This window comes from Nonomuraea pusilla (genome assembly GCF_900109355.1).
Classification (GTDB): Bacteria; Actinomycetota; Actinomycetes; order Streptosporangiales; family Streptosporangiaceae; genus Nonomuraea; species Nonomuraea pusilla.
Genome location: NZ_FOBF01000003.1, coordinates 109,040 through 337,214 on the forward strand (window position 1 = coordinate 109,040; position 228,175 = coordinate 337,214).

General features: G+C 73.7%; 197 protein-coding genes and 1 pseudogene (2 of these 198 cut by a window edge). 96 read left to right on the forward strand and 102 right to left on the reverse strand.

Translation table 11 applies throughout. The features are described from left to right. The 4 genes in view from BMX74_RS06525 to pobA are tightly spaced (at most 9 nt apart) and all read right to left on the reverse strand, a layout consistent with a single transcriptional unit that may run on beyond the window. Nucleotides 1-1,275, reverse strand: partial view of a lyase family protein gene (locus BMX74_RS06525; RefSeq protein WP_256256803.1) — the 5' portion only. 162 nt of this gene lie to the left of the window's left edge; 1,275 of the gene's 1,437 nt are visible here — the first part of the coding sequence; it begins with the start codon at nt 1,273-1,275; its stop codon lies off the left edge, out of view. Continuing rightward, entirely contained in the window at nt 1,265-1,768 is a 504-nt protein-coding gene (locus BMX74_RS06530; RefSeq protein WP_091099038.1) for a dioxygenase family protein, read from the reverse strand. The genes BMX74_RS06525 and BMX74_RS06530 overlap by 11 nt, the downstream gene beginning before the upstream one ends. Then, nucleotides 1,765-2,433: a protocatechuate 3,4-dioxygenase subunit beta gene (pcaH, locus tag BMX74_RS06535; RefSeq protein WP_091099040.1), complete on the reverse strand. Its 669-nt coding sequence runs from the start codon at nt 2,431-2,433 to the stop codon at nt 1,765-1,767. Before pcaH ends, BMX74_RS06530 begins: the two co-directional genes overlap by 4 nt. 9 nt (nt 2,434-2,442) lie before the next feature. After that, the gene (pobA, locus tag BMX74_RS06540) at nt 2,443-3,621 is read right to left on the reverse strand and encodes a 4-hydroxybenzoate 3-monooxygenase (protein WP_091099042.1); all 1,179 of its coding nucleotides are present in this window, start codon (nt 3,619-3,621) and stop codon (nt 2,443-2,445) included. Nucleotides 3,622-3,699: 78 nt separating this feature from the next. Here pobA and BMX74_RS06545 point away from each other — a divergent pair, with 78 nt between their 5' ends. The 6 genes from BMX74_RS06545 (at nt 3,700) to BMX74_RS06570 (ending at nt 9,579) form a co-directional block, all read left to right on the forward strand. After that, nucleotides 3,700-4,455, forward strand: a complete 756-nt coding sequence (locus tag BMX74_RS06545; protein ID WP_177227262.1) for an IclR family transcriptional regulator — start codon at nt 3,700-3,702, stop codon at nt 4,453-4,455. Nucleotides 4,456-4,577: 122 nt separating this feature from the next. After that, nucleotides 4,578-5,654, forward strand: coding sequence for a Gfo/Idh/MocA family protein (locus BMX74_RS06550; RefSeq protein WP_055505685.1), 1,077 nt, complete (start codon nt 4,578-4,580; stop codon nt 5,652-5,654). Beyond that, nucleotides 5,641-6,498 (forward strand): DUF6807 domain-containing protein, encoded by an 858-nt coding sequence (locus tag BMX74_RS06555; protein ID WP_218153903.1) that lies wholly within the window; start codon nt 5,641-5,643, stop codon nt 6,496-6,498. Before BMX74_RS06550 ends, BMX74_RS06555 begins: the two co-directional genes overlap by 14 nt. A gap of 79 nt (nt 6,499-6,577) precedes the next feature. Further along, on the forward strand, nt 6,578-7,474 hold the full coding sequence (locus BMX74_RS06560) for an SDR family oxidoreductase (RefSeq protein WP_091099045.1): 897 nt from the start codon (nt 6,578-6,580) through the stop codon (nt 7,472-7,474). An 89-nt stretch (nt 7,475-7,563) separates the two neighbouring features. Continuing rightward, nucleotides 7,564-8,127 carry a helix-turn-helix domain-containing protein gene (locus tag BMX74_RS06565; protein WP_055505687.1) on the forward strand — a complete coding sequence of 188 codons (564 nt, stop codon included), beginning with the start codon at nt 7,564-7,566 and terminating at the stop codon, nt 8,125-8,127. Nucleotides 8,128-8,160: 33 nt separating this feature from the next. Beyond that, the gene (locus tag BMX74_RS06570; RefSeq protein WP_091099502.1) at nt 8,161-9,579 is read left to right on the forward strand and encodes an NAD(P)/FAD-dependent oxidoreductase; all 1,419 of its coding nucleotides are present in this window, start codon (nt 8,161-8,163) and stop codon (nt 9,577-9,579) included. A gap of 54 nt (nt 9,580-9,633) precedes the next feature. Here BMX74_RS06570 and ligD read toward each other — a convergent pair whose 3' ends face one another. Further along, nucleotides 9,634-10,815 (reverse strand): non-homologous end-joining DNA ligase, encoded by a 1,182-nt coding sequence (gene ligD, locus BMX74_RS06575; protein ID WP_091099047.1) that lies wholly within the window; start codon nt 10,813-10,815, stop codon nt 9,634-9,636. A 68-nt stretch (nt 10,816-10,883) separates the two neighbouring features. On the opposite strand from ligD, the gene BMX74_RS06580 reads away from it, so the two are divergent. From BMX74_RS06580 to BMX74_RS06590, 3 genes are all read left to right on the forward strand, one after another. Continuing rightward, nucleotides 10,884-11,570 carry a response regulator transcription factor gene (locus tag BMX74_RS06580; RefSeq protein WP_091099049.1) on the forward strand — a complete coding sequence of 229 codons (687 nt, stop codon included), beginning with the start codon at nt 10,884-10,886 and terminating at the stop codon, nt 11,568-11,570. Beyond that, nucleotides 11,567-13,141 carry a sensor histidine kinase gene (locus tag BMX74_RS06585; protein WP_177227264.1) on the forward strand — a complete coding sequence of 525 codons (1,575 nt, stop codon included), beginning with the start codon at nt 11,567-11,569 and terminating at the stop codon, nt 13,139-13,141. The genes BMX74_RS06580 and BMX74_RS06585 overlap by 4 nt, the downstream gene beginning before the upstream one ends. A 97-nt stretch (nt 13,142-13,238) precedes the next feature. Then, on the forward strand, nt 13,239-14,378 hold the full coding sequence (locus BMX74_RS06590) for a serine hydrolase domain-containing protein (protein WP_256256804.1): 1,140 nt from the start codon (nt 13,239-13,241) through the stop codon (nt 14,376-14,378). Nucleotides 14,379-14,423: 45 nt separating this feature from the next. Here BMX74_RS06590 and BMX74_RS06595 read toward each other — a convergent pair whose 3' ends face one another. After that, nucleotides 14,424-15,170 (reverse strand): crotonase/enoyl-CoA hydratase family protein, encoded by a 747-nt coding sequence (locus tag BMX74_RS06595; RefSeq protein ID WP_091099052.1) that lies wholly within the window; start codon nt 15,168-15,170, stop codon nt 14,424-14,426. 106 nt (nt 15,171-15,276) lie between these two features. Further along, nucleotides 15,277-16,947, reverse strand: coding sequence for an acyl-CoA dehydrogenase family protein (locus BMX74_RS06600; protein ID WP_055505691.1), 1,671 nt, complete (start codon nt 16,945-16,947; stop codon nt 15,277-15,279). Between the two features lie 30 nt (nt 16,948-16,977). On the opposite strand from BMX74_RS06600, the gene BMX74_RS06605 reads away from it, so the two are divergent. Next, the gene (locus BMX74_RS06605) at nt 16,978-17,694 is read left to right on the forward strand and encodes a PaaX family transcriptional regulator C-terminal domain-containing protein (RefSeq protein ID WP_091099053.1); all 717 of its coding nucleotides are present in this window, start codon (nt 16,978-16,980) and stop codon (nt 17,692-17,694) included. A 25-nt stretch (nt 17,695-17,719) separates the two neighbouring features. Here BMX74_RS06605 and BMX74_RS06610 read toward each other — a convergent pair whose 3' ends face one another. After that, nucleotides 17,720-18,748: a hypothetical protein gene (locus tag BMX74_RS06610; protein WP_143078574.1), complete on the reverse strand. Its 1,029-nt coding sequence runs from the start codon at nt 18,746-18,748 to the stop codon at nt 17,720-17,722. A gap of 62 nt (nt 18,749-18,810) precedes the next feature. Then, the gene (locus BMX74_RS06615) at nt 18,811-20,220 is read right to left on the reverse strand and encodes a glutamate-cysteine ligase family protein (RefSeq protein WP_091099056.1); all 1,410 of its coding nucleotides are present in this window, start codon (nt 20,218-20,220) and stop codon (nt 18,811-18,813) included. A gap of 155 nt (nt 20,221-20,375) precedes the next feature. Here BMX74_RS06615 and BMX74_RS06620 point away from each other — a divergent pair, with 155 nt between their 5' ends. After that, nucleotides 20,376-21,413, forward strand: coding sequence for a zinc-dependent alcohol dehydrogenase family protein (locus BMX74_RS06620; RefSeq protein WP_055505695.1), 1,038 nt, complete (start codon nt 20,376-20,378; stop codon nt 21,411-21,413). Between the two features lie 51 nt (nt 21,414-21,464). Then, nucleotides 21,465-22,439 (forward strand): aldo/keto reductase, encoded by a 975-nt coding sequence (locus BMX74_RS06625; protein ID WP_055505696.1) that lies wholly within the window; start codon nt 21,465-21,467, stop codon nt 22,437-22,439. An 80-nt stretch (nt 22,440-22,519) separates the two neighbouring features. Here BMX74_RS06625 and BMX74_RS06630 read toward each other — a convergent pair whose 3' ends face one another. Continuing rightward, on the reverse strand, nt 22,520-23,953 hold the full coding sequence (locus tag BMX74_RS06630; RefSeq protein ID WP_091099057.1) for an FG-GAP-like repeat-containing protein: 1,434 nt from the start codon (nt 23,951-23,953) through the stop codon (nt 22,520-22,522). Between the two features lie 137 nt (nt 23,954-24,090). Here BMX74_RS06630 and polX point away from each other — a divergent pair, with 137 nt between their 5' ends. Then, nucleotides 24,091-25,770, forward strand: coding sequence for a DNA polymerase/3'-5' exonuclease PolX (gene polX / locus BMX74_RS06635; RefSeq protein ID WP_055505698.1), 1,680 nt, complete (start codon nt 24,091-24,093; stop codon nt 25,768-25,770). A gap of 67 nt (nt 25,771-25,837) precedes the next feature. On the opposite strand, the gene BMX74_RS06640 is transcribed toward polX, so the two are convergent. The 3 genes from BMX74_RS06640 to BMX74_RS06650 form a co-directional block, all read right to left on the reverse strand. Beyond that, a complete protein-coding gene (locus tag BMX74_RS06640) occupies nt 25,838-26,266 on the reverse strand; it encodes a YkvA family protein (protein ID WP_055505699.1) in 429 nt (142 codons plus the stop codon). 374 nt (nt 26,267-26,640) lie between these two features. Beyond that, nucleotides 26,641-26,892, reverse strand: coding sequence for a hypothetical protein (locus tag BMX74_RS06645; RefSeq protein ID WP_055505700.1), 252 nt, complete (start codon nt 26,890-26,892; stop codon nt 26,641-26,643). A 114-nt stretch (nt 26,893-27,006) separates the two neighbouring features. Continuing rightward, a complete protein-coding gene (locus tag BMX74_RS06650) occupies nt 27,007-27,558 on the reverse strand; it encodes a TIGR03086 family metal-binding protein (RefSeq protein ID WP_176573462.1) in 552 nt (183 codons plus the stop codon). On the opposite strand from BMX74_RS06650, the gene BMX74_RS06655 reads away from it, so the two are divergent. Further along, nucleotides 27,548-28,384, forward strand: coding sequence for a helix-turn-helix domain-containing protein (locus BMX74_RS06655; protein WP_218153904.1), 837 nt, complete (start codon nt 27,548-27,550; stop codon nt 28,382-28,384). The genes BMX74_RS06650 and BMX74_RS06655 overlap by 11 nt on opposite strands. A 38-nt stretch (nt 28,385-28,422) precedes the next feature. Here BMX74_RS06655 and BMX74_RS06660 read toward each other — a convergent pair whose 3' ends face one another. After that, nucleotides 28,423-32,193 (reverse strand): ATP-binding protein, encoded by a 3,771-nt coding sequence (locus BMX74_RS06660; RefSeq protein ID WP_177227266.1) that lies wholly within the window; start codon nt 32,191-32,193, stop codon nt 28,423-28,425. Nucleotides 32,194-32,329: 136 nt separating this feature from the next. Between BMX74_RS06660 and BMX74_RS06665 the strand changes: the two genes are divergently transcribed. Next, nucleotides 32,330-33,730 carry an FAD-binding oxidoreductase gene (locus tag BMX74_RS06665; RefSeq protein ID WP_256256805.1) on the forward strand — a complete coding sequence of 467 codons (1,401 nt, stop codon included), beginning with the start codon at nt 32,330-32,332 and terminating at the stop codon, nt 33,728-33,730. Nucleotides 33,731-33,848: 118 nt separating this feature from the next. After that, on the forward strand, nt 33,849-34,877 hold the full coding sequence (locus tag BMX74_RS06670) for a sulfite oxidase (RefSeq protein ID WP_256256806.1): 1,029 nt from the start codon (nt 33,849-33,851) through the stop codon (nt 34,875-34,877). A gap of 117 nt (nt 34,878-34,994) precedes the next feature. On the opposite strand, the gene BMX74_RS06675 is transcribed toward BMX74_RS06670, so the two are convergent. Continuing rightward, on the reverse strand, nt 34,995-35,540 hold the full coding sequence (locus tag BMX74_RS06675) for a TetR/AcrR family transcriptional regulator (protein WP_236714928.1): 546 nt from the start codon (nt 35,538-35,540) through the stop codon (nt 34,995-34,997). A 105-nt stretch (nt 35,541-35,645) separates the two neighbouring features. Between BMX74_RS06675 and BMX74_RS06680 the strand changes: the two genes are divergently transcribed. The 3 genes from BMX74_RS06680 (at nt 35,646) to BMX74_RS06690 (ending at nt 37,533) form a co-directional block, all read left to right on the forward strand. After that, nucleotides 35,646-36,128, forward strand: coding sequence for a hypothetical protein (locus tag BMX74_RS06680; RefSeq protein ID WP_091099066.1), 483 nt, complete (start codon nt 35,646-35,648; stop codon nt 36,126-36,128). Further along, on the forward strand, nt 36,125-36,535 hold the full coding sequence (locus BMX74_RS06685; protein WP_091099069.1) for an MFS transporter: 411 nt from the start codon (nt 36,125-36,127) through the stop codon (nt 36,533-36,535). The genes BMX74_RS06680 and BMX74_RS06685 overlap by 4 nt, the downstream gene beginning before the upstream one ends. Before the next feature lie 68 nt (nt 36,536-36,603). Beyond that, nucleotides 36,604-37,533 (forward strand): aldo/keto reductase, encoded by a 930-nt coding sequence (locus BMX74_RS06690; RefSeq protein WP_055505707.1) that lies wholly within the window; start codon nt 36,604-36,606, stop codon nt 37,531-37,533. 72 nt (nt 37,534-37,605) lie between these two features. Here BMX74_RS06690 and BMX74_RS06695 read toward each other — a convergent pair whose 3' ends face one another. Beyond that, on the reverse strand, nt 37,606-38,625 hold the full coding sequence (locus BMX74_RS06695; protein WP_055505708.1) for a polyprenyl synthetase family protein: 1,020 nt from the start codon (nt 38,623-38,625) through the stop codon (nt 37,606-37,608). Between the two features lie 213 nt (nt 38,626-38,838). Between BMX74_RS06695 and BMX74_RS06700 the strand changes: the two genes are divergently transcribed. The 7 genes from BMX74_RS06700 (at nt 38,839) to BMX74_RS06730 (ending at nt 46,402) form a co-directional block, all read left to right on the forward strand. Next, nucleotides 38,839-40,104: a cytochrome P450 gene (locus BMX74_RS06700; RefSeq protein WP_055505709.1), complete on the forward strand. Its 1,266-nt coding sequence runs from the start codon at nt 38,839-38,841 to the stop codon at nt 40,102-40,104. Then, a complete protein-coding gene (locus BMX74_RS06705) occupies nt 40,101-40,958 on the forward strand; it encodes a terpene synthase family protein (protein WP_055505710.1) in 858 nt (285 codons plus the stop codon). The genes BMX74_RS06700 and BMX74_RS06705 overlap by 4 nt, the downstream gene beginning before the upstream one ends. Next, a complete protein-coding gene (locus BMX74_RS06710; RefSeq protein WP_256256807.1) occupies nt 40,955-42,517 on the forward strand; it encodes a prenyltransferase/squalene oxidase repeat-containing protein in 1,563 nt (520 codons plus the stop codon). The genes BMX74_RS06705 and BMX74_RS06710 overlap by 4 nt, the downstream gene beginning before the upstream one ends. A gap of 169 nt (nt 42,518-42,686) precedes the next feature. Beyond that, nucleotides 42,687-45,050, forward strand: coding sequence for a sensor histidine kinase (locus BMX74_RS06715; RefSeq protein ID WP_091099071.1), 2,364 nt, complete (start codon nt 42,687-42,689; stop codon nt 45,048-45,050). Further along, on the forward strand, nt 45,047-45,463 hold the full coding sequence (locus tag BMX74_RS06720) for a roadblock/LC7 domain-containing protein (protein WP_055505712.1): 417 nt from the start codon (nt 45,047-45,049) through the stop codon (nt 45,461-45,463). Before BMX74_RS06715 ends, BMX74_RS06720 begins: the two co-directional genes overlap by 4 nt. Beyond that, complete coding sequence (locus tag BMX74_RS06725) at nt 45,460-45,834, forward strand: DUF742 domain-containing protein (RefSeq protein ID WP_055505713.1); 375 nt, start codon at nt 45,460-45,462, stop codon at nt 45,832-45,834. The genes BMX74_RS06720 and BMX74_RS06725 overlap by 4 nt, the downstream gene beginning before the upstream one ends. Further along, nucleotides 45,815-46,402, forward strand: a complete 588-nt coding sequence (locus tag BMX74_RS06730) for a GTP-binding protein (RefSeq protein WP_055505714.1) — start codon at nt 45,815-45,817, stop codon at nt 46,400-46,402. The genes BMX74_RS06725 and BMX74_RS06730 overlap by 20 nt, the downstream gene beginning before the upstream one ends. A gap of 70 nt (nt 46,403-46,472) precedes the next feature. On the opposite strand, the gene BMX74_RS06735 is transcribed toward BMX74_RS06730, so the two are convergent. The 7 genes from BMX74_RS06735 to BMX74_RS06765 form a co-directional block, all read right to left on the reverse strand. Next, nucleotides 46,473-48,092, reverse strand: coding sequence for a solute symporter family protein (locus tag BMX74_RS06735; RefSeq protein WP_091099074.1), 1,620 nt, complete (start codon nt 48,090-48,092; stop codon nt 46,473-46,475). 17 nt (nt 48,093-48,109) lie between these two features. Further along, nucleotides 48,110-48,400, reverse strand: coding sequence for a DUF485 domain-containing protein (locus BMX74_RS06740; RefSeq protein ID WP_055505716.1), 291 nt, complete (start codon nt 48,398-48,400; stop codon nt 48,110-48,112). A gap of 214 nt (nt 48,401-48,614) precedes the next feature. Further along, on the reverse strand, nt 48,615-50,102 hold the full coding sequence (locus tag BMX74_RS06745) for a sodium/solute symporter (protein ID WP_439951519.1): 1,488 nt from the start codon (nt 50,100-50,102) through the stop codon (nt 48,615-48,617). A gap of 64 nt (nt 50,103-50,166) precedes the next feature. Next, a complete protein-coding gene (locus BMX74_RS06750) occupies nt 50,167-50,556 on the reverse strand; it encodes a hypothetical protein (RefSeq protein ID WP_055506312.1) in 390 nt (129 codons plus the stop codon). 494 nt (nt 50,557-51,050) lie between these two features. Next, a complete protein-coding gene (locus BMX74_RS06755; RefSeq protein WP_055505717.1) occupies nt 51,051-51,800 on the reverse strand; it encodes a LytR/AlgR family response regulator transcription factor in 750 nt (249 codons plus the stop codon). Nucleotides 51,801-51,833: 33 nt separating this feature from the next. Continuing rightward, entirely contained in the window at nt 51,834-53,012 is a 1,179-nt protein-coding gene (locus tag BMX74_RS06760; protein WP_055505718.1) for a sensor histidine kinase, read from the reverse strand. 58 nt (nt 53,013-53,070) lie between these two features. After that, on the reverse strand, nt 53,071-53,487 hold the full coding sequence (locus BMX74_RS06765) for an HIT family protein (protein ID WP_082535280.1): 417 nt from the start codon (nt 53,485-53,487) through the stop codon (nt 53,071-53,073). Nucleotides 53,488-53,574: 87 nt separating this feature from the next. Here BMX74_RS06765 and BMX74_RS06770 point away from each other — a divergent pair, with 87 nt between their 5' ends. Further along, nucleotides 53,575-55,131: an MFS transporter gene (locus BMX74_RS06770; protein ID WP_256256808.1), complete on the forward strand. Its 1,557-nt coding sequence runs from the start codon at nt 53,575-53,577 to the stop codon at nt 55,129-55,131. A gap of 5 nt (nt 55,132-55,136) precedes the next feature. Continuing rightward, nucleotides 55,137-55,751 carry a TetR/AcrR family transcriptional regulator gene (locus tag BMX74_RS06775; RefSeq protein WP_055505720.1) on the forward strand — a complete coding sequence of 205 codons (615 nt, stop codon included), beginning with the start codon at nt 55,137-55,139 and terminating at the stop codon, nt 55,749-55,751. On the opposite strand, the gene BMX74_RS06780 is transcribed toward BMX74_RS06775, so the two are convergent. The 4 genes from BMX74_RS06780 to BMX74_RS06795 are packed head-to-tail and all read right to left on the reverse strand — an operon-like array spanning nt 55,738 to nt 59,028. Beyond that, nucleotides 55,738-56,166 carry a protease inhibitor I42 family protein gene (locus BMX74_RS06780; RefSeq protein WP_055505721.1) on the reverse strand — a complete coding sequence of 143 codons (429 nt, stop codon included), beginning with the start codon at nt 56,164-56,166 and terminating at the stop codon, nt 55,738-55,740. The two genes, BMX74_RS06775 and BMX74_RS06780, sit on opposite strands and share 14 nt — an antisense overlap. Continuing rightward, nucleotides 56,163-57,281, reverse strand: a complete 1,119-nt coding sequence (locus BMX74_RS06785) for a YihY/virulence factor BrkB family protein (protein WP_082535349.1) — start codon at nt 57,279-57,281, stop codon at nt 56,163-56,165. The genes BMX74_RS06780 and BMX74_RS06785 overlap by 4 nt, the downstream gene beginning before the upstream one ends. Nucleotides 57,282-57,286: 5 nt before the next feature. After that, entirely contained in the window at nt 57,287-58,636 is a 1,350-nt protein-coding gene (locus BMX74_RS06790; protein ID WP_055505723.1) for a DUF3618 domain-containing protein, read from the reverse strand. Continuing rightward, on the reverse strand, nt 58,633-59,028 hold the full coding sequence (locus BMX74_RS06795) for a phage holin family protein (protein ID WP_055505724.1): 396 nt from the start codon (nt 59,026-59,028) through the stop codon (nt 58,633-58,635). The genes BMX74_RS06790 and BMX74_RS06795 overlap by 4 nt, the downstream gene beginning before the upstream one ends. A 359-nt stretch (nt 59,029-59,387) precedes the next feature. Here BMX74_RS06795 and BMX74_RS06800 point away from each other — a divergent pair, with 359 nt between their 5' ends. The 5 genes from BMX74_RS06800 to BMX74_RS06820 all read left to right on the forward strand — a co-directional run bounded on the left by BMX74_RS06800 (nt 59,388) and on the right by BMX74_RS06820 (nt 64,863). After that, nucleotides 59,388-62,636 carry a DEAD/DEAH box helicase gene (locus BMX74_RS06800; protein WP_055505725.1) on the forward strand — a complete coding sequence of 1,083 codons (3,249 nt, stop codon included), beginning with the start codon at nt 59,388-59,390 and terminating at the stop codon, nt 62,634-62,636. Nucleotide 62,637: 1 nt separating this feature from the next. Next, on the forward strand, nt 62,638-63,423 hold the full coding sequence (locus BMX74_RS06805) for an SWIM zinc finger family protein (RefSeq protein ID WP_091099075.1): 786 nt from the start codon (nt 62,638-62,640) through the stop codon (nt 63,421-63,423). Nucleotides 63,424-63,498: 75 nt separating this feature from the next. Continuing rightward, a complete protein-coding gene (locus BMX74_RS06810) occupies nt 63,499-63,930 on the forward strand; it encodes a hypothetical protein (protein ID WP_091099078.1) in 432 nt (143 codons plus the stop codon). A gap of 78 nt (nt 63,931-64,008) precedes the next feature. Then, the gene (locus tag BMX74_RS06815; RefSeq protein WP_091099080.1) at nt 64,009-64,425 is read left to right on the forward strand and encodes an SRPBCC family protein; all 417 of its coding nucleotides are present in this window, start codon (nt 64,009-64,011) and stop codon (nt 64,423-64,425) included. After that, nucleotides 64,426-64,863, forward strand: a complete 438-nt coding sequence (locus tag BMX74_RS06820) for a MarR family winged helix-turn-helix transcriptional regulator (RefSeq protein WP_091099082.1) — start codon at nt 64,426-64,428, stop codon at nt 64,861-64,863. Nucleotides 64,864-64,926: 63 nt separating this feature from the next. Here the strand turns inward: BMX74_RS06820 and BMX74_RS06825 are convergent, their stop codons facing one another. The 6 genes from BMX74_RS06825 to ctaD all read right to left on the reverse strand — a co-directional run bounded on the left by BMX74_RS06825 (nt 64,927) and on the right by ctaD (nt 73,954). Then, nucleotides 64,927-65,331, reverse strand: coding sequence for a DUF779 domain-containing protein (locus BMX74_RS06825; RefSeq protein ID WP_055505730.1), 405 nt, complete (start codon nt 65,329-65,331; stop codon nt 64,927-64,929). Then, on the reverse strand, nt 65,331-66,848 hold the full coding sequence (gene adh, locus BMX74_RS06830; RefSeq protein ID WP_055505731.1) for an aldehyde dehydrogenase: 1,518 nt from the start codon (nt 66,846-66,848) through the stop codon (nt 65,331-65,333). The genes BMX74_RS06825 and adh overlap by 1 nt, the downstream gene beginning before the upstream one ends. 147 nt (nt 66,849-66,995) lie before the next feature. Beyond that, the gene (locus tag BMX74_RS06835; protein ID WP_091099084.1) at nt 66,996-68,255 is read right to left on the reverse strand and encodes an AfsR/SARP family transcriptional regulator; all 1,260 of its coding nucleotides are present in this window, start codon (nt 68,253-68,255) and stop codon (nt 66,996-66,998) included. A 67-nt stretch (nt 68,256-68,322) separates the two neighbouring features. Continuing rightward, nucleotides 68,323-69,264 (reverse strand): diacylglycerol/lipid kinase family protein, encoded by a 942-nt coding sequence (locus BMX74_RS06840; RefSeq protein ID WP_055505733.1) that lies wholly within the window; start codon nt 69,262-69,264, stop codon nt 68,323-68,325. 49 nt (nt 69,265-69,313) lie between these two features. Further along, on the reverse strand, nt 69,314-72,055 hold the full coding sequence (locus tag BMX74_RS06845) for an immune inhibitor A domain-containing protein (RefSeq protein ID WP_091099086.1): 2,742 nt from the start codon (nt 72,053-72,055) through the stop codon (nt 69,314-69,316). Nucleotides 72,056-72,253: 198 nt separating this feature from the next. Further along, entirely contained in the window at nt 72,254-73,954 is a 1,701-nt protein-coding gene (gene ctaD / locus BMX74_RS06850; protein ID WP_091099087.1) for an aa3-type cytochrome oxidase subunit I, read from the reverse strand. A 349-nt stretch (nt 73,955-74,303) separates the two neighbouring features. On the opposite strand from ctaD, the gene BMX74_RS06855 reads away from it, so the two are divergent. Then, complete coding sequence (locus tag BMX74_RS06855; RefSeq protein ID WP_091099089.1) at nt 74,304-75,512, forward strand: aspartate aminotransferase type Ic; 1,209 nt, start codon at nt 74,304-74,306, stop codon at nt 75,510-75,512. 43 nt (nt 75,513-75,555) lie between these two features. On the opposite strand, the gene BMX74_RS06860 is transcribed toward BMX74_RS06855, so the two are convergent. Further along, nucleotides 75,556-76,140, reverse strand: coding sequence for a hypothetical protein (locus BMX74_RS06860; protein ID WP_143078576.1), 585 nt, complete (start codon nt 76,138-76,140; stop codon nt 75,556-75,558). A 295-nt stretch (nt 76,141-76,435) separates the two neighbouring features. Between BMX74_RS06860 and BMX74_RS46265 the strand changes: the two genes are divergently transcribed. The 6 genes from BMX74_RS46265 (at nt 76,436) to BMX74_RS06895 (ending at nt 86,516) form a co-directional block, all read left to right on the forward strand. Continuing rightward, a complete protein-coding gene (locus tag BMX74_RS46265) occupies nt 76,436-78,862 on the forward strand; it encodes a serine/threonine-protein kinase (RefSeq protein ID WP_305728627.1) in 2,427 nt (808 codons plus the stop codon). Nucleotides 78,863-79,143: 281 nt separating this feature from the next. Next, nucleotides 79,144-80,229: a TetR/AcrR family transcriptional regulator gene (locus BMX74_RS06875; protein ID WP_218153906.1), complete on the forward strand. Its 1,086-nt coding sequence runs from the start codon at nt 79,144-79,146 to the stop codon at nt 80,227-80,229. 53 nt (nt 80,230-80,282) lie between these two features. Continuing rightward, the gene (locus BMX74_RS06880) at nt 80,283-81,815 is read left to right on the forward strand and encodes an acyl-CoA carboxylase subunit beta (RefSeq protein WP_256256840.1); all 1,533 of its coding nucleotides are present in this window, start codon (nt 80,283-80,285) and stop codon (nt 81,813-81,815) included. A 95-nt stretch (nt 81,816-81,910) separates the two neighbouring features. Next, entirely contained in the window at nt 81,911-83,947 is a 2,037-nt protein-coding gene (locus BMX74_RS06885; protein WP_091099526.1) for an ATP-binding protein, read from the forward strand. Continuing rightward, a complete protein-coding gene (locus tag BMX74_RS06890) occupies nt 83,944-84,702 on the forward strand; it encodes an enoyl-CoA hydratase-related protein (protein WP_055505741.1) in 759 nt (252 codons plus the stop codon). Before BMX74_RS06885 ends, BMX74_RS06890 begins: the two co-directional genes overlap by 4 nt. Nucleotides 84,703-84,827: 125 nt before the next feature. Then, nucleotides 84,828-86,516, forward strand: coding sequence for an acyclic terpene utilization AtuA family protein (locus BMX74_RS06895; RefSeq protein WP_420538119.1), 1,689 nt, complete (start codon nt 84,828-84,830; stop codon nt 86,514-86,516). 66 nt (nt 86,517-86,582) lie between these two features. On the opposite strand, the gene BMX74_RS06900 is transcribed toward BMX74_RS06895, so the two are convergent. Continuing rightward, the gene (locus BMX74_RS06900; protein WP_091099093.1) at nt 86,583-87,509 is read right to left on the reverse strand and encodes an ROK family protein; all 927 of its coding nucleotides are present in this window, start codon (nt 87,507-87,509) and stop codon (nt 86,583-86,585) included. Between the two features lie 62 nt (nt 87,510-87,571). Between BMX74_RS06900 and BMX74_RS06905 the strand changes: the two genes are divergently transcribed. From BMX74_RS06905 to BMX74_RS06925, 5 genes are all read left to right on the forward strand, one after another. Then, complete coding sequence (locus tag BMX74_RS06905) at nt 87,572-88,378, forward strand: GNAT family N-acetyltransferase (RefSeq protein WP_091099094.1); 807 nt, start codon at nt 87,572-87,574, stop codon at nt 88,376-88,378. Nucleotides 88,379-88,444: 66 nt separating this feature from the next. Then, nucleotides 88,445-89,458: a phosphotransferase family protein gene (locus BMX74_RS06910; RefSeq protein ID WP_091099096.1), complete on the forward strand. Its 1,014-nt coding sequence runs from the start codon at nt 88,445-88,447 to the stop codon at nt 89,456-89,458. A gap of 85 nt (nt 89,459-89,543) precedes the next feature. Further along, complete coding sequence (locus BMX74_RS06915) at nt 89,544-89,771, forward strand: hypothetical protein (RefSeq protein WP_055505746.1); 228 nt, start codon at nt 89,544-89,546, stop codon at nt 89,769-89,771. Nucleotides 89,772-89,862: 91 nt separating this feature from the next. Beyond that, nucleotides 89,863-90,699, forward strand: coding sequence for a helix-turn-helix domain-containing protein (locus BMX74_RS06920; protein ID WP_091099099.1), 837 nt, complete (start codon nt 89,863-89,865; stop codon nt 90,697-90,699). A 105-nt stretch (nt 90,700-90,804) separates the two neighbouring features. Next, nucleotides 90,805-91,071 carry a hypothetical protein gene (locus tag BMX74_RS06925; RefSeq protein ID WP_091099100.1) on the forward strand — a complete coding sequence of 89 codons (267 nt, stop codon included), beginning with the start codon at nt 90,805-90,807 and terminating at the stop codon, nt 91,069-91,071. Between the two features lie 27 nt (nt 91,072-91,098). On the opposite strand, the gene BMX74_RS06930 is transcribed toward BMX74_RS06925, so the two are convergent. From BMX74_RS06930 to BMX74_RS06960, 7 genes are all read right to left on the reverse strand, one after another. Further along, nucleotides 91,099-91,734 (reverse strand): TetR/AcrR family transcriptional regulator, encoded by a 636-nt coding sequence (locus BMX74_RS06930; protein ID WP_063792212.1) that lies wholly within the window; start codon nt 91,732-91,734, stop codon nt 91,099-91,101. A gap of 46 nt (nt 91,735-91,780) precedes the next feature. Next, complete coding sequence (locus BMX74_RS06935) at nt 91,781-93,724, reverse strand: mannosyltransferase YkcB-related protein (RefSeq protein ID WP_091099103.1); 1,944 nt, start codon at nt 93,722-93,724, stop codon at nt 91,781-91,783. Continuing rightward, complete coding sequence (locus tag BMX74_RS06940) at nt 93,721-94,893, reverse strand: bifunctional glycosyltransferase family 2/GtrA family protein (RefSeq protein WP_055505750.1); 1,173 nt, start codon at nt 94,891-94,893, stop codon at nt 93,721-93,723. The genes BMX74_RS06935 and BMX74_RS06940 overlap by 4 nt, the downstream gene beginning before the upstream one ends. Nucleotides 94,894-94,917: 24 nt before the next feature. Beyond that, entirely contained in the window at nt 94,918-96,270 is a 1,353-nt protein-coding gene (locus BMX74_RS06945) for a HAMP domain-containing sensor histidine kinase (protein ID WP_055505751.1), read from the reverse strand. Beyond that, entirely contained in the window at nt 96,267-96,965 is a 699-nt protein-coding gene (locus BMX74_RS06950) for a response regulator transcription factor (protein ID WP_055506315.1), read from the reverse strand. The genes BMX74_RS06945 and BMX74_RS06950 overlap by 4 nt, the downstream gene beginning before the upstream one ends. An 83-nt stretch (nt 96,966-97,048) precedes the next feature. Further along, nucleotides 97,049-98,557 (reverse strand): phytoene desaturase family protein, encoded by a 1,509-nt coding sequence (locus BMX74_RS06955; protein ID WP_091099105.1) that lies wholly within the window; start codon nt 98,555-98,557, stop codon nt 97,049-97,051. Nucleotides 98,558-98,632: 75 nt separating this feature from the next. Next, nucleotides 98,633-99,523 (reverse strand): LysR family transcriptional regulator, encoded by an 891-nt coding sequence (locus BMX74_RS06960; RefSeq protein WP_055505753.1) that lies wholly within the window; start codon nt 99,521-99,523, stop codon nt 98,633-98,635. Between the two features lie 70 nt (nt 99,524-99,593). Here BMX74_RS06960 and BMX74_RS06965 point away from each other — a divergent pair, with 70 nt between their 5' ends. From BMX74_RS06965 to BMX74_RS06980, 4 genes are all read left to right on the forward strand, one after another. Next, the gene (locus BMX74_RS06965; protein WP_082535282.1) at nt 99,594-100,652 is read left to right on the forward strand and encodes a YeiH family protein; all 1,059 of its coding nucleotides are present in this window, start codon (nt 99,594-99,596) and stop codon (nt 100,650-100,652) included. Nucleotides 100,653-100,782: 130 nt separating this feature from the next. Further along, nucleotides 100,783-101,721, forward strand: coding sequence for a pseudouridine-5'-phosphate glycosidase (locus BMX74_RS06970; RefSeq protein WP_236714929.1), 939 nt, complete (start codon nt 100,783-100,785; stop codon nt 101,719-101,721). After that, nucleotides 101,718-102,647, forward strand: a complete 930-nt coding sequence (locus BMX74_RS06975) for a carbohydrate kinase family protein (RefSeq protein WP_091099537.1) — start codon at nt 101,718-101,720, stop codon at nt 102,645-102,647. Before BMX74_RS06970 ends, BMX74_RS06975 begins: the two co-directional genes overlap by 4 nt. Nucleotides 102,648-102,729: 82 nt before the next feature. Beyond that, nucleotides 102,730-105,204: a hypothetical protein gene (locus BMX74_RS06980; protein ID WP_091099108.1), complete on the forward strand. Its 2,475-nt coding sequence runs from the start codon at nt 102,730-102,732 to the stop codon at nt 105,202-105,204. Between the two features lie 21 nt (nt 105,205-105,225). Here the strand turns inward: BMX74_RS06980 and BMX74_RS06985 are convergent, their stop codons facing one another. Together BMX74_RS06985 and BMX74_RS06990 are read right to left on the reverse strand one after the other, a co-directional pair. Next, entirely contained in the window at nt 105,226-108,090 is a 2,865-nt protein-coding gene (locus BMX74_RS06985; protein WP_055505755.1) for a helix-turn-helix transcriptional regulator, read from the reverse strand. Then, nucleotides 108,087-109,034: a LysR family transcriptional regulator gene (locus tag BMX74_RS06990; RefSeq protein ID WP_091099111.1), complete on the reverse strand. Its 948-nt coding sequence runs from the start codon at nt 109,032-109,034 to the stop codon at nt 108,087-108,089. Before BMX74_RS06990 ends, BMX74_RS06985 begins: the two co-directional genes overlap by 4 nt. Nucleotides 109,035-109,141: 107 nt before the next feature. On the opposite strand from BMX74_RS06990, the gene BMX74_RS06995 reads away from it, so the two are divergent. Next, nucleotides 109,142-109,891, forward strand: coding sequence for an SDR family oxidoreductase (locus BMX74_RS06995; protein WP_218153907.1), 750 nt, complete (start codon nt 109,142-109,144; stop codon nt 109,889-109,891). Here BMX74_RS06995 and BMX74_RS07000 read toward each other — a convergent pair whose 3' ends face one another. Genes BMX74_RS07000 through BMX74_RS07020 form a run of 5 tightly spaced genes read right to left on the reverse strand, consistent with a single transcriptional unit; the run spans nt 109,892 to nt 115,985 of the window. Then, the gene (locus BMX74_RS07000) at nt 109,892-110,329 is read right to left on the reverse strand and encodes a GNAT family N-acetyltransferase (protein ID WP_055505758.1); all 438 of its coding nucleotides are present in this window, start codon (nt 110,327-110,329) and stop codon (nt 109,892-109,894) included. A 43-nt stretch (nt 110,330-110,372) separates the two neighbouring features. Beyond that, on the reverse strand, nt 110,373-111,509 hold the full coding sequence (locus BMX74_RS07005; RefSeq protein ID WP_055505759.1) for an acyl-CoA dehydrogenase family protein: 1,137 nt from the start codon (nt 111,507-111,509) through the stop codon (nt 110,373-110,375). 6 nt (nt 111,510-111,515) lie between these two features. Further along, nucleotides 111,516-112,421, reverse strand: a complete 906-nt coding sequence (locus tag BMX74_RS07010; RefSeq protein ID WP_055505760.1) for a hydroxymethylglutaryl-CoA lyase — start codon at nt 112,419-112,421, stop codon at nt 111,516-111,518. Then, on the reverse strand, nt 112,421-114,406 hold the full coding sequence (locus tag BMX74_RS07015; RefSeq protein ID WP_091099539.1) for an acetyl/propionyl/methylcrotonyl-CoA carboxylase subunit alpha: 1,986 nt from the start codon (nt 114,404-114,406) through the stop codon (nt 112,421-112,423). Before BMX74_RS07015 ends, BMX74_RS07010 begins: the two co-directional genes overlap by 1 nt. Before the next feature lie 10 nt (nt 114,407-114,416). Further along, nucleotides 114,417-115,985 carry a carboxyl transferase domain-containing protein gene (locus tag BMX74_RS07020; protein ID WP_055505762.1) on the reverse strand — a complete coding sequence of 523 codons (1,569 nt, stop codon included), beginning with the start codon at nt 115,983-115,985 and terminating at the stop codon, nt 114,417-114,419. A gap of 61 nt (nt 115,986-116,046) precedes the next feature. Here BMX74_RS07020 and BMX74_RS07025 point away from each other — a divergent pair, with 61 nt between their 5' ends. The 6 genes from BMX74_RS07025 to BMX74_RS07050 all read left to right on the forward strand — a co-directional run bounded on the left by BMX74_RS07025 (nt 116,047) and on the right by BMX74_RS07050 (nt 122,121). Further along, a complete protein-coding gene (locus BMX74_RS07025; protein ID WP_055505763.1) occupies nt 116,047-116,661 on the forward strand; it encodes an SACE_7040 family transcriptional regulator in 615 nt (204 codons plus the stop codon). 50 nt (nt 116,662-116,711) lie between these two features. Continuing rightward, a complete protein-coding gene (locus BMX74_RS07030) occupies nt 116,712-117,323 on the forward strand; it encodes a DUF4291 domain-containing protein (RefSeq protein ID WP_055505764.1) in 612 nt (203 codons plus the stop codon). Nucleotides 117,324-117,407: 84 nt separating this feature from the next. Further along, nucleotides 117,408-117,953 carry a PadR family transcriptional regulator gene (locus tag BMX74_RS07035; protein WP_091099112.1) on the forward strand — a complete coding sequence of 182 codons (546 nt, stop codon included), beginning with the start codon at nt 117,408-117,410 and terminating at the stop codon, nt 117,951-117,953. Next, nucleotides 117,953-118,930 (forward strand): ATP-binding cassette domain-containing protein, encoded by a 978-nt coding sequence (locus tag BMX74_RS07040; RefSeq protein ID WP_091099115.1) that lies wholly within the window; start codon nt 117,953-117,955, stop codon nt 118,928-118,930. The genes BMX74_RS07035 and BMX74_RS07040 overlap by 1 nt, the downstream gene beginning before the upstream one ends. A 2-nt stretch (nt 118,931-118,932) precedes the next feature. Then, on the forward strand, nt 118,933-119,790 hold the full coding sequence (locus tag BMX74_RS07045) for an ABC transporter permease (protein WP_055505767.1): 858 nt from the start codon (nt 118,933-118,935) through the stop codon (nt 119,788-119,790). A gap of 111 nt (nt 119,791-119,901) precedes the next feature. Next, nucleotides 119,902-122,121 carry a thiamine pyrophosphate-dependent enzyme gene (locus BMX74_RS07050; protein WP_055505768.1) on the forward strand — a complete coding sequence of 740 codons (2,220 nt, stop codon included), beginning with the start codon at nt 119,902-119,904 and terminating at the stop codon, nt 122,119-122,121. Between the two features lie 48 nt (nt 122,122-122,169). On the opposite strand, the gene BMX74_RS07055 is transcribed toward BMX74_RS07050, so the two are convergent. Then, a complete protein-coding gene (locus BMX74_RS07055; protein ID WP_177227267.1) occupies nt 122,170-123,816 on the reverse strand; it encodes a serine/threonine-protein kinase in 1,647 nt (548 codons plus the stop codon). Between the two features lie 44 nt (nt 123,817-123,860). Then, nucleotides 123,861-124,562 (reverse strand): M50 family metallopeptidase, encoded by a 702-nt coding sequence (locus BMX74_RS07060; RefSeq protein ID WP_091099121.1) that lies wholly within the window; start codon nt 124,560-124,562, stop codon nt 123,861-123,863. Nucleotides 124,563-124,595: 33 nt separating this feature from the next. Between BMX74_RS07060 and BMX74_RS07065 the strand changes: the two genes are divergently transcribed. The 3 genes from BMX74_RS07065 to BMX74_RS07075 are packed head-to-tail and all read left to right on the forward strand — an operon-like array spanning nt 124,596 to nt 127,107. Next, the gene (locus BMX74_RS07065) at nt 124,596-125,480 is read left to right on the forward strand and encodes an amidohydrolase family protein (RefSeq protein ID WP_256256812.1); all 885 of its coding nucleotides are present in this window, start codon (nt 124,596-124,598) and stop codon (nt 125,478-125,480) included. Beyond that, entirely contained in the window at nt 125,480-125,977 is a 498-nt protein-coding gene (locus tag BMX74_RS07070) for a nuclear transport factor 2 family protein (protein WP_055505772.1), read from the forward strand. Before BMX74_RS07065 ends, BMX74_RS07070 begins: the two co-directional genes overlap by 1 nt. Nucleotides 125,978-125,988: 11 nt before the next feature. Further along, entirely contained in the window at nt 125,989-127,107 is a 1,119-nt protein-coding gene (locus tag BMX74_RS07075) for a magnesium and cobalt transport protein CorA (protein WP_091099122.1), read from the forward strand. Here the strand turns inward: BMX74_RS07075 and BMX74_RS07080 are convergent. From BMX74_RS07080 to BMX74_RS07100, 5 genes are all read right to left on the reverse strand, one after another. Further along, the gene (locus BMX74_RS07080) at nt 127,085-128,188 is read right to left on the reverse strand and encodes a DNA glycosylase AlkZ-like family protein (protein WP_143078577.1); all 1,104 of its coding nucleotides are present in this window, start codon (nt 128,186-128,188) and stop codon (nt 127,085-127,087) included. The genes BMX74_RS07075 and BMX74_RS07080 overlap by 23 nt on opposite strands. 163 nt (nt 128,189-128,351) lie before the next feature. Then, nucleotides 128,352-130,424, reverse strand: coding sequence for a transglutaminase TgpA family protein (locus BMX74_RS07085; protein WP_143078578.1), 2,073 nt, complete (start codon nt 130,422-130,424; stop codon nt 128,352-128,354). Beyond that, nucleotides 130,421-131,497 (reverse strand): DUF58 domain-containing protein, encoded by a 1,077-nt coding sequence (locus tag BMX74_RS07090; protein WP_055505776.1) that lies wholly within the window; start codon nt 131,495-131,497, stop codon nt 130,421-130,423. The genes BMX74_RS07085 and BMX74_RS07090 overlap by 4 nt, the downstream gene beginning before the upstream one ends. After that, on the reverse strand, nt 131,497-132,522 hold the full coding sequence (locus BMX74_RS07095) for an AAA family ATPase (RefSeq protein ID WP_337959839.1): 1,026 nt from the start codon (nt 132,520-132,522) through the stop codon (nt 131,497-131,499). The genes BMX74_RS07090 and BMX74_RS07095 overlap by 1 nt, the downstream gene beginning before the upstream one ends. Nucleotides 132,523-132,536: 14 nt before the next feature. Further along, entirely contained in the window at nt 132,537-134,648 is a 2,112-nt protein-coding gene (locus BMX74_RS07100) for a fibronectin type III domain-containing protein (RefSeq protein ID WP_091099128.1), read from the reverse strand. Between the two features lie 163 nt (nt 134,649-134,811). On the opposite strand from BMX74_RS07100, the gene BMX74_RS07105 reads away from it, so the two are divergent. The 3 genes from BMX74_RS07105 (at nt 134,812) to BMX74_RS07120 (ending at nt 140,324) form a co-directional block, all read left to right on the forward strand. Beyond that, nucleotides 134,812-136,011 carry a hypothetical protein gene (locus tag BMX74_RS07105; protein WP_055505778.1) on the forward strand — a complete coding sequence of 400 codons (1,200 nt, stop codon included), beginning with the start codon at nt 134,812-134,814 and terminating at the stop codon, nt 136,009-136,011. Next, on the forward strand, nt 136,008-137,231 hold the full coding sequence (locus tag BMX74_RS45435; RefSeq protein WP_256256813.1) for a hypothetical protein: 1,224 nt from the start codon (nt 136,008-136,010) through the stop codon (nt 137,229-137,231). The genes BMX74_RS07105 and BMX74_RS45435 overlap by 4 nt, the downstream gene beginning before the upstream one ends. Nucleotides 137,232-137,303: 72 nt before the next feature. Continuing rightward, nucleotides 137,304-140,324: a coiled-coil domain-containing protein gene (locus BMX74_RS07120; protein ID WP_236714933.1), complete on the forward strand. Its 3,021-nt coding sequence runs from the start codon at nt 137,304-137,306 to the stop codon at nt 140,322-140,324. 42 nt (nt 140,325-140,366) lie between these two features. Here BMX74_RS07120 and BMX74_RS43880 read toward each other — a convergent pair whose 3' ends face one another. Beyond that, nucleotides 140,367-140,735 carry a hypothetical protein gene (locus BMX74_RS43880; RefSeq protein ID WP_152992540.1) on the reverse strand — a complete coding sequence of 123 codons (369 nt, stop codon included), beginning with the start codon at nt 140,733-140,735 and terminating at the stop codon, nt 140,367-140,369. A gap of 596 nt (nt 140,736-141,331) precedes the next feature. After that, nucleotides 141,332-142,555: a helix-turn-helix domain-containing protein gene (locus BMX74_RS07130; RefSeq protein ID WP_218153908.1), complete on the reverse strand. Its 1,224-nt coding sequence runs from the start codon at nt 142,553-142,555 to the stop codon at nt 141,332-141,334. A 144-nt stretch (nt 142,556-142,699) separates the two neighbouring features. On the opposite strand from BMX74_RS07130, the gene BMX74_RS07135 reads away from it, so the two are divergent. Next, complete coding sequence (locus tag BMX74_RS07135) at nt 142,700-143,500, forward strand: alpha/beta fold hydrolase (RefSeq protein ID WP_176573463.1); 801 nt, start codon at nt 142,700-142,702, stop codon at nt 143,498-143,500. A 237-nt stretch (nt 143,501-143,737) separates the two neighbouring features. Here the strand turns inward: BMX74_RS07135 and BMX74_RS07140 are convergent, their stop codons facing one another. Next, on the reverse strand, nt 143,738-144,937 hold the full coding sequence (locus BMX74_RS07140; protein ID WP_091099130.1) for a citrate/2-methylcitrate synthase: 1,200 nt from the start codon (nt 144,935-144,937) through the stop codon (nt 143,738-143,740). 75 nt (nt 144,938-145,012) lie between these two features. On the opposite strand from BMX74_RS07140, the gene BMX74_RS07145 reads away from it, so the two are divergent. After that, nucleotides 145,013-146,248: a LeuA family protein gene (locus BMX74_RS07145; protein ID WP_055506322.1), complete on the forward strand. Its 1,236-nt coding sequence runs from the start codon at nt 145,013-145,015 to the stop codon at nt 146,246-146,248. A gap of 10 nt (nt 146,249-146,258) precedes the next feature. Here the strand turns inward: BMX74_RS07145 and BMX74_RS43885 are convergent, their stop codons facing one another. Further along, nucleotides 146,259-146,429, reverse strand: a complete 171-nt coding sequence (locus tag BMX74_RS43885) for a hypothetical protein (protein ID WP_176573464.1) — start codon at nt 146,427-146,429, stop codon at nt 146,259-146,261. An 89-nt stretch (nt 146,430-146,518) separates the two neighbouring features. Between BMX74_RS43885 and BMX74_RS07150 the strand changes: the two genes are divergently transcribed. After that, complete coding sequence (locus tag BMX74_RS07150) at nt 146,519-146,977, forward strand: MarR family winged helix-turn-helix transcriptional regulator (RefSeq protein ID WP_055505782.1); 459 nt, start codon at nt 146,519-146,521, stop codon at nt 146,975-146,977. 75 nt (nt 146,978-147,052) lie between these two features. On the opposite strand, the pseudogene BMX74_RS45440 reads toward BMX74_RS07150, so the two are convergent. Further along, nucleotides 147,053-147,214: pseudogene (locus BMX74_RS45440) on the reverse strand (MerR family transcriptional regulator); the annotation flags it as partial. A 553-nt stretch (nt 147,215-147,767) separates the two neighbouring features. Here BMX74_RS45440 and BMX74_RS07160 point away from each other — a divergent pair. Further along, a complete protein-coding gene (locus tag BMX74_RS07160; RefSeq protein WP_055505783.1) occupies nt 147,768-148,763 on the forward strand; it encodes an SIS domain-containing protein in 996 nt (331 codons plus the stop codon). A 60-nt stretch (nt 148,764-148,823) separates the two neighbouring features. Next, a complete protein-coding gene (locus BMX74_RS07165) occupies nt 148,824-149,456 on the forward strand; it encodes an HAD family hydrolase (RefSeq protein ID WP_091099132.1) in 633 nt (210 codons plus the stop codon). Nucleotides 149,457-149,495: 39 nt separating this feature from the next. Here BMX74_RS07165 and BMX74_RS07170 read toward each other — a convergent pair whose 3' ends face one another. Then, nucleotides 149,496-149,927: an NAD-dependent epimerase/dehydratase family protein gene (locus tag BMX74_RS07170; RefSeq protein WP_091099134.1), complete on the reverse strand. Its 432-nt coding sequence runs from the start codon at nt 149,925-149,927 to the stop codon at nt 149,496-149,498. A 251-nt stretch (nt 149,928-150,178) separates the two neighbouring features. After that, the gene (locus tag BMX74_RS07175) at nt 150,179-151,255 is read right to left on the reverse strand and encodes a LacI family DNA-binding transcriptional regulator (protein ID WP_055505786.1); all 1,077 of its coding nucleotides are present in this window, start codon (nt 151,253-151,255) and stop codon (nt 150,179-150,181) included. 164 nt (nt 151,256-151,419) lie between these two features. Between BMX74_RS07175 and BMX74_RS07180 the strand changes: the two genes are divergently transcribed. Genes BMX74_RS07180 through BMX74_RS07195 form a run of 4 tightly spaced genes read left to right on the forward strand, consistent with a single transcriptional unit; the run spans nt 151,420 to nt 155,384 of the window. Beyond that, complete coding sequence (locus BMX74_RS07180) at nt 151,420-152,244, forward strand: PfkB family carbohydrate kinase (RefSeq protein WP_055505787.1); 825 nt, start codon at nt 151,420-151,422, stop codon at nt 152,242-152,244. After that, a complete protein-coding gene (locus BMX74_RS07185) occupies nt 152,241-153,560 on the forward strand; it encodes an ABC transporter substrate-binding protein (RefSeq protein ID WP_055505788.1) in 1,320 nt (439 codons plus the stop codon). The genes BMX74_RS07180 and BMX74_RS07185 overlap by 4 nt, the downstream gene beginning before the upstream one ends. Before the next feature lie 4 nt (nt 153,561-153,564). After that, nucleotides 153,565-154,452 (forward strand): carbohydrate ABC transporter permease, encoded by an 888-nt coding sequence (locus BMX74_RS07190; RefSeq protein WP_218153909.1) that lies wholly within the window; start codon nt 153,565-153,567, stop codon nt 154,450-154,452. Next, nucleotides 154,449-155,384: a carbohydrate ABC transporter permease gene (locus tag BMX74_RS07195; protein ID WP_091099136.1), complete on the forward strand. Its 936-nt coding sequence runs from the start codon at nt 154,449-154,451 to the stop codon at nt 155,382-155,384. Before BMX74_RS07190 ends, BMX74_RS07195 begins: the two co-directional genes overlap by 4 nt. 35 nt (nt 155,385-155,419) lie before the next feature. Here the strand turns inward: BMX74_RS07195 and BMX74_RS07200 are convergent, their stop codons facing one another. Then, on the reverse strand, nt 155,420-159,208 hold the full coding sequence (locus tag BMX74_RS07200; protein ID WP_091099138.1) for an AAA family ATPase: 3,789 nt from the start codon (nt 159,206-159,208) through the stop codon (nt 155,420-155,422). Further along, complete coding sequence (locus tag BMX74_RS07205; RefSeq protein WP_091099140.1) at nt 159,209-160,333, reverse strand: exonuclease SbcCD subunit D; 1,125 nt, start codon at nt 160,331-160,333, stop codon at nt 159,209-159,211. It abuts the gene before it with no gap. A 107-nt stretch (nt 160,334-160,440) separates the two neighbouring features. Between BMX74_RS07205 and BMX74_RS07210 the strand changes: the two genes are divergently transcribed. Then, nucleotides 160,441-161,943 carry an alpha/beta hydrolase family protein gene (locus BMX74_RS07210; RefSeq protein WP_055505791.1) on the forward strand — a complete coding sequence of 501 codons (1,503 nt, stop codon included), beginning with the start codon at nt 160,441-160,443 and terminating at the stop codon, nt 161,941-161,943. A gap of 25 nt (nt 161,944-161,968) precedes the next feature. Here the strand turns inward: BMX74_RS07210 and BMX74_RS07215 are convergent, their stop codons facing one another. Further along, nucleotides 161,969-162,895, reverse strand: coding sequence for an alpha/beta hydrolase (locus tag BMX74_RS07215; RefSeq protein ID WP_055506324.1), 927 nt, complete (start codon nt 162,893-162,895; stop codon nt 161,969-161,971). A 310-nt stretch (nt 162,896-163,205) separates the two neighbouring features. Between BMX74_RS07215 and BMX74_RS07220 the strand changes: the two genes are divergently transcribed. Further along, nucleotides 163,206-164,624 carry an LCP family protein gene (locus BMX74_RS07220; protein ID WP_091099142.1) on the forward strand — a complete coding sequence of 473 codons (1,419 nt, stop codon included), beginning with the start codon at nt 163,206-163,208 and terminating at the stop codon, nt 164,622-164,624. Between the two features lie 62 nt (nt 164,625-164,686). Here BMX74_RS07220 and BMX74_RS07225 read toward each other — a convergent pair whose 3' ends face one another. The 3 genes from BMX74_RS07225 to BMX74_RS07235 form a co-directional block, all read right to left on the reverse strand. After that, entirely contained in the window at nt 164,687-165,691 is a 1,005-nt protein-coding gene (locus BMX74_RS07225) for an enolase C-terminal domain-like protein (RefSeq protein WP_177227269.1), read from the reverse strand. A gap of 13 nt (nt 165,692-165,704) precedes the next feature. Further along, nucleotides 165,705-167,084, reverse strand: coding sequence for an MFS transporter (locus BMX74_RS07230; protein WP_063792216.1), 1,380 nt, complete (start codon nt 167,082-167,084; stop codon nt 165,705-165,707). Nucleotides 167,085-167,157: 73 nt separating this feature from the next. After that, complete coding sequence (locus BMX74_RS07235; RefSeq protein ID WP_091099146.1) at nt 167,158-167,892, reverse strand: TetR/AcrR family transcriptional regulator; 735 nt, start codon at nt 167,890-167,892, stop codon at nt 167,158-167,160. A gap of 114 nt (nt 167,893-168,006) precedes the next feature. Here BMX74_RS07235 and BMX74_RS07240 point away from each other — a divergent pair, with 114 nt between their 5' ends. Continuing rightward, complete coding sequence (locus BMX74_RS07240) at nt 168,007-169,446, forward strand: DHA2 family efflux MFS transporter permease subunit (protein ID WP_091099542.1); 1,440 nt, start codon at nt 168,007-168,009, stop codon at nt 169,444-169,446. 36 nt (nt 169,447-169,482) lie between these two features. On the opposite strand, the gene BMX74_RS07245 is transcribed toward BMX74_RS07240, so the two are convergent. From BMX74_RS07245 to BMX74_RS07270, 5 genes are read right to left on the reverse strand one after another with little or no spacing between them, the layout of a single operon-like run. Next, complete coding sequence (locus tag BMX74_RS07245) at nt 169,483-170,733, reverse strand: VWA domain-containing protein (protein WP_091099148.1); 1,251 nt, start codon at nt 170,731-170,733, stop codon at nt 169,483-169,485. Next, the gene (locus BMX74_RS07255) at nt 170,726-173,374 is read right to left on the reverse strand and encodes a DUF5682 family protein (RefSeq protein WP_256256814.1); all 2,649 of its coding nucleotides are present in this window, start codon (nt 173,372-173,374) and stop codon (nt 170,726-170,728) included. Before BMX74_RS07255 ends, BMX74_RS07245 begins: the two co-directional genes overlap by 8 nt. Beyond that, the gene (locus tag BMX74_RS07260) at nt 173,371-174,435 is read right to left on the reverse strand and encodes an ATP-binding protein (RefSeq protein ID WP_091099151.1); all 1,065 of its coding nucleotides are present in this window, start codon (nt 174,433-174,435) and stop codon (nt 173,371-173,373) included. Before BMX74_RS07260 ends, BMX74_RS07255 begins: the two co-directional genes overlap by 4 nt. Continuing rightward, complete coding sequence (locus BMX74_RS07265) at nt 174,432-175,802, reverse strand: DUF5691 domain-containing protein (protein ID WP_091099152.1); 1,371 nt, start codon at nt 175,800-175,802, stop codon at nt 174,432-174,434. Before BMX74_RS07265 ends, BMX74_RS07260 begins: the two co-directional genes overlap by 4 nt. A gap of 28 nt (nt 175,803-175,830) precedes the next feature. Continuing rightward, nucleotides 175,831-177,261, reverse strand: a complete 1,431-nt coding sequence (locus BMX74_RS07270; protein ID WP_256256815.1) for an SWIM zinc finger family protein — start codon at nt 177,259-177,261, stop codon at nt 175,831-175,833. Nucleotides 177,262-177,377: 116 nt separating this feature from the next. Between BMX74_RS07270 and BMX74_RS07275 the strand changes: the two genes are divergently transcribed. From BMX74_RS07275 to BMX74_RS07300, 6 genes are all read left to right on the forward strand, one after another. Continuing rightward, nucleotides 177,378-178,685 carry an ABC transporter substrate-binding protein gene (locus tag BMX74_RS07275; RefSeq protein WP_091099155.1) on the forward strand — a complete coding sequence of 436 codons (1,308 nt, stop codon included), beginning with the start codon at nt 177,378-177,380 and terminating at the stop codon, nt 178,683-178,685. A 70-nt stretch (nt 178,686-178,755) separates the two neighbouring features. Then, nucleotides 178,756-179,652, forward strand: a complete 897-nt coding sequence (locus tag BMX74_RS07280; protein WP_082535292.1) for a carbohydrate ABC transporter permease — start codon at nt 178,756-178,758, stop codon at nt 179,650-179,652. Further along, nucleotides 179,649-180,458: a carbohydrate ABC transporter permease gene (locus BMX74_RS07285; RefSeq protein ID WP_055505801.1), complete on the forward strand. Its 810-nt coding sequence runs from the start codon at nt 179,649-179,651 to the stop codon at nt 180,456-180,458. Before BMX74_RS07280 ends, BMX74_RS07285 begins: the two co-directional genes overlap by 4 nt. Nucleotides 180,459-180,473: 15 nt before the next feature. After that, the gene (locus tag BMX74_RS07290) at nt 180,474-181,019 is read left to right on the forward strand and encodes a cupin domain-containing protein (protein WP_337959840.1); all 546 of its coding nucleotides are present in this window, start codon (nt 180,474-180,476) and stop codon (nt 181,017-181,019) included. A 27-nt stretch (nt 181,020-181,046) separates the two neighbouring features. Then, nucleotides 181,047-184,301 carry an NACHT domain-containing protein gene (locus BMX74_RS07295; RefSeq protein WP_091099157.1) on the forward strand — a complete coding sequence of 1,085 codons (3,255 nt, stop codon included), beginning with the start codon at nt 181,047-181,049 and terminating at the stop codon, nt 184,299-184,301. Between the two features lie 67 nt (nt 184,302-184,368). Continuing rightward, complete coding sequence (locus tag BMX74_RS07300) at nt 184,369-185,904, forward strand: aldehyde dehydrogenase family protein (protein WP_091099160.1); 1,536 nt, start codon at nt 184,369-184,371, stop codon at nt 185,902-185,904. Between the two features lie 85 nt (nt 185,905-185,989). Here BMX74_RS07300 and glnII read toward each other — a convergent pair whose 3' ends face one another. The 4 genes from glnII to BMX74_RS07320 form a co-directional block, all read right to left on the reverse strand. Continuing rightward, nucleotides 185,990-187,009, reverse strand: a complete 1,020-nt coding sequence (gene glnII / locus BMX74_RS07305) for a glutamine synthetase (protein ID WP_091099162.1) — start codon at nt 187,007-187,009, stop codon at nt 185,990-185,992. Nucleotides 187,010-187,109: 100 nt separating this feature from the next. Continuing rightward, nucleotides 187,110-187,592: a hypothetical protein gene (locus BMX74_RS07310; RefSeq protein ID WP_218153910.1), complete on the reverse strand. Its 483-nt coding sequence runs from the start codon at nt 187,590-187,592 to the stop codon at nt 187,110-187,112. Between the two features lie 103 nt (nt 187,593-187,695). Continuing rightward, nucleotides 187,696-190,659, reverse strand: coding sequence for an AAA family ATPase (locus tag BMX74_RS07315; RefSeq protein ID WP_091099164.1), 2,964 nt, complete (start codon nt 190,657-190,659; stop codon nt 187,696-187,698). Nucleotides 190,660-190,669: 10 nt separating this feature from the next. Beyond that, on the reverse strand, nt 190,670-191,338 hold the full coding sequence (locus tag BMX74_RS07320) for a hypothetical protein (protein WP_143078579.1): 669 nt from the start codon (nt 191,336-191,338) through the stop codon (nt 190,670-190,672). A gap of 326 nt (nt 191,339-191,664) precedes the next feature. Between BMX74_RS07320 and BMX74_RS07325 the strand changes: the two genes are divergently transcribed. Together BMX74_RS07325 and BMX74_RS07330 are read left to right on the forward strand one after the other, a co-directional pair. Further along, a complete protein-coding gene (locus BMX74_RS07325) occupies nt 191,665-191,982 on the forward strand; it encodes a carboxymuconolactone decarboxylase family protein (RefSeq protein ID WP_055505807.1) in 318 nt (105 codons plus the stop codon). A 71-nt stretch (nt 191,983-192,053) separates the two neighbouring features. Further along, a complete protein-coding gene (locus tag BMX74_RS07330; protein ID WP_439951520.1) occupies nt 192,054-192,815 on the forward strand; it encodes an SDR family NAD(P)-dependent oxidoreductase in 762 nt (253 codons plus the stop codon). A 150-nt stretch (nt 192,816-192,965) separates the two neighbouring features. Here BMX74_RS07330 and BMX74_RS07335 read toward each other — a convergent pair whose 3' ends face one another. Then, on the reverse strand, nt 192,966-194,174 hold the full coding sequence (locus BMX74_RS07335) for an ABC transporter ATP-binding protein (protein WP_055505808.1): 1,209 nt from the start codon (nt 194,172-194,174) through the stop codon (nt 192,966-192,968). 183 nt (nt 194,175-194,357) lie between these two features. Here BMX74_RS07335 and BMX74_RS07340 point away from each other — a divergent pair, with 183 nt between their 5' ends. Then, the gene (locus tag BMX74_RS07340; RefSeq protein ID WP_055505809.1) at nt 194,358-195,416 is read left to right on the forward strand and encodes a LacI family DNA-binding transcriptional regulator; all 1,059 of its coding nucleotides are present in this window, start codon (nt 194,358-194,360) and stop codon (nt 195,414-195,416) included. Between the two features lie 8 nt (nt 195,417-195,424). Here the strand turns inward: BMX74_RS07340 and BMX74_RS07345 are convergent, their stop codons facing one another. Beyond that, nucleotides 195,425-195,910, reverse strand: a complete 486-nt coding sequence (locus tag BMX74_RS07345; RefSeq protein WP_177227272.1) for a glutathione peroxidase — start codon at nt 195,908-195,910, stop codon at nt 195,425-195,427. Between the two features lie 189 nt (nt 195,911-196,099). Here BMX74_RS07345 and BMX74_RS07350 point away from each other — a divergent pair, with 189 nt between their 5' ends. Together BMX74_RS07350 and BMX74_RS07355 are read left to right on the forward strand one after the other, a co-directional pair. Further along, nucleotides 196,100-196,507 (forward strand): aggregation-promoting factor C-terminal-like domain-containing protein, encoded by a 408-nt coding sequence (locus BMX74_RS07350; RefSeq protein ID WP_337959841.1) that lies wholly within the window; start codon nt 196,100-196,102, stop codon nt 196,505-196,507. Nucleotides 196,508-196,838: 331 nt separating this feature from the next. Further along, complete coding sequence (locus tag BMX74_RS07355) at nt 196,839-197,303, forward strand: aggregation-promoting factor C-terminal-like domain-containing protein (RefSeq protein WP_236714936.1); 465 nt, start codon at nt 196,839-196,841, stop codon at nt 197,301-197,303. 70 nt (nt 197,304-197,373) lie between these two features. Here the strand turns inward: BMX74_RS07355 and BMX74_RS07360 are convergent, their stop codons facing one another. Next, nucleotides 197,374-198,045 carry a TetR/AcrR family transcriptional regulator C-terminal domain-containing protein gene (locus BMX74_RS07360; RefSeq protein WP_091099171.1) on the reverse strand — a complete coding sequence of 224 codons (672 nt, stop codon included), beginning with the start codon at nt 198,043-198,045 and terminating at the stop codon, nt 197,374-197,376. A gap of 86 nt (nt 198,046-198,131) precedes the next feature. Between BMX74_RS07360 and BMX74_RS07365 the strand changes: the two genes are divergently transcribed. Next, nucleotides 198,132-199,247 (forward strand): ferritin-like domain-containing protein, encoded by a 1,116-nt coding sequence (locus BMX74_RS07365; protein WP_055505811.1) that lies wholly within the window; start codon nt 198,132-198,134, stop codon nt 199,245-199,247. A gap of 20 nt (nt 199,248-199,267) precedes the next feature. Here the strand turns inward: BMX74_RS07365 and BMX74_RS07370 are convergent, their stop codons facing one another. Further along, complete coding sequence (locus BMX74_RS07370) at nt 199,268-199,756, reverse strand: nucleoside deaminase (protein WP_055505812.1); 489 nt, start codon at nt 199,754-199,756, stop codon at nt 199,268-199,270. Between the two features lie 101 nt (nt 199,757-199,857). Between BMX74_RS07370 and BMX74_RS07375 the strand changes: the two genes are divergently transcribed. Together BMX74_RS07375 and BMX74_RS07380 are read left to right on the forward strand one after the other, a co-directional pair. Next, nucleotides 199,858-201,636, forward strand: a complete 1,779-nt coding sequence (locus BMX74_RS07375) for an ABC transporter ATP-binding protein (protein WP_256256816.1) — start codon at nt 199,858-199,860, stop codon at nt 201,634-201,636. Then, nucleotides 201,633-203,486: an ABC transporter ATP-binding protein gene (locus tag BMX74_RS07380; protein ID WP_055505814.1), complete on the forward strand. Its 1,854-nt coding sequence runs from the start codon at nt 201,633-201,635 to the stop codon at nt 203,484-203,486. The genes BMX74_RS07375 and BMX74_RS07380 overlap by 4 nt, the downstream gene beginning before the upstream one ends. On the opposite strand, the gene BMX74_RS07385 is transcribed toward BMX74_RS07380, so the two are convergent. From BMX74_RS07385 to BMX74_RS07405, 5 genes are all read right to left on the reverse strand, one after another. Beyond that, nucleotides 203,483-203,911, reverse strand: a complete 429-nt coding sequence (locus tag BMX74_RS07385; RefSeq protein WP_143078581.1) for a hypothetical protein — start codon at nt 203,909-203,911, stop codon at nt 203,483-203,485. The genes BMX74_RS07380 and BMX74_RS07385 overlap by 4 nt on opposite strands. 119 nt (nt 203,912-204,030) lie before the next feature. After that, the gene (locus BMX74_RS07390) at nt 204,031-204,342 is read right to left on the reverse strand and encodes a hypothetical protein (RefSeq protein WP_055505816.1); all 312 of its coding nucleotides are present in this window, start codon (nt 204,340-204,342) and stop codon (nt 204,031-204,033) included. A 57-nt stretch (nt 204,343-204,399) separates the two neighbouring features. Continuing rightward, complete coding sequence (locus BMX74_RS07395; RefSeq protein WP_055505817.1) at nt 204,400-204,729, reverse strand: DUF202 domain-containing protein; 330 nt, start codon at nt 204,727-204,729, stop codon at nt 204,400-204,402. Between the two features lie 7 nt (nt 204,730-204,736). Next, on the reverse strand, nt 204,737-205,063 hold the full coding sequence (locus tag BMX74_RS07400) for a YidH family protein (protein WP_055505818.1): 327 nt from the start codon (nt 205,061-205,063) through the stop codon (nt 204,737-204,739). 75 nt (nt 205,064-205,138) lie between these two features. Further along, a complete protein-coding gene (locus tag BMX74_RS07405) occupies nt 205,139-205,525 on the reverse strand; it encodes a hypothetical protein (protein ID WP_055505819.1) in 387 nt (128 codons plus the stop codon). Nucleotides 205,526-205,612: 87 nt separating this feature from the next. Between BMX74_RS07405 and BMX74_RS07410 the strand changes: the two genes are divergently transcribed. Next, on the forward strand, nt 205,613-205,870 hold the full coding sequence (locus BMX74_RS07410; protein ID WP_091099178.1) for a ubiquitin carboxyl-terminal hydrolase 14: 258 nt from the start codon (nt 205,613-205,615) through the stop codon (nt 205,868-205,870). Nucleotides 205,871-205,880: 10 nt separating this feature from the next. Here the strand turns inward: BMX74_RS07410 and BMX74_RS07415 are convergent, their stop codons facing one another. Both BMX74_RS07415 and BMX74_RS07420 read right to left on the reverse strand, forming a co-directional pair. Further along, nucleotides 205,881-207,458: a Na+/H+ antiporter gene (locus BMX74_RS07415; protein ID WP_055505821.1), complete on the reverse strand. Its 1,578-nt coding sequence runs from the start codon at nt 207,456-207,458 to the stop codon at nt 205,881-205,883. A 394-nt stretch (nt 207,459-207,852) separates the two neighbouring features. Then, nucleotides 207,853-208,968 (reverse strand): hypothetical protein, encoded by a 1,116-nt coding sequence (locus BMX74_RS07420; protein WP_143078582.1) that lies wholly within the window; start codon nt 208,966-208,968, stop codon nt 207,853-207,855. A 353-nt stretch (nt 208,969-209,321) separates the two neighbouring features. Here BMX74_RS07420 and BMX74_RS07425 point away from each other — a divergent pair, with 353 nt between their 5' ends. Continuing rightward, nucleotides 209,322-211,319, forward strand: a complete 1,998-nt coding sequence (locus BMX74_RS07425; RefSeq protein WP_091099182.1) for an ATP-dependent DNA helicase — start codon at nt 209,322-209,324, stop codon at nt 211,317-211,319. Between the two features lie 73 nt (nt 211,320-211,392). Here BMX74_RS07425 and BMX74_RS07430 read toward each other — a convergent pair whose 3' ends face one another. The 8 genes from BMX74_RS07430 to bar form a co-directional block, all read right to left on the reverse strand. Then, nucleotides 211,393-212,154, reverse strand: coding sequence for an SGNH/GDSL hydrolase family protein (locus BMX74_RS07430; protein WP_091099185.1), 762 nt, complete (start codon nt 212,152-212,154; stop codon nt 211,393-211,395). Beyond that, nucleotides 212,151-212,585 carry a type II 3-dehydroquinate dehydratase gene (gene aroQ, locus BMX74_RS07435; protein WP_055505825.1) on the reverse strand — a complete coding sequence of 145 codons (435 nt, stop codon included), beginning with the start codon at nt 212,583-212,585 and terminating at the stop codon, nt 212,151-212,153. Before aroQ ends, BMX74_RS07430 begins: the two co-directional genes overlap by 4 nt. Continuing rightward, entirely contained in the window at nt 212,582-213,658 is a 1,077-nt protein-coding gene (gene aroB, locus BMX74_RS07440) for a 3-dehydroquinate synthase (protein ID WP_091099187.1), read from the reverse strand. Before aroB ends, aroQ begins: the two co-directional genes overlap by 4 nt. Next, nucleotides 213,655-214,155, reverse strand: a complete 501-nt coding sequence (locus BMX74_RS07445; RefSeq protein WP_055505827.1) for a shikimate kinase — start codon at nt 214,153-214,155, stop codon at nt 213,655-213,657. The genes aroB and BMX74_RS07445 overlap by 4 nt, the downstream gene beginning before the upstream one ends. Continuing rightward, a complete protein-coding gene (aroC, locus tag BMX74_RS07450) occupies nt 214,152-215,333 on the reverse strand; it encodes a chorismate synthase (RefSeq protein WP_055505828.1) in 1,182 nt (393 codons plus the stop codon). Before aroC ends, BMX74_RS07445 begins: the two co-directional genes overlap by 4 nt. A gap of 77 nt (nt 215,334-215,410) precedes the next feature. Then, nucleotides 215,411-216,049 carry a prepilin peptidase gene (locus BMX74_RS07455; protein WP_091099189.1) on the reverse strand — a complete coding sequence of 213 codons (639 nt, stop codon included), beginning with the start codon at nt 216,047-216,049 and terminating at the stop codon, nt 215,411-215,413. 142 nt (nt 216,050-216,191) lie between these two features. Then, nucleotides 216,192-216,731, reverse strand: a complete 540-nt coding sequence (locus BMX74_RS07460; protein ID WP_055505830.1) for an SseB family protein — start codon at nt 216,729-216,731, stop codon at nt 216,192-216,194. 51 nt (nt 216,732-216,782) lie between these two features. After that, nucleotides 216,783-217,874, reverse strand: coding sequence for a barbiturase (bar, locus tag BMX74_RS07465; protein ID WP_055505831.1), 1,092 nt, complete (start codon nt 217,872-217,874; stop codon nt 216,783-216,785). Between the two features lie 145 nt (nt 217,875-218,019). Between bar and BMX74_RS07470 the strand changes: the two genes are divergently transcribed. Together BMX74_RS07470 and BMX74_RS07475 are read left to right on the forward strand one after the other, a co-directional pair. Beyond that, nucleotides 218,020-218,709: an alpha/beta fold hydrolase gene (locus tag BMX74_RS07470; RefSeq protein ID WP_218153911.1), complete on the forward strand. Its 690-nt coding sequence runs from the start codon at nt 218,020-218,022 to the stop codon at nt 218,707-218,709. 63 nt (nt 218,710-218,772) lie between these two features. Further along, complete coding sequence (locus BMX74_RS07475) at nt 218,773-219,855, forward strand: FUSC family protein (protein ID WP_082535297.1); 1,083 nt, start codon at nt 218,773-218,775, stop codon at nt 219,853-219,855. 79 nt (nt 219,856-219,934) lie between these two features. Here BMX74_RS07475 and ahpD read toward each other — a convergent pair whose 3' ends face one another. Together ahpD and BMX74_RS07485 are read right to left on the reverse strand one after the other, a co-directional pair. After that, nucleotides 219,935-220,471, reverse strand: coding sequence for an alkylhydroperoxidase, AhpD family (gene ahpD, locus BMX74_RS07480; RefSeq protein WP_055505833.1), 537 nt, complete (start codon nt 220,469-220,471; stop codon nt 219,935-219,937). After that, nucleotides 220,468-221,019, reverse strand: a complete 552-nt coding sequence (locus BMX74_RS07485; protein ID WP_055505834.1) for a peroxiredoxin — start codon at nt 221,017-221,019, stop codon at nt 220,468-220,470. The genes ahpD and BMX74_RS07485 overlap by 4 nt, the downstream gene beginning before the upstream one ends. 114 nt (nt 221,020-221,133) lie before the next feature. On the opposite strand from BMX74_RS07485, the gene BMX74_RS07490 reads away from it, so the two are divergent. Further along, nucleotides 221,134-222,057, forward strand: coding sequence for a LysR substrate-binding domain-containing protein (locus BMX74_RS07490; RefSeq protein ID WP_177227273.1), 924 nt, complete (start codon nt 221,134-221,136; stop codon nt 222,055-222,057). A 30-nt stretch (nt 222,058-222,087) separates the two neighbouring features. Here BMX74_RS07490 and BMX74_RS07495 read toward each other — a convergent pair whose 3' ends face one another. Beyond that, nucleotides 222,088-222,744, reverse strand: coding sequence for an ester cyclase (locus BMX74_RS07495; protein ID WP_218153912.1), 657 nt, complete (start codon nt 222,742-222,744; stop codon nt 222,088-222,090). Nucleotides 222,745-222,790: 46 nt separating this feature from the next. Beyond that, a complete protein-coding gene (locus tag BMX74_RS07500) occupies nt 222,791-223,531 on the reverse strand; it encodes an SDR family oxidoreductase (RefSeq protein ID WP_055505838.1) in 741 nt (246 codons plus the stop codon). Nucleotides 223,532-223,651: 120 nt separating this feature from the next. Here BMX74_RS07500 and BMX74_RS07505 point away from each other — a divergent pair, with 120 nt between their 5' ends. Beyond that, nucleotides 223,652-224,581 (forward strand): LysR family transcriptional regulator, encoded by a 930-nt coding sequence (locus BMX74_RS07505; RefSeq protein WP_091099199.1) that lies wholly within the window; start codon nt 223,652-223,654, stop codon nt 224,579-224,581. On the opposite strand, the gene BMX74_RS07510 is transcribed toward BMX74_RS07505, so the two are convergent. Then, nucleotides 224,570-225,739 (reverse strand): pyridoxal phosphate-dependent aminotransferase, encoded by a 1,170-nt coding sequence (locus BMX74_RS07510; RefSeq protein ID WP_091099201.1) that lies wholly within the window; start codon nt 225,737-225,739, stop codon nt 224,570-224,572. The genes BMX74_RS07505 and BMX74_RS07510 overlap by 12 nt on opposite strands. A 25-nt stretch (nt 225,740-225,764) precedes the next feature. On the opposite strand from BMX74_RS07510, the gene BMX74_RS07515 reads away from it, so the two are divergent. Together BMX74_RS07515 and BMX74_RS07520 are read left to right on the forward strand one after the other, a co-directional pair. After that, nucleotides 225,765-227,495, forward strand: a complete 1,731-nt coding sequence (locus BMX74_RS07515; protein ID WP_143078583.1) for an alpha/beta fold hydrolase — start codon at nt 225,765-225,767, stop codon at nt 227,493-227,495. A gap of 133 nt (nt 227,496-227,628) precedes the next feature. Beyond that, nucleotides 227,629-228,175, forward strand: the 5' portion of a protein-coding gene (locus BMX74_RS07520) for a DUF418 domain-containing protein (protein ID WP_055505842.1). 374 nt of this gene lie beyond the right edge of the window; only the first 547 of its 921 coding nucleotides appear in the window; it begins with the start codon at nt 227,629-227,631; the stop codon falls past the right edge of the window.

A 228,175-nucleotide genomic window follows, 5' to 3' on the forward strand; every position in this document is an offset into this window, starting at 1 on the left:
CGCGAGCAGGCGGCCGCCGGTGAGCGCGGCGTTGGCGCGCATGCGTTCGGGGAAGATCCGCAGGCCGGCCAGCAGCTCGGCGGTGGTCTGCGCGGCTCCCCCGGTGAGCCGCAGCGCCTCCCTGAGCGGCAGCCACTCCGCCTGCCAGGCGCCCGCCGCCCGCTCGTGCCCGCCGGTCTGCCCGAGCAGCTGCGTGTACGCGGGCACCTGGAGCGCGGCGGCCCGGACCAGCACGGACAGCGCGGGGTTGCGCTTCTGCGGCATGGCGGACGAGGACCCGGCGGTGGACTCGGCCACCTCGCCCACCTCGGTCTGGGCGAGCAGGACCACGTCGGTGGCGGGTTTGCCGAGGGCGCGGGCGGTCTCGGCGAGCGCGGCGCCCAGCTCGGCCACGGCGGACCGCTCGGCGTGCCAGGGCGCCGCCGGGGCCGGGAGGCCCAGTTCCTCCGCGTACGCCGCGACGAGCCGCAGCGCCGTGGCGACCCCCGAGTGCTCCCCCGTGCCAGGCTCCCGGCCCTCCGGAGGGCACGGGCGTCGCCCGGCGCCGGGCTCCCGGCTCTCCCGCGCGCCGGAGCGTTCTCCGGCGTGGCGCCGGGTGGCGTGTTCCGCGAAGGCGGCCAGGGTGCCGGCCGCGCCGCCGAGCTGGGCGGGCAGGCGCAGCGCGCGCAGCCGGTCGCGGGCCCGCAGCAGTCCGGCCAGCCAGCCGGCCGCCTTCAGGCCGAACGTGGTGGGCACCGCCTGCTGCCCGAGTGTGCGCGCGGCCATGACGGTGCCGCGGTGCGTCTCGGCGAGCCGCGCCGCCTCCCGCATGGCGGCGGCGAGGTCCTCGCCGATGACGTCCAGGGTCCGCCTGGCGACGAGCATCGCGGCGGTGTCCATGACGTCCTGGCTGGTGGCGCCCCGGTGCACCGACGCGGCGACGGCGCGGGGCACGGCCGCGCGCAGCTCCGCCACGAGCGGCACGACGGGCGTGGCGGTCTCCCTGGCCCGTCCGGCCAGCTCGGCCGGGTCGAGGACGAGCGCGGACGCCGCCCGGTCGATGGCGGCGGCGTCCTCGGCGGGGATCAGCCCGAGGCGGGCCTGGGCGCGGGCGAGCGCCGCCTCGGCGTCCAGCATGGCGCGCAGCCAGGCGGCGTCGGAGGTGGCGCGCTCCGCCCTGGTGCCCGCCCGCACCGGCGCGAGCAAGCCGCCGTCGGAGCCCCCGCCGAGGCCCGCGTCGAAGCCGGGGCCGCTGCCGCCTCCCACGCCCCCGGCACCGGTTCCGTCAGAAGTCAAGGAAGACCGTCTCCCCCGTTCCCTGCAGTCTCACGTCGAAGGTGTACCCGCCGGCCAGCTCGGTGGCGATCAGCGTGGACCTGCGGCCGGGGCCCAGGCCGTCGAGCAGCGGGTCGGGGACGTCCTTGAGGTAGACCCTGGTCAGGACGGAGCGCAGCAGGCCGCGGGCGAACACCTGCAGCGACAGGTACGGCCCGTCGGGCCGGGCGGTGCGGAAGCGGTAGGAGCCGTCCGGCGCGGTGGCGCAGCGGCCGAACCCGGACACGCCGCCCTCGCCCCTGCGCAGCGCGCCGCGGTCGCCGTCGCGGCCGAGCCACAGTTCCAGCAGCGCGTCGGGCACGGGCTCGCCCGCGCCGTCGAGCACCCGCCCGGACAGGGTGATCGCGCCGGGGTGACCTTCGGGCACCAGCTCCCAGTCCTGCTCGTACGGCAGGCCGTGGGCGAAGAACGGCCCGACCGTCTGCGAGGGCGTGGGCGGCAACGGGCTGGTCATGGCGTCTCCATCGGGGTGCGGCCGAGCACGATGTCGAACGAGTAGCCGAGGGCCCACTCGGGCTCGGTCAGGTCGAGGTCGAACGACGACACGAGCCGCTGCCTGCCCGCGTCGTCCGGGATGGACCGCAGGATCGGGTCGAACGGCATGAGCGGGTCGCCGGGGAAGTACATCTGGGTGACGAGCCGCTGCGTGAACGCCGTCCCGAAGACGGAGAAGTGCAGGTGGGCGGGGCGCCAGGCGTTCGGGTGGTTGCGCCACGGGTACGCGCCCGGCTTGATCGTGACGAACCGGTAGCGGCCCTCGTCGTCAGTGAGGCAGCGGCCCGCGCCGGTGAAGTTGGGGTCGAGCGGCGCGGGGTGCTGGTCGCCCTGGTGGGCGTAGCGTCCGGCGGCGTTGGCCTGCCAGAGCTCGACGAGGGTGCCGCGCACGGGACGCCCGCCGGAGTCGAGGACGCGGCCGGTGACGATGATCCGCTCGCCGATCGGCTCGGCCTCGTGCTGCCTGGTGAGATCGGCGTCGAGCGGCCCGACCTCGTGGTGGCCGAAGACGGGGCTGGTCAGCTCGATCGCGTCCGGGTCGAAGGTGAACGGGACGGGCGGCTGGGACGGGGCGCGCAGGACGGTGCTGCGGTATCCGGGGCTGAGGTAGGGCGGATGGGTCATGGCAGTCCTTCACAGAGGCCCGGTGAGGTCGAACGGGAGGCCCACGTAGTTCTCGGCGAGCGTGGTCGCCGCGGCCTCGGACGAGGTCACGTAGTCGAGGTGGGAGAGCTGGAGGCGGCGGCCGTAGTCGTCGTCCTCGTCGAAGGTGTGCAGCAGGGTCGTCATCCACCAGGAGAAGTGCTGGGCGCGCCAGACCCGCCGCAGGCAGGCGGCGGAGTAGCCGTCGAGCAGGGCGGTGGAGCCGTCGCGGAAGTACGCGTCGAGCGCCTCGGTCAGGACCCGGACGTCGGCGACGGCGAGGTTCAGCCCCTTGGCGCCGGTGGGCGGGACGATGTGGGCGGCGTCCCCTGCCAGGTAGAGGCGGCCGTACTGCATCGGCTCGACCACGAACGAGCGCATGGGCGTGACGCCCTTCTCGATGATCGGCCCGGTGGCCAGGGTGAAGCCGGGCACGGTCTCCAGGCGGGCGCGCAGCTCGTCCCAGATGCGCTCGTCGGGCCAGTCGTCCGCGTCGACGTCGGGCGGGACCTGCAGGTAGAAGCGGCTGACCGTGGGCGAGCGCATGCTGTGCAGGGCGAAGCCGCGCTCGTTCCTCGCGTAGATGAGCTCCTCCGCGGACGGCGTCACCTCGGCGAGGACCCCGAGCCAGGCGAAGGGGTACTCCCGCTCGAACGTCCGCAGCACGCCCTCGGGCACCGACGGCCTGGACACGCCGTGGAAGCCGTCGCACCCGGCGATGACGTCGCAGTCGAGCCGTTCGCCGTCGCCGAAGGTGACGTAGGGCTGCGACTCCAGCGAGTGCAGCGCGACGTTCTCGACGTCGAAGCGGATGTCGCCGCCCGCGGCGAGGCGCGCCTCGATGAGGTCCTTGACGACCTCCTGCTGCCCGTAGACGGTGATGGACCGGCCGGGGACGAGCTCGTCGAAGGCGATGCGGTGGCCGGCGCCGCCGTACCGCAGCTCGATGCCGTGGTGCGGCAGCCCCTCGCGCAGCATGCGGTCGCCGACGCCCGCCTCGATGAGGGTGTCCACGGTGCCCTGCTCCAGCACGCCGGCGCGGACGCGCCGCTCGACGTGGTCGCGGCTGCGTCTCTCCAGCACGACCGACGAGATGCCCCGCAGATGGAGCACATGGGACAGGAGCAGGCCCGCGGGCCCGGCCCCGATGATCCCGACCTGAGTTCGCATGAGGGAAGCATGGGGGGTGCGGCGTTCTTCCGCCGAGCGTAGCCTTCCACCCAGCGGAAGAACGGCGCAGGAGGTCGCGTGGCAGGCGGATCCCGCGAGCCGGGGCGGACGGTGACGTCCAAGGTGCTGGCGATCCTGGCCGCGTTCGACTCGGCGCATCCGCAGCTCACGCTCACCGAGGTGGCCAGGCGCAGCGGCGTGCCGCTCAGCACCGTGCACCGGCTGGTGGGCGAGCTGGAGGAGTGGCAGGCGCTCAGCCGGTCGCCGGACGGGCGGCTGCGGGTCGGGCTGCGGCTGTGGGAGCTGGGCCAGCTCGCGCCCGGCCGGCTGCAGGACCTCGCGCACCCGTGGCTGCAGGAGGTGTTCGCGAGCACGGGCGAGAACGTCCACCTCGCGGTGCGCGACGGCATGGAGGTGCTGTACGTGGACAAGGTGTACGGCAGGCGGGCCGTGCCGATCGTGTCGCGGACGGGCGCCCGGCTGCCCATGCACCCGACGGGGGTGGGCAAGGCGCTGCTGGCGCACGAGACGGAATGGTTCGTCAAGGCGTACCTGGCGCGCGAGCTGGAGCGGCCGACCAGGCACACGGTGACCGAGCCGGGCCGCCTGGCCAGGGAGCTGGCGGCGGTGCGGGCGCAGGGGTACGCGACGACGTTCGAGGAGATGACGCTGGGCTCCTGCTCGGCGGCGGCGCCGGTGCTGGTGGACGGGCGTCCGGTGGCGGCGCTGGGCATCGTGCTGGCGTCACGGCGGGCCAGGGAGCTGCCGCGGCTGGTCGATCCGATCATGGAGGCGTCCGCCCGCATCGCCGAGGCGATCGGCGCGGCTCCCTGACGCTCTCGGCGCGACCGGGAGCCCCTCCCCCGTGCGGACGTCAGGCGAGCCGCCTCCCTTGCCGGGGCAGTGGGCGGCGGGTAGGTTGCTCCGGGTAAGCGCTTTCCCCCACAGGAGGCCGCGTGCCGTCCCCCCTTCGCGTCGCCCTCGTCGGCGGCGGCAGCATCGCCGAACACGCCCACCTGCCCGCGATCAGGGACCTGGCCGGCGAGGCCGAGGCGGTCGCCGTCGTGGACGTCACCACCGAGGCCGCGCAGGCGTTCGCCGCCCGCTGGGACCTCCCGTACGCCGGCGACGACCTCGACGCCATGCTCGCCGAGGTCGGTCCCGACCTGGTCGTCATCGCCAGCCCGCCGTCGCTGCACAGCGCGCAGGCCGTCGCCGCGCTCAAGGCGGGGGCGTGGGTGTGGTGCGAGAAGCCGCCCTGCCTGTCGCTCGCCGAGTACGACGCCATGACCGCCGCCGAGTCGGAGGGCGGCCCGTACGCCGCGATCGTCTTCCAGCAGCGGTTCGGCCCGAGCGCGCGGTACGTGCGCGAGCGCATCGCCTCCGGCGCGCTCGGCACGCCGTACGTGGCGCACTGCCAGACCACCTGGTTCAGGGACGACGCCTACTACGCGGTGCCGTGGCGCGGCCGGTGGGAGACCGAGGGCGGAGGCCCCGCGATGGGGCACGGCATCCACCAGCTCGACCTGCTGCTCGACCTGTTCGGCGAGTGGCGCGAGGTGCGCGCCATGGCGGCCAGGCTCGCCAGGGACGTGCGGACCGACGACGTCACCACGGCGCTCGTCCGGTTCGAGTCGGGCGCGCTCGCCACGGTCGTCAACTCGGTGCTGTCGCCGCGCGAGGTCAGCCACCTGCGCCTCGACCTGTCGGGCGCCACCCTGGAGCTGACCCACCTGTACGGCTACACGGCCGAGAACTGGACGTACACCCCGGCGCCCGGCGCGCAGGAGATCACCTGGCCGCCCCCGGACGACCGGCCCAGCTCGCACCTGCTCCAGCTGCGCGCGCTGCTCGCCGACCTCCGCGAGGGCAGGCGGCCCGACGCCGGCGGCCAGGACGCCCGCCGCACCCTCGAACTCATCACCGCGCTGTACAAGTCGGCGCTGACCGGCGAGACCGTCAGGGCCGGGGAGATCGGCCCCGGCGACCCGTTCTACACGAGCATGCACGGAGGTCTCAGTGATCGGCTTTGAGTCGCACGGCGTGGAGCTGATGCGCTACGTCAGCACGCCCGACCCGCAGCCGTTCGAGGCGCCCAAGCCGTACGTGCACCCGCTGCGCACGCTCGCCGGCGACGTCGTGACCGGTTACCGGCCGCACGACCACCGCTGGCACAAGGGCCTGCAGATGACCGCCTCGCACGTCTCCGGCCAGAACTTCTGGGGCGGCGGCACGTACGTGCGCGAGGAGCGCGGGTACGTGGACCTGCCCAACAACGGCACCATGCGCCACGACACGCTGGAGGTGCGCGAGGACGGCCTGACGGGGACGCTGACGTGGCGGGCCCACGACGGCGAGCCGTGGGTGCGCGAGCGCCGCGAGCTGACCGTCGGCGCGGCCGACCCTGACGCGGGCTCCTGGGAGCTGACCTGGCACACGGCGATCACCGGGCTGCGCGACGAGCCGCTGAGCTTCGGCAGCCCCACGACGCACGGGCGGTCGCTGGCGGGCTACAGCGGCCTGTTCTGGCGGGGGCCTCGGGCGTTCACCGGCGGCGACGTCGTCGGCCCCGGCGCTCTCGGCGGCGAGGAGATGATGGGCGTGCGGGCGCCTTGGCTGGCCTTCCGCGGGTGGCACGACGAGGTGGACCGCGCCTCCACCCTGGTGTTCGTGCCGGAGCAGGGGCCCGGCCCCGAGACGCACTGGTTCGTGCGCAGCGGGCCGTTCGCGGCGGTGAACCCGTCGTGGGCGTTCCACGAGGAGTTCACGCTCGCGCGGGACGAGACGGTGAGCCGCCGCTACGTCGTCGTGGTCGCCACCGGGTGGTGGGAGCGCGAGCGGATCGAGAAGTACCTGGCGGCCCGCCCGGCCGCCTGACCACGCGGGCCGCTGGGCCGCCTCACCACCCCAGGCCGCCCGCCGCGCATGTTTCGGGCGTGCGGGGTAGGTGGGCGTCATGCGCATTCTCGTCACGGGAGCAACCGGCACGCTGGGCAGGTTCGTCGTGCCCGCGCTGGTACGGGCGGGCCACCAGGTGCGGGCGCTGAGCCGTACCAAGCGCGAGAACCGCGACGGGGTGGAGTGGGCGTGGGGCGACCTCGCCTCGGGCGACGGCGTCACCGAGGCGGTGCGCGGCATCCGCGCGGTGGCGCACCTGGCGACGGGCGGCCGCAAGGGGCGCGGCCCGCGCGGCGTGGACCTCGCGGGCACGCGCACGCTGCTGGAGGCGGCCCGCAGCGAGGGCGTGGCGCACGTCCTGTTCACGTCGGTGGTCGGGGCCGACCGCGTCCCGGTCGGCTTCCTCAAGGACAAGCTGCAGGCGGAGCAGCTGGTCAGGGACGGCGGCCCGGACTGGACGATCCTGCGGCTCACCCCGTTCCACCAGTGGCTCGACCGGCTGCTGCGCGAGTTCTCCTCGCTGCCGGTGGTGCCGGTGGACAGGAGCGTCGCCTGGCAGCCGGTGCACGCCCGCGACGCGGCCGAGCGGCTGGTGGCGCTCGTCGGCGACCGTCCCGCGCTGCGGCCCGTCGAGTTCGGCGGGCCCGAGGTGCTCGGCACCGACGAGCTGGCCAGGGACTGGCTGGCCGCGCGCGGCCTGCGCCGCGTGATCGTGCCGATGCGCTTCCCCGGGCGCCTCGCGGCGGCGCAGCGGGCGGGGGCGCTCAGCACGACGGCCACGCCGCAGGGCACGACGACCTGGTACGACTACCTGCGTCCCGCGCCGGTGCCGTCCGACGACTTCGCCGACGAGCACACCGCCTCGCCGACGAGCCCGTCCACGCAGCCGGAGCAGGATCCGAATGTCCACGTGTACGGCGGCGACGAGGGCTACCAGCGCCCCACGAGAGGCTGATTCGTTACCTTCAGCCCCCTTGCTGGGGTTTCTTCGGTATATGTACCGTCATTGAACACTTTGTTCAGTGGTGCTGATCGAGAGGTTCGATGACGGACGTAGGGCCGCGCATCCGGGCGTACCGGACGATGCGCCGGATGACGCTGCGCGCCCTCGCCACCGCCGCCCAGGCCAGCCCCAGCTTCGTCAGCCAGCTCGAACGCGGCCGAGCCGGCGCCAGCATCGGCATGCTGCGCCGCATCGCCTCCGCCCTCGGCGTCACCGTGGCCGACCTGTTCGCCGAGGACGACGAGGTCCGACCCCGCGTCGTGCGCCGCGCCGAACGCCCCGAGCTGCGCACCGCGCCCGGCACCCGCAAGTACCTGATCTCCCAGCGCCCCCTGCGGAACCTGGAGGTGTACGCGGCCGAGTTCGACCCGGGCGCCTCCACCGGCGCCGAGCCGTACACGCACGGCGACGCGCAGGAGCTCCTCCTCGTGCTGAGCGGCCGGGTCACCCTCTCGCTCGGCCCGCCGGGAGCCGCCGCCGACCACGCGCTCGGCCCCGGCGACAGCCTGGAGTACCGCACGTCGGTCCCCCACCGGGTGGTCAACGAGGGGGACGAGACCGCCGAGGTCCTCTGGGTGATCAGCCCGCCGACGCCGTCCGACTAGCCCGATGTGGAGCATGTGCTGAAGATGCTGACGATGAAAGGCATCCCCCTGACCGACGACTTCGCCAACGGCGGCGTCTCGTTCTGGTACCGGCAGATCGGCCTGCCCGCGCGGCGCCCCGGCCTGCCCGGCCCGCGCGAGTACGACGTCGCGATCGTCGGCGGCGGCTACACCGGGCTGTGGACCGCGTACTACCTCAAGCAGGCCGAGCCCGGCCTGCGGATCGCCGTGCTGGAGAAGGAGTTCGCCGGGTTCGGCGCGTCCGGGCGCAACGGCGGCTGGCTGTCGGCCGAGTTCGCCGGGTCGCGCGAGCGGCACGCCAAGACGCGGGGCAAGCAGGCCATGGTGGAGCTCCAGCGGGCCATGTTCACCGCCGTGGACGAGGTCATCGCCGTCGCCCGCGCCGAAGGCATCGACGCCGACGTCCACAAGGGCGGCATGATCCGCGCCGCCACGAACCCCGCCCAGCGGCGCCGCCTGCGCGCCGAGGTGGAGGACCTGCGCTCCTGGGGGTACGGCGAGGAGGACATGCGCCTCATGGACCGTTCCGAGCAGCGCGAACGGATCCAGGTCGCGGGGACGCTGGAAGCGGCCTACTCGCCGCACTGCGCCAGGATCCAGCCCGCCAAGCTCGCCGTGGGCCTGGCCGAGGCCGTCACGCGGCTCGGCGTGGACGTCTTCGAGAACACCACCGTCACCGAGATCAGGCCGCGCGGAGGCGGTGTCGAGGCGGCCGCCGTCACCGCCCGCGGCGTGGTCACCGCCGAGTACGTCATCCGCGCCACCGAGGGCTTCACCGCGAGCCTGGCCGGCCAGCGGCGGCAGTGGCTGCCCATGAACAGCAGCATGATCGTGACCGAGCCGCTGCCCGCCGACGTCTGGAAGCACATCGGCTGGGCCGGCTCCGAGCTGCTCGGCGACGAGGCGCACGCCTACATCTACGCGCAGCGCACCGCCGACGACCGCATCGCCATCGGCGGGCGCGGCGTGCCGTACCGGTACGGCTCCCGCACCGACGTCAGGGGCGCCACCCAGGCCGCCACCGCGGCGCTGCTGTGGAGGATGCTGGTCAAGCTGTTCCCCGCCACCGCCGACGCGCGGATCCAGCACTCCTGGTGCGGCGTGCTCGGCGTGCCCCGCGACTGGTGCTCGACCGTGCACCTCGACCACGCCACCGGGCTCGGCTGGGCCGGCGGCTACGTCGGCAGCGGCGTCACCACGACGAACCTGGCCGGGCGTACCCTGCGCGACCTGGTGCTGCGCCGCGACACCGAGCTGACCCGGCTGCCCTGGGTGGGCCGCCAGGTGCGGCAGTGGGAGCCGGAGCCGCTGCGCTGGGCCGGGGTGCAGCTCATCTACACGCTCTTCCGCGCCGCCGACCGGCGGGAGAACGAGCGCGGCACCACCACCTCGCCGTACGCGCGGCTGGCGAACCTCATCGCCGGCCGCTGAGGCGCCCTGGAGCACGCCGGAGCGCCCCCGAGCGGCCGGAGCGCGCCGGCGCGGTCAGTGCCAGGGGTCGTAGTCGACCTCCAGCGGCTCCTGCGGCGGGCGCTCCGCCTCCGGCACGTGCTCCAGGTTGACCCTGATGCGGTACCAGACGCTGCTGCGCCCCCGCATGGCGTCGACCAGCACGTCGGCGGGCCGCAGCAGGGCCGCGGCCCCCGGGTGCCTGGCCTTCCACCGCTCGAACCCCGCCATCGCCTCGTGCCTGTGCTCGGCCTTGGCGATCTCGATGACGGGTTTCGTCTGGCGCCTGCGGCCCGTGCCCTTCGGCGGCTTCGGCGCGGGGCCGAGGCGCTCGGCCAGCTCGAGCAGGCCGTCGAGCGAGCCGGCGTGGAGGTCGAGGTCCGCCCACGGGTCGCCGAGCTCGGCCAGGCGCTTCGGCACGGTGTCGAGGGTGAACGCCTCGGGGTGGCAGCCCGGCACCTCGTCCCAGGCGAGCGGCGTGGACACGCGGGCGTCGGGCACCGCGCGCACCGAGTACGCCGAGGCCACGGTGCGGTCGTAGGCGTTCTGGTTGAAGTCGACGAACACGCCGTGCCGCTCCTCCTTCCACCACCGGCTGGTGGCCAGGCCGGGGGCGCGCCGCTCGACCTCCCGCGCGACCGCCTCGGCGGCCTTGCGCACCGCCGGGAACGGCCAGCGCCGCTCGATCCTGGCGTAGACGTGGAAGCCTCGCGAGCCGGACGTCTTGGGCCAGGCGACCAGACCGTGATCGGCCAGCACCTCCCTGGCCACCTGCGCCGTGGCCAGCACGTCGGACCACGGCACGCCGGGCAGGGGGTCGAGGTCGATGCGCAGCTCGTCGGGGTGGGCGAGGTCGTCGGAGCGCACCGGGTGCGGGTTGAGGTCGACGCAGCCGAGGTTGACCACCCACACGAGCTGCGCCAGGTCGGTGCAGACGACCTCCTCCGCGCTCAGCCCCGACCGGTAGCGCAGCTCGGCCACCTCGATCCAGGGCGGGCGCCTCGCGGGGGCCCGCTTCTGGAAGAACGCCTCCTGCTCGACGCCGTGCACGAACCGCTTGAGCATCATCGGCCGCCCGTGGACTGCGCGCAGGGCCGCCTCGCCGACCGCCTGGTAGTAGCGGATCAGGTCGAGCTTGGTGTGCCCCGACTGCGGGAAGACCACCTTGTCCGGGTTCGTGACGCGCACCTCGTGTCCGGCGACCTCGATGTCAGGCATACGGTCACCATACGCCGCGGCTCCGACAGTCCCCCTGAAGGACGGAAGGCCCGTCGTACACTGCGGCGATGGCCCCCTACCGGATCCTCGCCGTCGACGACGACCCGGCCATCCTCCGCTCGCTCGGGCGGGGGCTGCGGCTGGAGGGGTTCGCCGTCGACACCGCCGGCTCCGGGCGGAGCGCGCTGGAACGGGTGCGCGACGGCGACCCGGACGCCGTCGTCCTCGACGTGTCGATGCCCGAACCGTCCGGGATCGAGGTGTGCGCGCGGCTGCGCGCGGCCGGGTCGCAGGTGCCGGTGCTGATGCTGTCCGCGATGGACGAGGTGGCCGACCGGGTGGCGGGGCTCGCCGCCGGAGCCGACGACTACGTCGTCAAGCCGTTCGACCTGGGCGAGCTGGTGCTGCGGCTGCGCGCGCTGCTGCGCCGGGCGGGCCGCTCCCCCGGCTCCGCGCTGCGCGTCGGGCCGCTGGCCGTGGATCCCGGAGCCCGCCGCGTGACCATGGGCGCCAGGGAGGTCGAGGTGACCAGGCGCGAGTTCGACCTGCTGGAGGTGCTGGCGCGCAACGCCGGTCTCGTGCTGTCCAGGGAGGTCCTGCTCGAACGCGTCTGGGGGTACGACTTCGACGTCACGAGCAACGCCGTCGACACCTTCGTCGGCTACCTGCGGCGCAAGCTGGAGGCGGCGGGCGAGCCGCGCATGCTGCGCACCGTGCGTGGCGTCGGGTTCGTCCTGCGGGAGCCCGGACCGTGAGGCTGTCCATCCGCTTCGCGCTCTGCCTGGCCGTCGCCCTGCCGCTGCTGGTCTCGCTCGCCGGGCTGGCCGTGCTGGGGCTCTTCTCGCGCGACCTGCGCGCCGAGCGCGACGCGCAGCTCACCGCGCGGCTGCACGCCCTCACGCCGGCCGCCGCCTCGTTCGCGTGGCGGGCCGCAGCGCTGCCGGACGTCCCCGCGGACGTCCTGGAGCAGCGCGTGACCGCCGCCGCCCAGGGCTCGGGCAGCCCCGGCGGCGTGTACGTCGAGGTGCCGGGCGGCACGCCGCTCGCCGTCGGCGACGTGCCCCGCGCGCTGCCCGCGCCGCCCGCCGCGGGTCCCGCCGGCTTCGCCGAGGGAGGCAGACGGTGGCGGTACGTGTCCGCCGCCCTGGGGCGCGACGGCGCCGCCCGGCTGTGGGTGTTCGACCCGGAGGACCGTCTCGCGGCGCAGGTCAGGCTCCTCGGGAGGCGGCTCGTCACCGTCACGCTGATCGCCGCGGCCGTCGGGGCCGTCGCGGGGGTGGCGCTCGGCGGGTTCGCCGTACGGCCCCTGGCCAGGCTCGGCCGGCAGGCGCGCGCCATCGGGACGCCCGCCCGCACCGGCGCCCGCCTGACGACCACGGCGAGGGTCACCGAGATCAACGAGCTGGCCCGGCTGCTCAACGACCTGCTCGACCGGCGCGACGCGGCCGTCGCCCGCACCGGCGAGGCGCTGGAGACCGCGCGCGCCTTCGCCGCCACCGCCGCCCACGAGCTGCGGACGCCGCTCACCAGCATGCGCACGAACCTCGCCCTGCTCCACCACCCCGGCCTCGGACAGGACGACCGGGCCGAGATCATCGCCGACCTCGACGCCGAGCAGGGCAGGATCGAGCGGCTGATCACCATGCTGCGCCAGCTCGCGCGCGGCGAGCTGCTCGACCCGGCGTCCTTCGGCCGCGCCGACCTCTCCGGGATCGTCACGGCGGCCGTGGAGGACGCGCGCCGCCGCCACCCGCACGCCCTGATCACCGCGTCGGTGGGCGGGGACGTCGAGGTGCGCGGCTGGGCGGAGGGGCTGCGCCTGGTCGCCGACAACCTGCTCGACAACGCCGCCCTCCACGGCGCGCGCACCGCCCCCGACGGTGACGGCGCCCTGGAGGGCCGCGTGGCCGGGGGCGGGCGGGCGGAGATCGGCGTGACACTGGCCCGCGACGGCGACGGCGACGGCGACGGCGTCGTCCTCGCCGTCGAGGACGCGGGGCCCGGCATCCCGCCGGACGACCGCGAGAGGGTCTTCGCCCGCTTCCACCGGCGGCCGGGCAGCCCCGGCTCGGGACTCGGCCTCACCCTGGCGGGCCAGCAGGCCGCGCTCCACGGCGGCACGGTCACGCTGACCAGCCCGCCCGGCGGAGGCACCCGCGTGGAGGTCCGCCTGCCCGGCCCCGCAGTGCCGCCCACCGTGCCACCCGCAGTGCCACCCGCAGTGCCACCCGCAGTGCCACCCGCAGTGCCACCCGCCGTGCCGCCCGCCGTGCCGGGGGACGGCGCCGCCCGCCCGCACGGCGCCGGAGCCTGGCTGGAGGCGTGACACCGCGCGCCCGTACGGGGGCTCTGCCAGAGAACTGCCAAGAACGTCCGCCATGATCCCGCTTCCGCGTACTTCCCGTGACCCGCAGGAGGCGATCATGCCCATCCTCTCCCCCCGCCGTTCCGCCCGCCGGGCGAGCGCCATGGCGCTGGCGACGGCACTGGCGACGGCGCTGGCGACGGCGCTCGTCCTGACCCCGGGAGCCGCACCGGCGACCGCGTCCGCCCCGGCGACCGCCTTCCACGTGCTGCGGCCCTCGGCGCACCCCGTCGAGCTGCGGAGCAGGCCGCGCCCGCTCGCGGTGTCCTACACCTACGGGGGCGAGCGGCGCACGCTCGACGACTTCCTCGCCCGGACGGGGACCAACGGCTTCGTCGTCCTGGACGCGAAGGACGGTCAGGACATCGTGGCCGAGCGCTACACGGACGCCACCCGGGCCACCAGGTTCCAGTCCTGGTCGGTGGCGAAGTCGTTCACGTCGGCCGCGGTCGGCGTCGCCGTGGGCGAGGGACGGATCCGATCGATCGACGAGCCGGTGACGGCGTACCTGCCCGAGCTGGCCGGGTCCGGCTACGACGGTGTGTCCATCCGCGACCTGCTGCGGATGTCGTCCGGCATCAGGTGGACGGAGGGCAGGGACGTGCCTCGCGTCCAGGCCGCCGCGAACCGGGGCGCGTCGCTGCGGAGGATCGCGGCGCGGCAGGAGCGCGGCCGGGAGCCCGGCAGCAGGTTCGAGTACGCGAGCATGAACTCCTTCGTGCTCGCCTGGCTGGTCACCGCCGCCACGGGCGTCCCCTACGAGCGGTACGTGGAGTCGAGGATCTGGCGGCCCGCGGGGATGGCGTCCACGGCGCGGGTCGACGCGGACGGGCGCGGCGACAGCCGGGGCTACTGCTGCTACCACGCCATCGACCGGGACTTCGCCAGGTTCGGCCTGCTCTACCTGCGTGGCGGCAGGGCGGGCGGGCGGCAGGTGGTGCCGGCGTCGTGGGTGGCGGAGTCGACGCGGCCGTCCTCGGCGGCCAACCCCCGGTACGGGCTGCACTGGTGGCTCGGCGGCGACGGCGGGCGCGACTTCATGGCCGCCGGGTTCGGCGGGCAGTACGTCTACGTCTCGCCGGAGCACCAGGTGGTGATCGTCAGGTCGGCCAGGTCCACGGCGCGTCCTGACCAGGACGAGGCGGTGGCCGCCTTCCGCGCGGCGGCCGCCGAGGTCGCGAGAACCCGCCACCCGTGACCCTCGGCCCTCCCCTCCACCCGCCGTGACGGCACTCGCCGCGCTTCAGGCCCCGTGGCGGCCCTCGCCTGCCGTGAATCTGGCGGCGCCCTCCCGCGCACCCGGCAGTGACGCCAGGCCGTGACGCAGCTCTTGGGCCAGGGCGGCCTCCTCCGTCAGTCCCTCCTGCTCCAGCGCCGAAAGCCGGTCGCCGCGCAGGCAGTCCTGCGGGAACCGCGCGATCGAGGCGGCCAGCGCCTCGGCGTGCTCCCTGGCCGTTCCCGTGGGGACGAGCCGGTTGGCGAGCCCGATCTCGTACGCCTCCCTCGCGCCCACGGCACGTCCGGTGAGGATCATGTCCATGGCCCGGGACGCGCCGACGAGGCGCGGCAGGCGGACGGTGCCGCCGTCGATCAGCGGCACCCCCCACCTGCGGCAGAACACGCCGAACACGGCGTCCTCCTCCGCCACCCGCAGGTCGCACCAGAGGGCGAGCTCAAGGCCGCCCGCGACGGCGTGCCCGGCGACGGCGGCGACGACCGGTTTGGACAGCCGCATCCTGGTCGGCCCCATCGGGCCGTCGCCGTCCTCGGCGACCCGGTTGTCGAGCGCCTTCAGGTCGGCGCCCGCGCAGAACGTGCCGCCCTCGCCCCACAGCACGGCCACGGCCGCGTCGGACTCCTCGAACGCGCGGAACGCCGCCGCCAGCGCCTCGGCCGTGGCGCGGTCGACGGCGTTGCGCGCGTGGGGCCTGCTGAGCACGACGGTGGTGACGGCGCCGCGGCGTTCGGCACGCACGGCCGCCCCGGTCATGCCACTCCCCGCACGCCACCGTCCGGCGCGCCACCGCGTGCGCCACCGCCCGGCGCGCCGCCGCCCCACATGCCGCCGCGTGCGCCGCCGTGTCGTGCGCCGCCTGTCACGTGAACGCCCCCGCCACGAGGGTGTCGAAGACGTCGCCGCCCAGGCCGCTCCCGGGGGAGTCGATGCCGCGCAGCGGGCCGTGGTCGGCCAGGTGCGCCTCGGCGTACAGGCGGGCGACGAGGGCCTTGCGCCCGTCGTCGAGCCCCCACGTCGCCTGGTCCTCCAGCAGGGCGGCGGCGTACACGTCGGCCATGAACCCGGCGAGCGGGTACAGCCGCTCCTCCGCGACGGCGGCGTCCAGGCCGTGCCAGGCCTCGATCGCCTTGGCGAGGTCCTCGACGCGCGCCCGCACCAGCCCCGAGGTGGCCAGCCCGCGCAGCCGGTCGAGGAACGGCAGGTGGGCCTGCTCCTTGAGCATCGCGCGGCGGACGTCGAGGCACAGGATGTTGTCGCCGCCCTCCCAGACGGGGTTGACCTGGGCGTCGCGCAGCAGCCTGGCGACGGGCCACTGCTCGATGTAGCCGTTGCCGCCGTGCACCTCGATCGCGTCGCTCGCCGCGGTGACGCCGAGCCTGGCGGCGCGGAGCTTGACGAGAGCGGGCGCGAGGCGCAGCCGCGGCCCCAGGTGCCCGTCGAACACGAGGGCCTGGACGGCCTCGACCTCGACGATCAGCTCGGCCAGCTTGCGGCGCATGAGCGGCTGCTCGGCGAGCGGCCGGCCGAACGCCTCGCGGGCGCGGGCGTAGCAGATCGACTCGACGAGGGCGCGCCTGGCCACGCCGAGGCCCATCATGGCGACGCCGAGGCGGGCGACGTTGGTGAGCTTCATCATCGTGCCCAGCCCGGAGCCCGAGCCTGGACCGGCCAGCAGGAACGCCTCGGCGTCGGCGAACTCGACCTCCGCCGAGGCGACCGACCGGGTGCCCAGCTTGTCCTTGAGCCGCCTGATGCGCACCCCGTTGCGCGCGCCGTCGCGGCGCTCCCACAGGACGAGGAAGGGGGCGACGTCGCCTTCCGGCAGCCGGGCGAGCACGACGAACGCCGACCCGTTGGCGTTGGACGCGAACCACTTGAACCCGGACAGCAGCCACGCGTCGCCCGCCGGGACGGCCGTGGCCTCCAGCGCGGCCAGATCGGAGCCGCCGGTCCGTTCGGTGAACATCTGGGCGGCCTCGCCGGAGTAGAAGCCGTCGGCGAAGATCTCCCGGACGCGTTCCCTGACGTCGTCGGGCGCGTGCCGTTCGGCGAGGGAGACCACCATGTCGCCGCCGGTGCCGAGCGCGCAGCCCATGCCGATGTCGGCCTGGTCGAGCAGGTACGTCCAGGCGGCGCCGAGCGCGGCGGGGTCGGCGCCGTGCGCCCTGGCCTCCTCGGCGAAGGCGGGCGCGGTGAAGTTGTCCTCCATGAGCGCCCGGCGGGCGGTGTGGAACGACGGCGGCATGACGACCTCGCTGACGTCCCTGCCCCACTTGTCGTACTTCTCCAGCCGTGGCGGGTTGCGGTCGGTCTCCTCGGCGCACTCGGCGACGAGCCCGCCCATGAGCGCGCCGAGCCGTTCGAGGCGCGGCTCGGCCCAGGCGTAGCCGTCGCCCAGGTGGCGCCGCATGAGCAGGCGCAGCGTGGGATCGCAGGTCCACCAGTTGCGGCCGGTCGCGCCCTGGTAGCGCTCCGTCGCGTAGCGGTCGCTGCGGTCGAAGGGTTCGGTGAGATAGCGGTAGCGCCCCATACCGCGAGTGTTACATATACTCGACACGCGATGGAAGAGCGTAACAATCTGAGCGCGAGGTCGGCGGTGCTGAGCGCGCTGCTCGGCAGCCACCCGCCCCGCCTGCCCGCCCGCCACCTGGTGCGCATCGGCGCGCTGTTCGGCATCGCCGAGGGCACCGTGCGCGTGGCGCTGTCGCGCATGGTCGCCGCGGGCGACCTGACCCAGCGCGACGGTCACTACACGCTGTCGTCCCGGCTGGTCGAGCGGCAGGCCAGGCAGGACGAGAGCCGCGACCCGCACACCAGGCCGTGGGACGGCGCCTGGGAGGTGGCCGTCGTCACCGCGGAACGGCGCGCGCCCGCCGACCGGGCCGCGCTGCGCCACGCCATGACCGCGCTGCGGCTGGCCGAGCTGCGCGAGGGCACCTGGATGCGCCCGGCCAACCTGGTCCGGCGGTGGCCGGACGTCGTCACCGCGCAGTGCACCCTGATCGACGGCCGCCCGCACACCGACCCCACCCCGCTGCTGTGGGACCTCGACGGGTGGGCGGCCGAGGCGCACGCACTGGAACGGGCCCTCGACCGGGCCGAGGGGCTCGCGGAGGGCTTCCTCGTGTCGGCCGCCGTGCTGCGGCACCTGCTGGCCGACCCGCTGCTCCCCGCGGAGCTGCTGCCCGGCGACTGGCCGGGCGCCCGGCTGCGCGCCCGCTACGACGACTTCGACCGCCGCTACCGCGAACTGCTGCAGCGCCACCTCAAAGGCTGAGCCCGCCCCCAGCGAGCCCCGCCCGTCAGAGGGCGACTCCGAAGACCACCCGCTTGTTCCTGAACTCGGTGACGCTCCACAGCCGCCCGTCCTGCACCGTCAGGTCCTCCGGCCCGATCGGGTACGGCCTGGCCGCCACCCGCCCGCCGTCGTGCACGAGCAGCCTCCCGTTGGTGGCCGCGTCGGCCGCCTGGCTCATGTACCACCGCCCGCCCCACGACAGCGCGCCCTGGACCTTCGGCTGCCCCAGCACGTACGCGTCGGCGGGCGCCCCGCCCTCCAGGCCGAGCGGCCAGCGCGCCACCCGGCCGCCCGGGTCGTCCTCCAGGTACTCGCCCGTGACGAGCATGGGGGCGGGCCCGCTGCGGTCCACCGAGACGAACGAGAACCTGGCCCCCGGCTGGGCGACCCGCCAGAAGTCGGTCTGCGGGATCACGTAGCGGTAGCCGAACGCGTGGAACCTGCCGTCGGCGCGCCCGGCGCGCGCCGGGTCGCCCAGGTCGTTCTGCACGGTACGCAGGTCGAGCAGGTTGGCCAGGTCGAACACGCGCAGGCCCCTGACCGTGTCGGCCACGTACAGCAGGTGCCCGTGGCAGGCCACGCCACCGGCGTGGATATCGATCGGCGCGTACGAGCCGTCGGGCGTGGCCTGCACGAGCAGCGCGTGCCGGTACCTGAGCGTCTGCGGGCTGAGGAAGCTGACGCGGATGCCGCGCTCCCCCGCGTCGGGCTTGAAGTACCAGGTCACGAGGAACACCGGCGCCCCGAACGCGCCCGACTCCTCGCCGCAGGTGACGCCCTGCGGGTACCAGTCGGGGGTGGCCTGGTCCTTGACGTCGAAGGCGTACCAGTCGGCGGGCCTGGGCTTCATCCCGCCCATCGTGGCGGAGGCGCCCCTGCGGACCGCCGTCCTGTTGGCCTGCGCCAGCAGCGCCTCGACGCTGGTGGCGCCGATGTCTCCGGCGAGTTTCGCCGCCGACTCGGCGAGCGTCCCGGTGGCCCGCCGTAAGGTGAAGGGCGCCGTGTCCGTGGGCGCCATCCCCGTCCCCGCCATGTGGTCCTCGCTTCCCCGTCCTTGGAATCGGTTAGACGGATCCTGTCAGGCGAAGGTTGCGGCTATTCCCACGTGTGCACCGGCGAACCCGACAGGGCCAGTTCGCGGTAGCGGCGGACCAGCGCGCCCCGGTCGCCGCCCAGCCGGTCCAGCGTCTCCCGCTGCCAGGCCGCCCCCGTACGGCGCAGGCGCGTGCGCTCCTCGACGATCCCGAGCGCCCGGTCGGCGTCGCGCGCCGACACCCCGGCCGCGAGCAGCGCGGCCCGCGACTCCGGCAGCAGGCTCAGCACCAGGTCGGCGGCGTGGATGCCGCCGTCGTGCCCCGGCCACGACAGCTTCGCGTCCAGCCCGTGCATCGCCGCCCGGTAGAAGTTCTGGTACGCCTCCGCGAACCGGTAGCCGGTGAGGTCCCGCTCGGCCTGCGAGAGCGTCAGACCCAGCAGGAACGCCGTGTTGGCCGCCATGTCCGCGCACGAGGGCCCGGCGGGCAGCGCCCGCATCTCGATCCGCAGGTGCCCGCCGTCGGCGGGGTCGTAGACCGGCCGGTTCCACTGCCAGATCGTGCCCTGGTGCAGCCGCAGCTCCGGCACCTCGTGCGGCTGCGCCCCCTCGGTCAGCTCGGGGACGATCGGGTCGTAGTCGGCGACGTACCGCTCGAACAGCTCGTACGCGCCCTCACGCACCCAGTCGGAGCCGAACGTGACGCGCCCGTCGGGCCGGTGCAGCCGCTCCACGTCGCGGTCGTCCGCCGCCTCCTCCATGAGCGCGATGCGGGTCTCCTCCCACAGCCGCCTGCCGAGGAAGAGCGGCGAGTTGCCGCACGCGGCCAGCACCGGGCCGATCGCGAGCTGCGCGGCGTTGAACAACCGGGCGAACCGCCCCGGCGGGGTGCGCAGGTGCACCTGCCACGAGGTGTTGGCGCTCTCCAGGATGACGTCCTCGACCGACAGCTCCAGATCGTCGATCTTCACGAGGAACGGCTCCAGCCGAAGCCGCCTGATCCCCCTGCTCATCGCGCGGTAACGGTTCTGGTCGCTCATCGCGCGCCGGGTGAAGTCGGCGGTGTCCAGGGTCGGCAGGATGCCGATCGGCAGCGCGCCGCCGCCCTCCTCCGCGCGCCACACGGCCGCGTCCACCCTGGTCATCGCCTCCTGCACCTCTCCGCTCAGCGCCTCGAACGGCGCGCCGGACAGCGGCAGGGGCGTCAGGTTGACCTCAAGGTTGTAGCGGCCCAGCTCCAGCACCACGCGGGGGTCGCCCAGCGCCTCGCGCACCTCGTCGTTGCGCGACAGCGGCCTGCCCTGCGCGTCCACGAGGAACAACTCCAGCTCCGCGCCGATCGTCGCCGGGCCCTCGCCGAAACCCGGCGTGCCGAGCAGCTCGCGCAGCACGCCGAGCTGGTCGCGCAGCCGCTCGCCGAACGTGGCGTACTCCGCCTCGGAGAACCGTTCCTTGTCGATATCGCGTCCCATCACCCCCTCCTGACCGAGAAGGGGGTGCTGACACCTGCCGGGGCGCTGGGGGGCGGGCTGCGGGCGGGCGTGCCGCGCCGAGGGGCGCGGCGGGGCGGGCTCCCCCTCCTGCCGGGGCTTGCGCGACCTGCGGGAACGCCCTCTAAGCTCATGAGATGCGCGCGGTTGCCTTCGACGTCTTCGGTGGGGAGCTCGACCTGCGGGAGCTGCCCGACCCCACGCCCGCCCCGCACGGGGCAGTGATCAGAGTCGAGGCCACGGGGCTGTGCCGCTCCGACTGGCACGGCTGGCAGGGCCACGACCCCGACATCACGGCGCTGCCGCACGTCCCCGGGCACGAGCTCGCGGGCGTGGTCGAGGCGGTCGGCTCCGACGTGCGGGGCTGGCGGCCCGGCGCCCGCGTGACCGTCCCGTTCGTGTGCGCCTGCGGCTCCTGCGCCGCCTGCGCCACCGGCGACCAGCAGGTGTGCGAGCGGCAGACCCAGCCCGGTTTCACCCACTGGGGGTCGTTCGCCGAGTACGTCGCCATCGACCACGCCGACGTGAACCTCGTCGCCATCCCCGAGGACATGGCCTACGCCACCGCCGCCGGGCTCGGCTGCAGGTTCGCCACCGCGTTCCGCGCCGTGGCGCAGGTGGGCGGGGTACGGCCGGGCGAGTGGGTGGCGGTGCACGGCTGCGGCGGCGTCGGGCTGTCCGCCGTGATGATCGCCACGGCCGCCGGGGCGCGGGTCGTCGCCGTGGACGTCAGCGGCGACGCGCTGCGCCTGGCCGAGCAGGCCGGGGCCACCCACTTCGTCAACGCCTCGGCCGGCGACGCCGCCGCCCAGGTCAGGGAGCTGACCAGGGGCGGCGCCCACCTGTCACTCGACGCGCTGGGCAGCGCCGCGACCTGCGCCGCCTCCGTCGAGAGCCTGCGGCGGCGCGGCAGGCACGTCCAGGTGGGCCTGCTCCCCGGCGGCCCCACGCCGGTGCCGATGGGCCCCGTGATCGCCCACGAGCTGCGGCTGCTCGGCAGCCACGGCATGGCCGCGCACGCGTACCCGCCGATGCTGGAGATGATCAGGGCCGGGGTGCTGCACCCCGACCAGCTCGTCACCAGGACGATCGGGCTGGCCGACGCGGGCAAGGCGCTGGCCGCGATGGGGTCCGTGCCCGGCGTGACGATCATCACGCCCCGCTCGGGCCTGTGACGGCGGGAGGCCCCGGGTCCGCGGCGAACGCGCCCTCGTAAGGTGGGCGGCATGGAGTATGTGCGACTGGGCAACACCGGGCTGAAGGTCTCACGCGTCTGCCTCGGCATGATGAGCTACGGCGACCCGTCCAGGCAGGAGTGGGCGCTGCCGGAGGAGCAGGCGGAGCCGCTGGTCCGCAGGGCCGCCGACGCGGGCGTCACCTTCTTCGACACCGCCGACGTCTACAGCGCGGGCCACAGCGAGGTCGTCACCGGCGGCGTCCTGCGCCGGATCTTCCCCAGGCGCGAGGACTACGTGCTGGCGACCAAGGTCTACTTCCCGATGGGCAGGGGCGTGAACGACCGCGGACTGTCGCGCCGCCGCATCCACGCCGCCATCGACGACTCGCTGCGCCGCCTCGGCACCGACTACGTGGACCTGTACCAGATCCACCGCTGGGACGACGAGACGCCCGTCGAGGAGACGATGGAGGCGCTGCACGACGTGGTCAAGGCGGGCAAGGCCCGCTACATCGGCGCCTCCACCATGTGGGCGTGGCAGTTCGCCAAGGCGCAGCACGTCGCCGAGCGCAACGGCTGGACCCGGTTCGTCACCATGCAGAACCACTACAACCTCCTGTACAGGGAGGAGGAGCGCGAGATGCTGCCGCTGTGCGCCGACCAGGGCGTGGGCGTCATCCCGTGGAGCCCGCTCGCCCGGGGCGTCCTGGCCAGGGCCGGGGCCGGCGCCGGGGGTTCCACCGCGCGCACCGGCTCCGACGCCAGGATCGACTTCCTGTACGAGCCGGACAACGACCGCGCGATCCTCGACCGGGTGGCGCAGCTCGCCCGTGAGCGCGGGCTGCCGCCCGCCCGGATCGCGCTCGCCTGGGTGCTCCACCAGCCCACCGTGACCGCGCCCATCGTCGGCGCGACCAAGGACCGGCACGTCGACGACGCCGTGGCCGCCGTCGAGGTGTCGCTGTCGGACAAGGAGCTCGCGTTCCTGGCCGAGCCGTACCGGCCGCGCGAGGTGCGCTTCTAGCGGTCATGGCGCGAAGCGCCGCCGCGCACGGCGGGCGCGCGGACTCATGGGCGGTCCTCGCCCGGCGCGCCCGCCGAGCCTCAGAGAGGCAGGATCCCGCCGAAAGCGGTCTGCGGCGAGTCGAGACCGAACTGGCCGGGATGGAAGACCTGGGCGCCCGCGTCGGACACCCCGGAGGCCGATCCGCGCAGGACGACGAGCATGCCGGCACCGCCGTTCTTGGCCGGGGCTCCGACGACGACCTCGGCCTTGCCGTCACCGGTGACGTCCAGCACCCTGACGGACGCGCCGAAGAGGTCGCCCGCCTGCGACTGCTCCCCGATGGGGTCGGCGGAGCCCATCCCGTCCTGGGTGACGATCCGCGCGGCCGACAGCACCGGGCCGCGGGGCGAGGACTTGGACCCGGGCACCACGACGACCGCGCCCGCGTCGGCCCGGCCGGCTGAGGCGGCCTTGGGGGCGCCCAGGACGATCTCGGCCGCGCCGTCGCCGTTGACGTCACCCACCGCCAGGTCCTGCCCGGTCATGGCGCCGGCGTCGAACCAGCCGATGTCGTGCGCGGAGAACCCGGGGAACTGCGAGAAGCCCGCCGCGGAGCCGTACCAGATCTGCAGGCCGCGGCTGCTCGGCGTGGCCATCACCACGTCGAGGTGCCCGTCGCCGTCCACGTCGCCCATCGCCAGACGGGAGTCCTTCTTCGGACAGCCGAGCACGTCCCTGTTGGCGGTGGTGCACAGGCCGCCCCAGGCCCACAGGCCGTCCTCGACCGAGGCCGGCTGCCGGGTGAGGTCGTCCAGCAGCCACAGGTACGGGGCCTCCTCCTGCCCGTCGGCGGTGTACTTGCTGATGATCACCGCCATCTGGCTCCTGCCGGAGCCGTGGACGTCGCCCGTCGCCATGGACCTGACCCGGACCCAGCCGTCGTGGAAGGCGTTGCGGGTCCAGTCCGCGCCGTTGAGGCGGGCGGTGAGCCTGGAGGCGGGGTAGGTGCCGCCGCCGGCCTCGAACCCGCTGCTGTCGTCGACGCCGACCACGTCGGCGCCGGGCTGCCCGTCGAACTGCCCGACGGACAGCCCCGAGCCGAGGACGGCGCCCGGGCCGCTGTACGGGTAGGCGGTGGTCTTGACCGACCCCGACTTCCAGGAGTCGATCTGCGTCTTCGGGTAGACGCCGACGAGGACCAGGTCGGCCGCGCTGTCGCCGTCGAGGTCGCCTGCGGCGAGTGCCGTGCCCCAGCCCCGGCAGGGAACGTTCCAGTCGCTCTTGCAGTCGGCCGCGGGCCGGCGCACGGTGTGGCCGCCGATCCCGCCCGGTCCGCCGTACAGGATCGTGGCGGCGCCCGTGGTGCCGTTCGGGCCGGGCGCGGCGGGGGTGCCGACGGCCAGGTCGTTGTAGCCGTCGCCGTTGAAGTCCCGGCCGGCGGGGGCCGCCGCCGCGGCGGGCGCGGCAGGGGAGGTGAGCAGCGCGGTCAGCGCGAGCACGGCCGCAGGCCAGGCCATGGTGATCGTTCTCATGCCCGCCAGGATCGGGATCCCGGCTTGCGACTCGGTTGGATCTCAATGAGCGCGGCTCCGCCGCTCCACGGGACGGCGCCGCCGCGAGGGTTCGTCTGGCGTGCCGGACTGTCGGGGGCGGGCTCTAAGGTGGGCGCATGCGGGCTAATGACGAGGCGGCGGCGGCGCTGCAGGAGTACGCGGAGCTGTTCGCGCTGAGCGGCGGCGACGCGTTCCGCGTGCGCAGCTACCAGAAGGCGGCCAAGGCGATCGCCGGGTTCCCCGACGACATCGCCGCCGTCGACGTGCGCGGCGTGCCGGGCGTGGGCGAGGCCATCGCCAAGAAGATGGAGGAGTTCCTCCAGCGCGGCAGCTTCCGCCAGCTCGACGACCTGCGGGCGCGGGTGCCCGAGGGGGTGCGGCGGCTCACCAGGGTCCCCTCGCTCGGGCCGAAGACGGCCATCATGCTGTACGAGGAGTTCGGCATCGACTCCACGTCGGCGCTGGGCGAGGCCATCGCCTCCGGGCGGCTCGACGGCGTCAAGGGGCTCGGCCCCAAGACCCTGGCGAACCTGCTCAAGGGCATCGAGCAGCTCGAACAGTCGAGCCGCAGGGTCCACATCGGCATCGCCACCGCCCTGGCCGAGCAGGTCATGGCCTCCCTGCGGGCCGAGCGCATCGGCCACGCCGGGTCGCTGCGGCGCATGAAGGACACCATCGGCGACATCGACATCCTCGCCGTGGCCCCGCCGTCGATCATGGCCGACTTCCGCGCGCAGCCGTACGTCGCCGAGGTCATCGCGGCCGGCGACAAGAAGACGTCCGTCCGCACCACCTCCGGCGTCCAGGTCGACCTGCGGGTGGTGCCCGCCGGGTCGTGGGGCGCGGCCATGCAGTACTTCACCGGCTCCAAGGAGCACAACGTCGCGGTCAGGGAGCTGGCGGTCAAGAAGGGCTGGAAGCTCTCCGAGTACGGCCTGTTCGACGGCGACCGGGTGATCGCGGCCGAGTCGGAGGAGGACATCTACGACGCGCTCGGCATGCAGTACGTCCCGCCGCCGCTGCGCCAGGGCGGCGACGAGGTGCGGGCGGCGCTGCGCGGCGAACTGCCCGACCTGGTCGAGCTGTCCGACCTCAAGGGCGACCTGCACACGCACACCGACCTGACCGACGGCATCGCCACGCTCGAGGACATGGTGGCCGCCGCCCACGCGCGCGGCTACGCGTACTACGCCGTCACCGACCACGCCCCCGACCTGACGATGCAGCGCATGACCCTCGACAAGGCGCTGGAGCAGCGGGAACGCCTGGCGCGCCTGCAGGAGAGGTATCCGGGCATGCGCCTGCTGCACGGCACCGAGCTCAACATCGCGCCCGACGGCTCCGTCGACTGGCCCGAGGAGGTCCTGCGCGGCTTCGACGTCTGCGTGGCCTCGGTGCACTCGCACTTCACGATGTCGCGCGACGAGATGACCCGCAGGTTCATCGCGGCCTGCGAGAACCCGTACGTCGACGTCATCGGCCACCCCACCACCAGGAAGATCGGCAAGCGGGCCGGCGTCGACGCCGACTGGGACGCCGTCTTCCGCGCCGCCGCGCGCACCGGCACGGCCCTGGAGATCGACTCCTACCCCGACCGGTCCGACCTGCCGTCCGACCTGGTGCGGCTGGCCAGGCACCACGGGGTGAAGTTCGCGATCGACAGCGACTCCCACGCCATCCCGCACCTGGAGCACCAGCGGTTCGGCATCGGCATCGCCCAGCGCGCCTGGCTGACCGCCGACGACGTCATCAACACCTGGCCCCTGCACCGCCTCCTGACCTTCCTCGGCCGCTGACCGGCCGCCACCCCTGCCGCGCCGGGCAGCGGCGGGCAGGGCGGCGGAGCGTCAGGGGGGTGGGGCTTCAGGCGGTGGGGGTCCAGCGGGAGAGGCCGGTCAGGCGGGTGAGGGCGGCGAAGCCGTCCGGCGTGCCGGGCCAGTGGCGTTCCACCGCGGGCAGCCCCGCCCGGCGCACCACCGACCGCAGCACGGCCATGACGATGATGGCGTCGTCCGCGTACCCCAGCACGGGGATGAAGTCGGGGATCAGGTCGATCGGGAACGCCAGGTACGCCAGCAGCAGCCCCAGGCGTACCCGGACGCCGCGCGGCAGGCTGCCGTCGGCCGCCAGGCGGCGGACGAGGCGCAGCACGTCCGGCAGGAGACGCAGCGACTCCTGCAGCAGCCCGCCGCGCGGACGCACCACGGCCAGCGTCACCACGAGCGCCGCCCACGACACCACCAGCGCCACGGCCACCCCGATGGCCAGGTCCCACCACCACGTCCCGGTCACGCCTCGCCGCTCCTGTCCTCACCCGCGGGTACCCGTGCGGCCGGGTACGTCCCTCTCTCGCCCGTGGAGGCCCGGACCGCCGTCGCGACGCTCTCGCCCGCTAACGCCCGGCCTCTTCCGCCCCGGTTTCCACGCCCGTGGACGCCCGCGGACGCCCGCGGCGGGCGGCGCCGCTCAGGAACGCCGAGGCTTCCGTGCCGTGGACGCCCGGAGCAGGCGGCACCGCCCGGCCTCCGGGGACCACCCTAGGCGGCCGCCCACAGCCCGGCCACGCGGCCCCCACCCGGCGGCGCGAGCTCAGGCGGTGCAGGCGACGTCGCGACGCACGCGGCCCCCACCCGCGACGGAGGTCCTGTCGAGCCGATCAAGAGCGGTCAGTCGCCGCCGTCGCCATCTCCACCGAAGCCACTGTCGCCCCGGCTCCCCCCGTAGCCGGCGCCCCCCTCGGACTCCCGAAACTTCCTCAGGTGCCTTTCCAACTCCTGCTCCTGCCTCCGCTGGAACCGCCTCATGTACCTGTCCTTGTACCTGCTGCTGCTGCGGGGGGTGCCGCCGGAGCCACTGCCGGAGTCTTCCACTATCGCGACGACTACCAGGATGAGCGCCAGCAGGATAAGTACTTCCACAGTCCTCCTCCAGCCCCACGTCGGCGGTCTTGCACTGTCGGCATTCGCATCATCACACAGGAATGCCTAGTCGTAGGGCTGGATTGTGCTCGACGGGGCAAACCCGGCGCGGGCTCAGGTGGTCCAGGCGGGGTCGCGGCCCACGAGGCCCAGCAGGCGGTCGAACGGGGGCGCGTCCTCCGCCACCGGCACCGGCGGGCCGAACGCGCCGCGCCGCCGGCCCATCTCGGCCATCTCGTCCGTGAACCGTTCGGCCCGCGCGACCGCCGCGGAGTCGGGCGCGTACTCCTGGCCGAGGGCCCTGGCCAGGTCCCAGCCGTGCACCACCATGTCGACCAGGTACATGTGGGCCAGCACCGTCATCGGCAGTCCCATGGCCGGGCCGGCGCCCTGCCACGCCTCGGGTCGCGCCCAGGCGGCCAGCGTGCGTTCCACGCGCTCGGGGAAGTCGCCCGCGTAGGGCCCCTGCTCCGTCCTCGGCCCCTGGCGCGCCAGCGACTCGAACAGCTCCGCCACCCACTCCAGATGGTTGATCAGGTCCTTGACGTCGAACGTCTCGCACGGCGTCGGGAGGCCGAGCTGCTCCTGCCGTACCTCCCGCACGAGCCCGGCCGTCCGTTCCGTGGCGCTCGTCATCAGCGGCATCATGTCGTCCATGTCGTCCATGGCAGCCAGGGTGCCGCGCCCGCCCGATGCGCGGCTTGTAGAAACGCGACTGCGCGGCTGGATCGACCCGTACGCGGGGCTCGACGCCTTCGACTTCGCCCGGCTGGCGCCGTCGCCCGGCCTGGCCGCGTACGTGGACCACTTCTGGGTCGTCACCTGGACCGGCCTCGCCGAGCCGTACGAGCAGCGCATCGTCTCGCACCCCACCGTGAACATGACGATCACCGACGACTTCCACCGCGTCGCCGGGGTGATCAAGGGCGGGTTCTCGTACACGATGCGGGGCGGCGGCCGGGTGCTCGGCACGCGGTTCCGCCCCGGCGGCTTCAGGACGTTCCTCGGAGCCCCGGTGTCGCGGCTGACCGGCCGTTTCGTGGAGATCGGCGAGCTGTACGGCCCGGCGGGCGCCGCGCTGGTCGAACGGGTGCTGGCCGAGCCTGACGCGCGGACGGCGGTCGCGCTCGTCGAGGCGTTCCTGCTGGGTCTGGGGCCGCGGCGCGACCCCCTGGCGGAGGAGGCCGCGGCGCTGGTGGCGATGGCGGAGGGCGACGGGTCGCTGACCAGGGTCGGCGAGCTGGCCGCCCGGTCGGGGCGTTCCGTGCGCTCGCTGCAGCGGCTGTTCCGCGACTACGTCGGCGCCGGGCCGAAGTGGGTGATCCGCCGCTTCCGCCTGCACGAGGCCGCTGAGCGGGTGAGCCAGGGGCTCGACCTCGCCACGCTGGCCGCCGAGCTGGGCTACACCGACCAGGCCCACCTGACGCGCGACTTCACCGCCGCGATCGGCATGCCGCCCGCCGCGTACGCCAGGCTCAGCGCCCGCCCCTGACCGGGCCACCGGGCGCTCGGGACGGATCGCAGGCCCGGTCAGGACGGCATGCCGAGGGATTCGAGGAGGCGGGCCGACCTGGACGTCCAGTAGGCGGAGGAGAGGCGGGCGTGGGCGGCGTGGGCCTCGGCGGCGTGCGCGCGGGCCGCGTCGAGGTCTCCGGTGGCGCGGGCCAGCTCCGCCAGCACCAGGTGCGTCGAGCCCCAGCCTGCCGCCCCCATGCCGCCGACGACCAGGCGGGAGGCGTACGGCGCGAGCCTCGCGTACAGGGCGGCCGGGTCGGGGGTGCCGAGCTGGGCGGACACGTACCCCCAGACGGGCACCACGAGGTCGCTCGCCCAGTCCTCGCGGATCTCGGCGCCCCAGCGGCTCACCAGGTCGCGGGCGAGGGCGGTGTCGCCGGTGTCCAGGGCGGCGAGGACGGCGAGGGGACGCAGCGGCGCCATGTCGGGCCGGGCCGCCGCGCCGACGAGCCGGTCGAGGATCTCGCCCACGCGTCCCTGGGCGCGGCGGCAGGCGTACAGGGTGACGAGGTGCGGGAAGTCGAGGCCCCACATGCTGGACCCGCCGAGCAGGTCGCTGAACTCGGCGGCCAGCCGTTCGGCCTCCTCCCACTCGCCGCGCAGGGTCAGCCCGGCGGCCTCGGCGATCCTGACCATGGCGGCGAGCTCCGGGCGGCGGGCCTCCTCCAGCAGGCGGGCGCAGCGGTCGCGGTCGCGGTCCCAGGCGGCGAGGTCGCCGTCCCTGAGGAGGTGGGACATGCGGAACACGCGGGCCACGATCTCGGCGGCGGCGGGCAGGCCGGGGATGGCGAGCATCTCCTCCCCGGCGGCCTGGCGTTCCCGTTCGCGCTGCGGCACCCAGGCGGCGATCACGTAGTTGTTGAGCACGCGGGCGAGGAGGGCGTGGTCGCCGACGCGGCGGGCGAGGGCGACGGCCTCGGCGGCGTGGCGCTCGCCCTCCTCGCGGCGGGGCGAGTAGTAGAGCTCGACGCCGAGCGTGCCGAGCAGGGCGGCCCGCTCCGCGTCCCCGAGCCTCGCCGCGCCCGCCCCTGCGCGCGGGCCGGGTTCCTCCGCTTCCGGGGCCGGGTCTTCCGGCTCGCTCAGGAGGTGCTCCAGGAGAGCGACCATGCGGTCGTCGACGACGCCGTAGCCGCGCCAGTTCCAGACGGCCATCTCGCCGAAGACGGTGATCGCGGCCACCAGGGCGTCGCGGTCGCCGATGGACGCGGCCAGGTCGATGGCCTCCTGCAGAGCGTCATGACCGCCCCGGACGTCGCCGACGGCCCGCAGCGCCCGGCCGCGCGCGACGAGCAGGCGGCAGCGGCGCGCCGGGTCGTCCTGACCGAGCGCCGCGACCGCCCTGCCCCAGAAGGCGGCGGCCTCGTCGTACGCGTGCTGGGCGGCCGAACGCCGCGCCGCCCGGACCGCGTACTCGACGGCCTTGGCGGCGCCGCCGACGCGGGCGGCCATGCCGAAGTGGTGGGCCAGCGCCGACGGTTCCGCGCCTGGGAACGCCTCCAGCGCCTCCCCTGCCCGCAGGTGGAGCGTGGCCCTGTCGAGGCGTCCGAGCTCGGCGTAGAGGGCGTCGCGGACGAGCGCGTGGGAGAAGCGGTAGTCGAACCCGTCGGGCACCTCGTGCAGCAGCCCGGTGGCGACGGCCGGTTCGAGGGCGGGGACGAGCCGGTCGAGCGGCGTGGAGGTGGATCGTTCCAGCAGGTCGGCGGGCACGTCCTGGCCGAGGACGGCGGCGGCGCGAAGCAGGCTCCTGGTCTCCTTCGGCAGTCTGGCCACGCGGCGGCCGATGACCTCGCGCACCCCCTCGGGCACGCCGAGGGACGCCACGTCGAGCCGGTGCTCGCTGCCGAGGAGGCGTACGAGCTCGGTGAGGTAGAACGGGTTGCCGCCGGTGCGCTCGCACAGGACCGCGGCCAGAGCGGTGTCGGCCTGGCCGGGGGCGGCCTGGTCAGGGCCGGTGAGCGAACCGCCGGCGAGGAAGGACGACACGTCCTGCACGGTGAACGGCGGCAGCGCCATGCGTTCCGTGCCGCGCTCCCTGGCCAGGACGCCGAGGGCGTCGCGGAGCTGGTCGGGGGCGTCGCCGGGCTCGGGGCGCATGGCGGCGAGGACCAGGACGGGGGCGCGGTGCAGCTCGGCGGCGGCGAACGAGAGCAGCCGCAGCGAGGAGGCGTCGGCCCAGTGCAGGTCGTCCAGGACGATCAGCGTGGGGGCGCCGGCGCCGACGAGACGTCGCACCACCCGCTCGTGCAACGCGAACAACGCCTCCGCCGCCCCCCCGGACAGGGCCCCGCCGGACAGGGCCCCGCCGCCGGGCGGATCCGCCTCTGCCGTCCAGACCCCGCCCGGCCGCACCGCCCCCTCCGCCAGGTGCGGCCGCACCCCCGATTCCAGGTGCGGACGCACCCCGGGTTCCTGGTGTGGCCGCTCCCCGGATTCCAGGTGCGGACGCACCCCGGATTCCAGGTGCGGACGCACCCCGGGTTCCTGGTGTGGCCGCTCCCCGGATTCCAGGTGCAGCCGCTCCCCGGATTCCTGGGGCGGGGGGCCGGTGAGTGCGGCCAGGGCGTCGGCGCCCAGCGTGCGCAGGACCTGGAGCCACGGCCAGAAGGCCGGCGCCCCGGCGTCCTCCGCGCAGCGGCCCCAGGCGACGGTGAACCCTTGGGCGGCCGCCTCGTCGGCCGCCGCCTGGGCGAGCCTGGTCTTGCCGATGCCGGCCTCGCCGGTCACCAGCAGCACCCCGCCCCGCCCGCGCCGGACGTCGGCGAGACGCTCCCGCACCCGGCGGAGCTGCCCCTGCCGCGCGATGAGCCCATCGTGCGCGACGACCGCAGCCGATGCCGTCGCCGACGCCGTGGCCGACGCCGTGGCCGCCCCTGCCGTCCCGGCGGGCGTCGCGCGAACCGTGGGCGCCCCTGCTCCCCCGGCGGGCGTCCCTCCGAGGCCCGTGGGCGCCCCTGCGTCAGTCCCTGGCAGGGTGGTGGGAGCCGCTGCGGGGATCGTGAGCGCGCGCGGGGCGGGCGCGGGGAGCAGGGACGGGTCCTGGGTGAGGACGGAGTGTTCGAGGCGGCGCAGTTCCGGGCCGGGTTCGAGGCCGAGTTCCCCGGACAGCAGCCCGCGTACGCGGCGTAGCGCGCCGAGCGCGTCGGCCTGCCGGCCCGATCGGTAGAGGGCGAGGACGAGCAGCCCCCACATGCGTTCCCTGTACGGGTGTCGTTCGACGAGCCGTTCGAGGTCGGGGACGCACAGCCGGTGCTCGCCGAGGGCGATCCTGGCCTCGAAGCGGTCCTCGGTGGCGCAGGCGTGCACCTCGGCCAGGCGGGCGGTCACGGGGTGGGCGAAGTCGTACGCGGCGAACTCGGCGAGCGGGTCGCCCCGCCAGGTGGCGAGCGCCAGGTCGAGGAGTTCCGCGGCGCGGGCGTGGTCGCCGCGGCCGAGGGCGCGTCTGCCGTCCTCGGCCCCTGTGGTGAAGCGGACGAGGTCGACCTGTTCGGGCGCGACGGACAGCAGGTAGCCGGGCTCGCGGGTGAGCAGCACGGCGGGTGGGGTGCGGGGCGGCCGGCCGGGTTCGAGCGCCTTGCGGAGCTGGGCGATGTAGACCTGCAGGGATCCGGTGGCGCTGGCGGGCGGCTCGCCGGACCACAGCGCGTCGACGAGCCGGTCGAGGGACACGACGTGGCCGGGTTCGTGCGCCAGCAGGGCGAGCAGGGCACGCTGCTTGTGCGCCTTGATCTCGACGGGGCGCCCGCGTTCGTCGAGCACCTCCATCGGTCCGAACAGGCGAAAGTCCATCCGCTCTCCACCACCGGGACAGGTCACGTCGTAGCGTACGGCCATTTGCCCACAAACCAGGCACAACTAAATCGCAGGTGGCGCTTAAGCGGCCTGTGCCAAGGTGGTCGCAGGAACCGATCAAGAGGGGGACGACGTGTCGATCGACGAGGCGCTGCCGCGAGGGCGGATGCTGGTCCCGGGCGACGAGGGCTTCGAGCAGGCGGCCAGGCCGTGGAACCTGGCCGTGGAGCAGCGGGTGCGCGCGGTGGTGCAGGCCGAGGACGCGGAGGACGTCGCGGCCGTGGTGAGCCACGCCAGGCGGAACGGGCTGCGGGTGGCGGTGCAGGCGGGCGGGCACGGCGCGGCCGACGGTCTCGACGGGGAGATCCTGCTGCGGACGTCCAGGATGCGGGGCGTCGACGTGCGGCCGGACACGCGGGTGGCGCGCGTGGAGGCCGGGGCGTCGTGGGGCGAGGTGCTGGCGGCGGCGGGCAAGCACGGGCTGACCGGGCTGGCGGGCAGCTCGCCGGTGGTCTCGGCGACGGGGTTCACGCTGGGCGGCGGGCTGAGCTGGTTCGGGCGGGCGTACGGCCCGGCGGGGAGTGCCGTGCGGGCGCTGGAGGTCGTGGACGCCGAAGGCGTGCGGCGGCGGGTGACCGCGGAGTCCGATCCCGAGCTGTTCTGGGCGCTGCGCGGGGGCGGCGGAGACTTCGCGGCGGTGACCGCGATGGAGATCGACCTGTTCCCGGCCCCGTCGCTGTACGGCGGCCGGATGCTGTGGCCGATCGCCAGGGCGGAGGAGGTCATGGCGGCCTTCAGGCGGATCACGGCGTCGGCGCCCGAGGAGCTGACCGTGTGGTTCGCGCTGATGCAGTTCCCGCCGTTCCCGCAGCTCCCCGAGCCGCTGCGCGGCCTGGCGGCGGTCGCTGTGGACGTCACGTTCCTCGGCCAGGAGGGCGTGGCGCGCGACCTGCTGGCGCCGCTGGAGAGCCTCGGCGGGACGGTCCTCGACACGCGCGGGCCGCTGCCGGTGGCCGAGCTGGGCCGTGTCTGCGCGGAGCCGACCGAGCCGGGCGCGGGGATGCTGCGCGCCGAGCTGCTGACGGACCTCGACGGCGACGCGGCGCGGACGCTGCTGGACGCGGCCGGCCGTGACGCGGTCGCGCCGCTGGCGATGGTCCAGATCCGCCACCTGGGCGGCGCCCTGGCCGGACGGGACGCCGCCCACACCGGCGACCCGGCGGGCGACGTCACGGCGGGCGGCGGCGGGGGCGCGCGCCTCGGGGCGGGCGGTGTCGTCGAGGAGCCGTACCTGGTGAGCATGCTCGCCCCGCTGCCGGCGCCCGAGCTCGCGCCGGCGATCAGGGAGCGGCACGCGCGGATCTCCGGGGCGATGGCGCCGTACGTGAGCGGGCGCAAGCCGTTCACCTACCTCGGGTACGGCGAGCGGGCGGCGGCGGCGTTCCCCGGCGACGTCCTGGAGCGGCTGCGCGAGGTCAAGCGCCGCCGCGACCCGCACGGCGTGTTCCGCTCGAACTTCCCCGTGCTGGACTGACACAGTCCTGCCTCGTAGGGCCCTGTTCTGACGCCACTTCGGGTATGGCTCCCATCGGGAGCCGCGAAGAGATTAAATGGTTCTCAGGTAGGGAATGCAGGCAACGGAGGTGGGGAACGTGGCGTCGATCGTCAAGCCGCTGCCCGGCGAGCTGTTCCGCGTGCACGACGGCAGCGCGGAGATGCGCTGGGAGGCGATGTCCGGCCAGGGGTACCACACCCCGACCGACCGGTTCTTCGTCAGGAACCACACCTCCACCCCGCTCATCGACGCCTCCACCTGGAGCCTGCGCGTCCACGGGCCCGGCGTGCGATGTCCCCGCTCGTACAGCTATGACGAGCTGCTGGCGCTGCCCGCCCGCACCCTGGACGCCGCGCTGGAGTGCGCGGGCAACGGCCGCCGCTTCTACGGCGAGCAGCAGGGAGAGCCCGCGCCGGGCACCCAGTGGGGGCTCGGCGGCGTCGGCGTGGCCCGCTGGCGCGGGGTGCCGCTGCGCCGCCTGCTCGCCGACGCCGGCCTGCGGCCCGACGCCGTGGACGTGCTCGCGACCGGGCTCGACACGCCGTTCGAGGAGCACGGGCACGTCCGCAGGCCGCTGCCCGTCGGCAAGGCCATGGCGGACGTGCTCGTGGCGTACGAGATGAACGGCGAGCGGCTGCCGCCCGACCACGGGTTCCCCGCGCGGCTGGTCGTGCCCGGCTGGGTCGGCGTCGCCTCGATCAAATGGCTGGGCGACCTGGAGGTGTCCACGCACGAGGTGCGCACGCCGTGGAACACCGTCTTCTACCCCGATGTCACGACGCAGCCCGTCAAGAGCGCCTTCGAGCTGCCGTGGAACGCCCGGCTGGCGGTGGGCGTCCCCCACGTCCTGCACGGCAGGTCCTGGTCGGGGCACGGCCGTGTCGCCGCGGTCGAGGTCAGCGTGAACGGCGGCAGGACCTGGCGCCCCGCCGAGCACCACGGCACGCACCTCGTGGGCGCCTGGCTGCCGTGGCACGTCGAGTGGGCGCCCCGGCGTACGGGACCGGCGGTGCTGATGGCCAGGGCGACGGACGAGACCGGCGCGACCCAGCCGGCCCTCACCCCTCGCAACCCCTTCGGCTACCACTTCGACGCGGTGGTGCGGCACCCCGTCGAGGTGGTCTGACCCCGTCCCACCCCCGGGCGCGCGCTCCGGCGGGGCGCGGACACGGGAAGGGCGGCCGGCGTCGGGAGAGGCCGGGAGGAGGGCCGAAGGAGGGCCGCAAGGGGCCGGGAGGAGGCCCTAGGAGAGCGAGTGGGCGATGAGCCGGGCGACGGCGTCGGGGTCGATCTGGTGGCCGGTGAGCTGGCAGAGGTTCTCCTGGTAGAGCAGCACGGCGGCGAACGTCGCCGCGGCGACCTCCAGCCTGGCCGCGTCGCCCCGCGCGCCGGGCAGCGCGAGTTCGAGCGCGAACCTGGCGCGCCTGATCAGCTCGCTGTTGAGCCTGCCGAGCCGTTCCTTCACCGAGCGGTGGGTGTCGGCCTCGCGGAACAGGATGCGCCGCATCGCGGGCGAGGCGCGCAGCGGCAGGCCGCGCGCCAGCCTGGACAGCGTGCCCGCCGGGTCGCCCGGCACGGCGTCGACCTCGCGACCCTCCTCGACCAGGGTCCGCTCGTCGACGAGGGCGACGAGCACGTCGATCTTGCGCGGGAAGTAGTGGAAGACGAGCCCCTTGGGCACCTCGGCGAGCCTGGCGATGAGCGCGGTCGGGGTGGCCTCGTAGCCCCCGCCCGCGAACAGCTGCTCCGCCGCGTCCAGGATGCGCGTGCGCGCGTCACCGATCACCACAGCTCGGCACCTTAACCTCGCCCGCCACCTTCCCACCATGCCCCTGGAGGCACAGGCTCCTGCCGGGCCGCGCTGCACCGCCACTTCAGCGGGCGCGACGACCTGGTGATCGCCCTCGGCCACCGCGCCCACGACCGGTGGCACCAGGCGCTGGTGTCGGCCGGCGTCGAGGAGGCGGCGGCCTCGTCCGACCCCGGCGAGGTCGGGCGGGCGCTCGACGCGCTGCTGAGCGGCCTCATCGAGGTGGCCGACGAGTACGGCTTCGGCCTGACCGACCACGCTCTGGCCGTGCACCCCGAGCTGTCCCGCCGCGCCGAAGAGCTGGAGGAGCGCGAGATCGCGCTCTACACCGCCGCGCAGCGCACGGGCCTGCTGCGCGCCGACCTGCCCGTCCGGTGGATCAGCAACACCGTGTACGGCCTGCTGGTGGCGGTGCGCGAGAGCCTGCGCCGGGGCGACGTCGCCCGCAGGGACGTGCACCGGCTGGTCACGCAGACCTTCCTGCGCGGCGCCGCCTCCCCCGCCCCCGAGGACGGGCCGCGGTCCGCCCCGCACGACGGGCGGGCGTCCGACGGGGAGGGGGCATGACCGGGGCGCGCCGCAGGCGGGCGGCACTCGCGGAGCTGTCGGGCAGCGTCCTGCTCGTCGTCATGGACATGACCGTGCTCAACGTGGCGCTGCCCGCCATCAGCCGCGACCTGCGGCCGGACTCCGTCCAGCTCCTGTGGATCGTGGACGTCTACTCGCTCGTCCTGGCCGGGCTGCTCGTCACCGCGAGCGCGCTGGGCGACCGGTGGGGGCGCAGGAGGACGCTGCTGACCGGGTTCGCGCTGTTCGGCCTGGCCTCGTTCGCCGCCCTGGCGGCCGACGCCCCCGGCTCCCTCATCGCGGTGCGCGCGGCGCTGGGCGTGGGCGGGGCGTTCATGCTCGCCGCGGCGGCCGTCGTCTGGCTCCTCACCCCTCGGGGCCTGGATCTCTCGGCCTCGCACCACTGATCCCGCGCCCTCCCGAGAGCGGGGGGCCGGGTCGCGGGCGACCCCGCTGACGTGCGGATAATGGCGGGATGAGATCGATAGGCAGCACGGACCTGTCCGTTTTCCCGCTTGCGCTCGGCACCAACGTCTTCGGCTGGACGGCCGGCAAGGACGACTCCTTCGCCGTGCTCGACGCGTACGTCGAGGGCGGGGGCAACTTCATCGACACGGCCGACGTGTACCCGGCCTGGGCGACCGGCGAGTCCACGTCCGAGATCGTCATCGGGGAGTGGCTGGCCGCGCGGCGCAACCGCGAGTCGCTGGTGCTGGCCACCAAGGTCGGCATGCTGGAAGGGCTCTCCGGGCTGGGGGCCAAGACCATCCGCACCGCCGTGGAGAACTCCCTGCGCAGGCTGCGCACCGACTACGTCGACCTGTACTGGGCGCACGCCGACGACCGCGACACGCCGCTGGAGGAGACGCTGGAGGCGTTCGACGGGCTCGTACGCGAGGGCAAGGTCAGGTACGTGGGCGCCTCCAACTACGCGGCCGACCGGCTGGCCGAGGCGCTGCGGGTGTCCGACGCCGAGGGCCTGACCAGGTACGTCGCGCTCCAGCAGCCGTACAACCTGGTCGAGCGCGACTACGAGGGCGAGCTGCGCGAGGTGGTCTCCCGCGAGGGGCTGTCGAGCACGCCGTACTACGGGCTGGCGCGCGGCTTCCTCACCGGCAAGTACGCGCCGGGGGTGGCCGTGGACAGCCCGAGGGCGGGCAGGGCGGCCGAGTACCTGGAGACGGCGCACGGCCGGAGCGCGCTGGACGCGCTCACGCGGGTGGCGCGCGAGCGCGGCACGCAGCCGGCGACGGTGGCGCTGGCGTGGCTGGCCGCCCAGCCGACCGTGGCCGCGCCCATCGCGAGCGCGCGAAACGTGGAGCAGCTCGCGCCGCTCCTGGAGTCGGCCGCGCTGGCGCTGTCGCAGGAGGAGCTGGACCTCCTGGACACCGCCTCCCGCCCGTAGCGGCCGCCCTTCCCGCCCTGGACGCTCCCCGGAGGGACGCTCTCCGGGGAGCAGGGGTCTCCCCTGGCGAGGTCAGTGGAGGCGGTTGACCAGGGAGGCCAGCACGGTCCGCAGGTCGGCCGCGTCCGGCAGGCAGCCGTCCACCACGGACAGGGCGGCGCCGAGGTGCCGCTCCGCGAGCTCCTCGGCCACCGCCCGTCCGCCCGCGTCCTCGATGAGGCGGGCGGCCTGCCGCGCGGCGTCCTCGTCGCCCGCCCCTTCGGCGAGCGCGGCGGCGAGCTCCCGGGCGGCGGTGCCGCCGGAGGCCAGCGCCGCCAGCACGGGCAGGGTCTTCTTCTCGCGCCGCAGGTCGCCGTGCACGGGCTTGCCGGTGACCTGCGGGTCGCCCCAGATGCCGAGCACGTCGTCGGCGATCTGGAAGGCGATGCCGAGGTCGCGGCCCATGCCCCACATGCGCTCCGCGAGGTGCGGGGCGCCGCCGAGCACCACGCCCGCCGCGGCGGCGGCGCCGAGCAGGGCGCCGGTCTTGCCGGCCGCCATCTCGGTGTACTCGGCGACGGTGACCTCGTTCTGGCCGTGCCAGGGCCGGTTCTCGAACGCCATGTCGGACGTCTGGCCCTGCACGAGCGCGACGAGCGCGTCCGACAGGTACCGCATGGCGTCGGGCAGCCCGGCGAGCTGCCGGACCGCCAGCGCGAGGAGCGCGTCGCCGGTCAGGAGCGCGGGGCCCACCCCGTACGCCTTCCACAGGGCCTCGCGGTGCCTGCGCCGCTCGTCGTGGTCGATGATGTCGTCGTGCACGAGGGAGAAGGCGTGCACGAGCTCCACGGCGACGGCGGCGGGGAGCGCCGCCTCGGCGCTGCCGCCGGCCGCCTCGGCGCTCAACATGGCGATGGCGGGCCGCAGGCCCTTGCCACCCTCCCGCTCGTGGGGGCGGCCCTCGACGTCGGACCACCCGAGCGTGAACGCCGCCATGCCGGCGCCCCAGGGATGCAGGACGGACACCGCCTCCCTGAGGGCGGGCGCGAGCAGACGGCGACAGCGGGCGACGGGGTCGCCGGAGGGGGCGGCGCCCGGATGGCTGAGGGTCAACTGGTGCTCCTACCGCGGTACGATCTTGAAACTCCACCCATGATCATGTGATACTCCACTTGGTTTGAAACAATCGTCATCAAATGTCCGTTATGTGAGACGGTTGCCCGTGGGCGATGGAGGAAGACTCTCGTGGCGATCAACGCCGCTCCTGTCCGAACTGTCCCATTCCTTCGTAAGCTCACGAGACACCCGCGTGTTCCCGTCAGCGCCTTGGAAGAGGCGAGCGGTCAGGCGGGCGGCGAGCTGGTCAGGCTCGCCATGGGCCCCTTCCGCCCGTTCCTCGTGACCCACCCCGACCACGTCCAGCACGTCCTGCGGCAGAACCAGCCGAACTACGTGCGCCAGGGCATGTTCTGGGAGCCGCTCGGGCCGCTCATCGGCAACGGCATCCTCTCCGACGGGGACACCTGGGCCGAGAGCAGGAGCATCCTGCAGCCACTCTTCACCGCCAAGTACGTCAACTCGCTGGCCGAGCGGATGGCGGAGATCATCACGGAGCTCATCGACGAGACGGTGGTGCCCGAGCGGCCCTTCGACATCGCGAGGGGCGTCTCCGCGATCGTGCACCCCACGATCGTGCGGCTGTTCTTCGGCTCCAAGATCTCGATCGCCGACATCAACCGGCTGGTGCCAGCCTATGACGTCGCCGTCACCGCCAAGTCACTGCGCCTGGTGCTGCCGTTCGTGTCCGAACGCGTCCCGCTGCCCGGCGACCTGGCGTTCAGGCGCGCGATCAAGGCCATCGACGAGGTCGTCTACCCCCGCATCACCGAGGCCAGGGCGCAGCGGCAGGAGGGCGAGGACGTCGTCTCGCGGCTGTGCAGGGCCAGGCACGACGACACCGGCCCGTCCGGCGACCGGCGCATCAGGGACGACCTCGTCGCCATGCACGGCGCCTCCACCGAGACCTCCGCCACCGCGCTGACCTGGGTCTGGCCGGTCCTCGCCGGTCACCCCGAGATCGCGGCCAAGGTGTACGAGGAGGTGGACCGCGTGGTCGGCGACGACCCGGTCAGCACCGCGCACCTGCCGCACCTGACGTACCTGCGGATGTTCGTCAACGAGCTGCTGCGGCTCTACCCGCCGGGCTGGATCCTGCCCAGGCTCGCCCTGGAGGACGACGAGGTGGGCGGGGTGCCGATCCCGGCGGGCTCGACCGTGATGCTCAGCCCCTACCTGACGCACCGGCTGGAACGGTTCTGGGAGCGTCCGCTCGAGTTCGACCCCGAGCGGTTCGCGCCGGGCGCCGAGCGCGGGCGGCACCGCTACGCCTACTGGCCGTTCGGCGCGGGCCCGCACGTGTGCCTCGGCCAGCACCTGTTCATGATGGAGGCGCCCCTGCTGATCGCGGGGATCCTCAGGAAGTACCGGCCCGTGGTGCACGCGCGGGGTCAGGTGCGCCCGCGCCTGGCGTCCTCGCTGCGGCCCTCGGCCGGGCTGCGGATGACGCTCGTGCCGAAGGACCGGGCGGCGTGAACGGGTCGTACGAGACGGGCCGCGCCTGCGCCCTGGCGGTGGCGGGCGGCCGGGACCTGGCCCGGGTCGCCGCCCGCTACGAGGGGCTCTTCCCGCCGGAGGCGTTCGACGGCGGGCTCTACGCCTCGCTGGCGATGGCCGGCGCGTTCGCCGCGCCGTGGGCGGGGGCGTCGGGGCTGCGGGCGGTGAACCGCGCGTCGCTGCTGGTGTTCGCGGTGGACCGGCTGATCGACCACGAGGCCGCGGAACGGGACGAGGTGGCCGCGCTGGTGGCGGACTGCCTCGCGGCGGCCGGCGGCGAGCCGCCCGTCTCCCCCGCGGCCCGCTTCACGGCCGGCCTGCGGGAGGAGCTGGCGTCCTCGCCGGGCTTCCCCGTGCTGGCGGCGGCCTGGCGCGACCAGCTCGGCCGCATGCTGGCGGCGATGGCCCGCGAGTGGGACTGGAGCCACGGCGGGGAGCCGCCCGCCCTCGCCGAGTACCTGGACAACGCGGCCGGCACGGGCGCGCTCTTCGTCGGCGTGACGCACTGGATCGCCACGGGCCTGGTCACCGCCCCGGCCGACCTCGACCGGCTGCGGGAGCCAGGCGACGCCGTGCAGCGCTACCTGCGGCTGCTCAACGACCTGGCCACGCACGGGCGCGAGTCGGCCTACGGCGACGTCAACGCGTTCACCCTCGGCCTGTCGGGCGACGAGGTGACCGCGCGCATGGCGGAGCTGGCGGACCGGGCGGAGGCGCTGATCGAGCCGCTGCGCGCGGACCTGCCGCGCGCCGCCGAGTACCTGAGCTGGCAGCTCCACTACAGCACCGGTTTCTACGGGCTGTCCGACTTCTGGGCCGGGAGGGACTCGTGAACGGCGAGACCGGTGTGCTCGACGACCGCGGCGGCACGGCCGCCGGGACCGCGGGCGACCTCGCCCGGCAGGCCGGCGACCTGGTGGCCGAGCTCATGGCCAAGCCGTGGGGACAGGTCTCCCCCTCGGTGTACGAGACGGGGCGGCTGGTCACGCTGGCCCCCTGGCTGGTGGGGCACCGTGAGCGGGTGGCGTACCTGCTGGCGCGCCAGCGCGCCGACGGCTCGTGGGGCGCCCCCGACGGGTACGCGCTGGTGCCGACGCTGAGCGCCACCGAGGCGCTGCTCGCGGCCGCGGCCCGTGGCGAGGGCGACACGGCGCGGCTGAGGCAGGCCGCGGAGGCGGGACTGCGGGCCCTGCGCCCCCTGCTGGAGCAGGCGTCGGAGCTGCCCGACACGCCCGCGATCGAGCTGATCGTGCCGTCGCTGGTGGCGCTCGTGAACGAGCACGGGCTCGGGGAGCCGCTGCCGCTGCCGGCCGGCATGGACACCACCAGGCTGGGCCTGGTGCGCAGGCTGCTGGAGTCGGGCGGCGAGCCGCCGCAGAAGCTGCTGCACGTCCTGGAGGTGGCGGGCGGCGGCACGGGCGCGGCGGCGGTGCGCCCGACTGCGATCGGCACGGTCGGTGCCTCGCCCGCGGCCACGGCCGCCTGGCTGGAGCGCCTGTGGCCGGGCGGCGCCGCCCCCGCGGACTCGGCCGACTCGGCCAGACGGCACCTGGAGGCGGTGGCGACGCGGTACGGCGGCCCGGTCCCGGTGGGCCTGCCGATCACGGTCTTCGAGCGCGGCTGGGTGCTGAGCTGGCTGGCCAGGGCCGGCGTGCCCGTGGACGTCCCGCCGGAGATGACGGCCGACCTGCGGGCCGCGATCGGCCCTCACGGGACGCCGGCCGGGGCGGGGCTGCCCGCGGACGCCGACACGACGAGCGTCGCGCTGTACGCGCTGGCCCTGCTCGGCATGCCGTGCGAGCCCGAGCCGCTGTCGGTGTTCGACACCGGCCGCCACTTCTGCACCTGGCAGGGCGAGGACGGCCGCTCGGTCAGCGTGAACGCGCACGTCCTCGACGCCCTCGGCGCGTACGTCCGGGCCAGGCCCGCGGCACGGGAGGCGTACGGGCCGGTGATGGAGCGGGTGGCCGGGTGGCTGGCCGCGGGCCAGGGTCCGGACGGAAGTTGGAGCGACAGGTGGCACGCCTCCCCGTACTACGCGACGCTGAGCTGCGCGCTGGCCCTGGGCGAGTTCGGCGGGCCCGGGTACGCCCCCGCGGTGCTGGCTGCGCGGGAGTGGGTTCTGACTACGCAGCGTGACGACGGCTCGTGGGGGCGTTGGACGGGGATGCCGGAGGAGACGGCGTACGCGGTGCAGACGCTGCTGCTCGGAGGCCCCACACCGGACAATCGACACAAAGAAGCCGCACTTCGTGGAGCAGCTTTTCTCCGCCAAGTAGACGATTTTTCGGATTACCCTCCGTTATGGCATGACAAGGACCTTTACTCGCCGACAGCCATTGTGCGAGCCGCCGTCCTGGCCGCCCTGTACGTGACGGAGACCCGAATCTGAGAGGAATTTCACGGGATAGATCCGGACATAGCCCCCTAACAGTGCTCTGTTCTGTTGAGGGAGAAAAGTCCCGTTGCTAGGGTGTCGCAGGTGTCAGTTTCGCGGGACCCCCTTTTCTTTGACTTGACTTGGCGCCCTGACCGGGTCGCATTCTCTGTGGACGGGCTCGATGCGCTTCCGTAACGCCAGTGTCCGGGCGAAGGTCACGGCGCTCATCGTGTCACTCACCCTGCTGTGGGCCTTCGCCGCCTGGGTGACGCTGCGTGAGGGCGTCAACCTGCTGTGGGCCGCGACGGTCAACGCGGGCGTCGTCGATCCGAGCGAGCCGCTGCTGGTCGAGATCCAGCGCGAGCGCCGCCTGACGATGGTCCACCTCGGGGCGGGCTCCCGGGCGACGGACAAGACGCTGCGCGACCAGCGGGCCAGGACCGACGCCGCGAGCGGCGAGTTCGTCACCGCCAGCGAGGGCGGCACGCTGCAGCTCGCCGCCGACGACCTCCTGCTGCGGCGCGTGGCCGACGTCAGGACGCAGCTCGCCAGGCTCGCCGCGACGAGGAAGGCCGTCGACGCCGGCCAGAGCGACCTCACGGACGCCACCAAGGCCTACGACGCCGTCGTCGACTCCTTCTACCGCATGTACGACTCGGTGGCGGAGTTCGACGACAAGCAGGTCGCCAAGGACGGCCGCGCGCTGGCGCAGATGCACCACGCCCGCGAGTTCCTCGCCCGCGAGGACGCCATCATGGCTGGCGTCTTCGCCAGGGGCGGCGGCTTCACCGAGGAGGACCACGCCCAGTTCGCGGAGACCGCGGGCGTCTTCCGCTTCATGCTGTCCGACGCCATGAGCAAGGTGCCCGACTCCGACCGGCCGGCGTTCGACGCGTGGGCCAGGAGCCAGCCGGTGCAGCGCCTGCAGGTCCTGGAGACACAGCTCATCAGGCACCAGGCCAACGGCGAGCCGCTGCCCGTCTCGGCGGAGGAGTGGCGCAGGACCTCCGAGACGACGCTCACCACCCTGCAGTCCACGACCCTGGAGGCCGGCGACCGGCTGCTGGAGCGGATCGTGCCCGTCGCGATCGGCGTCATCGTCAGGCTCGTGCTCGCCGGCGGTCTCGGCCTGCTCGCCGTCATCGCCTCCATCGTGCTGTCGATCACCACGACCAGGCAGCTCCTCGCCCAGCTCAAGAAGCTGCGCGACGCCGCCCACGAGCTGTCCGACGAGCGGCTGCCCGGCGTGGTCGACCGCATCGGCCACGGCGAGGTGGTGGACGTCGAGAAGGAGGCCCCAGCGCTCGAGTTCGGCGACAACGAGATCGGCCAGGTGGGCGAGGCGTTCAACACCGTCCAGCGCACCGCCATCGCCGTCGCCGCCGAGCAGGCGGAGCTGCGCCGCAGCATCCGCGACATCCTGCTCAGCCTGGCGCGCAGGACCCAGGGCCTGGTGCACAGGCAGCTCACCGTGCTCGACGTGATGGAGCGGCGCGAGACCGACCCCGAGGAGCTGAAGGAGCTCTTCCGGCTCGACCACCTCGCCATCCGCATGCGCCGCAACGCGGAGAACCTCATCGTCCTGTCCGGCTCCTCCCCCGCCCGCACCTGGCGCCGCTCGGTGCCCATGGTGGACGTCGTGCGCGGCGCGCTGGCGGAGGTCGAGGACTACACCAGGGTCACGATCATGCCGATGGGCGACGTCGTGCTCGTCGGACGGGCCGTCGGTGACGTCATCCACCTGCTCGCCGAGCTCATCGAGAACGCCGTCTCCTTCTCGCCGCCGTACACCAACGTGCAGGTGAGCGGGCAGCTCGTGGCCAACGGCTACGTCGTGGAGATCGAGGACCGCGGCCTCGGCATGAAGCCCGAGGACCTGGCCGAGGCCAACGCCCGCATCGCCGACCCGCCCGAGTTCCGCATCAGCGGCACCGCCAGGCTCGGCCTGTACGTGGTCAGCCGCCTGGCCGAGCGCCACGACATCCAGGTCGTGCTCAAGCCGTCGCCGTACGGCGGCACGACGGTCGTGGTGCTGCTGCCGCAGGAGCTCGTCGAGCTCCAGCCGGAGCAGCCGGACGAGGAGCCGGCGGGTCTGCCGCGCAGGCCCACGGCGGTCGCCACGGCGGCCCGCCCGCAGGTCGGGGAGAACGTCCGCCTGCTCAAGGTGGCGCAGCAGCGGCCCGCCCCGGCCCCGTCCGCCCCTCCCGCTCCCCCGACGCCCATGCCCGTGCCCATGCCCGCGCCAGCGCCGGTTCCCGGTCCCGTCGGCGCGCGCGAGCCCGAGCAGGAGCCCCCCGCCCAGCCGCGGCAGGACAGGCCCCCGGCGGAGTTCACGCCGCACGGCCTGCCGCTGCGCGTTCCCCAGGCCAACCTGGCGCCAGCCCTGCGTGACGAACCCGCCACGCAGCCCGAACCGGAGGAGGACGATGACGAGCGCTCGCCGGAGGAGATCCGCGCGATGATGGGATCCCTCCAGACAGGCACGCGACTGGGCCGGTCAGAAGCGGCCAGGCTCATGGACGAGCAGTCGGGAGGTGAGGCATGACCCCCACGTCGGGAACCGACCTGAACTGGCTGCTCGACGACCTGGTCGGCCGGATCCAGGAGGCGGAGCACGCGATCGTGCTGTCCTCCGACGGCCTGCTGATGGCCTCGTCCGCCGGCCTGCAGCGCACCGACGGCGAGCACCTGTCCGCCGTGGCGTCCGGGCTGCAGAGCCTGGCGAAGGGCGTGTCCGAGCACGTCGGCGGCGGCGCCGTCCGGCAGACGGTGGTGGAGTGGCGGTCGCAGTTCCTCATCGTCACCACCGCCGGGGAGCGCGCCTGCCTGGCCGTGCTGTGCGCGCAGAACGCCGACATCGGGCTCGTCGCGTACGAGATGGCGATGCTGGTGGCGCGCGTCGGCCAGTACCTCACCTCGGGCGCCAGGAACGCCGAGGCCGCCAGGAGCGAGCGGTGAGGCCGGACGACCCCACCGACGAGCACTGGGTCGACCCGGAGATCATCCGGCCCTACGTCGTGACCCGCGGGCGGACCCAGCCCGCCCACGGCAAGTTCGACCTGATCTCCATGGCCGTCGCGGTGGGTCCGCCGCCGGGCCCCGACGCCGGGCTGGATCCCGAGCATCACCGGATCCTCCAGCTCTGCCGCGAACCCAAGTCCGTCGCCGAGATCGCCGCGCACCTGGACCTTCCCGCGGGCACGATCCGGGTGCTGCTCGGCGACCTGTTCGACCGCGAACTCGTCTCTGCCCAGGAACCGCAATCCGAGGTGGACATGCACGACATGAAGATGTACAGGGCGGTGCTCGATGGTCTTCGCTCGCTCTGAACGCCCGCGCCTGCCGACGGCGATCAAGATCCTGGTCGCCGGCGGCTTCGGCGCGGGCAAGACCACGCTCGTGGGCGCGGTCTCCGAGACCCGGCCGCTGCGCACCGAGGAGGTCCTGACCGACCGCGGCATCGGCGTGGACGACCTCACCTCCGTCGAGGCCAAGCGCACCACGACCGTCGCCATGGACTTCGGCCGGATCACGCTCGGCACCGACTACGTCCTGTACCTGTTCGGCACGCCCGGCCAGGAACGGTTCTGGTTCGTGTGGGACGAGCTGGCCGAGGGCGCCCTCGGCGCGGTCATCCTGGCCGACACGCGGCGCCTGGCCGACTGCTTCCCCTCGGTCGACTACTTCGAGCGGCGCGGCACGCCGTTCGTCGTCGCGGTCAACTGCTTCGAGGGCGCGACGACGTTCGAACTGGACGAGGTACGCATGGCGCTCCAGCTCGACCCCTCCATCCCGATCGTCCTGTGCGACGCGCGGAGGCGCGACTCCAGCAGGGAGGTCCTCATCACCCTGGTCAAGCACTCGGCGCGGCTGCGCGCCGAACCCGTCGGCAGCTAGACGGTGCCGCGGGCGGACGGGCCCGGCCTCCCCGTTCGGGGGGCCGGGCCCGTCCTGCGTGGGGCGGGCGTCAGTGCTCGGTGGCCTTCTCGGCGCCGACGCCGGTGAGGGAGCGCACCTCGATCTCGGCGTACTTGGCGGCGTTGTACTCCTTGCTGAGCACGGTCCCGAGCCAGCCGCACAGGAAGCCCAGCGGGATGGAGACGATGCCGGGGTTGCTGAGCGGGAACCAGTGGAAGTCCACGCCGTGGATGAGGGCCGTCACCGGCGTGCCGGCGGGCGGCGCCGGGGCGGACACCACCGGCGAGAAGATCACCAGCAGCAGCGCGGAGCCGAGGCCGCCGTAGATGGCCGCGACCGCGCCCGCGGTGTTGAACCGCTTCCAGAACAGGCTGTACAGGATCGCCGGCAGGTTGCCCGAGGCCGCGACGGCGAACGCCAGCGCCACGAGGAACGCCACGTTCTGGCCCTGGGCGAGGATGCCGAGGCCGATCGCGACCGCGCCGATGACCAGGGCCGAGACCCTGGCCACCACGACCTCCTGCCGCTCGGTGGCCTGGCCGCGGCGGAAGACGTGGGCGTACAGGTCGTGGGCGAAGCTGGACGACGAGGCGAGGGTGAGGCCCGCCACCACGGCGAGGATCGTGGCGAACGCGACGGCGCCGATGAGCGCCAGCAGGATCGTGCCGCCGACCGAGCCGAAGATCTCCTCGCCCACCTTCTGCGCCAGCAGCGGCGCGGCCGTGTTGCCCGCCTTGTCGCCCTTGACGATGGCCTCCTTGCCGACGAGCGCGGCGGCGCCGAAGCCCAGCACCAGCGTCAGCAGGTAGAACACGCCGATGATGCCGATGCCCCAGAGCACGGACTTGCGGGCGTCCTTGGCGGTGGGGACGGTGTAGAAGCGGATGAGGATGTGCGGCAGGCCCGCCGTGCCGAGCACCAGCGCGAGACCCAGGCTGATCAGGTCGATCTTCCCGGCCAGGCCCTGCGCCTCCGTGCCGTACTTCAGGCCCGGGATGAGGAAGTTGCCGGGGTTCGCCTTCGGGCCGCTGGTGGCGGCGGCCTGGCCGAGCAGCGACGACAGGTTGAAGCCGAACTTGCCGAGCACCAGCACGGTCACCAGGGCGGCGCCGCCCATGAGCAGCACGGCCTTGACGATCTGCACCCAGGTGGTGCCCTTCATGCCGCCGAACACCACGTAGATGATCATCAGGGCGCCCACGCCGATGATCGTCCACATCTTGCCCGCCTCGCTGGTCACGCCCAGCAGCAGGCCGACCAGCGCGCCCGCGCCGACCATCTGGGCCAGCAGGTAGAAGATGCTGACCACGATCGTCGAGACGCCCGCCGCGGTGCGCACCGGCCGCGGGCTCATGCGGAACGCCAGCACGTCCGCCATGGTGAACTTGCCGGAGTTGCGCATCAGCTCGGCCACGAGGAGCAGCGCCACCAGCCACGCCACGAGGAAGCCGATGGAGTACAGGAACCCGTCGTAGCCCGACAGCGCGATGATGCCGGCGATGCCGAGGAACGAGGCGGCCGACATGTAGTCGCCGCCGATCGCCAGGCCGTTCTGCACCCCGCTGAACGACCGGCCGCCCGCGTAGTAGTCGGCGGCGGTCTTGGTCTGGCGGCTCGCCCAGATCGTGATCGCCAGGGTGGCGGCCACGAAGGTGAGGAAGAGGATCATTCCCAGGGTCGTCGAGCTCACTGCGTCTTCTCCTCGACCTCGTGACGGAGCTTGTCGGCGATGGGGTCCAGCTTCCTCTCCGCGTGCCTCGCGTACGCCCACGCGATGAGGAAGGTGGACACGAACTGCAGCAACCCGAGGATCAGCCCGACGTTGATCTCCCCGAGCAGCTTGATGCCCATGAAGCCGCGCGCCCAGCCGGACAGCACGACGTAGAGCAGGTACCAGACGAGGAAGGCCACCGTCATGGGGAACGTCCAGCGGCGGAAGCGCCGCTTGAGCTCCTGGAACTCGGAGCTCGTCTGCATCTGCTCATAAACCGATGCGTCATGTTCTTTGGTCGTCACGAGACCTCCACTGTGATGCGGATCACCATCAACGTAGGAGCGGAACGTACCCGCCGTGGAGGGGGCGGACGCCGTCGCTCGCCGAGCCGCTGGAGCGCGGCGGTCAGCTGGCCGGCCGCTGCGGTGAAAGGTCCCTTCAGCGCGACGAACGGTTCGCGCGTCCCGCCGGAGGCGGTCAGGAGGAGCGGGGCCGCCAGTCGCCGCGGTCCACGTCGAGGTCCTCGGGCGCGTGCAGCCGCACCATCGTCCTCGCCACGCCCGGCGGCACCCGGTCCGGCGTCAGGAACGACACCGCGACCATGACGGTGAACGCGATCGGCACCGTCCAGGCCGCCGGCTGGGCCAGCAGCGCTCCCGCCGGCCCCTCGTACGGGCCGCCGATGACCGTCGCCAGCACCGCGCCGCAGGCCAGCCCGCCGCCCACGAACAGGCCCGCGAGCGCGCCCGTCGTCGTCAGCCTGCGCCACCAGATGCCCAGCACGAGCAGCGGGCAGAACGACGAGGCCGCCACGGCGAACGCCAGCCCCACCACGTCCGCCACCGGCAGCGCCCTCGCCCACAGCGCCAGGCCCAGCGGCACGACCACGGCCATCAGGGTGGCGACCCTGAACGAGCGCACGCCGCCCTTCAGCAGGTCCTGCGCGATCACCCCGGCCACCGACACCGTGAGCCCCGACGAGGTGGACAGGAACGCCGCGAACGCGCCCGCCGTGGCCAGCGCCGTCAGCAGGTCGCCCAGCGTGCCGCCGATCATCCGCTGCGGCAGCGCCAGCACCACCTCGTCGGTGCGCACCAGGTCGGGCGCGTACACCCGGCCGAGCCACCCGTACAGGGCGGGCAGCAGGTAGAACGCGCCCAGCAGCGACAGCACCACGAGCGTCGTGCGGCGCGCCGCCCGCCCGTCCGGGTTGGTGTAGAAGCGCACCAGGACGTGCGGCAGCCCCATCGTGCCGAGGAAGGTGGCCAGGATCAGCGAGTACGTCGAGTACAGCGCATACTCCTTGCCGCCGCCCAGGGGCACCAGCCAGGCGCCCGCGTCATCGCCCGTCACCGGCGGGGCACCGTCGTCGCGCCAGGCCATCAGCAGGAACACCAGCGGCACCGCCAGCGCGGTCAGCTTCAGCCAGTACTGGAACGCCTGCACGAACGTGATCGACCGCATGCCGCCGGACAGCACGTTCACCGCCACCACGACCGCCACCAGCAGGCCGCCCGCCCAGACCGGCGCGCCCGTGATCGACCGCAGCACCAGGCCCGCGCTCTGGAACTGCGGCATCAGGTACAGCCACCCGATCAGCACGACCAGCACGCTCGCCGTGCGGCGCACCGTCATCGACTCGAGCCGCGCCTCGGCGAAGTCCGGCAGCGTGTACGCCCCCGACCGGCGCAGCGGCGCCGACACCAGCACCAGCAGCACCAGGTAGCCGCCGGTCCAGCCGACCGGCAGCCACAGCATGTCCACGCCGTACGACAGGATGAGCCCGGCGACGCCCAGGAACGACGCCGCCGACAGGTACTCCCCGCCGATGGCGGACGCGTTCCACAGCGGGCTCACCGTCCGGGAGGCGACGTAGAAGTCGGACGTGGTGCGGGAGACGCGGATGCCGAACGCGCCGATCAGCACGGCCGCCACCATCACCACCAGCACCGCCGCCAGGCTCACCGGGCCGCCCCCTCGGCGCGCGGCGGCGCGGCGCTCCCCGCGTACGGGCCGGGGCCGGGCGGGGTCACCGGCGCTCGACCAGTTCGGCGAAGTGGCGTTCGTTGCGCTCGGCCTGGCGCACGTACAGCCAGGCGCCGACGACGAACGCCGGGTAGATGAGCCCGGCCAGCACCGCCCACGGCAGCGGGACACCCAGCAGGTGCACCTGCCCCAGGTCGGGGATGAGCAGGAACAGCACCGGCAGCCCGCCGATGACGCACGCCAGCACCGTGCAGACGAACAGGGCCAGCCGGAACTGGGTGCGTAGCAGCGAGGCCATGTAGACCTCGCCGAGCCGGGTCTGCTCGTCGATCTCCCTGGTGGCGGGGTAGCGGGGGCGGCGCGCCGCGCCCATGCGCGGGCTGGTCACGGCGACCCGGCGGGGGACCTCGCCCCGCCGCGCCGACTCCGACATCCGCCGCACCATCTCCCCGGCCCGGCCAGACTCGGACCTACGCCGCCCCACCTCCCCGGCCCGGCCAGACTCGGACCTACGCCGCACCGTCTCCCCGGCACTCCGCGACGCCTCCGACGACCGCCGCGCCCCCTCTCCCCTCCGCCGCACCGGCGCAGGGGACTCCGGAAGGCCGGAACCGGGCACAGGGCGCTCCGGAAGGCCGGGATCCGGCACGGGAGGGACCGGAAGGGCCGGATCCGCCGCGGGAAGGGCCGGGAGACCGGAACCGGGCGCGGGGGGCTCCAGGAGGACGGAATCCGGCGCGGGAGGGCCCGGAAGAGCGGGATCCGGCACGGCGGGCGCCGGGGCGGTGGGGTCCGGGGTGGCGGGACCCGGGGTGGTGGGGCCCGGGGTGGTGGGGCCCGGGGTGGTGGGGCCCGGGGCGGCGGGCGCCGGGGTGGTGGGGTCCGGGGTGGTGGGGTCCGGGGTGGGCGGGTGGTGGGGGGTCTCGGTCACTCGGGTCTGCCCTTTCTGGCCCTCCGGACGAGCAGGTCGCGCAGCTCCCTGGTGTGGCGGCGGCTGACCGGGATCTCCGTGTCGCCCACCCGCACGCTGCACCTGCCCGAGTCGATGTGCAGCTCCTCGATGTGCCTGACCGCGACCAGGTGGCTGCGGTGCACCCGGACGAACCCGGCGGACGCCCACCGCTCCTCCAGCGTGGCGAGCGGGATGCGCACCAGGTGGCTGCCCGTGGCGGTGTGCAGGCGGGCGTAGTCGCCCTGCGCCTCGACGTACATCACGTCGGCGCTGGAGACGAACCGGGTCACACCCCCCAGCTCCACCGGGATCGTGCCGCTCTCGCCTGCGTCCAGGGGCACCTCGGCCGACACCGCCACCCGCCTGATCGCCTCGGCCAGCCGCTCGGGGCGCACCGGCTTGAGCAGGTAGTCCTCGGCCTTGATCTCGAACGCGTCCACCGCGTGCTCCTCGTACGCGGTGACGAACACGACGCGCGGCGGGTTGGCGAACTGCGACAGCAGCCGCCCGAGCACGACGCCGTCGAGGCCGCGCATCCTGATGTCGAGGAAGACGGCGTCGATGGGGCGCCCGTCGGCGATCGCGCGGTCCAGCAGCCGCAGCGCCGCGGCGCCGTCCCTGGCCGTGGCCACCTCGCCGATGCGGGGGTCGGCGCGCAGCAGGTACGAGAGATCTTCCAGCGCGGGAAGCTCGTCGTCCACCGCGAGGACCCGAAGGTGTGCCATAGACAGTGATGAAACCGACATCGAAGACCGAGGTCAACGGGTGGACACACCCGGGTGATACTTCGGCAATCTGACGTTGACCTTCGTGCCCGCTCCCTGCCCCGTCTCCACCACCAGACCGTACTCGTCGCCGTAGACCTGGCGCAGGCGTTCGTCCACGTTGGCCAGGCCCACGCCGCTGCTGGAGGAGATCTCCCCGGCGAGGATGCGGCGCAGCCGGTCGGGGTCCATGCCGAGCCCGTCGTCCTCGACGCTGATGCGGCACTCGGCCCCGGCGTCCTCGGCGACGATGGCGATGCGGCCCACGCCGTTCCTGCTCTCCAGGCCGTGCCTGACGGCGTTCTCCACCAGCGGCTGCAGGCACAGGAACGGCACCGCCACGGGCAGCACCTCGGGCGCGATGCGCAGCGTCACCTGGAGCTGGTCGCCGAACCTGGCCCGTTCGAGCGTCAGGTAGCGGTCGATCGAGCGCAGCTCCTCGGCCAGCGTCGTGTACTCGCCGTGCCTGCGGAAGGAGTACCGCGTGAAGTCGGCGAACTCCAGCAGCAGCTCCCTGGCCCGCTCCGGGTCGGTGCGGACGAACGAGGCGATGGTGGTGAGCGAGTTGTAGATGAAGTGCGGCGAGATCTGCGCGCGCAGCGCCCGCACCTCCGCCTCCATCAGCCGGGTGCGCGAGCGGTCCAGCTCGGCCAGTTCGAGCTGCGAGTCGACCCACCCGGCCACCTCCTGCGCGGCCCGCACCAGCCCCGCCGAGGCGTTCGGCCCGTACGCGGCCAGCGCCCCCACCACCCGCTCGTCGGTGGTGAGCGGCACGACGACGCCCTGCCTGATGGGGCATTCCAGCAGGTCGCAGTCGATGGTCAGCACCTGGGTGCGGCCGTCCTCCAGGGTGGCAGCGGCGTGCCCGAACGCCTGGCCCGCGTGGTGGTCTCCGGCGCCGTCGTACACGAGGAGGCGTTCGCGGTCGGTGATGGCCAGCGCGGACGAGCCGAGCAGCTCGCGCAGGTGCCGCGAGGCGCGCTCGGCGCCGTCGGCGGTGAGCCCGGCCCGCAGCGGCGGCCCGGCCAGCGACGCGGTGTGCAGGGTCTCGAACGTGGCCCGCTCGGCCGGGCTGGTGCCCAGCTCGCGGCGGCCCCGCATGACCCGCCACAGCACGATCGCCGGAACGCTCACGAGCACGGCGACCACGGCCGCTCCGACCACGTACTCCACGCTGCCGGAGCCTACTGCCTCCTCCGGGGCCGTGCCCCTGCGGCCGGGACGCCCGGGGTCAGCCGTCCCCGGGCAGCGCCGCGGCGATCCTGGCGGCGTACGCGGCGGCCTCCTCGGCGGAGTCGTACCGGGTGCGGGGCCAGAAGAAGCCGCGCAGGCCGTCCTTGCGGTGCCGCGGCACCACGTGGACGTGCAGATGCGGGACGCTCTGGCTGATCCGGTTGTTCACGGCCACGAACGTGCCCCCGGCCTCCAGCCCCTCCTCCACCGCCCTGGCGACGGCCTGGACGCGCGAGAAGAACGGCCCGACGTCGCCGAGGTCGGCGAGCGTCTCGACGTGGAGGCGGGGCACCACCAGGACGTGCCCCTTGAAGACGGGCCTGGTGTCGAGGAACGCGACGGCCACCTCGTCGGACCGCACCAGGTGCGCCTGCCGCTCCCCCGCCACGATCTCGCAGAACAGATCAGTACCCACCGCCCGACCCTACCCACCGAACCACCGGCCTCCCAGGAGACGCCCCTACCGGTGCTTTGACGACACAGTGTTGCTATCTTTAGTGACATGGTGTCGCTAAATGAGCGGACCCAGCAGAGCTGGCTCCCCCTGATCGTGCTCGGGGTCGGCATGTCGATGATCATCATCGACGCGACGATCGTGAACGTGGCCGTGCCCGCGATCATGGCCGACCTGCGGCTGTCCGCCACGGACGTCGAATGGGTCAACTCGATCTACTCGCTGTCGTTCGCCGCCCTCCTCATCCCCCTCGGCCGCACCGGCGACGTCCACGGCAGGCGCAGGATGTTCGCCACCGGCCTGGTGGTGTTCCTCGCCGCCAGCATCCTGGCCGCCTCGGCGGGCAGCGGTGCGCTGCTGGTCGCCGCCCGGGTGGCGCAGGGCGTCGGCGCGTCGATGGTGGTGCCGATGACGCTCGCCGTCATCAACTCGCTCTACACCGGCTCACGCCGCACGATCGCCTTCGCCGTCTGGGGCTCCGTCATCGGCGGCATGGCCGCGCTCGGGCCGCTGCTCGGCGGCTGGGTCGTGACCGACTTCGGGTGGCGGTGGGCGTTCTGGGTGAACCTCCCCATCGGCCTGCTGGTCCTGCTCGGCACCCTCAAGGTCCCCGAGTCGAAGGACCCGGCGGCGGGCGGCTCCGACGTCCCCGGCGTGCTGCTGTCGGTCGTCGGCACGACCGCCCTGGTGTTCGGCCTGATCGAGGGCCAGACGTACGGCTGGTTCACGCCCACGGGCGAGGCGCGCCTGCTCGGCGTGGCCTGGCCGCTGGACGGCGTGTCGCCCATCCCGTTCGCCTTCGCGCTCGCGGTGGCGGCGCTCGTGGCACTCGTCCTGGTCGAGCGGGCCAGGTCCCGCGCCGGCCGGCCCGTCATCCTCGACCTGTCGCTGTTCTCCATCCCCTCCTTCCGCTACGGCGGCGCCGCCGCGATGATCGTGACGGTCGGCGAGTTCGGGCTGATCCTCGTGCTGCCGCTGTTCCTGCAGTCGGCCATGGGCTACACGGCCTTCGAGGCGGGCCTCGTCATCGCCTCGCTGGCGGGCGGGACGTTCCTGGCCGGCGGCCTGGTGCCCAGGCTCGGGCTGGCCCCGCGGGTCATCGTCAGGATCGGGCTGGCCCTGGAGGCCGCGGGCGCCGTCGCCGTCGGGCTGGCCGTCTCCCCCTCGATGGGCCCGTGGACGCTGGTGCCCTGGCTCGTCCTGTACGGCGTCGGGGTCGGGTTCGCCTCCGCCCAGCTCCCCAACGTGATGCTGGCCGGGGTGCCGCCGCGCCAGTCGGGCCTGGCGTCCGGGCTGCAGAGCGCGGTCCGGCAGCTCGGCGCCGCCGTCGGCATCGCGGTGCTCGGCGCGGTGCTCGTCACCGGCCTCGACACGGCGATGGCCGACCGCCTGCCCGGCGACCCGGCACTCGGCCGGGCGGTGCGCGAGAGCGCCGGCGCGGCCATCCCCGGCATCAGGGACCCGGCCGCGCACGCCGCCGCCGTCGCCGCCTCGGCCGACGCCACCAGGCGGGTGACGGTCGTGACGGGCCTCGTCCTGCTCGCGGGCGTCGGCGCGACACTGCTGCTCCCCGATACTGGTGGTAGGCGACGCGAGGAGGAGTGAGTCCGGTGCCGAGGATCAGCGCGGCGACGGTGGCCGACCATCGGGCGAGCCAGCACGCCGCCCTGCTGGAGGCCGCCATGGAGATCCTGGTGGCCGAGGGCCCTGCCGGGCTGACCCCGGCCGCCGTCGGGGCGAGGGTGGGGCTGGCGCGGTCGAGCGTGTACCGCTACTTCTCCTCCACCGCCGACATCCTCGCCCAGCTCACCGAGGACTCCATGCCGCGCTGGACGGCCCGCCTGGAGGCCGCCGCCGGGGGCGGGGGCGACCTGGAGGCCCGGGTGCGCGCGTACGCGGCGGTGACGCTGTCGTTCGTGACGAGCCGCGACTACGCGCTGCTGAGGGCGCTGGTCGCGGTCGAGCTGCCGCCCGCCTGCCGGGGCCGCATCGACGAGATGCACGCCGCGATGATCGAGCCGTTGCGCGGCATCCTGGCCGAGGCGGGGCACGAGCACCCTGGCCTGGTGGCGCACCTCGGCTGGAGCATCCTGGGCGAGGGCCAGCGTCAGATCGCCGCGGGCGCGGACCCCGGGCTGGTCGTGCCCGTCACCACGGACGTGCTCTGCCGCGCCGTGCTCACCGCACCCCTCCGACCTGGTGGAGCCGTGCTCACTTCACCGTGACCTGGAACAGCGCCTCGCCCGACTCCCGCCTGCTCTCCTCCGTCGCCGGGGTGGCGGCGCCGCCGCAGCGCCAGCAGTCGCGCAGCCTGATCTCGGCCGTCCCCGCGTGCTTGGCGTTGAACACGAAGTAGCTGGTGCCGCCCGAGCCCGTGCCGCCGCCGTCGCTCCGGTACTCCTTGCTGATGTACGACGCCACCTTCGCGTCGGGCACCGCCTCCAGGCTCCAGTGGTCGCCCACGGAGGCGTTCTCGGCCACGGCCAGCGAGAACCGATCGCCCTGCCGCACCTCCACCCGCACGGTGGAGCCCTTGGCGCCCTTGGCCACCGTGCCGAGATCGTTCACGGCCGAGCCCGCCCCGCACCCGGTCAGCGCGGACGCGAGCAGGGCGGCGGCCACCGCCGTACGACGCTTCATTCCGGCAGGTTATCGGCCTTCGGCGGGTCGCGCGGCACGGCGTACGGCTCACGCCCGGCCGGCGCGCCCTGGACGATCCCGCGCTCCCTCATCAGCTCGGCGTCCACCTCGGCGCCGAGCAGCAACGCCATGTTCGACAGCCACAGCCACACGAGGAACACCACCACGGCCGCCAGCGTCCCGTACGTCTTGTCGTACGAGGCGAAGTGCGTGACGTACAGGGCGAAACCGCCGGAGACGATCACCCACAGGAGCACGGCGACGACGCCGCCGGGGGTGAGCCAGCGCACGCCGGGCTGGCGGACGTTCGGGGCGGCCCAGTACAGCACCATGATGAGGCCCGCCGCGACGAGCGCCAGCACCGGCCACTTGGCGATGTCCCAGGCGGTGACGGCGGCGTCGCCGACCCCGAGCGCGTCGCCCGCGAGCCTCGCCAGGTCGCCCGTGAGGGTCACCGCGATCGCGCCGGCCGCCAGCAGCACCGTCGCGAGGACGGTCAGGCCCAGTCTGAGCGGCGTCAGCTTCCAGAACGGGCGGCCCTCCTCGATGTCGTAGATGGCGTTGACCGCCCTGATGAACGCCGCCAGGTAGCCGGACGCCGACCAGAGCGCCACCAGCAGGCCGACCACCGCGAACAGGCCCGCCCTGCCGCTGCCGCTGACCGCCGTGACGCCCTGCACGATCAGCGCGCGCACCTCGGACGGCGCCAGCACCACGAGGTTGCCGACGACCGCGGCCGTGTCGTTCCTGCCGAGCAGTCCGAACACCGACACCAGCACGATCAGCGCGGGGAAGATGGACAGCACGCCGTAGTACGTGAGCGCCGCCGCCAGGTCGGGGACACGGTCGTCCTTGAACTCGATGACCGTACGCCTGAGCACGCTCCACCAGGCCCGCCGAGGCAACTCCCCCGGCCCCTCGGGCGCCCGCCCGCCATGCCCGTGCGGGCTGTGCGGGTCCTGCGGGTCCTGCGGGCCATGCGGGTCCTGCGGGCCCTGCTCCTGCTGTGCCTCGGGCCTGGGGGACGCGCGCCGCGCCCGGCCGTCCCGCTCAGCGGCGGGGCGGCCGGGCGCGGTGGATGAGGTGGGCGCGTCCGGCCGGTCGTCCGGGCGCACGCGCGTCACCTCCCCAGCAGTCCGCGGCGCAGGCCGTGCTTCTGGCCCGGCGCGTACCTCCTGACCAGGTCGCGCGGCACCGTCATGGCGCCGCGCCGTCCGAGGCCGACCGTGGACGGGCCGCCCACGGGCAGGGCGCCGGTCAGGCGGCGGCGCAGGCCGGAGCGGCGCATCATGCCACCGCCCAGCAGGCCCGTGCCCATGAGCCCGCGTCCGCGCCTCGTGCCGATGCCCATGATGCCGCGCCTGCCGAAGATGCCCGCGCGGATGCCGGACGGCATCAGCCGGGACCGCCTCATGCCCGCGGGCAGCATCCCACCGCGCAACATCCCTCCGCGCAACATCCCTCCGCGCGTCATCCCGCCGCGCAGCATCCCTCGTCGGGTCATGCCGCCCCGCATCAGGCGGGAGCCCCACGGGGCGGGACGCAGCGGGCCGGGACGCAGCGTGGCGGAGCGCAGCAGTCCCCGCCTGCGCATCAGGCCGCCGCCCAGCAGGCCCGTACCCATGAACCCGCTGAGCCCGCGTCCGCGCGTCATGCGGGCGCCCATGAGGCCCCGCCTGCCGAAGACGCCCCGCCGCACCGGCCCGCGCCCCATGAGCAGGCCCGCGGGCATGACGCCGCGCATGCCGGACCGCATCGCGTACCCCTTGGTCGTGCCGCGTGTACGCGCCCGCTGCACCGCGAGGGCGGCGGCGGCCCCGGCCGCCGCGAGGAGCAGCAGCGGCCGCTTCTTCCTCCCCCTGACCTGCTCAGGAGCGGCGTGGCGGACCCGCTCGGCCACACCGGCCGCCCGCTCCTTGGCGGCGACGGCCGCGCCGCCCGCGCGTTCCCTGGCCGCCACGGCCACGTTCCCCGCGCGTTCCCTCATGTGGGAGGCCGCCTCCCCCGCCCTGGCCTTGACGTCCGCCTTGTGGGCGAGCTGGCCGACGGTGTCGCCGAGTTCCCTGCGGGTCCGTTCGATGTCCCTGCGCACGTCGTCCTCCTCGTACCCGGCGCCGTAGCGGGCTCGCTCGCCGCCGCCCCTCTCGCCGCGGGCTCTCTCCCCGTGGAGCGGCTCGCCGCGCGGCCCGCGGTCGTGGGCGACCCCGCTGCTGGGCTCCGCGCCCAGTGACTCCTCCTCGGGCCACCGGCTGTGGATGGCCTCGACCCGGTCGTCCCTCACGGGGGACTCGGGAATGAAGGTTTCGTGCCCTTCCCGCGCGGCCTCGGCCTGGCGGGCGTTCTCGGCCGCGCCCGGACGGGTCGGCGGCACGTTGATCGATTCGTGCTCGGTGGGCATGCCGACGGTCGCCCTGCGGGCGCCGACGTCGCCGGCATGCTGGTCGCTGTATCCGGGATTGGTCTCGCTCATCGCCGCACCCTCTCCTTGACCATGCTCTCCTTGACCGTGTCGATGTCGGCCTTGACGCTCGCGATGGTCTCGTGGGGGACCGGCGGCGTGGCCTGCTTCACCTGGCTCTTGCCGACGAGGCCCACGACCGCGGCCACGACGAACAGCAGCCCGGCGACGATCAGGGCGGCCGCCCACGCGGGCAGGACGAGGGCGAGGGCCAGCACGACGGTGGCGACGACCGCGGCGCCGCCGTAGAAGGCCAGCAGCCCCGCCGCGCCGAACAGGCCCGCGCCGAACGCCCCGCGCCTGCCCTTCTCCGCCAGCTCGTACCTGGCCAGGCGCAGCTCGTCCTTGACGAGCCTGGTCACCTGCTCGGAGAGATCGTTGACCAGCTTGTGGGTTTCAGTCATGACGTCGCCTCCTCCGTCGAGGATGGCGCCTACCCAGGCCGCCGGTCCTATCACCTGCTCCTATCGCCTGCCCTGCCTCCGGGCGCCGCGCAGGAGAAGGTCGAGGACGGTCAGAAGGGCCGACGGCTCGGTGCCGCACCAGGCGTCCGGGCGCCGGGGCTCGCTGAACGGAGAGGGCTGCTCGCAGGGAGGAGTCTGGGGCTTGGGCCGCTCACACCACGATCCTGGACGTTCCATACTTCGATGATACTTTTCCAGCATTGACCGATGTGACGGACATCACGCATCCCGTACGCCCCAGACCGGTCGGAGGAGCGCGGAACCGCGCAGGTCGGCCGGGTGGGAGGTAACCTGCGTCCGTGCTGGTACACGGCGTCTGGACGGACGAGGGTCTGGCCTTCTGGGCGGAGACCCCGGCCGATCAGGGGTCGCTGCCCGGAGCGCGGCGGCACGGCGAGCAGCCGGCGCCCCACCCGTTCGCCGCGTCCGCCACGCGAGTGGCCGCCGAACTGCGCATCGACGCCGCCTCCGCGCCGGACGTGACCGCCGCGCCGGGCTTCGGGGCGGCCGCGCCGCCGGTTCCGCCGGAAGCCCGGCAGGGGGCCGTCCTCGGCTTCCACCGTCCCACCGGACAGGCCGTGGGGCGGACCTTGGAGCTGCTGCTGCCCGGCTCGGCGCGCGAGCCGCTGCCCTCCCCCGAGACCGGGCTCCTGCCCGGCGTGGCGCGCCCGCGGCTGCGCCGGTGGCAGGTGCCCGCCGTCGTGCCGTCCGCCTCGGAGACCCTGCGCCTCCTGGCCGCGCTCACTCCCTCGGAGGCTCCCCAGCACCGCGAGACGGGCGCGGGCGGCTCCTCAGGGTCCGGCCGGGACTCCCACGGCACTGGCGCCGCCGGGCGTGCCGGGACGTATCGGGCGGTCACGGCGACGCTGCGGCACTGGGGCGCGGTCGCCGAGTTCGCGGACGGCCTGGTGCGGCGCGGCCGAGTGATCCCCCAGCTCGTCCCGTTCGAGCACCCGGCCGGCCCCGGCGACCGCCCCGGCATGCCCGGCGATCCTCCGGACGCCTCCGGAGCCGGGCGGCGGTGGGCGGCGGTGTGGCGGGCCGTCGTCACCGGGGGTGACGCCGCGTACTTCCGCGAGCTCGCGCTCGCCATGCCGCCCGCGTGCCGCGCGTACCAGGCCGAGCGTCCCGCCTCGGACGTCCTGCTGGAGGCGCTGGACGCCTTCGCCGACGCGCTCGTCCGCCGGGCGCTCGCCGGGCGCCCCCTGATGGAGGAGCCACGCGCCCGCGAGGCCGCGTGGACGCCGGAGGGACGCTGGCTGGCGGCGTTGACCGGCGCCGATCCGTCGTGTGCCGACGTTCCCAGGCTGCGGGAGGAGCTGGAGTCCTGGCGCCGGACGGTGCTCTCCGCCGAGAGCGCGGCCCGCGTCTGCTTCCGCCTCGTCGAGCCCGCCCCCGAGCCTGTTCCCTTCCCCGAAGACGTCCCCCAGCGGGACGAGGGCGGGTGGCGGGTGGAGGTGGCGCTGCGGGCCGCGGACGACCCCAGCCTGTACGTCCCCGCCGAACGCGTCTGGACCGGCGAGCCGGTTCCCGGCCTGCCCCGGCGTCCCGAGCGGGACCTGCTGGCCGGGCTGGGCCGCGCCGCCCGCCTCTACCCGGAGCTGGAGCGCGCTCTGCGGGTGCCGCACCCCACCGGCCTGACGCTCGACACGCCCGGCGCGTACGGCTTCCTGCGCACGGCCGCGCCGCTGCTCCAGGCGGCCGGGTTCGGGGTGCAGCTCCCCCGCTGGGCCGGACGCACCCGGCTGGGCCTGAAGCTGACGACGCGCACGGCGTCGCGGCAGGGGGCCGCGACCGGCCAGGGGTTCGGCCTGCGGGAGCTGGTGGACTTCCGGGTGGACCTGGCCGTCGGCGACGCGGTGATCAGCGAGGCGGAGCTGGCCGAGCTCGCCCGGCTGAAGGTGCCGCTGGTACGGGTGCGCGGCCAGTGGGTGGAGCTGGACGAGCGGCAGCTCAAGGCGGCGCTCAGGGCGGTCGCGGGCCTGCGGTCGGGGCAGGCGTCCGCGGCCGGCATCCTGCAGGAGGTGGTGCGCGGCGGCGACGAGGAGCTGCCGCTGCTGGAGGTCGACGCCGACGGCGTCCTCGGGGACCTGCTGTCGGGCCAGGCGGAGCGGCGGCTCGCCCCGATCGCGACCCCTGAGGGGCTGGACGCGACGCTGCGCCCGTACCAGGAGCGCGGGCTGGCCTGGCTGAGCTTCCTGTCGGAGCTGGGCCTCGGTGGCGTCCTGGCCGACGACATGGGCCTGGGCAAGACGGTGACCACGCTGGCGCTGCTGGTGCACGAGCGCGCGGCCGAGCCGACCCTGCTGGTGTGCCCGATGTCGCTGGTGGGCAACTGGCAGCGGGAGGCGGCGCGGTTCGCGCCGGACCTGCGCGTGTACGTGCACCACGGGCAGGGCCGCGACGCCTCCCGCGTCGCGGGCGCGGAACTGGTGATCACGACGTACGGCACCGCGCAGCGCGACCTGGAGACGCTGCGCGGGTTCGCCTGGCGCAGGGTCGTCTGCGACGAGGCCCAGGCGATCAAGAACAGCGGCACGCTGCAGTCGCGGGCGGTGCGGTCGATCCCGGCGGGCACGCGGCTGGCCCTGACCGGCACGCCGGTCGAGAACCACCTGGCCGAGCTCTGGTCGATCATGGAGTTCGCGAACCCGGGGATGCTGGGCCCGCGCGCCCGGTTCAGGACCCGCTTCCAGGAGCCGATCGAGGCTCGCCAGGACGAACGGGCCGCGCGGGAGCTGAAGCGGGCGACCGGACCGTTCATCCTCCGCCGCGTCAAGACGGACAAGTCCGTGATCTCCGACCTGCCGGAGAAGATGGAGGTCAAGGAGTGGTGCCCGCTCACCGCCGAGCAGGCCACGCTCTACCGGGCGGTCGTCGACGACATGCTCGCGAAGATCGACAGCAGCGAGGGGATCGAGCGGCGCGGACTGGTGCTGTCGGCCATGGCCAAGCTGAAGCAGGTCTGCAACCACCCCGCCCACCTGCTCAAGGACGGCTCCCGGCTGGCCGGCAGGTCGGGAAAGCTGACCCGGCTGGAGCAGCTCGCCGAGGAGATCCTGGCCGAGGGCGAGAAGGCGCTGGTGTTCACGCAGTACGCCGAGTTCGGCTCGATGCTGCAGCCGTACCTCGCCCAGCGGCTGGAGCGGCCGGTGCTGTGGCTGCACGGCGGCCTGCCCAAGAAGACCCGCGACCGCCTGGTCCAGCGCTTCCAGGACGATCCCGAGCCGATGCTGTTCGTGCTGTCGCTCAAGGCGGCGGGCGTCGGGCTGAACCTGACGGCGGCGAACCACGTCGTGCACGTGGACCGCTGGTGGAACCCCGCCGTCGAGGACCAGGCCACCGACCGGGCCTTCCGCATCGGGCAGCGCAGGAACGTCCAGGTGCGCAAGCTCATCTGCGCCGGCACCCTGGAGGAACGCGTCGACGCCATGATCGAGCGTAAGAAGGCGCTGGCCGAGCGGGTGGTGGGCACCGGCGAGGAGTGGCTGACCGACCTGTCCACGGCGGAGCTGCGCGAGGTCTTCCGCCTGACCGGGGAGGTGTGACGTGGGCGCCGACTGGTCCGCTTTCGAGCACAGGGGGCCGATCAGGGTCGAGGGCGGCCTGCGGGCCAGGTCGAAGCGCGGCAGCATCGGATCGAGCTGGTGGTCGAGGCGGTTCGTGGACGTGCTCGAACGGGTCTGCGACCGGGGCAGGCTCTCGCGGGGCCGCGCGTACGCCCGCCAGGGGCAGGTCCTGTCGATCGACCTGTCGCCGGGGCTGGTGGAGGCCGCCGTCCAGGGCTCGCGGCCCGCGCCGTACGAGGTGACGATCCGCATCGAGGCGTACGGCGAGGAGCGGTGGGCGGCGGTCGAGGACGCGCTCGCCCGGCAGGCCGTCCACCGGGCGAAGCTGCTGGCGGGCGAGATGCCGCCGGAGATCGAGGACGTGTTCGCCGAGCTCGGGACCGACCTGTTCCCGCGCGATCTCGACATGCGCTGCTCGTGCCCCGACTGGGGCGTGCCGTGCAAGCACCTGTCGGCGGTGCTGTACCTGCTGGCGGAGTCGTTCGACGACGATCCGTTCCTCGTGCTGGCCTGGCGCGGGCGCACGCGGGCGCGGCTGCTCGGCGCGCTGGCGGAGGAGCCGGAGGAGCGCGACCCGCTACGGGTGGACGACGTGCCGTTCGCCGAGCGGCTGGCCGACTTCTACGCGCCGGGCGCGACCGCGCACCGGCAGGAGCGCCGGGCTTCGGAGGCGGCGCCGGACCTGCTGCCGCGCGTCTTCCCGCCGCCCCCGGCGGTCGCCGACGCGCTCACGGCGGCCTACCGGCGCCTCCGCGACACCCCCTGACCCGCCGTTCGCGGGACGCGCACCGGCCTCGCCCCACTACAGTGGGCGATCGTCCGACTACCGAGAGGATCTGGCATGGTCGTCCCCTCATGGCGGCCGGCGGCGGCGGGCGCGGCGGCGCTCGCGGTGGCCGCCCTGCTCGCGCCGCCCGCCCACGCCCGCACCCCCGCGCCGCCCCCGTCCGCGTGCGGCGCGCCCGTCAACCGGCAGCTCGGCGACGTCGCCGTCACCATGCAGCTCTGCCCCGACTGGGCGCCGGCCGGGCGCATCCCGGTCCACTCCGGCACCCGCCCCGCCGGCGCGAAGGTGGTCGGCTGGATCGACCCCGCCGGCGACGGCTGGTACGAGTGCGGCATGCGCGGCGACCCGTACCGGGGCATCCCGGGGGCGGTCAGCCGCTGGTGGGCGGCGGCCATGGCCGACAACGGCCGGTGGGGCTACGTCAGCCAGCTCTACCTCCAGGGCGGGCGCGAGGGCGATCCCGAGCAGTCGCTGCGGCGCTGCTGAACCAGCGGTTGCGCGAATCTAGTCTGCGCGTAGATAATCTACGCGCAGACTAGATGCCTCGTTCAGAAGGAGCCTGCCATGTGGGAGTACCAGCACGCCGCCGAGACCACCGCCGCCCCCGAAGCGGTCTGGCGGGTCTGGGCGGACGTCGAGTCGTGGCCCGAGTGGAACGACGGCGTCGAGCGCATCCGGATCGACGGGCCGTTCGAGGCCGGCACGACGTTCGCCATGACCCCTCCCGGCGACGAGCCGATCACCATGCGCCTCGTGGAGGTCGTCCCCGGCGAGGTGTTCACCGACGAGCTGGACGCCGGCGACTTCCTCGTGACCACCGTGCACCGGCTGGAGCCACTCCCGGGCGGCGGCACCCGGGTGGTGTACCGCACCGAGATCACCGGCCCGGCCGCCGGGGCGGTCGGGCCCGAGCTGGGGCCCCGGATCACCGGCGACTTCCCCGACGTCGTGGCCGCCCTGGCGCGCCGGGCGGAGGGCTGAATGGGGCCGTCCGACCCGGAGCAGAGCCCCGGGTTCCTGCTGTGGCACGTCACGCTGCGCTGGCAGCGCGCCATGGTGGCGGCGCTCGCCCCGCTGGACCTCACCCACGTCCAGTTCGTCCTGCTGGCGACCACCTGGTGGCTCAACACGCACGGCGAGGACCCGAACCAGCTCAGCCTGGCCAGGTACGCGGGCACCGACGTGAAGATGACGTCGCAGGTGCTGCGCAGGCTGGAGGACAAGGGGCTGGTGCGGCGCGAGGTGGACCCGGCCGACAGCCGGGCCAGGCGGCTGCGGGCCACCGAGAGGGGCGCCGAACTGGCGCAGCGCGCCATCGCGGCCGTGGACGCGGCCGACGCCGCCTTCTTCGCGCCGGTCGGCGACCCCACCGGCTTCCTGGCGTCCCTCCGCCACCTCGCCGACCGCGACACCTCCTGACACCCCCTGACGCCCCGTGACGCCCCGTGGGGCTCCCCCGCGAGGGGAGCCCGCGTCCCGGGATCAGTACGCGGCCGTGTCGCCCGTCGGCGGGGGCGGGGCCGCGGCGAGACGGTCCAGTTCCTCCTCCGTCAGCAGGCGGGAGCGGACGAGGAAGCGCACCCCCTCGGGCGCCTCCAGCGAGAACCCGCTCCCGCGCCCCGCGACGACGTCCACCGTGAGGTGGGTGTGCCGCCAGTACTCGTACTGGTCGGCGCTCATCCAGAACGGCGTGCCGCCATCGACGAGGCCGAGCAGCACGTCCGAGCCTCCCACCCGGAACTCGCCGCGCGGGTAGCACATCGGCGCGCTGCCGTCGCAGCACCCGCCCGACTGGTGGAACATCAGCGGCCCGTGCCGCTCGGCGAGCCGCCGGACGAGTTCCCCGGCGGCCGGGGTCAGCTCGACGAGCCCGGTCGGGACGTCCATCAGAAGAACCCGAGGCGCTTCGGCGAGTAGCTGACCAGCAGGTTCTTGGTCTGCTGGTAGTGGTCGAGCATCATCTTGTGGTTCTCGCGGCCGATGCCCGAGTTCTTGTAGCCGCCGAACGCGGCGTGGGCGGGGTAGGCGTGGTAGCAGTTCGTCCACACCCGGCCGGCCTTGATCTCGCGGCCGAGGCGGTAGGCGGTGTTGCCGTCGCGGGTCCACACGCCCGCCCCGAGGCCGTACAGCGTGTCGTTGGCGATCTTCAGCGCCTCGTCCACCGAGTCGTACGTGGTGACGGAGACGACCGGGCCGAAGATCTCCTCCTGGAAGATCCGCATGTCGTTGGTGCCGCGGAAGATGGTCGGCTCGATGTAGTAGCCGCCCTCCAGGCCCTCGACCGTGCGGGGCCCGCCGCCGGTCAGGACCTCGGCGCCCTCCTGCTTGCCGATGTCGATGTACGAAAGGATCTTCTCGAACTGATCGTTGCTCGCCTGCGCGCCGATCATCGTGGCCGGGTCGAGCGGGTCGCCGCCGACGATGGCGCGGGTGCGCTCGACGCACCTGGCCATGAACTCGTCGTAGATCGAGGAGTGGATCAGCGCGCGGGACGGGCAGGTGCACACCTCGCCCTGGTTCAGCGCGAACATCACGAACCCCTCGACGGCCTTGTCGAGGAAGTCGTCGTCGGCGGCCGTCACGTCGGGCAGGAAGATGTTGGGGCTCTTGCCGCCGAGCTCCAGCGTGACGGGGATGATGTTCTCGCTGGCGTACTGCATGATCAGGCGGCCGGTGGTGGTCTCGCCGGTGAAGGCGACCTTCGCGACGCGCCTGCTGGACGCGAGCGGCTTGCCCGCCTCGACGCCGAAGCCGTTGACGACGTTCACGACGCCCGGCGGCAGCAGGTCGGCGATCAGCTCGATCACCAGCAGCAGGCTGACCGGGGTCTGCTCGGCGGGCTTGATGACCACGCAGTTGCCGGCGGCCAGCGCCGGCGCGAGCTTCCAGGTGGCCATGAGGATCGGGAAGTTCCACGGGATGATCTGGCCGACCACGCCGAGCGGCTCGTGGAAGTGGTAGGCGACGGTGTCGGCGTCGATCTCGGCGATGCTGCCTTCCTGGGCGCGGATCGCGCCGGCGAAGTAGCGGAAGTGGTCCACGGCGAGCGGCAGGTCGGCCGCCAGCGTCTCACGTACCGGCTTGCCGTTCTCCCAGGTCTCGGCGACGGCGAGGCGTTCGAGGTTCTCCTCGATCCGGTCGGCGATCCGGTTGAGGATGTTGGCGCGCTCGGTGGTGGACGTGCGGCCCCACGCTCCGGCCGCGGCGTGGGCCGCGTCGAGCGCCAGCTCGACGTCGGCGGCGGACGAGCGGGCGACCTCGCAGAAGTCCTGCCCGTTCACCGGCGACGGGTTGGCGAAGTACCGTCCCTCGACGGGGGCGACCCAGTCGCCGCCGATGAAGTTGTCGTAACGCGGGGCGAAGCTGACGATGCTGCCTTCGGTACCTGGCTGCGCGTACACCATGGGGACGCTCCTCGCTGGGCCTGTGTGCGGGTACGACGGCGGCCGGCCGGTCGTGGTCGCCGTGACATGGCTCACTATCCGAAGGCGAGGTTGGTGAAAGGTTGGCGCGGGCCCGCACCGGCTCCGGCCCGCGCCGGTGCGGTGGGGCTAGCTCCGCAGCGCCTGGTTCAGCCGGCTCAGCGCGATGCCCCTGCGGACGTCGCCGGGCGGCAGCGTCCGCAGCGCGTGCTCGTGCACCTCGGCGTCGTACGGGCTGCGCTCGCCGTAGCGCAGGGCGTGCTCGGGGTCGGCTCCGGCCAGGACGGCCTCCCGCACCGCCACCTCGATGTGCTCGCGCCACTCGACCACGCCGGGCGCCTCCGACCTGGGCAGCAGCGGGCCGCGGTACCGGCTGACGGCCGTCTCGGTGTCGCCCCGTCCCAGCGCCCGCAGCACCTCGACGGCGTCGCAGGCGACCGGCTCGGTCAGGGCGTAGCGGCGGTTGGCGACGCCGCCGCCGAGCGCCCGCCGCAGGTGGGAGATCTCGGCCTTGAACGTGGAGGCGCTGACGGGCCTGTCGCCGTACAGCGCGTCACGCAGCCGTTCGGGCGTGAAGCCGTCGGGTTCGAGGGCGAGCAGCGTGAGGATCTCCAGCTGGCGGGGCGGCAGCCGCAGCGGCACGTCGCCGCGGGCGGCGTCCTGGCCGCCGAGGCAGGTCAGCCGGACCTGCCCGGCGGCGGCGCCGGGCAGCCCTGGCAGCCGGTCGAGGGCCGGGTCGAGCCTGGCCTCGATGGCCGACGCGAGGGAGCGGACCGTGGACATCGCCAGCGGGTGCGAACGGTCCCAGGTGGTGGACAGGTCGAGGACGCCGAGGACCCTCCCGTTCCTGCTGCGCAGCGGCGCGCAGTAGCACACCCAGCCGTGCAGCGCGGCGACCAGGTGCTCGGCGGAGAAGACGGTGCTCGGCCGGCCGGTCAGCAGGGCGAGCGACAGCGCGTTGGTGCCCATGGCCGGTTCGCCCCACCGGCCGCCCGGGGCGAAGTTCACCCGTTCGGCGCGGCGCCGCATCACGGGGCCGCCGCACGTCCACATGATCGTGCCGGTCTCGTCGGTGACGGCCGCCACGAAGCCCGCGTTCTCGGCGACGTCGCGAAGCTCGTCGGCCAGGGCCATGACGGGCCGGTACAGCGGCGAGCCGGTCCAGCGCGGGGCGAGGCCGGCGTCCTCGGCCGCGGGCGCGCTGGAGCGCGCGGGATCGACGGTGGCGAGGGACCGCCGCCACGACTCGGCCACCTCGGGACGCAGCGCGGGGCCGCCCGCGGCGGGCCGGGCCGCCATGAACTGCGGCACCCTGGACTGCGGCACACGGAGCGACCACTCGTGCTCCAGCACCGCCCGTCGCTGCCGGAGGTCTCCATGCTCGGACATAGGACTCCCTGACGTCGTTCACGGGAGGGACGGCGTCCGGAGCGCGCCGCCCGGTATGTCTGGAAGACTAGTTGACGTCCTCGAACTCCGCAGGCACCATCACCCGCACCCCGTTGGGGACGACGCGCAGCCGGATGGGGGTGCGCAGCCGCACCTCGCCGTCGACGTCGGCCGCCATCGGCGGGTCGGTCTCCAGCAGCATCTCCCTGCCCGTCACGAACGGGCCCCCGGCGAGGCTGCGCCAGCGGCCGGTGGTGGCGCGGATCAGGGTCTCGCCGAGCAGCCGCAGCTTCTTGCCGGAGCCGAGCTGGTAGGCCACCAGCATGCCGTTGTCGATGCTGATGTCCCTGGCCACCTGCCAGCCGCCGTGGAAGCGGCCGTTGGCGATGTTGAGCTGGTGGGTGAGGAGCTCGTGCCGCTGCCCCTCGACCGTGATGTACGCCCGGAAGGGGCGGTGGCCCGGCAGGACGGTGAGCGCGGTCAGCGGGTAGGCGGGCCGGCCGAGCAGGCGCTTGAGCCACGGCTTGACCTTGCCCGCCACCTCGACGGAGACGCCGAAGCTGGCCAGGTTCGCGAACGGCCGGTCGTCGGCCAGGCCGAGGTCGATGTCGGCCACCTTCCCGGTGGCGAAGACCTTGATCGCCCCGGCCAGGTCGAGTGGCAGGCCGAGGCTGCGCGCGAAGTTGTTGGTGGTGCCGAGAGGCAGCACGCCGAGCGCCACGTCGCGGTGGGCGACGTGGCGCACGGCCGAGGAGAGCGTGCCGTCGCCCCCGCCCACGATGAGCAGGTCGGGACGGGTGGCGAGGGCGGTGTCGAGCAGCTCGCGCAGCCGCTTGGGGTTGTAGACCGAGATCTCCGCGAGCGGCTCGAACCCCAGGTCGTGCAGCTGCTCGATCACCTCGAAGTAGTGGCGCCTGCCGCGGCGCGAGCGAGTGTTGACCACCACGGCCACCCGGCGATCCCGCTGGATCGCCTCGGTGTGCTCCGCCTTGGTGCGCAATTCGCTCATGGTCCCCCATGGTAGGGCCGCCGGGCTCCCCCGGCGGCCCCTCAAGGGATCACTTCTTCGGCGGGACCACCTGGATGACGGCGCCGAGGTTGCCGGGCAGCGGCGAGATCAGCTTGAACTGCACGCCGAGCGCCTTGCCCTCGTCGCCGGGGTTGCCGGTGCCGAGCGTCGAGCCGGCGACCTTCTGGCCGTACAGCTCGGTGGCGGGGGTGCCGTCCGCGTGCACCACGCGGGTGGTGTACGGCTGGTCGCCGGCCGACGGCACCACGGTCGAGGCGTCGAAGTCACGGTAGGCGAGCTTCCCGTTGAGCAGCTCGATGCCGGGGGCCCAGGTCTTGGCGTCGGTGAAGTGCGGGACGCCCTTCTGCGCGGGGAAGTCCGTGCAGTACTCGCTGAACGGCTCGTCCGCCGCCTCGAGGCACTCCCTGAAGGGGTACGTCTTGGTGAACGAGAACGCGGCGTTCGAGCTCTGCACGCGGCCCGGCAGGTTCTTGTTGGCCGTGGTGTCCTTCTCGGCCGCCGTGCCGGTGCGGCGCAGCGGCTCGTAGTGGGAGTCCACGACCAGCAGGCTGCCCTTGGAGCCGAGGCTCGGCGGCACCGTGAGGTTCGGGACCATCGAGTTGTTGATGTAGGTCGAGTCGCGGTACCAGACGAGCAGGCCTGGCGCGTTGTACTTGATCTTCTGCACCTTCCACGCGCCGTCGCGGTTGTAGTCGGTGTCGTAGGTGTAGGCCAGGCCCTTGTCGAAGCCGTCGAAGTTGCGCCACTCGGCGAGGTAGAAGCGGGAGATCTCGCGCTCGCCGTTGTTGCGGGTCCAGCCCTGGCCGCTCGTGTTGGTGAACGTGCCGTGGGTGGCCTTCCAGCCGTTGTCGCCGCCCTCGACGTCGTCGCTCCAGACGGTCTGGCCGCCGTTGGTGAGCGCGAAGTCGTCGGAGTGCCAGCCGCGCGGCATGGAGGCCGCGTCGGTGTCGTACGTCAGCCGCAGCTTGATCGTCTGGCCGGCGTACGGGGTCAGGTCGACGTAGTCGTGCCGCCAGCCGTCCGTGGCGCCGGTGAGGCCGTACTTCTTGCCGCCGAACATCTTGAGGTTCTTGTTCGGGTCGGGGTAGTTGTCAGGCGTGCTGACCTCGGCGCCGCTCTCGTCGTGGACCTTCAGCTGGGTCCACGTCTCGCCGTCGGTCGAGACCTCGACGAAGCCGAAGTCCCAGTCCTGCTCGATGTCGTAGTTGTTCCACATCCAGAACCGGACGTCGGAGCCCGCGGGCACGGGCACGTCGCGCGTCAGCTTGTTGTCGGCCCACTCCTGGTCCAGGCCGGACCACCAGGCGTTGGAGCCGCTGTGCGGGTCGATCATCTTCAGCGGCGAGGAGTTCAGGTTGACGCGGACGCCGTCGGCGGTGAGCTTGGGCGTGCGCGACGACTGGCCGACCGTGACGAGCTTGGCTGCGTCGCCCGGGTTGAGCACCTTCGGGTTCGCCCAGCCGAGCACCCACTTGTCCCACAGGCCCATGTGGGTGGGCATCGACTGGAAGACCGGGCCGGAGTGCGAGCCGCTGGACATCAGGTCCCAGAAGTCCACGGCGGAGCTGCCCTGGTAGGAGGTGTCGTACAGGTCGGGCAGGCCGAGGTCGTGGCCGTACTCGTGGGCGAAGACGCCGACGCCGGAGTCCTCGGGCTGCACGATGTAGTTGACGATCTTCTTGTCGGTGCCGGGCACCTTGTAGCCGCCCGCGACCGCGCTGGAGTGCGCCCAGATCGCGTACGTGCCCTCGGCGCCGCCGTCCGACGACTTGTCCTTGCCGGCGTGGACCAGCACCAGGTGGTCGATGACGCCGTCGGGCTCGTTGTAGTTGCCGTCGCCGTCGGCGTCGGAGACGTCCTCGACGTCGTAGTCGGCCCACGGGAAGTCGGGCTGGGACTTGGTGAGGGTGTCGACCGCGTCGATGGCGAGCTGGCCGGCGCCGCGCTCGTTCGAGGGGTGGCCCGACATGTCCTGGGGAGCGCCGCCGCAGGCCGCGGCGCCGTAGTACGCCTCGGAGTGCGGCACCTTGAGCCAGCCGACGGCGGAGCCGGTGACCGAGTAGGCGCCCTTGGACATCTCCTCGTACATCTTCTTCATGGTGAAGCCGGAGATGTCGATGCCGGGCTTGCCGTCGCGCGGGTCGGTGAGGTCCTTGCGGACGCGCTCGGTGATGCCGGTGTCGCTGTAGAGCATCTTGTTGAAGTGCTCGGTGCTGAAGTCCTTGACCCAGAAGGAGTTGTTGTCCTTGTGCGCCAGCGTGGCCGGGTCGGGGATGTTGTTGTGCAGCGGACCGTTCTTGAGCGTGCCGGGCGGCTCGACGACGCAGTCCTCGGGCGTGCTGTTCACCGTGCGGAGCCGGTTGAAGTTGGAGAAGTCGTCGTTCGCCTGCTCGTTGAACTCGACGAGGAGCGTGAGGAGCTTCGCCGTGCGGGTCTGCTTGGCGTTCTTGAAGATGAACTCCGCCGGGTTGCGGCCGGTCCTGATGGCCTCGTCCTCGCGGGCGGCGAGCACGCGGGCGGCGGCCGGGTTGCCGTTGGCGAACTTCCTGTCGAACCGCTGCGCCGGGCTCAGGGACCGGGCCTGGTCGTTGCCCAGGCCCGGGTCCTCCGGCGTCCTGTCGTCACGCGGCGCGACGTAGTTGATGTAGTAGTCGGCCGCCGTCGGCTCCCACGACGCCGCCGAGGACGCCTGGGCGGCCGGGACGGCGAGTGCGGCGCCGAGGAGGGCGACCGCGGGGAAGGTGGCTAAGAGGCGCTTTCTGCTGGGCACCTGGAACCCTCTCTGCCCGGGATCGCCGGGCGCATGGCCATAGGGTGTGCAATGCCGGACGCTAGAGGGTGGGTAAAGGCAGCGTAAAGTGCGTTGTCGAAATGTGATCAGAAACGTGATCAAACTACGACATTTGGGGAAATTGGAAGGGGTTGATGCGGCCCTTCCGTAAACGCGCCCGAGGCGCTTACCAGATGGTTACGCGGGCGTTTCCCGCGAACCGGCCTCCCGGGCCCCACCTGCGGCGACACCGTCCTCCAGCGCCGAATCCCGATGCGGGTAGTGCAGGTCGAACGCGGGCCTTTCGGACCGGATAGGCGGCATGGCGAGGAAGTTGTGCCGCGGCGGCGGACAGGACGTCGCCCATTCCAGCGAGTTGCCGTAACCCCACGGATCGTCAAGGGTCACTTTCCGCCCGTGCCTGGCCGTCTTCCAGACGTTGTAGAGGAACGGCAGCGTCGAGGCGCCGAGGATGAACGCGCCGACCGAGGACAGGAGGTTCAGGTCGGTGAACCCGTCGGCGGGGCTGTAGTCGGCGTAGCGGCGCGGCATGCCCAGCATGCCGATCCAGTGCTGCACCAGGAACGTCAGGTGGAACCCGACGAACAGCGTCCAGAAGTGCGCCTTGCCCAGGCGGTCGTCGAGCATCCTGCCCGTCATCTTCGGCCACCAGAAGTAGAAGCCCGCGAACATGGCGAACACCACGGTTCCGAAGACCACGTAGTGGAAGTGCGCCACCACGAAGTACGAGTCGGTGAGCTGGAAGTCGAGCGCCGGCGACGCGAGGATCACCCCGGTCAGCCCGCCCAGCAGGAACGTCACCAGGAAGCCCACCGCGAACAGCATCGGCGACTCGAACGTCAGGTGGCCGCGCCACATCGTCCCGATCCAGTTGAAGAACTTCACCCCCGTGGGCACGGCGATGAGGAACGTCATGAACGAGAAGAACGGCAGCAGCACCTGCCCGGTGCCGAACATGTGGTGCGCCCACACCGTCATCGACAGCCCGGCGATCGCGATCGTCGCCGCCACCAGGCCCAGGTAGCCGAAGATCGGCTTGCGGCTGAAGACCGGGATGACCTCCGAGACGATGCCGAAGAACGGCAGCGCGATGATGTAGACCTCGGGGTGGCCGAAGAACCAGAACAGGTGCTGCCACAGCAGCGCGCCGCCGTTCGCCGGGTCGAAGACGTGCGTGCCGAGCTTGCGGTCGGCCTCCAGAACGAGCAGCGCGGCCGCCAGCACCGGGAACGCCATCAGCACGAGCATGCTGGTCAGCAGCACGTTCCAGGTGAAGATCGGCATGCGGAACATCGTCATGCCAGGCGCGCGCATCCCGATGATCGTGGTGATGAAGTTGACCGAGCCCAGGATCGTCCCGAGACCCGACAGCGCCAGACCCATGATCCACAGGTCGCCGCCGACGTGCGGCGACGCGACCGCCGTCGACAGCGGCGTGTAGGCGAACCAGCCGAAGTCCGCCGCGCCGCCGGGCGTGAAGAAGCCCGCGACCGTGATGATCCCGCCGAACAGGAACAGCCAGTACGCCACCGCGTTGAGCCTCGGGAACGCCACGTCCGGCGCGCCGATCTGCAGCGGCATGACGACGTTGGCGAACCCCGCGAACAGCGGCGTCGCGAACAGCAGCAGCATGATCGTGCCGTGCATCGTGAACAGCTGGTTGTACAGCTGCTGACTGACGACCTGCAGGCCCGGCTGCGCGAGCTCCGCCCTGATCAGCATCGCCATCACGCCGCCCACCAGGAAGAACGCGAACGACGTGATGAGGTAGAGGTACCCGATGACCTTGTGGTCGGTCGTCGAGAGCCACGCGGCGACCACCGTCCCCGTACGACGGCTCCCGACCCGCTCGGACGACGTCTCACCGACAGCGGTCACGGCTGCTCCCTCCCGCGGCGGAGTGTGGCGTGCCCCGATGTACCCATTCCACGCCACGCACCGGCCCGCGTGAAGCCGTCACCCACCATGACTTTACGGTGACTTTCCGCTCCCCGGGCGGCCGGGCCGTCCCCGCCCTGCGGCTTCCCGCTCCCCGGGCGGCCGGGCCCGTGCGGCCCGCCTTCGCATGGCCTGCCCTCCGAGGCCGCCCCTCCGCATGGCCTGCCCTCCGAGGCCGCCCTTCCACATGGCCTGCCCCCCGAGGCCGCCCTTCCACATGGCGGACGGATGCCGGGCCGGGCGCACGGGTCTTCTATCCTCTTAGGCGAATCGACCGGAGGAGATCTTCATGTCAGCTCAGCGTGACTACGCCGCCCTCGTCCAGCGTGACCTGTCGCTCGACCTGACCCGGGGCAAGCCGTCGCCGCGCCAGCTGGATCTCTCCGACGCGATGCTCGGCCTGCCGACGTCCCACCTGACGGCCGCGGGCGTCGACGCCCGCAACTACGGCGACCTGCAGGGTCTGCCCGAGCTGCGCGCGCTGTTCGCCCCGCTGATCCAGGTGCCCGCCGGGCAGATCGTCGTCGGCGGCAACTCCAGCCTCACCCTCATGCACGACACCGTCGTGCACGCGCTGCTCAGCACCCTGCCCGGCGGCGAGCGGCGGTGGGTGGAGGAGCCCCAGCTCACCTTCCTGTGCCCGGTGCCCGGCTACGACCGGCACTTCACGATCTGCGAGCGGCTCGGCATCACCATGGTCGCCGTCCCGATGACCGCCGACGGCCCCGACATGGACGTCGTCGAGCGGCTCGTCGCCACCGACCCGACCGTCAAGGGCATCTGGTGCGTGCCGAAGTACAGCAACCCGTCCGGCATCGTCTACAGCGACGAGACCGTACGCAGGCTCGCGGCGATGCCCACGGCCGCACCCGACTTCCGTGTCTTCTGGGACAACGCGTACGCGGTGCACCACCTCACCGACACCCCCGCCGAGCTGGCCGACCTGCTCGCGCTCTGCGCCGAGCACGGCAACCCCGACCGGGCCTTCGTGTACGCGTCCACCTCCAAGGTGACGTTCGCGGGCTCCGGCGTGTCGTTCTTCGGCTCCTCCCCGGCGAACGTCCAGTGGTTCCTCGCCAACACCTCGAAGCAGTCCATCGGGCCTGACAAGATCAACCAGCTGCGGCACGTCGAGTTCCTGCGCGACGCCGAGGGCGTGGCGGCGCACATGCGCAAGCACGCCGAGCTGATCGGCCCCAAGTTCGAGCTGGTCGACAAGGTCCTGACCGAGCGGCTCGGCGACCTCGCCACCTGGACCAGCCCCAAGGGCGGCTACTTCATCAGCCTGGAGGTGCCGCACGCCCGCGAGGTGGTGGCCCGCGCCAAGGCGGCCGGCATCGCGCTGACCCCGGCCGGCGCCACCCACCCGTACGGCGACGACCCGGCCGACCGCACGATCAGGATCGCCCCCACCTACCCCGACCTGGACGAGCTGGAGCAGGCCATCGAGGGCCTGGCCGTGTGCGTCCGCCTGGTCGCGGAGGAACTGGGCGCCTGACCTCTCCGCCTGCCGTGACCCCCTTCAGGCGGCCCGCCTCTTGTCACAAGGGGCGGGCCTGCTTGCCGGGCCTGAAGCCGAAGATGTACTCCCGCGTCTCGCTCGGGTGGAACGGGACGCCGACCTGCGGCTCGAACGCGACGTTGTCCCTGGGGCAGTAGCACAGGCTCTCCCACACGGCCAGCGCCTTCTCCCTGGCCGAAGCCTCCGCCACGTCCCGCCTGCGCGCCCCGTGCGCGCCGAGCACCAGCAGCAGGCCGAGCCCCCAGAACAGGCCCGTCAGGCAGAACGGCGCGAGCAGCACCTCACCCCAGTTCGTGTCCTTGCCCATCGCGATCACCAGCGCCACCACCAGGTGCACCAGCGCGCCCAGCCCCAGCAGGATGTACCCCTGGTTCCTCGCCCACGGCGTGTAGTGGCGGCTGGGGAACGACAGCCACACCGCGAGCTGCGTACGGCTCATGACGTGCTTGGACACGCCCAGCGACGGCGCCGTGGGCAGGTCCGCGACCTCGCGCGTGCCCGGCAGCCTCACCCGGCCGATCCTGTACGTGGTTCCGGCGGCCACCGCTCCGGGGACCGAGACGACCTGGTCGGTCTGCGCGCACACCGGACACCTGACTTCCACCCAGGGCAGTTTGGCCTCAAGGTGCCGATGGCGCAAACCGGTCGCGCCCGTCGCCGAACCCCCGCGGCTCCGGACGTTCGCCTGGTTACGTGGCTCCGGACCGGGCTTCCCCCGTGTGAGAAGGGCATCGGACAGCGTGACCAATACGTGACTTCGATGCCCGGCATGGACACGACCAGCACTGCGACACTGACTTGTCACGTCAGAAGTGAAAGTTCTGACACGTCTGGAAGACGACCCAGAGGTCACGCTGGTAGCGTTTTGCCCCATCTGTTGGTTGTCATGGGGGTCCGACGTGAATCAGTTCCAGCCGTTGGCGGCGGACGACCCGCGGCGGCTGGGGGCGTACGACATCGTCGCCCGGCTCGGCGAGGGTGGCCAGGGCGTTGTCTACCTGGGCAAGAGCGACTCGGGGGAACAAGTCGCGGTCAAGCTGCTGCACCACGCCCTGGTGGCCGACGCCGACGCCAGGACCAGGTTCCTGCGCGAGGTGGCGGTGGCCCAGCGGGTGGCGAGGTTCTGCACCGCCCCCGTGCTCCACGCCGACCTGGACGGCAGCCGCCCGTACATCGTGAGCGAGTACGTGCCGGGGCCGTCGCTGCGTGAACTGGTGGTCAACGAGGGGCCGCGCCGGGGGGCCGCCCTGGAGCGGCTCGCCATCAGCACCGCGACCGCGCTCGCCGCCATCCACCGGGCCGGCATCCTCCACCGCGACTTCAAGCCCGCCAACGTCCTCATGGGCCCCGAGGGCCCGGTCGTGATCGACTTCGGCATCGCCCGCGCCCTGGACTCCCCCGGCGCGACCGCGACCGGCATGGCGATGGGGACGCCGTCGTACCTGGCGCCCGAGCAGCTCACCGGCGCCGCCGTGTCCGAGGCGGCCGACGTGTTCGCCTGGGGCGTCACCATGGTGTTCGCGGCGACGGGCAAGCCGGCGTTCGGCGCCGACTCCATCCCCGTCGTGATGAACCGCATCCTCAACGAGGAGCCGCAGCTCGGCGCCATGGAGGGCGTGCTCGGCGAACTCGTCGCCGCCTGCCTGTCCAAGGACCCCGCGCAGCGGCCCAGCGCGGACGAGCTCATCGTCCGCCTCACCGGCCAGCCCGCGCCCCGCGCCGCCATCGAACCGGTGACCGGCCAGTCCCTCGTCCCCGGAGCGGCGGCCGCGCCCCAAACCGGCCCGCAGCAGGGCGAACGGGCCGAGGGGCAGGGCTACCCGGGGCCGTGGAACCAGCCGAACGGCCCCGTCCCCCAGACCGGCTCGTACGGACTGCCCACACCGACGGCAGCCGCAGGAGCACCGGCAGGGGGCACCCCGAACGCGGCCCAGACCACCGGCACCCCGAACATCGCCGCCACCGGGGACACCGGCCCGAACGGCACGGGCGCGAACGCCGGCCCGGCCGCTGGGGCGAACGCCGCCGGCGCGAACCCGCCCGGCTCGCAGCCCGGCCCGCATGCTCCGGCTCCGACCGCCGCTCACCCCGGCTCTCCCCAGTCCGCCGGCGGACCCGCCGGCCCGGCTGCACCCCACCCGGGACAGCAGCCCGCCCACCCTGGGCAGCAGCCGTTCGCCCAGGCGGGCGGACAGGAGCCGACCACCCACCTGCCCGGGCACCAGCCCGGCGGCAGCCCGCAGCCGGGCCCCGGCCTGCCCCAGGGCGGCCAGGGGCACGGCATGCCGCCCGCGGCGGGCCCCCAGGGCGCCCCGCAACCCGGCATGCCGCCCGCGGCGGGCCCCCAGAACGTGCAGCACGGCGTACCGGCGCAGGGCGGCGTACCGCACGGCATGCCGGCGCACGGTGGACCGCAGGGGCCCGGTGGTCCCGGGCAGCGCGCCGCCGGGCCCGGGCAGCCGGGCGGCGCGCCCGAGAAGCAGCGCCGGACCCTCACGCTCGCCCTCTCGGGAGCCGCCGCCGCGGCGCTCCTGGTGGTGGGCGGCGCGGTCGTGGTCCAGGCCAACAGCGGCGGCAAGGTGCCGGTCGTCGCCGTGGGCGACGCCTCGGTGGCCTCGCCGAGCGAAGGCGCGGGCGCGGGCCAGCCGGGCGAGCCGCCGTCCGCCGAGACCACCCCGGACGTGCCCTCGGCCGAGACCGGCGCCCCGGTGCCCACCCTGGACGTCGAGGAGCCGAAGAAGAGGCACTCGGAGAACCCGCTCACCCCGCTCCCCAACCAGGTGACGGCCCCACCCACCGCCCACGCCTCGTCCCACCCAACGACGAAGCCCACCAAGAAGCCCGAAACCAAACCAACCGAAACCAAGAAGCCCACAGGCCTCGTCGACCCGGACGCCGGATCGACGGCCGAGCCGAGCCAGGGTCCGACGACCACCCTCGCGCCTTCCGCCCAGCCGACCAAGAAGCCGTCCACCACGAAGCCCAGCCAGCCGCCGGCGATCAACACCTACAAGGCTCCGGCCGTGTGCGGTTCCGGCTACAGGGTGATCGACTCGCACGCGCTCGGCAGCAGCGCCACCATCTTCCTGCTCTACAACTCGGGCGCGGGCAAGAACTGCGTGGTCACCATGTCCCGCCTGATCTACCCGAACAAGGTGCAGATGGGTGCCCTGCTTCAGGTCAAGGGCGGTGCCAGCGGGAGCAACGCGGGCAGGTTCACCGCCTACGCCGGTCCCGTCCGGCTGGCCGCCGTGAAGAAGTGCGTCATCTGGGGTGGTTCGTGGGGCTCGCTCAGCTGGAAGTCCGGCTGGAGCCACTGCACCTGACCGAGCCGCAACCGGCACGCTGAAGGGCCGTCCCTGAGATCTCGGGGACGGCCCTTCGCCGTCTCTCCTGGGCGCGTCGGCGCTTGCCATGGCGGTGAGCGGCGGCGCACCTTCCCTGGCGCAGCGGAACTCCGGGCCGGCAGTCCTCCCCAGAAGGGCCGCCCCTGAGCACGAGGGGCGGCTCTTCTTTCTTTCCCCGTCCACCGGCGATCACCCACTGGGCCCTCCAGGGGCGGTCTGAGGGGTTACCGCCTCGGGGGTCGGTGGGTTACGTTGTTGACGTGATCGTCAAGGGCGGGCGGGGGCGGCGGACCAGGGCGGCGTTGGTGGGGGCCGGGCGGGAGGCGTTCGAGGAGCGCGGGTACGACGCCGTGCGGGTCGATGACGTGTGCCGGCGGGCCGGGGTGTCCCACGGCACGTTCTACACCTACTTCGGCTCGAAGGAGGAGCTGTTCGGCGAGGTGGCGGCCGCGGTGGTCGGTGAGATGTTCGCGGCGAGCGTCGTCGGGCCCGCCGCCCCCGACGACCCGTACGCGCGCATCGAGGCGGCGAACCGGCTCTACCTGCGGGCCTGGGCGGCGAACTCGCGCCTGGTGCGGATGCTGGAGCACGCGGCCACCGCCGACGAGCGGTTCGGGACGCTGCTGCTGGAACTGCGCGAGGTGTTCGTGCGGCGCGGTGCGGACGGACTGCGGCGGCTCCAGGAGCAGGGCCTGGCCGACCCGGCGCTGGACCCGAGGCTGACGGCGGTGATGCTGGGCGGCATGGTGGAGCACTTCGCCCACGTCTGGCTGGACCTGGGCGAGCGGGCGGACGAGCGGACGGCGGTCGATCACCTGACCCGCCTCTGGGCCCGCGCCATCGGCCTCCCCCTCCCCACCCCCGAAAGCGCCCACTCGCACGCCTCCGAGACTTCCAGCCACGCCGTTTCCCCCGACGCCGACCGGCCCCTCTCCCCCGATGCCGGCCCGCTCCTCCCTCCCGCCCCAGGCTCCGCGCTCCCTCCCGCCCCAGGCTCCGCGCTCCGTCCCGCCCCGGGCTCCGCGCTCTCTTCGGCCCCTGCTCCCGAGGCCGACCGGCCGCTCGCCCCTGCCCCGGACGCCTCGCAACCGCCCGCTCTCGCCCCTGCCCCGGACGCCCCGCGACCGCCCGCTCTCGCCCCCGGCGTCACGCCCGCCTCCGCTCCCGTCCACGGGGCCGGTGGGGCCTTTCCTGCGGTCCCCTCCGCCGTGGGGCCTCCTGGTGGCTGCGGTCGTACGGGGCCGGGGGCTCCTGGCGGGGCCGGCGGGGCCGGTTCTCTCGGGGGGCGGCAGGACGGGCGGAAGTTGACGTCGGCGTCAGGTGCGTGGACGAAGGAGGGCCAGTGATCAGGTCCGCGTTGGACACCGGCGGCGAGGAGTACCGGCGGCGGCGGGCGGCCATGCTGGCCAAGCTGGCCGACCTCGACGCCGAGCACGCCAGGGCCGTCGCGGGAGGCGGCGAGAAGTACGTCGAGCGGCACCGCAGGCGCGGCAAGCTCCTGGCCAGGGAGCGGATCGAGCTGCTGCTGGACCCCGACTCCCCGTTCCTGGAGCTGTCGCCGCTCGCCGCCTGGGGCAGCGACTTCCCCGTCGGCGCGAGCGTGGTGACGGGCATCGGGGTCGTCGAGGGCGTCGAGTGCGTGGTGATCGCGAACGATCCCACGGTCCGGGGCGGCGCGTCGAACCCGTGGACGCTGAAGAAGACCCTCCGGGCCGCCGACATCGCGCTGCGGAACCGGCTTCCGCTGGTCAACCTGGTCGAGAGCGGCGGCGCCGACCTGCCGACCCAGAAGGAGATCTTCATCCCGGGCGGCCGGGTGTTCCGCGACCTGGCGCGGCTGTCGGCGGCGGGCGTCCCGACGATCGCGCTGGTCTTCGGCAACTCGACGGCGGGCGGCGCGTACGTGCCCGGCATGAGCGACTACGTGGTGATGGTCCGGGAGCGGGCGAAGGTGTTCCTGGGCGGTCCGCCGCTGGTGCGGATGGCGACCGGCGAGGAGGCCGACGACGAGTCGCTGGGCGGGGCGGAGATGCACGCCAGGGTCAGCGGACTGGCCGACTACCTGGCCGAGGACGAGTACGACGCGCTGCGCGCCGGCCGGAGCATCGTCCGTTCGCTGAACTGGCGCAAGCGGGGCGTGGAGCCGTACCCGGTGCTGGAGCCCGCGTATCCGGCGGAGGAGCTGCTCGGGATCGTCCCCGAGGATCTGCGGGTGCCGTTCGACCCGCGCGAGGTGATCGCGCGGCTGGTCGACGGCAGCGCGTTCGAGGAGTTCAAGCCGCTGTACGGGACGTCGCTGGTGACGGGCTGGGCGCGCGTCCACGGCTACCCGGTCGGGGTGCTGGCCAACGCGCGGGGTGTGCTGTTCAGCGAGGAGTCGCAGAAGGCGGCGCAGTTCATCCAGCTCGCCGGCCAGTCGCGCACGCCGCTGCTGTTCCTGCAGAACACGACCGGCTACATGGTCGGCAAGGAGTACGAGCAGGGCGGCATCATCAAGCACGGCGCCATGATGATCAACGCGGTGTCGAACTCGACGGTGCCGCACCTCACCGTGGTCATGGGCGCCTCGTACGGCGCGGGGAACTACGGCATGTGCGGCAGGGCCTACGACCCCCGGTTCCTGTTCAGCTGGCCGAGCGCGAAGTCGGCGGTGATGGGCCCCGCTCAGCTCGCCGGGGTGCTGTCGATCGTGGGGCGGGCGGCGGCGCGGGCGCGCGGCCAGGAGTACGACGAGGAGGCCGACGCGGCGATGCGCGCGATGGTGGAGTCCCAGATCGAGGCGGAGTCGCTGCCGTTCTTCCTGTCGGGCCGCCTGTACGACGACGGGGTGATCGACCCGCGCGACACCCGGACGGTGCTCGGGATGTGCCTGTCGGCGGTCAACAGCGCCCCGGTGCCGCCCGCGGCCGGATACGGGGTGTTCCGCCCGTGACCGCCCGTCGCCCCGTCCCGGACCCGCCCGTGACCGCCCGTCGCCCCGTCCCGGACCCGCCCGTGACCACCCGTCCGTCCGCCGCCGAGCCGGCCGTGATCACCCGGCTGCTCGTCGCGAACCGGGGCGAAATCGCCCGCCGCGTCTTCCGCACCTGCCGCGCGCTCGGCGTCTCGACGGTCGCCGTCTTCTCCGACCCCGACGCCGGTCTGCCGCACGTCCGTGAGGCCGATCTCGCGGTACGCCTCCCGGGTGCGCGCCCGGCGGAGACGTACCTGGACGTCGGACGGATCCTGGACGCGTGCCGGGCGGCGGGCGCGGACGCGGTGCACCCGGGGTACGGGTTCCTGTCGGAGAGCGCGGAGTTCGCCCGCGCCGTGCTGGACGCGGGCCTGGTGTGGGTGGGGCCGCCGCCCGGGGCGATCGCGGCGATGGGGTCGAAGATCGAGGCTAAGCGGCTGATGCAGGAGGCCGGGGTGCCCGTACTCCCCACGCTGGCGGCGGACGGCGGCGGCGACGGGTGGGAGTACCCGGTGCTGGTGAAGGCGTCCGCGGGCGGCGGCGGGCGGGGCATGCGGGTGGTGCGCGACCCTGCCCTGCTGGACGCGGAGGTCGCGGCGGCCTCCCGGGAGGCGCTGGCGGCGTTCGGCGACGGCGCGGTGTTCGTGGAGCCGCTGCTGGAGGGCGCCAGGCACGTCGAGGTGCAGGTGCTCGCGGACGCGCAGGGCACGGTGTGGGCGCTCGGCGAGCGCGAGTGCAGCGTGCAGCGGCGGCACCAGAAGGTGGTCGAGGAGTGCCCGTCGCCGGGTGTCACGCCCGAGTTGCGGGAGCGGCTGTGCGCGGCGGCGGTGCGGGCGGCCCGCGCGATCGGGTACGTGGGCGCGGGCACGGTCGAGTTCCTGGTGAGGGGCGACCGGGTGGCGTTCCTGGAGATGAACACCCGGCTGCAGGTCGAGCACCCGGTGACGGAGCTGGTTCACGGCCTGGACCTGGTGCGCGCCCAGCTCGAGGTGGCGGAGGGCAGGCCGCTGCCGCCGGAGCCGCCCGCGCCGCGCGGCCACGCCGTCGAGGCCCGCCTGTACGCCGAGGACGACGCGTACGTGCCGCAGACGGGCGTGCTGCACCGGTTCGAGGTGACCGGCGACGTCCGGGTGGACGCGGGTGTGGAGTCCGGGTCCGTCGTGTCGCCGTACTACGACGCGATGCTGGCGAAGGTGATCGCGTACGGCGCGACGCGGGCGGAGGCGATCAGGAAGCTGACCGCGGCGCTGCGCGGCGCGCGGCTGCACGGCCCCGTCACGAACCGGGGGCTGCTGCTGCGCGTGCTGACGGACCCCGCGTTCCTGGCGGGCGACACGCACACCGGCTTCCTCGACGCCTGGGGCCCGCCGCCCGCGCCGCCGCCGCCGGACGGCACCGCGGTGCTGGCCGCCGCTCTCGCCCTGGCGGCCGCGAACCGGCGGTCCGCGACGGTGCTGCGCAGTCTTCCCGGCGGCTGGCGCAACGTCCGCTCGCAGCCGCGCGTGGCCCGCTTCGCCGAGGCCGAGGCCGGGTACGACCCGCTGCCGGACGGCGTCGTGGTGGTCGCCGCCGAGCCTGAGCGGGTGGTGCTGGAGCGTGACGGCGTCAGGCGGTCGTTCGACGTGGCGGTGTACGGCGACGGGCGCGTCCACGTGGACGGCGAGAGCGGGCACGTCGTGCTGACGCCGCTGCCGCGTCTGCCCGAGCCGGTCGAGCGGGTCGCGCCGGGGTCGCTGCCGGCCCCGATGCCGGGGACCGTGCTGCGGGTCGAGGTCGCCCCCGGCGACCGGGTGTCCGGGGGGCAGGCGGTGCTGGTTCTGGAGGCGATGAAGATGGAGCACCGCGTCACGGCGCCGGCGGACGGCGTGGTGTCGGAGGTCCTGGTCGAGAAGGGCCGCCAGGTGGAGGCGGGAACGGTGCTCGTGGTCATCGCCCCGCCCGCCGAGTCGCAGGCCTCAGGCGGTGGCTCGCGGGGCGGGCGGGACGGGTGCCCCGGCGGCGGCGGGCCTCCCGGGGCGCTGGACACTGGTACGGGCGCGCCCCCGGAGGGCGGCGCGGACGTGAGCGAGGCGGCCCCCGGCCGGGTGGCCGCAGGCGAGGAGGAGTCATGACGGGCCTGGTGCACGGGGAGCTGGCGGGCGGAGTGGCGACGATCACGCTCGACTCGCCGCCGAACCGCAACGCGCTGTCCTCGCGCCTGCTCTCGGAACTGGAGTCGCGGCTCGACTGGGCGTTGAAGGAGCCGGACGCCCGCGTGATCGTGCTGACCGGCGCGGGCCCGGTGTTCTGCTCGGGGGCCGACCTGAAGGAGCAGCGCGCCGGGGGCGCCCCGGTCACGGAGGCGTTCCCGGGGGTCCTCACGCGGCTGTGGGAGAGCCCGAAGCCGGTCGTCTGCCGCCTGAACGGCACGGCCAGGGCGGGCGGGCTCGGGCTGGTGGCCGCCTGCGACTTCGCCGTCGCGCCGCTGAGCGCGTCCTTCGCCTTCTCCGAGGTACGGCTCGGGGTGGTGCCGGCCATGATCGCCGTACCGGTGCTGCGGAGGCTCGACCCGCGGGCGGCGGCGGAGTACTTCCTGACCGGCGAGGTGTTCGACGCGGCGCGGGCGGTGGAGATCGGGCTGCTCAACCGCGCCGTACCGGAGGAGGAGCTGGACGCGGCGGTGGCGCACTACACCGGCATGCTGCTGGAGGGCGGCCCGGAGGCGCTGGCGATCACCAAGCGGATGGTGCGTGAGGTGCCGCAGGTGCCTTTCGAGGAGGGGCTGCGGCGGATGGCGGAGCTGTCGGCCGAACGGTTCACGTCGGCGGAGGGGCAGGAGGGCATCACGGCGTTCAGGGAGAAGCGGAAGCCCCGGTGGGTGCCGTGACAGGCGCCGCGACGGGCACGGGCGCGGGCGCGGGAGTCGTCGCGCATCGCCCTGCGGGCAGGGACGTGCTGCGGGTCGCCAACTGCAGCGGCTTCTACGGCGACCGGCTGTCGGCGGCGCGTGAGATGGTCGAGGGCGGCCCGATCGACGTGCTCACCGGCGACTGGCTGGCCGAGCTGACCATGCTCATCCTGGCCGGCAACCGGATGAAGGGCCGCCCCGGCTACGCTCCCACGTTCCTGCGCCAGCTGGAGGACGTCCTCGGCGCCTGCCTCGACCGCGGCGTCAGGATCGTCGCGAACGCGGGCGGGCTCGACCCGGCGGGCTGCGCCGAGGCGGTGCGCGAGCTGGCGCACCGGCTCGGCCTGTCCCCCTCGGTCGCCCACGTCACGGGCGACGACCTCACCGGCCGCCCGCTCGACCTGGTCAACGCCGACACCGGCGAACGGCTCGACGCCGCCCCGCTCACCGCGAACGCCTACCTGGGCGGGCGTCCGATCGCGGCGGCGCTGTCGGCGGGCGCCGACGTCGTCGTGACCGGGCGCGTCACCGACGCCGCGCTGGTGACGGGCCCCGGCATGTGGAGGTTCGGGTGGGGTCCTGACGACCTGGACGCGCTGGCCGGGTCGGTCGTGGCCGGGCACGTCATCGAGTGCGGCTGCCAGGCCACCGGCGGCAACTACGCCTTCTTCCAGGAGGTGCCCGACCTGGCGCACTGCGGCTTCCCGCTCGCCGAGCTGCGCGCGGACGGCTCCGCCGTCATCACGAAGCACCCGGGCACGGGCGGCCTGGTGTCGGTGGGCACGGTGACCGCGCAGCTCCTGTACGAGATCGCCGGGCCGCGTTACCTCGGGCCCGACGTGGTGGCCAGGTTCGACACGGTGACGCTCACGCAGGACGGCCCCGACCGGGTGCTCGTGTCGGGCGTGCGGGGCGAGCCGCCGCCCGCGACGCTGAAGGCCGCCGTCACCGTCCTCGGCGGCTACCGCAACACGATGACGCTCGTCCTGACCGGCCTGGACATCGAGGAGAAGGCCCGGGCCGCCGAGGAGGCCGTCTGGGCGCGGATCCCCCGCGACTCCTTCGACCGGGCCGACGTCGAGCTGACCCCGTCGGGCCTGCTGCGCATCACCGTCATGGACGCCGACGGGCGGCGCGCGGGCCGCGCGTTCTCCTCGGCGGTGGTGGAGACGGCGCTGGCCGGTTACCCGGGGTGCTACGCGCTGACGCCGCCGGGCGGCGCCTCGCCGTACGGGGTGTTCTGGCCGGTGCTGGTGCCGCGCTCGGAGGTCCGCCCGCGCGTCTTCGTGGACGGGGAGGAGATCCCGTACGAGGAGCCGCAGCCGCCTGCCGGGGAGGACGGACCGGCGGAACGGCAGGGCATGCCCGGCGGCCCGGTCAGCGGGCCGGAGGACGATCGGGCGGCCCGCCCTGTGGCCCGCCGGGCGGGCGGGCCGGCGGCCGGGCCTGCGGGTGCGCCGTCTGTGCGGGTGCCGCTGGGGCGGCTGGCGGGCGCGCGGTCCGGCGACAAGGGCGGCGACGCGAACGTGGGCGTCTGGGTGCGCGGCGACGAGCAGTACGCGTGGCTGGCGTCGTTCCTGACGGCGGACGCGCTCACCCGGCTGCTCCCCGGCCTGGCCGGGCACCGCGTGGACCGGTACGAGCTGCCCAACCTCAGGGCGCTGAACTTCGTCGTCCGCGGCCTGCTGGGGCGGGGCGTGGCGGCCAATCCGCGCATGGACGCCCAGGCCAAGGCGCTGGGCGAGGAACTGCGGGCCGCGCTCGTCGACATCCCGGCCGCCCTGCTCCCCTGACCGCCCTGCTCCCCTGACCGCCCGGCTCCGCCGCCCCGCCCTGACCGTCCCGCTCCGCCGCCCGGTTCAGGTGGCGCGCCAGGCGAGCAGGGCCGCGCCGAGGAGGCCCGCGTCGGGGCCGAGGCGGGAGGCCCGTACGCGGGGCGGGCGGCGGAAGGCGAGGCGGGCGGCCAGGCGGTCGCGGAGCGGCCCGATCAGCGCGGGCCCCGCCAGGGAGAGCCCGCCGCCGATGACGACCAGCTCGGGGTCCAGCAGCAGCGTGTACGTGGCCAGCGCCAGGGCGAGCGTCTCGACGGCGTCGTCCCAGACCTGCCGGGCGTGGGCGTCGCCCCGCCGGACGCGCCGCAGCACCTCCTCGGCGGACGTCTCGCCGCAACGGGCGGCCACGGCTCCTGCCGAGGCGTACGCGGACAGGCAGCCACGCTGCCCGCACCCGCAGGGCAGGCCACCGGGCCGTACGGGGATGTGCCCGATCTGGCCGGCCCACCCGGACGCGCCGCCGTACAGGGAGCCGGACAGCGCGACGGCTCCCGCGATGCCGGTGCCGATGGGCACGAACAGGACGTCGCCTGAGGGTGCGTCGCCCGGCAGGCCGTGGGCGAGTTCGGCCTCCCCGGCCGCGCGGACGTCGTGGCCTAGCGCCACCGGCAGGTCCACGTCGGTGAACGCCTCGGCGGGGACGTCCCGCCAGCCGAAGGCGGCCGAGAAGACGGCGCGCGCCGGCGTGACGAGCCCGGGGACGACGAGCCCCACGGCCCGCGGCGCGGAGCCGGTCGCGGGGCCAGGCACGAAGCCGGACGCGGAGCCACACCCGGGGGCGGGGTGGTGTTCGGTGAGGGCGGTGACGAAGGCGGAGACGGCGGCGACGACCGCGTCCGGCCCCTCGGCGCGGGGTGTCGGGCGGCGCTCGGCGTGCAGGATCGTCCCGTCCCGCGCGACGAGCCCGCCCTTCATGGTCGTTCCACCGAGATCGACCGCGACGACGTGTTCCATCACCCCATGGTGGCCGTCAAACCCTTTGAGATCCGTGCCGGGGGTGCTGAAGGATGTCCGGCATGACGATCCGCCGCCTGACGCCCGACGACCTCGACCGCTGCGCGGTGCTCGCCGCCGACCGCGGCTGGCTGCCGGAGCGGCGCAAGTGGCGCCTGCTGTTCGACGTCGGCGAGCCGTACGGGATCGACGCGCCCGACGGCGACGGCCTGGCCGCGACGAACATCCTCACCCGCTACGGCGCGGACCACGGGGTGATCAGCATGGTGCTGACCGCGTCGCGGTTCGACCGGCGGGGCCTGGGGCGCAGGCTGATGGAGCACGTGCTGGAGCAGGCGGGTGACAGGACGGTCTCGCTGTACGCGACGGAGTTCGGCCGCCCGCTGTACGAGCGCCTGGGCTTCCGGGGGGTGGGCAGGACGGCGAAGCACACGGGTGTCTTCCGGGGTGAGCGGTCGGGCAGGACGCGCCCGGCCACGGAGGCGGACCTCGGCGCGATCCTGGAGCTGGACGCCGAGGTGTTCGGCACGGACAGGTCGGCGCCGCTGCGCCGGATGTTCTCGTTCGGGGAGCAGGTCAGGGTCGCGGACGGCGGGTTCGGCCACGCGTGGCGCAACGACGACAACGTGGTGATCGGCCCGGTGGTGGCGCGCGACGAGGAGACGGCCCGCGCCCTCCTCGGCGACCTGGCGCTGGAGGCGGGCGGCGAGGTGCGCATGGACCTCGACCTGGCCAAGGAGGGCCTGGTGGCCTGGGCGCGCGGGCACGGCATGGGCGAGCCGTGGGAGGTCGCGCAGATGGTGCGGCACGGCGACCTGCCGGGCGACAGGTCCCGGCAGTTCACGCCGTACATGCAGGCGCTGGGTTGAGGCCCGCCGGGGGGCTCTCGTAGGATTCGTACCGAATATGGTTCTGTTCAGGCTGAGGGGCGGCGCATGACCTCCACGCACATCGACGTCGGCGCCATCGACTTCGACGCGCTCGGCGCGTGGATGGACGGCCAGGGCCTGCCGCCCGGCCCGGTCACCGGCGCGGTCCCGGTGACGGGCGGCACGCAGAACGTCATGGTGCGGTTCGAGCGGGCGGGCGTGCCGTACGTCCTGCGCAGGCCCCCGCTGCACGCCAGGCCCAGGAGCAACGAGGTGCTGCGGCGCGAGGCGCGGGTGCTCGCGGCGCTTCGCGACACCCCGGTGCCTGTGCCCCGCCTGGTCGCCGCGCAGACGGAGCGCGAGCCGGTCTTCTACCTGATGGAGCCGGTGGACGGGTTCAACCCCTCGACCGGCCTGCCGGAGCCGCACGCGTCCGACCCGGCCGTCAGGCACCGGATGGGCCTGGAGGCCGCGGTCGCGCTGGCCGAGCTGGGCCGCGTCGATCCCGTGGTGCTGCCGGGCTACGGCAAGCCGGAGGGGTTCCTGGAGCGCCAGGTGCCGCGCTGGAGGGCGGAGCTCGACTCGTACGGTGCGCTGGACGGCTACCCGGGCCCCGACATCCCCCATCTGGAGGAGACGGCCCGGTGGCTGACCGACCGCCTGCCCGCCTCCTTCACGCCGGGCGTCATGCACGGCGACTACCACTTCGCCAACCTCATGTTCGCCTTCGACGGCCCGCGCGTCGCCGCCATCGTGGACTGGGAGATGAGCACGATCGGCGACCCGCTGCTCGACCTGGGCTGGCTGATCGCGACGTGGCCGAGCAACGACGGTCACGTCCCGGGGCTGCCGTCGCCGCGCGAGCTGGTGGAGTGCTACGCGGCGCTGTCCGACCGCGACCTGTCGTCCGTCGACTGGTACGCCGTCATGGCCTGCTTCAAGCTCGGCATCGTCCTGGAGGGCACGCACGCGCGGGCCTGCGCGGGGAAGGCGCCGAAGGAGATCGGCGACTTCCTGCACGCCACCACGCTGGACCTGTTCGCGCGGGCACACGACATCATGTCCGGCCTTCTTCGCTAATCCGGATTTTTCGGAAAAAGGCGCCATCTCACCCACACAGCTCTACAATTGCGCGCAATTGCACCTCATTTGGGGAAGGATCGTCATGCGCATGCGGTTCCTCGGCTCCACCTCGGAGGCGGGCGCCTGCCCCACCCTGTACGAGACCGACCGGGGCACGATCGTGATCCAGGGGCTCCAGGTCACCGACCCCGAGGCGCTCGCGGACCTGCGCGACGTCCTCGACGGCGAGACGGCCGTCGAGGTGCCCCGCGAGCTGATCACCGAGATCGCCCGCCAGGTGCTGCCCGACACCCGCCGACCCCGTCCCTGACCGGCGGCGCGCCACCATCGGCGACCGCTCGGTCACGATTGCGTGACTGCCCCTGGCATGATCGACGTCACCGGGTCTAGCCTCTAGCGGCGTGACGTCGTTTCAGCAGGCGCGCATCGACCTGGGGTGCCGGCTGCGCGGGCTCCGCGAGGCCGCCCACCTGTCGGGCAAGGACCTCGCCGAGCGGCTGCGGTGGCAGCCGTCCAAGGTCTCCCGCCTGGAGAACGCCAGGCAGACTCCCACCGAGGACGACGTCGTCGTCTGGGCGCAGGCGGTCGGCGCCCCGCCCGAGGTCACGGACGAGCTCATCGCGCGGTCGATGGCGCTGCTCGAACGTCACGACGACTGGAAGCAGCGGCACCGCGGCGGCCTGGCCGCGCTGCAGGAGGACATCCGCGACCTGGAGGCCAGGACGACGCTGTTCCGGGTGTTCGAGCCGGGCATCGTCGTCGGCCTGCTGCAGACGTCCGAGTACGCGAGGCACGTCTTCAGGAAGGTCAGGCGGCTCTACAGCGCGGACGACCAGATCGACGCGGCCGTGCGGGTGCGGATGCAGCGTCAGGAGATCCTCTACGACCGCTCGCGCACGTTCAGGTTCGTGGTGACGGAGGCGGCGCTGCGCACCCGGCTCGCCCCCGCCGACGTGATGCGCGGGCAGCTCGACCGGCTGCTCGCCGTCAGCACCCTGCCGAACGTCGGGTTCGGCGTCGTCCCCCTCGCCGCCGAGTTGCCGTCCGCGCCGGTCAACGGCTTCTGGATCTACAACGAGTCCATGGTCGGCGTGGCGACCATGACCAAGGACCTCGTGCTGCGCGACCCCGACGACGTGGCCTTCTACGTCCGCGCCTTCGACGACTACGCCAAGGTCGCGGAGTTCGACGAATCCGGCCGGGAGGTGATCATCCGCCTTCTTCACCACTATCGCTGACAAGATTCACGACCAACGTTAATAACGTGCAAAGTTCCAGCAGCAATTGCTTGCCACCGCCGCAAGATCGTGCAACTCTGTCGCGAGACGTTGCGGAGGTGGCGCATGATGCTGGACACCGTGCTGTGCCTTGAGCGGTTCGCGTGGCACGCGGGCCGTCACGCCGACCTGTCGGTGCAGCGCCTCAGGCTGTCGAGCGACCCGGCGTACGTGTCGGTGCGCAACCGCTTCTCCACCACGCTGAGCGAGACCGTCACCTGCTCCGACGAGGGCGTCTTCGTCACCTCGTGGGGCTACCGCCTCGGCACCAGCGAGGACGTCGAGTCGGCCGCCGCCCGCCTCGCCTACCTCCTCGCCGCCCTCCCCGCCTGACCGGCCGGGCCCGGCGGGAGCCAGGGGTCAGCCCGGCTCGCCGTCCTCCGCGAACGCCTCCACCGGGATGCCCGCCTCCCTCGCCGCGGCCGTGCGCGCGTGCGTGAGCAGCCGGGCCCGGTCGAGGACGTCGGGGTGCAGGGTGTAGCGGATGATCAGGCCGTCGAGCATGGCGTCGATGCGCTCGGCGGCGCCCGCCGGGTCGTCGCAGGTGAACTCGCCCGAGGCCGCGCCCGCCGCCAGCACCCGGGCCAGCGCGTCGAGCCAGGCCTCCTCCAGCTCCAGCATGATCGCGTTGACGGCGGGCTCGCGCAGCCCGGCGTTCCACGCGTCGATCCACAGCAGCCAGCTCTGGTCGTCGTGCGACTCGGGGATGTAGTAGCGCAGCACCCGGTCGAGCCGCCGCACCGCCGGGCCCGGCCCCTCGATGATCTCCTTGAGCCGGGCGCTCTCGATGTCGAGAGTCGCCCGGATCATCGCGGTGATCAGCTCGTCCTTGGTGGCGAAGTGGTAGTGGATGAGCCCGCCGCTGACGTTGATCGACTTGGCGATGTCGGCGATGCGGGTATGGGCGAGGCCGCGCTCCAGCACCACCTTACGGGTGGCCTCAAGGAGCTCGGCTCTGCGCTGGTCCGCCTGCTCGGCCCGGGTCGTACTCCGCACGCGGCAAGCCTACTGGCACCCGGGCCCGCCGGACATCGCCGCGCGGTCAGGAACCGCAGTCGTACAGGCCGTCCTGGCCGTCCACGGCCGCGCAGTCGCGCGTGACCCAGGCCGCGACCTCGCTGTTCCCCCGCCCGGGGGCGCCGCCGCCGTCCTGCAGGACGTAGCGGAGCCGTCCGGACGCGACGAGCTCCTCGATCCTGCTGACGGTCATCGCGGGGTCGCCGCCGGTGAAGCCGCCCATGGCGAGCGCGGGCCTGCCCGTGGCGAGGATGATGGACGACGCCTGCTGGGCGCTGTTCACGGCCACGAGCCAGGTGGCGTTGCCCTGGTGGGCGACGAGGTAGGAGGCCAGCCCGGCGCCGACGCCCCGTCCGAAGCCGCCCGAGCCTGCGGGAGGCGTCCGGCCGGCCGTCGAGGGGAAACCGCCGGGGGGCATGCGGCCCGGCATGCCGAAGCCGCCCGCGCGCCCCGTGGACGGCCCCGCCGTCGGGTTGGTGCCGTTGACCTCGGACTGGAGCGGCGTCACCGCGTACGCGGCGGGCCCGGCCAGCCCGGCGGCCAGGGCCGCCGCCAGCGCGACCCCCGCCACCCGGGCGGGCCCCGGCCGCAGCCGGGCCAGGAGCAGCCCCGCGACGGCGACGGCGGTCGCCCCGAGCACCGTCCAGGCCAGCCAGGGCGCCCAGTCGGGCGTGCGGCGCAGCACGGTGAACGACCACCCGCCGGTGGCGGCCACGGCCAGCGGCAGCACCCAGCACCACGCCCGCGACCGCCGGTACGCCTGCCACATGCCCACCGCGCCCATGCCGGTGAGCGCGGCGACGGCCGGGGCCATGGCAGTGGTGTAGTACGGGTGGAAGGTCCCGCCGGCGAAGCTGAAGATCACGTAGTGGACGGCCAGCCAGCCGCCCCACAGCAGCCAGGCGGCGTCGGAGGCGCCTCCGGCGTCGATCCGCCGCAGCCGGGCGGCCACGGCGAACGCCAGCGCCACCGCGCAGAACGGCAGCAGCCAGGAGATCTGGCCCCCGACGATGTCGTTGAACAGCCGCCCGGCGCCCGCCTCACCGCCGAAGCCGGCGCCGCCGAAGCCGGGGCCGCGTCCGGCGCCGCCCCCGCTCTGGCCGAAGATCCGGCCCAGGCCGTTGTAACCGATGACGAGGTCCCGGACGGAGTCGTCGGTGGAGCCGCCGACGTACGGCCGCGACCCGGCGGGCCACAGGTCCACCACGACCATCCACCAGGCGCTGGAGACCGCCAGCACCGCGCCCGCCGCGAGCAGCCGCCCCACCCGGCGCGGCCAGGGGACGCGGGCGCAGGCCAGGTACGCCGCCGCGAACGCGGGCACCACCAGGTACGCCTGGAGCATCTTCGTGTTGAATCCGAGGCCGACGAGCAGCGCGCACAGCAGCAGCGGCGCCGTCCGTCCGGTGCGCAGCGCCCGCAGGCAGAACCAGGCGGCGAGCACCAGCAGCAGCACCAGCACGGTGTCGGGGTTGTTGTCGCGGTTGATGGCGACGGTGATCGGGGTCAGCGTCATGGCCACGGCCGCGACCAGCGCGGCGGCGTGCCCCTGGCGGGCGTCGGCGAACGACCCGCGCACCGCCGAGTGGGCGAGCGCGACGGCGGCCACGCCGGCCAGCGTCTGCGGGAGCAGCATGCTCCAGGTGCCGTACCCGAAGATCCGCGCCGACAGGCCCATCACCCACAGCGCCAGCGGCGGCTTGTCCACGGTGATGAACGACCCGGCGTCGAGCGCGCCGAAGAAGAACGCCTTCCAGCTCTGCGTGCCGGACAGGACGGCGGCGGCGTAGTACTCGTTGGCGTCGCCGCGCAGGCCCCAGGCGTACAGGACGGACGCGGCGGCGAGCACCGCCCACAGGGCGGGGCGCGACCAGCGCGGGTCGCTCTCGGAGCCGAGGAGCAGGCGGGCGGCGCGGCCGGGCGACGCCGGGTGGGCGCGCCGGGACGGGGAGGTGGTGGCGACGCTCATCGGCCGGCCCTCCGCCTCGGGTTGAACACCCAGACGCGCAGCAGCAGGAAGCGCGCGAGCGTGGCCAGCGCGTTGGCCACGATGACGGCGACGAGCTCGACGCCGTGCGAGACTCCGGCGGGCAGCAGCCACAGGCCGCCGGAGGTGAGCGCCAGGCCGACGAGGAACGCGATCAGGCCTTCGAACTGGTGGCGCATCGCCCCGGCCGAACCGGTCACGCCGAAGGTGAAGCGGCGGTTGGCGGCGGTGTTGGCCACGGCGGTGACGAGCAGCGCGACCGCGTTGGCCGCCTGCGCGGGCGCGGCCTGCCGCAGCAGCGAGAACAGCGCCAGGTAGGCGAGCGTGCTGACCACGCCGACGACCGCGAACCTGGGGAGCTGGTGCGCCATGCCCTTGGGCAGCTCGGCCTGCCGGACGCGGGCGGGCACGGGCAGGCGGGCCGCGCCCCACAGCGTCCTGCGCGCCACCCTGGCCAGGCCGCGCAGGTCGTCGAGCGCGGTCCGCAGGATGTCCACGCGGCTGTCGGGGTCGTCCACCCAGTCGACGGGCACCTCGTGGATGCGCAGCCCGTGCCGCTCGGCGAGCAGCAGCAGCTCGGTGTCGAAGAACCACTCCTCGTCCTCGACGGCGGGGAGCAGCGCCTGGACGATCTCGGCGCGGGCGGCCTTGAAGCCGCACTGCGCGTCGGAGAAGCGCGCCCCCATGAGGCCGCGCAGCAGCAGGTTGTACGAGCGGGAGATGAACTCGCGCTTGGGCCCGCGCACCACGCGGGAGTCCCTGGCCAGGCGGGTGCCGATGGCGAGGTCGCTGTGGCCGGACAGCAGGGGGGCCACGAGGGGGAGGAAGGCGTCGAGGTCGGTGGACAGGTCCACGTCCATGTAGCTGACGACGTCGGCGTCGCTCTCGGACCAGACCCGGCGCAGCGCCCTGCCGCGGCCCTTGGCGTCGAGGTGGACGGCGCGGACGTTCGGCAGTTCTGCGGCGAGTTCCCTGGCGATCTGCCAGGTGTCGTCGGTGCTCGCGTTGTCGGCGATCGTGATGCGGAAGCCGTAGGGGAACGTGCCGGCGAGGTAGGTCTGCAGCCGGGCGACGCTGGCGCGCAGCGCCCGCTGCTCGTTGTGGACCGGGACGACCACCTCGACCAGGCGCGTCCTGACAGTTGTCTCCATGCGTCCACTTCAGAATTCGGGCCTTTAAGACGACTTATCCGATTCTGAGTGACGAGTGAGATTCCCGGGAAGATCTATGGTCGCGATGATTCCGCCGCCGGGCGCGTTGGCCAGGTGGACGGCGCCGCCCGACTCCTGCACCGCCTGCGCCACGATCGCCAGGCCCAGCCCGGAGCCGGGCAGGCCCCGCGCCGACGGCGAGCGCCAGAACCGCTCGAAGACGTTCGGCAGCTCCTCCTCGGGGATGCCGGGGCCGTGGTCCCTGACGGTCAGCCGCCCGTCCTCCAGCGTCACCTCGACCTGCCCGCCGGGGCTGAACTTGGCCGCGTTGTCGATGAGGTTGAGCACGGCGCGCTCCAGCGAGGCCGCGCCGCCGACGACGTACCAGGGGGTGAGGTCGGTGACCACCTGGGCGCCGCGCAGCCTGGCCCGCTCGACGGCGGCGGTGACCACCTCGTGCAGGCCCAGCTCGGCGGGCGGCTCGCGGTCGTTCTCGCCGCGCGCGAGCTGGAGCAGGTCCGCGACCAGCGTGGACAGCTCCGCGAACTGCGCCTTGACGTTGACGAGCAGCCGCTCCTTGGCGGCGGGGTCGAGGCTGCGTCCCGTCTGCTCGCTGCGCAGCAGCAGGTCGATGTTGGTGCGCAAGGTGGTGAGCGGGGTGCGCAGCTCGTGCCCGGCGTCGGCGACGAGCTGGCGCTGCCGCTCGCGGGAGCCGGCCAGGGCGGCGGTCATGGCGTTGAACGCGCGGCCCAGCCTGGCGATCTCGTCGCCGCCCTGGACCGGGATGCGCGTGCCGAGGTCCTCGGTCTCGGCGATGTGCTCGGCGGCCCGGGTGAGCCTGCCCACCGGGCGCAGCGCGGCCCTGCCGATGAGCAGCCCGGCGGAGGCCGCGCCGAGCACGCCGAGCGCCGAGACGACGCCGAGCAGCAGCGCCACGTTGCGCAGCGTGTTCTGGAGCTGGCCGATCGGCTTGGCGTCCATCACCGCCATGCCGGGCCCGACCCCCTGCGTGAGGATGCGCATCGGCCTGCCGTCGGTGGTGGTGCCGTTGTGCAGGTGGTAGCCGCCCTTGGCGGCGATGGTCAGGTCGTCCTGCGTGATCGTCAGCGCGGTGCCGAGGTAGCAGGTGGGACGGCCGTCGCCGTAGACGATCTGGGTGGACTGCGGCGGCCCGTAGGGGCGCTCCGACACCGGGTCGGGGCCGCACGAGCGCTGCAGCCACGGCAGGTCGCTCGGGTGCCGCAGTTCCCTGTCCACCTGGTCGTACAGCTGATGGCGGACGATCATGAAGCAGGCGCCCGCGCTGATCGCGATCGCCAGGGACACCGCGATCCCGACCAGCAGGGTCAGGCGCGTACGGAGGCTGTTCCAGATCACGGCGAGTTCCGCAGGACGTACCCCACGCCCCGGACGGTGTGGATCACGCGGGGCTCGCCCGCGGCCTCCGTCTTGCGCCGCAGGTACATGACGTACACGTCGAGGGAGTTGGACGTCGGCTCGAAGTCGAAGCCCCACACCTCGCTGAGGATCTGGTCGCGGGTCAGCACCTGCCGCGGGTGCGACAGGAACAGCTCCATGAGGAGGTACTCGGTCCGGGTCAGGTCGAGCCCGCGCCCGCCGCGCGTCACCTCCCTGGTCGCGGGGTCCATGCGCAGGTCGCCGTACGCCAGGGCGCCGTCGTCCTCCGGGGCGGCGGACAGCGCGCCGCGCCGCAGCAGGGCGCGCACCCGGGCCAGCAGCTCGTCCAGCTCGAACGGCTTGACCAGGTAGTCGTCGGCCCCCGCGTCGAGGCCGGAGACCCGGTCGCCGACGGCGTCGCGCGCCGTGAGCATGAGGACCGGCACGTGGTTGCCCGCCGCGCGCAGCCTGCGGCAGGCCGTCAGCCCGTCGAGGCGGGGCATCATGACGTCGAGCAGCACGGCGTCGTACGCCTCGCGGGCCAGCTCGTCCAGGGCGGCCTGCCCGTCGTCGGCGGTGGTGACCTTGTAGCCCTCGAACTCGAGGCTCGACTGCAGCGCCTCGCGCAACGCGGGCTCGTCGTCCACCACCAGCAACCGTGCGGGCTCAGTCATGCCCTCCACGGTACGGTCCCATCATGAGAACGTGATGAAGGCCGCCGAGCCCCGGGACCACCCCTCCCCTGGAGGGACGGCGGCTAGCGGCGGGCGAGGAGTGCCATGGCGGCGTTGTGGCCCGGGATGCCGCTGACGCCGCCGCCCCTGACGGCGCCCGCGCCGCACAGCAGGACGCGCTCGTACGCGGTCTCCACGCCCCAGCCGCCCCCCTCGCCGTACGGCCAGCTCAGGTCGCGGTGGAAGATGTGGCCGCCGGGCAGCCCCGCCTCCGTCTCCAGGTCCACCGGGGTCTTCACCTCGACGCACGGGCTGCCGTCGGGCGCGCGCAGCAGGCAGTCCTCGATCGGCTCGGCCAGCACCGAGTCGAGCGAGGCGAACGTCGCCCGCAGCGCCCGCGCCCGCGCCCTCTCGGGGTCCTGCCTGAACAGGCGCGCGGGCATGTGCAGCCCGAACAGGGTCATCGTCTCGGCCCTGCCCCTGAGCTCCGGGCCGAGGATCGACGGGTCGGTCAGCGAGTGGCAGTACACCTCGGCCGGCGGCAGGTCGGGGACGCTCCCGCCGGCCGCCTGCGCGTACGCGGCGGCGAGCTGGTCGCGTCCCTCGTTGATGTGGAACGTCCCGCTGAACGCCGCCCGCGGGTCCACCGCCGGGTCCTTGAGCCCGGGCAGGCGGCTCAGCACCATGTTGACCTTGAGCTGCGCGCCCTCGGGCGGCTCCGCTCGCCCGCCCGTCACCCGCTCCAGCACCGCGGGCGGCAGGTTGACCAGCACGTGGCCGCCCGTCACTGTGTGCTCGCCGTCCCTGTCCGTGAACGTCACCTCGCCCGACGGTGAGATGCCGACGATCTCGGCGCCCGTCCTGATCTCGGCGCCCGCGCGCCTGGCGGCGGACTCCAGCGCGGCCGAGACCGCGCCCATGCCGCCCACGGGGACGTTCCACTCGCCCGTCCCGTTGCCGATGACGTGGTAGAGGAAGCAGCGGTTGGCCAGGAGGTCCTCCGACGGGTCGGCGAACGTGCCGATGAGCGCGTCGGTCAGCACGACGCCCCGCACGGTGTCGTCGGCGAACCGCTCGTCCACGGTCTGTCCGACGGGCCGGGCGAACAGGTCGCGCCACGCCTCCCGCCCGACCAGGCGCTCGATCTCGGCGGGCGCGCGCAGCGGTTCGAGCAGCGTCGGGGCCAGGGTGCGGGCGACCCGCGCGACCATGCCGTAGAAGTCCTGCCAGGCCTTGTGGTCGGCGTCGCCGCCCGTCACGCTCTTGAACGACTCCGCCGTGCGCGCCTGGTCCTCGTTGTCGACGAGCAGGCCGGTGCCGCCCTTCGGGGTGTACGAGGCGTACCGCCTCCTGCGCACCTCCAGGCCGAGGCCCAGGTCCCGCACGATCTTGTCGGGGAGCAGGCTGACGAGGTACGAGTAGCGCGACAGGCGCACGTCCACGCCGGGGAAGGCGCGGGCCGAGATGGCCAGGCCGCCGACGTGGCCGAGCCGTTCCAGCACGAGCACCCGCCGTCCCGCCCCGGCCAGGTAGGCCGCGGCGACCAGCCCGTTGTGCCCCCCGCCCGCCACAACCACGTCATAAGCACCCATGACCGCACAGTACGCCGCAAACCACACGTCCCGTCAACGTCTCAGGCCGACCTCGCGCGGCGGGAGAGCGCGCCGTCAGGGGCGGCTGGCGATCGCCAGGAGGGTGGCGGCGGGGGCGGTCAGCGGGCGGCCGCGGCGCCAGACCGCGCGCAGGCTGCGCACCAGGTTCAGCCCCGCGAGCGGCACCTCCACCAGGCGGCCCGTGGCCAGCTCCGCCTCCACCGCGTAGCCGCTCAGCACCGCGGGCGCCGCCCCCGCCTGCGCCGCGCCCTTGACCGCCGAGTTCGACCCCAGCTCCAGCCTCGGGCTGGCCCGGTGGAGATCCTTGAAGGCGACGTCCAGGGTCTCCCTGGTGCCCGATCCCGGCTCCCGTACGACGAGGGGGGTGGCGGCCAGCTCGGGGCCGCGCAGGGCCGTGCGGCGGCGCGCCCAGGGATGCCCAGGGGCGACCACGACCACCAGCCGGTCGGTGCCGACCACGCGGCTGGCCAGCCCCTCGGGCACGCTCGGCCCTTCGACGAAGCCCAGCTCCACCTCCTCGGCCAGCACCCTCGCGGCCACGTCGGCGGAGTTCACGACGTCCAGGCCGACCTGCATGCCGGGCTCCCTGTTCTGCAGCTCGCCCAGCCAGCGCGGCACCAGGTACTCGGCCACCGTCATGCTGGAGGCGACCCGCAGCTGCGCCGCCTCCCCGTGCCGCACCGCCTGGGCGGCCCGGACGAGCTCCTGCGCGGCGGCCAGCACCTGCGCCGCCCAGCCCGCGACCATCCGGCCCTCCGCGGTGAGCGTGGAGCCCCTGGGCGTGCGCTCGATGAGGGGCAGCCCGAGGCGGCGTTCGAGCTGGACGATGCGCTTGCTGGCGGACGGCTGCGCGATGCCCGCGGCCTTGGCGGCCCGTCCGAGGCTGCCCAGTTCCCCGACGTCGACCAGGAGCTTCAGCGAGTCGAGATCGGGGAGCCTGCTCATAGCCACAGGCTATGACCTCCCAGGCAAGCACCGGCTACCGGGCCCCTGCGGCGGGCCGAAGACTGGCCCCATGGCCTCCTCCTCCGACCGCCTTCCCGCCCCCTCCGCGCCCCGCCGCCCCTCCCCCGGCGGCTCCACCCCGCACCCGGCGGCGGCCGGGCGGCATCGCGCGGCGATCCTGGCGAACCTGCCCGGTGTGCTGCTCGCCGCGGTGGCCGTCGGGTTCGCGACGGCGCTGAGCCGGTTCGTCCCGGCGCTCAGCCCGGCCGTGGTGGCCGTCGCGCTCGGGGCGGCGCTGGCGAACACGGCGGGCGTCGGCGAGCGGCTGCGCCCCGGGCTGGCGTTCGTGTCCCGGCGGGTGCTGCGGGTGGCGGTCGCCCTGCTCGGCCTGCAGATCGCGGTGCCCCAGGTGCTGGCGCTCGGCTGGCAGACGATGGCCGTCGTGCTGGCCGCCACCGGGACGACGTTCGCGGTGACGCCGCTCATCGGCCGCAGGCTGGGCCTGGCCCCGGGGACGTCGCTGCTGGTCGCGACCGGCGTGTCGATCTGCGGCGCGGCGGCCGTCGCCGCCATGCGGGAGACCGCGGACGCCTCCGACGACGACGCCGCGAACGCGCTCAGCGGCGTCGTCCTGTACGGCAGCACCGCCATCGTCGTGCTGCCGCTGCTGGGCTCGCTCCTCGGGCTGGCGCCCGCCCAGCTGGCCGTCTGGACCGGCGCGGCCGTCCACGAGGTCGCCCAGGTGGCGGCGATCGGCGCGGCGGCGGGCGTCCTCGCGGCGGCCGTCACGGTCAAGCTGGGCCGGGTGATCCTGCTGGCCCCGATGGTGGCGCTCGTGTCGTGGCGCCGCCGGGCGTCGGCTCCGGCGGGGAGGCCGCCGGTGATGCCGCTGTTCGTGGCGGCGTTCCTCGCGATGGTGGCCCTGCGTGCCACCGGCCTGGTCCCGGACGCGGTGACGGCGGCGGTGCCGCAGGTGACGTCGCTCCTCATGGCCGCCGCGCTGTTCGGCCTCGGCACCGGCATCCACGTGCGTACCCTCGTGAGGGGCGGGCGGGCGCTGCTGCTCGGCGGCATCGCGACGGCGATCATCTCGGCCGTGTCGCTCGCCGGGGTGGCCCTGCTCGTGTGATCGGGCCTCCTGGGCGGCGACCGGTCCGGGTTGGACGTCGGCGGTGCGGGGCCCTACCCTGCTCCGTTCGGAACAATTTCCGCAAAAACGGCCGTTCACCTTGAGAATCGCTCAACCCAGCCAAAGGAGCATGAACCCCACCATGCACAGCACCGCCGACTCCCTCATCCAGCCGTCCGACGAGGTCGCCGAGGCCCTGGCCAACGGCGCGCCGGTCGTGGCGCTGGAGTCCACGATCATCTCCCACGGCCTGCCGCAGCCCCGCAACCTGGAGGTCGCGCGGGAGCTGGAGGAGATCGTGCGCGCGGCGGGCGCCGTGCCTGCGACGATCGCCGTCCTGGACGGCGTCGCCCGGGTGGGCCTCACCGAGGTGGAGCTGGAGCGCATCGCCACCGAGTCCGGGCTGCGCAAGCTCGGCCAGCGCGACCTGCCCCTCGCGTCGGCGCTCAAGGCGAGCGGCGCGACCACGGTGTCGGCCACGTCGTTCCTGGCCGCCCGCGCGGGCATCCGCGTCTTCGCGACCGGCGGACTCGGCGGCGTCCACCGCGGCTGGACCGAGGACCAGGACGAGTCGGCCGACCTCGACACCCTCGCCCGCACCCGCATCACCGTCGTCTGCGCCGGCGTGAAGTCCATCCTGGACGTCCCCGCCACGCTGCAGCGCCTGGAGACCCGCGGCGTGACCGTGGCCGGCTACCGCACCGACACCTTCCCCGGCTTCTACCTGCACTCCTCCGGCCAGCCGGTCGAGTGGCGCGTCGAGTCGCCCGAGCAGGCCGCCGCCGTGATGCGCGGCCAGGACGCGCTCGGCGGCCAGGAGACCGCGTTCATCCTCGCCAACCCCGTCCCTGCCGACCTCCAGCTCGACCCCGAACTGCACGACCGCGTGCTGGCCGAGGCGCTGGCCGCCGCCGAGCGCGACGGGGTCAAGGGCCAGGCCATCACCCCGTTCCTGCTCGGCTACCTGGTGCGCGGCACCGACGGCGCCTCGCTGGAGGCCAACCTCGCCGCCGTCAAGGGCAACACCGGCCTCGCCGCGCGGATCGCCGTCGCGTGGTCGCAGCGGTGACCGGACGGGGCCTGCTCGTCGTCGGCGACGTCGTCACCGACGTGGTGGCGCTGCACGGCTCGCCGGTCCTCGCCGGCACCGACACGGCCGCCGACATCGTCCTGCGGCCGGGCGGCTCAGGGGCGAACACCGCCGCCTGGGCCGCCCACCTGGGCACCGACGCCCGCCTTCTGGCCAGGCTCGGGTACGACAGCAGCGAGTGGCACGCCGCGGAGCTGGCCAGGACCGGGGTGCGCGCGCACGTCACCGTCGATCCCGACCGTCCGACGGCGGTCGTCATCGCGATGGTGGACAAGACCGGCGAACGCTCCATGCTCACCAACCGGGGCGCGGGCGGCGCGATCTCCGAGGCCGACTGGGACCCGTCCCTGCTCGACGGCGTGGCCCGGCTGCACGTGTCGGGCTACACGCTGTTCGCGGAGCCCGGCCTGCGCCTGGCCAGGCGGGCCATGGCCGACGCCGCGGCGGCGGGCGTGGCCGTCAGCGTCGATCCGGCCTCCACGGGCCCCCTGTCGGGCTTCGGCGTGGAACGCTTCCTGGAGGAGACCGCCACCGCCGGGCTGATCATCCCCAACCTGGCCGAGGCGCTGCTGCTCGCCTCCGCCGGCACGGCGGAGGAGGCGGCGGCCCTGCTCAGCGAGCGGTACGGCGCGGCGGTCGTGAAGCTCGGCGGCGACGGCGCGCTGGCCGCGAGGGACGGCCGCGTCGTCGCCTCCGCCGCGGGCGTGCGCGCCGAGGTGGTGGACTCGACCGGGGCGGGCGACGCCTTCGCTGCGGGATTCCTCACAGCCCTCCTGGACGGGGCTGGCGAACAGGCTGCTCTGGAGGCGGGATGCCGTGCTGGTGCGGTATGTGTGGCCCAGGTTGGGGGCCGTCCACGGTACGGTTTGGAGCTGAACCGTCTTTACCCTATTCGCACTGATTGATAGCTTGCGGCGTAGGCTGCACCACTGACCACGCTGGTCACGTCTGCCTCACGCGGCACACTGGGGAGGATAAGGTCCGCCGATGGAAGTCGAGTCATCGATCTGCCTGAGCGACCTGGTCCCTGCTCTGCGCTGGAGCGGCCCCCAGCAGGTGGCGGAGGTGCTGGCGGATCCCCGGCTCCCCGCGGCCTGGTGGTTCTCCCTGTCGCTCTCGCGGGCGCTCGGCACGGCGGGCCTCGACTGGATGTGCGAGCGGCTGGCCCGGCTGGCCGCCGCCCGGTGGGGGCACCTCCCGCTCTGCGACCTCCTCCCCGCCCTGACGGTCCACCACATCGACCCGGCGCTGCCCGGATGGCCCGACGCCACCCGTACGGCGGTCGCCGGGCTGGGCGGCTGGCAGCGGCTGCGCCGCCTGTCGCCGGGCGACCTGTCGACGCCGTCGGCGACGCCCGAGGCCGTGATCGGCTCCGTCTTCCGCGAGATACTCGGCCGCGTCCCCGCCCAGCGTGAGGCGCCCCCGTCGCCCGAGGTCACCCGCCCGCTGCAGCGCGGCGCGGACCAGCCGGAGAGCGGCGCGCAACGGCCCTTCGCCGGCCAGCCGGAGAGCGGCCCGCAACGTCCCTTCGCCGGTCAGCCCGAGGGCGGCGCGCAGCGGACCTTCCCTGGACAGGGCGACGGCGGGCCGACCACCGGCTCGTTCCCGGCGGTGCCCGCCGCGGGCCCGTACCAGCGCCAGCCGCAGGGCCATCCGCAGCCGGAGGCCGCGAGCGCGGGCACCGGCTCCTTCCCCGCCCAGGGCCGACCCCAGGACCCGGGGACGGGCTCCTTCCCCGCGCAGGGCACCGGGTCGTTCCCCGCCCAGGCCACCGGCACGGGCGCGTTCGCCGCCCAGGGCCCGAGCACCGGCTCCTTCCCTGGCCAGAACGGCGCCCCCGGCCAGACCGCCGGCCCCGGCCGCCCGGGTCCGGGCACCGGCTCCTTCCCCGGCCAGGGCGCGGGCCCCGGCCAGAGCACGAACCCGGGCCCCGGCCAGGGCGCCCCAGGCACGGGCGCCTTCCCGGTGCAGGGCGGCCCCGGCACCGGCGCGTTCCCGGCGCAGGGTTCCGGGCAGGGTTCCGCGCAGGGTTCCGGGCAGCACCCCGCCCAGAGCCCTGGACAGAACGCCCAGAACACCCAGAACGGTCAGAACGCCGCCGTGGCCCAGGGCACGCCCCCGAGCCCCGCCCAGGACCAGTCGCAGGGCCCCGGCACCGGCTCCTTCCGCGCCCAGCCGCAGACCGGCGGCGCGACCGGCGCGCAGCCCGGCGGCCTCCCCCAGCGCCCGTCCCAGCAGGGCCAGGGCGGCGCGCTCCCGCAGCGCCCCGCCCAGGGCGGCGGGCTGCCCCAGCGGCCCACCGGGGCGCAGTCCCCGCGGCCCGACGCCGCGCCCACGCCCGGCGCCCCCTCGGCGGGCGGGCCCGGCACCGACTCCTCCGCCTACCCCGCCGTCCCCTCCGACCCCGACCACGCGATGGTCAGGGTCGTGGACGGCCTCTTCCGCGGCCTCGACAAGCTCGAACTCGCCGTCGCCGTCCACCGGCTGTTCGCCGAGGACCCGATCAGCCTGCGCACCCTCGCCCACAAGCTGCTCGTGGACCGCGACGCGCTCTCGCAGGCCCAGCGCACCGCCGAGGAGCGGGTGCTGCACTGGCTGCGCTCGTCGGAGTCGGCGCCGGTGACGGGCCACATGTTCAGGCTCACCGAGTGGCTCGGCGCGGCGGCCACGGAGGAGCAGCTGATCGGCGCCGACCCGGCCCACCCGGTGATGGTGCCGTCGCTGCGCACGCCGCTGTGGCGGGTGCTGGTCACCCTCATGCCCGACCGGCGGTTCCAGGACGGCTGGCTCGTCGTGGGCGACCTGCACGGCCTGCAGGCCCGTACGCGCCGGCTCCTCGCCTCCGCTCCCCCGGACGCCGACGTCGTGGAGCTCCTCGGCGAACTGGGCATCCGCGCGCACTCGGCCAAGGCGTGGCTCGACGCGCTGCCGCCCGAGTCGGCGCCCGACCCGAGGTCGTCGGTCCCGGCCCCCGCCCAGCCGCTGCCCCGCCGCACGCCGGGCGCGAACGGCCACCACCACCGCGGCGGCCAGCCGATCCCGGCCGCCGCGCAAGGCTCCATCGACCCGTCGGCCGCCCTGGCGACGCTGTCGGCGCTGTCGAGCAGCCGCCCGCCGATCCTGCCCGCCCAGCGTCCCGGCCCGCCGGCCACGCCTCCGCCGCCGCTGCCGAGCCCGTCGTCCGACCCGCGCCGCTGGCAGCGGATCGAGGTGACGCCCGAGCACCTGCGGGGCGGCCCGGTGCCGGTGCCCGAGGGGTACGCCACGCAGCTCGGCATGCGGCCCGGCACGCTGCTGTCGGTCACCGGGCCGGGCGACAACGCGATCGTCCTGGTCTGGCAGGGGCAGCAGCCGGTGTTCGACTCGCTCCAGCCGGTGCTGATGCGGCTCAACGCCCGCCCCGGCGACCAGGTGTACGTCACGGTGGACGGCTACCGCCTGGAGGCCCAGCTCACCGCCTGACCCAGGTGAGCCGCCGGAGGCTCAGGCGGTGTCGCCGTCGAAGAGGCGCAGGCGGTGCGCGGTGGCGGCGGCCTCGCCCCGGGTGGCGACCCCGAGCTTGGCCAGGATGTTGGAGACGTGCACGCTCACCGTCTTCACCGAGATGAACAGCGCCTGCGCGATCTCCTTGTTGCTGTGCCCGCGCGTCACCTCGCGCAGCACCTCCAGCTCGCGCGCGGTCAGCCCGAGCGGCTGGCCGCCGGCCTCGTCGCCGGACCCTCCGATGCCGGCCCGCCTGGCCAGGGCGTCGATCTGGCCGAGCAGCGGCGCGGCGGCGAGCCCCGCGGCCAGCTCCCTGGCCCGGCCCAGCCCGGTGGCGGCGCCCTGCCTGTCGCCCGCGGCGAGCGCCGCGCGCGCGGCGCCCACCAGGCAGCGCGCCTCGGAGTACGGCTGCCCGAGCCCCGTCCACGCCGCCACCGCCGCCCCCCAGGCCTCGGCGGAGCCCGCGCCGCCGGAGGTCAGGGCCGCGAACGTGCGCCGGTACGCCTCCTGCAGCGCCCCCTCGACGGCCAGCCCGGCGGCCAGCTCACGAAGGGTGCCGGTGAACGGCGCCTCCAGCTCGGCGAACGACACGAGCACCGGCCAGAGGTACCGCGAGCTGGACGACAGGTCGAGCTCGTCGAGCCCCCGGGCGGCGGCCTCGACCGCGCCCGCGACGTCTCCCCTGGCCCGCAGCAACTCGATCTCCCTGCGCAGGTGCGGCAGCACGGTCTGGTCGCGGAAGGAGCCGCGCGCGAGGACGACCCGCGAGTCGGCGAGCAGCGTCTCGGCCCGGTCGAGGTCGCCGCGGGCCAGCGCGATGTCGGCGGCGAAGCCCTGCAGGCTCGCCCGGTACGGCGGGGGCGGCGACAGTTCGAGCGCCCGCTCGACGACCTGCAGCGCCTCGTCCCACCGGCCGAGCGACACGAGCGGCTCGGCCAGGTTGATCGACAGGAACGTGCCGGACGTGCGGGCCAGGCCGTACCGCTCGGCCTCGGCGACGCCGTCGCGTGCCACCTGCGCCGCCCGCTCGTGCAGGCCGGCGCCCTCCAGCGCGTCGGTCTCGGAGATCGCGCAGCGCATGACCGCGTTGTACGCCCCGTGGCGGCCGGCGACGCTCCGCGCCCTGGCGAACGCCTCGATGTGGGTCTCCATGTCGGTGAAGCGGCAGCGCGCCCAGGCGAGCGTGATGAGGGCGTGCGCCTCGGTGGGGCCGTCGCCCACGGCGTGGCTGATCTCCATGGCGAGCTGGGCGGTGGCGATCTTCTCCGGCCAGCTCTCGGGGCGGTGGAGCATGCGGGAGAGGGTCTCCAGCACCTGGGCGCGCAGCTTCGTCGGCTCCTCGGGCACCAGCGCGGCGGCCCTGCGCAGGTCGTCGAGGTAGTTGGGGCGGCCGAGGTCGTAGCGGGTCAGGCCGCGCTGGCGCAGCAGGACGGCGGCCATGATGGGGTCGGCCTCCGGATCGACCTCGGCGAGCCCGGCGCCCGCCAGCGCGATGGAGCGTTCGTACTCTCCGGCGAGGTGGGCGACGGTGGAGGTCTGCCTGAGCACCTGGACCCTGTCGACGCCGATGCGCGCGGCGGCGCCGGGCACCTGGTCCCACAGCTCCAGCACCCGGGACAGCATCCTGAGCTGCTCGTCGTACGCGGTGGACTTGCGGGCCGCCGCCGCGGCGCCCCAGGCGCTGACGAGGGCCTGCGCGGAGTCGTGGGCGGCGTGCCAGTGGTGCGCCAGCTCGATCGCGCCGCGCGGCGCGGGCAGTATGGACAGGTCGCGCTCCAGCGCCTCGGCGTAGCGGGTGTGCAGCCGGGTGTGCTCGCCGGGCAGCAGGTCGTCGTGGAGCGCCTCGCGGATGAGCGCGTGGCGGAAGGCGTAGCCCTCGCCGTCGACCACGAGGACGTTGCCCGCGACGGCGGGCCGCAGCGCGCGCGACAGCGCGGACTCGTCGAGCCCGGACACCGCGGCCAGCAGGTCGTGCTCGATGCGCTGCCCGCCCGCGCTGGCCACGCGCAGCAGCTCCTGGGTCTCCTCGGGCAGCCGCTCGACCCCGGCGAGCAGCAGGTCGCGCAGCGACTCGGGCATGGCGTCGCCGCCGCCCGCCTCGCTGAGCAGCGCCTCGACGAACAGCGGGTTGCCCTCGCTGCGGGCGTAGACGAGGTCGATCTCGGCGGGGGACGGCGCGTGCTCCATGATGCTCGCCGACAGCTTGACGACCTCGCGGCGGGTGAGCCTGCGCAGCTCGGTCCTGGTCACCCACTCGACCCGGCCGAGCTCGGCGAGCAGGGGGCGCAGCGGGTGGTTGCGGTGCAGCTCGTCGGTGCGGTACGTGACCACGATGAGCAGCCGCGCGCCGGTGCGCTGGTAGCGCACGAGGAACGACAGCAGGTCGCGGGTGGAGCGGTCGGCCCAGTGGGCGTCCTCGACGACGAGCACCACGGTGCGCTCCTCGGCCAGCCGCTCCAGCAGCCCGAGCACCTGCTCGAACAGCCTGGCCCTGGCCTCGGCGCCGTCCTTGTCGGGCTCGCCGAACTCGGGCAGCAGCCTGGCCAGCCCCCGCGTGGTGCCGCCCGGCACGAGGGCGGCGACGCCGTCGCGCCCCATCTCGCGGACGAGCCTGCGCAGCACCGCGGTGAACGGCGCGAACGGCAGGCCCTCGGTGCCGAGTTCGAGGCACCCGCCGACGAGCACCAGGGCGTCGCCCGCCCGCTCGGCGAACTCCTTCATCAGCCGGGTCTTGCCGACTCCCGCCTCGCCGCCGACGAGGACGGTGGTGGACGCGCCGGACCGCGCCCGCGTTAACGCGTCACCGAGGACGCCGAGCTCGCGGGCGCGCCCGACGAACTGGGGGCTCACGGTGTGGATGCTCACGCCCCAAGGATGCCATCCGCCTCCGACAGACGCGCGACCGGATGACGCCCGCCCCCGCCCCCGGGCGCGCCGCCCCCGGCGCCAGGTACGGGCCCCGCCGGCTGGGCGTTCCCGTCCATGGCGTCGTACACATCGAGCGCGGCGGAGGTGAAGTCCGCGACGAGCCGCGGGTCCCGTGCGCCGTCCCAGACAGCGAGGACCGGCGTGGGTGGTGCGTCGCTCACCGGGATGAACCTGATGTCCGGGTGCTGGTAGCGACGTGCGACGAGGGCGGGTGCGAGATGGACCGCCGAGCTGCTCGCCAGGAGGTCGAGCCTGTCGTCCGCGTCGCGGAGCGGGCGGCCTCCGGGGCCGGCGTCGTGGAAGCGCGCGCGTTCGAAGGGGGCCAGGTCGGCCAGGGTGACGACCTGCCGTCGTGCCAGTTCGTGGGCGGTGGAGAGCGCGACCATCGTCGGTTCCCGCCGGAGCACGGTGGTGGCGACGCCTTCCGGCGGCAGGGGCAGGCACACGACAGCCACGTCGACCGCTCCCCTGAGCACCGCACGGATCTCGCTGTCGTGGTCCAACGGCACGACCGTCACCTCGACGCCGGGATGCGCGCGCTGGAAGGCCAGGACCGCCTGACGGATCGGTACGGCGCGGTGGTGGCCGACGGTGAGGCTGTGCAGACCCGTGGCGAGACCGCGTACGTCGTCGGCGAGGCGTGCGGCGGAGGCGAGCAGCCGCCTTCCGTCCGTGAGGAGTCTCCTCCCGGCGGGCGTCAGTTCGAGCCGGCGCGGGTGCCGGATGAGCAGGGGCCCGCCGAGTTCACGTTCGAGCGACTGGATCTGGCGGCTCAGCACGGGCTGGGCGATGTGCAGCGAGGCCGCCGCGCGAGTGAAGTTCCCCTCGTCGGCGACGGCGAGGAAGTAGCGCAGCTTGCGCAGATCCACATCGTTTCCCATACCCCCAGGGTATCGGCGGGCTGCGGAAGAGGTCTTGGACGGCCGCGGCCCCTGACCTGGAAGGTGGTCGGCGTACACCACGACGTTCCAGGAAGGGACACCGCACCATGACCGTCGAGACCATGCGTCACCGTCACTCCGAGCTCGCGGGGCAGCGGGTGGTCGTCGTCGGGGGCGGCTCGGGCATCGGGCTGGCCACGGCACGGCGCGCCGCCGAACTCGGCGCCGAGCTCGTCATCGCTTCGCGCAGCCCTGAGTCGGTGACGACCGCTCTGCGGCACTTGCCCGACTCGGCCGTGGGGCAGGTGCTCGACGTCCGCGACCCGGAGGCGGTTCGCGGGTTCTTCGAAGCGGCCGGCCCGCACGATCATCTCGCCTTCACCGCCGGGGACGCGCTGGTGTCCGGCCCGCTGGCCGAGGTCGGGGTCCCCGCGATGCGGGACTTCCTGGAGGTCCGGCTCTGGGGCGCCGTCACCGCGGTGCGGGCGGCTCTTCCGTTCGTACGTCAGTCGGTGACGCTCAGCGGTGGAGCGGGCATGCTGCGCCCGACGCCGGGATTCACCGCAGCCGCCGTCGCTCTCGGCGCGATCGAGGCGTTCACCCGGGCCGCGGCGGTCGAGCTCGCTCCGGTCCGGGTCAACGCGGTGTTCCCTGGTCTGGTGCGCAGCCCGCTCTGGAACGGCATGCCGCCCGGCGAGCGAGACCAGTTCTTCGCCGGCGCCGCGGCGGGCATCCCCGTGGGCCGGGTCGGGGAGCCCGCGGACGTCGCGCGGGCCTTCACGCACCTGATGACGAGCGGGTACACCACCGGCCAGATGCTCGTCGTCGACGGCGGGGCCACCATCGGCGCGCGCTAGCTAGTAGCGCATGACCTTGCGGAAGAAGGTGGCCGAGGCCTCGTAGCCGAGCGCGTGGTAGAACTCGGGCGCCCGCCGCGTGGCCATGCCGACGTACCTGGCGCCGCGCGCGCGGGCCCACTGCTCGAACTCCTCCAGCAGGGCCCTGCCGATGCCCTGCCGCCTGGCGCCGGTGCGCACCATCGCCTCCTCGACCCAGGCGACGGGCCCGTTGGCGAACAGCGTCAGGTGCGTGAAACCCAGCAGGTAACCGGTGACCCGACCTCCCACCACGGCCGCGAGCAGCAGGGCGTCGTCGTTCTGGAGCAGCTGCGGCAGCGCGGCGTCGAAGGCTTCGCGTTCGGGCCTGAAGGTCAGGCCGAACTCGCGGGCGAGCGCGAACACGTCGTCCGCGTCGCCCTTCTCCGCCCTCCGGATGAGAAGATCGTCAGCCGTCATGGGCCACGACCCTAGGACGTCGGACGTATCCGGCGCAAACATCTCACAGGTCCCCGAGCCCCAGCTGGCGGGCGATGAGCATGCGCTGCACCTCGCTGGTGCCCTCGCCGATCTCCAGGATCTTGGCGTCGCGGTAGAAGCGGCCGACCGGGTACTCGTTCATGAAGCCGTACCCGCCGAACACCTGGGTGGCGTCGCGGGCGTTGTCCATGGCCGCGTTCGAGGAGACGAGCTTGGCGATGGCGGCCTCCTTCTTGAACGGCGCGCCCGCGAGCATCTTCTCGGCGGCGTGGTAGTAGGCGAGCCTCGCGGTGTGCGCCCGCGCCTCCATGTCCGCGATCTTGAACTGGATGGCCTGGTAGTGGCCGATCGGGTGGCCGAACGCGTGGCGCTCCCTGACGTACTTGAGGCATTCGTCCACGCAGCCCTGGGCCAGGCCGACGCTCAGCGCGGCGATGGCGACGCGGCCCTCGTCGAGGGTCTGGAGGAACTGGGCGTAGCCGCGCCCGCGCGTGCCGAGCAGGTTCTCCGCGGGCACCCGGCAGTCGGTGAAGGCGAGCTCGCGCGTGTCGGACGCGTTCCAGCCGACCTTCGAGTACTTCTTGGAGACGGTGAAGCCCGGCGTGCCCGCCGGCACGAGGATCGTGGAGATCTCCCGCTCGCCGGTGAGCGCCGCGACGCCGACGACGCCGGTGATGTCGGTGCCGGAGTTCGTGATGAATGCCTTCGTCCCGTTGATCACCCATTCGCCGCCGTCGAGCACGGCGGTGGTGCGCATGCCGCCGGGCACGTCGGAGCCGCCGCCCGGCTCGGTGAGGCCGAACGCGCCCAGCATCTCGCCCGAGGCCAGCTTCGGCAGCCAGCGCTCGCGCTGCTCCTGCGTGCCGAACCTGAAGATCGGCATCGCGCCGAGCGACACGGCCGCCTCCAGCGTGATCGACACGCTGGAGTCGACCCGGGCCAGCTCCTCCAGGGCCAGGCAGAGCGCGAAGTAGTCGCCGCCCATGCCGCCGTACTCCTCGGGGATCGGCAGGCCGAACAGGCCCATCTGGCCCATCTGGCGCACGATGTCGTAGGGGAACTCCTCCCGCTCGTAGTAGTCGCCGATCACGGGGGCGACCACCTCACGGGCGAAGGACTCGACGGTCTTGCGCAGCTCTTCGTACTCGTCGTTGAGCATGGTTGTTCAGCCTTTCGCGAGGGCCTGGACGACGCGGGACGGGCTGGGGCGGCCCAGGCGGTCGGCCAGCCAGGTGCTGGTGGACACGAGCTTGTCCAGGTCGAGCCCGGTCTCGATGCCGAGTCCTTCGAGCATCCAGACGAGGTCCTCGGTGGCGAGGTTGCCGGTGGCGGACTCGGCGTAGGGGCAGCCGCCGATGCCGCCGGTGGAGGCGTCGACGGTGGTGACACCCGCGCGCAGGGCGGCCAGCGTGTTGCCGAGCGCCTGCCCGTAGGTGTCGTGGAAGTGCACGGCGAGCCGTTCGGGCGAGCCGAACGCCTCGATGAGCGCGGTGACGTGGCCGGGGGTGCCGACGCCGATGGTGTCGCCGAGCGACAGCTCGTGACAGCCGAGTCCGAGCAGCCGCTCGCCGACGGCGACGACCTGCTCGATGGGGGTCGGCCCCTCCCAGGGGTCGCCGAAGCACATGGAGACGTACGCGCGCACCTGAACACCGTGCTGCAGCGCCCGGGACACGACCGGCTCGAACATCTCGAACTGGCTGTCCAGGGTGCGGTTGAGGTTCTTGGCGGCGAACGTCTCGGTGGCGCTGGCGAAGACGGCGATCTCGGTCACGCCGTGCTCCAGGGCGCGGTCGAGGCCGCGCTCGTTCGGCACCAGCACGGGGTAGCGGACGCCGGGCCGCCGGTCGAGCCGGGTCAGCAGCTCGCCCGCGTCGGCGAGCTGCGGCACCCAGCGCGGGTGGACGAAGCTGGTGGCCTCGATCACGGTGTGCCCGGCGTCGGCGAGCCTGTCGATGAACTCGGCCTTGACCTCGACGGGGACGATCGCGGCCTCGTTCTGCAGCCCGTCGCGCGGGCCCACCTCGTACACGGTGACCCGCCGCGGCAGGCCCTCCATCGGGTACGGCATCACGCCTCCTCAGGGGTGACGACGGCCAGCACGGCGTCCATCTCGACGGGCTGCCCCGCCTGGACGGGCAGCTCGGAGACGACGCCGTCGCGGGGGGCCGTGACCGTGTGCTCCATCTTCATGGCCTCGACGATGGCGAGCGGCTGCCCCTCGCTCACCCGCTCGCCGAGCTGCGCCTTCACCACGAGCACGGTGCCCGGCATGGGGCTCCTGACGACGCCGTCGCCCGCGCCCGCCGCGCCCGGCCGGTCGCCGGGGTCGCCGATGAGGTGGCGGGTGAAGCTCCAGGACGCGCCGTCCCTGCCGAGCCAGAGGGTGTCGCCGGTGCGGGCGTGCAGGTAGTGCAGGGTGCGCCCGCCGATCGTCACGGCCAGGGCGGCGCCTGACCTGCGGACGGAGGCGGGCTCCTGCCGTTCCTCCCCCGGCTCCCCGGCGCTCTCGGACAGCACCTCGGCGGAGCGCTCGGGCAGGCCGCGCACCCGTACGGCGTGGACGCCGTCGCGCGTCTCCAGCCGCCAGGTGGTCCACGCCGGCTCGCCGACGCGCCAGCCGTCGGTGACCTCCCACGGGTCTCCGCCCTGGGGCATGGCGTGGAAGACCAGCGCGGCGGCGGCCAGGGCGTCGGCGGGCGGGCCCGCCTCGGGCAGCAGCTCCGGCAGGACCCGCTCGACGAGCCCGGTGTCGAGCTCGCCCGCGCGGACGGCGGGGTGCGCGGCGAGCGCGCGCAGGAACGGCACGTTGGTGACGACGCCGAGCACGGCGGTCGCGGCGAGCGCCCGGTCGAGCGCGCGATACGCCTCCTCCCTGCCGGGCGCCCAGGTGACGACCTTGGCCAGCATGGGGTCGAACTCGCTGCCGACGGTGCCGCCCTCGACCAGCCCGGAGTCCACGCGCACGATCTCGCGGGGGCGTCCGGCGGGAGTCCCGGGGGAGGCGGGCTCGCGCAGCGCGAGCACCCGGCCGCCGCTCGGCAGGAAGCCGCGCGCCGGGTCCTCGGCGTAGACGCGGGCCTCGATGGCGTGCCCGTCGAGGCGGACGTCGTCCTGGCCGAACGGCAGCGGCTCGCCCGCCGCCACCCTGAGCTGGAGCTCCACCAGGTCGAGCCCGGTCACCAGCTCGGTGACGGGGTGCTCCACCTGCAGGCGGGTGTTCATCTCCATGAAGTGGTACGCGCCGGTGGTGCCGTCGACGATGAACTCGACGGTGCCCGCGCCCGTGTAGCCGACGGCCCTGGCCGCCTCGACGGCCGCCGCTCCCATGCGGGCCCGCGTGGCTGCGTCGACGAAGGGCGACGGCGCCTCCTCGATGATCTTCTGGTGCCTGCGCTGGAGGCTGCACTCGCGCTCGCCCAGGTGGACCAGGTTGCCGTGCGTGTCGGCGAGGACCTGGATCTCGATGTGGCGGGGGTTCTCGACGTACCGCTCGATGAGCAGGGTGGCGTCGCCGAAGGCGGCGCGCGCGGTGCGTCGGGCCGACTCCAGCGCGTCGGGCAGCTCGGCGGCCGACCTGACGAGCACCATGCCCTTGCCACCGCCTCCGGCGGACGGCTTGATGAGCGCGGGGAAGTCGTCCCAGCGCTCCAGGGCGTCGTCCGGCTCGGCGCCGCCGGGCACCACGGGCACTCCGGCGGCCGACACGGTGGCCTTGGCGCGGATCTTGTCGCCCATCGCGTCGATGGCGGCGGCGGGCGGGCCGACGAAGACGAGCCCGGCCTCGGCGCAGCGGCGGGCGAACGCGGCGTTCTCGGCGAGGAAGCCGTAGCCGGGGTGGACGGCCTGGGCGCCGGAGGCCAGGGCGGCGGCGACGATCGCCTCCATATCCAGATATTTCGGGACCTGGAGGGCTGTGTCGGCCTCGCGGACGTGGCGGGCGTCCGCGTCGGACGCCGTGTGCACGGCCACCGAGCCGATGCCCAGCGCGCGCAGCGTGCGGATGATCCGGACGGCGATCTCGCCCCGGTTCGCGATGAGGACGCGGTCGAACATGGTCACTCCGTCACATCCGGAAGACGCCGTAGCCGACAGGTTCGAGCGGGGCGTTGGCCGCCGCGGACAGCGCCAGCCCCAGGACGGTACGTGTGTCGAGCGGGTCGATCACACCGTCGTCCCACAGCCGGGCCGTGGAGTAGTATGGGTTGCCCTGGTGCTCGTACTGCGCCCGGATCGCATCGGGGTCGGCGTCGCCGACCGTCGTGAGCACGTTCGCGGCCTGCTCGCCGCCCATGACCGAGATGCGGGCGTTCGGCCACATCCACAGGAACCGCGGCGAGTAGGCCCGCCCGGCCATCGCGTAGTTGCCCGCGCCGAACGAGCCCCCGATGATCACCGTGAGCTTCGGCACCCTGGCGCACGACACCGCCGTGACCATCTTCGCCCCGTGCTTGGCGATGCCGCCCGCCTCGTACGCCTTGCCGACCATGAACCCGCTGATGTTCTGCAGGAACACGAGCGGCACCTGCCGCCGGTCGCACAGCTCGATGAAGTGGGCGCCCTTCATCGCCGACTCGCTGAACAGGATGCCGTTGTTGGCGACGATCCCCACCGGGTGGCCGTGGATGTGGGCGAAGCCGGTGACGAGCGTCGAGCCGTACTCGGCCTTGAACTCGAGGAAGCGCGAGCCGTCGACGATCCGCGCGATGACCTCGTGCACGTCGTACGGCTGCCGCGTGTCGGCGGGGACGATGCCGTACAGGTCGCGCGGGTCGTGCCTGGGCTCCTCCGCGGCGGCCCTCTCCCACGGCGGGGCCGCCTTCGGCGCCAGCGTGGAGACGATGTCGCGGACGATCGCGAGCGCGTGGGCGTCGTCCTCTGCCAGGTGGTCGGTCACGCCGCTCACCCGGGCGTGCAGGTCGCCGCCGCCCAGCTCCTCGGCCGTGACCTCCTCGCCGGTCGCGGCCTTCACCAGCGGCGGGCCGCCCAGGAAGATGGTGCCCTGGCCGCGCACGATGACCGCCTCGTCGCTCATCGCCGGGACGTACGCGCCGCCCGCCGTGCACGAGCCGAGCACGGCGGCGATCTGCGGGATGCCCCGGGCGGACATCGTGGCCTGGTTGTAGAAGATGCGGCCGAAGTGCTCGCGGTCGGGGAAGACCTCGTCCTGCCTGGGCAGGAACGCGCCGCCCGAGTCGACGAGGTAGACGCACGGCAGGTGGTTGTGCAGGGCCACCTCCTGCGCGCGCAGGTGCTTCTTGACCGTCATCGGGTAGTACGTGCCGCCCTTGACCGTGGCGTCGTTGGCCACGATCACGCATTCGCGCCCCGCGACCCTGCCGACCCCGGTGATGATCCCGGCGGCGGGCGCCTGGTCGTCGTACATGCCGTGGGCGGCGAGCGGCGACAGCTCCAGGAAGCGGGAGCCTGGGTCGAGCAGGCCGTCGACGCGGTCGCGCGGCAGCAGCTTGCCGCGCTCGACGTGGCGCCGCCGCGCCCGCTCGGAGCCGCCGCGCGCGGCGACGGCGAGGCGTTCGAGCAGTTCGGCGGCGAGCCGCTCGTTGATCTCGGCGTTGCGCTTGTACGCCTCGGCGCCGGGATCGGCGGCCGAGGTGAGTACCGGCCAGTCGCTCATGACTCCCCTCTCATGTCCGAAATGTTAGTCATCATTAACGTAACCGTCTAGTATGTGAGATGTGACGACCGTCCCGACTCCCGTTCCCCGCACCCGCGGCAACCGGCGCGCCGAGATCCTGCGCGAGGCCGCGCGGCTGTTCGCCGCGCGCGGCTTCCACGGCGTCTCCATCGAGGACATCGGCGGCGCCGTCGGCGTCTCGGGGCCCGCCCTCTACCGGCACTTCAGCGGCAAGGACGCACTGCTGTCGGAGATGCTGCTCGACGTCAGCTCGCGCCTGCGGGAGTCGGCCGCCGCGGCGGTGACGTACGCGGGCGGCCCGGAGGAGACGCTCGACGCGCTGCTCGGCGTGCAGATCACGTTCGCCATCGAGGAGCCCGCGCTCATCACCGTGCACGACAGGGAGCTCGGCAACGTGCCCGAGCGCGAGCGCCGCCAGATCAGGCGGCTGCAGCGGCTCTACGTCGAGGAGTGGGTGACGGTGCTGGCGGAGCTGCACCCGTCCTGCCCGGCCGCCCGCCTGCGCGCCGCCACGCATGCGGTCTTCGGCCTGCTCAACTCCACCCCGCACAGCGCGGGCGAGCTGCCGCCGCAGGCCATGCGCCCCCTCCTGCACGCCATGGCGCGCACCGCCCTGGACGCCGCCGTCGCGGCCCCCGAGGTTAACGCCGACTAACTGGATAAACCCGTTGCCCGGCGAGAGCGGCGTTCGTCATGCTCGATGGAGTGAACGTCCCCTATCGGCAGATCCGCGCCGTTTTCACCGACGACACCATCACCGTCTACCAGGCGTACGACCCGGCTGTCGCGGGCCCCGCCGTCGCCGCGCAGCGCTTCGTCCCGCCCTTCAAGCGCGAGCGCATGACCTGGATCAAGCCGTCCTTCCTCTGGATGATGTACCGCTGCGGCTGGGCGGAGAAGCCGGGGCAGACCAGGGTCCTGGCCGTCGAGATCACCCGTGAGGGCTTCGCGTGGGCGCTGCGGCACTCCTGCCTCAGCCACCCGGCCGACGGCGAGGACGCCGCCGGCTGGAGGAGGCGCCTGCGCGAGAGCCCGGTGCGCGTCCAGTGGGACCCGGAGCGCGATCCGCACCACCACCCCCTGCCGTACCGGTCGATCCAGGTGGGGCTGTCCGGCGAGGCCGTGCGCCGCTACGCCGACGAGTGGACCGTCGGGATCAGCGACGTCACCGGCCGCGTCCGCGAGATCCGCGGGCTGCTCGCCGCCGGCCGCGACGTCAGCGCCCTCCTGCCTCGCGAACGCCCCTACCCCCTCCCCCTGGACGCGGCCATGACCACCAGGGCGAGCATCGCGCCCGCGGACGCCACGCACCCCTGACCCCCTGAAAAGTCAGGCGAAGTGGGTTGCTTGTGCCAATTATCTAGATATATCGTCAAGATATCTTGATAGTTGGAGGTCACGATGAACGACCCGCGTTTCTGGGACGTCCCCTCTCCCCCTCCGCCCCCGTTCCCCCCGCCGGTGCTTCCAGGGCCCCCGCCCATGCCGGCGCCCTGGGAGGCGGGCCCGAAGGTGCGGCGCGGCGACGTGCGGGCGGCGCTGCTCGCCCTGCTGGCCGAGGGCCCGAGGAACGGCTACCAGATGATCCTCGACATCGAGGAGCGCAGCCGCCGCGTGTGGCGCCCCAGCCCCGGCTCCGTCTACCCCGCCCTCCAGCAGCTGGAGGACGAGGGCCTGGTCGTCGGCGACGAGTCGGGAAGCAGCCGCACGTACCGGCTGACCGAACGGGGACGCGAGCACGTCGCCGAGCGCCCCGACGAGGCCCCGTGGGACGAGGTGGCGAGGAGCGTCCCCGAGGACCGCCACGAGCTGCGCCTGCTGTGGGGCCAGCTGTCGGAGGCGTTCGTCCACCTGACGAGGACGGCCAACGACCGCCAGGTCGCCGAGGCCAAGCAGCTGCTGAAGCGGACCCGCAGGTCCGTCTTCCAGATCCTGGCGGAGGACTGATGACGGCCGGACCTGCGATCGTCGTACGCGACCTGCGCAAGAGCTACGGCAAGGTCGAGGCCGTCAAGGGCGTCGGCTTCGAGGTGGCGCCGGGCGAGGTGTTCGGCTTCCTCGGGCCCAACGGCGCCGGCAAGACCACCACCATCAGCATGCTCTGCACCCTGGTCAACCCCACGGGCGGCACGGCCGAGGTGGCCGGCCACGACGTGGTCAGGGAGCGCGACGAGGTGCGCAGGAACATCGGCCTCGTCTTCCAGGACCCGACGCTCGACGGCTACCTCAGCGCCGAGCAGAACCTGCGCTTCCACGCCGAGCTGTACGGGGTCCCCAAGAGCGTGATGGGCGACCGCATCCGGCAGGTGATGGAGATGGTGGCCCTGTGGGACCGCAAGGACGCCAAGGTGATGACGTTCTCCGGCGGCATGAAGCGGCGCCTGGAGATCGCCCGCGGCCTGCTCCACTCCCCCCGGGTGCTGTTCCTGGACGAGCCCACCGTGGGCCTCGACCCGCAGACCCGCGCGGCCATCTGGGGCTACATCAACGAGCTGCGCCGCCTGGAGGACATCACCATCTTCATGACCACCCACTACATGGACGAGGCCGAGTACTGCGACCGCATCGCGATCATCGACCACGGCGAGATCGTGGTGGTCGACTCGCCGGAGGCGCTCAAGGCCGGCGTCGGCGAGGACCGCGTGCAGATCCACACCGCCGACGACGCCAGGGCGATCGCGGCGCTGCGCGACAGGTTCGGGCTGGAGGCGGCGGTGCGCGACGGCGCGGTGACGTTCTCGGTGGCCTCGGGCGAGGAGTTCGTGCCGCGCCTGTTCGCCGAGCTGGGCATGCCGATCAGGGCGGTCAGCGTGGCACGCCCGTCGCTCGACGACGTGTTCATGTCCTACACCGGCTCCACGATCCGCGACGCCGAGGCCGGCGGCGCCGGCAACGCGTGGATGAGAGCGATGGCGAGGCGATAGTCATGGCGACGACGGAGGCGATCAGGATCGCGGTGCCGGCCAGGGGCGCCGGGCACGACCTGCGCGCGGTCAAGATAGTGCTCCACAGGGAGATGCTGCGGTTCGTCAACGACCGCACCCGCATGCTGTCGATGCTGGTGCAGCCGGTGCTGTGGCTGTTCGTCATGGGCACGGGGCTGGGCTCGCTGGTGCGCGGCGCCATCCCCGGCATCGACTACCGCACCTTCATGTACCCCGGCATGATCTCCATGACGGTGATCATGACGGGCATGTTCTCGGCCGGCTCGATCGTGTGGGACCGCGAGTTCGGGTTCCTGCGGGAGATGCTGGTCGCGCCGGTCTCGCGCGGGGCGATCGTGGTGGGCAAGTGCCTCGGCGGGGCCGTGGTCGCCACCGGCCAGGGCGTCGTCATCCTCGCGATGGCCGGGCTGGTCGGGGTGCCGTACTCGCCGGGGCTGATGCTGTCGCTGCTGGCCGAGATGTTCCTCGCGGCCTTCACCGTCACGGCGTTCGGCGTCATGCTGGCCGCGCGGATGAAGAACATGCAGACCTTCTTCGGCCTGATGCAGATGGCCATCATGCCGATGATGTTCCTGTCGGGGGCGATGTTCCCGCTGGCCAACCTGCCGTCCTGGCTGCACGTCCTCACCGTGGTCAACCCCATGACGTACGCGGTGGACCCGATGCGGCAGGCCGTCTTCTCCCACATCGACGTGCCCGCGCAGGTGAACGCCGTGCTGAACCCCGGCGTGCGGTGGGGCGGCTTCCAGGTGCCCGTGGCGCTGGAGCTGGGCGTGGTGGCGGCGCTCGGGCTGGCTCTGCTCGCGGTCGGCGTGGCGGAGTTCAAGCGCGCCGAGTGACCCCCCTCCTCCCGGCTGCGGCGGGCCCCGCCCCGGGCCCGCCGCACACCCGCGCGACATCTCGGCGGCGTCCGGCAGACGCGGAGGGTGAAGGACAGACATAATCAAGGTGTGGCGCGCGACACTGTTGAGACTCATTTCCTCGAAGCGGTTGCGGCACTGAAGGCGGGCCCGGCACGCGATCCGGCCCTCCCCGTGCGCGACGGCACCACGATGACCGGGCGCCAGTGCCTGACGCTCTTCCAACGCCAGCTCGACAGCCGCCTGCTCGACATCGCCGCCCGGTGGCTGCGCGAGCAGGACGAAGGCTTCTACACGATCGGCTCGGCCGGCCACGAGGGCAACGCCGCCGTGGCCGCCGCGCTGCGTCCCGGCGATCCCGCGCTGCTGCACTACCGGTCGGGCGCGTTCTACCTCACGAGGTCCGAGCAGGCCGGGCGGCTGCCCGAGCAGGGCATCCGCGACGTGCTCAAGGGCCTCGCCGCCGCCTCCGACGAGCCGATCGCGGGGGGCAGGCACAAGGTGTTCGGCCACCCCGAGCTGGCCGTCATCCCGCAGACCTCCACGATCGCCAGCCACCTGCCGAGGGCCGTCGGCGTGGCGTTCGCCATCGAGCGGGCCCGCGCGCTGGGGGTCAGGTCCGCCTGGCCCGACGACGCCATCGCCGTGTGCAGCTTCGGCGACGCCTCCGCCAACCACGCGAGCGCGCTGTCCGGCTTCAACACCGCCTCCTACGCCACCTACCAGGGGCAGCCGCTGCCGCTGCTGTTCGTGTGCGAGGACAACGGCATCGGCATCAGCGTCCGCACCCCCAAGGGGTGGGTGGAGGCCGCGGCCAGGCGGCCCGGCATCGAGTACTTCTCGGCCGACGGCTGCGACCTCGTCGCCGCGTACGACGCCGCGGTGCGCGCGGCCGAGCACGTGCGCACCCACCGGGCGCCCGCGTTCCTGCACCTGGCCACCGTGCGGCTCATGGGCCACGCCGGGTCCGACGTCGAGGTGGCCTACCGCACCCAGCGCGAGATCCGCGCCGACCTGGAGCGCGACCCGCTCGTGCGCGGGGCGACGCTGCTCGTCGAGGCCGGGCTCGTCACGCCCGACGAGCTGCTCAAGACGTACGAGTCGACCCGCGAGCACATCCTGCGCACGGCGCTGGAGACCACCCGCAGCCCGCGCCTGGCGTCGGCCGCCGAGATCATGCAGCCCATCGCGCCGCGCGACCCCGAGCTGGTCGCCAGGATCAGCCCCACGGCGGGCGAGCCCGCGGCCAGGGAGAAGACGTTCGCCGGCAAGCTGCCCGAGACCGAGAAGGCGATGACGCTCGCCGAGTCGATCAACCGCACGCTCGCCGACGCGCTGCTCGTCTACCCCGAGATGATGGTGTTCGGCGAGGACGTCGCCAAGAAGGGCGGCGTCTACGGCGTCACGCGGGGCCTGCAGAAGCGGTTCGGCCTCGCCCGGGTCTTCGACACGCTGCTCGACGAGCAGGCGATCCTCGGGCTCGCGCTGGGCGCGGGGGTGTCCGACCTGCTGCCGGTGCCGGAGATCCAGTACCTCGCCTACCTCCACAACGCGCTCGACCAGATCCGGGGCGAGGCGGCCTCGCTGTCGTTCTTCTCGCGCGGCGCGTACCGCAACGGGATGGTCGTCCGGGTCGCCGGGTACGCGTACCAGAAGGGGTTCGGGGGCCACTTCCACAACGACAACTCGGTCACGGCGCTGCGCGACATCCCTGGGCTGGTCATCGCCTCGCCCGCGCGGCCCGACGACGCCGCGGCCATGCTGCGCACCTGCCTCGCGGCGGCCCGCGCCGAGGGCTCGGTCTGCGTCTACATGGAGCCGATCGCGCTGTACCACACCAGAGACCTGTTCGAGGACGGCGACGGCGGGTGGCTCGCGCCGTACGCGCCGCCGACGCGCTGGCGCGAGACGCACGTGCCGATCGGCCGGGCGCGCTCGTACGGCGACGGGCGCGACCTGACGATCGTGACGTTCGGCAACGGGGTGCGCATGAGCCTGCGGGCCGCCGTCAGGCTCACCCAGGAGGGCTACAGCTGCCGGGTGCTCGACCTTCGCTGGCTGGCGCCGCTGCCGGTCGACGACCTGCTGCAGGCGGCCGAGCTGACCGGCAAGGTGCTGATCGCCGACGAGACCCGCCACACCGGCGGCGTGTCGGAGGGCATCGTGGCCGAGCTGCTCGACGCCGGGTTCACCGGGCAGATCGCGCGGGTGACGTCGTCCGACAGCTTCATCCCGCTGGGCAGGGCGGCCGACCATGTCCTGTTGTCGGAGGAGGAGATCGAGCAGGCGGCGCGCAAGCTCCTCGGCTGAGCCGCAGCCGTTCGCCGCGTCGCGGTTCGCGCCCCTGGCGGCCGCCCGCTACCCGGCGGTCGCCCCTCTGACGCAGGCCGGTTTCGACCAGGCGACGGTGGACTTCTCCGCGATGTTCAGCGGCACGCCCACCACGAAGCAGTAGCCGGTGCCCGCGTCCAGCCCGGCGACCTTGGCCGTCGTGGCGCCCTGGCCGAGCGCGGTCAGCGGGCCGCCGTCCGCCGCCGGGGAGCGCTGGAGCACCACCGGGTAGCGGCGGGCGGCGGCGGGGAGCGTCCACTGCAGCTCCACCAGCGAGCCGCGGTCGGCGGTCACCCTGAGCCTGCGCGGGGTCATGGCGATGATCTGCCGTCTGGTCACGGGCGGGGCGGTCTCACCGGTCCGGCCGGGGCCGGGGGTCTGGCGGGCGGCCTGCGGCTGCTGCGACGTCCGCGGCTGTCCGGCCTCGGGCCCGTCGGCGCGCTGGAGCGCCAGGTGCACGGCCACGGCCGCGCCGGCGACGGCGACCGCGACCGCGCCGGCGACACCGCCGACCAACAGGCCGCGCGTCCGCCCGCGTCCGCCCGGCCCTGTCCGCCGCGCTCCCTCGCCGGGCGCCGTCTCCCCTGAGACGGCCCGCTCCCCCGGCCCGGACGTCCCCTCCAGGAGGGGCAGGCGGGCCCCGGTCACGTACGGACCTGCGGGCGGCGCGGGAACGGCGCGCGCCGGGGAGCCGGTCGGCCCGGGGACCGAGGGCGGCGCGGGAACGGCGGGCGCCCGGGAGCCGGACGGCCCGGCGGCGGAGAGCGGGGGCGGCGCGATGGGGTGGGGGCGGGGCGGCGGCGCGGGCGCGGGGGGCGGGTCCTGGCCCACCAGGTCCGTCACCGGCAGGCCCAGCTCGGCCTGCGCCTCGCGCAGCCGCAGCGCCAGCTCCCGGGCGGAGGCGTGGCGCGACTCCGGCTGCTTGGCCATCGCCCGCAGGACGATCGCGAGCACGGCGGGCGGCAGGTCGGGCCGCGTGACGGGCGGCGGTTCGAGGCTGAGGACGCGGTACATCAGCGGCGCGATCGACGGGTCTGCCGGGTTGTGGAAGGCGGGCTGCCCGGCGAGCAGGTGGTAGAGGGTCGAGCCCAGCGAGTAGACGTCGGTGGACGCCGAGTGCGGGTGGCCCGTCAGCACCTCGGGGGCGGCGTGCAGCGGGGTGAACGCCTGCGACGTGGCCGACACCTCGGAGGAGTCGACGACCCTGGCCACGCCGAAGTCGGCGATGGCGGGCTCGCCGTACCGGGAGATGAGGATGTTCTGCGGCTTGATGTCGCCGTGCAGGACGCCGGCCTCGTGGACGGCCGCGAGCGCGCCGGCCAGCTTGACGCCCGTCCGCAGCACCTCCGGCACCGGCAGCGGCCCCTCCTTGCGCACCCTGTCGCGCAGCGAGCCGTTGTCGAAGAAGTCCATCGCGATGTACGGCTTGCCGGAGCGGGTGGCGCCGGTGTCGAAGACGGTGACGACGTTGGGGTGCCCCGTGAGGCGTCCGGTGAGCTGGAGCTCGCGCTGGAACCTGCGCAGGGTGCGCTGGTCGACGCGGTCCACCGACAGGACCTTCAGTGCCACGACCCGGTCGAGGCGTTCCTGGTAGGCGCGGTAGACGACGGCGAAGCCCCCCTGGCCCGCCTGATCGAGCACCCGGTAGCCGGGCACCTCCTCGACTGGCAGCACGGATCTCCCCCCTGTTACCGGGGTGAGTTTAGTGTGAAATTTCGTTATGGGAGGGGGTTCATGAGGTAGGCGCCGAAGGCGATGGAGAGCACCGAGACCAGGAGGAAGAAGAAGACGTAGAAGCCGCCGGGGAGAACCGTCAGCCGGGCGAGCTGGTCGGCGTCGGAGTCGCGGGCCTGCCGCCTGCGCCGCTTGTGCTGCAGCTCCAGGATCGGGCGCACGCCGCCGAACAGCAGGAACCAGACCGCCACCAGCGCCGCCGCCTGCTGCACGTGCGAGGGCGCGTACATCGACAGGGCGAAGACCGCGCCGCCGGTGGCGAGGAGGATGAGGGCGCCGTACAGGTTGCGGATGAGCAGGAGCATGCACACGAGGAAGAGCAGCACCGTCCAGATGAGCAGCGTGACGCGGCCCTGCTCGGTGAGCCAGGCGGCGGCCAGCCCCAGTAAGGACGGCGCGAGGTAGCCCGCCATCGCGGTCAGGACCATGCCGGGGCCGTGCGGCCTGCCCCTGGTGACGGTCACGCCCGAGGTGTCGGAGTGCAGCCGGATGCCTTCGAGCTTGCGCCGGGTGAGCAGCGCCATGAGGGCGTGGCCGCCCTCGTGGGCGATCGTGATCAGCCCCCTGGAGAGCTGCCAGGGCAGGCGGAAGCCGACGATCGCGAGCGCGACGAGAGCCGAGACCAGCACGACCCAGGGGTCGGGGTCGGGCTGAACCTCGATCAGGTGGGCCCAGAGCTTGTCCATCGAGGAAAAACCTATAGGGGTAGAGTCACCGGCGTGGTCACAGAACAAGATTCTGACGCGGGGGTGCGGGACTGGTGGCGGTCGCTGGGACTGCCGGGCCTGATCGACCTGCACGTCCACTTCCTGCCCGAGCGGATGGAGCGCCGGGTCTGGCACCACTTCGACCACGGCGGCCCGCTCGTGGGCGGCGGGTGGCCGATCACGTACCGGGGGACGGCCGAGGAGCGGGTGGCGCGGCTGCGGGAGCTGGGCGTGACCTCCTTCCCCGCCCTCGCGTACGCGCACAAGCCGGACATGGCCCGCGATCTCAACGCCTGGACCCTGGACTTCGCCCGCCGCACGCCCGGCTGCCTGCCGTCGGCGACCTTCTACCCCGAGCCCGGCGTCACGGCGTACGTGGAGGACGCGCTCGCCGCCGGGGCGCGCATCTTCAAGGTGCACCTCCAGGTCGGCGCCTTCGACCCCCGCCTGCCCGAGCTGGACGGCGTGTGGGGGCTGCTGGCCGATTCGGGGGCGCCGGTCGTGGTGCACGCCAGCTCGGTGCCGGTGCCCGGCGGGTTCGTCGGGGCGGAGCCGATCGCCGCCGTGCTGCGCCGGCACCCGCGCCTGCGCGTGGTGATCGCGCACCTCGGCATGCCGGAGTACGACCCGTTCTTCGAGCTGGCCTTCCGGTACGAGCGGGTCGCACTGGACACGACCATGGCGTTCACGGACTTCTCGGAGGAGCGCATGCCGTTTCCCGCCCGACTACGCCCGGCTTTGCGTGATTTGGGAATCGCTGGGAAGGTAGTGCTCGGCAGTGATTTTCCTACCATCCCGTACCCTTATGCCCATCAGCTCGCCGCGCTCGCCAGGCTCGACCTGGGTGACGGGTGGTTGCGGGCTGTGTGCTGGCACAACGGCGCGGCAATGATCTGATGAGCAAGGTGAACGATCGGCACGTTGCGCTGATTAGCGCATTCTTCGAGGCTCTGCGCCGCGCTGACGTGGCGGCGATGGAGCGCTGCTACCACCCCGACGTCAGCTTCGGCGACCCCGTCTTCCAGGAGGTCGAGGGGCGCGAGAAGGTGATGGCGATGTGGCGGCTGAAGCTCGGCGTCCGCAGCGGCCTGCAGGCCGACTACCGCGACGTGCGGGCCGACGACCACACCGGCACCGCCCGCTGGACGGCCCGCTACACCTTCTCCACCACGGGACGCCAGGTCGTCAGCGAGGTCGACGCCCTCTTCAGGTTCGAGGACGACGTGATCGTCCGCCACCACGAGGAGTTCGACTTCAGACGCTGGTCCAAGATGGCGCTCGGCCGGCCGCACGGGCTGCTGTTCGGCTGGACGCCGATGTGGCGCAAGACCATCAGGGACCGCGCGGCGCAGCAGCTGGCCGAGTTCCGCGCGGCGCTGCCGTCCCAGGGCTGAGGAGGGACGGCATGGCCAGGGTGAAGGGGTTCAGGCGCGGACGTGACACCCGCGCGGAGGCGCCCGAGCACTCGATGGACCCCCGGGCCACCGAGGAAGCCCCTTACCGGCCGACCGTCATCGACAACGCGATCTACCAGGACGGCCAGCGCGTCGACAACCCCGGCTCGCTGGCCGACGCCTTCGAACGGCTCAAGCAGATGCCGGGCAGCATGGCCTGGATCGGCCTGTACCGGCCGAAGGAATGGGAGCTGGTCAAGCTCGCCGAGGAGTTCGAGCTGCACGAGCTGGCGCTGGAGGACGCCATCGTCGGCTCGCAGCGCCCCAAGGCCGACCGGTACGGCGACACGCTGTTCGTCGTGCTGCGCGCCGCCCGCTACCTCGACGAGGCCGAGGAGGTCGCCTTCGGCGAGGTGCACGTCTTCGTCGGGCCCGACTTCGTCATCACCGTGCGCCACGCGGAGGCGCCCGACCTGTCGGCCGTGCGCAAGCGCATGGAGTCGGACCCCGAGCTGCTCAGGCAGGGCCCGCAGGCCGTGCTCTACGCGATACTCGACGCCGTGGTCGACGGCTACGCGCCGGTCGTCGCCGGGCTGCAGAAGGACATCGAGGAGATCGAGGTCGAGGTCTTCGGCGGCGACCCCTCGGTGTCGCGGCGCGTCTACGAGCTGTCGGGCGAGGTCATCGAGTTCCAGCGGGCCACGGCGCCGCTCGTCCCGATGATCAACGGGTTCATCGCCGGCTCGGCCAAGTACGGCGTGAACGAGGAGCTGCAGAGCTACCTGCGCGACGTGGCCGACCACGCGATCACCGTGACCGAGCGCATCTCCGCCTTCCGCCAGATGCTCCAGGACATCCTGCTCGTCAACTCGACCCTGGTGACGCAGGCGCAGAACGCCGAGATGGCCCGCATGACGGAGGCCAGCATCCGCCAGGGCGAGGAGGTCAAGAAGATCTCCGCCTGGGCGGCCATCCTGTTCGCCCCCACCCTGGTCGGCACCATCTACGGCATGAACTTCGACCACATGCCCGAGACGCACTGGGCGTTCGGCTACCCGTTCGCGATCGTGCTGATGGCCGTCGTCTGCCTCGTGCTCTACATGGTGTTCAAGCGCCGCGACTGGCTCTGACCGGCCGCGCCGCCAGGAACCGGCGCACGTCCGCGACCTCCGCGTCGAGCCCCTGGGGCGGCTCCTGCCCGCCGAACATCCGCACCTCCGCCCGCTCGCCCCTGCGCGTCCACACGCCCAGGACGACGCCGTCGACCAGCACGACGGGCCTGATGATCCCGCCGCCCGGGTGCACCTCGGCGGCGTGCGCGGCGGGCACGACGCCCTCACGGCCGCGCCAGCCGAGCAGGTACTCGTCGAACGCGGGCAGCAGGCGCGCCCCCGGCTCGTCCGGCTCGGGCGGCGGCGGCTCGGCGGCGAGCCGCCAGGCGGCGCGGGCCTCGCCCAGCGGCAGGCCCGACCAGGCGGCCAGGTCCTCGGGGGCGGCCGGGTGGTGGGCGCGCCGGTAGCGCACGGCCAGCTCCTTGAGCGCGCGCTCCCTGTCGGGCTCGGCGACGACCGGCCCGCCCAGCCAGTCGGCGGCGTGGACGTACGTGGGCTTGCCGGCCCTGGGCGGGCCCAGGACGGCCAGGCCGTGGCGGGCGGCCAGCGCGACCAGGTGGACGACGCCCTGCCCGCGCGCCCTGCCCTTGAGCCGCTCCTCCAGCTCGGCCTTGGTGAGCGGCCCCTCGCCCTCCAGGACGCCCGTGATCAGCGGCAGCAGGTCGTCGCCCGTGACGCCCTCCTCGCGCAGGCGGCGCAGCGTGCCCGCGAGCCCACCGGCCGCGCCTTTCGGGCCTGCCGCTCCTGCCGTACCTGGCGTGTCTGCCGCACCTGCCGCACCTGCCGTGCCTGCGGTGCCTGCGGTGCCTTTCGGGCCTGCCGCGCATTTCGTGGCGCCGCCCGTGGTGACCGCGTGCAGCCAGGGCAGGTCGTCGCGGTGCACCAGGTGCAGGGTGCCGCGCGGGCCCCAGGTGCGGACGATCTCGCGCGACTCCTGGGCGGCGGCGACGTCCGCGGCGGTCAGGCCGGGCGAGCGGGCGCGGAAGGCCAGGGCGGCGGCGGTGAGGTCCTGGGCCTGGACGGCGGCCAGGTGCCGCACCACCTCGCCCACGGTCCGTCCGGCCGGACGGTGCAGCAGCTGGGCCCTGACGCTTCTCATCCCGCGATCCTCCCAGCTCCCCACCGGCCCCGCACCCTCGCACGGTCCCCCAGCTCCCCGCCGCCCCCGCAGCCTCGCACCGTCCCCCACCTCCCCGCCGCCCCGCACCCTCGGACCTCCAGCGGCTCTCCTCCGGATCATCGCCGGCGGTGGTCGCCGGGGGTCATCTCAGGAGGAGGCGGCGGCGGAGGCGGGCGGGGAGCGGGGTGGAGGCGCGGACGGCGCGGCGGACGGCGTCACTGTGCCGCCACGCCTGGCCGGCGGCCTCCTCGGTGCCACCGTCCGGGGCATACCGCACGTAGTTCGAAATTTCGGCCAATGGCTGTAGGTGCGTGGAAATGTCGCCCGGATGGCGGGCGACGACCTCGGCCGCGGTCAGCGCGTGCCCGTCCCTCAGCCCGAGGTCGTCGCAGGCCTGCAGCCACGCGCCCAGCACCCGCGCGCCCGGCGACGCCGCCGCGCGCCTGGACCTCCTGCGCCACCACGGCAGCGCCAGCGCGGCGGCCGCGTACCCGGCGAGCAGCAGCCCGGCCGCCGCGCCGCCGAGCAGCCACGGCGACGGCCCCTCCGCGGCCTCCTCGCCGCCCACCGGCCGGTCCCGCGGCCGCTCCTGGTCGCCGCCGGTGCCGCCCTTGGCGAACTCGCCCTCCAGCCGCTCGCTCTCCTCGATGGCCGACGACACCACCTCGTGGTCGTCCTTGGCGCCGCTGCGTCCCGGCGTCGGGTAGAACGGCCGCCAGCCCAGGCCCTCGAACCTGATCTCCGCCCACGCCATCACGTGACCCGAGCGGACGTGGTAGACCCCGCCCGACGGCTCCCCCGGACGGAACCCGACGACCACCCGTGACGGCAGCCCGAGCGTCCTTGCCATGAGCGCGAACGCCGAGGCGAACTGCTCCGAGGTGCCCCGGCGCGTGGTCCGCAGGAAGAACTCCAGGCTCTTCAGCGAGTGCCCGGGAGGCGCGGTGACGTCGTACCGGGCGCTCGTGCGCAGGTGGTTCTGCAGCCGGTACGCCTGCCTGATCGGCGCGTCCGCGCCCCTGGCCGCCTCCTGGGCGAGCCTGCGGAACAGCTCCTCCTGCGGGCCCGGCGGGAAGGCCGTCAGCGCCGGGTCGCCGCCCGCCGGCCTGGCCGCCAGCAGTTCCTCCTTGGACGGCTCCGGCACCCGCGACGTGACCTCGTACCGCGCCCCCCTGCCGGGCGCGGCGGCGGCGAGCAGCGCCCCGCTGTCGGGGTCGGCGGTCAGGCCCGCGACGCCCTCGACCAGGGCGGGCCGCTCGGCGGCGGGCAGCCAGGCACCGGGCAGCCCCTCGACGGTGACGGTCTGGCGCACCTCGCGCGCCCGGCCCGTCCACTCGTCCGCCGGGACCCGGCCGCCGGTGGGCTGGAAGCGGGCGCCGGACGTCCAGCGGACCCCGTCGTAGCGGTCGAGCACGGCCAGCCGCCAGTTGAGCGGCCGGTCCGCCCTGACGGTGAACAGCTCCCTGCCGGGGATCTGCAGCCAGGCCGAGACCCGGTCGAGCGGGCTGACGCTGTCCACGCGCGCCGGGGGCGGCAGGTCGGCGTCCTGCCGCGGGTCGTACGGGCGGGCGGCGACGGGCAGCAGCGGGCCGGCGACGAGGGCGAGCGCGGCCAGCGCGGCGGCGGCGGGCGTGCCCGCGAGCAGCCACACCGGTGACCGCCCGTCGCGCAGCAGCGCCAGCACGGCGGCCAGCACGAGCAGCGCGGCGGCCACGGGCAGGTTGGAGCCCTCGCCGTTCACGCCGAGCAGCAGGGCCAGGACGTACACGGCGAGGGCGGGCAGCACGGCGGCCAGCCTGGTGCGGGTGCGGGCCAGCGTCTCCGCGCCGGTCAGGGCGGCGGCCCAGACGAGCGTGTGGACGAGGATCAGCAGCCGTGGCTCGGGCTGGGCGGGCAGGAGCGTCGTGAGCAGCGCCTGCCAGGCGTCGACCAGGTCGGCGGGCGCCCCCGGGGCGAGGCCGCCGTAGAGCGGCAGCGTCCCGGCGCACCACAGCGCCACGTCGAGCGCCAGCGCCAGCCACAGCGGCCCGCGCCGGGCGAGCACCGCCACGGCGGCCGGGGCCACCGCCGCCGGGACGATCACGGGGAGCAGGGCGCCGCCGGGGAAGACCCGGTGGAAGCCCCATCCCGCGGCGCCCGCGAGCGCCGCCGCCACCGCCGCCTCGGCCACCCGCCGCCACCACGGCCCCCCTTCCGGAGGCCGGCGGGCGGTCACGGGGTCCTCCAGGCGAGGGGCAGGTCGTCCAGGGCGCTGATCGGCAGGACGGTCACGCCGGGCACGCTCGCCCGCGCCCCGCCCACGAGGACGCAGATCACCCGGTCGAAGCGGCGGCGCACGCCGGCGGCCCGGCCGGCCGCGTCCGGGTCGCCGGTGACGAGCACCAGCGAGCCGCCGCCCCGCGCGGCGCGCAGCGCCTCCGCGACCCCGGCCGTCCCCGGCCCGACGAGCGCGAGCCGGTCGAGCACGGCCTCCGGGCCGGGTCCGCCGTCGGGCAGCGGGCCCTCGCCGGTGAGCAGCCGCACGGGGAACCCGGCCCGCGCGGCCGCCACGGCGACGGACGCGGCGGCGTCGACGGCGACCTCGGTCGGCGCGCGGGTGTCGAGGACGACCGTGGTGACGGGCAGGCTCGCGTCCACGAGCCGCCTGACCATGAGCGTGCCGGTGCGGGCGCTGGAGCGCCAGTGGACGTGCCGCAGGTCGTCGCCGACGACGTACTCGCGCAGGGTGTGGAAGGTGGTGGTGCCCGCGGGCGCGCTGTCGCCGGCCGGTCCCTCCAGGTGGTGCGCCCTGCCGGAGGGCGGCACCGGCAGCGGGACCGTGCGGGGGCGCACCAGCAGGGTGGCCGGCCGCCCGTACTCCCTGACCCTGCGGGCGAGGCCGAACGGGTCGGCGCGCACGAGCAGGAGCGGCCCCACCGGGATCTCGCCGCGCGCGCCCGTGGGCAGCGGGTACGACACCACGCGGGTGCCGCCCCTCGGCAGCCTCGGCAGGTCCACCAGGTGCCGCGCCTCGCCGATGCGGTCCTCGGCGCGCAGCCCGGACAGGCCGCGGCCGAGGTTGCGCACGGTCAGGACGGCCACCGCGGCGTCGCCGCGCGGCACCTTCAACGGGGTGACCTCCCTGCCGACCTCCAGCTTCGGCGCGGGGGCCGTCCAGGCGAGCGCGGCGGCCAGCGCGAGCAGCCCGCCGGTGGCCAGCACGACCGGTTCCGGGTAGCCGAGCAGGAAGCCGGCGGCGTACAACGCGGCGGAGGCGGCGAGCGTGCCCCAGCCCAGCGGGGTCAGCACTACGCCGCCTGGGGAACGGGCGTCCCGGCGAGGATCTCGCCGAGCACGGCGGCGGCGGTGACGTCGCGCAGCTCGGCCTCGGGCGTGAGGATCAGCCGGTGCGCGATCACGGGCACGGCCAGCGCCTTGACGTCCTCGGGCACCACGTAGTGCCGTCCGGCGGCGGCCGCCTTCACCCTGGCGGCGCGCAGCAGCGCGAGGCTGCCCCGGGGGCTCGCGCCGAGCCGCAGGTGGGGGCTGGTGCGGGTGGCGCCGCACAGGGCCACGATGTAGTCGTAGACGGGGTCGGCGACGTGCACGCGCGTGGCGAAGTCGATCATCCCTGCCACGTCCGAGGCGCGCGCCACGGCCTGGAGCCGGTCGAGCTGGAGGCCCGTGGGCACGCCCTTGAGCACCTCCACCTCGGCGGCGTGGCCGGGGTAGCCGACCGAGATCTTCATGAGGAACCGGTCGAGCTGCGCCTCGGGCAGCGGGTACGTGCCGTCCATGTCCACCGGGTTCTGCGTGGCGACGACGAGGAAGGGCCGCGGCACCGGGTGCGGCTCGGCGTCGACGGTGACCCTGCGCTCCTCCATGACCTCCAGCAGGGCGGACTGCGTCTTGGGCGAGGCGCGGTTGATCTCGTCGGCCAGCACGATGTTGGCGAAGACCGGGCCCTCGTGGAACTCGAACTTCTGGTGCGCCTGGTTGAAGATCGACACGCCGGTGATGTCGCTGGGCAGCAGGTCGGGGGTGAACTGGACGCGCCGCCACTCGGCGTCCACGGCGGCGGCGATCGAGCGGGCCAGCGTGGTCTTGCCGGTGCCGGGGACGTCCTCGACCAGGAGGTGCCCCTCGGCGAACAGGCAGATCAGCGCCAGCTCGACGGCCTCCCGCTTGCCCCTGATGACCTGCTCGATGGTCGCCGCCAGCATCTGGAACCGCTGGGCGAACTGCCCGGCGAGCTGCTGCGGCCCCTGCTGCTGGTACGCCGGCGGCGGCTGGGCGGGCTGCGCGGACTGGTCCTGGTAGTGGTACTGCGTCACCGTGAGTCCCCTTCTCAGTCGGTGCACTCGTAGAGCGGGCCCTCCGGGAAACCCCCGTCCGGAGTGGCGACCAGCGTGTCGTTCAGGTAGCCGTTGCCGTACCTGGTCTCGACCCGGTTCCAGATGTCGCTGCTCCTGCCGCTCGAGGAGTCGGTGTACGACGGGCCCTTGACCTGGCAGACCACCGTGAGCGTGATGTACTCGCCCTTCGGGATCGTCCCGGCCTGGCCGCTCGCCGACGGTCCCGGGCGGATCAGCGTGTTGGTGTCGTTGTTGCTGGCGTTCTGGTACTGGCGGCGCGGGTAGGCGAGGTCCACCTCGGCCGTGACGGCGTCCGAGCTCTCCCCCGCCGCGTTCCTCGCCTTGAGCGTGAACGCGTGCCTGACGTTGTTCTTGAGCCCGTCCACGGTGAACGACGTGCCCTTGACGCCGTCGTTCGTGGCGGCGCCCGACAGCACGTACGTGGTGCCGTCGCCGGCGTTCTCCGGCGCGTCCCAGCGCAGCGTCGCGCCCCGGTTCTTCGGCGTGGCGGTGAAGTTCGCGGGGGCGCCGGGCGCGACGCACGGCTTGGCGCCCGCGCTCGGCTCCGACTCGACCTCACCGCCCCGCCAGTGCGCGACCACGACGAAGGTGTACTCGGCGGAGCAGTCGCCGCCGCCGAACTCGAACTGGAAGGGCCCGTCGGGGCCCACCGAGGCGGGCCGCGCGGCGCCGGGCCCGCCGGTCGCCCTCAGCGTGTACCGCCGCACCTCTCCCCCGGTGGACGGGCTGAAGCCGACCGTCACCTTGCCGGGGCCCGAGCGCGCGGTGACCGCGCCGGGCGGCGACGGCGCGCCGGGGGCGGGCGAGCCGGTGGGGGACGGGGTGGGCGTCCGCTTCCCGCCGGGCTCGCGCGCGGGCGGACGGCTCTCACCGGTGTCGGTGGGCGCCGGGTCGGCGGTGCGCGCGGGGTCGGGCTCGGGGCCGGTCGTGGCGGGGTCGGGACGGGGGGTCCGGCGCGGGCCCGGCGTGTTCGTCGGGCCGGGGACGTCGGAGTCGTCCTTGTCCACGTCGTGCCTGCGTCCCTCGGGGTCGATCACGACGGCGTTGTCGCCGTTCTCGTCGTTCGCCCAGAGCAGGCCGTCCTTGACGAACACGTCCACCGGCCCCGGCCCCTCGGCCACCTGGAGGGTGGTGGGGCGGCCGCCCGCGGCGCTGTCCCAGACGACCAGCGAGCCCCTGCGCCGGTCGGGGACGTACACGGTGGAGCCGAGCACCTGCGGCACGCCGAGCCCTGACGGGTCGGGCACCTCGACCTTCGTGCTGAGCACGGAGTTCGAGGAGGTGTCGATCACGACGAGCAGGCCCGAGCGGCCCGGGGTCAGCACCGGCACCAGCGGGCCCTCGGTCGAGGCGGGGGTGAGCGCGCCGCCCTTCGCGGCCGCGGCGACGCCCTTGGGCAGCGCGATCTCGCCGACGCCGCCGTCGCCGCCGATGGTCACGGCGGTGGCTGCCCTGGTGTTGACCACCACCGGCAGCCCGCCGGCGATCGTCACCGACAGTTCCTCGCCCGGCTCGCCCACCTTCACGGGGCTCTGGGCGACGCCCTGCGTGACCGGCACCACCTGGCCTCTCGCGGTCACCGGGACCCACAGCCGTCCGCCGCCGTCGATGCGGGCGGCGCCGAGCGGGCCTGGCAGGGTGAGGGGCGCGCCGAGCGTGCCGAGCGTGACGGGGTCGATGCGCTGCACCCGGCCCGCCGCCGGGTCCACCGCGTACGCGGCCGGGCCCGAGACCACCAGTTGCAGCCCTGCCGCGCCGAGGTCGCGCGTCTGCGTGACGCTGAGCTGGCTCGGCTCGACCCGGCTCACGAAGCCGGTGCGGTCGTCCACGAGCAGCACGTTCGAGCCGTCCTGCACGACCCTGAGCCGCCTGCCCGCCTTGTCGTCGAGGTAGCCGTCCACCTCGCCCGACAGGCCGTTGACGTGCACGATGCGGCCCCTGGCCGCGGTCCACAGCCAGGCGCCGACGTCGGCCAGCTTGGGGTTGGCGCTGGAGACGCCCACGCCGAACCAGGCCGCCCCTGCGACCAGGATCGTCGCCGCCACCCCGGCGATCGCGGCCGTCGCCCGATCGCCTCGGAGCACACGGAAACGCAACCGTCACTCACCCCGTACGTACGATGACACAGTGTTTGCCCCGTTATTACCGGGCATCACACTAGCGGTCAGGAACCCCATGCGCGCCGGTACCGGCAGGTAGCCGTGTGGAGTGCCGAGAGTGTCGGTGGATGGCCTTACCTTAGAGCGCGTGCCCGAACAGCCCCTGACCCTCGACGCCGCCCTCTCGGAGGAGGCGGTGCTCTCCACCTACCGCAGGATGTTCGCCGCGCTGGCCCGCGACAGCGGCGCGGTGGTCGACGACCCCGTCCTGGTCGACATCGCCGAGACGCTGTTCTCCGCGTTCGCCGAGGCGGGCGAGGAGTGGCTCACGCACGAGCAGATGCGCTTCGCCTGCCGCGCCTACCCGGCCGACCAGTTCGACAACCGCCTGCGGGTGCTCAAGGGGCTCGGCGCGGTCCGCGAGGTGTTCCCCAAGCCCAACCAGCTCCGCTACCGCGCCTCGTTCACCAGCGTGGTCGGGCTGATGTTCATCAGGCGCATGATGGACGACGGCGGCCAGTCCGAGATGCACCGCCTGCTCGCGCTCGAAGACCTCAACGTCGCCGACCCGCGCACCACCATGGAGGAGGCCAGGCAGAGCGCCGTCAACCTGGCCCGCGCGTTCCGGCTCTGGGCGCTCGAACTCGTCACGCTCACCACCGGCACCATCGAGGAGCTGCGCGAGCAGGCGCCCAAGCTGTGGGGCACCGAGGAGATCGCGCGCCGCGCCCAGGGCCTGCACGGCACGATCCTCACCCGCTGGCCCGAGCTCGACCGGGTCTGCACCGACCTGCGGGCCGCCATCTACGCCTACAGCGACGCCTCCCGCCGCGCCGCCGGTCGCCTGGCCGACTCCGCCGGCACCACCCGCAACCTCACGCTGCTGCCCACCGAGACCTGGCGGACGTTCTCCCAGACCGCCACGAAGGAGCGTCTCGCGGCGGTGCTCGACGGGTTCCTGTTCGACGCCCCGGCGCCCTGGCACGACCCGGCCGCCGTCGCCCGCGCCGTCGACGAGGCGCCGCGTCCCGCCCCGGTCCAGCCCACTCCCCCGCGCTCCACGCTCCCCGACCCCGGGCCAGAGGGCTCGCTCGACACCTCGCAGAGCGCCGCGACCGAACGCCTGGCGCAGGTGGCCGAGTCGCTGCTCGGCGAGGCGTCCAGGGTGGCGCTGGCCGATGTCATCGGCTCCGACTGGCCGTCCGCGCGGCGCCTGCTGGCCGACCTCACCACGGTCGACCTGCGGCCCGAGCTGCCCTACCGCCTGGTCTGGTCCGACGAGCTGAGCGTCGATCCCGGCCGCGAGCCGGCCTGGCTGTCCCACGGCCATCTGGAGCGCACCGCATGAAGCCGTCCGCGCTCGCGCACGCCCGCGCCCGCTCCTGCGGCCCGCTGCCGCTCGGCCCCGGCGCGCCCGCCCCGGCCGGCATGACCAGGCTGACCCGCGCCGACTCCACCGGGCAGGCGCTGCCGGCGTGGCCCGACGGGGCGACGCCGTCGCTGCTGGAGGAGTACCAGGTGCCGCCCGTGGCCGTGGAGCGGTCCGGCGAGACCAGGCGCGTGCTGGCCACCGTGCTGAAGTGCTGCTGGACCGACCTGTCGGTCGATCCGTGGCCCGGCGTCCCCGCGCCCGTCGAGCTGGTGCTCGACACCTACCGCGCGCTGATCGGGCGCACCGACGACCTGATGCGCAACTGGGCCGTCGGCGCGCTGCGCCGCCTGCACGACTCCGCCTGGGTGGCGGTCCACGACGGGCTGGTGTCGCTCGGCCCGCGCTGCGCGCTGTGGCCCGTCGAGTCGCACGCCCAGCTCCAGGAGCTCGTCCGCCGCATCCCCGAGCCCGACAGGGCCGAGCTCACCGTGGTGGCCGACGCCGACATCGTCGCCGCCGCCGAGCCCGCGCCGGGCGGCGGCATGCGCGCCGAGACCGGGGCGGCCGAGTTCGACGACCTGCTCGGCGGCTACGACGAGCGGCGGCGGGCCGAGCTGGTGGCCGCGTACATGGCGGTGGAGCACGCGGCCGAGCCGGTGCAGGAGGCCCGCTTCGCCGCCCTGCGCGACCCCGCGCTGCGCCACACGCTGGCCGAGATGCTGGCCAGGCGCGGGCGGGTGCTCGTCCAGCACCGCGAGCGCTGGACCTCCGGCTACGACGACGGGTGCGCCCCCGCGCTCGAACCTCACGGCCCCGCCGCCGAGGGCTGGGCGCTGGGGGTGAGCGAGCGGGCCGTACTGACGCTGGTGCTCGTCCACTCCGTGGCGATCCCCCGCGCCGAGGGCCTGCTGCCCGAGGACTCCTGGCTGTCGCCGCACCCCACCCCGGTGGAGGAGCTGCGCCGCCACACGCAGGTGCCCATCGGCGAGCTGGAGTCCGCCCTGCGGGTGCTGCGCCACGCGGGGCTGCTCACGCAGGTCAAGGCGGGCGAGGAGGCCGGCGGGTACGTGCCGGGTCCGCAGTTCCACCGGCTCACGCCGGCGGCGCGGCGGCGGCTGCAGGAGGAGCTCATCCTCGCGGCCGGCCCGCACACCCCGCTGGCCGCCGCCGTGCGGGCCAGGAGATCGGCCCCATGAGCGGGCCCATGAGCGACGTCAGTGTCAGTGTCCGAGCGGATGAAAGGGTTACGGGGGTTCCAGGTGTCGCAGATGGAGAACGTCGTCGGAGACCGGGTGCTGATCGCCGTGCAGGCGGTCAACATCTCGCGGCTGTCGACCCATCCGGTGCCCACCGTGCCCGGCACCCTGATCGTCGTCGCGGGCGCGGGCCCGAAGGACTCCAACGGCGCGGGTAAGTCGTCGTTCATCGCCTCGATCACGGCGCTGCTCGGCGACGAGCAGTGGCGGTTCGCGTCCGGCGCGAAGGCCGTGGCCGAGCTGCTGTTCAACGCCGAGCTGGCGAGCGGCGCGGGCGCCCGGCAGTGGGCGAGCGCCGACCACGGCTACATCGTCGGCGTGTTCGCGCCCCCAGGGCTCGACGACCCCCTCCTGCCCGCCGCCGAGGCCGACGCCGAGTCCGACGCCGCCCCCGAGGCCGGCGAGGGCGTCGCCGAGGAAGGGGGCGAGCTGTTCGACGTCCCCGACACCTCGCGCGGCGCGCTCACCGTCTGGCTCAGGGTGAACCAGGAGGCGCCGCACCTGGAGATCCGGTGGCGGCCCGGCGTGCACCTGGCGGCGGCGCCGTCCGAGGCCGAGCGGGTGGCGCGGGCCGACGAGACGTGGGCGTCGCTGCCGCGCTCCGCGGGCCGCCGCGACGTCGTGGCCCGCGACCTGACCAGGGTCCTCTACGGCGACAGGGTCAGGTGCGTGTCGTTCCTGTCCACGTCCGTGCGGAGCAAGGTCGCCACGAACCTGCTGTCGCAGCCGCTCAACGAGATCTCCCCCGAGCGGGTCTTCGAGGCCATCGCCGCCCTCACCGGCCTCGACGCCGAACTGGAGCAGGAGCGCGAGGCCCGCCGCGACGAGCACGCCAAGCGGGTGCGCGCCGCCGAGGCGGCCGACCGGCTGGCGGAGTTCGAGTCCGAGTCGAAGGCGCTGCTGGCCACGTTCGACCGGCGCGACGAGGCGCGGGTGCGGCTGGCCGAGGCGCTGCGCTGCTGGCGCGGCAGGCAGGCGCGCAAGCTCGCCGACGCCGCCGGCCGCGACGAGCTGCTCGCCGCCGAGCTGGAGCGGCACGGCGCGGCCGGCGAGGCGGCGGCCGAGGCGGTCACCGTCGTCAAGGCCGAGATCGCCACGCTGAAGGACGACACGCTCGACCGGCAGGTGGCGCAGGCCCGTAAGGAGCTGGCCGCGCTCCAGGCGCGGGCCGCCAGGCTCGACGCCGACCGGGCCGTGGCCGAGAACTCCGCCGACGAGTTGCGGGGCATGATCCCCGGGCTGGAGGAGGCCCGCAGGTTCTCCGACGGGCGCGACGTCCCCACCGCCGAGCGCGAGCTGCGGGAGGCGGGCCTGCGGCTCAACCAGGCGCTGAAGGCGCTCGGGGTGGCCGACCAGGAGGTGGCCTCGGCGCAGGCCGCCCTCGACGACGCCGAGGGCGGCCCCGCCGCCGCCCAGCTCGACGCCCTCGCCGCGGCGGGCGTCGGCGCCACCGGCCTGCTCGACGCGCTCGACGTGGCCGAGCAGGCCCGCGACGCCGCCGGCCTCGGCACGCTGCGCGGCTGGCCCCACGAGCACGCCGTGATCGTCGACGCCGGGCGGCTCGACGACGCCGCGCGGGCCCTCGCGGCGCTGCCGGGGTCGGTGCTGGTGAGCGCCGCCGGGGTGAGCGTGGTGGGGGCGTTCGACGGCGTCGCCACCGGGCGCGAGGCCCGCATCAAGGCCGCCGAGCAGCGGCTCAACCGGGCCCGCGACGTGCAGGAGTCCGCCGCGCAGGCCGTGCGCGACGAGGAGGAGGCCGTCGCGCAGGCGCAGCGGCGGCTGGAGGGCGCCAGGGCCGGCGTGCGGCTGGCCGAACTGGAGGAGAAGCTGGCCGGTCGCCGCGCCAGGCTGGCCGAGCTGAACGACGCCGTCGCCGAGGTCGCGCCCAAGGTCGCCGAAGCCGAACGGCAGGCCGCAGCGCTCGACTTCCGGGCCCGTACGCGTGACATGGAGATCGAGCGGCTGGAGGGGCGGCGGCAGCGGCATGAGGCCGAGCGGGCGCAGGCCCGCGAGCAGGAGGCCAAGGTCGCCGCCGAACGCGAGGCGCTCAAGCTCGACGCGCTCGCCGCCGACTGGGGCGGCACCGTCGAGACCGCACGCGAGTGGATGCGCGCCCTGCCCGAGGAGGAGCGTCCGCGCACCGCCGACGAGTGGTGGCGCCTCGGCGAGCGCCACCTCGACCAGGCGCTGCGCGACACCTTCCCCGAGGACGACGCCGAGATCCCCGAGGAGCTGCGGTTCCTGCTGACCGAGCGGGGCGGCAGCACCGCGCGCGAGCAGGCCACGTTCTCCGCGGTCTGCGGCTCCCTCGCCTCCTACCTGCGCGGGCAGGAGGAGTACGAACGCCACCAGCGGCGGCAGATCGAGGCGCAGGTCGTCTCCAGGCAGCGCGACCTCGCCGCCGCGGCCAGGGGCGCCGAGGAGGCCGCGCAGTCCACGGCGGTGCACCGGGCGGCGCTCACGGCGGCGATCAAGGCCAGGCTCACCCGGGTGGCCGAGGAGTTCGACCGGCTCGACACCTCCTACGGCGGCTACGGCGCCACGCTGGAGTTCCCCCTGCCGCCCGCGCCGGCCGACCCCGAACAGCGCTGGCAGTGGCGGGTCACGCCCAAGTGGCGGCGCGGCGAGGGGCAGGGGTTCGTGCCGTACAACCGGCGGGCCAACACCGCCCTCATGGACGAGAAGGCGGTCAAACTGGTGTGCGCCGCGGCCATCGCCTCGTCCGGCGGCGGGCACCTGTGCCTGGTGCTCGACGAGCTGGGCCGCAACCTCGGCAAGGAGCACCGCAGGGAGGCCGTCGCGCTGTTCAGGCGCATCGGCGAGACCTACGGCATCACCGTGATCGGCGCGCTGCAGGACGACATGGAGCCGTACGCGATCGACGCCTGCGGGCAGTACGTCAAGCTGCGGCGCTCGTCCGACGCGATGCCGTACAACGAGCCGCCCGTGATCGTGGGGCACGACCATCACGCCGAACGGGTGCGCGCCCTCGCGGCGTACGTCGACAGGAGCCCGGCGCCCGCCGCCCCCTGACGCGCGGCGCCCGTTCCGCCTGCCTGCTCCGCCTGCGCCCGCTCAGAAGAAGCGGCGCAGGCGGAACGGGCGCACCACCAGCGGCGCCGCCGCCCGGCCCACCACCCGCGTCCTCCTGATGCGGGAGACCTTCCTCATGGTCGCCTTCACGCACCTGAGGAGGACCGGGTGGTAGCCGGGCAGGGCGTAGTACGAGATGACGACGCCCTTGCGCCCCAGCCCGCGCTTCGACAGGCCGAGCCCCACCTCCCGGTAGAGCCGCCGCGAGCCCTTCAGGGTGAACGCGGTCGAGCCGATGATCGCGTGGTTGGCCTGGGTGGGGCAGTGGACGAAGATCCGGACGACGTCGTTCTGCTGCGGCCGCCTCGGCACGACCCGCAACGACGTCACCCGCTTCCACCACGGCTTCACCTTCTGCTTCTTGCCGCTCTTGCTGCTGCTACTGGTGGTTTTGGAGGTCTTGGAGGTGTTGGTGGCTTTCGTACCGCCGGTGGCCGTGGGCGCCGGTTCAGGCGTGGGGGTGGCGCCGACGGGGCCTGGAGCCACAGCGACGGCACGCCAGGCCCTCCCACGCGGGACGTCCGCCCCCACCGGCAGAGACCGGCCTCCCTCAACCGTGACGCGCGCCTCCACCGGCAGAGACCGGCCTCCCTCAACCGGGACGTACGCCTCCACCGGCGAGAACCGGGCGGGCTCGTGGAGGCCGGCCCTGTCCGCCGGCAGGGGGCTGGTCGCCTCGCTCAGGGCGTGCGTGTCCGCCGGTGTGGGCGGGGGTGTCGTGAGGAGGGTGGCCGTCAGTCCGATGCCTGCGATGGAACGCACCTGCTGTCTCCCCGTGCCACACGCCCGTCCGGACGGGACGCCCCTCGGCCGCCCCGTTGGCCGGCCGCCCCTGCTCAGCCGGCGTGGTGACCGGCCGGCCCCCTGACCAGGCCGTTCCTCCCATTCTGGCCACCGGGCCCAGCGGCGGGCGGCGCCACGCCGACGCCACCCGCCCCTGGCGACCTTCACCAAGGACGAAGCGGTACGGCTTCCACGTCGCCCGCGCTGCTCAGTACCCCGGCTGGGCAGGCGCCGCAGTGCCGGGTGCGCTGTCTTCGAGGCTGTGCGCGGCGGGGGTGCGGCGGTGGGTGCGGCACTGCGGGCAGCGCGCTGGGCGGCACTGCGGGCAGCGGTAGGGACAGCGGTGGCGGTGGTGGCGGCACTGTCGGCGGCGCTTTGAGGGGTGCTGCGGGCGGCACTGTCGGCGGCGCTCTGGGGGTGCCGGGGTCGGCGCTGTCGGCGGCGCTGCGGGCGGCGCTGTCGGGGGCGCTGCGGGCGGCGCTGTCGGGGGCGCTGTCGGCGGCGTTCTGGGGGGTGCTGTGGGCGGCGCTGTGGGTGGTGCGCCAGGTGGCGGGAGGCGTGTCGGCCTGGCGCCGGAAGAATGTGGTGAAGTTGCCGACGTCACCGAAGCCCAGACGCCGGGCGCAGCCGCCGACCGGCAGGTCGGTGTGGGCGAGCAGTCTCTTGGCTTCCAGCAGGATCCGCTGGTCGAGGAACGTCTTGGCGCCCGTGCCCGTGGCCGCGCGCGTCGCCCGGGTGAGGGTGCGCACGTCGTAGCCCAGGTGACGTGCGTAGTCGGCCACGTGGTGCCAGTCGGTGAAGTGCTCCTCGACGGCGGCCCGGTAGGCGCGGAACACCTCCGTGTGCCGGCCGCCGGATCCCGTCGTGGCGGCGGAGGCCGGCGGGTCGGGGAGCGCGCGCAGGATCAGTGCCGCCAGCAGGTGGGAGAGCAGCGCGGGGGATGCCAGCCGTGGTGTCCGTACGGCCGCGTCGTGCTCGCGGTCGAGATGTTCGGCTGCGAGCAGGGCGAGGGACAGGCGCTGCCGATCCAGGTGCCAGCACGCCGGGGCGGCGGCCTCCGGCGCGGTGAAGCCCGGGAGGAAGCCGGGCAGGAAGAGGACCAGCGGCCCGTCACAGGCGTCGATGTCGCTCCAGCGGTGCACCATGCCCGGCCGGATCCACACGGCGCTGCCTTCCTCCAGCTGGTAGCTGTGGAAGTCGGCTTCGTGGGCGCCCGTTCCGGAGCTCACCAGGGCGAACACATGGAAGTCGGGGCGTTGCGGCTGTGTGCGACGGCGGTGGACGTCCATCGCGCGCAGCGCGGCGAAACTGAGCACCTCCACCCCGTACGCCGACCCCACGGCAGGCAGGTAGCGCAGCTGCCGTACAGCACTGTGTCCGTTTTCCACAATAATCGTGCTCCCTCGTCCAAGGGGCGCCCGCCCTCCTCGCATAGTGTCACGGCTACACCTGACACGCAGGTCAGGCTGCGGTACACAGCTACGGCAGGACGACGGGAGCCGTCGTCCGCAGCCGACAGGAGAGGCACGCTGATGACGGAAACGACAACGACGGTCCCGGTGGCGGGCGGATCACTGAACGTGCGGACAGAGGGCCGTGCGGGGCCGGCACTGGTGTTCGTCCATTACTGGGGCGGCTCCGCCGGCACCTGGAGCGGGGTGATCGGTCACCTGCCGGCCGGGCAGGCGACGGTCCGCTTCGACCAGCGCGGCTGGGGCGCCTCGCGGGCGCTGCCCGGGCCCTACCACCTGGACCGGCTCGCCGACGATCTCGTCCGCGTGGTCGAGGCGAGCGTGCCGGGGCCGTTCGTCCTCGTCGGCCATTCGATGGGCGGCAAGGTGAGCCAGCTCGTCGCGGCCCGCCGGCCCGCGGGGCTGGCCGGCCTGGTGCTCGTCGCGCCCGCGCCGCCGCGGCCGCCCGCCACGGTGACCGAGGAGTACCGGCAGGGTCTGTCGCACGCCTACGACTCGCCCGAGGCGGTGCGGCACGCCCTCGACCAGGTCCTGACGGCCACGCCGCTGCCCGAGACCGTGCGGGACGCCGCGGTACGCGACAGCCTCGCCGCCGGCGCCGAGGCCCGGCACGAGTGGCCCCTGCGCGGAATCGGGCAGGACATCACGTCCGCCGCTCGGGACATCGAGGTCCCGGTGACGGTGCTGGCCGGGGAGAACGACGTGGTGGAGCCGCCACACGTCCTGCGCGAGCACCTCCTGCCCTTCGTCCCGCACGCGACCCTGACGACCGTCCCCGACGTCGGCCACCTGCTGCCGCTGGAGGCCCCCGGCGCGGTCGCGGCAGCCCTCGGGGAGTTCCTGACGGCCGTTCAGCGCTGACCGCGCCGTCACCCGCCGCGGCCGGGACAGCGAACGGCGGACGGGCAGGCCGGGACGACCGGGAACGCCGGCGGCTGACCGGCAGGCCGAGGCGGCCGCCACCGGGATGGGTCGCCGGACCGGTGCGGCGGCGCGGAGGCCGGCGTCAGCGGGTGATCGGCGGGCCGGTGTAGGCGGCGCGGAGGCCGACGTCAGCGGGTGATCGGCGGGCCGGTGTAGGCGGCGCGGAGGCCGACGTCAGCGGGTGATCGGCGGGCCGGTGTAGGCGGCGCGGAGGCGGAGGAGGGTGCCCCTCGCGTACTCCTCCATGGCGTGGGCGAGCCAGCCCGCCGTCCGGGCCACGGCGAAGACGGCCTCCCCCGCGCCCGGCGGCATGCCGCTCACCGCGGCGAGAGCGGCGAGGGCGAAGTCGACGTTCGGGTCGGGCAGGCGACGCCTGCGCGCCTCGTCCCGCAGGGCGTGCGCGACGGCGAGCCGCTCGTGCCCCGGCGCCGCCTCCTCGACGAGGCCGAACAGGAGCGCTCCCCGGCCGTCGCCGTTCTTGTAGACGCTGTGGCCGAAGCCTGGGACCCGCTCGCCCCTCCGTACGCGCTCGGCGACGGCCCGCGCCGCGAGACCCGCCTCGCCGACCTCGGCGAGCAGCCGCTCGGCGCCGTACGACGCCCCGCCGTGCAGGGGGCCGCCGAGCACGCCCAGCCCGGTCTGGACGACCGCGTACGGGTCGGCCCTGGCGGAGGCGGCCACGCGGGCGGCGAGTGTCGAGGGGGCCAGTTCGTGGTCGGCGAGCAGCACCAGCGCCGCCTGGAGGGCGCGCAGCAGCGGGGGCTCGGCGGGGCGCGCGGTCAGGCGTGACCAGAGGCGTTCGGCGATCGACGTCCCGGCGGGCTCGGACCGCTGCGGCAGCGCGTCGACCAGGCCGGCGACGAGGCGCCGGCCGGTGTCGGCGACGGAGGCGGGGTCGAGCTGGAAGCGCAGGCCGTCGGACGCGCCGAGCACCGTGGTGATCACCTGGAGCCGGTCGAGGGGCAGCAGGTCGCCGGGGAGCCCGTGCTGCGCGGCCCGCGCCGCGCGCAGCGCCGCCTCGTCGCACTCCCATCCGCCGCCCCTGCTCGTGAGGGCGGCGGGGGCGCCGGTCCAGAGCCAGGTGGCGACGCTTTCGTAGTCGTGGCTCCTGGCCAGGTCGAGGGCGTCGAGGCCGCGGAAGTACGGCCGGTCGGGGCCGAGCGCGGTGACGGCGGAGTCGATCACCAGCTCGGGCGGCTGGCTCCTTGGCCGTCCGCGCCTGGCCAGTTGCTCGACCTCCTCCGCGGAGAACAGGCTGCGGCGGCCGTCGTCGCTGCGGCGGCGCCGCAGCACGCCCCTGCTCACGTACGCGTAGAGGGTGGCGGGCTTCACGCCCAGCCGTTCGGACGCGGTGGTCGCGTCGATCCACTCCATCCGCGCCTCCCACTCCTCAATGTTGATGAAAATCAATATTGATGCACATTATTGACGCATGTCAACGTGATGGGCATGCCACGTGTTCACTTCCTCGACGTCACCAACCGCGACGGCGTGCAGACCGCACGCACCGGCCTGTCCAAGTTCGGCAAGACCATGGTCAACTTCTATCTGGGCAGGCTCGGGGTGGCGCAGTCCGAGATCGGCTTCCCGTTCCTGTTCCACGAGGTCCCGTACGTCCGGGCGCAGGTGGCGCTGGCCGAGGCCGGGGCCTTCGGCGCGCTGCGGCTGTCCGGCTGGTGCCGGGGCGTGCCCGAGGACGTCGAGCGGGCGGCGCCGCTCGGCCTGAAGCACTACAACCTGTCCATCTCGACGTCCGACTACATGATCCAGAACAAGTTCCGCGGCCGGCTCGACAGGGCCGCCGTCATCAGGGAGATGACGGCGGCGGTGCGCGCGGCCAAGGCGGCCGGCGCGCTGACCGTGGGCGTCAACGCGGAGGACGGCTCGCGCACCGACGACGGGTTCCTGCTGGAGTTCGCGCTGGCGGCGAAGGAGGCGGGCGCGGACCGGGTGAGGTACTGCGACACGATCGGCGGCGACACGCCCGGCCGCATCAGGGAGCGCTTCGCCAGGCTGGCCTCGGCCGCCGCCATGCCGGTGGAGACGCACTGCCACAACGACCTCGGCATGGCCGTGGCGAACTCCGTCTCGGGCGCGCTCGGCGACCTCGACGCCGGGCAGGACGCCTGGATCAACACCTGCGTCAACGGCGTCGGCGAGCGCTCGGGCAACGCGGACCTGCTGTCGACGGTCCTCGCGTTCCGCCACGGGTTCGGGCTGGAGGCGGAGATCGGCGACCCGCTGGATCTGTCGTGGGCGAGGCGGTTCGGGCTCTGGGCGAGCTACGCGCTGGGCCAGCCGCTGCCGTACAACCAGGTCGGGGTGGGCCGCAACGCGTTCGCGCACGAGTCGGGCATCCACGCCGACGGCGCGCTGAAGGACCACGGCAACTACGAACTGTACGACGAGGCGTCGCTAGGCCCGTTCCCCGAGGACTGGCACGCGCGCCCCGGACGGGTGGTGCTGACGGGCGAGTACGGCGGGAAGGCAGGGTTCAGGCACGTCATGGACGGGCTCGGCGTCGAGGTGCGCGACGAGGACCTCACGTTCCGCCTCGTGCAGTTGTGCAACGCGATGACCGGCAGGCCGCTGACGGACGACGAGCTGCGCCTCGTCGCGGCCCATCCGAGGGAGTTGTCGCTCCTCTTCCCCGGCTACGAGTCCCCCGGCTACGAGTGCCCCTGATCGGCGCCCGTCACGGCATGAGGATGGCGAAGCCGATGAAGTGGGCCAGCACGATGATCACGGCGAAGGAGATGAAGACGAACTTGGCCGGGCCGTGCTCGAAGTGCTCGCCCTCCTTCAGCGGCTTGCGCTGGGCGACACGATCGGCGATGCGCTCTTCCAGGGGCTTGCGATGGAACATGACCCTCTTCCCGTCCGACCGGAGATTCTTGGCGTCCTAATCGTTGGTGTGCAAACTAAATGTAACATGGACGGAAAGGGGGGACCTGGATGACCGATGTGATTCCGCAGACAGATCCGCTGGCTCTGGACCGGCAGGTCTGCTTCGCGCTGAGCATCGCCTCGCGCAGCGTCCTCGCCATCTACCGTCCGCTGCTCCAGCCCCTCGGGCTCACGCACCCCCAGTACCTCGCCATGCTCGCGCTGTGGGAGCACGAACGGCTGTCGGTCAAGGAGCTCGGCGAGCTGCTGCAGCTCGACCCCGGCACGATGTCGCCCCTGCTCAAGCGGCTGGAGGCGATCGGCTACGTCACGCGCCGCCGCGACGTCAACGACGAGCGCGTGCTCGTGGTCTCCCTGACCCAGCGGGGCCGGGCGCTCAGGGCGGAGGCCGAGAAGATCCCGCCCGCCATCGTCGAGGCGCTCGGCATGGGGCTCGACGAGCTGCAGCACCTCCACGCGACGCTGACCCGCGTCATCGGCGCCGCCCGCGGCGCCGCCGCCCGCTGACGGCAGGCACCGGGCCGCCACGTGCCGGGCGGTCAGGGCCTGGGCACGGCCGGAGCCCGGCGACTCGCCGTCCTTCCAGGCCGCGACCAGGTCGTCCGTGTCGTGCTTCCAGGCGATCTGCTCGTCCAGGGTCTTCCCGTGCCACCAGGCGTTGCTCTCCAGGAACACGCGCTCGCCCCAGCGGGAGACGATGTCGTCCCGGTAGCGGTCGTTGAAGCCCTCCAGCATCATCCGCATGGAGGGAGCGGTGCCGGAACGCCCGGCTTCGAGGGTGTGCCGCACCGCTCCGATCCGCTGGTCCAGCCGGTCGCGCTCGAGTTCGAGGAGCTCGACGTGGTCGAGGAGGGCGCCGCCTCCTCGCCCTTCTGCCGGCCGAGGACGTCCGCGATGACCGGCAGGCTCAGGCCCAGGTCCCGCAGGTCAAACCCCCAACCCAGACCCCCACATGGGGCACCCCCGCCTCGGACAGAAGCCCACCCCACAGCGGGCACCTCCGCTCCAGCCGAAAGCCCGGCCCTCACACCAAGCACCTGCGCCCCAGCGGAAAGCCCGCCGCCGCCCCCTCCAGCCCCGGCAGAAGGCTCGCCACCCCCAACCGCGAGCTCGCCGCTGCCCCCTGAGTCCTGCAGCCACACTCCTCCGTCGCATCGGTCCCGCCGCCGCCTCCCTGCGTCGCCGCGCCGCCGGCGTTCCTCCTGCCCTTGACGCCTCCCGGTCTCAAGTGAGAACGTTATCAACACGTCGCTGAGAACGTTCTCACTTTCCCTTGCCTTCCTGAACGGAGACGCCCGTGTCCCTGCCGCTCAAGCCGATCGAGCCCGACCTCGCCGACAAGGCCGCGCGGACGATCAGCCAGCGCGCCCAGGTGGAGGAACTCGTCGCCAAGGCCGTCGACGACGGCCTTCGCAACGTGTTCCTCGTCGGCGCCGGAGGCTCGCTCATCGCCGCCCACCCCGCCCACTACCTGCTGGAGCGCGAGGCCACCCACCCCGTGTACAAACTGCAGAGCGACGAGCTGAACACCGGGCGCACCCGCAGGATGGGCCCGGGATCGCTCGTGTTCCTCGCCTCCTACACCGGCAGGACCAAGGAGACCGTGGCCGCCGCGCAGTACGCCAGGAGCACCGGCGCCACCGTCGCCGTCGTCACCAAGGAGGGCGGGCCGCTCGCCGACGCCGCCGACGTGGCCTTCACCGGGCAGAGCGACCTGTTCATGCAGCTCGCCGCGTACGCGCTGCTCCGCCAGACCGGCGTCGAACGTGACTGGGCGCTCCTCGACCAGGCGCTCGACGCGCTGCCTGCCGCGCTCGTCTCCGCCGCCGAGGAGGGCGAGGAGCGCGCCGCCGCCATCGCCTCGGCGCTCAAGGACGAGCCCATCACGTACGTCCTCGGCTCGGGCCCCAGCTACGGCTGGGCGTACGGGCTGGCCATGTGCTTCCTGCAGGAGATGCAGTGGAAGCACGCGGCCGGGTTCAACTCGGGCGAGTTCTTCCAGGGCGCGTTCGAGGTGGTCGATGACGACGTCGCGGTGATCAACCTGCTCGGCGAGGACCCGTCGCGGCCCATGGCCGAGCGGGCCAGGCGCTTCCTCAACACGTACGCGAGCAAGAAGACCTACCACGTCGACACGGCCGACCACACGCTCCCCGGCATCCCGCAGGAGCTCCGAGGCGAGGTGTCGCCCCTGGTGATCGCGGTGCTGATGGACCGGCTGGCCCGGCACTACGAATCGGTCCGGGGGCACGACCTCGACCAGCGGCACTATATGTTCAAGGTGGACTACTGATCATCCCGCCGGGCGGCTCCCCCGCCGCCCGGCGCTCCTTCCCCTCCGAGGAGTGATGGCGTGACCGTCGACCTGGTCATCTTCGACTGCGACGGGGTGCTCGTCGACAGCGAGCACATCTCCGTACGGGTCGGCACGGCGGCGCTGCGCCGGCTCGGCTGGGACATCGACGAGGCGCGGTACGCCGAACGCTTCGTCGGCTGCTCCCCCGAGTACTGGGACGAGCAGGTCGGCGAGGTGCCGCCGGGCTGGCGCGACGAGGTCGAGGCGGAGTACCGGGCGGCGGTCGCGGCGGAGCTGCGGGCGGTGCCCGGCATCGTGGCGGCGCTCGACCGGCTGGAGCCGCCGTCCTGCGTGGCCTCGAACGGGCGGCACACGGCGATCCGCCGCAGCCTGGAGCTGACCGGGCTGGCGGCGCGGTTCGCGGGGCGGGTGTTCAGCGCCGAGGACGTGCCGCGGGGCAAGCCCGCTCCCGACCTGTTCCTGCACGCGGCGGCGGTGCTCGGGGCGCCGCCCGAGCGCTGCGTCGTGGTGGAGGACAGCCCGTTCGGGGTGCGGGCGGCGCAGGCGGCGGGGATGCGCTGCCTGGCGTTCACCGGCGGCGTCACTCCGGAGCACCGCCTGGCGGGCCTCGGCGCCCACCTGTTCTCGGACGCCGCCGCCCTCCCCGACCTCATCGCCACCCTCCCCTGACAGACCGCCCCCCAGGCAGGAGCCGCCCCTGCCCGGGGGTCAGCGCGGGAGGGCGTGGCCGTTCTCGTCGAGGTAGTCGCGCCACGAACGCTTCGGCGCCCAGCCGAGCAGCCGGTACGCCTTCGCGCACGAGATGCCCGACGCGTCTGGCCGCGACAGCGCCCGCAGCGGGATCGAGTCGCCGTAGTACTCGCGCACCAGCTCGCGCCGCCATCCCCGACCCCAGCATGAACCCGCCGCACGTCGTCTTCCACAACAACCGTGGACGACCGCCTCGGCGCCGCGCACCACGGCGAACGCCTCCCCCGCGTCGGTCAGGTCGGCCTGCCGGTAGGCGGGCGCGCCGGGCTCGGCCCGCTCCCAGACGGGACGGGTGACGTCCACGGCCGTCACCTCGTGGCCGGCGTCCGCGAGCGCGCGGGTGGCGGCCCGTCCGACCTTCCCGTGGGCTCCGGTGACGACGACGCGCATGTGCCTGGCTCCTTCCGCGTACGGACGTGAAGGCTTCAGTCTGCGACATCCAGCCAATGCGCACGGACACGGGGCGCTTCGGTCTGCCGCATCCGCCCGCGCACACGGACGCGGGGAGCACGGTCTGCGGCATCCGCCCGCGCGCACAGGCTTCGAAGAAGCGGCGTCCGCCGCCCGCGCGTCCGAGGGCGGCGGTCAGGCGGGGGGCGGCGGTCAGGCGGGGGGCGGCGGTCAGGCGCGGGAGGCGGCGGTCAGGCGCGGGGGGCGGCGGATTCGCGTTCGATGAACCGGGTGGGCAGGCGGCGGTGGGTGACGCGCCTGTCGCCGCCCTGGACGCGGTCCAGCAGCAGCCGCCCCGCCTCCTTGCCCAGCTCGTACACCGGCTGGGCGACGACGCTGAGCGGCGGCGAGATCGCCTCGGCCCAGTCGGCGTCGTCGAAGGCGATGAGCGAGACGTCGGCCGGGCAGCGCAGGCCGAGGCGGCGCAGCGCCTGGAGCACCCCGAGCGCGAGCAGGCTGTCGAGGGCGAGGATGGCGGTGGGCGGGTCGTCGAGCCCGAGCAGGCGGGTGGTGGCGGCGGCCGCGTCCTCCCTGCGGAAGCCTTCGGCGCTGACCAGTTCGGGGCGCGGCTCGATGCCGGCGTCGAGCAGCGCGTCGCGGTAGCCGGCGGCGCGCGCGCCGACGGTGGTGGCGGCCAGGCGTTCGACCCCGCGCAGCCCCGGCCTGGCCAGTTTGGGACGCAGCTTCTCGTCGCCGCCGGTCAGTAAGGCGATGGTGCGGTGCCCGAGCGCGAGCAGGCGTTCGGTGGCGTCCCTGGCGGCGGCGCGGTTGTCGATGCCGACGGTGTCGGCCTCCACGCCGGGGACGCGCCGGTCGAGCAGCACGACGGGGATGCCCGCCTCGATCACGCCCTGGAGCGCGTCGCGGTCGGCGGCGTCGGTGGGGGCGACGACGAGGCCGTCGACGCGGCGCTCGGTGAGGACGCCGAGGGCCTTGCGTTCGAGGGAGAGGTCCTCGTCGGTGTTGACGAGCAGCACCTCCCAGCCGCGCTCGTGGGCGGCGTCGGCGATGCCGCGCAGGGCGCGGGAGAAGAACGGGTTCTCGATGTCGGGCACGAGGACGCCGAGCGTGTGCGTGAGCCCGGTGATCATGCTGCGGGCGAGGCTGTTGGGCCGGTAGCCGAGGCGTTCGGCGGCGGCCAGGACGGCCTCGCGGCTCTTGCCGCTGACGGAGCCGTAGCCGCCGAGCGCGCGCCCGGCCGTCGCCGTGGAGACCCCTGCCTCCCTGGCGACGGCCTCGATCGACGGCATGCTCCGCCGGACGCTCATCTGGACCCCCGTTGTCTGGTCGTCGTGTCACCCATCATGCTCCCGCGCGGGCGATCAACGGGCCACCGTAGCGGATTTCCCGGGGACTCTTGACACCGGGTCCACGGATTGAGAACGTTCTCACTCAAGCGATTGAGAACCTTCCCAAAACACTCGGAGAACGCGTGGAGTCTCGCAAGATCCGGCTGGTCGCCGTCGGGGACAACGTCGTCGACCGCTACCCCGACCTCGGCGTCATGTATCCGGGCGGGAACGCCGTCAACGTCGCGGTCCACGCCCGCAGGCTCGGCGCCGACTCCGCCTATCTCGGCGCCCTCGGCACCGACCAGGCAGGACGGCTCGTGCGCGCCGCGCTCGCCGCCGAGGGCCTGGACCTGTCCCTGCTGCGCGTCGTCGAAGGCCCCAACGCCACCGCCACCGTGCGGGTCGTCGCCGGCGAGCGCAAGTTCACCGGCGGCCACGAGGGCGTCTCCCGCTTCCGGCTCTCCCCTGACGACCTCGACCGGCTGGCGCGGGCCGACATCGTCCACACCGGCGAGTGCTCCCTGATCGAGGACCAGCTCCCCGCCGTCGCCGCGCGGGCGCGGCGGCTGTCCTTCGACTTCTCCGAACGCCCCTGGGAGTACGTCGCGGCGCACGCCCCGCACGCCGCCGTCGCGGTGCTGTCGTCGCCGTCGCGCGCCCGCCGTGAGGCGTTCGCCCTGGCCAGGCGGGTACGCGACCTCGGCCCCTCCACGGTCGCGGTGACCATGGGCCCGGCCGGAGCCGTCCTCGTCGCGGCGGAGACCCTGGCCTACGCCCCCGCCGAACCCGTCGGCGTCGTCGACACCCTCGGCGCCGGCGACGCGTTCATCGCCCGGCTCCTCGTCGGCGTCGCCTCCGGCGAGGACCCGCACGCCCTCGTCGCCGCCGCCACCTCCTACGCCTCCCGCGCCTGCGCCTCCTACGGCGCGTTCGGACACCAAGCCCCCCTGAAGGAGTCCCCATGAAGGTCCGCACCACCAGGCACCACTGGACCGCGCTCCTGCTGGCCCTCGCCACCGCCGCCTGCGGCTCCGGCGGCACCGGCGGCGCGCCCGCCACGGCCGACCTGTCCGCGCCCAAGGAGAAGGCCGGCACGCTCACCATGGTGACGAAGTTCGCCGACCCCCAGTACGCCCCGTACTTCGAGAAGGTCGTGGCCGCGTACGAGCAGGCCAACCCCAAGGTGGACATCAAGCTCGAACAGGTCGGCGACCAGCCGTACAAGGACAAGATCCGGGTGCTGAGCGCCTCACGCGACCTGCCCGACATCTACTTCTCCTGGGCGGGCGACTTCGCCAACAAGTTCGTCCGCGCCGGCCTCGCCGCCGACCTGACCGGCCAGATCGGGCCCGGCACGAGCTGGGGCTCCACGTTCGCGCCCGCCGCGCTCAAGGCCTTCGAGTACGGCGGCAGGAACTACGGCGTCCCGCTCGACCTCGACGGCAAGTACATGGCGTACGACAAGGCGGTCTTCGCCAAGGCGGGCGTGGGGGTGCCGAAGACGTTCGAGGAGCTGCTGACCGCCTGCGACGCGTTCAGGAAGGCCGGGGTGCAACCCATCGCCTTCGGCAACCAGTACGGCTGGGCCGCCCTGCACTTCGTCACCCAGCTCAACGCCTACGACGTGCCGCCCGCCACGCTCAGGGCCGACTACGACCCGGCCACCGGCGCCTTCACCGACCCCGGCTACGTCACCGCGCTCAAGCAGTTCTCCGAACTCGTCGGACGCTGCGGCACCAAGGACGCCAACGGCCTGTCGCACGAGACCGCGCAGGCGCAGTTCATCGCCGGGAAAGCCGCCATGCACTACGTCGAGTCGGTCGAGTTCGAGGTGTTCGTCAAGGCGAACCCGCCCATCGACTGGGACATCTTCCGCCTGCCCGCCCCCGCCGGCGCGGCGGGCGACCCCACCGCGCTGACCGGCGCGCCCGACGGGTTCCTCGTCAACGCGAGGAGCAGGAACGCCGGCCTGGCCGTCGACTTCCTCAAGTTCCTGTCCAGCAAGGAGAACGCGGCCACCATGACCAAGGACTTCTCCTGGCTCAGCCCCGTCAAGGGCTCCGCCACCTCGGAGAACGCGGCGCCGCAGCTCATCTCCGCGCTCGACGACATGGACAAGGCCGGACAGTTCGCCGTCTGGCTCGACACCGTCACCCACGCCGAGGTCGCCAGCGCCTACCTGTCGGGCGTCGAGGGCATGCTGTCGGGCTCCCGCACGCCCGAACAGGTCATGGCGGGCGTGCGCGACGCGGCGGCCAAGGCCAGGAAGGAAGTCGGGTGACGCCGTGGGCGCCCTGCTGACCCGCTGGCGCACCGTCGTCTGGGTGCTGCCCGCCGTCCTGCTGCTGCTGGTCTTCGTCTACTACCCCATCGCGGACAACCTGCGCCTGAGCCTGTTCTCCTGGAACGCCTTCTCCCCCGAGCCGCGCTTCGTCGGCCTCGACAACTACGCCGAGGCGTTCGGCGACCCCGTCTTCTGGCGGGCGCTGCTCAACAACGTCGCGTACGCGGTCGTGTCGCTGGTGTGCCAGGCCGGCGTGTCGCTGGTGCTGGCCGCCCTGCTGGAGGAGCTCGTCGGGCGGCGGCTGCGGGGGCTGCTGCGCACCCTCTACTTCATCCCCGCCGCCACCTCCATCACCGTCGCGGGCGTCCTGTTCTCCTTCCTGTACAACCCCAGGTACGGGCTGGTGAACGAGGCCCTGCAGGCCGTCGGCCTCGGCCACCTGGCCCGTGCCTGGCTCGGCGAGGAGGGCAGCGCCATCTGGAGCGTCATCGCGATGAGCCAGTGGCAGGGCATCGGCTACACCGCCGTGCTGTTCGTCGTCGCCATCCAGCGCATCCCGCGCGAGTTCTTCGAAGCCGCCCGCGTGGACGGCGCCGGGCCCGTCCGGACGTTCTTCTCCGTCACCCTGCCGATGGTGCGCGAGATGACCACGCTCGTCGTCATCCTCACGATCTCCGGGGCGTTCCTCGTCTTCAACGAGGTCATGGTCATGACCTCCGGCGGCCCCGACAACTCCAGCCAGGTCCTCGGCACCTGGCTCTACCACCAGGCGTTCTTCGAGGACGACATGGGTTACGCCGCCGCCGTCGCCACCGTCGTCTTCGTCGTCACGTTCGCCATCGCCGCGCTGCAACTGGCGCTGAGCCGCCGACGGAGGGACGACGCATGACCGCTGTGAAGCAGGGCGCCCCGGAGGAGGGCGCCCTGGAAGAGGGCGCTCCGGAGAAGCGCGCCGTCGCGGTGCCGCCCGCTCGGCCGCCCGCCCGCGGCGGCGCCGTGACCCTGCGCTGGGTGGCCGCCCGGGTGCTGGGCTGGAGCGTCCTCGCCGGGTTCGCCGTGGCCGTGCTGTACCCGCTGCTGTGGATGGTGCTCAGCGGGTTCAAGGACAACCAGGAGATCTTCGAGCAGCCGTGGGGGCTGCCCGGCGCGCTGCGCTGGGAGAACTACGCCCGCGCCTGGGAGCTCGGCGTCGTCCGGTACTTCACCAACAGCGTCATCGTCACCGTCGCCTCGATCGTGGCCACCACGCTGATCAGCGCCTGGGCGGCGTACGGGCTGTGCCGGCTGCGCATGCCCTTCGGCAACGCCGTGGCGCTGCTGGTGCTGGGCGGGCTGCTGCTGTCGCCGACCGTCGCGCTGATCCCGCTGTTCCGCCTGCTCACGTCGATCGGGCTGTTCGACACGTACTGGGCGCTGATCGTGCTCTACACCGCGTTCCGCGTACCGTTCACGATCTTCCTGATCCGGGCGTACATGATCGAGCTGCCGCGGGAGGTGGACGAGGCCGCCACCCTCGACGGCGCCTCCCCCACGCAGATCTTCTGGCGGGTCATCCTGCCGATGTGCCGTCCCATCCTCGTGTCGGCGGCGCTGCTGCAGGCGCTGTTCGCGTGGAACGAGTTCGCGTTCGCGCTGGTGTTCGTCAGCGACGACGCCATGAAGACGCTGCCCGTCGGGCTGATGGCGATGCAGAGCCGCCTGCTGACCGACTGGCCCGTGGTGCTCGCCGGCCTCACGATCGCGGCGCTCCCCACGATCCTGCTGTTCCTGGCGGGACAGCGCCAGTTCATCCGCGGCCTCACAGAAGGCGTGGGCAAGTAGCCCCCGAACCCCACCGCCCCTGAAGGGGTGGTGGGTCAGGTGGCTCCGAGGACTGACAGGGTGGAGCCGGTGCGGGTCTTGGAGACCTTGAGCTGGGCGGTGACGCGGGTGCGCAGCTCGGCGACGTGGCTGACGATGCCCACCGCGCGCCCGCCGTCGCGCAGCCCGTCGAGGATGTCGAGCACGCCGTCGAGGGTGTCCTCGTCGAGGGTGCCGAACCCCTCGTCCACGAAGAGGGTGCCGAGGTCGGTGCCGCCCGCCTCGGCCGTCACCACGTCGGCCAGCCCGAGAGCGAGCGCCAGCGACGTGACGAAGCTCTCGCCGCCGGACAGCGTGGCCGGGTCGCGGTCGACGCCGGTCCAGCCGTCGGCGACGCGCAGGCCGAGGCCGCCGCCCGAGCGCCCCCTCGACCCCGCCGTCTTGCCCAGGTCGTGCCGCAGCAGGTAGCGCCCGCCTGACATGTGGTCGAGCCGTTCGTTGGCGGCGTCGACCACCTGCCGCAGCCGCTCCCCCAGCACGTACGACGACAGGCTCATGCTCCACCGGTTGTCGCCGGACGTGCCGCTGGCCAGCGACGCCATGCGCTCGGCCAGGCGGTGCCGCTCGGCGGCGGGCTGCCAGCGTTCGATGCAGGCGCCCAGTTCGGCCCGCAGTTCCTGCAGGCGGGCGGCCCTGGCCACGGCCCTGTCGCGGGCGCTGGCCGCGGAGGTGCGGGCCTGTTCGGCCGTGTCCCTGGCCGCGGCCAGCCCCTGCAGGTCGGGGGCGGGCTCGGCGGCGGCCGCGGCCAGCTCGGGGTCGGCCAGGGTGGACTCCACCGCCGCGTAGTCGGCGTCGAGACGGCGCAGCAGTTCGATCTTGGTCTCGCGCTCGGCAGGGGGCCTGGCGGCCGCCTCGGCGTCGGCGACGTCGGCGAACCCGGCCTCCGCCGCGGCCTCCTCGGCGGCGCGTACGGCGCCGTCCAGCTCCGCCTCGGCGGCGAGCGCCGCCTGGGTGGCCTCCAGCGCCTCGCGCAGCAGCGTCGCCTCGTCGCCCAGCCGGGACAGCCGGCCCGCGAGGGTCGCGTCGCCGCCGCGCGCCGCGTCGAGCCGGGCCGCGAGCCGCGTCGCGTCGCCGCTCAGCTCTTCCTGCCTGGTACGGCACGCCGCCAGCCGCCCGGCGATGCGCCGCCCCTCCTCCTCCAGGTGCTGACGCTCCTGTCCGAGCCTGGCCGCCTCGCCGGCGAGCACCGGCTCCCGCGCCGCCGACGCCCCCAGCCGCGCGAGCTCCCGCTCGGCGACGGCCAGCACGGCCGGTCCGTGGACGTCCGCGACGTCGCCGGCGTGCGCATCCCGTCGACCGACGTCGGCAGGACCGCCCGGCGAATCGCCGCCAGGAGGGCCGCCGGGGTGAGCCCCGGACCCGGCGGGGAGGGTGGTGCCGGCGGACTGGGCGAGGCGGGCCCTCAGGCGGGCACGTTCGGACTCCAGGTGGGCGCGCTGGGCGCGGCGGGCCGCCAGCGCTTCGGCGAGCTCCCGCGCGGTGTCGCGGACCCGCTCGCGTTCGGCCTCCACGCGCTCCAGGTCGGCGGCCAGCGCGGGCTCGCGCTCCGCCACCGCCCGCAGGCGCGCGAGCTCCTGCTCGGCCGCCGCCACGCCGGTGCCGGCCGCGTCGGCGTCGAGCCCGCCGCAGGACTCCGTGGCCGCGGCGAGCCGGGATTCGAGCGACGCGAGCGCCCGTTCCGCGGCCTCGCGCTCGGCGAGGGCGGATTCGTGCGCGCTCTCGGCGGCGCGCTCGTCCTCGGGGGACGGCGCGCTCGGCGCCGGGGACGCGGGGCGCGGATGGCTCTCAGAGCCGCAGACCGCGCACGGCCGTCCTTCGGCCAGGTCGCGGGCGAGCTCGGCCGCCATGCCGTCGATGCGGGCCTGCCGGATGTCGAGCCACCGTTCGCGCAGCTCCTGGGCGCGGTCGACGAGCACCTGAAGCGCGGCGGCCGACGACTCCGCCTCGGCGGCGAGCGCGTCGCGGCGGCGGACGGCGTCGAGGGTGGCCCGCGCCTGTTCGAGGGCGGCCGTGGCGGCGGGGACGGCAGCCGTGCTGGTACGCACCTCGGCCAGAGCGGCGGCGGCGTCGGCGAGCCGCCGGGGCAGCTCGGCCTCGGCGGCCGACACGTCGGCCTCGCGCCGCTCCAGCGCGCCGAGCTCGACGGCCAGCCGTTCCAGCTCGCGTTCGACGCCGATGAGGTCGGCGGCGGCGTCGCGCACGGCCTGGACGGCGGGGATCGCGGCGGCGTCGAGACGGGCGCGGGCGAGCCTGGCCTCGGCCTGCTCGATCAGGCCGGGCAGGGCGGCGAGCCTGGCGGCCACGCCTTCGTCGGCCTCGGCCAGCTCGGCCAGCTCCTCCTCGGCCCGCAGCAGGTCGCGCCGGACCACCGACAGCCTGGCCTCCTCGGTGAGCAGCTCGGACAGGCGGGCGATCTCGTCCTGGCGCTGCCGCTCCAACGCCGCCAGTTCGCCGGGGGAGGGCGCGCCGGAGAACCGCAGGCCCAGGTCGCCGCCGGACCCACGCCTCGGACGCACCCATGCGGGCCGTCTTCCCCCGCGAATGGCCCTCTCGGCGCGCCGATCGACGGCATCGGCCCAGTGCCCTTCCCGACCGCGCTCGCGACCGGCGCCGGAGGGCCCGGGGGCATCGGGCCTTTCGGCGCCCGGCATGCCGGGCGACCAGGAGGACGAGGCCGTGGCGAGCAGGGGGTGGGCGCGGGCCAGGGCGTCGGCGGCGAGGACCCCGGCCTTGGTCGCGAGCTCGGCGCGTTGCCTGGCCGCCGTGATCAGCGGGAGGACGCGGTCGGCGCGGGCGGCGTCGTCGAGGACGGCCTGGAGTTCGGCGCGTTCCTCCGCGCGTTCGTCGAGTGTGCGGCGGAGCGTCAGCGCCTCGGCGTGGCGGCGCTGCCGGTCGGCCAGGGCGGCGGCCTGCTCGAAGCGCACGCGTACGTCGCGCAGGGCCTGCTCGGCGGCGGTGTGGCGCCCGGTCTCCGTGACCACGACGGCACGGGCGGCGTCGAGCAGCGCGCCCGCCCATCGAAGGGGGTCGTCCTCGGGCGCCGGCGCCTCCTGGCCGCCGTGCGCCGAGGCCGCCCCGGACGCTTCGGCGTGGGCTTGGTGGGCGGCTTCGAGGGTGTCGCCGGCGGCCTCCTCCAGGCGTTGGAGGGCGTAGTCGACCTGCTGGCGGAGGTCTTGCTGCTCGCGCCAGGCCTGTTTGCGGTGGTCGGCGAGCCACGACTCGGCCTGGGTGAAGATCTTGACGCTGAAGAGGCGTTCGAGGAGCTTGGCGCGCTCCTCGCCGTCGGCGCGCAGGAACCTGGCGAAGTCGCCCTGCGGCAGCATCGCCACCTGGCAGAACTGGTCGGCGTTCATGCCGAGCAGGCCGCCCACCAGGTCTCCCGCCTCGTCGAGGCGCGTGGTCAGGCCCTGCCAGGCGTCGCCCACGCGCTCCTCGACGACGACCTTGGGCTTCTCCTCGGTGAAGCCGGACCCGCGCAGCTTGGGGCGCTGCCACGACGGCGAGCGCCTGATGCGCAGCAGCCGGCCCCTGACGGTGACCTCCAGCGTGACGGACGGCCCCGCGGACGGCGGCGCGTGGTCGCAGCGCAGGCTGCGGGCCTTGTCGCGCAGCCCCGGGACGCGGCCGAACAGGGCGAAGCAGAGCGCGTCGAGGACGGTGGTCTTGCCGGCGCCGGTGGGGCCGTGGACGAGGAAGAGCCCCGCCCCGGCGAGGGCGTCGAAGTCGACGGTCTCGGTGCCGGGGAAGGAGCCGAAGGCGGTGAGGGTGAGCCGGTGCGGACGCATCTACGCCATCGTCTCCTTCACCCTCGACGCCTCGACGGCGTTTCGCAACAGCTCCTCCTCGTCGGGGTCGGCGGGCTCGCCGCGTACCTCGCGGACGAAGTCGAGCGCGACCTCGGCCTCGGGCCGCCCGCTGATGCGGACGGGCGGCGCGGCGGGCGCGGCTCCGACGGGGTCGAAGGCGAGGGCGAGCGTGTGGGGGAAGCGGGCGCGCAGGCGGTCCATCGCCGACTTGGGACGGACGGCGTCGGTGAGGGTGACGTGGAGCCAGTGGCCCTCGTACGCGGCGTGGGCGGGCGAGGCGAGCAGGTCGTCGAGCCTGCCGCGCAGCCTGCCGACGGGCCTCGGCACGGGCGCGGCGACGAACTCGACCCCGGTCACGCCCCGCCCGGGGGCGAGCTCGACCAGCCACGACCCCTTGACGTGGCCGGCCTCGGAGAACGAGTACGCCAGGGGCGAGCCCGAGTAACGCACCGTCTCGGACATGCGCTGCCTGCCGTGCAGGTGGCCGAGCGCGACGTAGTCGACCCCGTCGAACACCGGCAGCGGGACCTGGGCGACGCCGCCGACGCTGATGTCGCGCTCGCTGTCGCTGGCCTGCCCGCCGGTGACGAAGCAGTGGGCGAGGACGACGGAGCCCGCGTGCCGCCCGGCGTCGGCCCTGACGCGGGTCATGACGTGGGTGAGCGCGGTGGTGTGGCTGCGGTCGGGCAGCTCCCAGGCGGCACGGACGAGCTCGGGCTCCAGGTAGGGGACGCCGTAGAAGGCGACGCCGTCGACGACGACGGGCTCCCACGAGCGGGCGGGGTCGGCGCGTACGTGGACGCCGGAGCTCTCGAACAGCGCCGAGCCGAACCTCAGCCGCAGCGCGGAGTCGTGGTTGCCGCTGATCAGCACCACCCGCGCCCCGGCGGCGCGCAGCCGGGCGAGCGCGTCGTCGAGCAGGGCGACCGCGTCGACGGGGGGCAGGGCGCGGTCGTAGACGTCGCCGGAGACGGCGACGACGTCGACGTGTTCGGACCGCACGGTCTCGACCAGGTGGTCGACGAACGCCGCCTGGCCGGACAGCAGGCTCTCGCGGTGGAAGGACCGCCCGAGGTGCCAGTCGGAGGTGTGCAGGATCCGCATGTCGCAGGAAGCTAACAGTTCTCACCGACAAATGCGGCCCCAGCGGCCCCACGCGCCGGGAGTAGGCTGGAAGATCAGCGGGCAAACCAACGCACATGGGGAGGCCTATGCGCACTGGCCGTGGCACCTTGAGCGTCGCCGCCGGCCTGGTGCTGGTGGCTCTCGCGTCGGTCGGTTACGTGCTGCCGCCGCCGTTCGACCCGCAGCCGCTGAAGGCGGACCAGACATTCCAGTCGATCCCGGCGCAGCCGGCGAGCGAGGTCAGGCCGGTTCCCGCCATCACGTCGTTCCGCGCGGAGGACGTGTCGCTGCCCGCCGAGGGCCAGCGGCTGGAGGGGACGGTCCGGGCGCCGCTCACGCCGGGACGGCACCCGGCGATGGTGTTCGTGTCGGGGTCGGGCAACGGCTCGCGGACGGAGTTCACGCCGCAGGCGGAGTTCCTGTCCAGGGCGGGCGTCGTGACGCTGGCGTTCGACAAGCGGTCGGTCGGCTACACCTTCCGTGACAGGGACTTCTCCTTGCTGGCCGACGACGCGCTGCGCATGGTGGAGTACCTGCGGACGCGTCCGGACGTCGATCCCGCCCGGGTCGGGGTGTGGGGGGTGAGCGAGGGCGGCTGGGTGGTGCCGATCGCGGCGGCCAAGAGCAGCTCGGTGGGCTTCGTGGTGCTGGTGTCGTCGCCGAACGTCTCGCCGCTGCGCCAGGTGGCCTGGGCGCTGAACGAGCAGCTCCTCAGGCTGCACGCCCCGGTCGGCGCGCGCGACCTGCTCACGCGGGCGATGGGCGCGGTGGGCTTCACCTTCCTCAGGTACGACGCCATGCCCGCGCTGCGCCGCGTCAGGCAGCCGGTGCTGGCCTTCTACGGCACGACGGACCCGTCCATCCCGTTCGTGGAGTCGACGCAGGCGCTGATCACCGGCCTGAAGGAAGCGGGCAACGAGGACTACACCATCCGCTTCATGGACAAGGGCGACCACGCCATGCGGATCAACGGCGGCCCGTTCACGCGTGGCTACCTGGAGACGATGGGCAACTGGATCCTCGGCCTCCCCGGCACGGCCAGGCCCGCCGTCCACCTGGCGGGCGCCACGCCGGTGCAGCGTCTCCAGGCGACGGACGTGCCGGCCGCCCCCTGGTACGCGGGCGGCACGATGCTGGGCCTGACGATCTGCCTGGCGGTCGTGGGGTACGTCGCGGGGCCGGTGGCGGCGATGGTGGTGCGGCTGCGCGGGCGGAGCGGTCGCGGCCGGCGCACGGCGGAGGCGAACGCGGAGCTGTGGCCGCCGATCAGGCGCAGGCTGTACCGCATGGGGTGGACGGGCGTGGGGCTGCTCGCGTCGGTGGTGGCGTTCATCACGCTGCTGGTGCTGTTCTCGGTGAACCAGGCGGGCGCCTGGCCCGCGGTGCTCGCGGGCTGGCTCGTCGTGCGCGTGCTGGCGGTGCTGATGCTGGTGCAGGAGGTCACGGCGGTGGCGGCGTTCGTGTCGGCGCTGCGCGAGGGCATGCGGCCGGGCCGCCGGCAGCACGTCGCGGTGGCGGGCGTGCTGGGCGGCACCGGCCTGCTGCTGGTGGCGGCCGCGTACTACGGGCTCTTCGCGTTCCCCTGGTGACCCCGTACCGGGAGGGGCGCGGCTGTCAGGCCGCGCCGTCCTCGTGTCCCGGGTGGACGTAGGCCCGCATCCACCGGTCGATCTCGGCGAACACCTGCTTGCGCACCGGCTCGGCCGACAGCACCAGGTCGTGCACGCCGTCGCGGACGCGCACGCAGGTGACGTGCGGGCCGATCGCGGTGGCCCAGCGGGCGATCTGCCGCGGGTCGAGCACGACGTCGGACGTGCGGGCCTCGGGCACGAAGTCCTTCACCCGCAGCCCGTCGGCGGAGGCGAGCACGAGGACGGGCACGTCCACGCCGAGCCCGGCGTGCAGCCTGCGCTGCGCCCGCCTGATGGCGGCCAGCCAGGTGGCGTGCACGGAGAACCCGCCGAGGGGCTTCAGGTCCAGGTCGTAGTCCCATTCGCCGTGCTCGCTGAGGTGCAGGGACCGCCCGTAGGCGGTGCTGATCCCGAGGGGCAGCGGGCGGCGCACGTACGACAGCGGGGTCTTGAGCAGGTCGGCGGCCAGGCGGAGCGGCGCGGGCACGTTCAGGTCGAGGAACGGGCTGTTGAGGACGAGCCCCTGGACGAGGCCGCGCCCGCGCACCCGGTCGGCCCACAGTGAGGCGACGAGCCCGCCGGTGGAGTGGGCGTTGATCGTCAGCTCGTCGTGGTCGCGTCTGATGAGGCGGACCGCCTCGTCGATCTCGGGGAAGTACTCGGTGACGCTCCTGACCAGGCCCCTGGTCTGGTGCGGCAGCAGCGAGCGGCCGTACTTGCGCAGGTCGAGGGCGTAGAAGTCGACGCCGCGGCGGACGTAGTGCTCGGCCAGGTGGTCCTGGAAGAAGTAGTCGGTGAAGCCGTGGACGTAGAGGACCGCCCGGCGCGACCCGGCCGTGCTGGAGATGAGGGTGGCGACGACCTCGCCCTCGTAGTCGGGCGGCATGGGGAGGACGGTGGTCTCGTACATGCTGGTCACCATGGGGATCGTCGGGCCGGGGCGGCGTTACGGGCGGCGCGGGGGCCGGACGCGGGGACCAACTCGCCGCGCGTGGCGAAGGTGAGGGCGTTCGGCCGGCGGGAACGGTTGAATGTGATGGTGGCGACACGCTGCGTCACACCGTACTCGATCTCAGAGGACGCCATGCCCGAATCTTATTCGGGCGCGGATGTTCACCCTCCCATAAACACATATTTCGCATTCGGTGCGTAGGCTGCCGCCTCAGCCTACGGAGAAGTTCACGGGGAACGGGGATGTCGTGCGGCAGGCAAGAGAACCGGTGAGCGCGGGCGCGCTCCTCGGCTGGCTGGTGCTCGCGGCGCTGGCGCCGGGGGCCGCCCACCTGCGCGCCGGATGGCGCAGGACGGGGCTGGCGCTGCTCGGCGTGTACGCGGCGGTGCTGCTCGGGCTGCTGGCCGTCGTGCTGACCACCGACAACCTCCTCGGCGCGCTCACCCAGGACTCCTGGCTGACATCGATCATCGTGCTCGCCGCGGCGCTGGGCGTGGCGTGGTTCGCGCTCGTCGTCCACTCGTACGCGGTGCTCCGGCCGGGGCGCCTGCCGCAGAACACGCAGCTCGTCACCGGCACGCTCGCGGGCCTGCTCGCCGTGGCCGTGACGGTGCCGTTCGGGGTGGTCGCGCAGTACGTCTGGACGTCCCAGCAGACGATCAACGGCATCTTCGCCGAGCCCGAGGCCACGGCGTCGTCCCCGCCGAGCCCCGGCGCGGCCCCCGACGACCCGTGGGGCGGTCGCCGCCGCGTCAACATCCTGCTGCTCGGCGGCGACGCCGACGACAACAGGACCGGCGTGCGCACCGACAGCATGAACCTGGCCAGCGTGGACGTCAGGACCGGCAACACCGTCCTCCTCAGCCTGCCGCGCAACCTGGAGAACGTCCGCTTCCGTCCCGGCACGCCGATGGCCAGGCGCTTCCCGAACGGCTTCCGCCTGCCCCGCGACCCGGGCGGCGGGCGCAGCGACCTGCTCAACAGCGTGTGGGAGTACGCCGACGGGCACCCCGAGCTCTTCGACGGCAGGCAGCACCAGGGCCCGAAGGTGCTCATGGACACCATCGGCTACACCCTGGGCCTGCGGGTCGACTGGTACGCCCTGGTCAACATGTGGGGCTTCGCCCGCCTGATCGACGCGATCGGCGGCGTCACCATCACCGTCGAGCAGGACGTCGTGTTCGGCAAGTACAACGAGGGCCTGGTCAAGGCGGGCACGCGCAGGCTGAAGGGCGCCGACGCGATGTGGTACGCCCGCTCGCGCACCTTCAGCGACGACTACACCCGCATGCGCCGCCAGCGCTGCGTGCTCGGCGCGCTGCTCGACCAGGCCGACCCGGCGACGGTGCTGAGCAGGTTCAACCGGATCGCGCTCGCCACCAAGGAGCTGATCAGGACCGACATCCCGCGTGACATGCTGCGCGAACTCGTGCCACTCGCGCTGAAGGTCAAGAACGCCAAGGTGTCGAGCGTGCAGTTCGTGCCGCCGGTCATCAACACCGGCTACCCCGACTGGGAGAAGATCCGGCGCATCACGGCGAAGGCCGTCGAGGACGCCGCCGGCTCACGCCCGGCCGTGGCGGCCTCAGCGGGCCCGTCGCCGAGGAAGACCGCCAACCCCGACGAGCGGCAGAGCCAGAAGCCGGGCCCCGCCAAGGGCCTGACGGAAGGCTGCGGCACCCTCTGACCGTCCACCCCAGGGCCGGGCCTGCCCCACCCCACCGGCTGTCCGAGTGGATCGCCTGGGTGTCACGCGTGGAACGATTCCTTCGCCAGGCGGTGGACGCGGGCCTCGTCGATCGTGTGGCCCAGGCCCGGCTGGGTGAACGGGACCGCGATGACGCCGCCGTTCGCCCCCACGATCGGCGTGACGATCTGGTTGTTGCGCGGCGGCTGCGTGACGTCGCACGGCAGCGTGCATCCCGGCATGCTGGCCACCGCGACGGTCGCCGCCCGCGCCAGCCCGGCGCCCTGGCCGCCCGCGCACTGGATGTCCCAGCCCGCCGCGGCGGCGCGGTCGTGCGCCCTGCGGGCCTCCGACAGCGAGGGGAACGCGGTGGGGCGCAGGAGCAGCACGCGCGCGGCCCGAAGGGTGAGGTAGTCGTCGAGCTGGGCGGCCGAGCGGGCCTCGACGGCGACCGAGGCGGCCACCTGGTCCTGGAGCGAGGCGTGGGCGTGGAGGTCGTCGATGGCGAAGGGCCGCTCGATGACCTCCAGCCCGTACGAGTCGAGGGCGACGAGCTGGCCGAGGTCGGTGTAGGCGTTGCCGCAGTCGACGGCCAGGGTCAGCGCCGGATACGCCTGCCGCACGGCGCGTACCGCCTCGACGTCCCAGCCGGGACGGATGTCGAGGGTGACGTGCCCGTAGCCGGCGCAGACCTGCTGGTTCACGCGGGAGACGAGGCTCTCGATGGACGAGTCGGGCGCGAGCCGCACGGTGGCCATGAGCGAGGTGCGGGTGCCGCCGATGGCGTGGGCGAGCGGGACGCCGCGCATGCGGGTCCACAGGTCCCAGCAGGCCATGTCGACGGCGGAGTCGCCGCTCGGGACGGCGTCGGGATGCTCCCAGTCCACGCCGATGAGGAGCGCTCCAAGCGTCTCCTCCAGCCTGGCCCACGTCTTCGGATGCGGGGAGACGGCCTCGCCCCAGCCCGTCATGCCACCGTGGTCGGTGAGCTTCACGAGCAGGCTCTCCGACCGCCTGCCGAACGGCAGGGTCAGCCGGAAGACCTCCAGCTCACGCACTCGTGGCATGTACCCCCCTTTGTCACCCGGTCCTCTCCAGTGTGCCCGCCGCGGCGGGCTGGGCAAAACGGGGAGCCAGGAACACGGCCACGACGGCCAGCACCACGGTGAAGGCGAGGCCCACGGCGTAGTTCTCGCCGGTGGCGGTGAACAGGGCGCCGCTGACGGCGACGGCGACCACGGTGAACACCGACTCGCCCACGCCGACGGCCGCGCTGTTCTGGCCCTCCTCGCCCTGCTCCGACATCTCCAGCACCAGCACCGACACGGTCGGGTGCAGGGCGCCGATGCCCAGGCCGGCGATGGCCATGGCGACGTACGCGACCGCGAGGGGCACGGCGTCCACCAGCACCAGCATGACCAGCGCGATGCCGACGGCGATCATGACGGCGCCACCGCGGATCGCGGCCAGGTGGCCGATCGTGCCGCGGCCCTTGACCCAGGAGCCGGTGGACCAGCCGAGCGCGCCGATCGTGAGCACGACGCCCGCGCCGGTGGCGCTCAGGTGCCGCTCGTTCATGAGCATGAGCGGGATGAGCACCTCCGCGGCCATCAGGGAGCCGTACGCCAGGCCGCGCAGCACGGGCGCGGTGGGCAGGCCGCGGGCGGCCCGCAGCGAGCCGGGCAGCAGCAGTCTGGGCAGCGCCACGGCGAGCAGGACCGCGCCCGCGCCCAGCAGCGGCAGGCCGGCCAGCTTGAGCGCGCTGCCGTACTGGATGAGGGCGGCGGCGACGGCGGTCACGACGGCCCACGCGATCTTGCGGCCGAGGCCGGGCGCGGGCTCGGCGCCGCCGCCCTCGACCGCCCGCCCGGCGGTGCCGCGCCACAGCAGCAGCGCGGACGGCACGACGATCAGGGAGACGCCGAGGAAGATCCACCGCCAGTCCACGTTCTCCACGACGAAGCCCGCGATCGCGGGCCCCACCATGGACGGCACCACCCACGCCGCCGAGAACAGCGCGAACACCTTGGGATGCAGCTCGCCCGGGTAGACCCGGGCGACGAGCACGTACAGCGCCACCTGGATCAGGCCCGCGCCGAGCCCCTGCACGAACCGCCCCGCGACCAGCACCTCCATCGTCGGCGCGAACCCCGCGACGAGCAGCCCGGCCACGAACGCCCCCACCCCGACGGCGATCGGCTGGAGGGGGCCGCGCACGTCGCTCCACCGGCCGCCGAGCACCGTCGCGATCACGCTGGCCGCCAGCGTGGCGCTGAAGGCCAGGTTGTACAGGTGCATGCCGCCGAGGTCGCGCGCGACGACCGGCATCGCCGTCGCCACCGCCATCGCCTCGAACGCCACCAGCATGACGAGCGCGACCAGGCCGATGCTGAGCGCGCGGTAGGGGGCCGACACCACGCCGGGGGCGGGTGCGGCAGTCGTCTCGACAGTCGTTCTCATAGGGGTGAACCTAGGGGCGCGGGCCCGGCCGCACATCGGGCCCGGGGCCTAGGCAATTGGGCCTAATGCGGGCCTAGACGTGGCTGCCGGGGGGCATGCGCGACTCCAGGCCGTCCAGGAGGAGGTCCAGCCCGAAGCGGAAGCGCGTCTCGCCGTCGTCGGCGAGCAGCGTGCCGACGTGCCGGGTCAGGTGGGGGAAGCGGTCGGGCGGCAGCGCCCGGAAGTACGTGCCGATCTGGGCGATGAAGTGCTCGAAGTACTCCTTCTCGTTCGTGATGCCGGCGGCATGCGCCCGGCTGTAGTGCAGCGACCCCTCGTACGCGTCGCCCACGATGTAGAGGACGAGCCTGTCGAAGCCGAGCGAGGCGTCGCGCGGGGCCATGCCGGCGTCGATGAGCAGGCCGAAGACGTACTCGCCGAGCCTCAGCGCGTTCTCGCCCGAGGGGATGCCGGCCATCGCCACCCTGGCGATGTCGGCGTGGGCGGCGAGCACCTGGTGCGTGCGCAGCGCGGCCTCGCGCAGTTGCTCCTTCCACCGGGACGGGTCGGGCTCGGGCAGCTGCACCTCGCCCAGCACGCGGTCGTAGAGGAGTTCGAGGAGTTCGTCCTTGTTGGCGACGTGGGCGTAGAGCGAGGCGGGGCCGGTGTCGAGCTCCTGCGCGACGCGCCTCATGCTCAGGCCCTCGAGTCCTTCGGCGTCGAGGATGCGCAAGCCGGTCTCGACGATCAACTCCTGGCTGAGCTGGGGCTTCAGGGGGCGGCGGGTCTTGCGCCAGGGCGGCGGCGGCACGTCAGCGTTGCTTCCCATGCGAACACTGTACTTGACACGAACACTGTTCGCCCTTAAAACGGTGTTCGTTGACGAACGGTGTTCGTTCTTAGAACGATGTTCCCCTCTTGCTCGAAGGAGCCTCCCGTGACGATGACCGCCCCCGTGGCCGGCGCCGTCCAGCCCTACCGATGGCGCTGGCCCGCCCTGTTCGTGATCCTCGCCGCCGAGGTCATGGACCTGCTCGACGCCCTCGTGACCACCATCGCCGCCCCCACCATCCAAAAGGACCTCGGCGGGTCGGACAGCCTCGTCCAGTGGCTCGGCGCCGGGTACACGATGGCCATGGCCGTCGGCCTGATCACCGGCGGCCGCCTCGGCGACTTGTACGGCCGCAGGCGCATGTTCCTCGTCGGCGCCACCGGCTTCACCGCCGCGTCCCTGCTGTGCGGCGTGGCCATGAGCCCCGAGATGCTCGTCGGCAGCCGCGTGCTGCAAGGACTGTTCGGCGCCGTGATGATCCCCCAGGGCCTGGGGTTGATCAAGGAGATGTTCCCGCCCGAGGAGATGGGCAAGGCGTTCGGCATGTTCGGCCCGGTGATGACCATCTCGTCCGTGGGCGGGCCCGTGCTCGCCGGCTGGCTGGTCGACGCCGACTTCTTCGGCACCGGCTGGCGCATGATCTTCCTGATCAACCTGCCCATCGGCCTGGCCGCCGCCCTGGCCGGGCTGCGCTTCCTGCCCGAGCGCCGCCTGTCCGACGCGACCCGGCTCGACCTGGTCGGCGTGCTGCTCGTGTCCGTCGCCTCCGTCCTGCTGATCTACCCGCTCATCCAGGGCCGCGAGCTGGACTGGCCCGCCTGGACCTTCGTCTCCATGGCCGCCTCCGCCGTCGTGTTCGCGCTCTTCGGCCGGTACGAGGCCCGCCGCTCCGCCTCCGGCAAGGACCCGCTCGTCACCCCCAGCCTGTTCCGCAAGCGGGCGTTCACCGGCGGCATGGTCGCCGGGCTGGCCTTCTTCTCCGGCATGATCGGCCTCAGCCTCGTCTTCAGCCTGTACACCCAGCTCGGCCTCGGCTACAGCCCGCTCAAGGCCGGCCTGACCGGCCTGCCGCAGGCGATCGGCGGCGTCGTCGGCTTCGGCCTGGCGATGTCGGGCCTGCGCGAGAAGCTGGGCCGCGGCCTGCTCCAGATCGGCGTCGTCGTCATGGCGGCCGGAGCCGCCGTGCTCGGCCTCACCATCCACCTGGCCGGGCTCGACGTCGGCCCGTGGCAGCTCGCCCCCGGCCTGCTCCTCGTCGGCGTCGGCATGGGCCTGACCATGGCGCCGTTCTTCGACATCGTCCTGGCCGGCGTCGAACCCCGCGAGTCCGGCTCCGCCTCCGGCACGCTCACCGCCGTCCAGCAGCTCGGCGGCGCGCTCGGCACGGCCGTGCTCGGGACGCTGCTGTTCAACCTGCTCAAGCACCAGTGGAGCTTCGGCGCCGCCATGCAGGCCGCCGTGTGGGTCGAGATCGGCCTGCTCGCCCTGACCTTCGCGCTGTCCTTCCTCCTCCCCCGACACCCCGTCCCCGAGCAGCAGGCGGCCCACTGACCCGCCCGGTCCGGACGTCCCGCGCGGGCGCACGGGTCACGGATGGCGCGGCTGCAGGTGGCGTTCCGACCAGGCGGCGAGGTCACGGCGTTCGAGAGCGGCCGCCATCAGGTCGGGGAACGCGTCCGGCGTGCACGCGAACGCGGGCACGCCCATCGCCGCCAGCGCCGCCGCGTTGTCGTGGTCGTAGAACGGCGCCCCCTCGTCCGACAGCGCCAGCAGCACCACCACCTGAACGCCCGCCTGCGTCATCGCGGCCACCCTGCGCAGCATCTCGTCCTTCACGCCGCCCTCGTACAGGTCGCTGACCAGGACGACCACAGAGTCGGCCGGCCTGGTGACCAGGCCCTGGCAGTAGGCGAGCGCCCTGTTGATGTCGGTGCCGCCGCCGAGCTGCGCGCCGAACAGCAGCTCGACCGGGTCGTGCAGCCGGTCGGTGAGGTCCACCACGGACGTGTCGAACACCACCAGCGACGTCCTGAGCGACCGCATCGACGCCAGCACCGCCCCGAACACCGACGCGTACACGACAGAGGACGCCATCGACCCGCTCTGGTCGACGCACAGCACCACCTCGCGCCGCACCGCCCGCTGCCTGCGGGCGTGGCCGACCAGCCGCGACGGCACCACCGTGGAACGCTCGGGCATGTAGTTCCTCAGATTCGCCCGGATCGTACGGTCCCAGTCGACGTCCGCGGCGCGGCGCGGGCGGTGGGTCCGGGCCGAGCGGTCGAGCGCCCCCGTGACGGCCGACCTCGTCCTCTGCGCCAGCCGCCGCTCCAGCTCCCGCACCACGGACCGCACCACGGCCCGCGCCGACTCCCTCGCCCTGTCGGGCATCACCCGGTTGAGGGCCAGCAGGGTGCCCACCAGGTGGACGTCCGGCTCGACGGCCTCCAGCAGCTCGGGCTCCAGCAGGAGCCTGGTGAGGTCGAGCCGTTCGAGGGCGTCCTTCTGCATCACCTGGACGACGGTGGAGGGGAAGTACGTCCTGATGTCGCCCAGCCAGCGCGCCACCCGGGGCGCCGACGCGCCCAGACCGCCCTCGCGGCCGTCGCCGTCGCCGTCGCCGTAGACGGCCGACAGCGCCCGATCCAGCTGGACGTCACCGCCCCGCAACGCGACCCCGGTGCCGTCGGCGCCGCCCCCGCCCAGCACCAACCGCCACCGCCGCAGCCGCTCCCCCTCGCCTCCGCCGCCATCGCACCCGTCGGCCGAGCGGCCGACGCTCTCCAGCCCGCCGCCGTCCGGGTGGCCGGTCTCCGCCTCGTCGCCGGTCTCAGTCATGCCTTCTCCCCAGGATCGCCAGCACGGTGGCCACGGCGCCGGCGGCGCGGCGCTCGTCCAGGTCGCCTCCGCCGGACCGAGGCGCCGCCCGTACGCCGCCGGGCCCCGACGCCCGTACCCGCTCGCCGATCGCGCGGCGTTCCGGCGCCGCGAACCCGGCGAACGTACGCCGCAGCAGCGGCAGCGCCTGCGTGAACTCCTCGCCCGTGAGACCCGTCAGCCAGCGGTCGACCAGGCCGAGCAGGCGCTGGTCGTGCACCAGCAGCAGCCCGCCCCCCGACAGGAACCCCTCGACCCAGGCCGCCACCCGCGCCGGCCCCTGCCCACGGGACGTCGCCCTGGACAGGCGGTCGGCGGCGTCGTCGAGTTCGCCGTCGTCGAGCAGGATCCGGGTCAGGCGGCCCTCGACGAGCCCGTGGAGGTCCTGCCGGTCGCACAGCCCGCGCAGCGTGGCGACCCACCGCTCCCGCCCGTCGCCCCCCAGCGCGCCCGCCCCGGCACGGCGTCCCTCCCCCGCGACAACCCGGCCCCCCGAGCCGGCCGGATCCGCCGACACGAGATCACCCCCCTGGGCAAGGCGCCCCCGGCGGTCTCCCTGGGTAAGGCCGTCCGGCGAGGCAGCGCCGTCCGGGGGCACGGGGGCGTCCGCCGGGGCCGCCGGGGCCGCCCGGCCCGCCCCCTCCACGGGCACAGCCCCATCCAGCGGGGCAGCCCCTCCCCGCGGGGCAGCCCGTCCCGGCCGGGCAGCCCGTCCCGGCGGGGCAGCGCCGTCCGGGGGCACGGGGGCGTCCGCCGTGGCAGGCGGGTCTGCTGGGGCGGTGCCGTGTTCTGGCCCGGGAGGCGACAGGAGGGCCACTGCGGTGTGGACGGCGTCGATGTGGGTCAGCAGGCGCGTCGCCGCCTCGTCGTCGAGGCCGGTCACGGCCACCGGCAGGCCGACGCGGATGCGGTCGAGCATCGACTCGACGATCGCCGCCAGCCCTTCCGCCGAGGTGCCGCGCACGTCGCCGTACCGAAGGGCTCGCACCATCGCGGGCAGCGCCGCCATCAGGCGGGTGACGTCGGTGTCGAGCGCCGCCTTGGCCGACAGCGCGGCCAGCACGCCGGGCAGCGCCTCGGGCAGGTGGGCCAGCAGGCAGTGCTCGACCAGCGCGGTGAGGTCGGCCAGCGCCGCCGTGCCCTCCGCCGCCAGCTCGGACGCGTGCTGAGCGGCCGCCGCCGCGACCGTTGTGCCCAGCGCGGCGCGTTCGACGAGCGTGAGGTCGTGCTGCGGCTCCCAGCGCAGCGTCCAGGTCTCCCTGAAGGTGCCCTTGCCGCGCGACTGCTCCGGCGTGCCCCAGCCGACGCCGAGCAGCCGCAGCCGGTGCAGCAGCTGGCTGCGGCCGAGGTCGAGGGGTTTGCGCAGGTCGAGCTGGAGCTCCCGGTCGAGCGCCTCTGGCTTGAGCCTGAGCCGCCGCTGCTGGTCGCGCAGGTCGCGCTGGAGCGGCACCATCGGCGTGCCGTCGCTGACGCGGCCGAGCCGGTCGCCGACGACCATGCGGCGCCTGATCAGCTCGACGGCGAGGTCGTCGCCCTCGCACAGGACGGCCCTGGCCGCCTCGGTGACCTCGCCCAGCCCGGCGAGCGGCCTGCCGCGCAGGGCGGCCAGGCCCTCCGCGAGGCGTACGGACTCGATGACGTGCGCCGACGAGACGGCGATGCCCTCGTCGCGCAGGGTGGCGGCGGCGTCGGTGAGCCACCGCTCCACGGGACGGTCGGGCGCGGCGAACAGATGGTGGTACCAGCCCGGCGAGGTGACGCCCGCGCCGTAGCCGCTGCGCGCGGCGAGCCTCCCGTACGTCCACGGCACCCAGGTCAGCTCGGCCTTGACCTTGGGCAGGCCGCGCAGCAGGGCGTTGTCGGCGGCGACCGGGGGCGGCGGGCCGGTCAGCGCGGGAACGTGCCACGCCCCGCACACCACCGCGACGCGCCGGAACCCCTCCTTCAGCGCGGCGCGGACGGTCCTGCGCATGTACGCCTCACGCCTGGCCTCGCCGGGACCCGGCTCGTACCCCTGCCTGACGGCGGCCATGGCCTCGGCGATCACCGCGAACGGGGTGTCGCCGCGGTGCTCGACGACGTCCTCCCACCAGTGTTCAGGGTCGTCGTAGCCGGCGGCGCGGGCGAGCGCCCCGACCGGATCGCCGCCGGGCCCGGCGTCGCCCTGCCCACCAGGCCCGCTCCCGCCTCGCCCGCCCGGCGCGTGCTCGCCCCGCCCGGTCTCGTCGCGGCCGTCGGGTACGTCGTCGGCGGGCTCGGCCAGTGAGTGCGCCGCGGGCAGGTCGCAAAAGCGCGCCGGCACGCCCGCCTCGGCCGCGTACAGGAGGGCCTGCCACTCGGGCGAGAACACCGCGAACGGCCAGAAGGCGGCGCGTGCCGTGCGGCCCGGCCCGCCGGGCACGTGCGCCAGCAGCGCCACGGGCGGCTCCAGCTCGGGCGCGAGCCCGGCGAGCGCGTCGGCCTCGGGCGGCCCCTCGACGAGCACCAGGTCGGGACGGAGCCGCCCCAGCTCGGCCCGCACCGCGCGCGCCGACCCCGGCCCGTGGTGGCGCACCCCGAGCACGGCGACGTCCGCGCGGGACGTGACCCGGCCCGCGCTCATGACACCTCGCGGCAGGCTCGGTAGAAGTCGCGCCAGTCGCCCCGCTCGCGGACGACCGTCTCGAGGTACTCCCGCCACACCACCCGGTCGGACACCGGCTCCTGGACGACGGCGCCCACGATCCCGGCGGCGACGTCGGACGGCCGCAGCACCCCGTCGCCGAAGTGCGCGGCCAGCGCGATGCCGTTGGTGAGCACGGAGATGGCCTCGGCCGTGGACAGCGTGCCGCTCGGCGACTTGACCGTGGTGCGGCCGTCCTCGGTGACTCCCGCGCGCAGCTCGCGGAAGACCGTCACGACGCGGCGGATCTCGTCCATGCCGGTGACGGTCTCGGGCAGTTCGAGCGCGCGGCCGAGCTGGGCGACCCTGCGGGCGACGATCTCGACCTCCTCCTCGGCGGTGGCGGGCACCGGCAGCACGACCGTGTTGAACCGGCGGCGCAGCGCGCTGGACAGCTCGTTGACGCCCCGGTCGCGGTCGTTGGCGGTGGCGATCAGGTTGAAGCCGCGCTCGGCCTGCACCTCGCGGTTCAGCTCGGGGATCGGCAGGGTCTTCTCCGACAGCACCGTGATCAGGGCGTCCTGGACGTCGGACGGCATGCGGGTCAGCTCCTCGACCCGGGCGACGCGCCCCTCCGCCATGGCGCGCATGACAGGGGACGGCGTGAGCGCGTCGACGGACGGCCCCTCGGCCAGCAGCCTGGCGTAGTTCCAGCCGTAGCGGACGGCCTCCTCGGCGGTGCCCGCCGTGCCCTGCACGAGCAGGGTCGAGTCGCCGCTGACGGCGGCGGCGAGGTGTTCGGACAGCCACGTCTTGGCCGTTCCGGGCACGCCGAGCAGGAGCAGGGCGCGGTCGGTGGCGAGCGTGGCCACGGCGACCTCGACGACGCGGCGCGGCCCGATGTACTTGGGGCTGATCGCGTCGCCGTCGCCCAGGACGTACCGGGTGACGGCCCAGGGCGACAGCCGCCATCCCGGGGGTCTCGGCCGGTCGTCGTCCTTGGCCAGGAGGGCGAGCTCCTCGGCGTACTGGTCTTCCGCGTGCGGGCGCAGCACGGTCATCGAAGCTCCTTCAGCATGTCGGCTCGGAACCGCAGCAGCGCGGCGACCCGCCGGACGGGTTCGACGGGCGAGTAGCTGAACACGAGCGGGTACAGCCCCGGGTCGATGCGCTCGCCCGCGAGCCTGACCAGCTCGCCGAGGTTCCACGGCTGGTGGACGTTCACCTGGATGATCTTGCGGAGGACGGCCGTGGCGAGGCCCTCGCGCCACGGCGACGACACGCCGCCGAGCACCATGATCAATTGGCTGTCGAGGTCGTGCTTGTTCACGAAGGCGGCGGCGAGGTCCTGCTGCTCGGCGGGCGGCAGGGAGTCGAGCAGGTCGGCGATCGGGTCCCAGGCGAACATCGCGCGGGCCCACTCCGGATCCCTCTGCAGCACGGCGCCGCGCACCCACGCGGCCTTGATCTCGGAGTCCCATTCGGGGATGCGCATCGCGAGCAGCTCGGCCGGCGGGCGCGCCCAGACGCCCAGCGGGGCGCGCGCGACGACCTGCTGCAGCCACCACGCCCGCTCCCCGATGCCGCGCGGCGGCTTGGCCCTGACGCCGTCGCGCTCCATGCCGCGGTCGCAGGCCTCCGGCGGCTCCACCGCGATGACGTTCCCCTCGACGGACACGCAGGCCAGGGCCCGCTCGGCCATCCTGCGGGCCAGGCGTGAGGCGGGCAGGCGGGTGAGCAGGTTCGCGGCGGCCTGGCGCACCTCCCTGCGGCGGTCGTCGAGCACCGACTCGAGGAACGGCTCGTCGGCCATGCTCAGGCCGTCGGCCAGCACCTCGACGAAGCGGGCGCGGTCGTCGGGCGTCTCGCGCTCCCAGCCGCCGCGCAGCAGCTCCCTGGCGCGCGCGGGGTCGGCGGCGCGCAGCCCGCGCAGGTGGGCGAGCCGGTCGGCGGCGCCGCCCAGCTCCCAGGTCTCGCCGGTGGGCTCCTCCAGGAGGTACGCCCACTCGGGATTGCGCCCGGCGAGCCACCGGCCGCGCCGCCCTGCCAGCACGCCGAGGTGCTCGCGGATCGAGCGGTCGCGCCTGCCGCGTTCGAGCAGCTCGGGCAGTACGAACGGCGGCACCCTCCGCCCCGTCGCCGCCGCGGCGGCCAGCCACTCGGGCAGCAGCCTGCCGTGATCACCGCTCAGAATGCCGACCAGCCGCTCGGCCGCCCGCCTGGAGACGGCGGGCCGCTCCTCCAGGGGCGCGGCCTCCCGAGCCCCGTCAGGCCGCCCCTGGTCAGGTGCGGGATCGGTGGCGACGGCGGGGCGCTGCCCCGCGCGCCGCCGCACCACCTCGACCGCGGCGTCGGCCAGCAGATCTCCCCGGTACGGCCTCCTGGCGGTGCCGACCAGCGCCGTGGACGCGAGGTCCTCCCAGCTCATCTCGTCGCCCCTTCCCTCGTGCGCGGCCTCACAGGGTCACCACCGTGCCGTCGTCGTCCCAGGTGGTCAGGGGGCGCAGGCCGAGAGGGGTCCATTCGGCGGCCACCGTGAGCGGGCGGCCGCCGGAGACGGCGATCAGCCGCCACGGGTCGCGGGCCCGGGGGTGCAGCGGGAGGCCGCCCAGCGCGGCCCGCTCCGGCACGACCCCGGACAGGACGAGCGGCCACGAGTCGGTCCACGGATCGCCGGCCAGCGCCTCGGCCACCTCGTCGAGAGCCGCGTCGACGCCGAGCCCGGGCGGCGGCCCCTGCGCGGGTGCGGCGGCGCCCGGCTCCTCAACGGGCTGGTGGCGGGTGGCGACGAGGGCGCGCAGGGGCGCCGCCCCCGGGTAGAAGGCGAGGCCGGCGTCGACGGTCGTGCCCGTGACGAGGGACGCGTCGAGCTCCTGGCCCGGCGCGGCGAACGACAGCACCAGCGCGGGCCGCCCGGTCTGCCTGCCGCGCAGCCAGACCCGCCGCGAGGCGAGGCGGTCCTGCTCCTCGTCGCGCCTGCCGATGACGTCCCACAGGTCGCGGACCACGGGCCCGGCGAGCACCTCCTCCCGCGCCACGGGGAACCCGCAGCGGCTCAGGACCGTCCTGGCCAGCGGGGCGGGCAGCTCGGCGCGCCGCCTGTAGGCGACGGCGAGGAGGTCGAGCAGGGCGTACTCCTCCAGGAGGCGTTGGGGCCAGCCGGGCTCGGACCGGACCCCGGCCAGGCGGGAGACGACGCCCGCGACGCCGGGCGCCTGGGCGTCGACCAGGCGTTTGGCCAGGCCGTCCCAGTCGTGCTCCGCCGTGGACGCGAGCCCCTGGCGCACCTGGTCGGCCAGCCACCGCTCCAGCTCGGCGAGCCCCGCGGCCACCCGCCCGTGCCGCGCGGACTCGCCCCCGGCTCGCCCCCGCGGCCCGCCCGGCTGGGAGGTGACCGGCCGCGGGGCCCGTGCGGGCTCGGACGGGACGCCGGCCCCCGTGGCGGCGTCGCGCCGGAGCCCGGGGCCCTGGCCGGTGGCCGGTTCTCCCTGCCCGCCGGCCGCCTCCGGCCCGGCGGCCCGGGAGGACCGGGCCGCCGGGCCGGAGGCGGGTGTGAGGCGCTTCTCCGCCCACTCCGGCGCGTACGGCGCCTCAGGAACCCCGCCCGACGACCACAGGAGCAGCAGCCCGAGGACGTGCTCGCACGGGGACTCGCGCCCGGGGCAGGTGCACTGGTACGCGGGCTCGCCCAGGTGGACGCACGCCTGGTAGCGCCCGGACGAGCCGCCCAGGCACTCCCCGAACACGACCCCGCCCGCGGCGCCGTGGCCCGCCCGCAGCCCGTACGCCACCCACCGGCCGGGCGCGGCGACGACCTGCGCGGCGTTCCTGGACGGCGCGTCGGGGGCGAGGGCGAGCACCTGCTCGCGGCTCCACCGTTCGATCACCCGACGGACAGTAGCGAGCCGGACCGACATTTCCCGAGGGTCTGGCGCCGGAGCCAAGGCGCGTCTATTGTATTCAAAACTCATTATGCAGGACATGACATAGCACAGGATGCGATGTGAAGACAACCCATGTCATCGCCGCGCTGACCGCCGGTCTGACGCTCAGCGCATGTGCCACGGGCGGGGCCCCGGCCAAGGAGGCCCCGAAGCTCGCGCAGCCCTCGGCGGCAGCGAAACTGTCCGGAAAAATCGAGATCTGGTCCTGGGACGTCGCCGCGAAAGCACTCCAGCGGCTGGCCCCCGAGTTCGAGAAGGAGCACCCCGGCGTCGAGGTCGACGTCCGCGACATCGGCTACGACAACGCCTACGACAAGATCACCGTCGGCCTGAAGTCAGGTTCCGGCCTGCCCGACGTCATCACCCTGGAGGACACCGCCATCGCGGGCTATGCCGAGAACTTCCCCGGCGGCCTGGTGGACCTCACCCCCGTCGCCGCGAAGTACAAGGCCGACTTCGACCCCGCCAAGTGGGCCGCAGCCTCCAACGCCAAGGGCCTGTACGCGCTCCCCTGGGACTCCGCCCCCGTCGGCCTGTTCTACCGGCGCGACTACTTCCAGCAGGCAGGCGTCGACCCGGAGTCCGTCGCGACCTGGGACGACCTGGTCAAGGCCGGCGAGAAGATCAAGCAGGCGACCGGCAAGCGGCTGTTCGTGTCCGACCTGACGAACCCCGCCGCCTTCACCACCCTCCTCCAGCAGCTCGGCCAGGGGTACGTCAAGAACGGCGAGGTCGCGGTGGCAAGCCCTGCCGCCGTCCGCGCGCTCACCCTGCTCAAGACCCTCAAGGACAAGGACCTCCTGCAGAACGAGAAGGGCTGGGACGGCCGCGTCAGCGCCACCAAGCAGGGCAAGGCCGCCACCCAGCCCACCGCCGCCTGGTGGACCGGCACCCTCACCGGCGAGATGCCGGAGCTGTCGGGCAAGTTCGGCGTCATCCCGCTGCCCGCCTTCGACCCGGGCGGCGCCCGCACCTCCGCCAACGGCGGCTCCGCCCTGTCGATCACCGCGCAGACGCGGAACCAGGACCTGGCCTGGGCGTTCATGGAATGGCTCCTGGCCGGCAAGGACCGCCAGGTGTCGATGATGCGGACCGAGTCGCTGTTCCCCGCCTACCTGCCGGCGCTGGCCGACCCGTACTTCGACGAGCCGCAGCCGTACTTCGGCGGGCAGAAGGTGAACCGGCTCTTCGCCGACCAGGTCCGCCACATCCCGCCCGTGGAGCTGAGCGGCGACGACAAGCAGGCGGAGGAGCTGCTGAAGAAGGCGGTGCCCGGCGTGCTGCTGAACGGCGCCGACCCCAGGACGGCGCTGGACGAGGCCGCGCGGCAGCTCGCCGCGGCGACCGAGCGCAAGGTGGCCTCATGACCGGCCTCCCCGCGGCCCCCGCCGGGACCGCCCGGCCCGGAGGGTTCACCCCCTCCGGCGGGGAGGCGACGTGACGGCCGCCCACAGCGCTCCCGTCGCCGCCCCGGCCGTCGGGCCGCGGGCCCCGGCGGCCTGGCGCAGGCGGACCGTCCCGTGGGTGTTCGCCGGGCCCGCGGCGGCCCTGCTCGGGCTGTTCTTCGCCTACCCGCTGGCCGCGTCCCTGCTGCAGAGCCTGCAGACGGAGGACGGCGGGCTCGGGTTCGGCCACTACGCCAGGCTGGCCGGCGACCCGTCGTTCCTGCGGTCTCTGCTGAACGCGGGCCTGATCCTGGTCGTCCAGGTGCCCGTCATGATCGGCGTGGCCACGGTGCTCGCGTACGCGCTCAACCAGTCGTGGCTGCGCTTCCGCGCGACGCTGCGCGCCGCCTACTTCCTGCCCGCCGTGACGACGCTGGTGGCGTACGCGGTGGTGTTCCGCGTGCTGCTGCGTACCGAGGGCGGCGCGGTGAACCAGGTGCTCGGGACGCAGGTGGACTGGCTGAACGACCCGTTCTGGGCGCGGGTGGCGCTGATCGGCTCGATCACCTGGCGGTGGGCGGGCTACAACGCGGTCATCCTGCTGGCCGGGCTCCAGGCGATCGGCCGTGAGCAGCACGAGGCCGCCGCGATCGACGGCGCGGGCCCGCTGACGGCGTTCACCCGGGTGATCCTGCCGCAGCTCAAGCCGGTGCTGCTGTTCTGCTCGATCACCTCCACCATCGGGACGCTCCAGCTCTTCGACGAGCCGATGGTGCTGACCGGCGGCGGCCCCGGCGACGCCACGCTGACGCCGATCCTCTACCTGTACCAGGTGGGCTTCCGGCAGTTCGACTTCGGCTACGCGGCGGCCATCGCGTGGGCCGTGGTGGTGCTCATCGGCGGCCTGTCGTGGCTGCAGTTCCGCTACGTGGGGAGGGAGCGCGCGTGAGGCGGGCCCTGGTCGCGGCCGTGCTGGCCGTGGGCGCCGTGGTGAGCGTCCTGCCGTTCTACTGGATGGTGGTGGCGGCCACGCACGACGGCGGCGAGCTGTTCGCCTCTCCCCCGCCGTTCCTGCCGGGCGCCGAGCTGATGGCGAACCTGGCCAGGCTGGAGGAGAGCGTGCACTTCGGCAGGGTGCTGGCCACCAGCGTGTGGACGGCGCTCGTCTACACCGCGCTCAGCTCCCTCGTGTCGGCGATGTGCGGGTACGGCCTGGCGAAGTACCGGTTCAGGGGACGGGGCGTGCTGCTCGGGGCGGTGCTGGCCACCATGATGATCCCGTTCCAGGTGCTGCTCGTGCCGCTGTTCCAGATGATGGCGAGCGTCGGGTGGGTGGACACCTACCAGTCGATCGTCATCCCGTTCCTGGCGAACTCGTTCGGGATCTTCCTGATGCGGCAGGCGTTCCTCGGCTTCCCCGACGCGCTGCTGGAGAGCGGGCGCCTCGATGGGGCGGGCGACCTGCGGATCTTCTACCGGATCGTGCTCCCGTGCGTGCGCCCGCAGCTCGGGGCGCTCGTCATCTTCACCTTCATGTCCCAGTGGAACGCCTTCATCTGGCCGCTGCTGATGCTGAACTCGGAGGAGCGCTACACGGTGCCCGTGGCGCTGAACCACCTCATCGGGCTGTCGCACGTCGACTACGCGGGGCTGATGCTGGGCGCGTTCCTCGCCACGCTGCCGCTGATGCTGGTCTTCCTGCTGTTCCAGCGCCAGTTCGTGTCCGGGTTGCTGGGGGGCGCGGTGAAGTCCTGACCGTACAATCGCCGGGTGGAGCTGAGGATCTATCCTGACGGCCCGTCCTTCGAGGTGGGCGACGAGGCCGAGGCGCTGGCGGCCCCGTACGAGGGGCAGCTCGTCCTCGACGGCACGCGCTTCCTGCGCAGGGACGTCACGGGAGCGCCCGTGGCCTTCGCCGAGCGCCCGCCGATCGCCGCGGCGCTCGACCTGCTCCCCCACCCGGAGGGCGGCTGGTTCAGGGAGACCTGGCGGGCGGGCGCGTCGTTCACGCCGGAGGGCTATCCGGGCGAGCGGGCGAGCGCCACCGGCATCTACTTCCTGCTCATGCCGGGCGAGGAGTCGGTGCCGCACGTGGTCCGCTCGGACGAGGTCTGGCTGTGGCACAGGGGCGGGCCGCTCACGCTGACGGTGGGCGACGCCGAGGTCACGCTCGGGCCGCTGGTCGAGGACGGCCAGGTGCCGCAGGCGGTGGTGCCGGGCGGCGTGTGGCAGTCGGCCCGCCCGGCGGGGCCCGAAGCGGTCCTCGTGAGCTGCGTCGTCTCGCCGGGCTTCGACTTCGCCGATTTCACCGCCTGAACGATCGCATGCCCGTATATAAGAGGCATGCCGGGGATTGAAGCGGCGGTGGCCGCGGCGGGGAAGGCGATCGCGGAGCGGGCCGCGCGCGAATGGCTGGCCACCCGCGCCGCGCGCAGGGACCGCGCCTCCGACCTGAAGGACCTCGTCCAGAGCGGCTTTCGCGACAGGATCGCCGCCAGGAAGTTCGCCAACCAGCTCGAAGGCGTCGCGCTCGCCGTCGAGGGCCGCCTGAGCAGGCTCGTCGAGCAGGAGTTCGCCGGGCTCGGCGAGTCCGCGCGCGCCGCCGTGCTGCTGGACGTCGTCGCCGCCCTGCGCGCCGCCGACCTGTCGGACGCCGCGCTGTTCGACGCCGACGCCGACCCCGCCGAACTCGCCGGGCGCGTCGTCGCCGGGCTTCCCGCGCCCGCCGGGCTGGGCGAGGCCGAGCAGCGCCTGTACGGCATCCTGCTCGCCGAGTCCGTGGACTGCCTCGCCGCCATGATGCGGCAGCTCCCCCAGTTCCTGCCCAGGGCCGCCACCGAGAGCCTGGCCCGGCTGAGCGGCCTGGCGGAGGGCGTGGAACGGCTGCTCGCCCGCCTGCCCGCGCGCTCGCTGGAGGCCCCGGAAGGCAGCCAGGACGACGCCGCGTACGAACGTCTCTACCTGGGCTTCGTCAGCCGGGCCCTGGACGAGGTCGAGCTGTTCGGCGTCCGCGTCGAGAACTTCAGACCGCGTACCTCCCTGAGCGTCGCCTACATCAGCCTCGGCGTGCTGGCGGACGAGCGCGGCCCCTCGCCACGGCCGGAACGGCTGTCGCCCGCCTCGCTCACCGGGCGGCAGGACGTCCGCCACGGCACCGAACGCGTCGAGCGGGCGCTCGGCCGCTCCCGCCTGGTGCTGCTGCGCGGCGAGGCCGGCTCGGGCAAGAGCACGCTGCTGCGCTGGCTCGCCGTCACCGCCGCGCGCGGCGGCTTCACCGACGCCCTGGAAGGCTGGAACGGCTGCGTCCCCCTGATGATCAAGCTGCGCAGCCACGCGGGCGGGAGGTTCCCCGCGCCCCGGGAGTTCCTGGACGACGTCGCCCAGGAGGTGGCCGGGCGCATGCCGCGCGGCTGGACCGAGCGGGTGCTGGAGTCGGGCCGGGCGCTGCTGCTCGTGGACGGCGTGGACGAGCTGCCGCCCGGCCACCGCCCGGCCGCGAGGGAGTGGCTGTCGAGGCTGCTCAAGGCGTACCCGGCGACGCGGGTGGTGGTGACCTCGCGCCCGACCGCCGCCGACGCCCGCTGGCTGCGGGACGAGGGGTTCGCCCCGGCGATGCTGGAGCCGATGACGCCCGAGGACCTGCGCGAGCTGGTGCGTCAGTGGCACGTCGCCATGCGCGACTGCCCCAGCCTGCCCTGCGACGCCGCGGAGCTGGAGGGCTACGAGGCCGCGCTGCTCGCCCGCATGGAGGCCCACCCGCACCTGCGCGTCCTCGCCTCGACCCCGCTGCTCGCCGCCATGCTGTGCGCACTCAACCTCGACCGCCGCACCCACCTCCCACGCAGCCGCATGGGCCTGTACGAGGCCGTGCTCGACCTGCTCCTCGACCGGCGCGACGCCGAACGCCGCATCGCCGACGAGGTGTCGCTCGATCCCGAGCAGAAGGTGTGGATCCTGCGCGACCTGGCCTGGCGGCTGGTCTCCATGGGACGTTCTGAGCTGTCGAAGGCCACGGCGCTGCGGCGGGTCGAGCAGAAGCTCGCCTCGATGACGCGGATGCCGTACGCGGCCGGGGACGTCCTCGACCACCTGCTGCGCCGCAGCGGGGTGCTGCGCGAGCCCGTGCCGGGACGGGTGGACTTCGCGCACAGGACCGTCCAGGAGTACCTGGCCGCCGGGCAGCTCGTCGAGGACGAGGACGTCGAGGCGGCGGTCGAGCGGGCGCACCTCGACCAGTGGCGCGAGGTCGTGGTGATGGCCGCCGGGCACGCCGGGGCCCGGCTGCGCGGGGAACTGCTCGCGGGGCTGCTCGACCGCGCCGACCGGGGCGGCAGGCACGCCCGCAGGCTGCGGCTGCTGGTGGCGGCCTGCCTGGAGACGGTGCAGGAGATCCCGGTGGCGCTGCGCGGCAGGATCGAGGGGTGCCTGGCCCAGGTGATCCCGCCGCGCACGGCGGACGAGGCGCGGACGCTGGCGGCGGCGGGCGAGGAGATCCTGCGCCGGCTGCCGGACGACCTGTCGGGTCTGCCTGAGCGGGCGGCGGCGATGACGGTCAGGACTGCCTGGCTGATCAACGGCGAGGAGTCGCTGACCAAGCTGTCCCGCTACGCCTCGGACGGGCGGGAACCGGTCCGGTCACAGCTCCAGGAGGGCTGGCTGTTCTACGACGCGAACACCTACGCGCGCCGGGTGCTGACCGGCTTCCCGATCTTGCAGGTGCAGAGCACCAGGCAGTTGCGCGGTCTGGCTCACCTGGGTGGAGCGGAAGAGCTGACCGTCGAGGGCGATGAGCCGATCACCGACCTCGGCTTCCTGCGACACGTGCCCCGGCTGCGACGATTGGAGTTCGACATGCTCGCCGTGAAGGGGCTCGACGAGGTGGCGCCCCTGAGGGAGCTGCGTCGCCTGTGGATCTCCATGCAGACGGCGCGCCCCGTTGATGTGAGAGCGGTCGAGCACTTGCGGCAGCTCAAGGAGCTCTGGCTGTGGCGGGTCATCCTGGATGATCTTGACTTCATGGACCGCCTGCCCCGGCTGCTCAGACTGGGTCTCCTGCTGCCCTCGACCACCCCGGCACGCTGGGCGGAGTCCTTGGCCGGTCAGGACGAGCTGCGCATGCTCTCCCTCCGAGGAGTCGGGCGGGCCCTGCCTTCGGAGGTCTTCGCCCGCATGCGGGCGCTGCAGTCGCTGGCGCTGCATTCGGTGCCAACGGCCGCCCCGTGTCTGGAGGCCCTGGCCGAACGGCCGATCAACTGGCTCTCCCTCTCCCGTGCGGATCTAGATGATCTGCGGCTGACCTCCTCCTTCCCTCTGAAGTACCTCAGCCTCAGTCAGATGGAGCCGCTGCGGGACCTGTCGCCGCTGCGGGGGCAGGAGGCGCTCAACCGGGTGGAGCTGGTCGGGTGCCCGCGAGTGACGGATCTGGCGCCGCTCGCCGATCTGCCCGCGCTGACCAGCCTGCACCTCGCCGGGCTGCCCGGGGAGGTCGATCTCGCGCCGCTGGCCGGGAAGGCCGGGCTGACGGTCGAGCTGGGCGAGGGGCAGCGGGTCGCGAACGAGCGGCTGGTCAGGGGAACGGTGAAGATCAAACGGTTCTGATGCGGCCGTACTTGGGTTTTTTCCGGCGGGATGATTGTCTGTCGGGAGAAACTTCGAGGAGGTATCGGTGAGCCGACAGATCGTTTCCGTCGTGGGCGGCAAGGACGCCGCCAGTGTCGACACCTACGAGTCGACCAACCCGGCGCGCACCGGTGACGTCGTCGCCTCCGTCGGGCTGGCCGACGCCGACGTCTTCGCCGCCGCGTGCCGCACCGCCAAGGAGGCGCAGCGGGAGTGGGCGAAGGTGCCGGCGCCGGTGCGGGGCCGGGTGATCGCCTCGATCGGCCGGCTGGTCGAGGCGAACGCCGAGAGCCTGGCCAGGCTGGTGACCGAGGAGATCGGCAAGCCGTACGCCGAGGCGCTGGGCGAGGTGCGGGAGATCGTCGACACCTGCGACTTCTTCCTCGGCGAGGGCCGCCGCCTGTACGGGCAGACCGTGCCGTCGGAGATGCCGGACAAGAACCTGTTCACCTTCCGCACCCCGGTGGGCGTGGCGGCCGTCATCACGGCCGGCAACTTCCCCGTCGCGGTGCCGTCGTGGTACCTCGTCCCGGCGCTGCTGTGCGGCAACGCCGTCGTGTGGAAGCCCGCGGAGTACTCGGCCGCCTCGGCCCACGCCATGTTCCGCCTGTTCTCGGCGGCGGGGCTGCCCGACGGCGTGCTGAACATCGTCTTCGCCGACGGCGCGGAGACCTTCCGCGGCCTCGACCGGGCGCTCGGTGAGGGCACGGTGCAGAAGGTCGGGTTCACCGGGTCGAGCGAGGTGGGCAGGAGGATCGGCGAGCTGGCCGGGCGGCACCTGCAGTCGGCCTGCCTGGAGCTCGGCGGCAAGAACCCCATGGTCGTCATGCCGGACGCCGACCTCGACCTCGCCGTGGAGGGCGCGCTGTTCTCCGGCTTCGGCACGGCCGGGCAGCGGTGCACCAGCCTGGGCACGGTGATCGTGCACGAGAGCGTGCACGACGAGTTCCTGGAGCGGTTCGCGCGGGCCGTGCGCGAGGCGGAGATCGGCGACCCGGCGGGCGACGTGCTGGCGGGGCCGCTGCTCGACAGGAAGTTCGCCGAGCGGTTCGAGGAGTACCTGACCTGGATCCAGCCGCACCACACGGTCGTCACGGGCCCGGTGGGCCGCATCACGGAGGACAACCCGCGGGGCGGCTTCGACGGCGGCGACGGGCTGTACTACCACCCGGTGGTGGTCGACGGCGTCCGTCCTGACGACCGGCTGTTTCTGGAGGAGACGTTCGGGCCGATCGTGGGCGTGACGGCGTTCCGCACCCTGGACGAGGCGATCGAGCTGGCCAACCTGCCCGGGTACGGCCTGTCGAGCTCCATCTACACGACCGACGCCGCGAACGCCTTCCGCTTCCGCGAGGGCGTCTCGGCGGGCATGGTCAGCGTCAACAACTCGACGTCGGGCGCGGAGGCGCACCTGCCGTTCGGCGGCAACGGCAAGTCGGGCAACGGCAGCCGGCAGTCCGGCATGTGGGTGCTGGACCAGTTCACCCGCTGGCAGGCGATGAACTGGGACCACTCGGGACGCCTGCAGAAGGCCCAGATGGACGTGGCCGAGATCACGCCCGACCTGGGCTTCCGCCTGTAACCGGCCCGGAGCGCGGAACGCCGCAGGGAAGCGGGTGTGCTTCCCTGCGGCGCCGGTGGTGGGCGGGCGTCCTCGACGCCGGGGATCAGACCAGGCCGGCCTTCTCCAGCGCCGCGCAGCAGGTGTCCACGAGCAGGCGGGTCACCACGTACGGGTCGACGTTGGCGTTCGGGCGGCGGTCCTCGATGTAGCCCTTCTTGTCCACCTCGACCTGCCACGGGATGCGGACGGAGGCGCCGCGGTTGGACACGCCGTAGGTGTACTTGTTCCACGGGGCGGTCTCGTGGTGGCCGGTGAGGCGCAGCTCGATGTCGGCGCCGTACTGGGAGACGTGCTCCATGGGCTTGTCGCCCTCGCCGAGCGCCTCGCAGGCGGTGATGATGGCGTCGTAGTTCTCGCGCATCGCCTTGGTGGAGAAGTTGGTGTGCGCGCCGGCGCCGTTCCAGTCGCCCCTGGCGGGCTTGGCGTCGAGGGTGGCCTCGACGCCGAACTCCTCGGCGGTGCGGTAGAGCAGGTAGCGGGCGACCCACAGGTGGTCGGCGACCTCGATCGGGCCGGCGGGGCCGACCTGGAACTCCCACTGGCCCGGCATGACCTCGGCGTTGATGCCGGAGATCTTCAGGCCGGCGGCGAGGCAGCGGTCGAGGTGCAGCTCGACGATGTCGCGGCCGAACACGGCCTCGGCGCCCACGCCGCAGTAGTAGTGGCCCTGCGGGGCGGGGAAGCCGCCCTCGGGGAAGCCGAGCGGGCGGCTGCCCTTGAAGAAGGTGTACTCCTGCTCGATGCCGAACCAGGAGTCCTGCTCGGCGAAGCGCTCGGCCACCGGGCGGAGCTGCGCGCGGGTGTTGCTGGCGTGCGGGTCGCCGTTGATCTCCTCGACCTCGCACAGGACGAGTACGTCGTCGCCGCCGCGGATCGGGTCGGGGCAGGTGAAGACCGGGCGGAGCACGCGGTCCGACGAGTGGCCCTTGGCCTGGTTGGTGCTGGAGCCGTCGAAGCCCCAGACCGGAGGCTCGGCGCCGTCGGCGAGGATCTTCGTCTTCGAGCGCAGCAGAGCGGTCGGCTCGGTGCCGTCGATCCAGATGTACTCAGCCTTGTAGCTCACGGCGGTCCTTTCGGGGTTTTTCTCAGCCACGCCGAGTCTTGCGGACGGCCGTTTCCCGGTTTTTGCCCAAATGTGAACGCCGTGTTAAGTGAGGAGACCTTTACCTTTCCCGTACCGTGCCGTCCGGTTCGACGGTGAGATCCACATTGGGGCCGCCTTCTCCGCACTCGGGGCCGTTGGGGAAACGGCCGCGCGGGGTGACCTGCACGGTGCGGTCGAGCACGGGGCGGGACGCCGCGTCGCGCAGGACCAGGCGCACCCGTACCGGACGCTTCGGCAGTCCCTCGACGGCGGCGAAGCCGTGCTTGCCCCCCGTCGGCTCCACCGGGACCGAGCAGGAGTCGCCCGCGCAGGTCTGCGCCCCGGCGCGGGTGGCGGGCAGCAGGTCCATCGGCGGCGTGCGGCAGGAGCCGTCCCAGCAGACGCTCAGGTCGGCGGTGCGCGCCCGGGCGGCGATCGGGGGCTCGACGGTCAGGGCGACGCCGACGGGGGTGCCGATCGCGGTGCAGGCGAGGTCCTGGCGGCAGCCGGAGAGCAGGGCGGCCCCGGCGAGGGCGGCGGCGACGAGCAGGGGTCTGGGCACACCCCTACGACGTCGCGGGCCCGGCCGCGGTTCAGCGACCGGGCCCACGAGCAGCCGGAGGCCGCATCACCCCGCCCGGGACGGCATGCGGGCCACGTCCGGGTCAGCGCATGAAGTCCGGGCCCGTCGTCCCGTTGCCGTGGCCGTTGCCGTTGCCGTGGCCGTCGTAGCCGAGCAGGCGCATGGCGGTGTCGGGGTCCATGGCGGCGGCCAGGAGCTGGGCCCGCGCGTACGCCTGGTCGCGCTCGCGTTCCGCCTTGGCCTGCGCCGCCCGCACGCCCCTGATCGCGACGAGCGCCAGGCCCGCGCCGACGATCACCGCGACGATGACGACGAACAGCACGAGCAGCAGGGCGGGCGAAGCGAGCGCGGCCGGCGCCGCTGCGGGCGCGCCCGGCACCGCACCTGGCACCGTGCCCGTCACCGCCCAGGCGGCGATGAGCGCCAGCGCCACCAGCGCGAGCAGGCTGGAGACGATCAGCCAGACCCGTCCTGGACGCTTCCTGGCAGGCGGCGGGGCCGCGACGGGCACCGCCGCCAGGGCGGGCGCCGGCGCGGGCCCCGGTTCGGGCCGGTCGGACGCCCACGGCACGAACTCGGGCCTGCTCGACGGTTCGACGATCTCAGCAGTGACCACGGGCGCCTGCGCCGCGGGCGCGGGCGCCGGGGGCTGGAACACGACGGGCCCTGCGGCGACCGGCTCCGGCTCGATCACCGCGCCGGGCAGTTCCCGTTCGACGCGGCTGTGCTCCATGTGCGCCCTGGCCGCGTCGCGGTGGTACTCCTCCAGCTCCTCGTACAGCTGGGCGGAGGTGTAGACCGTGCCGTCGATGAGCGGGCCCGGCTCCCCGCGGATGATCGCGACGACGTCGTCGCCGTTGAGCGTCTTGTGCGTCTCCAGGGCGTGGGCGACGCACAGCACCTCCCTGCGGTGCTCCTGGAGCAGCCGCTCGGTCCTCTCCAGCAGCCGCACGAGGTTGAACTCGATGCGCTCGCCCAGGACGTCAGGGACCGGGTCGGGCTCGGCCCTGCCCGGCTCCCGCTCGGCCGGGCCCGCGCCGCCCTCGGGACGCCTGCGCACCGACTTGCCGCCGAGGATCTCCAGCTCCTGCAGCGCGGGCAGCGAGGTGACGCCCGACCCCATGCCCCAGTACGACTCCATGAGCGCCGTCAGGTACGTGGCCGAGTGCAGGTCGCCGGAGACGCCCGAGGAGTTGTCCTCGCCGAAGAACATCCGCTCCCCCGCCAGGGAGGCCAGGGAGACCATGATGTCGGCCTCGTACTCGGACTTCCAGCGGGTGAACTGGTCCTCGGGCTTGATCGAGGCCACCATGCCGAGGTAGTCGGCGCCCTTCTCGATGGTGGCGATGTCGATCTCCAGGTGGAAGCGGGTGACGTACGCGACGACGGCGTGGCACGCCTCGTGCACGGCCACCGCGTGCCGCTCCCGCTCGATGTACTCGACGTCCTCGGGCGGGCCGAGCTGCTTGAGCCGCTTGGCGCGCAGCACGTCCGACCAGGTGATGACCTCGCGCCCGTCGCGGATGGCCGTGATCAGCGACTCGTTGACGAGGTCCTTGATCGTGGCGCCGGTCGCGTAGGGGGTGATGGTGGCGAGCTTGTCGATCTGCTCGTCGGTCAGCTCGTGCTCGACCTTGTCGAAGTAGCCCTTGTACGTGCGCACCCGTCCCGCCTTGGACGGGTAGCCGACCTTGTAGATGCGGTCGATGCGGCCGGGCCGCAGCAGCGCCTCGTCCAGCGCGTCGGGCCGGTTGGTGGCCATCATGACGAGGATGCGGTACCGGGGCGGCGGCTTGGGCCGCATGCCGAGCAGCCGCCTGACCAGGCGGTTGAACAAGCCGCGCGGCTTCTTGAGCCCCGACAGCTCGGTGAGCAGCGCCTGCAGCGTGCCGGGGTCGCCGCTGCCCATCATGCCGCCGCCCATGACGAACCTGCTGCGCGGCTCCGGCTCCGCACCGCCCCGCGCGGCGGCGCGGTAGGCGAGCACGGACCGCGTCTCCTCCGACAGGTAGTTGACGCCGTGACAGCCGGAGGAGAAGGCCGTGAAGCCGCCGCCCTGGCCGGGCGGTCCCTGCTGGGCGAGCGCGCCGCGCCTGCCGAGCGAGTCGGCCTCGTCGAAGAAGACGATCACGCCGCCGTACCGGAGCGCGAGCTTGCGCAGCTTCCTGAACAGCGCCTTCACCTTGAGGATGCCGACGCCCATGAACATGTTGGTGAACGCGCCCGGATCGACGAACACGTACGGCTTGCCGGTCTCGCCGGCCACCGCCTCGGCCATGAGAGTCTTGCCGGTGCCGGGCGGCCCCCACAGCAGCAGTCCGCTGGGGACGTACCCGCCGCGCCGCTCGATCTCGTCCGGCCGCTCCAGGAAGACGATGTTCTCCCGCACCCGCTCGACCACGTGGTCCTGCCCCCACACGTCGGAGAAGCGGGTCTTGATGTCGTCGGGGAAGTACGTCTCCACGCCGCCCCTGGACAGGAACCAGAACAGGCCGACGAACTGGATGATGACGACGAAGAACAGGAAGACGATCTGGATGAGGAACGGCATCGCCTGCCAGAGCAGCGCGGGGGCCCGCAGCAGCGCGAGGAACGGGCTGACGTCCAGCACCGCCCCGAGGACGAGCGCGGTCAGCACCACCCAGAACGCGATCTTGACGGCGCGGGAGACGCGGTACCTGGTCCAGTCGTCGAAGCGCCGGTGCGTCCAGCGCTCGAAGCCGCCGAACACGCGGTGGCTCCAGAAGCGGTGGTAGCCCGACCAGTGCTCGCTGACGAGGAAGTGGAGCTGCCGCAGCGCCTCGACGCCGAGCAGCCAGAAGATCCATTGGTACTCGTTCGCGATCGCCCTGACGGCGTCGGCGAACGGCATGATGCCCTCGAAGTCGGCCATCACCTTCCAGGTCAGGATGAAGAAGGCGAGGACCAGGCCGATGAGGAACTTGCTCCGATCCCAGAAGGGCATCTTCTTCCTGGTCACGGATTCGGGGTCGGAGGGCCCGCTGCCGGGGGCACGCAGCCCTTCGTGGGGGGTGGTCGTGGTCAATGGCGCTCCCTCATCCAGGCAGCCGGAGCAGTTTGAAAGAACCCGCGATGGTGTCGAACTCGGCGGCCCGCCGGGCGTAGCACGTCGCCTGGCAGCCCATGAGCAGCACGGACACGGTGCTCCCGCCCTCGTCGACCATGGCGGTGTGGTCGAACGTCTGGACCTTGCCGCCGATCTGGTAGTTGAAGCGCACGCGCACGCCCTTGGCGCCGCCGTCCAGGGTGAGCACCTCGTCGCTGATGCGCTCGAAGCCGGTGAACAGCGGCCGCTGGCCGGTGAGGGCGTTCTGCTGCTCGTACAGCTCGCGCGTCTGGTCCGTCACGGGGAGGATGAAGTCGCGCAGCCGGTTGAGGGAGATCGCGTCGCGCTGCTCCTCGGTCAGCTTGTGGACGGTGGCGTACACGAAGGGGTCCGGCGAGCCGAGCAGGTGGCTGACGTCCGGCTGCGCCGACCTGTCGAAGGCCGTCGACCAGACCCGCTGGGCGCGGGTGAGCGCCGCCTGGGAGCCGGGCCGGTCGCCGGTCAGGAACAGCTCGATGGGCGAGGCGTTGAGCCGGGTGAACGAGGCGGGCACCTTGAAGTAGGTGGTGCCGTCCCTGTCCCGTACGTAGGTGAAGTCGGGCTGCCCGCACGCCGACAGCGTGAGAACGGCGACGAGGGACACGATGACGGGCGCCATGATGGGCGCCATGATGGGCGCGGCGCGGCGCGCGATCCAAGCCCGTGTCTTTTTCACCGGGGCTTACCTCCGCTGTACGGACCAACGGTGTTGTTGTGCCCGTTTTCAGAAGGAATGAGGCCGATGCACGGTGAGAAATCTTGACCAAATCTTGCTCGTAGCTTGGCTTTGCTTGTTACAGATCCGAAACGGAGTTTCGGTGGCGTCCTGTCACCCCAAGATCGGCCGCAACGTTCAGGCAACCCCCATTGGTTCATGCCGGTAAGTGGCGAAAGATATGAGGCAACCCTCTCCACCACCCGGAGCGCGCAATGAGAGAACCCGCCATGCAGACGGTCGACTCGTTCGGCATCACCGCCGAGCGGCAGTTCGCCGACCTCTGGTCGAGAACGGTCCTGCCGGACAGGGAACGGCGCCTGCTCCTCATCGGCCTGCTCGTCGGGCAGGGGCTGCACGAGATGGTGGACGTCCAGCTCGACGCCGCCCTGCGCTCGGGCGAGCTCGCCGAGGACGAGCTGCGGGAGATCGTCGTCTTCCTCACGCACTACGCGGGCTGGACGCGAGGCGCCCAGCTCAACACTCAGGTGGAGGAGCTGATCGAGCGGGTCGCCCGCGAACCGTCCCCCGGCCCCGGCGCCGGCTGAGCCGGACGCGGCCGGGCGGCTCGTCCCCCGGCCGAACCGGGGGCGGGCCGGGCGGAGGTTAGGGTTCTCCCATGCCTACCGCACTGCCTACCGCACTCATCACCGGCGCGACCTCCGGCATCGGCGCCGCCTTCGCCCGGCGCCTGGCCGCCGAGTCGTTCTCGCTCGTCCTGGTGGCGCGCGACGAGCACCGGCTGGAGCAGAACGCCGCCCAGCTCAGGCTCAGGTACGGCGTGGACGTCGAGGTGCTGCCCGCCGACCTGTCGACCGAGGAGGGCCTGTCCGGCGTGGAGTCCAGGCTCCGCGACGGCGTGCAGCTGCTGGTCAACAACGCGGGCTTCGGCCACCCCGGCGCCTTCCTGGAGGTGCCCGTCGAGGACGAGGTGCGCATGCTCAAGGTGCACTGCGAGGCCGTGCTCAGGCTGACGCTCGCCGCGCTGCCCGGCATGCGGCGTCGCGGCGCGGGCGCCGTCGTGAACGTGGCGTCGGTGGCGGCGTTCTTCACGCGCGGCACCTACAGCGCGTCGAAGGCGTGGGTGGTGAACTTCAGCGAGTCGGCGGCGGCCGAGGTCGGCGACCCGCGCATCAAGGTCATGGCGCTGTGCCCCGGCTTCGTGCGCACCGAGTTCCACGACCGCGCCAAGATGGACACCTCAGGCATCCCCGGCTTCCTCTGGCTCGACGCCGACAAGGTGGTCAAGGAGGCCATGCGGGACCTGGCGCTGGGCAAGCGCGTGTCGGTGCCCGACCTCCGCTACAAGGCGATCGTGGCCGTCGGCAGGCTCATCCCGCAGAACCTGGCGGCCCGCGTCTCCGCCCGCATCGGCCGCTGACGGCCCGGGGAGCCCGGCGGGCGGACATGGGTGGGCCCCCAACGCGGGAGGGGGTCGCGGTGGGGGCCCGGCGGCCGTGAGCGGGGCTCACGGCCGGGAATCAGCGGCCGTGGTCGGCGGCGTGGGATCGGCGGTCGTCCGCGAGGCGGGTCAGCGGTTGGCCTCGTGGCCGATGGCCAGGCCGGACGTCACGTCGAAGAAGTGCATGTTGTGGGTGTCGACCACCAGGTCGATGTGCTGGCCGGGACGCACGTGGCTGCGCGCGTTCACGCGGGCCGTCCACAGCGACTTGTCGCCGGTCAGCGGCAGCGCCTCCTCGTCCTCGCCGGCGTCGGCGGCGGCGACGGTGTCCTTGTGCTCCACCGGCGGGGCGTCGATGAGGAACAGGACGTTGATCTCGGAGCCGAGCTCCTCGGTGACCTCCGCCTTGACCGGGAGGGTGGCCCAGCCGTTGGCGTGGCTGCCGGCCGAGCCGGCGTCCTCGAAGTCGGACGGGCGGATACCCAGGATGATCTTCTTGCCGATGTACTGGTCGAGGCCCGGCTTGTCGGTGAACGTCGAGTCGGGGATCGGCAGGCGGATGCCGGCGAAGACCACGGCGGCGCCGTCGTCGCGCACCAGCTCGGCGGTGACGAAGTTCATGGCGGGCGAGCCCATGAAGCCGGCGACGAACAGGTTGACGGGCTTGTCGAACAGGTTCTGCGGGGTGTCCACCTGCTGGAGGATGCCGTCGCGCAGCACGCAGACCCTGTCGCCGAGGGTCATGGCCTCGACCTGGTCGTGCGTGACGTACACGGTGGTGACGCCGAGGCGCTCGTGCATCTGGTTGAGCGAGGCGCGCATCGAGACGCGGAGCTTGGCGTCGAGGTTCGACAGCGGCTCGTCCATGAGGAAGGCCTGCGGCTCGCGGACGATGGCGCGGCCCATCGCGACTCGCTGGCGCTGACCACCGGACAGGGCGGCCGGCTTGCGCTTGAGGTAGGTCTCGAGGCCGAGCATCTTCGCGGCCTCGTTCACGCGCTTCTGGATCTCCGGCTTGGGCATCTTGCGGAGCTTGAGGCCGAAGGCGAGGTTCTCCTCGACCGTCATGTGCGGGTAGAGCGCGTAGTTCTGGAAGACCATCGCGATGTCGCGGTCCTTCGGCGGGAGGTGGTTGACCACCTTGTCGCCGATCGCGATCTCGCCGCCGCTGATGTCCTCCAGGCCGGCGATCATCCGGAGCGCGGTCGACTTGCCGCAACCGGAGGGTCCGACCAGCACCATGAACTCGCCGTCCTTGATCTCAAGGTTGAGCCCGTCCACGGCCTTCACGCCACCGGCGTAGATCTTGTCGACGTTCGTCAGAACGATGGATGCCATGACATTCCTTCGCGCTCCAGGGCGGGGGGCCCGGACGTTGGTGCGGGGGAAATCCACTGAACGTGGATACGTTTTCAAGCATCTCACCCGAAACGGACATCGCTGTCAAGGGTCCGAGTCCCACCAGCCTTTGCGGTGACAGCGGGCTTCCCGTCGCGCGGAAAGCATGATGGAATCGTTTCCATGGAGAAGCGGGCGACGATCAAGGACGTGGCCGAGGCCGCCGGGGTGGGCGTCGCCACGGTGTCGAGGGTGCTGTCAGGAGGCTCGGCCAGCCCGAGCACGCGCGAGCGCGTCCTTGCCGTCGCCGCGCAGCTCGACTACCGGCCGAGCGCCCTGGGACGCAACCTGCGCCAGCGCCGCACCGGCGGCATCGGCCTGCTCGTCCCCGACCTGACCGACACCTTCTACGCGCAGCTCTCGGAGGGCGTGCTCGCCTGCGCCCGCGCGGCGGGCGAGCCCGTCGTGGTCGGCTCCACGGGCGGCGACCCCGAGCAGGAGGCCGAGCTCGTGGGCATGCTGCTGGAGCAGAGCGTCGATCGCCTGATCGCCGTGCCGACCGGCGGCGCCGACACCTGGGCGCCCGCGCTGAAGGCCGGCATGACCGTGGTCTTCGCCGACCGGCTGCCCGCCGAGGCCGCCCCCGACGAGCCCGACGCCTTCACCGACCTCCTGCTGCTCGACGGCCTGGCCGCCCCGCCGCCCGCCCCCCGCCCCCTGGACGCGCCGGCGGTGCTCGCCGACGACCGGGCGGGTGTGCGCACGGCGGTGCGCTACCTGCGGGGCCTCGGCCACCGGCGCATCGCCTTCCTCGGCGGGCCCGGCCACGAGCGCCGCGCCGGCGCCTTCCGGGAGGCCGTCGGCGCGCCCGTGGACGAAGAACTGGTCGTCTTCGCCACCGGCAGCCGCGACTCGGCCTACGCCGCCGCCTCCGGGCTGTTCCAGAGCCGTCCCGACCTGACGGCCGTGGTCGCCGGGGGGAACGTCCTCGGGGAGGCCGCCGTGCTGGCCGCCAGGGAGCTCGACCTGCGCGTGCCCCGCGACGTGTCCCTCGTCATGTACGACGACGTGCCGTGGGCCGAGCTGTGCTCCCCGCCGCTCACGGTGATCGCGCAGCCCGGACGCGACATGGGCTACCGCGCGGCGGAGCTCGTGCTGCGCGGCGGGCCGAGGCGCGCGCGCTCGGTCACGCTGCCCACGGAGCTCATCGTGCGCGGCAGCTGCGGCCCCCGCCGCACCTGACCCCGCCGCTACAGGACCTTCTCGATGGCGGAGGTGACGGCGGGGTCCTCGGGGGCGGTGCGGGGGCGGAAGCGCGCCACCACCGCGCCCGAGCGGTCGATGAGGAACTTCTCGAAGTTCCACTGCACGTCGCCGGCCTCGCCGCCGTCGTCGGCGACGCGGGTCAGCTCGGCGTAGAGCGGGTGCCGGCCGGGGCCGTTCACGTCGGTCTTCTCCAGCAGGGGGAAGTCCACACCGTACGTGGCGGAGCAGAACTCCTGGATCTCCTCGGGGGAGCCGGGCTCCTGGCCCATGAACTGGTTGCACGGCACGCCGACCACGGTGAAGCCGCGCGGGCCGTACTCCTGCTGGAGCTTCACCAGGCCCGCGTACTGCGGGGTCAGGCCGCAGCGCGAGGCCACGTTGACGAGCAGGACGGCCCGGTCGCCGGCGAGGTCGGCGAGCGTCGTGGGCGTGTCCGCGAGGGTGCGCAGCGGGATGTCGCGAAGGCTCATGATCCGACCCTACAGAACCCACGCAAGCCCCAACTGTGACGCAGTCCTCATTTTTCCGACAAATAGCCAGAACACACACAAATAGTGATCTTGGTTTGTTATCTGATTTTTCATGGTCAATTAGCGAAGAAGGGCGGAAGTCAGGCAGGGTGACGCGGTCCCCAACCCCCGTCCGAAAGGGAACTCCGCATGCCCATGCTCCGCCGTACCAGCGCCATCGCCGGCCGGATCGGGCTGGCCGCCGTCGTCACGGTGGCGGGCGGCGCGACGGCCGCACAGGCGCAGACGTCCCAGTCGAGCAGCAGGAACAAGGCGATCGCCAGGCCCATGGCGGCCGGGCGCGGCTGGAGCGGCGCGCAGTTCCGCTGCCTGGAACGGCTCTGGGCCAGGGAGAGCGGCTGGAACCACCGGGCCGGCAACCGCTCGGGCGCCTACGGCATCCCCCAGGCGCTCCCCGGACACAAGATGGCCGTGTCGGGCCGCGACTGGCGGACCAATCCCCGCACCCAGATCGCCTGGGGTCTCGGCTACATCAAGCAGCGCTACGGCTCGCCGTGCCGGGCATGGGGCCACTTCCTGTCGCGCCACTGGTACTGAGCCGAGGGTCAGGCTCGCCCACGATCAAGGGCAAGCCCTCACCATGAGCGCGGCGGGCCGGGCAAACCGGTCCCAGCGAGAGAGCACTTTGTCCACAACGATCACGCAAACTCCTGTCCGCGGCGTGTCACTCTCTGTGACGACTGGTGACACTCCGTAATAGGAAAGCGCAGAGGAAACGTCGCGGGCCCATCCGGGCCGCCCGGCACGAGGGGGCGGCAGCACAGGATCCCGGAGGGCCGCGCGGACCCTCCTCGTCCGAGCCGCGGGCGAGGAAGGCAGGGCGCCGGAACGGCGCCCGTCCGCACGCGACCCGACAGCAAGGATCGCCTTGGACAGCAAACGCGCCCTCAGCGGCACTCTCGTCACCGTCACCGTCATGATCGCGGCACCCGCCGCCCTCGGAGCGCCCACCGCCCACGCGGCCGCGGCGCCCGTCAAGATCCGCACCTGGACGACGTCGGCGCAGCCCCGCGTCACCGCCGCGCGGCCGACCAGCAGGAACAAGAAGATCGCGCTGAACCAGGTCGTCCAGCGCGCGTGGAACTACCGCGAGTTCCGCTGCCTGGACAACCTGTGGACCCGCGAGAGCGGCTGGAACCACCACGCGCTGAACAGCTCGTCCGGCGCGTACGGCATCCCGCAGGCGCTGCCCGCGGGCAAGATGCGCGGTGCGGGCAAGGACTGGAAGTCGAACCCGGCGACGCAGATCCGGTGGGGTCTGGCCTACATCAAGGGCAGGTACGGCAAGCCGTGCGGGGCCTGGGGCCACTGGCAGGCCCACAACTGGTACTGAGAGCGCCCGCGGGGGCGCTCACCTGGGCGCCCCCCGCCGCGCCCCGACCCCACGGACCGGCAGGGTGCGCTCAACGGGCGCCCTCGCCGCGGCCCGCGTGCACGCCGATCGCCTGGATGAGCAGTTCGAGCCCGAACTCGAACTCGGCCTCGTGGTCGCAGCTGTCGAGCAGCGGGGCCAGCGCGCTCACCTCGGGGAACAGCGCGGGATCGACCTCCTCGGCCTTGAGCGTCCCGGCGTGGACGGGCGCGAACGTGGGGGTCACGCCGACCTCGCGCAGGAGCGAGCCGACGATGAACGCGATGAACATGCGCAGCGCCCTGACGGCGTCCTCACCGCCGAACCCGGCGCCGCGCAGCGTGGCGAGCGCCCGCTCGACCGGCAGCAGGCCCGCGTGCGAGTGGAGCTGGCGGCTGACGACGAGCATGGTGCAGCGCGGGTAGTGGTGCGCGATCTGGCGGAAGGCGCGGGCCTGCATGCGCACCCGGTCGGTCCAGTGCGCGCCGGGGTCGTCGGTGAACTCGACGCCGCTCAGCACCGTCTCGGCGACGCCGTCGAGCAGGGCGTCCTTGTTCGGGACGTGGTTGTAGAGCGACATGACGCCCACGCCGAGCTCGGAGGCGATGCGCCGCATGGACACGGCGTCGGCGCCCTCGCGTTCGACGAGGTCGATGGCCGCCGCGAGGATGCGGGCGCGGGACAGCCGCCCCGTGGGGGGCTCGGTGGGCAGCTCGGTGGGCATGGCTCATTGTATTGACGCACGTACACCGTACGTGCAAGCCTCGACAGTGGACGTACGGTGTACGTAATCCCCCCCGCGGAGGTCCGATGTCGACTCACGATCTCTACACCATCCCCGCAGAGCTCTCGACGTGGAACGTCGAGATGGCCGGAGCCAGCCGGTTCACCTGGGAGTACGACGACGGCAGAGATCGCATGCTGGCCCTGTACCAGAAGGGCAAGGACAAGCAGTGGGACTCCACCAAGCGCATCGACTGGGACCTCGACGTGGACCCGTACGACGTGCTCGGCGTCCCTGACACCACCATCGCGATCTACGACACGCCGCTGTGGCACCGCATGGACGAGCAGACCCGTAAGGAGGTGCGCAGGCATGGCGCGGCGTGGCAGTTCTCCCAGTTCCTCCACGGCGAGCAGGGCGCCATGATCTGCTCGGCCAGGATCGTGGAGTCGGTGCCCGACCTCGACTCGAAGTTCTACGCCGCCACCCAGACCATGGACGAGGCCCGCCACGCCGAGACCTACGCCCGCTTCCTGCAGGAGAAGGTGGGCCTGGCGTACCCGATCAACGAGCATCTCAAGGCGCTGCTGGAGAGCACGCTGAGCGACTCGCGCTGGGACATGCCCTACCTCGGCATGCAGGTGCTCATCGAGGGGCTCGCGCTCGCCGCGTTCGGCGTGATGCGCGACATCACCACCAAGCCGCTGCCCAAGCAGATCCTCGCCTACGTCATGCAGGACGAGGCCAGGCACGTCGCCTTCGGCCGGATGGCGCTGCGCGACTACTACGCGAACCTGTCGGAGGCGGAGCGGCGCGAGCGCGAGGACTTCGTCATCGAGGGCTGCTACCTCATGCGCGACCGGCTGCGCGGCAGGGAGACGTGGGAGAACCTGGGCCTGTCGAGGGCCGAGGTGGACGAGGCCATGGAGGCCACCGACCGGTCGGAGTACCTGCGGCTGTTCCGTTCGCTGCTGTTCAGCAGGATCGTCCCGTGCGTCAAGGACATCGGCCTGTGGAGCCCGCGGCTGCAGGAGGCGTACGCGGAGATGGGTGTGCTGGAGATGGCGGGCCAGTCGCTGGAGGCGCTGATGAAGCAGGACGAGGAGATCGCCGACAGGATCGACGCGGCCCGCTTCGCGGAGGAGGAGGCCGAGCGCGCCGCCGAGGTGGCGGAGACGATCGCGCTCGGCGGGTCGTCCTGACGGCCGCCCGCCGCGGCGGCTCAGCCCGCGGGCGGCGCCCCGTGGGAGCGGCGGTGCAGGTCGCGGACGCGGCCGGCGAGCTCGGGCACGGGGCCGTCCACCGGCACGCCGGGGGCGACCTCGCGGATGGGCAGGGTCCGCACGGGAGGCGGCGCGACGCCCAGCTCGCCGAGCCACGAGGCGAGCTGCTCGGAGGACGCGGCGTACACGATGCGGCCGAGACCGGCCCAGGCGTGGGCGGCGGCGCACATCGGGCAGTGCTCCCCGGAGGTGTACACGGTGGCGGCGGCCCGCTGTTCAGGGGTGAGGTGGGCCGCCGACCAGCGGGCGATGGCGAGCTCGGGGTGCTGCGTGCGGTCGCCGCCCGCGACGTGGTTGTGGTCCTCGAACAGGACGGCGCCGTCGCCGGAGACCAGCAGCGAGCCGAACGGCTCGTCGCCGAAGGCCAGCGCCTGCTCGGCCAGCTCGACGCAGCGGCGCAGGTGGGCGAGGTCGGTTTCGTCGATCATCACAGACCATCCTAAACACATGTTTCCGCACGTCATATGGGTAAAAGGGAGGTTTCAGGCGGGTCAAAAATCGGTTGAGCCCCAGGGTTAACCTGGAGGTGATGCCTCCCGATAAACCATCCCCCAGCCGTCCCCTGTCCTCCAACTCCCTGTGGCGGATGCGCTCCTACCTCCGCCCCTACGTCCCCAGGCTCGTGCTCATCTGGCTGGCCGCCGTGGCCGGCATCGCCGCCAGCATCGCGCTCCCCCTCCTCATCGAGCAGGTCGTCGACGGTCCGGTGCTCCACCACGAGCAGGGCGCCCTCCTCCCCCTCGGGCTGCTCGCGCTCGGCGTGGGCGCCGCGGAGGCGCTGCTGATCTTCCTGCGGCGCTGGTCGCAGGTGGGCCCCGTGCTCGGCCTGGAGACCGCCATCCGCGACGACCTGTACGAGCACCTGCAGCGGCTGCCCATGGGCTTCCACGGCGAGTGGCAGTCGGGCCAGCTGCTCTCCCGCGCCACCACCGACCTGTCGACCATCCGCAGGTTCCTCGGCTTCGGCATGCTCTTCCTGGTCATGAACCTCATCCAGCTCGTGACCGTCACCGCGCTGCTGCTGCACAAGCACTGGCCGCTCGGGCTGCTCGTCGCCGCGTCCGCCGTGCCGATCGCCCTGATCTCCCTGCGCTTCGAGAAGCGCTACATGAGGATCTCCCGCAAGGTGCAGGACGAGCAGGGCGACCTCGCCACGTTCGTGGAGGAGTCGGCCATCGGCGTCCGCACCGTCAAGGCGTTCGGCCGCCGCCACCACGTCTACGACCGCTACGACGACGCCGCGCTCACCGTCTACTCCAGCTCGATGGACAAGGTGCGCCTGTCCGCGAGGTTCTTCGCCTTCCTGGAGGTGATCCCCAACGCCACCCTGGCGCTGGTGCTGCTGCTCGGCGCGCTCGCCGTCGGCGCGGGGTCGCTGACGCTCGGCACGCTGGTCGCCTTCACCACGCTCATGCTGCAGCTCGTCTGGCCGATCGCCAGCCTCGGCTGGATCCTCGCCATGGCCCAGGAGGCCGGCACCTCCGCCGACCGCGTCATGGAGGTCATGGACACCGTCCCCGCGATCAGCGGCGGCACCACCGTCCTCAGCGAGCCGCGCGGCCACCTGCGCTTCGAGGGCGTCGAGTTCCGCTTCCCAGGCGCCGACCGGCCGGTGCTGCGCGACGTGTGGCTGGAGGTCAGGCCCGGCGAGACCGTCGCCGTCGTCGGCGCCACCGGCTCCGGCAAGACCACGCTCACCGCCCTGGTGCCGCGCCTGCTCGACCCCACGGCGGGCCGGGTCACCATCGACGGCCACGACGTGCGCGACCTGACGCTCCCCTGCCTGCGCTCGGTCGTCGCCACCGCGTTCGAGGAGCCCACCCTGTTCTCCATGAGCGTGCGGGAGAACCTCACGCTCGGCCGGCCCGACGCCACCGACGAGGAGGTCGAGGCCGCCATCCGCACCGCGCAGGCCATGTTCGTCCACGACCTGCCCTGGGGCCTCGACACCCGCATCGGCGAGCAGGGCCTGTCGCTGTCCGGCGGGCAGCGGCAGCGCCTCGCCCTCGCCCGCGCCGTGCTGACCAGGCCGCGCGTCCTCGTGCTCGACGACACGCTCTCGGCCCTCGACGTCGAGACCGAGGCGCTCGTCGAGGAGGCGCTGCGGCAGGTGCTGCGCGACGCCACCGGCATCGTCGTGGCCCACCGCGCCTCCACCGTGCTGCTCGCCGACCGGGTCGCGCTGCTGCGCGACGGCACCATCACCCACGTCGGCCGCCACCACGAGCTGCTCGCCCGGGTGCCCGAGTACCGCGAGCTGCTGGCCCAGGACGCCGACCTCGACCCGTCGGAAGGAGCGCTGCGATGACCGCCGCCGCGCCGGGCACCCAGACCCCGGACAAGCCCGCCGCCGACTGGCGCGGCGTCGCCTCCGAGGAGCGCGACGACCTCACGGAGAAGGTGTCGATGCTGCTGCGGGAACGCTCCCGGCGGCTGCTCGGCGACCTGCTCAGGCCGTACCGCCGGGCGATCGCGCTGCTCACCGGCGTGATCGTCGTCTCCAACGCCGCCGGGCTCGCCATCCCCTACCTCGTGAAGGTGGGCATCGACGCGGGCATCCCGCCGATGCTGCGGGGCGGCGGCTCCGGCACGCTGGTCACGGTCGTCGGCGTCATCCTCGCGGCGGCGCTCACGCAGGCGCTCACCAGGCAGGCGTTCCTGCGGCTGTCCGGCCGCATCGGGCAGAGCATGCTGCTGGAGCTGCGCAGGCGGGTGTTCGACCACTTCCAGCGGCTGTCGCTGAGCTTCCACGAGAAGTACACGTCGGGGCGGGTCATCTCGCGGCTCACGTCCGACATCGAGGCGATCGCCGAGTTGTTGCAGTCGGGCTTCGACGGGCTGGTCACGGCGGTGCTGACGATGTTCGGCACGGCCGCGCTGCTGCTCGTCCTCGACGTCCACCTGGGGCTGGTGGCGCTCGTGCCGCTGCCGCTGCTGCTGCTGTTCACCGGCTGGTTCCGCCGCCGGTCGGCGATCGTCTACCGGCGCACCAGGGAGACGGTGGCGCTGGTCATCGTCCACTTCGTCGAGTCGATGACCGGCGTCAGGGCGGTGCAGGCGTTCCGCAGGGAGCCGCGCAACCAGGAGATCTTCCGCGGGCTCAACCAGGACTACCGCGAGGCCAACGCCTCCGGCATGCGGCTCATCGCCGTCTTCATGCCCGGCATCAAGCTGATCGGCAACATCACGGTGGGCGGCGTGCTGCTGTACGGCGGCTGGCTGGCGCTGCACGGCGAGGTCACGGTCGGCGTGCTCGCCGCGTTCCTGCTGTACCTGCGGCAGTTCTACGAGCCCATGCAGGAGATCTCGCAGTTCTACAACACGCTGCAGTCGGCGGGCGCGGCGCTGGAGAAGCTGTCGGGGGTGCTGGAGGAGGAGCCCTCGGTGCCCGAGCCGCGCGAGCCGCGGCCGCTGCCCGAGCCGCAGGGCCGGGTCGTGTTCGAGGGCGTGCGGTTCGCGTACGTCGAGGAGATGCCGATCCTGCCGGGGCTCGACCTGACCATCCCGGCGGGGCAGAGCGTGGCGCTCGTCGGCGCGACGGGCGCGGGCAAGACGACGCTGGCCAAGCTGATCGCCCGCTTCTACGACCCGACGGCGGGCCGGGTGCTGCTCGACGGCGTGGACCTGCGCGACCTCGACGAGAGCACGCTGCGCCGCGCCGTGGTCATGGTGACGCAGGAGAACTTCCTGTTCAGCGGCACCGTCGCCGACAACATCAGGTTCGGCAGGCCCGACGCCTCCGACCGCGAGGTGCGCGAGGCCGCCCAGGCGATCGGCGCGCACGACTTCGTCACGGCGCTGCCCGACGGCTACGACACCGAGGTGGGCAAGCGCGGCGGGCGCATGTCTGCGGGGCAGCGCCAGCTGGTGGCGTTCGCCAGGGCCTTCCTCGCCGACCCCGCCGTGCTCATCCTCGACGAGGCCACCTCCAGCCTCGACGTGCCCAGCGAGCGCCTGGTGCAGCGGGCGCTGCGGACGATCCTCGCCGACCGCACCGCGCTCATCATCGCGCACCGGCTCTCGACCGTGGAGATCGCGGACCGGGTGCTGGTGATGGAGCGCGGCGAGATCGTCGAGGACGGCCCGCCCGACCGGCTCATCGCCGCCTCCGGACGGTTCGCGGGCCTGCACCGCGCCTGGCTGGAGAGCCTGAGCTAGTGGTGCATGGGCGCGGCGACGACGAGGTTGCGGTACAGCTCGTAGCCGACGAACAACGCCACCGGCGCGCCCACCGCGACCAGCAGCCGGCCGGGCAGGGGCGTCCGCGTCACCACGGGCGCCCTGACCGGCCGGGCGGCCGGGGCCGCCGCCGCGGCCAGGGGCTCGGGCTCGGGGGCCGCCATCAGCTCGGGGTGCCGGGCGAGGTAGCCCGTCGGGAACGAGGTGACCCGGTAGTCGCCGCAGCCCGGGCAGGAGGCCCCCACCCAGGGCGGCTGCACCGGCACGCCGGAGCTGAGCCAGACCTCCACCTCGTTGCCGTGGTCGTCGGCGAGCCGCCTGACGACGTACATCTCCTCCCACACGTGGAGGCAGCGCAGGCACTCGAATGGCCAGAATTCACGGGTCTCGTAACCGTCACGCACGAGGACCACCCCCCGAGGTCGGTGACCTTGCATCCGACCTGAGTGTCCGCCGTGCCCCCTACCTCGGCAAGATGCCAGTTATGACACCCAAGGTGAGGAAATGCTCACCTAGCGTCAAGCTAGCCCTTGTACATCCGCTTCCGCACGGGACTGAGCAGCGGCGTCGCGTCGGGCTCCGCCGGCCGCGGCGGCGGGATCAGCTCCGGGTGGCGGGCCAGGTAGCCGTCGGGGAACGTGGTGGCCTGCTGGCAGCCGCACTTCGGGCAGATCATCACGCCCGACGCGGGCGGCGGCACCTGCACGCCGCCGCGCAGCCAGATGTCCACCTCGTTGCCGTGGGCGTCGGCGAAGTGCCTGACCACGTAGTCCTCCTGCCAGACGTGCCAGCAGCGCCGGCACTCGTACGGCAGCGTCCTGCGTTCTTCGTCCACTGAGGTCACCCCCTTGCCTTCAGTGTCCGCCCCGGCTTCCTGGCAGCGCAAACCGGGTCACCGTACGGTGAGCACGAACGTGCAGGCCCCCGCCACCAGGCTCAGCGTGCCGAACCAGGCGAACACCGCGTCCAGCCCGTGGTCGAGCGGCCGGCCGCCGTGCAGCGCCTCCTGCACCCGGCGGAACCGCGTGCCCGTCCTGACGAGCAGGACGCCCCCGCACAGCGCGCCCAGCGCGAACCCGACGACGGCGACGGGCGGCAGCCCTGCCCGCAGCGCCAGGCCGGCCGCGCCGAGACCGGCGGTGGACAGCGCGACCGCGGTGCGCACCCAGGCGAGCCTGGTGCGCTCGCTCTGCAGGCCCTGGTCCCAGATCTCCTCGGACATGCCGCCCTCACGCCGCCAGGATGATCAGCACCAGCGCGAGGACGGCCACGGCCGCGACGCCGTACCCGAAGACGGGCGCGAGCGCGGGCGGAGGCAGGGGCGCCTGGTCGCGCAGCGCCCGCTGGATGTGCCGCCAGCGAGGGTAGGCCATGCCCGCCGCCAGCGCGGAGAGCGTGACCAGCACGACGGCCAGCGTGGTGCGGAGCCACGGGACGAACACCTCCGCGGGCACCGCGGCCATCGCCACGCCACCGGCGCTCAGCGCGAGGGCGGTGCTCAGCCAGGTGAGGAACGTGCGTTCGTTGGCGAGGGTGAATCGAGGATCGGGGTCCATGGAAAACACGCTATTTCGTGCACATTCCCCCTAGAGAACCCGGGGATCGCGTGGCGCCCAGGAGGAACCGGACGATCAGCTGCACGCCTTGGCGATCTTCTCCAGGTACGCCGCCGTGTCCGTGCCGACCTTCTGCACCGCGTCGACCGCGTCGTTGACGTTCTTGACGTCGATGCCGCCCAGCGTCTTGGCCAGGTCGTCGGAGGCCTCCTTCAGCGTCGTGTTGGCGGCCTTGTCGGCGAAGTCGTTGAGCTTGGCGGACGCGTCGTCGAGCGCCTTGTCCATCGCCTGGGGGTCGTCGGTCAGCTTGGAGATCCGGGCGCCGAGATCGGCGACGATCTTCGGAGCCTCCAGGCACGCCTGCGCCTTGTCGATCGTGCTGTTGACCTCGCCGCACCCGGCGGCGAACACACAGGTGACGAACGCCACCAGGGGGAGATACCGGCTCTTGAGGAGTCGCATGCCTTGGACCCTACCCGGCAGATCGTCAATATGGGTTGACCGAGTGCGGCCGGAGGCGGCGCCGAAGAGGGTCCTAGGATGAGATTCATGGCACTGTGCGAGCATCTTTCCCAGACCGGCGACCCGCCGGCCAACACGCCCGACGGCTGCGAGGAGTGCCTCTCCACCGGCAGCCCGTGGGTGCACCTGCGCCGCTGCCTCGAGTGCGGGCACATCGGCTGCTGCGACTCCTCGCCCAACAAGCACGCCACCAAGCACCACCACGCCACCGGCCACCCGGTCATCCAGTCGTTCGAGCCGGGCGAGAGCTGGCGCTGGTGCTACGTCGACAGCACGATGGGCTGACCCGGCACCGCTAGCGCTCCAGGATCGCCTCCTCGAAGTCGAGCTGCGCCATCACCTCGCGCAGCACCTCGTCGTCGAGGCGGCGCTCGTCACGCAGCCGCACGAACACCTCCCGCTCGGCCCTCAGCATGTCGCGGCGCAGCCTCCGGTACAGCGTGCTGGGCGTCTCCGCGCCGCCCTGGCCGGTGCCGCCGCCCAGGCGCTCCCACGCCGTCAGCGACCTGCGCCACGACTTCTCCCTGAGCTGGTCGATGACCTGCTTGCGGATCTCGTCGGGCTCGCCCTCCTCCCGCACCAGGCGGTCGAGCTCCGCCAGCCCCGCCTCCAGCGCCGCCTGCTGCGCGGCGGCCTCCGCCAGGCGGTCCTCGTACTGCTCCTGCTCGCTCGACACCCGCAGGCGCCGGATGAGCGCCGGGAACGTGGTGCCCTGCACCAGCAGCGTGCCGATCACCGTGGTGAACGTGAGGAACAGCAGCATCGCCCGGTCCCGCTCCGGGATCTCGGGCGGCAGCGCGAACGCCGCCGCCAGCGACACCACGCCGCGCATGCCCGCCCAGCTGACGATCACGTTCTGCTGCGGCCCCGGCCTCCCGCCGCCCCTCGCCGCCAGCCGCGTCACCGACGTCACCGCGAACACCCAGGCGAACCTGCTCGCGATCGTCACCAGCAGCACCACCACCGCGTACGCCGCCACCTGCCACGCGGCGTACCCGGAGATGCCCCTGACGACGGTGACGAGCTGGAGGCCGATGAGCGCGAAGACGATGGTCTCCAGGAAGAAGTCCGTGACCTTCCACACCGCGTCGGACACCAGCCGCGTGCCGAACCCCTGCAGGTGCATCCGGTTGCCGAGGTACAGGCCGACGATCACCACCGCGATCACGCCGGAGGCGTGCACCGACTCGGCCGCCAGGTACGCGGCGAACGGGATGAGCAGCATGAGGGTGTTCTCGACCAGCGAGTCGCGGGTGCGCGCGAACAGCCAGGCGAACGCGAACGCGAGCGCCAGCCCGATCGCCACGCCGACCAGGGCGGCGTACAGGAACTGGCCGAAGGTGTGCAGGAGGTCCACCGTGCCGCCGACCGCCGCGCCGATCGCCACCCGGTACGCCGTGAGCGCCGTGGCGTCGTTGAACAGGCTCTCGCCGATGAGGACGGTCAGGGTGCGGCGCGGCAGCCCGAGCCGGCGGCCGACCGCGACGGCGGCCACGGCGTCGGGCGGCGCGATGATGGCGCCCAGCGCGAACGCGAGCGCCAGCGGCAGGCCCGGCAGCAGCAGGTGGACGACGAACCCCACCACGGCCGTCGTGAACAGCACCAGGCCCACCGACAGCAGCGCCACCGCGCGGCTCGCGTCACGCAGGCGCAGGTAGGAGCTGTCGAGCGCGGCCGAGTAGAGCAGCGGCGGCAGGAACACGAACAGCACGAGGTCGGGCTGCAGCGGCACGGCGGGCACCAGCGGCGACACCAGCAGCCCGGCCGCCACGAGCAGCAGCGGCGCGGGCCAGCCCTTGCGCCGCGCGACCGCGGCGACCGCGATCGCGCCGCCGGCCACCAGCAGCAGTTGCAGGCCTGACGTCGGGTTCACCGGTGCTCCTCCACCTCGGCGGGCGCGGCCCGGCGTGATCGGGCCGCCCTCACGGCAATCCTGCTGGACCGCGTCCGGCCGGGGCCGGGTCGGCGGTCAGGGATTCGCCTGAAGCGGAAACCGGCACCGGCGCGTCACCATTCCCGCCGGGCCGCCACCCCCTGGCCGTCACCGCTCGCTCGCCGCCACCCTTCGCTGGGCGTCACCGCTTGCTGGGTGTCACCGCTTGCTGGGCGCCACTGCTTGCTGGGCGTCACTGCTTGCTTGGGGGCGCCGTTTGCTTGGGGGGGCGCCGTTCGCTTGGGGGAGGTGCCGTTCGCTCAGCGTCGTCCTTTCGCTGGGCGTCACCGTTCGTCGGCCGTCACCGCTCGCTGGGCGTCGCCGTTGCCGTGGGTCACCATTCCCGGCGTTCGCCGCGGTCCTGGTAGTCCTGCTCGGGACGCAGCCGCTCGCCGGTGGAGAACAGGGGGTCGGCGCCGTACGGGCGTGCGGCGTGCGGGTCGGGCTGCTGCGGCTGGTACGACGTCTGGCGGCCCAGGGCGAGCAGCGGGTCGACCGGGTTGGGCGCGGCCTGCTGCGGGCTCTCGCGGTAGGCGTCGGGGCTGGTCAGGGGGCCGGTGAGCGGGTCGGGCGCGGACCTGCGGCGACCGGCGCCCGGGATGCCGTGCATGGGGGTGCCCAGCCCGGCGGCGCCCTGCGCGGCCTGGCCGTAGGAGTCCGCGCCGCCGTAGGAATCTGCGCCGCTGTAGGAATCTGCGCCGCCGTAGGAGTCGGGGGCGGCGTACGAGTCAGGGGCGGCGTAGGAGTCGGCGCCGCCGAAGGAGTCGGGGCCGCGGTACTCGGAGCGCCGGCCGTACCGGTCGGACTGGGAGCCGTGGGAGGCCGCGAACGGGTCGACGGGCTGCGCGCCGGGGGAGGCCGGGAACGGGTCGGACGCCTGCGAGGGGAAGCCCAGCGGGTCGGTGCTGAGCGGGGCCGACCTGCGCCGGTCGCCGGGAAGCTGGTAGACGGGCTCGTTGTCGCTGTACTGCGGGCCGGTGAACGGGTCGGCCGCCGGGGCCGCGGTGTACTGGGGGCCGCTGAACGGGTCGCCGGTGTAGTGGGGGCCGCTGTAGGGGTCGCCGCCGTAGGCGGGGGCGGGGTCGGCGTACTGGGGGCCGGTGAACGGCGACCTGTCGCCGTACGAGGGGGTCTCGCGCGGGCCGGTGGTCTCGGAGGAGGACGCGACCAGCTTGTCCTGGGGCGCGGGCCCCCGGGCGACGAGGACGTCGTTGGGGGACAGCGCGGCGGTGGGGCGCTCGTCCTGCGGCGGCTGCGGCGGCTGCGGGGGCGACGGGAGGGGCGGCTGGGCGGGCCGGTGGTAGGTGCCGGTGCCCGGGATGACCTCGGTGCCCGGATCGGCCGCCTGGACGGCGGGCTGCTCACCGGTGGCCTCGGCGTACCCGTCGTCGAGCGTGTCGAGCAGCCTGCCGACGTCCTCCATCGGCATGCGGAAGCTCGCTGTGCACATCTCTCCGCGCCACAGGCTCAGGACGAGGGTTCCCTCGTGCCACGTGACCCGGAGGCACCGTTCCTGACCTCGTGCATCGAAGAAGACTTCGCCGAACGACGGCAACGGGACAACTTCCGACATGGAGGACATACTCGTCTAACCAGCCTTTATTCGTCCACTCAACCCCGGAAAACCCTGCAGAACCGGCCTTCCCTTCACCACCCCGAGACGCGGCGGCCACGCTGGAAGGAAGATCTTCCTTGACCCGCCGGACTCCAGGGGGCCAGTGTGCCACGCACGCCGCGCCCTGACTCGGGGAACGCCGGGATGCGTCCGGGCGAACACGCATCGTCCGGCGCGGCGGCCCGGGAATGCGGGTACCGTTGACTGCCGTGCCGGACTCCCATCTCCCGTCAGTCGACGAACTGCTCAGCATCGTGGTCAGCGCTCTCGGAGGGAGCGAGCGGCAGGGCCAGCTCACCATGGTGCGCGCCGTGCACCGGGCCGTCGAGACCGGCGAGCACCTGGCCGTGCAGGCCGGCACCGGCACCGGCAAGTCGCTCGCCTACCTGGTGCCCTCGGTACGCCACGCCATGGACAGCGAGACCCCCGTGGTGGTCTCCACCGCCACGATCGCGCTCCAGCGCCAGCTCGTCGACCGCGACCTGCCGAGGCTCGCCGAGGCCCTGGGCAAGGAGCTGCCGCACGAGCCGACGTTCGCCATCCTCAAGGGCCGGCGCAACTACCTGTGCCGCTACAAGGCGACGGCGGGCTGGCCCGAGGAGGACGAGCAGGACCAGCTCTTCGACCCCCGCGACGTCAGCGCCACCGGCCGCATGGTCCAGCGCATCCAGGAGTGGGCCGAGGAGACCGAGACCGGCGACCGCGACGAGCTGGTGCCCGGCGTCAGCGAGCAGGCGTGGCGGCAGTTCTCCGTCAGCGCCCAGGAGTGCCTGGGCGCCTCGCGCTGCCCCAGCGGAGCCGAGTGCTTCGCCGAGCTGGCCAAGGCCAAGGCCGGCGAGGCCGACGTCGTCGTGACCAACCACGCGCTGCTCGCCATCGACGCCATGGGCGAGCTGCCCGTGCTGCCCGAGCACGACGTCGTCATCGTGGACGAGGCGCACGAGCTCGTCGACCGCGTCACCTCCGTCGTCACCGGCGAGCTGTCCGAGTCGTCGGTGTCCCTGGCCGTGCGGCGCGTCGGCAGGCTCATCGAGCAGCCCGTCGCCGACCAGCTCATGGAGGCGGGCGAGGACCTCAAGGCGCTGCTCGCCGCCGCCCCGCCCGGCCGCATCGACGACCTGCCCGAGGTGCTCGGGCTCACCCTGGCGCTCGTACGCGACAGCGCGGCCCGCTGCCTCACCGCCCTCGGCCCGCGCGGCGCCGACAAGGACGACCCCGACAAGGCCGGCCAGCGCAAGGCCGCCTTCACCGCCCTCGACGACGTCCACGACACCGCCGTGCGCATGCTGGAGGCGTACGGGCACGCCGGCGAGGCCGACCGGGCCGAGGTCGTGTGGCTCGACGCCGGCACCGACCGCCGGCCGCCCGCCCTGCGGGTCGCGCCGCTCAGCGTCAGCGGCATGCTGCGCGACAAGCTCTTCGGCGAGCGCACCGTCGTCCTCACCTCCGCCACGCTCGCCCTCGGCGGCACCTTCGACGGGCTGGCCCGGCAGTGGGGCCTCGGCGAGGGCGGCAAGGGCTGGCAGGGCATCGACGTCGGCTCCCCGTTCGACCACCCGAGGTCCGGCATCCTGTACGTCGCCAAGCACCTCCCCCAGCCCGGCCGCGACGGCCTGCCGCAGCAGTACCTCGACGAGATCGCCGAGCTCATCGAGGCGGCCGGCGGGCGCACCCTCGGCCTGTTCTCGTCGATGCGCGCCGCCAAGGCCGCCACCGAGGCGCTGCGCGACCGGCTCGACGTGCCCCTGCTGTGCCAGGGCGACGACTCCACGATGCTGCTCGTCAAGCAGTTCGCCGAGGACGAGCCGACCTGCCTGTTCGGCACGCTGTCGCTGTGGCAGGGCGTCGACGTCCCCGGGCCGTCGCTGCGGCTCGTCATCATCGACCGGGTGCCGTTCCCCCGCCCCGACGACCCGCTGACCAGCGCCCGCCAGCGCCACGTCGCCGCCAAGGGCGGCAACGGCTTCATGGCGGTGGCCGCCAACCACGCCGCCCTGCTGCTCGCGCAGGGCGCGGGGCGGCTGCTGCGCTCCCAGCAGGACAAGGGCGTCGTCGCCGTGCTCGACCCCCGCCTGGTCACCGCCCGCTACAGCGGGTTCCTGCTCGGGTCGCTGCCGCCGTTCTGGCGCACCACCGACCCGGCGGTGCCCCGCGCCGCGCTCAAGCGCCTGTCGGCCGAGAGCTGACCACCGACCGGCAGCACCCGCACCCGCCCGCCGCCGCCAGGCCGCGCGGCGTCGGGGCGGTCACGGCCCGGGGCTACGACCAGGGGGCCAGGTCGGGGCGTTTGGGGGGCAGGCCGTCGCCTGACGACGCGCCGCGCAGCCGCCGCGTCACCCACGGCACCAGGTGCTCGCGCACCCACTGGGCGTCCTCGCGCCGCCGCGTGCGCGGATCGGCCGCGGCGCGCTCCGGCCACTGCCTGCGCCAGTCGTCGTCGAACGGCACGCCCAGCACGTCCAGCACCCGGGCCGCCACCAGGCGGTGGCCCTCCTCGTTCATGTGCAGCCTGTCGTCGCTCCAGGCCCGCCAGTCGCGCAGCGCCTGCATCGACCACTGGTCGACCAGCTTGCAGCCGTACAGGTCGGCGATCGACCTGAGATGCAGGTAGTAGACGGCGAACCGGCCGCGCAGGCGCCGCATCAGCGGCGTGTCACGCGGGTCGACGCCGGTGAACAGCAGGACGTCGGCTCCCCCGGACCGCAGGTCGCGCACCGCCCCCGCCAGGCGCTTGGCCATGGCGTCGGGGTCGGCGCCCGGCCTGAGCAGGTCGTTGCCGCCCGCGCACAGGCTCACCAGGTCGGGCGCCATCTCCAGGGCCAGCGGCACCTGGTCGGCGACGATCTGGTCGAGCAGCTTGCCCCGGACGGCCAGGTTCGCGTAGCGGAACGACGGGTCGTCGGCCGCCAGCCGCTCGGCCACCCGGTCGGCCCAGCCGCGGAACTGGCCCGCGGGCCCCGGGTCGTTCAGCCCTTCGGTGAAGCTGTCGCCGAGCGCGACGAAGGAGCCGTAGTGCCTCATGACCCGCCGTTCATCCCCGCGATCGCGTGCAGGGCAAGGACGTACGAGCGCAGCCCGAACCCGGCGATGGTGCCCGTCGCCACCCCGGCCACGACCGACGTGTGGCGGAACTCCTCCCTGGCGGCCGGGTTGGTGATGTGCACCTCCACCAGCGGCGCCGTGCGCTGGGAGATCGCGTCGCGCAGGGCGTAGGAGTAGTGGGTGAACGCGGCCGGGTTGAGCACGACCGGGATGCGGCCGTCGGCCGCCTCGTGCAGCCAGCCCACCAGCTCGGCCTCGTCGTCGGTCTGGCGCACCTCGACGTGCTCGCCCAGCTCCCTGCCGGTGGCCCGGCACAGCTCCGCGAGGTCCTCGAACGTCTCGGCGCCGTACACGTCGGGCTCGCGGGTGCCGAGGCGGCGCAGGTTGGGCCCGTTGAGCACCAGGATCATCGGCTGATCTCCCTGTAGGCGGCCTCCAGCAGCTCCTCGTCGGGGGCTTCCAGCCGGCCCGGCCTGGCCAGGCCGTCGAGGACGACGAAACGCTGCTTGGCTCCGCGGTTCTTCTTGTCGAGCCGCATGTGGTCGCGCAGCCGCGGCCAGGCGGCGGCGTCGTACGAGACGGGCAGGCCGACCGAGGTGAGGACGGCGCGGGTGCGCTCCACCAGCGCCGGGTCGAGGCGGCCGGCGAGCCGCGACAGCTCGGCGGCGTAGACCATGCCGATGGCGACGGCCTCGCCGTGGCGGATCGTGTAGTGCTCGTTCCGCTCGATGGCGTGGGCCAGCGTGTGGCCGTAGTTGAGGATCTCGCGCAGGCCCGACTCGCGCAGGTCGGCGCCGACGACGTCGGCCTTGACCCGGATCTTGCGCTCGATCAGCTCGCGCGTGTGCGGGCCGTCCGGGCGGGTGGCGCCCTCGGGGTCGGCCTCGACGAGGTCGAGGATGACCGGGTCGGCGATCCAGCCGCCCTTGATGATCTCGGCGAGGCCGGCGACGTAGTCGGCCTTCAGCATGCCGGCCAGCGCGTCGAGGTCGCACAGGACCCCTGCGGGCGGCAGGAAGGTGCCGACGAGGTTCTTGCCCTCGGGCGTGTCGATGCCGTTCTTGCCCCCGACCGCCGCGTCGACCATGGCGAGCAGCGTGGTGGGCACGAGCACGACCTGCACGCCGCGCAGCCACGTCGCGGCCACGAACCCGGCCAGGTCGGTGGTGGCGCCGCCGCCCACGCCCACGACCGCGTCGGAGCGGGTCATGCCGTGACGGCCGAACGCCGACCACAGCCCGGCCGCGACCTCGGCCGTCTTGCACGCCTCGCCGTCGGGCACCGGCAGCGCCGCCACCTCGTACCCGGCGCCCGCGAGGGCCTCGCGGACCGGGGCGGCCAGCTCGGGCAGCCCCTGCGGGTGGACCACGGCGACCGTGCGCACGCCCGGCTTCAGCAGGCCCGGCAGCTCGGCCTGCACGCCCGACCCGACCACCACGTCGTACGGGTGCTCGCCCTTGACGGTGATCCTGGTGACGCTCATGCGGGCAGCCCCTTGACGATCTCGTCGGCGAGTTCCGCGGGCTCGCGCTTGTCGGTCTCGACCGTGAGCACCGCCAGCCGCTCGTACACCGGCCGCCGCTCCTCCATGAGCCGCTTGAGCTGGCTGCGCGGGTTGAGAACCAGCAGCGGCCTGGCGGAGGCCAGGCCCACCCGCTGCACCGCGTCGGCCAGGCCGACCTGCAGGTAGACCACGGTGTGGCCGGCGAGCAGGGCCTGAGTCTCCTCGTTCAGCACCGCGCCGCCGCCCAGCGACAGCACGCCCTCGTGCTCGGCCAGGGCCCTGCGCACGGCCTCGCGCTCCAGCTCGCGGAAGCGCTCCTCGCCGTCCTCGACGAAGATGTCGGAGACCGGCTTGCCCGCGACGGCCTCGACGTCGGCGTCGGTGTCGCGGAAGCCGACGCCGAGCCGCTCGGCCAGCAGGCGGCCGACGGTGGTCTTGCCGGACCCCGGAGGCCCGATCAGCACGGCCCTGGTCATTTGATCACCATGGAGGAGAGGTAGCCGGACAGGTTGCGGGCGACTTCCTCGACCGAGTCGCCGCCGAACTTCTCGAGCGCCGCGTCGGCCAGCACCAGCGCGACCATCGCCTCCGCGACGATGCCCGCCGCGGGCACCGCGCACACGTCGGACCGCTCGTGGTGCGCCTTGGCCGCCTCGCCCGTCTTGACGTCGATCGTGGACAGCGCCCGCGGCACCGTCGAGATCGGCTTCATCGCGGCGCTGACCCGCAGGACCTCGCCGTTCGTCATGCCGCCCTCGACGCCGCCCGCCCGGTTCGTGACGCGCCTGACGCCGTCCTCGGCGGTGTACTCGATCTCGTCGTGGGCCTGCGAACCCGGCCGCCTGGCCGTCTCGAACCCGTCGCCGACCGCCACGCCCTTGATCGCCTGGATGCCCATGAGCGCGGCCGCCAGCCGGGAGTCGAGCCTGCGGTCCCAGTGCGTGTAGCTGCCGAGGCCGGGCGGCAGGTTGTAGGCGAGGACCTCGACGACGCCGCCCAGCGTGTCGCCGTCCTTGTGCGCCTTGTCGATCACGGCCACCATGGCGGCGCTGCCCTCGGGGTCGGCGCAGCGCACCGGGTCGGCGTCGATCCTCGCCAGGTCGTTCGGCCCGGGGAGGGTGCCCGCCGTGGCGCTCGCCCCGCCGATGCTCGTGACGTGGCTGACGATGTCGACGCCGAGCGCCTGCTTCAGGAACCGCCTGGCCACCTCGCCCAGCGCCACCCTGGCGGCGGTCTCGCGGGCGCTGGCCCGGTCGAGCACGGGGCGGGCGTCGTCGAAGCCGTACTTCTGCATGCCCGCGAGGTCGGCGTGGCCCGGGCGGGGACGCGACCTGGGCGCGTTGCGGCCCAGGCCCTCCAGCTCGGCCGGGTCGACCGGGTCGGCCGCCATGACCTTCTCCCACTTCGGCCACTCGGTGTTGCCCACGCGGATGGCCACCGGGCTGCCCAGGGTGCGGCCGTGGCGTACGCCGCCGACGATCGTCACCTGGTCCTGCTCGAACTTCATGCGGGCGCCGCGGCCGTAACCGAGGCGGCGGCGGCGCAGCGCCTCGTCGATGTCGGCCGTGGTCACCCCGACCCCGGCCGGCAGGCCCTCCATGACGGCGACGAGCTCGGGCCCGTGCGACTCTCCTGCGGTCAACCAGCGCAACATGCGTACAAGTCTTCCATGTGCCACCGAGTGCGGCGTCACCCGTTCACGTGGCGAGACGTTCCGCCTCACGGGGAGCTTCAGAGGCCGAGGCACAGGGCGGCCAGCGCGCCCAGCACCATGAACGGCCCGAAAGGGAACTCCGTGCGTCTGGAGCCGCCGCCCCCGGCGACCAGCGCGACCGCGTACAGGGCGCCGCACACCTGCCCCGCGAACGCCGCCACCACCCACGCCTGCCAGCCGAGCGCGGCGGCCGCCATGCCGATCAGCCCGGCGAGCTTCACGTCGCCCAGCCCCATCGCGTCGGGCCTGAGGAACCAGAGCAGGCCGTAGCAGGCCGCGAGCGCGAGGCCGCCGAGCAGCGCCGCCGGCAGCTCGCCCGTGGGCAGCAGCGTCAGGGCCAGCAGCGGGTACGCGGGCAGCGTGATCAGGTCGGGCAGGGTGTACGTGCGCTGGTCGATGACGGCCAGCGCGAACCCCACCAGGGCGAACCCCGCGTAGGGCACCCCGGCCCGCCACCCGACGAGCGCCACCACGACGGCGGCCCCCACCTCGACGCCGGCCCGCTCGGACCAGCGCGCCGCAAGCACGCCGCTCTTCCCCGAACCCGGGCCCGGACCGGGCGGGCCGCCTCGGGACGGCGGATCGTCGTAGTAGTCGGCGACCGCCCTGATGAAGGGGCCGCACACCAGGCCGAGCACCGCGAGGAGCGCCACCACGACCCGACCCTACGACGGGCCCCGCCTCGCGGCGCCCCGTTACGCCCACCGCATACCGCCCGGCACGGCTCCGGGCACCCTCCCGGACGCCGGACACCGCACGTCCTTCGGGAGAACCAGGAGGTGGATCGCGAATCGGGCGTCAGGTGGGTCTTCTGGAGAACCAGCGGCGGCGGCGTGGTGGCTCGGGGCGGATCCTCGCGACCGTCACCCCGTCGAGCTGGTCGAGTGTGCCCGACTCGACCGCGGCCAGCGCCTTCAGCACCTCGCCCTCGATCACGAACGGCACCGGCCCGGCGACGTCCACGACGACCGCCGCCGCCTGCTCCTGCGCGGCCGCCCTGCACACCTGCAGGGTGGTGGCCTGGATGGGACGCGCGTCGGGCCGCCACCTGGTCAGCGCGTCGGTGCCGGTGAACGCGAGCACCGCCTGCCTGCCGTCCTTGCCGACGAGCTTGGGCAGCGCCATCTCGCTCTCCTTCTCCTGGCGCAGGCCGTGCTCGCCGACCTCGGTCTCCACCAGCAGGGCGACGACGGGCACCAGCAGCCTGGCGCCGCTCAGCGCGGACAGGACCTCGGTGGCGTCGGCCGTGCCCGCCTGGTAGCCGGACAGGGCCGCGGCCACGGCGGGGGCGACGCCGCCGTCGTCGTTCGGGTCGAGAGGTTGCGGGATGCTCGGCACAGCGTCCGAGACTACCCGGGGCGGGCGCCGGTCCCGCCCCCGGCGCCCGGGTCAGCCGAGGTCGGCGATCGCGGCGACGGGGCCGCCGCCCGACGGGCCCTGGTGGACGGCCGCCACGGAGACGAACACGGCCGGGTCGCCGGTCACCGCCGCCGCCACCCCGCCGACCGCCGCCTTGATCTGCCGGTGCCAGTGCACGTCGGAGTCGTCGAGCATGACGCTGCGGCGTCCCCTGACGCGCCCCGACGGGTCGGCCTCGCACTTCATGAAGACGTTCACCAGACGCCCGCGCAGGTCCGACGGGTGGGGACGTTCGGGCAGGTCGATGCCGCTGTCGCGGATGGCCGCCCAGATGCCGTCGGCGTCGAGGGCGTCCTTCATGACGCTGTGGCCGATGCGGTAGCGCCCGCCGATCCCCCGGACGTTGCCGACGAGCACGATCTGCGCCCGGTCCAGCTCGACGCCGGAGGAGCACGAGGCCACCGACGAGTACAGGGACAGGTCCTTGTGGATCTGGTCGGCGCGCGGCATCTCGATCTCGCCGAGCGCCACGGCGATGCCGAGCGCGGTGGTGGAGTTCGACAGGTCCATGGAGGGGCCGGTCTCGTCGATGGCGGTGTCGTGGCCGCGGGTCCTGGCGTCGGTGATGGTGGCGAGGGTGAGCAGCGGCGTCTTGGTCTGCACGTAGTGGACGTCGCGCGGGTCGTCGATGCCGGCGATCTTCATGGCCTCGCGCACCCCGGCGGCGACCTTCTCCACCATGGCGGGACGGCCGATGTCCTCGGGCAGGATGACGTCGCTCATCGCCACGCCGACGGACAGGCGCGGCTCGTCGGTGGCGGGCGCGTCGCCGGTGGTGGCGAAGACGGTGGCGTGCGGGCTGAGCACGCCGTCGGTGCCGCCGGACCAGACCAGCGGCACGGTGTCGGGCGCCGGGTGGCCGTGCCGCGCCAGCACCTCGCGGAAGGCCCGGTCGGCGAGGATGCGGGTGTAGTCGTTGACGCCGCCGTTGCCCTCGGTCTTGCCGATCACCGCGAGCACGCGGTGCGCCTCGATCACACCGTCGGTGATGAGCCGTTCGAGCCCGGACGCGTCGGTCACGCTCTCGATGGGCACCTTTCGCACTTCAATCGGGTCCGGCATGCATCGCCCCTATCTCCAGTACCGGTTCCCCCGCTCACCGGCGACGCTAGCCGAGCCCGCCGTCGGGGTTCATGGGCAATGTCTGCCCATGACGGCCCCGGACGATGTCAAGGTGCGCTCACGATCACCCCGTAGTCTGATCGCCGTGATTCGCGAAACCATCGCCAACGGGATCAAACTCGTCTATCGCGAGGAGGGCACGCCGGGCGCGCCGCCGCTGCTGCTGCTCCACGGCCGCACGGCGAACCACAACGACTGGAACGGCATCACCCAGCACTTCGCGGCCCGCCACCACGTCGTGGCCCCCGACCTGCGCGGCCACGGCGCGAGCGAGCGGCCGGGGACGTACGCGCTGCCCGCCATGGCGCAGGACGTCGTCGCCCTCGTGGACGCCCTCGGGTTCGGCCAGGTGACCCTGGTGGGGCACTCGCTGGGCGGGATGGTGGCCTACCTGGCGGCCTCCGCGCATCCGGGGCGGGTGGACCGGCTGGTGCTGGAGGACCCGGCGCCGCCGTACCCGATGAGGAACCGGCAGCCGCTCGTCGAGGACGGCTCCACCGGGTTCGACTGGCGCATGATGCACGAGACGGAGCGCCAGTTCCTCGACCCCGACCCGTCCTGGGCGGAGGGCCTGGCGCGGATCACGGCGCGCACGCTCGTGCTGTCGGGCGGCTCGCTGAGCCCGTTCGACGCGGCGGCGGTGGCGGAGGCGATCCCCGGTGCGGCGCTGGTGACGATCGAGGCGGGCCATCTCATCCACGCCTCCGCCCGCGCGGGCTTCCTCCGCGCCGTCGACGCCTTCCTCGACGTGGCCCCTCCCGGTGAGGCGCCGTAGACATCTGTGCCGTGATAGGGCAGATGTGACCTGAATGTCATAAAGATCCGACAGGCTGGACGCGTGCGGACGTGGTTCAGCGATCAAGTGAGGGAACGGCTGGGCACGTTCGGCCTCATGATGCCGTCCATCGCGCAGTGCGCGGTCGGGGCGGCGGTGGCCTGGATCGTCGCCATCGAGCTGCTCGGTCACCCGCGTCCCTTCTTCGCGCCCATCTCCGTGCTGATCTGCGTCGGCGTCGGGCTGGGGCAGCGGCTGCGGCGGGTGGCGGAGCTGGTCGTCGGCGTCAGCCTGGGCGTGGGGGTCGGCGACCTGCTGGTGTCCTGGATCGGGTCGGGGCCGTGGCAGATCGCGCTGGTGGTGGCGCTGGCGATGTGCGCGGCCGTGCTGCTGAACAGCGGCGCGCTGTTCGTGGCGCAGGCCGGCAGCTCGGCGGTGCTGGTGGCGACGCTGGTGCCCGGCGAGGGCAGCGGAGGGCTCGACCGCATGGCCGACGCCCTGACCGGCGGCGTCGTCGGCATCGCGGCGGTGGCGCTGCTGCCCGCGAGCCCGTTCACGATCGCGGCCAAGCACCTGTCCGGGGTGCTGGACGCGCTGTCCACCGTCCTGGAGCGGGCCGCCGACGCGATCGAGCGGCGCGACGTGGACCTCGCGGCCGAGGCGCTGGAGGAGGCGCGCGGCACGCAGGGGGCGGTGGAGGAGTACGAGCGGGCGCTGGAGACCAGCAAGGAGATCGCGCTGCTCTCGCCGCTGCACTGGCACCGGCGCGCCCGCCTGGCCCGCTACGAGACGGCCGCCGTGCCCGTGGACCTCGCCATGCGCAACGCCCGGGTGCTGATCCGCAGGACGCTGGCCGCGCTGGGCGAGGCCAGCCCGCCGCCGAAGGAGCTGGCGGAGTCGCTGCGCGAGGTGTCGGAGGCGGCGCTGCTGCTGCAGCTCGAACTCGGCGCCGGGCGCGAGCCCCTGCTGGCCAGGCAGGCGCTGCTGGCGGTGGCGGCGAGCGAGCGGCCGAGGCGGCTCGGCTTCTCCGCGCACGTCATCATCGCCCAGCTCCGCTCGATCGTCGTGGACCTGCTGGAGGCGACGGGCATGGACCACGAGTCGGCGACGGCCACCCTGACCTCGCTGGACACCCCCGCCGCCTGAACCGGCCACCCCGGCACTCTCCCGAGCGCGCGAAGGGCGGGCGCCCGTGACGGGCGCCCGCCCCTTCCGGACCGCGGGGTCAGACGGCGGCCAGCGCCGCCTCGGCCTCCAGGGTCGCGGCGGTGGCGTTGACCACGGCGGCCACGCGCAGCGCCTCCTGGACCAGCTCGCGCGACAGCCCGGCCCCGCGCAGCACCTGCTCGTGCGACTCCAGGCAGCGGCCGCAGCCGTTGACCGCCGAGACCGCGAGGCACCACAGCTCGAAGTCCGTCCTGTCGACGCCCGGGTTGCCGATGACGGTCATCCTGAGCTTGGCCGGCAGCGTGGCGTACGTCTCGTCACCGATGAGGTGGGTCGCCCGGTAGTAGACGTTGTTCATCGCCATGATCGACGCGGCCGCCTTGGCCGCCGTGAACGCCTCCTCCGACAGGCGTTGCGCGGCGTCCTCGGAGACCTCGGCGATGACCCGCGCGGACCTGGTCGCGAGCGCGCAGGCCAGCACGGCGCCCCAGAGCTGCTGGTCGGTCAGGTTCGACGTGGTCGTGACCGAGCCCAGGTTGAGCTTGGTGTCCTTCGCGTACGCGGGGAGCTGAGCCTTGAGGTTCTCGATGCTCACTGGGCCAGCAGCTTCTGGGCGTCGAGACCGGCCTCGCCCTTGTTCCAGTTGCAGGGGCACAGCTCGTCGGACTGCAGGGCGTCGAGGACCCGCAGGACCTCCTTGACGTTGCGGCCCACGGAACCGGCGGTGACCATGGTGAACTGGATCTCGTTGTTCGGGTCGACGATGAAGGTGGCGCGCTGGGCGACGCCGTCCTTGCCGAGCACGCCGCAGGCCTGCGTGAGCTCGCGCTTGATGTCGCTCAGCATCGGGAAGGGCAGGTCGCGCAGGTCGGGGTGGTTCTTGCGCCAGGCGTGGTGCACGAACTCGGAGTCGACCGACACGCCGAGGACCTGGGCGTCGCGGTCGGCGAACTCCTCGTTGAGCCGGCCGAACTCGGCGATCTCGGTGGGACAGACGAAGGTGAAGTCCTTCGGCCAGAAGAACACCACGCGCCACTTGCCCTCGTAGGTCTTGTGGTTGATCTCCGCGAACGCCTTGTCGGGGTCGAGGTCGACGCAGGCGGTGAGTTCGTACTCGGGGAAGTGGTCGCCGACGGTGAGCACGTCATTGTCTCCTTGTCGCAGGTGGTTCGAGGTCCTAAGCGTGCACCACCTACCATTGATTCGAGAAATCGAGCAGTCAGAGCAATCTGAGAGGTGATTCCTATCAGTGAGCCCATGCCGACCCTGGCTCAGCTGCGGTCTTTCCTGGCCGTGGCCGAGCATCTGCACTTCAGGGAGGCGGCCGCGGCGCTCCGGATGAGCCAGCCCACTCTCTCCGGAAATATCGCCTCATTGGAGGAGATATTGGACACACAGCTCCTGGAGCGCACCACCAGGAAGGTCCTGCTCACCCCCGCAGGCGAACGCGTCGCCGAGCACGCCTGGCGGGTGCTCGCCGCCGTCGAGGACCTCATGGGCGAGGCCGCGCAGAACCGCGCCCCCTTCAACGGTCCCGCGCACCTCGGCGTGATCCCCACCGTGGCGCCGTACGTGCTGCCCGCGCTGCTGCCCATGTTCGCCCGCCGCTTCCCCCACCTGAAGCTGACCGTCCACGAGGCCAAGACCGAGACGATCCTGGAGGAGGTGCGCGAGGGACGGCTCGACATGGTGCTGCTGGCGCTGCCCACCGAGACCGGCGGGCTGGTGGAGGAGCCCCTGTACGACGAGGACTTCCTCCTCGCGCTCCCCCACGACCACCCGCTGGCCTCCGACCAGGAGCCGCTGGACCGCGAGGCGCTGAAGGGGCTCGACATCGTGCTGCTCAACCAGGGGCACTGCCTGCGCGAGCAGGCCATCGACGTGTGCAGGGAGGTGGGGGCGCGGGCCACCGCCACCACGTACGCCACCAGCCTGCCGACGCTCGTGCAGCTCGTCGCGGGCGGGCTGGGCGTGACCCTGCTGCCCGAGTCCGCGGTGCCGGTGGAGACGGGCAAGCGCGTGCGGCTCTCCCTGCGGCGCTTCGCCGCGCCCGCGCCCGGCAGGACGATCGGCCTCGCCTACCGGGCCTCGTCGGCGAGGGCCGCCGAGTACGCCCAGCTCGCCAAGGCGGTGCGCAGCGCCATCCGCCAGCGCAAGCTGCCCGTGAGGGTGGTCGGCTGAAGCGGCGGGGCCCGCGGTGGCCGCGGCCGGTCAGGAGGCGGTGACGCCGAGCTGGGTCAGCAGGGTCTGGTTGTCCTCGATGTGCCAGTCCTCGATGATCTTGTCGTGGCCGGCGTGCTGGATGTCGATGGCGTTGAACTCCACCGCCTGCCCCTTGCCCGCGACCCCGGCGAACGTCCCCGTGAAGTGGCCGCGGAAGACCAGCCTGGCGATGATCCGGTCGCCGGCGACGAGGACGTCCGCCAGCTCGCAGGTGAGGTCGGGCACGGCCGCGCGAAACCTCTTCGACGCGAAAAGCGGCCCCTCGATGCCCTGGGGCCGTCCTGGGGGCAGGGTGTTGTCGCGGAAGCCGGGGCCGACGGCGGCGTCGAGGTACTTCCTGTCGCCGGTGTCCCAGAAGGTGTAGAGCAGCTGGGCCAGGCGCACCTCCCGGGCGGCGCGGCGGGCGCCGATGGAGCGGTCCACCGTGAGCGCCTTCGGCCGGACGAGGCCGGGCGAGCGGTCCACGAGGTTCCAGGGCCAGGAGGCGCGGGCCCCGTGCGGCCCACCGGACGTGGCGGTGACGGTGGCGGTCGTGGCGGCGGTCGTGGCGGCGCTGGCGGGCGCGGAGGCGAGAGCCGCCGCGCAGAGGGCCGCCGAGGCGGCCGCGAGGATCGTGCGGATGCGCATGTGCGTGGTCCCTGTCATGGGTGATGGGTGATCGGGTGGTGAAGGCCCTCGGACGGGGCGGCCGTCAGGCGAGCCGGCCGCCGCCGTCGACGTGCAGCACGGTGCCGGTGACGTACGGGTTGCCGATGGCGAACAGGACGGCCTGGACGAGGTCGGCGGCGGTGCCGACGCGGCGGGCCGGATTGCGGGCGGCGACGCCGCGCAGGAACGCCTCCTTGTCGGAGCCCATGCCGTCCCAGACGCCGGTGTCGACGACGCCCGGGGAGATCGCGTTCACCCGGACGGGCGCCAGCTCGACCGCGAGCGCCTGGACGAGGAAGGCGAGCGCGCCGTTCGTGGTGGCCATGACGGCGCGCTCGGGGGCGGGCCGCCAGGCGACGACGCCGGAGAAGAACGTGAGCGAGCCGCCTTCGCGCACGCGCCCTGTGAGGTGCTTGGCGAGCAGGAGCGGGCCGATCACCTTGGCGGCGAACGCCCGCTGGATGTCCTCGTGGCTGAGGCCGGCCACGGGCCCGTTGGCGGCCATGCTCGCCGTGGAGACGAGGTGGTCGAGCTCGCCCGCCTCGGCGGCGAGTCGCGCGATCGAGTCCTCGTCTGCGAGGTCCACGGGCACGGTGCGGGCGGGGCCCGGCAGCTCGGCGGCGGTCCATTCGAGCTTGCGCGGGTCGGGCCCGGCGAGGACGAGCTCGGCGCCGGCGGCCGAGGCGGCCTGCGCGATGGCGCGTCCGGCGTGCGATCCGGCTCCGATGACGACGAGGCGTCGCCCGGTGAGTGACGGGCTCGCGAGGGCTGGTGCGGCGGTCATCGCTGCTCCTTGGGTGCGGGAACGGAAGGTGTCGTCCCAGGTGGGCGACCTCTCCGACTCTGCTCTCCCCGCTGCGATAAGTCCAAGGCTTGGTTTTGATGGCTCCGATAAGCTCTGTTCATGGCAACGCTCAGGCAGCTCGAATACCTCGTCACCGTGGTCGAGACGGGCTCGTTCACGCACGCGGCCGAGCTGCTCCACGTCACCCAGCCCGCGCTGTCGCACCAGATCCGCGCGCTGGAGACGTCCGTCGGCGGCGCGCTGCTGGAGCGGCTGCCCCGCTCCGTGCGGCTCACCCCGATGGGACGCGCGATGCTCCCCCACGCCCGCGCCGCGCTGGCCGACGCCGGCAGGGCCAGGGCGGCGGCCCGGCAGGCGGGCGGCCTGGAGAGCGCCGAGCTGCACGTCGCCACGCTCTACTCGGTCACGCTCGGCGTGCTGCCCGCCGTGCTGCGGGCCTGGCTGGGGCGGCAGCCCGGCCGCAGGGTGCGCCTGTTCGAGCACCGGCACGCCGACGAACTGGCCGCCGCCATGGCCGCCGGCCAGGCCGACCTGGCCATCGGGCCGCCGCCCGCGCAGTGGGACGGCCCGATCAGGCACATCGGCGTCGAGGAGTTCGTCGTCGTGGTCGCCCCCGACGACCCGCTCGCCGCCTCGGAGCGGCGCGAGGTCGACCTCGCGGAGCTGGCCGGGCGCGACTGGGTGCACTACGCGCCCGGCAACGGCCTGGCCGAGGTCCTCGACCAGGCGTGCGCGGCGGCGGGCTTCCAGCCGCGCGCCGCGATCCGCACCGAGCAGAGCGCCGCCGCGCCCCTGCTCGCCGCCGCCGGGCTGGGGCCCGCCCTGGTGCCCGCCAACAGCGTGCCCGCCGGCTTCGCCGGCCGCCTGCTGCGCCCGGCGCCCGCCGTACGCCGCCCGCTGACGGCCTACACGCGCACCAGGCCAGACCCGCTCGCCGTCGACTTCACCGAGACGGTCGCCGAGCACGCCTGCGTCTTCCCCGAGCACATCAGGGCGCTGCTGCCGCCCGGCGCGGCGTCAGCCGGTTGACAGGCGCTTGAGCCTGGTCACCGCCTCGTCGATGACCTCGTCCTTCTTGCAGAAGGCGAACCTGACGAAGTGGCTGCCGCGCTCGGGGTGGTCGTAGAAGACCTGGGTGGGGATGGCGACCACGCCGGCCAGCTCGGGCAGGCGGCGGCACAGCTCCAGGCCGTCGGTGAAGCCGAGCGGGCGGATGTCGGTCTGCACGAAGTACGTGCCCGACGGCCTGAACACCTCGAACCCGGCCGCGCTCAGGCCCGCCATGAGCCTGTCGCGCTTGTCCTGCAGCCCGGCGCGCAGCGCCGACACCCAGCCCGTCTCGTTGCGCAGCCCGTACGCCACCGCGAGCTGCCACGGCGCGCCCGCCGTGAACGTCAGGAACTGCTTGACGGTCTGCACGGCGGTGACGAACGGGGCGGGGGCGCACACCCAGCCGGTCTTCCAGCCGGTGACGGAGAACGTCTTGCCCGCCGACGAGATCATGACGGTGCGCTCGCGCATGCCGGGCAGCGTCGCCAGGGGGACGTGCTCGACGCCGTCGAACGTCAGGTGCTCGTACACCTCGTCGGTGATCGCGACGAGGTCGCGCTCCTGGCACAGCTCGGCGATGACGGCCAGCTCGTCCCTGGTGAGGACCGTGCCGGTGGGGTTGTGCGGCGAGTTGACGAGGATCGCCCGCGTCCTCGGCGTGACGGCGGCGCGCAGCTCGCCGGGGTCGAAGGTGAAGCGGCCGCCCAGCGGGCGCAGCGTCACCCCGACCAGCCTGGCCTGCGCCAGCGCGACGGAGGCGGCGTAGGAGTCGTAGTACGGCTCGAACGCGATCACCTCGTCGCCCGGCTCGCACAGCGCGAGCACGGCGGCGGCGATCGCCTCGGTGGCGCCGACGGTGACGAGGACCTCCCCGGCCGGGTCGTAGCCGAGCCCGTAGTGCTCGCGCCGGTGCTCGGAGACCGCCTGACGGAGTTCGAGCAGGCCGGGGCCTGGAGGGTACTGGTTGGCGCCGGAGAGCACCGCCCGGACGGCGCGGTCGAGCATCGCGGCGGGACCGTCGGTGTCGGGGAAGCCCTGGCCGAGGTTGATGGATCCGGTCTGCGCGGCGAGCGCGCTCATCTCCGCGAAGATCGTGGTGCCGAACGAACGCATCCGGGAAACAAGTGGTTCCGTCACGGACCCACACTATTAGTCTCGTCCCGTGTTGTTACGGATCACCCTCGCTCTCGCCATGGCGCTCCCGCCGGTCGGCGCCGTGCCGGCGAGGGCGGCGGGCCCCGCCGAGGTGGAGCCGCGCCCCTGCCCCGTCACCATGCCCGAGCGCACCACCTGCGGCTTCCTCGCCGTCCCCGAGCGCAGGGACGCGCCGGGCCGCACCATCAGGGTCGGGTACGCCGTCCACGTCTCCACCGCCCCGGGCAGGAAGCCCGACCCGGTCGTCTACATGAGCGGCGGGCCCGGCTCGCGGTCGATCCAGCTCACCGGCTTCCTGAGCCAGATGTTCCCCGACCGGGACGTGGTGACGCTGGAGCAGCGCGGCAGCTCGTACTCGCAGCCGTCGCTCGACTGCCCCGAGACGGCCGAGGCGATGCTGGGGCGGCTGCGCCGGCCGCCGGCCGACGTGGCGGAGGCGGCGCAGCGCTGCCGGCGACGGCTGGAGCAGCAGGGGGTGGACCTGCGCGGCTACACCACGAAGGAGATCGCGGCGGACGTCGCCGACCTGCGCAGGGCGCTCGGCTACGGCGCGTGGAACCTGTTCGGCGTCAGCTACTCCACCAGGGTGATGGTGGACGCCGCCGCCGCCGACCCCCAGGGAACGCGGTCGGTGGTGCTCGACTCGTACCTGCCCGAGGGCGTGGCCTGGTACGACGACGCCGACGGGAACCTCACCGACGTGGTGTCGAGGCTCGGCGTCCGCGACCCGTTCGAGGCGGCGGTGCGCAGGCTGAACGCCTCCCCCGCCCTGGTGCCCACCACCGACCCGCTGCTGCGGCGGCCGTTCACCGCCAGGATGACCGGCGACGACGTCGCCACCGTGCTGGCGGAGGGCCTGCACGAGGCCGACGTCGCGGCCGTCGCGCCCGCCCTGGTGACGGCCCTGGCCGGCGGGCACGACGAGCCGCTGCGGCCGCTGGCCGACGCGGTGGGCGACGGGCTGGTGTCGCACGCGTTCGGGCTGTACCACGCGGTGCAGTGCCAGGACGAGGTGCCGTTCAACGCCTTCGCCGCCCCGTCGCGGCTCTTCACCGTCAACGCCGACAAGGCCGTGTGCGACGCGTGGAGGCTCCCGGCGTCCACGCCGGTGAAGGCCCGCCCGGCGGCCCCCGTGTACGTCGTCGGCGGCGAGTTCGACCCGACGACGCCGCCGAGGACCAGCAGGCCCGCCGCCGCGTCGCTGCCGGGCGCCCGCTTCGAGGAGGTGCCCGGCGCGAGCCACGCGGTGTTCCTCGCCGACGCCTGCGCCAGGGAGCACATCGCCGCCTTCGTCGCGGACCCCGCCGCCGCTGCCGCCGCGCCGTGCGCCGGTGGCGCGCACCCCCGCCTCGGCCCCCGCGACCTGCGGGTGACGGGCGCGCCGTACCTGATCTCCCGCTCCCCGTGGCTGGCCGCGCCGTTCGCGCTGTTCGCGCTGACGGCGCTCGCGCAACTCGTCGCCGGGGCGCTGCGCGGCCGGGCGCTGACCGCGTTCGCGGGGCTGACCGGCACCGCCTTCGCCGTCCTCGTCGGCCGGTCGGTGTACGGGCTGCTGAGCGCGAACGAGACCGCCCTCGCCGTCGGCGTGCCCGCGGCGGTGGGCTGGCAGAGCTGGCTCGCCGCCGGTTCCGCGGCGCTCGGCGTGGCCGCGCTGCTGCGGCGGCGCACCTGGCCCGCGGCGGTGGCGGCGGCCGTCGGCGCGGGGTTCCTCGCGTGGTGGTTCCTCTGGTTCCTGTGACGCGGGTTCCCGTGACGCCGGTTCCTGTGACGCGGGCTCCTGTGACACCGGCTCCTGTGTCGTCCGTGCCGGAGTTGTGGGCTCCTGTTCCTGTGTTGCCGGTTCGTGACGCTGGTTCGTGAGGCTGGTTCCCGTGACGCGCATCCGTGAGCTCGACGCCCTGCGCGGCTTCGCGGTGGGCGGGATCATGCTGGTCAACACCTGGCAGCACACGCCGCACGAGCCGGGCACCGGCGTCGACTGGGCGATCGAGACGCTCTTGCAGAGCCGCTTCTACCCGATCTTCTCGCTGCTGTTCGGCGTCAGCTTCGTGCTGTTCCTGCGCGGCGCGAGCCGGTGGCGGCTGCTGGTCAGGCTGCTCTGGCTGCTCTGCTTCGGCCTGGCCCAGCACGCCTTCTACTCCGGCGAGGTGCTGACCGACTACGCCTGGTACGGCGTGCTCGCGCTGCTGCCCGCCTCGTTCCTCGCGGGCGGGGTGCCGGTGCTGGTGCTCGGGGTCGCCGTCACCGTGTGGGGCCTGACCGTCGGCGGCGGGCCGCTGCTGATCCCGGGGCTGTTCCTGCTCGGCATGGCGCTCATGCGGCTGAGCCCGCCCAGGCGGCTGCTCGCGCCCGCGTTCGCCGTCAGCGCCCTCGCCACCGCCCTGCTCACCGCCGCCTGGACGCGGACCGGCGAGTGGA

What these genes read in the sequence shown, in the direction of transcription:
- BMX74_RS07265 (WP_091099152.1), bottom strand. Translation starts at nt 175,802, where the DNA reads ATGAGCTGGGAGGACCTCGCGTCCACGGCGCTGGTCGGCACCGCCAGG.
- BMX74_RS07225 (WP_177227269.1), bottom strand. Translation starts at nt 165,691, where the DNA reads ATGCCACGAGTGCGTGAGCTGGAGGTCTTCCGGCTGACCCTGCCGTTC.
- BMX74_RS07365 (WP_055505811.1), top strand. Translation starts at nt 198,132, where the DNA reads ATGTCGACTCACGATCTCTACACCATCCCCGCAGAGCTCTCGACGTGG.
- BMX74_RS06900 (WP_091099093.1), bottom strand. Translation starts at nt 87,509, where the DNA reads ATGGAACACGTCGTCGCGGTCGATCTCGGTGGAACGACCATGAAGGGC.
- BMX74_RS07295 (WP_091099157.1), top strand. Translation starts at nt 181,047, where the DNA reads ATGCCGGGGATTGAAGCGGCGGTGGCCGCGGCGGGGAAGGCGATCGCG.
- BMX74_RS07380 (WP_055505814.1), top strand. Translation starts at nt 201,633, where the DNA reads ATGACCGCCGCCGCGCCGGGCACCCAGACCCCGGACAAGCCCGCCGCC.
- BMX74_RS07350 (WP_337959841.1), top strand. Translation starts at nt 196,100, where the DNA reads ATGCCCATGCTCCGCCGTACCAGCGCCATCGCCGGCCGGATCGGGCTG.
- BMX74_RS07495 (WP_218153912.1), bottom strand. Translation starts at nt 222,744, where the DNA reads ATGACAGGGACCACGCACATGCGCATCCGCACGATCCTCGCGGCCGCC.
- BMX74_RS07410 (WP_091099178.1), top strand. Translation starts at nt 205,613, where the DNA reads ATGGCACTGTGCGAGCATCTTTCCCAGACCGGCGACCCGCCGGCCAAC.
- BMX74_RS06890 (WP_055505741.1), top strand. Translation starts at nt 83,944, where the DNA reads ATGACGGGCCTGGTGCACGGGGAGCTGGCGGGCGGAGTGGCGACGATC.
- BMX74_RS06715 (WP_091099071.1), top strand. Translation starts at nt 42,687, where the DNA reads ATGCGCTTCCGTAACGCCAGTGTCCGGGCGAAGGTCACGGCGCTCATC.
- BMX74_RS06560 (WP_091099045.1), top strand. Translation starts at nt 6,578, where the DNA reads ATGCGCATTCTCGTCACGGGAGCAACCGGCACGCTGGGCAGGTTCGTC.
- BMX74_RS06790 (WP_055505723.1), bottom strand. Translation starts at nt 58,636, where the DNA reads ATGAGCGAGACCAATCCCGGATACAGCGACCAGCATGCCGGCGACGTC.
- BMX74_RS06940 (WP_055505750.1), bottom strand. Translation starts at nt 94,893, where the DNA reads ATGGAGACAACTGTCAGGACGCGCCTGGTCGAGGTGGTCGTCCCGGTC.
- pcaH (WP_091099040.1), bottom strand. Translation starts at nt 2,433, where the DNA reads ATGACCCATCCGCCCTACCTCAGCCCCGGATACCGCAGCACCGTCCTG.
- BMX74_RS06855 (WP_091099089.1), top strand. Translation starts at nt 74,304, where the DNA reads ATGTCAGCTCAGCGTGACTACGCCGCCCTCGTCCAGCGTGACCTGTCG.
- BMX74_RS07080 (WP_143078577.1), bottom strand. Translation starts at nt 128,188, where the DNA reads ATGAGAAGCGTCAGGGCCCAGCTGCTGCACCGTCCGGCCGGACGGACC.
- BMX74_RS07210 (WP_055505791.1), top strand. Translation starts at nt 160,441, where the DNA reads ATGCGCACTGGCCGTGGCACCTTGAGCGTCGCCGCCGGCCTGGTGCTG.
- BMX74_RS07000 (WP_055505758.1), bottom strand. Translation starts at nt 110,329, where the DNA reads ATGACGGCTGACGATCTTCTCATCCGGAGGGCGGAGAAGGGCGACGCG.
- BMX74_RS06995 (WP_218153907.1), top strand. Translation starts at nt 109,142, where the DNA reads ATGACCGTCGAGACCATGCGTCACCGTCACTCCGAGCTCGCGGGGCAG.
- BMX74_RS07120 (WP_236714933.1), top strand. Translation starts at nt 137,304, where the DNA reads ATGGAGAACGTCGTCGGAGACCGGGTGCTGATCGCCGTGCAGGCGGTC.
- BMX74_RS07185 (WP_055505788.1), top strand. Translation starts at nt 152,241, where the DNA reads ATGAAGGTCCGCACCACCAGGCACCACTGGACCGCGCTCCTGCTGGCC.
- BMX74_RS07015 (WP_091099539.1), bottom strand. Translation starts at nt 114,406, where the DNA reads ATGTTCGACCGCGTCCTCATCGCGAACCGGGGCGAGATCGCCGTCCGG.
- BMX74_RS07135 (WP_176573463.1), top strand. Translation starts at nt 142,700, where the DNA reads ATGACGGAAACGACAACGACGGTCCCGGTGGCGGGCGGATCACTGAAC.
- BMX74_RS45435 (WP_256256813.1), top strand. Translation starts at nt 136,008, where the DNA reads ATGAAGCCGTCCGCGCTCGCGCACGCCCGCGCCCGCTCCTGCGGCCCG.
- BMX74_RS06625 (WP_055505696.1), top strand. Translation starts at nt 21,465, where the DNA reads ATGGAGTATGTGCGACTGGGCAACACCGGGCTGAAGGTCTCACGCGTC.
- BMX74_RS06730 (WP_055505714.1), top strand. Translation starts at nt 45,815, where the DNA reads ATGGTCTTCGCTCGCTCTGAACGCCCGCGCCTGCCGACGGCGATCAAG.
- BMX74_RS06960 (WP_055505753.1), bottom strand. Translation starts at nt 99,523, where the DNA reads ATGAGCAGGCTCCCCGATCTCGACTCGCTGAAGCTCCTGGTCGACGTC.
- pobA (WP_091099042.1), bottom strand. Translation starts at nt 3,621, where the DNA reads ATGCGAACTCAGGTCGGGATCATCGGGGCCGGGCCCGCGGGCCTGCTC.
- BMX74_RS06610 (WP_143078574.1), bottom strand. Translation starts at nt 18,748, where the DNA reads ATGGCGGGGACGGGGATGGCGCCCACGGACACGGCGCCCTTCACCTTA.
- BMX74_RS07145 (WP_055506322.1), top strand. Translation starts at nt 145,013, where the DNA reads ATGCCACGTGTTCACTTCCTCGACGTCACCAACCGCGACGGCGTGCAG.
- BMX74_RS06755 (WP_055505717.1), bottom strand. Translation starts at nt 51,800, where the DNA reads ATGGCACACCTTCGGGTCCTCGCGGTGGACGACGAGCTTCCCGCGCTG.
- BMX74_RS06895 (WP_420538119.1), top strand. Translation starts at nt 84,828, where the DNA reads ATGGTCGAGGGCGGCCCGATCGACGTGCTCACCGGCGACTGGCTGGCC.
- BMX74_RS06970 (WP_236714929.1), top strand. Translation starts at nt 100,783, where the DNA reads ATGAACCCCACCATGCACAGCACCGCCGACTCCCTCATCCAGCCGTCC.
- BMX74_RS06910 (WP_091099096.1), top strand. Translation starts at nt 88,445, where the DNA reads ATGACCTCCACGCACATCGACGTCGGCGCCATCGACTTCGACGCGCTC.
- BMX74_RS06750 (WP_055506312.1), bottom strand. Translation starts at nt 50,556, where the DNA reads ATGTCGGAGTCGGCGCGGCGGGGCGAGGTCCCCCGCCGGGTCGCCGTG.
- BMX74_RS06965 (WP_082535282.1), top strand. Translation starts at nt 99,594, where the DNA reads ATGGCCTCCTCCTCCGACCGCCTTCCCGCCCCCTCCGCGCCCCGCCGC.
- BMX74_RS07040 (WP_091099115.1), top strand. Translation starts at nt 117,953, where the DNA reads ATGACGGCCGGACCTGCGATCGTCGTACGCGACCTGCGCAAGAGCTAC.
- BMX74_RS06880 (WP_256256840.1), top strand. Translation starts at nt 80,283, where the DNA reads ATGCTGGCCAAGCTGGCCGACCTCGACGCCGAGCACGCCAGGGCCGTC.
- BMX74_RS06580 (WP_091099049.1), top strand. Translation starts at nt 10,884, where the DNA reads ATGGCCCCCTACCGGATCCTCGCCGTCGACGACGACCCGGCCATCCTC.
- BMX74_RS07375 (WP_256256816.1), top strand. Translation starts at nt 199,858, where the DNA reads ATGCCTCCCGATAAACCATCCCCCAGCCGTCCCCTGTCCTCCAACTCC.
- BMX74_RS07320 (WP_143078579.1), bottom strand. Translation starts at nt 191,338, where the DNA reads ATGGCGCCCGTCATCGTGTCCCTCGTCGCCGTTCTCACGCTGTCGGCG.
- BMX74_RS07260 (WP_091099151.1), bottom strand. Translation starts at nt 174,435, where the DNA reads ATGACCGTGCTGCGCCCGCACGCGGAAGACCAGTACGCCGAGGAGCTC.
- BMX74_RS07445 (WP_055505827.1), bottom strand. Translation starts at nt 214,155, where the DNA reads ATGACCAGGGCCGTGCTGATCGGGCCTCCGGGGTCCGGCAAGACCACC.
- bar (WP_055505831.1), bottom strand. Translation starts at nt 217,874, where the DNA reads ATGCCGGACCCGATTGAAGTGCGAAAGGTGCCCATCGAGAGCGTGACC.
- BMX74_RS07500 (WP_055505838.1), bottom strand. Translation starts at nt 223,531, where the DNA reads ATGACCGCCGCACCAGCCCTCGCGAGCCCGTCACTCACCGGGCGACGC.
- BMX74_RS07205 (WP_091099140.1), bottom strand. Translation starts at nt 160,333, where the DNA reads ATGCGGATCCTGCACACCTCCGACTGGCACCTCGGGCGGTCCTTCCAC.
- BMX74_RS07240 (WP_091099542.1), top strand. Translation starts at nt 168,007, where the DNA reads ATGACCGCCCCCGTGGCCGGCGCCGTCCAGCCCTACCGATGGCGCTGG.
- adh (WP_055505731.1), bottom strand. Translation starts at nt 66,848, where the DNA reads ATGGTGTACGCGCAGCCAGGTACCGAAGGCAGCATCGTCAGCTTCGCC.
- BMX74_RS07195 (WP_091099136.1), top strand. Translation starts at nt 154,449, where the DNA reads ATGACCGCTGTGAAGCAGGGCGCCCCGGAGGAGGGCGCCCTGGAAGAG.
- BMX74_RS06590 (WP_256256804.1), top strand. Translation starts at nt 13,239, where the DNA reads ATGCCCATCCTCTCCCCCCGCCGTTCCGCCCGCCGGGCGAGCGCCATG.
- BMX74_RS07235 (WP_091099146.1), bottom strand. Translation starts at nt 167,892, where the DNA reads ATGGGAAGCAACGCTGACGTGCCGCCGCCGCCCTGGCGCAAGACCCGC.
- BMX74_RS06720 (WP_055505712.1), top strand. Translation starts at nt 45,047, where the DNA reads ATGACCCCCACGTCGGGAACCGACCTGAACTGGCTGCTCGACGACCTG.
- BMX74_RS06825 (WP_055505730.1), bottom strand. Translation starts at nt 65,331, where the DNA reads ATGGACGTCCCGACCGGGCTCGTCGAGCTGACCCCGGCCGCCGGGGAA.
- polX (WP_055505698.1), top strand. Translation starts at nt 24,091, where the DNA reads ATGCGGGCTAATGACGAGGCGGCGGCGGCGCTGCAGGAGTACGCGGAG.
- BMX74_RS06990 (WP_091099111.1), bottom strand. Translation starts at nt 109,034, where the DNA reads ATGGGAAACGATGTGGATCTGCGCAAGCTGCGCTACTTCCTCGCCGTC.
- BMX74_RS07325 (WP_055505807.1), top strand. Translation starts at nt 191,665, where the DNA reads ATGCAGACGGTCGACTCGTTCGGCATCACCGCCGAGCGGCAGTTCGCC.
- BMX74_RS06630 (WP_091099057.1), bottom strand. Translation starts at nt 23,953, where the DNA reads ATGAGAACGATCACCATGGCCTGGCCTGCGGCCGTGCTCGCGCTGACC.
- BMX74_RS07175 (WP_055505786.1), bottom strand. Translation starts at nt 151,255, where the DNA reads ATGAGCGTCCGGCGGAGCATGCCGTCGATCGAGGCCGTCGCCAGGGAG.
- BMX74_RS06780 (WP_055505721.1), bottom strand. Translation starts at nt 56,166, where the DNA reads ATGAAGCGTCGTACGGCGGTGGCCGCCGCCCTGCTCGCGTCCGCGCTG.
- BMX74_RS06915 (WP_055505746.1), top strand. Translation starts at nt 89,544, where the DNA reads ATGCGCATGCGGTTCCTCGGCTCCACCTCGGAGGCGGGCGCCTGCCCC.
- BMX74_RS07370 (WP_055505812.1), bottom strand. Translation starts at nt 199,756, where the DNA reads ATGATCGACGAAACCGACCTCGCCCACCTGCGCCGCTGCGTCGAGCTG.
- BMX74_RS07345 (WP_177227272.1), bottom strand. Translation starts at nt 195,910, where the DNA reads ATGAGCCTTCGCGACATCCCGCTGCGCACCCTCGCGGACACGCCCACG.
- BMX74_RS07020 (WP_055505762.1), bottom strand. Translation starts at nt 115,985, where the DNA reads ATGAGCGACTGGCCGGTACTCACCTCGGCCGCCGATCCCGGCGCCGAG.
- BMX74_RS07490 (WP_177227273.1), top strand. Translation starts at nt 221,134, where the DNA reads ATGCCGACCCTGGCTCAGCTGCGGTCTTTCCTGGCCGTGGCCGAGCAT.
- BMX74_RS07430 (WP_091099185.1), bottom strand. Translation starts at nt 212,154, where the DNA reads ATGAGGCACTACGGCTCCTTCGTCGCGCTCGGCGACAGCTTCACCGAA.
- BMX74_RS07420 (WP_143078582.1), bottom strand. Translation starts at nt 208,968, where the DNA reads ATGTGCACAGCGAGCTTCCGCATGCCGATGGAGGACGTCGGCAGGCTG.
- BMX74_RS06925 (WP_091099100.1), top strand. Translation starts at nt 90,805, where the DNA reads ATGATGCTGGACACCGTGCTGTGCCTTGAGCGGTTCGCGTGGCACGCG.
- BMX74_RS06820 (WP_091099082.1), top strand. Translation starts at nt 64,426, where the DNA reads ATGGGGCCGTCCGACCCGGAGCAGAGCCCCGGGTTCCTGCTGTGGCAC.
- BMX74_RS06660 (WP_177227266.1), bottom strand. Translation starts at nt 32,193, where the DNA reads ATGGACTTTCGCCTGTTCGGACCGATGGAGGTGCTCGACGAACGCGGG.
- BMX74_RS06795 (WP_055505724.1), bottom strand. Translation starts at nt 59,028, where the DNA reads ATGACTGAAACCCACAAGCTGGTCAACGATCTCTCCGAGCAGGTGACC.
- BMX74_RS06905 (WP_091099094.1), top strand. Translation starts at nt 87,572, where the DNA reads ATGACGATCCGCCGCCTGACGCCCGACGACCTCGACCGCTGCGCGGTG.
- BMX74_RS07340 (WP_055505809.1), top strand. Translation starts at nt 194,358, where the DNA reads ATGGAGAAGCGGGCGACGATCAAGGACGTGGCCGAGGCCGCCGGGGTG.
- BMX74_RS06600 (WP_055505691.1), bottom strand. Translation starts at nt 16,947, where the DNA reads ATGGGGCGCTACCGCTATCTCACCGAACCCTTCGACCGCAGCGACCGC.
- BMX74_RS06530 (WP_091099038.1), bottom strand. Translation starts at nt 1,768, where the DNA reads ATGACCAGCCCGTTGCCGCCCACGCCCTCGCAGACGGTCGGGCCGTTC.
- BMX74_RS06810 (WP_091099078.1), top strand. Translation starts at nt 63,499, where the DNA reads ATGGTCGTCCCCTCATGGCGGCCGGCGGCGGCGGGCGCGGCGGCGCTC.
- BMX74_RS07060 (WP_091099121.1), bottom strand. Translation starts at nt 124,562, where the DNA reads ATGGACAAGCTCTGGGCCCACCTGATCGAGGTTCAGCCCGACCCCGAC.
- BMX74_RS06620 (WP_055505695.1), top strand. Translation starts at nt 20,376, where the DNA reads ATGCGCGCGGTTGCCTTCGACGTCTTCGGTGGGGAGCTCGACCTGCGG.
- BMX74_RS07335 (WP_055505808.1), bottom strand. Translation starts at nt 194,174, where the DNA reads ATGGCATCCATCGTTCTGACGAACGTCGACAAGATCTACGCCGGTGGC.
- BMX74_RS07070 (WP_055505772.1), top strand. Translation starts at nt 125,480, where the DNA reads ATGAGCAAGGTGAACGATCGGCACGTTGCGCTGATTAGCGCATTCTTC.
- BMX74_RS07245 (WP_091099148.1), bottom strand. Translation starts at nt 170,733, where the DNA reads ATGACTGAGACCGGCGACGAGGCGGAGACCGGCCACCCGGACGGCGGC.
- BMX74_RS07230 (WP_063792216.1), bottom strand. Translation starts at nt 167,084, where the DNA reads ATGAGAACGACTGTCGAGACGACTGCCGCACCCGCCCCCGGCGTGGTG.
- BMX74_RS06690 (WP_055505707.1), top strand. Translation starts at nt 36,604, where the DNA reads ATGAGATCGATAGGCAGCACGGACCTGTCCGTTTTCCCGCTTGCGCTC.
- BMX74_RS07215 (WP_055506324.1), bottom strand. Translation starts at nt 162,895, where the DNA reads ATGTACGAGACCACCGTCCTCCCCATGCCGCCCGACTACGAGGGCGAG.
- BMX74_RS07150 (WP_055505782.1), top strand. Translation starts at nt 146,519, where the DNA reads ATGACCGATGTGATTCCGCAGACAGATCCGCTGGCTCTGGACCGGCAG.
- BMX74_RS06955 (WP_091099105.1), bottom strand. Translation starts at nt 98,557, where the DNA reads ATGGGTGCTTATGACGTGGTTGTGGCGGGCGGGGGGCACAACGGGCTG.
- BMX74_RS06740 (WP_055505716.1), bottom strand. Translation starts at nt 48,400, where the DNA reads ATGCAGACGAGCTCCGAGTTCCAGGAGCTCAAGCGGCGCTTCCGCCGC.
- BMX74_RS07075 (WP_091099122.1), top strand. Translation starts at nt 125,989, where the DNA reads ATGGCCAGGGTGAAGGGGTTCAGGCGCGGACGTGACACCCGCGCGGAG.
- BMX74_RS06980 (WP_091099108.1), top strand. Translation starts at nt 102,730, where the DNA reads ATGGAAGTCGAGTCATCGATCTGCCTGAGCGACCTGGTCCCTGCTCTG.
- BMX74_RS07405 (WP_055505819.1), bottom strand. Translation starts at nt 205,525, where the DNA reads ATGCGACTCCTCAAGAGCCGGTATCTCCCCCTGGTGGCGTTCGTCACC.
- BMX74_RS07395 (WP_055505817.1), bottom strand. Translation starts at nt 204,729, where the DNA reads ATGTCCGAGGAGATCTGGGACCAGGGCCTGCAGAGCGAGCGCACCAGG.
- aroC (WP_055505828.1), bottom strand. Translation starts at nt 215,333, where the DNA reads ATGTTGCGCTGGTTGACCGCAGGAGAGTCGCACGGGCCCGAGCTCGTC.
- BMX74_RS07425 (WP_091099182.1), top strand. Translation starts at nt 209,322, where the DNA reads ATGCGGGTACCGTTGACTGCCGTGCCGGACTCCCATCTCCCGTCAGTC.
- BMX74_RS06655 (WP_218153904.1), top strand. Translation starts at nt 27,548, where the DNA reads ATGTCGTCCATGGCAGCCAGGGTGCCGCGCCCGCCCGATGCGCGGCTT.
- BMX74_RS06770 (WP_256256808.1), top strand. Translation starts at nt 53,575, where the DNA reads ATGGTGTCGCTAAATGAGCGGACCCAGCAGAGCTGGCTCCCCCTGATC.
- BMX74_RS07400 (WP_055505818.1), bottom strand. Translation starts at nt 205,063, where the DNA reads ATGGACCCCGATCCTCGATTCACCCTCGCCAACGAACGCACGTTCCTC.
- BMX74_RS06815 (WP_091099080.1), top strand. Translation starts at nt 64,009, where the DNA reads ATGTGGGAGTACCAGCACGCCGCCGAGACCACCGCCGCCCCCGAAGCG.
- BMX74_RS07360 (WP_091099171.1), bottom strand. Translation starts at nt 198,045, where the DNA reads ATGCCCACCGAGCTGCCCACCGAGCCCCCCACGGGGCGGCTGTCCCGC.
- BMX74_RS06605 (WP_091099053.1), top strand. Translation starts at nt 16,978, where the DNA reads ATGGAAGAGCGTAACAATCTGAGCGCGAGGTCGGCGGTGCTGAGCGCG.
- BMX74_RS06735 (WP_091099074.1), bottom strand. Translation starts at nt 48,092, where the DNA reads ATGATCCTCTTCCTCACCTTCGTGGCCGCCACCCTGGCGATCACGATC.
- aroQ (WP_055505825.1), bottom strand. Translation starts at nt 212,585, where the DNA reads ATGATCCTGGTGCTCAACGGGCCCAACCTGCGCCGCCTCGGCACCCGC.
- BMX74_RS43885 (WP_176573464.1), bottom strand. Translation starts at nt 146,429, where the DNA reads ATGTTCCATCGCAAGCCCCTGGAAGAGCGCATCGCCGATCGTGTCGCC.
- BMX74_RS06595 (WP_091099052.1), bottom strand. Translation starts at nt 15,170, where the DNA reads ATGACCGGGGCGGCCGTGCGTGCCGAACGCCGCGGCGCCGTCACCACC.
- BMX74_RS06935 (WP_091099103.1), bottom strand. Translation starts at nt 93,724, where the DNA reads ATGAGCGTCGCCACCACCTCCCCGTCCCGGCGCGCCCACCCGGCGTCG.
- BMX74_RS06650 (WP_176573462.1), bottom strand. Translation starts at nt 27,558, where the DNA reads ATGGACGACATGGACGACATGATGCCGCTGATGACGAGCGCCACGGAA.
- BMX74_RS06840 (WP_055505733.1), bottom strand. Translation starts at nt 69,264, where the DNA reads ATGAGCGAATTGCGCACCAAGGCGGAGCACACCGAGGCGATCCAGCGG.
- BMX74_RS07200 (WP_091099138.1), bottom strand. Translation starts at nt 159,208, where the DNA reads ATGCGTCCGCACCGGCTCACCCTCACCGCCTTCGGCTCCTTCCCCGGC.
- BMX74_RS07505 (WP_091099199.1), top strand. Translation starts at nt 223,652, where the DNA reads ATGGCAACGCTCAGGCAGCTCGAATACCTCGTCACCGTGGTCGAGACG.
- ligD (WP_091099047.1), bottom strand. Translation starts at nt 10,815, where the DNA reads ATGCCTGACATCGAGGTCGCCGGACACGAGGTGCGCGTCACGAACCCG.
- BMX74_RS07255 (WP_256256814.1), bottom strand. Translation starts at nt 173,374, where the DNA reads ATGAGCGCGGGCCGGGTCACGTCCCGCGCGGACGTCGCCGTGCTCGGG.
- BMX74_RS06565 (WP_055505687.1), top strand. Translation starts at nt 7,564, where the DNA reads ATGACGGACGTAGGGCCGCGCATCCGGGCGTACCGGACGATGCGCCGG.
- BMX74_RS06615 (WP_091099056.1), bottom strand. Translation starts at nt 20,220, where the DNA reads ATGGGACGCGATATCGACAAGGAACGGTTCTCCGAGGCGGAGTACGCC.
- BMX74_RS07045 (WP_055505767.1), top strand. Translation starts at nt 118,933, where the DNA reads ATGGCGACGACGGAGGCGATCAGGATCGCGGTGCCGGCCAGGGGCGCC.
- BMX74_RS07140 (WP_091099130.1), bottom strand. Translation starts at nt 144,937, where the DNA reads ATGGAGTGGATCGACGCGACCACCGCGTCCGAACGGCTGGGCGTGAAG.
- BMX74_RS06570 (WP_091099502.1), top strand. Translation starts at nt 8,161, where the DNA reads ATGAAAGGCATCCCCCTGACCGACGACTTCGCCAACGGCGGCGTCTCG.
- aroB (WP_091099187.1), bottom strand. Translation starts at nt 213,658, where the DNA reads ATGAGCGTCACCAGGATCACCGTCAAGGGCGAGCACCCGTACGACGTG.
- BMX74_RS06685 (WP_091099069.1), top strand. Translation starts at nt 36,125, where the DNA reads ATGACCGGGGCGCGCCGCAGGCGGGCGGCACTCGCGGAGCTGTCGGGC.
- BMX74_RS06835 (WP_091099084.1), bottom strand. Translation starts at nt 68,255, where the DNA reads ATGTCCGAGCATGGAGACCTCCGGCAGCGACGGGCGGTGCTGGAGCAC.
- BMX74_RS07005 (WP_055505759.1), bottom strand. Translation starts at nt 111,509, where the DNA reads ATGCTCAACGACGAGTACGAAGAGCTGCGCAAGACCGTCGAGTCCTTC.
- BMX74_RS06950 (WP_055506315.1), bottom strand. Translation starts at nt 96,965, where the DNA reads ATGACTGAGCCCGCACGGTTGCTGGTGGTGGACGACGAGCCCGCGTTG.
- BMX74_RS07170 (WP_091099134.1), bottom strand. Translation starts at nt 149,927, where the DNA reads ATGCGCGTCGTCGTCACCGGAGCCCACGGGAAGGTCGGACGGGCCGCC.
- BMX74_RS07035 (WP_091099112.1), top strand. Translation starts at nt 117,408, where the DNA reads ATGAACGACCCGCGTTTCTGGGACGTCCCCTCTCCCCCTCCGCCCCCG.
- BMX74_RS07010 (WP_055505760.1), bottom strand. Translation starts at nt 112,421, where the DNA reads ATGCCGTACCCGATGGAGGGCCTGCCGCGGCGGGTCACCGTGTACGAG.
- BMX74_RS07330 (WP_439951520.1), top strand. Translation starts at nt 192,054, where the DNA reads ATGCCTACCGCACTGCCTACCGCACTCATCACCGGCGCGACCTCCGGC.